Source organism: Bacillus sp. SDLI1 (assembly GCF_001553895.1).
Taxonomy (GTDB): Bacteria; Bacillota; Bacilli; order Bacillales; family Bacillaceae; genus Bacillus; species Bacillus siamensis.
The window spans coordinates 861,564-1,085,683 of the sequence record NZ_CP013950.1 but is presented as its reverse complement, the minus strand read 5'-3'; the positions used below and the strand labels follow the sequence as shown (position 1 = coordinate 1,085,683).

Annotated in this window: 243 protein-coding genes, 1 tRNA gene, 11 pseudogenes, 9 riboswitches and 1 other annotated feature (2 of these 265 cut by a window edge); of the genes and pseudogenes, 172 read left to right on the top strand and 83 right to left on the bottom strand. The window is 45.5% G+C overall.

Going from position 1 to position 224,120, the window contains the following annotated elements; translation table 11 throughout:
• Together AUL54_RS04855 and pepF are read left to right on the top strand one after the other, a co-directional pair.
• On the top strand, positions 1 to 1,107 hold the 3' portion of the coding sequence (locus AUL54_RS04855) for a competence protein CoiA family protein (protein ID WP_060963083.1). The gene continues 54 nt to the left of window position 1, outside the view; the window shows 1,107 of its 1,161 coding nt (coding positions 55-1,161); the start codon falls outside the window, past its left edge; the stop codon is at positions 1,105 to 1,107.
• 228 nt (positions 1,108 to 1,335) lie between these two features.
• Positions 1,336 to 3,165, top strand: a complete 1,830-nt coding sequence (gene pepF, locus AUL54_RS04850; protein WP_099745180.1) for an oligoendopeptidase F — start codon at positions 1,336 to 1,338, stop codon at positions 3,163 to 3,165.
• Between the two features lie 34 nt (positions 3,166 to 3,199).
• Here the strand turns inward: pepF and AUL54_RS21465 are convergent, their stop codons facing one another.
• The 5 genes from AUL54_RS21465 to AUL54_RS04830 all read right to left on the bottom strand — a co-directional run bounded on the left by AUL54_RS21465 (position 3,200) and on the right by AUL54_RS04830 (position 6,441).
• A complete protein-coding gene (locus AUL54_RS21465) occupies positions 3,200 to 3,367 on the bottom strand; it encodes a hypothetical protein (RefSeq protein WP_016938224.1) in 168 nt (55 codons plus the stop codon).
• A 285-nt stretch (positions 3,368 to 3,652) separates the two neighbouring features.
• Positions 3,653 to 4,555 carry a protease adaptor protein SpxH gene (spxH, locus tag AUL54_RS04845; RefSeq protein ID WP_060963082.1) on the bottom strand — a complete coding sequence of 301 codons (903 nt, stop codon included), beginning with the start codon at positions 4,553 to 4,555 and terminating at the stop codon, positions 3,653 to 3,655.
• Complete coding sequence (locus AUL54_RS04840) at positions 4,552 to 4,950, bottom strand: globin domain-containing protein (RefSeq protein WP_016938222.1); 399 nt, start codon at positions 4,948 to 4,950, stop codon at positions 4,552 to 4,554. Before AUL54_RS04840 ends, spxH begins: the two co-directional genes overlap by 4 nt.
• Before the next feature lie 224 nt (positions 4,951 to 5,174).
• Positions 5,175 to 5,861: a lytic transglycosylase domain-containing protein gene (locus AUL54_RS04835; protein WP_060963081.1), complete on the bottom strand. Its 687-nt coding sequence runs from the start codon at positions 5,859 to 5,861 to the stop codon at positions 5,175 to 5,177.
• Positions 5,862 to 5,865: 4 nt separating this feature from the next.
• Positions 5,866 to 6,441, bottom strand: a complete 576-nt coding sequence (locus AUL54_RS04830; RefSeq protein WP_060963080.1) for a CYTH domain-containing protein — start codon at positions 6,439 to 6,441, stop codon at positions 5,866 to 5,868.
• A 124-nt stretch (positions 6,442 to 6,565) separates the two neighbouring features.
• Between AUL54_RS04830 and AUL54_RS04825 the strand changes: the two genes are divergently transcribed.
• From AUL54_RS04825 to AUL54_RS04810, 4 genes are read left to right on the top strand one after another with little or no spacing between them, the layout of a single operon-like run.
• A complete protein-coding gene (locus AUL54_RS04825; RefSeq protein WP_016938219.1) occupies positions 6,566 to 6,931 on the top strand; it encodes a UPF0738 family protein in 366 nt (121 codons plus the stop codon).
• A gap of 27 nt (positions 6,932 to 6,958) precedes the next feature.
• Positions 6,959 to 7,594, top strand: coding sequence for a GTP diphosphokinase (locus tag AUL54_RS04820; protein ID WP_016938218.1), 636 nt, complete (start codon positions 6,959 to 6,961; stop codon positions 7,592 to 7,594).
• A 16-nt stretch (positions 7,595 to 7,610) separates the two neighbouring features.
• Positions 7,611 to 8,411, top strand: coding sequence for an NAD kinase (locus AUL54_RS04815; protein ID WP_047477853.1), 801 nt, complete (start codon positions 7,611 to 7,613; stop codon positions 8,409 to 8,411).
• Positions 8,412 to 8,425: 14 nt separating this feature from the next.
• On the top strand, positions 8,426 to 9,319 hold the full coding sequence (locus AUL54_RS04810) for an RluA family pseudouridine synthase (RefSeq protein ID WP_060963079.1): 894 nt from the start codon (positions 8,426 to 8,428) through the stop codon (positions 9,317 to 9,319).
• Positions 9,320 to 9,352: 33 nt separating this feature from the next.
• On the opposite strand, the gene prpE is transcribed toward AUL54_RS04810, so the two are convergent.
• Positions 9,353 to 10,102 carry a bis(5'-nucleosyl)-tetraphosphatase PrpE gene (gene prpE, locus AUL54_RS04805; RefSeq protein ID WP_045925339.1) on the bottom strand — a complete coding sequence of 250 codons (750 nt, stop codon included), beginning with the start codon at positions 10,100 to 10,102 and terminating at the stop codon, positions 9,353 to 9,355.
• Between the two features lie 226 nt (positions 10,103 to 10,328).
• Here prpE and AUL54_RS04800 point away from each other — a divergent pair, with 226 nt between their 5' ends.
• The 10 genes from AUL54_RS04800 (at position 10,329) to AUL54_RS04755 (ending at position 19,210) form a co-directional block, all read left to right on the top strand.
• Positions 10,329 to 12,173 carry a monovalent cation:proton antiporter family protein gene (locus AUL54_RS04800; protein ID WP_060963078.1) on the top strand — a complete coding sequence of 615 codons (1,845 nt, stop codon included), beginning with the start codon at positions 10,329 to 10,331 and terminating at the stop codon, positions 12,171 to 12,173.
• 53 nt (positions 12,174 to 12,226) lie between these two features.
• Positions 12,227 to 12,335, top strand: a riboswitch (TPP riboswitch).
• A gap of 85 nt (positions 12,336 to 12,420) precedes the next feature.
• Positions 12,421 to 13,128 (top strand): thiaminase II, encoded by a 708-nt coding sequence (tenA, locus tag AUL54_RS04795; protein ID WP_016938213.1) that lies wholly within the window; start codon positions 12,421 to 12,423, stop codon positions 13,126 to 13,128.
• The gene (tenI, locus tag AUL54_RS04790; RefSeq protein ID WP_060963077.1) at positions 13,106 to 13,723 is read left to right on the top strand and encodes a thiazole tautomerase TenI; all 618 of its coding nucleotides are present in this window, start codon (positions 13,106 to 13,108) and stop codon (positions 13,721 to 13,723) included. Before tenA ends, tenI begins: the two co-directional genes overlap by 23 nt.
• The gene (gene thiO, locus AUL54_RS04785; protein WP_060963076.1) at positions 13,707 to 14,816 is read left to right on the top strand and encodes a glycine oxidase ThiO; all 1,110 of its coding nucleotides are present in this window, start codon (positions 13,707 to 13,709) and stop codon (positions 14,814 to 14,816) included. Before tenI ends, thiO begins: the two co-directional genes overlap by 17 nt.
• On the top strand, positions 14,813 to 15,016 hold the full coding sequence (gene thiS / locus AUL54_RS04780) for a sulfur carrier protein ThiS (protein ID WP_003155008.1): 204 nt from the start codon (positions 14,813 to 14,815) through the stop codon (positions 15,014 to 15,016). The genes thiO and thiS overlap by 4 nt, the downstream gene beginning before the upstream one ends.
• Positions 15,013 to 15,783 carry a thiazole synthase gene (thiG, locus tag AUL54_RS04775; protein WP_095240937.1) on the top strand — a complete coding sequence of 257 codons (771 nt, stop codon included), beginning with the start codon at positions 15,013 to 15,015 and terminating at the stop codon, positions 15,781 to 15,783. The genes thiS and thiG overlap by 4 nt, the downstream gene beginning before the upstream one ends.
• Positions 15,780 to 16,790, top strand: coding sequence for a thiazole biosynthesis adenylyltransferase ThiF (locus tag AUL54_RS04770; protein ID WP_060963075.1), 1,011 nt, complete (start codon positions 15,780 to 15,782; stop codon positions 16,788 to 16,790). Before thiG ends, AUL54_RS04770 begins: the two co-directional genes overlap by 4 nt.
• Before the next feature lie 22 nt (positions 16,791 to 16,812).
• The gene (thiD, locus tag AUL54_RS04765) at positions 16,813 to 17,625 is read left to right on the top strand and encodes a bifunctional hydroxymethylpyrimidine kinase/phosphomethylpyrimidine kinase (RefSeq protein ID WP_060963074.1); all 813 of its coding nucleotides are present in this window, start codon (positions 16,813 to 16,815) and stop codon (positions 17,623 to 17,625) included.
• 129 nt (positions 17,626 to 17,754) lie between these two features.
• The gene (gene fabI / locus AUL54_RS04760) at positions 17,755 to 18,531 is read left to right on the top strand and encodes an enoyl-ACP reductase FabI (RefSeq protein WP_013351851.1); all 777 of its coding nucleotides are present in this window, start codon (positions 17,755 to 17,757) and stop codon (positions 18,529 to 18,531) included.
• A gap of 97 nt (positions 18,532 to 18,628) precedes the next feature.
• Positions 18,629 to 19,210: a CotO family spore coat protein gene (locus AUL54_RS04755; RefSeq protein ID WP_060963073.1), complete on the top strand. Its 582-nt coding sequence runs from the start codon at positions 18,629 to 18,631 to the stop codon at positions 19,208 to 19,210.
• 57 nt (positions 19,211 to 19,267) lie between these two features.
• Here AUL54_RS04755 and cotZ read toward each other — a convergent pair whose 3' ends face one another.
• From cotZ to AUL54_RS04730, 5 genes are all read right to left on the bottom strand, one after another.
• Positions 19,268 to 19,711 carry a spore coat protein CotZ gene (cotZ, locus tag AUL54_RS04750; protein ID WP_016938206.1) on the bottom strand — a complete coding sequence of 148 codons (444 nt, stop codon included), beginning with the start codon at positions 19,709 to 19,711 and terminating at the stop codon, positions 19,268 to 19,270.
• 147 nt (positions 19,712 to 19,858) lie between these two features.
• Positions 19,859 to 20,341 carry a spore coat protein CotY gene (gene cotY / locus AUL54_RS04745; RefSeq protein ID WP_047478023.1) on the bottom strand — a complete coding sequence of 161 codons (483 nt, stop codon included), beginning with the start codon at positions 20,339 to 20,341 and terminating at the stop codon, positions 19,859 to 19,861.
• A 150-nt stretch (positions 20,342 to 20,491) separates the two neighbouring features.
• Positions 20,492 to 20,992 (bottom strand): spore coat protein, encoded by a 501-nt coding sequence (locus AUL54_RS04740; protein ID WP_017417463.1) that lies wholly within the window; start codon positions 20,990 to 20,992, stop codon positions 20,492 to 20,494.
• Between the two features lie 92 nt (positions 20,993 to 21,084).
• Positions 21,085 to 21,399 carry a hypothetical protein gene (locus AUL54_RS04735; protein ID WP_060963072.1) on the bottom strand — a complete coding sequence of 105 codons (315 nt, stop codon included), beginning with the start codon at positions 21,397 to 21,399 and terminating at the stop codon, positions 21,085 to 21,087.
• Positions 21,400 to 21,439: 40 nt separating this feature from the next.
• Positions 21,440 to 21,826, bottom strand: a complete 387-nt coding sequence (locus AUL54_RS04730) for a spore coat protein (RefSeq protein ID WP_060963071.1) — start codon at positions 21,824 to 21,826, stop codon at positions 21,440 to 21,442.
• 170 nt (positions 21,827 to 21,996) lie between these two features.
• Between AUL54_RS04730 and AUL54_RS04725 the strand changes: the two genes are divergently transcribed.
• The 4 genes from AUL54_RS04725 to AUL54_RS04710 all read left to right on the top strand — a co-directional run bounded on the left by AUL54_RS04725 (position 21,997) and on the right by AUL54_RS04710 (position 23,508).
• On the top strand, positions 21,997 to 22,353 hold the full coding sequence (locus tag AUL54_RS04725) for a DUF1360 domain-containing protein (protein WP_015388440.1): 357 nt from the start codon (positions 21,997 to 21,999) through the stop codon (positions 22,351 to 22,353).
• 288 nt (positions 22,354 to 22,641) lie between these two features.
• Positions 22,642 to 22,839 (top strand): hypothetical protein, encoded by a 198-nt coding sequence (locus AUL54_RS04720; protein ID WP_060963070.1) that lies wholly within the window; start codon positions 22,642 to 22,644, stop codon positions 22,837 to 22,839.
• 92 nt (positions 22,840 to 22,931) lie between these two features.
• Positions 22,932 to 23,087 carry a YjcZ family sporulation protein gene (locus AUL54_RS04715; RefSeq protein ID WP_060963069.1) on the top strand — a complete coding sequence of 52 codons (156 nt, stop codon included), beginning with the start codon at positions 22,932 to 22,934 and terminating at the stop codon, positions 23,085 to 23,087.
• 166 nt (positions 23,088 to 23,253) lie between these two features.
• Positions 23,254 to 23,508: a sporulation-specific transcription regulator SpoVIF gene (locus AUL54_RS04710; RefSeq protein ID WP_016938198.1), complete on the top strand. Its 255-nt coding sequence runs from the start codon at positions 23,254 to 23,256 to the stop codon at positions 23,506 to 23,508.
• Between the two features lie 66 nt (positions 23,509 to 23,574).
• On the opposite strand, the gene AUL54_RS04705 is transcribed toward AUL54_RS04710, so the two are convergent.
• A complete protein-coding gene (locus AUL54_RS04705; protein ID WP_060963068.1) occupies positions 23,575 to 25,860 on the bottom strand; it encodes an ATP-dependent helicase in 2,286 nt (761 codons plus the stop codon).
• A 120-nt stretch (positions 25,861 to 25,980) separates the two neighbouring features.
• Between AUL54_RS04705 and AUL54_RS04700 the strand changes: the two genes are divergently transcribed.
• Positions 25,981 to 26,235, top strand: coding sequence for a hypothetical protein (locus AUL54_RS04700; protein WP_060963067.1), 255 nt, complete (start codon positions 25,981 to 25,983; stop codon positions 26,233 to 26,235).
• A gap of 21 nt (positions 26,236 to 26,256) precedes the next feature.
• Positions 26,257 to 26,364 (top strand): annotated as a pseudogene (locus AUL54_RS21105) (subclass B1 metallo-beta-lactamase); the annotation flags it as partial.
• 38 nt (positions 26,365 to 26,402) lie between these two features.
• Here the strand turns inward: AUL54_RS21105 and AUL54_RS04695 are convergent.
• From AUL54_RS04695 to AUL54_RS04670, 6 genes are all read right to left on the bottom strand, one after another.
• The gene (locus AUL54_RS04695) at positions 26,403 to 27,125 is read right to left on the bottom strand and encodes an ABC transporter permease (protein WP_060963066.1); all 723 of its coding nucleotides are present in this window, start codon (positions 27,123 to 27,125) and stop codon (positions 26,403 to 26,405) included.
• On the bottom strand, positions 27,118 to 27,855 hold the full coding sequence (locus tag AUL54_RS04690; RefSeq protein ID WP_060963065.1) for an ABC transporter ATP-binding protein: 738 nt from the start codon (positions 27,853 to 27,855) through the stop codon (positions 27,118 to 27,120). Before AUL54_RS04690 ends, AUL54_RS04695 begins: the two co-directional genes overlap by 8 nt.
• On the bottom strand, positions 27,856 to 28,089 hold the full coding sequence (locus AUL54_RS04685; RefSeq protein WP_060963064.1) for an AbrB/MazE/SpoVT family DNA-binding domain-containing protein: 234 nt from the start codon (positions 28,087 to 28,089) through the stop codon (positions 27,856 to 27,858).
• Between the two features lie 160 nt (positions 28,090 to 28,249).
• Positions 28,250 to 28,681: a GNAT family N-acetyltransferase gene (locus AUL54_RS04680; RefSeq protein ID WP_060963063.1), complete on the bottom strand. Its 432-nt coding sequence runs from the start codon at positions 28,679 to 28,681 to the stop codon at positions 28,250 to 28,252.
• A gap of 4 nt (positions 28,682 to 28,685) precedes the next feature.
• Entirely contained in the window at positions 28,686 to 29,201 is a 516-nt protein-coding gene (locus tag AUL54_RS04675) for a YjcG family protein (RefSeq protein WP_016938190.1), read from the bottom strand.
• A 24-nt stretch (positions 29,202 to 29,225) separates the two neighbouring features.
• On the bottom strand, positions 29,226 to 29,948 hold the full coding sequence (locus AUL54_RS04670) for an esterase family protein (RefSeq protein ID WP_060963062.1): 723 nt from the start codon (positions 29,946 to 29,948) through the stop codon (positions 29,226 to 29,228).
• A 174-nt stretch (positions 29,949 to 30,122) separates the two neighbouring features.
• Positions 30,123 to 30,248: riboswitch (SAM riboswitch) on the top strand.
• A 68-nt stretch (positions 30,249 to 30,316) separates the two neighbouring features.
• On the opposite strand from AUL54_RS04670, the gene AUL54_RS04665 reads away from it, so the two are divergent.
• From AUL54_RS04665 to AUL54_RS04655, 3 genes are all read left to right on the top strand, one after another.
• Positions 30,317 to 31,438: a methionine biosynthesis PLP-dependent protein gene (locus tag AUL54_RS04665; protein WP_060963061.1), complete on the top strand. Its 1,122-nt coding sequence runs from the start codon at positions 30,317 to 30,319 to the stop codon at positions 31,436 to 31,438.
• The gene (metC, locus tag AUL54_RS04660; protein ID WP_060963060.1) at positions 31,431 to 32,606 is read left to right on the top strand and encodes a cystathionine beta-lyase; all 1,176 of its coding nucleotides are present in this window, start codon (positions 31,431 to 31,433) and stop codon (positions 32,604 to 32,606) included. Before AUL54_RS04665 ends, metC begins: the two co-directional genes overlap by 8 nt.
• A 139-nt stretch (positions 32,607 to 32,745) precedes the next feature.
• Positions 32,746 to 32,818 (top strand) — tRNA-Val (locus AUL54_RS04655).
• A 140-nt stretch (positions 32,819 to 32,958) separates the two neighbouring features.
• On the opposite strand, the gene AUL54_RS04650 is transcribed toward AUL54_RS04655, so the two are convergent.
• The 6 genes and pseudogenes from AUL54_RS04650 to AUL54_RS04620 all read right to left on the bottom strand — a co-directional run bounded on the left by AUL54_RS04650 (position 32,959) and on the right by AUL54_RS04620 (position 39,644).
• Complete coding sequence (locus AUL54_RS04650) at positions 32,959 to 33,591, bottom strand: hypothetical protein (protein WP_060963059.1); 633 nt, start codon at positions 33,589 to 33,591, stop codon at positions 32,959 to 32,961.
• Between the two features lie 1,378 nt (positions 33,592 to 34,969).
• On the bottom strand, positions 34,970 to 35,518 hold the full coding sequence (locus AUL54_RS04640; protein WP_060963057.1) for a hypothetical protein: 549 nt from the start codon (positions 35,516 to 35,518) through the stop codon (positions 34,970 to 34,972).
• A 60-nt stretch (positions 35,519 to 35,578) separates the two neighbouring features.
• Positions 35,579 to 35,884, bottom strand: coding sequence for a YjdJ family protein (locus AUL54_RS04635; RefSeq protein ID WP_017417551.1), 306 nt, complete (start codon positions 35,882 to 35,884; stop codon positions 35,579 to 35,581).
• A gap of 849 nt (positions 35,885 to 36,733) precedes the next feature.
• Complete coding sequence (locus AUL54_RS04630; RefSeq protein ID WP_420913145.1) at positions 36,734 to 37,117, bottom strand: tRNA-Val4; 384 nt, start codon at positions 37,115 to 37,117, stop codon at positions 36,734 to 36,736.
• Between the two features lie 356 nt (positions 37,118 to 37,473).
• Positions 37,474 to 37,773 (bottom strand): contact-dependent growth inhibition system immunity protein, encoded by a 300-nt coding sequence (locus AUL54_RS04625; RefSeq protein WP_060963056.1) that lies wholly within the window; start codon positions 37,771 to 37,773, stop codon positions 37,474 to 37,476.
• 6 nt (positions 37,774 to 37,779) lie between these two features.
• Positions 37,780 to 39,644: pseudogene (locus AUL54_RS04620) on the bottom strand (ribonuclease YeeF family protein).
• A gap of 556 nt (positions 39,645 to 40,200) precedes the next feature.
• Between AUL54_RS04620 and AUL54_RS21460 the strand changes: the two are divergent.
• From AUL54_RS21460 to AUL54_RS21095, 6 genes and pseudogenes are all read left to right on the top strand, one after another.
• Positions 40,201 to 40,374: a hypothetical protein gene (locus AUL54_RS21460; protein ID WP_167388679.1), complete on the top strand. Its 174-nt coding sequence runs from the start codon at positions 40,201 to 40,203 to the stop codon at positions 40,372 to 40,374.
• A gap of 30 nt (positions 40,375 to 40,404) precedes the next feature.
• Positions 40,405 to 40,827, top strand: a complete 423-nt coding sequence (locus AUL54_RS04615; protein ID WP_060963055.1) for a hypothetical protein — start codon at positions 40,405 to 40,407, stop codon at positions 40,825 to 40,827.
• Positions 40,828 to 40,932: 105 nt separating this feature from the next.
• Positions 40,933 to 41,238, top strand: coding sequence for a UPF0715 family protein (locus AUL54_RS20495; RefSeq protein ID WP_335339309.1), 306 nt, complete (start codon positions 40,933 to 40,935; stop codon positions 41,236 to 41,238).
• A 103-nt stretch (positions 41,239 to 41,341) separates the two neighbouring features.
• Positions 41,342 to 41,478 (top strand): annotated as a pseudogene (locus tag AUL54_RS21100) (hypothetical protein).
• Positions 41,479 to 41,529: 51 nt separating this feature from the next.
• Complete coding sequence (locus AUL54_RS04610; protein ID WP_060963054.1) at positions 41,530 to 41,907, top strand: hypothetical protein; 378 nt, start codon at positions 41,530 to 41,532, stop codon at positions 41,905 to 41,907.
• 374 nt (positions 41,908 to 42,281) lie between these two features.
• Positions 42,282 to 42,446 carry a hypothetical protein gene (locus tag AUL54_RS21095; RefSeq protein WP_101605510.1) on the top strand — a complete coding sequence of 55 codons (165 nt, stop codon included), beginning with the start codon at positions 42,282 to 42,284 and terminating at the stop codon, positions 42,444 to 42,446.
• 1,047 nt (positions 42,447 to 43,493) lie between these two features.
• On the opposite strand, the gene AUL54_RS04605 is transcribed toward AUL54_RS21095, so the two are convergent.
• The gene (locus AUL54_RS04605; RefSeq protein WP_060963053.1) at positions 43,494 to 44,222 is read right to left on the bottom strand and encodes a hypothetical protein; all 729 of its coding nucleotides are present in this window, start codon (positions 44,220 to 44,222) and stop codon (positions 43,494 to 43,496) included.
• Between the two features lie 1,082 nt (positions 44,223 to 45,304).
• Between AUL54_RS04605 and AUL54_RS04600 the strand changes: the two are divergent.
• From AUL54_RS04600 to AUL54_RS04565, 14 genes and pseudogenes are all read left to right on the top strand, one after another.
• Positions 45,305 to 45,542 (top strand): annotated as a pseudogene (locus AUL54_RS04600) (XtrA/YqaO family protein).
• A 276-nt stretch (positions 45,543 to 45,818) separates the two neighbouring features.
• Positions 45,819 to 46,060, top strand: a pseudogene (locus tag AUL54_RS21625) (hypothetical protein).
• A gap of 41 nt (positions 46,061 to 46,101) precedes the next feature.
• Positions 46,102 to 46,506 (top strand): annotated as a pseudogene (locus AUL54_RS21915) (hypothetical protein).
• Positions 46,507 to 46,518: 12 nt separating this feature from the next.
• Positions 46,519 to 46,881 (top strand): hypothetical protein, encoded by a 363-nt coding sequence (locus AUL54_RS04595; protein ID WP_060963052.1) that lies wholly within the window; start codon positions 46,519 to 46,521, stop codon positions 46,879 to 46,881.
• Between the two features lie 52 nt (positions 46,882 to 46,933).
• A pseudogene (locus tag AUL54_RS21870) lies at positions 46,934 to 47,053 on the top strand (sigma factor-like helix-turn-helix DNA-binding protein); the annotation flags it as partial.
• 125 nt (positions 47,054 to 47,178) lie between these two features.
• Entirely contained in the window at positions 47,179 to 47,373 is a 195-nt protein-coding gene (locus tag AUL54_RS04590; protein ID WP_060963051.1) for a hypothetical protein, read from the top strand.
• A 125-nt stretch (positions 47,374 to 47,498) separates the two neighbouring features.
• Complete coding sequence (locus AUL54_RS04585; protein ID WP_060963050.1) at positions 47,499 to 48,182, top strand: hypothetical protein; 684 nt, start codon at positions 47,499 to 47,501, stop codon at positions 48,180 to 48,182.
• A gap of 83 nt (positions 48,183 to 48,265) precedes the next feature.
• Positions 48,266 to 48,430: a hypothetical protein gene (locus tag AUL54_RS21330; protein WP_158509231.1), complete on the top strand. Its 165-nt coding sequence runs from the start codon at positions 48,266 to 48,268 to the stop codon at positions 48,428 to 48,430.
• Entirely contained in the window at positions 48,405 to 48,557 is a 153-nt protein-coding gene (locus AUL54_RS21910; RefSeq protein WP_079979104.1) for a YjcQ family protein, read from the top strand. The genes AUL54_RS21330 and AUL54_RS21910 overlap by 26 nt, the downstream gene beginning before the upstream one ends.
• 119 nt (positions 48,558 to 48,676) lie before the next feature.
• Positions 48,677 to 49,291, top strand: a complete 615-nt coding sequence (locus AUL54_RS04580; protein ID WP_060963049.1) for a hypothetical protein — start codon at positions 48,677 to 48,679, stop codon at positions 49,289 to 49,291.
• Between the two features lie 21 nt (positions 49,292 to 49,312).
• Entirely contained in the window at positions 49,313 to 49,597 is a 285-nt protein-coding gene (locus tag AUL54_RS04575; protein WP_060963048.1) for a YjcQ family protein, read from the top strand.
• A 533-nt stretch (positions 49,598 to 50,130) separates the two neighbouring features.
• Positions 50,131 to 50,415 (top strand): annotated as a pseudogene (locus AUL54_RS20470) (phage terminase small subunit); the annotation flags it as partial.
• 132 nt (positions 50,416 to 50,547) lie between these two features.
• Positions 50,548 to 51,468, top strand: a complete 921-nt coding sequence (bla, locus tag AUL54_RS04570; protein WP_101605509.1) for a class A beta-lactamase — start codon at positions 50,548 to 50,550, stop codon at positions 51,466 to 51,468.
• A gap of 126 nt (positions 51,469 to 51,594) precedes the next feature.
• Positions 51,595 to 51,876, top strand: coding sequence for a putative quinol monooxygenase (locus tag AUL54_RS04565; protein ID WP_060963046.1), 282 nt, complete (start codon positions 51,595 to 51,597; stop codon positions 51,874 to 51,876).
• A gap of 97 nt (positions 51,877 to 51,973) precedes the next feature.
• On the opposite strand, the gene AUL54_RS04560 is transcribed toward AUL54_RS04565, so the two are convergent.
• From AUL54_RS04560 to lacG, 9 genes are all read right to left on the bottom strand, one after another.
• On the bottom strand, positions 51,974 to 53,386 hold the full coding sequence (locus AUL54_RS04560; RefSeq protein WP_060963045.1) for an MDR family MFS transporter: 1,413 nt from the start codon (positions 53,384 to 53,386) through the stop codon (positions 51,974 to 51,976).
• 141 nt (positions 53,387 to 53,527) lie between these two features.
• Positions 53,528 to 54,001 (bottom strand): MarR family transcriptional regulator, encoded by a 474-nt coding sequence (locus AUL54_RS04555; protein ID WP_045925370.1) that lies wholly within the window; start codon positions 53,999 to 54,001, stop codon positions 53,528 to 53,530.
• Positions 54,002 to 54,207: 206 nt separating this feature from the next.
• A complete protein-coding gene (locus AUL54_RS04550; protein ID WP_060963044.1) occupies positions 54,208 to 55,311 on the bottom strand; it encodes a glycoside hydrolase family 53 protein in 1,104 nt (367 codons plus the stop codon).
• Positions 55,312 to 55,362: 51 nt separating this feature from the next.
• A complete protein-coding gene (gene galT, locus AUL54_RS04545; protein ID WP_060963043.1) occupies positions 55,363 to 56,862 on the bottom strand; it encodes a UDP-glucose--hexose-1-phosphate uridylyltransferase in 1,500 nt (499 codons plus the stop codon).
• A 1-nt stretch (position 56,863) separates the two neighbouring features.
• Complete coding sequence (gene galE, locus AUL54_RS04540; protein WP_060963042.1) at positions 56,864 to 57,856, bottom strand: UDP-glucose 4-epimerase GalE; 993 nt, start codon at positions 57,854 to 57,856, stop codon at positions 56,864 to 56,866.
• Positions 57,857 to 57,859: 3 nt separating this feature from the next.
• The gene (locus AUL54_RS04535; protein WP_060963041.1) at positions 57,860 to 59,029 is read right to left on the bottom strand and encodes a galactokinase; all 1,170 of its coding nucleotides are present in this window, start codon (positions 59,027 to 59,029) and stop codon (positions 57,860 to 57,862) included.
• Positions 59,030 to 59,044: 15 nt separating this feature from the next.
• On the bottom strand, positions 59,045 to 60,751 hold the full coding sequence (locus AUL54_RS04530; RefSeq protein ID WP_060963040.1) for a PTS lactose transporter subunit IIBC: 1,707 nt from the start codon (positions 60,749 to 60,751) through the stop codon (positions 59,045 to 59,047).
• 11 nt (positions 60,752 to 60,762) lie between these two features.
• A complete protein-coding gene (locus AUL54_RS04525; RefSeq protein WP_007407323.1) occupies positions 60,763 to 61,077 on the bottom strand; it encodes a PTS sugar transporter subunit IIA in 315 nt (104 codons plus the stop codon).
• A 62-nt stretch (positions 61,078 to 61,139) separates the two neighbouring features.
• A complete protein-coding gene (gene lacG / locus AUL54_RS04520) occupies positions 61,140 to 62,540 on the bottom strand; it encodes a 6-phospho-beta-galactosidase (protein WP_060963039.1) in 1,401 nt (466 codons plus the stop codon).
• 252 nt (positions 62,541 to 62,792) lie between these two features.
• On the opposite strand from lacG, the gene AUL54_RS04515 reads away from it, so the two are divergent.
• The 3 genes from AUL54_RS04515 to AUL54_RS04505 all read left to right on the top strand — a co-directional run bounded on the left by AUL54_RS04515 (position 62,793) and on the right by AUL54_RS04505 (position 65,753).
• Positions 62,793 to 63,554, top strand: coding sequence for a DeoR/GlpR family DNA-binding transcription regulator (locus tag AUL54_RS04515; RefSeq protein WP_045925377.1), 762 nt, complete (start codon positions 62,793 to 62,795; stop codon positions 63,552 to 63,554).
• 17 nt (positions 63,555 to 63,571) lie between these two features.
• Positions 63,572 to 64,255 carry an HAD family hydrolase gene (locus tag AUL54_RS04510; protein WP_060963038.1) on the top strand — a complete coding sequence of 228 codons (684 nt, stop codon included), beginning with the start codon at positions 63,572 to 63,574 and terminating at the stop codon, positions 64,253 to 64,255.
• Between the two features lie 298 nt (positions 64,256 to 64,553).
• Entirely contained in the window at positions 64,554 to 65,753 is a 1,200-nt protein-coding gene (locus tag AUL54_RS04505; RefSeq protein WP_235588399.1) for a Kelch repeat-containing protein, read from the top strand.
• Between the two features lie 143 nt (positions 65,754 to 65,896).
• Here AUL54_RS04505 and AUL54_RS04500 read toward each other — a convergent pair whose 3' ends face one another.
• Positions 65,897 to 66,229 (bottom strand): hypothetical protein, encoded by a 333-nt coding sequence (locus tag AUL54_RS04500; protein ID WP_060963037.1) that lies wholly within the window; start codon positions 66,227 to 66,229, stop codon positions 65,897 to 65,899.
• 101 nt (positions 66,230 to 66,330) lie between these two features.
• Between AUL54_RS04500 and AUL54_RS21905 the strand changes: the two are divergent.
• Positions 66,331 to 66,727, top strand: a pseudogene (locus AUL54_RS21905) (MgtC/SapB family protein); the annotation flags it as partial.
• Between the two features lie 472 nt (positions 66,728 to 67,199).
• On the opposite strand, the gene AUL54_RS20465 reads toward AUL54_RS21905, so the two are convergent.
• The 3 genes from AUL54_RS20465 to AUL54_RS04485 all read right to left on the bottom strand — a co-directional run bounded on the left by AUL54_RS20465 (position 67,200) and on the right by AUL54_RS04485 (position 68,485).
• Positions 67,200 to 67,373, bottom strand: coding sequence for a YjfB family protein (locus AUL54_RS20465; protein ID WP_076983035.1), 174 nt, complete (start codon positions 67,371 to 67,373; stop codon positions 67,200 to 67,202).
• A 43-nt stretch (positions 67,374 to 67,416) separates the two neighbouring features.
• Positions 67,417 to 67,818: a ribosomal maturation YjgA family protein gene (locus tag AUL54_RS04490; protein ID WP_060963036.1), complete on the bottom strand. Its 402-nt coding sequence runs from the start codon at positions 67,816 to 67,818 to the stop codon at positions 67,417 to 67,419.
• Positions 67,819 to 67,915: 97 nt separating this feature from the next.
• On the bottom strand, positions 67,916 to 68,485 hold the full coding sequence (locus AUL54_RS04485; RefSeq protein ID WP_060963035.1) for a YjgB family protein: 570 nt from the start codon (positions 68,483 to 68,485) through the stop codon (positions 67,916 to 67,918).
• A 124-nt stretch (positions 68,486 to 68,609) separates the two neighbouring features.
• Between AUL54_RS04485 and fdhF the strand changes: the two genes are divergently transcribed.
• From fdhF to AUL54_RS04465, 4 genes are all read left to right on the top strand, one after another.
• Positions 68,610 to 71,567, top strand: a complete 2,958-nt coding sequence (fdhF, locus tag AUL54_RS04480) for a formate dehydrogenase subunit alpha (protein ID WP_060963034.1) — start codon at positions 68,610 to 68,612, stop codon at positions 71,565 to 71,567.
• A complete protein-coding gene (locus AUL54_RS04475) occupies positions 71,560 to 72,102 on the top strand; it encodes a helical membrane plugin domain-containing protein (RefSeq protein ID WP_060963033.1) in 543 nt (180 codons plus the stop codon). Before fdhF ends, AUL54_RS04475 begins: the two co-directional genes overlap by 8 nt.
• A gap of 209 nt (positions 72,103 to 72,311) precedes the next feature.
• Complete coding sequence (locus AUL54_RS04470) at positions 72,312 to 73,532, top strand: cytochrome P450 (protein ID WP_060963032.1); 1,221 nt, start codon at positions 72,312 to 72,314, stop codon at positions 73,530 to 73,532.
• Positions 73,529 to 74,713 carry a macrolide family glycosyltransferase gene (locus AUL54_RS04465; protein ID WP_060963031.1) on the top strand — a complete coding sequence of 395 codons (1,185 nt, stop codon included), beginning with the start codon at positions 73,529 to 73,531 and terminating at the stop codon, positions 74,711 to 74,713. The genes AUL54_RS04470 and AUL54_RS04465 overlap by 4 nt, the downstream gene beginning before the upstream one ends.
• 38 nt (positions 74,714 to 74,751) lie before the next feature.
• Here AUL54_RS04465 and AUL54_RS04460 read toward each other — a convergent pair whose 3' ends face one another.
• Positions 74,752 to 74,937 (bottom strand): DUF8096 family protein, encoded by a 186-nt coding sequence (locus AUL54_RS04460; protein ID WP_003154919.1) that lies wholly within the window; start codon positions 74,935 to 74,937, stop codon positions 74,752 to 74,754.
• Positions 74,938 to 75,110: 173 nt separating this feature from the next.
• On the opposite strand from AUL54_RS04460, the gene AUL54_RS04455 reads away from it, so the two are divergent.
• Positions 75,111 to 75,929: a uroporphyrinogen-III synthase gene (locus AUL54_RS04455; RefSeq protein ID WP_060963030.1), complete on the top strand. Its 819-nt coding sequence runs from the start codon at positions 75,111 to 75,113 to the stop codon at positions 75,927 to 75,929.
• Between the two features lie 23 nt (positions 75,930 to 75,952).
• Here the strand turns inward: AUL54_RS04455 and AUL54_RS04450 are convergent, their stop codons facing one another.
• Genes AUL54_RS04450 through AUL54_RS04440 form a run of 3 tightly spaced genes read right to left on the bottom strand, consistent with a single transcriptional unit; the run spans position 75,953 to position 78,463 of the window.
• Positions 75,953 to 76,714 carry an ABC transporter permease gene (locus AUL54_RS04450; RefSeq protein WP_049628300.1) on the bottom strand — a complete coding sequence of 254 codons (762 nt, stop codon included), beginning with the start codon at positions 76,712 to 76,714 and terminating at the stop codon, positions 75,953 to 75,955.
• A gap of 1 nt (position 76,715) precedes the next feature.
• On the bottom strand, positions 76,716 to 77,453 hold the full coding sequence (locus tag AUL54_RS04445) for an ABC transporter ATP-binding protein (RefSeq protein ID WP_060963029.1): 738 nt from the start codon (positions 77,451 to 77,453) through the stop codon (positions 76,716 to 76,718).
• A 26-nt stretch (positions 77,454 to 77,479) separates the two neighbouring features.
• Complete coding sequence (locus tag AUL54_RS04440; protein WP_060963028.1) at positions 77,480 to 78,463, bottom strand: DMT family transporter; 984 nt, start codon at positions 78,461 to 78,463, stop codon at positions 77,480 to 77,482.
• A gap of 129 nt (positions 78,464 to 78,592) precedes the next feature.
• Here AUL54_RS04440 and AUL54_RS04435 point away from each other — a divergent pair, with 129 nt between their 5' ends.
• The 4 genes from AUL54_RS04435 (at position 78,593) to AUL54_RS04420 (ending at position 82,471) form a co-directional block, all read left to right on the top strand.
• Positions 78,593 to 79,090, top strand: coding sequence for a cupin domain-containing protein (locus AUL54_RS04435; protein WP_060963027.1), 498 nt, complete (start codon positions 78,593 to 78,595; stop codon positions 79,088 to 79,090).
• Between the two features lie 386 nt (positions 79,091 to 79,476).
• Entirely contained in the window at positions 79,477 to 79,893 is a 417-nt protein-coding gene (locus AUL54_RS04430) for a helical membrane plugin domain-containing protein (protein WP_016936474.1), read from the top strand.
• Positions 79,894 to 79,932: 39 nt separating this feature from the next.
• Positions 79,933 to 81,111 carry an NAD(P)/FAD-dependent oxidoreductase gene (locus AUL54_RS04425; protein WP_060963026.1) on the top strand — a complete coding sequence of 393 codons (1,179 nt, stop codon included), beginning with the start codon at positions 79,933 to 79,935 and terminating at the stop codon, positions 81,109 to 81,111.
• Between the two features lie 361 nt (positions 81,112 to 81,472).
• Positions 81,473 to 82,471 carry a LacI family DNA-binding transcriptional regulator gene (locus AUL54_RS04420; protein ID WP_060963025.1) on the top strand — a complete coding sequence of 333 codons (999 nt, stop codon included), beginning with the start codon at positions 81,473 to 81,475 and terminating at the stop codon, positions 82,469 to 82,471.
• A gap of 756 nt (positions 82,472 to 83,227) precedes the next feature.
• On the opposite strand, the gene AUL54_RS04410 is transcribed toward AUL54_RS04420, so the two are convergent.
• A complete protein-coding gene (locus AUL54_RS04410; RefSeq protein WP_047475431.1) occupies positions 83,228 to 83,992 on the bottom strand; it encodes a sulfite exporter TauE/SafE family protein in 765 nt (254 codons plus the stop codon).
• A gap of 145 nt (positions 83,993 to 84,137) precedes the next feature.
• Positions 84,138 to 84,605 carry a DinB family protein gene (locus AUL54_RS04405; RefSeq protein WP_016936470.1) on the bottom strand — a complete coding sequence of 156 codons (468 nt, stop codon included), beginning with the start codon at positions 84,603 to 84,605 and terminating at the stop codon, positions 84,138 to 84,140.
• Positions 84,606 to 84,811: 206 nt separating this feature from the next.
• On the opposite strand from AUL54_RS04405, the gene AUL54_RS04400 reads away from it, so the two are divergent.
• From AUL54_RS04400 to AUL54_RS04395, 3 genes are all read left to right on the top strand, one after another.
• Entirely contained in the window at positions 84,812 to 85,945 is a 1,134-nt protein-coding gene (locus AUL54_RS04400) for a Rap family tetratricopeptide repeat protein (RefSeq protein ID WP_095240872.1), read from the top strand.
• A complete protein-coding gene (locus AUL54_RS21085) occupies positions 85,935 to 86,069 on the top strand; it encodes a PhrA family phosphatase inhibitor (RefSeq protein WP_016936467.1) in 135 nt (44 codons plus the stop codon). Before AUL54_RS04400 ends, AUL54_RS21085 begins: the two co-directional genes overlap by 11 nt.
• Positions 86,070 to 86,212: 143 nt before the next feature.
• Positions 86,213 to 87,166 carry an N-acetylmuramoyl-L-alanine amidase gene (locus tag AUL54_RS04395; RefSeq protein ID WP_060963023.1) on the top strand — a complete coding sequence of 318 codons (954 nt, stop codon included), beginning with the start codon at positions 86,213 to 86,215 and terminating at the stop codon, positions 87,164 to 87,166.
• A 36-nt stretch (positions 87,167 to 87,202) separates the two neighbouring features.
• Here AUL54_RS04395 and AUL54_RS04390 read toward each other — a convergent pair whose 3' ends face one another.
• Positions 87,203 to 87,580: a PH domain-containing protein gene (locus AUL54_RS04390; RefSeq protein WP_060963022.1), complete on the bottom strand. Its 378-nt coding sequence runs from the start codon at positions 87,578 to 87,580 to the stop codon at positions 87,203 to 87,205.
• Positions 87,581 to 87,689: 109 nt separating this feature from the next.
• Between AUL54_RS04390 and AUL54_RS04385 the strand changes: the two genes are divergently transcribed.
• Positions 87,690 to 88,295, top strand: a complete 606-nt coding sequence (locus tag AUL54_RS04385; protein ID WP_060963021.1) for a poly-gamma-glutamate hydrolase family protein — start codon at positions 87,690 to 87,692, stop codon at positions 88,293 to 88,295.
• A 140-nt stretch (positions 88,296 to 88,435) separates the two neighbouring features.
• Here AUL54_RS04385 and AUL54_RS04380 read toward each other — a convergent pair whose 3' ends face one another.
• The gene (locus AUL54_RS04380; RefSeq protein WP_060963020.1) at positions 88,436 to 89,026 is read right to left on the bottom strand and encodes an ImmA/IrrE family metallo-endopeptidase; all 591 of its coding nucleotides are present in this window, start codon (positions 89,024 to 89,026) and stop codon (positions 88,436 to 88,438) included.
• Positions 89,027 to 89,173: 147 nt separating this feature from the next.
• Positions 89,174 to 89,512: an HTH-type transcriptional regulator Xre gene (gene xre, locus AUL54_RS04375; RefSeq protein WP_060963019.1), complete on the bottom strand. Its 339-nt coding sequence runs from the start codon at positions 89,510 to 89,512 to the stop codon at positions 89,174 to 89,176.
• Positions 89,513 to 89,702: 190 nt separating this feature from the next.
• Here xre and AUL54_RS04370 point away from each other — a divergent pair, with 190 nt between their 5' ends.
• From AUL54_RS04370 to AUL54_RS04205, 36 genes are all read left to right on the top strand, one after another.
• On the top strand, positions 89,703 to 89,882 hold the full coding sequence (locus AUL54_RS04370; RefSeq protein ID WP_047475424.1) for a hypothetical protein: 180 nt from the start codon (positions 89,703 to 89,705) through the stop codon (positions 89,880 to 89,882).
• A complete protein-coding gene (locus AUL54_RS04365; protein WP_060963018.1) occupies positions 89,872 to 90,699 on the top strand; it encodes a hypothetical protein in 828 nt (275 codons plus the stop codon). The genes AUL54_RS04370 and AUL54_RS04365 overlap by 11 nt, the downstream gene beginning before the upstream one ends.
• Positions 90,599 to 91,399, top strand: a complete 801-nt coding sequence (locus AUL54_RS04360; RefSeq protein WP_060963017.1) for an ATP-binding protein — start codon at positions 90,599 to 90,601, stop codon at positions 91,397 to 91,399. Before AUL54_RS04365 ends, AUL54_RS04360 begins: the two co-directional genes overlap by 101 nt.
• Entirely contained in the window at positions 91,399 to 91,566 is a 168-nt protein-coding gene (locus AUL54_RS21455) for a hypothetical protein (protein ID WP_095240868.1), read from the top strand. The genes AUL54_RS04360 and AUL54_RS21455 overlap by 1 nt, the downstream gene beginning before the upstream one ends.
• A 97-nt stretch (positions 91,567 to 91,663) precedes the next feature.
• Positions 91,664 to 92,005, top strand: coding sequence for a hypothetical protein (locus AUL54_RS04355; RefSeq protein WP_060963016.1), 342 nt, complete (start codon positions 91,664 to 91,666; stop codon positions 92,003 to 92,005).
• On the top strand, positions 91,995 to 92,198 hold the full coding sequence (locus AUL54_RS04350; RefSeq protein ID WP_045925401.1) for an XtrA/YqaO family protein: 204 nt from the start codon (positions 91,995 to 91,997) through the stop codon (positions 92,196 to 92,198). Before AUL54_RS04355 ends, AUL54_RS04350 begins: the two co-directional genes overlap by 11 nt.
• Before the next feature lie 112 nt (positions 92,199 to 92,310).
• A complete protein-coding gene (locus AUL54_RS04345) occupies positions 92,311 to 92,820 on the top strand; it encodes a sigma-70 family RNA polymerase sigma factor (RefSeq protein ID WP_060963015.1) in 510 nt (169 codons plus the stop codon).
• Positions 92,821 to 92,934: 114 nt separating this feature from the next.
• On the top strand, positions 92,935 to 93,732 hold the full coding sequence (locus AUL54_RS04340; RefSeq protein WP_016936453.1) for a terminase small subunit: 798 nt from the start codon (positions 92,935 to 92,937) through the stop codon (positions 93,730 to 93,732).
• On the top strand, positions 93,729 to 95,027 hold the full coding sequence (locus tag AUL54_RS04335) for a PBSX family phage terminase large subunit (protein WP_060963014.1): 1,299 nt from the start codon (positions 93,729 to 93,731) through the stop codon (positions 95,025 to 95,027). Before AUL54_RS04340 ends, AUL54_RS04335 begins: the two co-directional genes overlap by 4 nt.
• 3 nt (positions 95,028 to 95,030) lie before the next feature.
• Entirely contained in the window at positions 95,031 to 96,467 is a 1,437-nt protein-coding gene (locus AUL54_RS04330; protein ID WP_060963013.1) for a phage portal protein, read from the top strand.
• Between the two features lie 19 nt (positions 96,468 to 96,486).
• Positions 96,487 to 97,332, top strand: a complete 846-nt coding sequence (locus AUL54_RS04325) for an XkdF-like putative serine protease domain-containing protein (RefSeq protein WP_060963012.1) — start codon at positions 96,487 to 96,489, stop codon at positions 97,330 to 97,332.
• 26 nt (positions 97,333 to 97,358) lie between these two features.
• Entirely contained in the window at positions 97,359 to 98,294 is a 936-nt protein-coding gene (locus AUL54_RS04320; RefSeq protein WP_007407274.1) for a phage major capsid protein, read from the top strand.
• Between the two features lie 16 nt (positions 98,295 to 98,310).
• The gene (gene yqbG / locus AUL54_RS04315; RefSeq protein WP_016936449.1) at positions 98,311 to 98,694 is read left to right on the top strand and encodes a protein YqbG; all 384 of its coding nucleotides are present in this window, start codon (positions 98,311 to 98,313) and stop codon (positions 98,692 to 98,694) included.
• Positions 98,691 to 99,047 (top strand): DUF3599 family protein, encoded by a 357-nt coding sequence (locus AUL54_RS04310; RefSeq protein ID WP_060963011.1) that lies wholly within the window; start codon positions 98,691 to 98,693, stop codon positions 99,045 to 99,047. Before yqbG ends, AUL54_RS04310 begins: the two co-directional genes overlap by 4 nt.
• Positions 99,044 to 99,547 carry an HK97 gp10 family phage protein gene (locus AUL54_RS04305; RefSeq protein ID WP_060963010.1) on the top strand — a complete coding sequence of 168 codons (504 nt, stop codon included), beginning with the start codon at positions 99,044 to 99,046 and terminating at the stop codon, positions 99,545 to 99,547. Before AUL54_RS04310 ends, AUL54_RS04305 begins: the two co-directional genes overlap by 4 nt.
• Entirely contained in the window at positions 99,544 to 99,990 is a 447-nt protein-coding gene (locus AUL54_RS04300) for a hypothetical protein (RefSeq protein WP_016936446.1), read from the top strand. The genes AUL54_RS04305 and AUL54_RS04300 overlap by 4 nt, the downstream gene beginning before the upstream one ends.
• Positions 99,987 to 100,196: a YqzN/YkzM domain-containing protein gene (locus AUL54_RS04295; protein ID WP_016936445.1), complete on the top strand. Its 210-nt coding sequence runs from the start codon at positions 99,987 to 99,989 to the stop codon at positions 100,194 to 100,196. Before AUL54_RS04300 ends, AUL54_RS04295 begins: the two co-directional genes overlap by 4 nt.
• Positions 100,196 to 101,593 (top strand): phage tail sheath family protein, encoded by a 1,398-nt coding sequence (locus AUL54_RS04290; RefSeq protein ID WP_045925721.1) that lies wholly within the window; start codon positions 100,196 to 100,198, stop codon positions 101,591 to 101,593. Before AUL54_RS04295 ends, AUL54_RS04290 begins: the two co-directional genes overlap by 1 nt.
• 1 nt (position 101,594) lies before the next feature.
• A complete protein-coding gene (locus AUL54_RS04285; protein ID WP_003154837.1) occupies positions 101,595 to 102,038 on the top strand; it encodes a phage tail tube protein in 444 nt (147 codons plus the stop codon).
• Between the two features lie 75 nt (positions 102,039 to 102,113).
• Positions 102,114 to 102,560 carry a phage tail assembly chaperone gene (locus AUL54_RS04280; protein ID WP_003154836.1) on the top strand — a complete coding sequence of 149 codons (447 nt, stop codon included), beginning with the start codon at positions 102,114 to 102,116 and terminating at the stop codon, positions 102,558 to 102,560.
• Positions 102,561 to 102,601: 41 nt separating this feature from the next.
• Positions 102,602 to 102,754 carry a hypothetical protein gene (locus tag AUL54_RS21080; RefSeq protein WP_015239684.1) on the top strand — a complete coding sequence of 51 codons (153 nt, stop codon included), beginning with the start codon at positions 102,602 to 102,604 and terminating at the stop codon, positions 102,752 to 102,754.
• The gene (locus tag AUL54_RS04275) at positions 102,742 to 107,865 is read left to right on the top strand and encodes a transglycosylase SLT domain-containing protein (RefSeq protein ID WP_060963009.1); all 5,124 of its coding nucleotides are present in this window, start codon (positions 102,742 to 102,744) and stop codon (positions 107,863 to 107,865) included. Before AUL54_RS21080 ends, AUL54_RS04275 begins: the two co-directional genes overlap by 13 nt.
• Entirely contained in the window at positions 107,858 to 108,517 is a 660-nt protein-coding gene (locus AUL54_RS04270; protein ID WP_016936442.1) for a LysM peptidoglycan-binding domain-containing protein, read from the top strand. The genes AUL54_RS04275 and AUL54_RS04270 overlap by 8 nt, the downstream gene beginning before the upstream one ends.
• Before the next feature lie 13 nt (positions 108,518 to 108,530).
• Complete coding sequence (locus AUL54_RS04265; RefSeq protein ID WP_060963008.1) at positions 108,531 to 109,508, top strand: XkdQ/YqbQ family protein; 978 nt, start codon at positions 108,531 to 108,533, stop codon at positions 109,506 to 109,508.
• Positions 109,508 to 109,774, top strand: a complete 267-nt coding sequence (locus tag AUL54_RS04260) for a DUF2577 family protein (RefSeq protein WP_060963007.1) — start codon at positions 109,508 to 109,510, stop codon at positions 109,772 to 109,774. Before AUL54_RS04265 ends, AUL54_RS04260 begins: the two co-directional genes overlap by 1 nt.
• A 143-nt stretch (positions 109,775 to 109,917) precedes the next feature.
• Positions 109,918 to 110,343: a DUF2634 domain-containing protein gene (locus AUL54_RS04255; RefSeq protein WP_060963006.1), complete on the top strand. Its 426-nt coding sequence runs from the start codon at positions 109,918 to 109,920 to the stop codon at positions 110,341 to 110,343.
• Positions 110,336 to 111,382: a baseplate J/gp47 family protein gene (locus tag AUL54_RS04250; RefSeq protein WP_060963005.1), complete on the top strand. Its 1,047-nt coding sequence runs from the start codon at positions 110,336 to 110,338 to the stop codon at positions 111,380 to 111,382. Before AUL54_RS04255 ends, AUL54_RS04250 begins: the two co-directional genes overlap by 8 nt.
• The gene (locus AUL54_RS04245; RefSeq protein WP_060963004.1) at positions 111,366 to 111,944 is read left to right on the top strand and encodes a YmfQ family protein; all 579 of its coding nucleotides are present in this window, start codon (positions 111,366 to 111,368) and stop codon (positions 111,942 to 111,944) included. The genes AUL54_RS04250 and AUL54_RS04245 overlap by 17 nt, the downstream gene beginning before the upstream one ends.
• On the top strand, positions 111,941 to 112,213 hold the full coding sequence (locus AUL54_RS04240) for a hypothetical protein (protein ID WP_016936435.1): 273 nt from the start codon (positions 111,941 to 111,943) through the stop codon (positions 112,211 to 112,213). Before AUL54_RS04245 ends, AUL54_RS04240 begins: the two co-directional genes overlap by 4 nt.
• Before the next feature lie 2 nt (positions 112,214 to 112,215).
• On the top strand, positions 112,216 to 113,949 hold the full coding sequence (locus tag AUL54_RS04235) for a hypothetical protein (protein ID WP_060963003.1): 1,734 nt from the start codon (positions 112,216 to 112,218) through the stop codon (positions 113,947 to 113,949).
• A gap of 20 nt (positions 113,950 to 113,969) precedes the next feature.
• Positions 113,970 to 114,302, top strand: coding sequence for an XkdW family protein (locus AUL54_RS04230; protein WP_060963002.1), 333 nt, complete (start codon positions 113,970 to 113,972; stop codon positions 114,300 to 114,302).
• Positions 114,302 to 114,466, top strand: coding sequence for an XkdX family protein (locus tag AUL54_RS04225; RefSeq protein WP_060963001.1), 165 nt, complete (start codon positions 114,302 to 114,304; stop codon positions 114,464 to 114,466). Before AUL54_RS04230 ends, AUL54_RS04225 begins: the two co-directional genes overlap by 1 nt.
• 51 nt (positions 114,467 to 114,517) lie before the next feature.
• Entirely contained in the window at positions 114,518 to 115,318 is an 801-nt protein-coding gene (gene xepA, locus AUL54_RS04220) for a phage-like element PBSX protein XepA (protein ID WP_060965050.1), read from the top strand.
• A 51-nt stretch (positions 115,319 to 115,369) separates the two neighbouring features.
• Positions 115,370 to 115,633, top strand: a complete 264-nt coding sequence (locus tag AUL54_RS04215; RefSeq protein WP_003154815.1) for a hemolysin XhlA family protein — start codon at positions 115,370 to 115,372, stop codon at positions 115,631 to 115,633.
• A 13-nt stretch (positions 115,634 to 115,646) separates the two neighbouring features.
• Complete coding sequence (locus AUL54_RS04210; RefSeq protein ID WP_016936430.1) at positions 115,647 to 115,910, top strand: phage holin; 264 nt, start codon at positions 115,647 to 115,649, stop codon at positions 115,908 to 115,910.
• 13 nt (positions 115,911 to 115,923) lie between these two features.
• Positions 115,924 to 116,802 carry an N-acetylmuramoyl-L-alanine amidase gene (locus AUL54_RS04205; protein ID WP_060963000.1) on the top strand — a complete coding sequence of 293 codons (879 nt, stop codon included), beginning with the start codon at positions 115,924 to 115,926 and terminating at the stop codon, positions 116,800 to 116,802.
• A gap of 36 nt (positions 116,803 to 116,838) precedes the next feature.
• Here the strand turns inward: AUL54_RS04205 and AUL54_RS21075 are convergent, their stop codons facing one another.
• The 6 genes from AUL54_RS21075 to AUL54_RS04180 form a co-directional block, all read right to left on the bottom strand.
• Positions 116,839 to 116,964: a hypothetical protein gene (locus AUL54_RS21075; protein ID WP_141228459.1), complete on the bottom strand. Its 126-nt coding sequence runs from the start codon at positions 116,962 to 116,964 to the stop codon at positions 116,839 to 116,841.
• A gap of 96 nt (positions 116,965 to 117,060) precedes the next feature.
• Positions 117,061 to 117,231 (bottom strand): type II toxin-antitoxin system SpoIISB family antitoxin, encoded by a 171-nt coding sequence (locus AUL54_RS04200; RefSeq protein ID WP_003154807.1) that lies wholly within the window; start codon positions 117,229 to 117,231, stop codon positions 117,061 to 117,063.
• A complete protein-coding gene (locus AUL54_RS04195) occupies positions 117,231 to 117,983 on the bottom strand; it encodes a type II toxin-antitoxin system SpoIISA family toxin (protein WP_060962999.1) in 753 nt (250 codons plus the stop codon). The genes AUL54_RS04200 and AUL54_RS04195 overlap by 1 nt, the downstream gene beginning before the upstream one ends.
• Positions 117,984 to 118,090: 107 nt before the next feature.
• Positions 118,091 to 119,089, bottom strand: coding sequence for an inorganic phosphate transporter (locus AUL54_RS04190; protein ID WP_044802872.1), 999 nt, complete (start codon positions 119,087 to 119,089; stop codon positions 118,091 to 118,093).
• A 12-nt stretch (positions 119,090 to 119,101) separates the two neighbouring features.
• Complete coding sequence (locus tag AUL54_RS04185) at positions 119,102 to 119,719, bottom strand: DUF47 domain-containing protein (protein WP_032874614.1); 618 nt, start codon at positions 119,717 to 119,719, stop codon at positions 119,102 to 119,104.
• A gap of 284 nt (positions 119,720 to 120,003) precedes the next feature.
• Positions 120,004 to 121,320, bottom strand: a complete 1,317-nt coding sequence (locus AUL54_RS04180) for an APC family permease (RefSeq protein ID WP_060962998.1) — start codon at positions 121,318 to 121,320, stop codon at positions 120,004 to 120,006.
• A 322-nt stretch (positions 121,321 to 121,642) separates the two neighbouring features.
• Between AUL54_RS04180 and AUL54_RS04175 the strand changes: the two genes are divergently transcribed.
• From AUL54_RS04175 to AUL54_RS04165, 3 genes are all read left to right on the top strand, one after another.
• Positions 121,643 to 122,593 (top strand): ring-cleaving dioxygenase, encoded by a 951-nt coding sequence (locus AUL54_RS04175; RefSeq protein WP_060962997.1) that lies wholly within the window; start codon positions 121,643 to 121,645, stop codon positions 122,591 to 122,593.
• Positions 122,594 to 122,775: 182 nt separating this feature from the next.
• Positions 122,776 to 124,890, top strand: coding sequence for an ArnT family glycosyltransferase (locus tag AUL54_RS04170; protein WP_060962996.1), 2,115 nt, complete (start codon positions 122,776 to 122,778; stop codon positions 124,888 to 124,890).
• Positions 124,891 to 124,901: 11 nt separating this feature from the next.
• A complete protein-coding gene (locus AUL54_RS04165) occupies positions 124,902 to 125,873 on the top strand; it encodes a glycosyltransferase family 2 protein (RefSeq protein WP_045925705.1) in 972 nt (323 codons plus the stop codon).
• Between the two features lie 89 nt (positions 125,874 to 125,962).
• Here AUL54_RS04165 and AUL54_RS21450 read toward each other — a convergent pair whose 3' ends face one another.
• Together AUL54_RS21450 and htrA are read right to left on the bottom strand one after the other, a co-directional pair.
• Complete coding sequence (locus tag AUL54_RS21450) at positions 125,963 to 126,139, bottom strand: hypothetical protein (protein WP_167388678.1); 177 nt, start codon at positions 126,137 to 126,139, stop codon at positions 125,963 to 125,965.
• A gap of 101 nt (positions 126,140 to 126,240) precedes the next feature.
• Positions 126,241 to 127,590 (bottom strand): serine protease HtrA, encoded by a 1,350-nt coding sequence (gene htrA, locus AUL54_RS04160; RefSeq protein WP_158509241.1) that lies wholly within the window; start codon positions 127,588 to 127,590, stop codon positions 126,241 to 126,243.
• Between the two features lie 285 nt (positions 127,591 to 127,875).
• Between htrA and AUL54_RS04155 the strand changes: the two genes are divergently transcribed.
• The 10 genes from AUL54_RS04155 (at position 127,876) to AUL54_RS04110 (ending at position 138,961) form a co-directional block, all read left to right on the top strand.
• Complete coding sequence (locus tag AUL54_RS04155) at positions 127,876 to 129,435, top strand: MFS transporter (protein WP_060962994.1); 1,560 nt, start codon at positions 127,876 to 127,878, stop codon at positions 129,433 to 129,435.
• A gap of 155 nt (positions 129,436 to 129,590) precedes the next feature.
• Positions 129,591 to 130,415: a M55 family metallopeptidase gene (locus AUL54_RS04150; RefSeq protein WP_060962993.1), complete on the top strand. Its 825-nt coding sequence runs from the start codon at positions 129,591 to 129,593 to the stop codon at positions 130,413 to 130,415.
• A gap of 13 nt (positions 130,416 to 130,428) precedes the next feature.
• Positions 130,429 to 131,361 (top strand): ABC transporter permease, encoded by a 933-nt coding sequence (locus AUL54_RS04145; RefSeq protein WP_060962992.1) that lies wholly within the window; start codon positions 130,429 to 130,431, stop codon positions 131,359 to 131,361.
• Complete coding sequence (locus AUL54_RS04140; RefSeq protein WP_060962991.1) at positions 131,361 to 132,308, top strand: ABC transporter permease; 948 nt, start codon at positions 131,361 to 131,363, stop codon at positions 132,306 to 132,308. Before AUL54_RS04145 ends, AUL54_RS04140 begins: the two co-directional genes overlap by 1 nt.
• A gap of 5 nt (positions 132,309 to 132,313) precedes the next feature.
• On the top strand, positions 132,314 to 133,345 hold the full coding sequence (locus AUL54_RS04135; RefSeq protein ID WP_060962990.1) for an ABC transporter ATP-binding protein: 1,032 nt from the start codon (positions 132,314 to 132,316) through the stop codon (positions 133,343 to 133,345).
• Entirely contained in the window at positions 133,342 to 134,961 is a 1,620-nt protein-coding gene (locus AUL54_RS04130; RefSeq protein ID WP_060962989.1) for a peptide ABC transporter substrate-binding protein, read from the top strand. Before AUL54_RS04135 ends, AUL54_RS04130 begins: the two co-directional genes overlap by 4 nt.
• Positions 134,962 to 135,027: 66 nt before the next feature.
• Entirely contained in the window at positions 135,028 to 135,987 is a 960-nt protein-coding gene (locus AUL54_RS04125) for a S66 peptidase family protein (protein ID WP_167388677.1), read from the top strand.
• Positions 135,988 to 135,993: 6 nt separating this feature from the next.
• Positions 135,994 to 137,091 carry a mandelate racemase/muconate lactonizing enzyme family protein gene (locus tag AUL54_RS04120; protein ID WP_060962988.1) on the top strand — a complete coding sequence of 366 codons (1,098 nt, stop codon included), beginning with the start codon at positions 135,994 to 135,996 and terminating at the stop codon, positions 137,089 to 137,091.
• Positions 137,088 to 137,987: a C40 family peptidase gene (locus AUL54_RS04115; protein ID WP_060962987.1), complete on the top strand. Its 900-nt coding sequence runs from the start codon at positions 137,088 to 137,090 to the stop codon at positions 137,985 to 137,987. Before AUL54_RS04120 ends, AUL54_RS04115 begins: the two co-directional genes overlap by 4 nt.
• 2 nt (positions 137,988 to 137,989) lie before the next feature.
• Positions 137,990 to 138,961 (top strand): ABC transporter ATP-binding protein, encoded by a 972-nt coding sequence (locus tag AUL54_RS04110; RefSeq protein ID WP_016936410.1) that lies wholly within the window; start codon positions 137,990 to 137,992, stop codon positions 138,959 to 138,961.
• A gap of 26 nt (positions 138,962 to 138,987) precedes the next feature.
• Here the strand turns inward: AUL54_RS04110 and AUL54_RS04105 are convergent, their stop codons facing one another.
• Positions 138,988 to 140,037, bottom strand: coding sequence for a lactonase family protein (locus AUL54_RS04105; protein WP_060962986.1), 1,050 nt, complete (start codon positions 140,035 to 140,037; stop codon positions 138,988 to 138,990).
• Positions 140,038 to 140,106: 69 nt separating this feature from the next.
• Positions 140,107 to 140,967: a dimethylarginine dimethylaminohydrolase family protein gene (locus AUL54_RS04100; protein WP_060962985.1), complete on the bottom strand. Its 861-nt coding sequence runs from the start codon at positions 140,965 to 140,967 to the stop codon at positions 140,107 to 140,109.
• Positions 140,968 to 141,148: 181 nt separating this feature from the next.
• Between AUL54_RS04100 and AUL54_RS04095 the strand changes: the two genes are divergently transcribed.
• The 8 genes from AUL54_RS04095 (at position 141,149) to AUL54_RS04060 (ending at position 147,396) form a co-directional block, all read left to right on the top strand.
• Entirely contained in the window at positions 141,149 to 141,667 is a 519-nt protein-coding gene (locus AUL54_RS04095; protein ID WP_060962984.1) for an acyl-CoA thioesterase, read from the top strand.
• 103 nt (positions 141,668 to 141,770) lie between these two features.
• Positions 141,771 to 142,316, top strand: coding sequence for a GNAT family N-acetyltransferase (locus tag AUL54_RS04090; protein WP_060962983.1), 546 nt, complete (start codon positions 141,771 to 141,773; stop codon positions 142,314 to 142,316).
• Between the two features lie 12 nt (positions 142,317 to 142,328).
• Positions 142,329 to 142,438, top strand: a riboswitch (guanidine-I (ykkC/yxkD leader).
• 65 nt (positions 142,439 to 142,503) lie between these two features.
• On the top strand, positions 142,504 to 142,842 hold the full coding sequence (locus AUL54_RS04085; RefSeq protein ID WP_060962982.1) for a DMT family transporter: 339 nt from the start codon (positions 142,504 to 142,506) through the stop codon (positions 142,840 to 142,842).
• A complete protein-coding gene (locus AUL54_RS04080; RefSeq protein WP_060962981.1) occupies positions 142,842 to 143,156 on the top strand; it encodes a DMT family transporter in 315 nt (104 codons plus the stop codon). Before AUL54_RS04085 ends, AUL54_RS04080 begins: the two co-directional genes overlap by 1 nt.
• 73 nt (positions 143,157 to 143,229) lie before the next feature.
• On the top strand, positions 143,230 to 144,132 hold the full coding sequence (gene purU / locus AUL54_RS04075; protein ID WP_016936403.1) for a formyltetrahydrofolate deformylase: 903 nt from the start codon (positions 143,230 to 143,232) through the stop codon (positions 144,130 to 144,132).
• An 85-nt stretch (positions 144,133 to 144,217) separates the two neighbouring features.
• Positions 144,218 to 144,431 (top strand) — a binding site (T-box leader).
• Positions 144,432 to 144,500: 69 nt separating this feature from the next.
• On the top strand, positions 144,501 to 145,613 hold the full coding sequence (gene proB, locus AUL54_RS04070; protein ID WP_060962980.1) for a glutamate 5-kinase: 1,113 nt from the start codon (positions 144,501 to 144,503) through the stop codon (positions 145,611 to 145,613).
• Positions 145,610 to 146,857, top strand: a complete 1,248-nt coding sequence (locus AUL54_RS04065) for a glutamate-5-semialdehyde dehydrogenase (RefSeq protein ID WP_060962979.1) — start codon at positions 145,610 to 145,612, stop codon at positions 146,855 to 146,857. Before proB ends, AUL54_RS04065 begins: the two co-directional genes overlap by 4 nt.
• 113 nt (positions 146,858 to 146,970) lie before the next feature.
• Positions 146,971 to 147,396 carry an organic hydroperoxide resistance protein gene (locus tag AUL54_RS04060; protein ID WP_049628340.1) on the top strand — a complete coding sequence of 142 codons (426 nt, stop codon included), beginning with the start codon at positions 146,971 to 146,973 and terminating at the stop codon, positions 147,394 to 147,396.
• 27 nt (positions 147,397 to 147,423) lie between these two features.
• On the opposite strand, the gene AUL54_RS04055 is transcribed toward AUL54_RS04060, so the two are convergent.
• Entirely contained in the window at positions 147,424 to 147,870 is a 447-nt protein-coding gene (locus AUL54_RS04055; RefSeq protein WP_047475364.1) for a MarR family winged helix-turn-helix transcriptional regulator, read from the bottom strand.
• 136 nt (positions 147,871 to 148,006) lie between these two features.
• Between AUL54_RS04055 and AUL54_RS04050 the strand changes: the two genes are divergently transcribed.
• The 4 genes from AUL54_RS04050 to AUL54_RS04035 all read left to right on the top strand — a co-directional run bounded on the left by AUL54_RS04050 (position 148,007) and on the right by AUL54_RS04035 (position 150,774).
• The gene (locus tag AUL54_RS04050; protein ID WP_060962978.1) at positions 148,007 to 148,417 is read left to right on the top strand and encodes an organic hydroperoxide resistance protein OhrB; all 411 of its coding nucleotides are present in this window, start codon (positions 148,007 to 148,009) and stop codon (positions 148,415 to 148,417) included.
• Positions 148,418 to 148,557: 140 nt separating this feature from the next.
• Entirely contained in the window at positions 148,558 to 149,172 is a 615-nt protein-coding gene (locus tag AUL54_RS04045) for an alpha-helical endospore appendage domain-containing protein (RefSeq protein ID WP_060962977.1), read from the top strand.
• A 5-nt stretch (positions 149,173 to 149,177) separates the two neighbouring features.
• Positions 149,178 to 149,642, top strand: coding sequence for a hypothetical protein (locus AUL54_RS04040; protein WP_060965048.1), 465 nt, complete (start codon positions 149,178 to 149,180; stop codon positions 149,640 to 149,642).
• A 4-nt stretch (positions 149,643 to 149,646) separates the two neighbouring features.
• On the top strand, positions 149,647 to 150,774 hold the full coding sequence (locus tag AUL54_RS04035; protein WP_060962976.1) for a glycosyltransferase family 2 protein: 1,128 nt from the start codon (positions 149,647 to 149,649) through the stop codon (positions 150,772 to 150,774).
• Positions 150,775 to 150,789: 15 nt separating this feature from the next.
• Here the strand turns inward: AUL54_RS04035 and AUL54_RS04030 are convergent, their stop codons facing one another.
• The 3 genes from AUL54_RS04030 to AUL54_RS04020 form a co-directional block, all read right to left on the bottom strand.
• Positions 150,790 to 151,644 carry a BclA C-terminal domain-containing protein gene (locus AUL54_RS04030; RefSeq protein WP_060962975.1) on the bottom strand — a complete coding sequence of 285 codons (855 nt, stop codon included), beginning with the start codon at positions 151,642 to 151,644 and terminating at the stop codon, positions 150,790 to 150,792.
• 183 nt (positions 151,645 to 151,827) lie between these two features.
• Positions 151,828 to 152,298 (bottom strand): nucleoside deaminase, encoded by a 471-nt coding sequence (locus tag AUL54_RS04025; RefSeq protein ID WP_060962974.1) that lies wholly within the window; start codon positions 152,296 to 152,298, stop codon positions 151,828 to 151,830.
• 120 nt (positions 152,299 to 152,418) lie between these two features.
• Positions 152,419 to 153,603 carry an MFS transporter gene (locus tag AUL54_RS04020; protein ID WP_060962973.1) on the bottom strand — a complete coding sequence of 395 codons (1,185 nt, stop codon included), beginning with the start codon at positions 153,601 to 153,603 and terminating at the stop codon, positions 152,419 to 152,421.
• Positions 153,604 to 153,685: 82 nt separating this feature from the next.
• On the opposite strand from AUL54_RS04020, the pseudogene yeiL reads away from it, so the two are divergent.
• A pseudogene (yeiL, locus tag AUL54_RS04015) lies at positions 153,686 to 154,355 on the top strand (transcriptional regulator YeiL).
• 47 nt (positions 154,356 to 154,402) lie between these two features.
• Here yeiL and metE read toward each other — a convergent pair.
• Together metE and AUL54_RS04005 are read right to left on the bottom strand one after the other, a co-directional pair.
• Positions 154,403 to 156,691: a 5-methyltetrahydropteroyltriglutamate--homocysteine S-methyltransferase gene (gene metE, locus AUL54_RS04010; protein WP_060962972.1), complete on the bottom strand. Its 2,289-nt coding sequence runs from the start codon at positions 156,689 to 156,691 to the stop codon at positions 154,403 to 154,405.
• A gap of 83 nt (positions 156,692 to 156,774) precedes the next feature.
• Positions 156,775 to 156,929: riboswitch (SAM riboswitch) on the bottom strand.
• Positions 156,930 to 157,069: 140 nt separating this feature from the next.
• Positions 157,070 to 158,029, bottom strand: coding sequence for a S8 family peptidase (locus AUL54_RS04005; protein WP_060962971.1), 960 nt, complete (start codon positions 158,027 to 158,029; stop codon positions 157,070 to 157,072).
• 219 nt (positions 158,030 to 158,248) lie between these two features.
• Here AUL54_RS04005 and AUL54_RS04000 point away from each other — a divergent pair, with 219 nt between their 5' ends.
• Positions 158,249 to 159,082: an STAS domain-containing protein gene (locus AUL54_RS04000; RefSeq protein ID WP_060962970.1), complete on the top strand. Its 834-nt coding sequence runs from the start codon at positions 158,249 to 158,251 to the stop codon at positions 159,080 to 159,082.
• A gap of 45 nt (positions 159,083 to 159,127) precedes the next feature.
• Here AUL54_RS04000 and AUL54_RS03995 read toward each other — a convergent pair whose 3' ends face one another.
• The 3 genes from AUL54_RS03995 to AUL54_RS03985 are packed head-to-tail and all read right to left on the bottom strand — an operon-like array spanning position 159,128 to position 162,084.
• Entirely contained in the window at positions 159,128 to 159,889 is a 762-nt protein-coding gene (locus AUL54_RS03995; RefSeq protein WP_060962969.1) for an HMP/thiamine ABC transporter permease ThiX, read from the bottom strand.
• Positions 159,864 to 161,501, bottom strand: coding sequence for an ABC transporter ATP-binding protein (locus tag AUL54_RS03990; protein WP_060962968.1), 1,638 nt, complete (start codon positions 161,499 to 161,501; stop codon positions 159,864 to 159,866). Before AUL54_RS03990 ends, AUL54_RS03995 begins: the two co-directional genes overlap by 26 nt.
• Positions 161,488 to 162,084 carry an ECF transporter S component gene (locus AUL54_RS03985; protein WP_060962967.1) on the bottom strand — a complete coding sequence of 199 codons (597 nt, stop codon included), beginning with the start codon at positions 162,082 to 162,084 and terminating at the stop codon, positions 161,488 to 161,490. Before AUL54_RS03985 ends, AUL54_RS03990 begins: the two co-directional genes overlap by 14 nt.
• 181 nt (positions 162,085 to 162,265) lie before the next feature.
• A riboswitch (TPP riboswitch) is annotated at positions 162,266 to 162,379 on the bottom strand.
• 148 nt (positions 162,380 to 162,527) lie between these two features.
• Here AUL54_RS03985 and AUL54_RS03980 point away from each other — a divergent pair.
• The 3 genes from AUL54_RS03980 (at position 162,528) to mgtE (ending at position 165,881) form a co-directional block, all read left to right on the top strand.
• Entirely contained in the window at positions 162,528 to 163,790 is a 1,263-nt protein-coding gene (locus tag AUL54_RS03980; protein WP_060962966.1) for a glycosyl hydrolase family 18 protein, read from the top strand.
• 91 nt (positions 163,791 to 163,881) lie between these two features.
• Positions 163,882 to 164,019: a transcriptional regulator SplA domain-containing protein gene (locus AUL54_RS21070; protein WP_145930737.1), complete on the top strand. Its 138-nt coding sequence runs from the start codon at positions 163,882 to 163,884 to the stop codon at positions 164,017 to 164,019.
• Positions 164,020 to 164,125: 106 nt separating this feature from the next.
• Positions 164,126 to 164,291, top strand: a riboswitch (M-box (ykoK) riboswitch).
• Positions 164,292 to 164,525: 234 nt separating this feature from the next.
• Positions 164,526 to 165,881, top strand: coding sequence for a magnesium transporter (mgtE, locus tag AUL54_RS03975; RefSeq protein ID WP_060962965.1), 1,356 nt, complete (start codon positions 164,526 to 164,528; stop codon positions 165,879 to 165,881).
• Positions 165,882 to 165,918: 37 nt separating this feature from the next.
• Here mgtE and tnrA read toward each other — a convergent pair whose 3' ends face one another.
• On the bottom strand, positions 165,919 to 166,251 hold the full coding sequence (gene tnrA, locus AUL54_RS03970; protein WP_003154734.1) for a MerR family transcriptional regulator: 333 nt from the start codon (positions 166,249 to 166,251) through the stop codon (positions 165,919 to 165,921).
• Between the two features lie 192 nt (positions 166,252 to 166,443).
• Here tnrA and AUL54_RS21065 point away from each other — a divergent pair, with 192 nt between their 5' ends.
• From AUL54_RS21065 to AUL54_RS03955, 4 genes are all read left to right on the top strand, one after another.
• Positions 166,444 to 166,599, top strand: a complete 156-nt coding sequence (locus AUL54_RS21065; RefSeq protein WP_101605506.1) for a hypothetical protein — start codon at positions 166,444 to 166,446, stop codon at positions 166,597 to 166,599.
• Between the two features lie 89 nt (positions 166,600 to 166,688).
• Positions 166,689 to 166,871 (top strand): Fur-regulated basic protein FbpA, encoded by a 183-nt coding sequence (locus AUL54_RS03965; protein ID WP_016936380.1) that lies wholly within the window; start codon positions 166,689 to 166,691, stop codon positions 166,869 to 166,871.
• 142 nt (positions 166,872 to 167,013) lie between these two features.
• Positions 167,014 to 167,478 carry a MarR family winged helix-turn-helix transcriptional regulator gene (locus AUL54_RS03960; protein ID WP_007610911.1) on the top strand — a complete coding sequence of 155 codons (465 nt, stop codon included), beginning with the start codon at positions 167,014 to 167,016 and terminating at the stop codon, positions 167,476 to 167,478.
• A 176-nt stretch (positions 167,479 to 167,654) separates the two neighbouring features.
• Positions 167,655 to 168,209 (top strand): YkoP family protein, encoded by a 555-nt coding sequence (locus AUL54_RS03955; RefSeq protein WP_060962964.1) that lies wholly within the window; start codon positions 167,655 to 167,657, stop codon positions 168,207 to 168,209.
• A gap of 9 nt (positions 168,210 to 168,218) precedes the next feature.
• Here the strand turns inward: AUL54_RS03955 and AUL54_RS03950 are convergent, their stop codons facing one another.
• Genes AUL54_RS03950 through AUL54_RS03940 form a run of 3 tightly spaced genes read right to left on the bottom strand, consistent with a single transcriptional unit; the run spans position 168,219 to position 173,403 of the window.
• Entirely contained in the window at positions 168,219 to 170,054 is a 1,836-nt protein-coding gene (locus AUL54_RS03950) for a DNA ligase D (protein WP_060962963.1), read from the bottom strand.
• Positions 170,055 to 170,056: 2 nt separating this feature from the next.
• Positions 170,057 to 170,938: a non-homologous end joining protein Ku gene (gene ku, locus AUL54_RS03945; protein WP_060962962.1), complete on the bottom strand. Its 882-nt coding sequence runs from the start codon at positions 170,936 to 170,938 to the stop codon at positions 170,057 to 170,059.
• A 59-nt stretch (positions 170,939 to 170,997) separates the two neighbouring features.
• The gene (locus AUL54_RS03940) at positions 170,998 to 173,403 is read right to left on the bottom strand and encodes a bifunctional diguanylate cyclase/phosphodiesterase (RefSeq protein WP_060962961.1); all 2,406 of its coding nucleotides are present in this window, start codon (positions 173,401 to 173,403) and stop codon (positions 170,998 to 171,000) included.
• Between the two features lie 135 nt (positions 173,404 to 173,538).
• Between AUL54_RS03940 and AUL54_RS03935 the strand changes: the two genes are divergently transcribed.
• The 4 genes from AUL54_RS03935 to AUL54_RS03920 all read left to right on the top strand — a co-directional run bounded on the left by AUL54_RS03935 (position 173,539) and on the right by AUL54_RS03920 (position 177,398).
• Complete coding sequence (locus AUL54_RS03935) at positions 173,539 to 174,174, top strand: DedA family protein (protein ID WP_101605505.1); 636 nt, start codon at positions 173,539 to 173,541, stop codon at positions 174,172 to 174,174.
• 244 nt (positions 174,175 to 174,418) lie between these two features.
• Positions 174,419 to 175,201 (top strand): TerC family protein, encoded by a 783-nt coding sequence (locus AUL54_RS03930; RefSeq protein WP_060962960.1) that lies wholly within the window; start codon positions 174,419 to 174,421, stop codon positions 175,199 to 175,201.
• 275 nt (positions 175,202 to 175,476) lie between these two features.
• Positions 175,477 to 176,232, top strand: coding sequence for an RNA polymerase sigma factor SigI (gene sigI / locus AUL54_RS03925; protein ID WP_016936372.1), 756 nt, complete (start codon positions 175,477 to 175,479; stop codon positions 176,230 to 176,232).
• Positions 176,229 to 177,398, top strand: a complete 1,170-nt coding sequence (locus AUL54_RS03920; RefSeq protein WP_060962959.1) for an anti-sigma-I factor RsgI family protein — start codon at positions 176,229 to 176,231, stop codon at positions 177,396 to 177,398. The genes sigI and AUL54_RS03920 overlap by 4 nt, the downstream gene beginning before the upstream one ends.
• 6 nt (positions 177,399 to 177,404) lie before the next feature.
• On the opposite strand, the gene AUL54_RS03915 is transcribed toward AUL54_RS03920, so the two are convergent.
• Together AUL54_RS03915 and AUL54_RS03910 are read right to left on the bottom strand one after the other, a co-directional pair.
• Entirely contained in the window at positions 177,405 to 177,599 is a 195-nt protein-coding gene (locus AUL54_RS03915) for an alpha/beta-type small acid-soluble spore protein (RefSeq protein WP_013352019.1), read from the bottom strand.
• 135 nt (positions 177,600 to 177,734) lie between these two features.
• A complete protein-coding gene (locus tag AUL54_RS03910; RefSeq protein WP_060962958.1) occupies positions 177,735 to 178,436 on the bottom strand; it encodes a DUF1836 domain-containing protein in 702 nt (233 codons plus the stop codon).
• A 150-nt stretch (positions 178,437 to 178,586) separates the two neighbouring features.
• Here AUL54_RS03910 and htpX point away from each other — a divergent pair, with 150 nt between their 5' ends.
• The 4 genes from htpX to AUL54_RS21060 all read left to right on the top strand — a co-directional run bounded on the left by htpX (position 178,587) and on the right by AUL54_RS21060 (position 181,934).
• Positions 178,587 to 179,480, top strand: coding sequence for a protease HtpX (gene htpX, locus AUL54_RS03905; protein WP_060962957.1), 894 nt, complete (start codon positions 178,587 to 178,589; stop codon positions 179,478 to 179,480).
• Positions 179,481 to 179,638: 158 nt separating this feature from the next.
• Positions 179,639 to 180,991, top strand: coding sequence for a TrkH family potassium uptake protein (locus AUL54_RS03900; RefSeq protein WP_060962956.1), 1,353 nt, complete (start codon positions 179,639 to 179,641; stop codon positions 180,989 to 180,991).
• Positions 180,992 to 181,087: 96 nt separating this feature from the next.
• Complete coding sequence (locus AUL54_RS03895) at positions 181,088 to 181,762, top strand: DUF421 domain-containing protein (RefSeq protein WP_060962955.1); 675 nt, start codon at positions 181,088 to 181,090, stop codon at positions 181,760 to 181,762.
• A gap of 1 nt (position 181,763) precedes the next feature.
• Positions 181,764 to 181,934: a hypothetical protein gene (locus AUL54_RS21060; protein WP_016936366.1), complete on the top strand. Its 171-nt coding sequence runs from the start codon at positions 181,764 to 181,766 to the stop codon at positions 181,932 to 181,934.
• A 41-nt stretch (positions 181,935 to 181,975) separates the two neighbouring features.
• On the opposite strand, the gene AUL54_RS03890 is transcribed toward AUL54_RS21060, so the two are convergent.
• Complete coding sequence (locus AUL54_RS03890; RefSeq protein WP_060962954.1) at positions 181,976 to 182,998, bottom strand: acyltransferase family protein; 1,023 nt, start codon at positions 182,996 to 182,998, stop codon at positions 181,976 to 181,978.
• A 255-nt stretch (positions 182,999 to 183,253) separates the two neighbouring features.
• On the opposite strand from AUL54_RS03890, the gene AUL54_RS03885 reads away from it, so the two are divergent.
• Entirely contained in the window at positions 183,254 to 185,473 is a 2,220-nt protein-coding gene (locus AUL54_RS03885; RefSeq protein WP_060962953.1) for a PAS domain-containing sensor histidine kinase, read from the top strand.
• Positions 185,470 to 185,967, top strand: a complete 498-nt coding sequence (locus AUL54_RS03880) for a methylated-DNA--[protein]-cysteine S-methyltransferase (protein WP_060962952.1) — start codon at positions 185,470 to 185,472, stop codon at positions 185,965 to 185,967. Before AUL54_RS03885 ends, AUL54_RS03880 begins: the two co-directional genes overlap by 4 nt.
• A gap of 241 nt (positions 185,968 to 186,208) precedes the next feature.
• Here AUL54_RS03880 and mtnA read toward each other — a convergent pair whose 3' ends face one another.
• The 3 genes from mtnA to AUL54_RS03865 form a co-directional block, all read right to left on the bottom strand.
• Positions 186,209 to 187,270, bottom strand: a complete 1,062-nt coding sequence (mtnA, locus tag AUL54_RS03875; protein ID WP_060962951.1) for an S-methyl-5-thioribose-1-phosphate isomerase — start codon at positions 187,268 to 187,270, stop codon at positions 186,209 to 186,211.
• 6 nt (positions 187,271 to 187,276) lie between these two features.
• Positions 187,277 to 188,461, bottom strand: coding sequence for an S-methyl-5-thioribose kinase (mtnK, locus tag AUL54_RS03870; RefSeq protein ID WP_060962950.1), 1,185 nt, complete (start codon positions 188,459 to 188,461; stop codon positions 187,277 to 187,279).
• A gap of 109 nt (positions 188,462 to 188,570) precedes the next feature.
• A riboswitch (SAM riboswitch) is annotated at positions 188,571 to 188,725 on the bottom strand.
• A gap of 92 nt (positions 188,726 to 188,817) precedes the next feature.
• Positions 188,818 to 189,597, bottom strand: coding sequence for a carbon-nitrogen family hydrolase (locus AUL54_RS03865; RefSeq protein ID WP_060962949.1), 780 nt, complete (start codon positions 189,595 to 189,597; stop codon positions 188,818 to 188,820).
• 92 nt (positions 189,598 to 189,689) lie between these two features.
• Between AUL54_RS03865 and AUL54_RS03860 the strand changes: the two genes are divergently transcribed.
• The 6 genes from AUL54_RS03860 to AUL54_RS03835 all read left to right on the top strand — a co-directional run bounded on the left by AUL54_RS03860 (position 189,690) and on the right by AUL54_RS03835 (position 194,692).
• Positions 189,690 to 190,886 (top strand): pyridoxal phosphate-dependent aminotransferase, encoded by a 1,197-nt coding sequence (locus AUL54_RS03860; protein WP_060962948.1) that lies wholly within the window; start codon positions 189,690 to 189,692, stop codon positions 190,884 to 190,886.
• Positions 190,887 to 190,922: 36 nt separating this feature from the next.
• A riboswitch (SAM riboswitch) is annotated at positions 190,923 to 191,022 on the top strand.
• 81 nt (positions 191,023 to 191,103) lie between these two features.
• A complete protein-coding gene (gene mtnW, locus AUL54_RS03855; RefSeq protein WP_060962947.1) occupies positions 191,104 to 192,318 on the top strand; it encodes a 2,3-diketo-5-methylthiopentyl-1-phosphate enolase in 1,215 nt (404 codons plus the stop codon).
• Positions 192,315 to 193,019 carry a 2-hydroxy-3-keto-5-methylthiopentenyl-1-phosphate phosphatase gene (gene mtnX / locus AUL54_RS03850; RefSeq protein ID WP_060962946.1) on the top strand — a complete coding sequence of 235 codons (705 nt, stop codon included), beginning with the start codon at positions 192,315 to 192,317 and terminating at the stop codon, positions 193,017 to 193,019. Before mtnW ends, mtnX begins: the two co-directional genes overlap by 4 nt.
• Positions 192,977 to 193,606, top strand: coding sequence for a methylthioribulose 1-phosphate dehydratase (locus AUL54_RS03845; RefSeq protein ID WP_060962945.1), 630 nt, complete (start codon positions 192,977 to 192,979; stop codon positions 193,604 to 193,606). The genes mtnX and AUL54_RS03845 overlap by 43 nt, the downstream gene beginning before the upstream one ends.
• A 15-nt stretch (positions 193,607 to 193,621) precedes the next feature.
• Positions 193,622 to 194,161, top strand: coding sequence for a 1,2-dihydroxy-3-keto-5-methylthiopentene dioxygenase (locus AUL54_RS03840; protein WP_047475314.1), 540 nt, complete (start codon positions 193,622 to 193,624; stop codon positions 194,159 to 194,161).
• Positions 194,162 to 194,431: 270 nt separating this feature from the next.
• The gene (locus AUL54_RS03835; RefSeq protein WP_016936353.1) at positions 194,432 to 194,692 is read left to right on the top strand and encodes an aspartyl-phosphate phosphatase Spo0E; all 261 of its coding nucleotides are present in this window, start codon (positions 194,432 to 194,434) and stop codon (positions 194,690 to 194,692) included.
• A 208-nt stretch (positions 194,693 to 194,900) separates the two neighbouring features.
• On the opposite strand, the gene AUL54_RS03830 is transcribed toward AUL54_RS03835, so the two are convergent.
• On the bottom strand, positions 194,901 to 196,418 hold the full coding sequence (locus AUL54_RS03830; RefSeq protein ID WP_060962944.1) for a sporulation kinase KinD: 1,518 nt from the start codon (positions 196,416 to 196,418) through the stop codon (positions 194,901 to 194,903).
• Between the two features lie 199 nt (positions 196,419 to 196,617).
• Here AUL54_RS03830 and AUL54_RS03825 point away from each other — a divergent pair, with 199 nt between their 5' ends.
• Positions 196,618 to 197,064, top strand: a complete 447-nt coding sequence (locus AUL54_RS03825) for a MarR family transcriptional regulator MhqR (protein ID WP_016936351.1) — start codon at positions 196,618 to 196,620, stop codon at positions 197,062 to 197,064.
• A 35-nt stretch (positions 197,065 to 197,099) separates the two neighbouring features.
• On the opposite strand, the gene motB is transcribed toward AUL54_RS03825, so the two are convergent.
• The 3 genes from motB to clpE form a co-directional block, all read right to left on the bottom strand.
• Positions 197,100 to 197,885, bottom strand: a complete 786-nt coding sequence (gene motB / locus AUL54_RS03820) for a flagellar motor protein MotB (protein ID WP_060962943.1) — start codon at positions 197,883 to 197,885, stop codon at positions 197,100 to 197,102.
• Complete coding sequence (gene motA / locus AUL54_RS03815; protein WP_013352039.1) at positions 197,857 to 198,672, bottom strand: flagellar motor stator protein MotA; 816 nt, start codon at positions 198,670 to 198,672, stop codon at positions 197,857 to 197,859. Before motA ends, motB begins: the two co-directional genes overlap by 29 nt.
• Before the next feature lie 166 nt (positions 198,673 to 198,838).
• Entirely contained in the window at positions 198,839 to 200,935 is a 2,097-nt protein-coding gene (gene clpE / locus AUL54_RS03810) for an ATP-dependent protease ATP-binding subunit ClpE (protein ID WP_049628371.1), read from the bottom strand.
• A gap of 347 nt (positions 200,936 to 201,282) precedes the next feature.
• Here clpE and AUL54_RS03805 point away from each other — a divergent pair, with 347 nt between their 5' ends.
• From AUL54_RS03805 to queF, 6 genes are all read left to right on the top strand, one after another.
• Positions 201,283 to 202,329, top strand: a complete 1,047-nt coding sequence (locus AUL54_RS03805; RefSeq protein ID WP_060962942.1) for a YkvI family membrane protein — start codon at positions 201,283 to 201,285, stop codon at positions 202,327 to 202,329.
• 89 nt (positions 202,330 to 202,418) lie between these two features.
• Positions 202,419 to 203,540 carry a hypothetical protein gene (locus tag AUL54_RS03800; RefSeq protein ID WP_060962941.1) on the top strand — a complete coding sequence of 374 codons (1,122 nt, stop codon included), beginning with the start codon at positions 202,419 to 202,421 and terminating at the stop codon, positions 203,538 to 203,540.
• Positions 203,541 to 203,649: 109 nt separating this feature from the next.
• A riboswitch (PreQ1 riboswitch) is annotated at positions 203,650 to 203,694 on the top strand.
• Between the two features lie 96 nt (positions 203,695 to 203,790).
• Complete coding sequence (gene queC / locus AUL54_RS03795; protein ID WP_003154679.1) at positions 203,791 to 204,450, top strand: 7-cyano-7-deazaguanine synthase QueC; 660 nt, start codon at positions 203,791 to 203,793, stop codon at positions 204,448 to 204,450.
• 60 nt (positions 204,451 to 204,510) lie between these two features.
• Positions 204,511 to 204,891, top strand: a complete 381-nt coding sequence (gene queD, locus AUL54_RS03790) for a 6-carboxytetrahydropterin synthase QueD (protein WP_235588410.1) — start codon at positions 204,511 to 204,513, stop codon at positions 204,889 to 204,891.
• A complete protein-coding gene (gene queE, locus AUL54_RS03785) occupies positions 204,884 to 205,615 on the top strand; it encodes a 7-carboxy-7-deazaguanine synthase QueE (protein WP_060962939.1) in 732 nt (243 codons plus the stop codon). The genes queD and queE overlap by 8 nt, the downstream gene beginning before the upstream one ends.
• An 18-nt stretch (positions 205,616 to 205,633) precedes the next feature.
• Entirely contained in the window at positions 205,634 to 206,128 is a 495-nt protein-coding gene (queF, locus tag AUL54_RS03780) for a preQ(1) synthase (protein WP_021493777.1), read from the top strand.
• A gap of 507 nt (positions 206,129 to 206,635) precedes the next feature.
• Here the strand turns inward: queF and AUL54_RS03775 are convergent.
• On the bottom strand, positions 206,636 to 206,992 hold the full coding sequence (locus AUL54_RS03775; RefSeq protein WP_015715792.1) for a winged helix-turn-helix transcriptional regulator: 357 nt from the start codon (positions 206,990 to 206,992) through the stop codon (positions 206,636 to 206,638).
• A 168-nt stretch (positions 206,993 to 207,160) separates the two neighbouring features.
• On the opposite strand from AUL54_RS03775, the gene AUL54_RS03770 reads away from it, so the two are divergent.
• The 3 genes and pseudogenes from AUL54_RS03770 to AUL54_RS03760 all read left to right on the top strand — a co-directional run bounded on the left by AUL54_RS03770 (position 207,161) and on the right by AUL54_RS03760 (position 208,865).
• On the top strand, positions 207,161 to 207,907 hold the full coding sequence (locus tag AUL54_RS03770) for an SDR family NAD(P)-dependent oxidoreductase (protein ID WP_060962938.1): 747 nt from the start codon (positions 207,161 to 207,163) through the stop codon (positions 207,905 to 207,907).
• A 136-nt stretch (positions 207,908 to 208,043) separates the two neighbouring features.
• Positions 208,044 to 208,256, top strand: a pseudogene (locus AUL54_RS03765) (preQ(1) synthase); the annotation flags it as partial.
• Between the two features lie 333 nt (positions 208,257 to 208,589).
• The gene (locus AUL54_RS03760; protein WP_060962937.1) at positions 208,590 to 208,865 is read left to right on the top strand and encodes a DUF3219 family protein; all 276 of its coding nucleotides are present in this window, start codon (positions 208,590 to 208,592) and stop codon (positions 208,863 to 208,865) included.
• Between the two features lie 71 nt (positions 208,866 to 208,936).
• Here AUL54_RS03760 and AUL54_RS03755 read toward each other — a convergent pair whose 3' ends face one another.
• Positions 208,937 to 209,122, bottom strand: a complete 186-nt coding sequence (locus AUL54_RS03755) for a YkvS family protein (protein WP_003232446.1) — start codon at positions 209,120 to 209,122, stop codon at positions 208,937 to 208,939.
• A gap of 163 nt (positions 209,123 to 209,285) precedes the next feature.
• Here AUL54_RS03755 and AUL54_RS03750 point away from each other — a divergent pair, with 163 nt between their 5' ends.
• The 6 genes from AUL54_RS03750 to AUL54_RS03725 all read left to right on the top strand — a co-directional run bounded on the left by AUL54_RS03750 (position 209,286) and on the right by AUL54_RS03725 (position 215,752).
• Complete coding sequence (locus AUL54_RS03750) at positions 209,286 to 209,480, top strand: hypothetical protein (RefSeq protein ID WP_060962936.1); 195 nt, start codon at positions 209,286 to 209,288, stop codon at positions 209,478 to 209,480.
• A 272-nt stretch (positions 209,481 to 209,752) separates the two neighbouring features.
• Positions 209,753 to 210,376 (top strand): cell wall hydrolase, encoded by a 624-nt coding sequence (locus tag AUL54_RS03745; RefSeq protein ID WP_060962935.1) that lies wholly within the window; start codon positions 209,753 to 209,755, stop codon positions 210,374 to 210,376.
• A gap of 113 nt (positions 210,377 to 210,489) precedes the next feature.
• Entirely contained in the window at positions 210,490 to 211,830 is a 1,341-nt protein-coding gene (locus AUL54_RS03740) for a polysaccharide biosynthesis protein (RefSeq protein ID WP_060962934.1), read from the top strand.
• A 62-nt stretch (positions 211,831 to 211,892) separates the two neighbouring features.
• Positions 211,893 to 212,387: an endospore biogenesis thiol-disulfide oxidoreductase StoA gene (stoA, locus tag AUL54_RS03735; protein ID WP_016936328.1), complete on the top strand. Its 495-nt coding sequence runs from the start codon at positions 211,893 to 211,895 to the stop codon at positions 212,385 to 212,387.
• Between the two features lie 243 nt (positions 212,388 to 212,630).
• Positions 212,631 to 214,544 (top strand): heavy metal translocating P-type ATPase, encoded by a 1,914-nt coding sequence (locus tag AUL54_RS03730; protein WP_060962933.1) that lies wholly within the window; start codon positions 212,631 to 212,633, stop codon positions 214,542 to 214,544.
• A gap of 113 nt (positions 214,545 to 214,657) precedes the next feature.
• The gene (locus tag AUL54_RS03725; protein ID WP_060962932.1) at positions 214,658 to 215,752 is read left to right on the top strand and encodes a M24 family metallopeptidase; all 1,095 of its coding nucleotides are present in this window, start codon (positions 214,658 to 214,660) and stop codon (positions 215,750 to 215,752) included.
• A gap of 63 nt (positions 215,753 to 215,815) precedes the next feature.
• Here the strand turns inward: AUL54_RS03725 and AUL54_RS21800 are convergent, their stop codons facing one another.
• Entirely contained in the window at positions 215,816 to 215,941 is a 126-nt protein-coding gene (locus tag AUL54_RS21800) for a hypothetical protein (RefSeq protein ID WP_016936325.1), read from the bottom strand.
• Between the two features lie 98 nt (positions 215,942 to 216,039).
• Here AUL54_RS21800 and AUL54_RS03720 point away from each other — a divergent pair, with 98 nt between their 5' ends.
• From AUL54_RS03720 to AUL54_RS03685, 8 genes are all read left to right on the top strand, one after another.
• A complete protein-coding gene (locus AUL54_RS03720) occupies positions 216,040 to 217,005 on the top strand; it encodes a LacI family DNA-binding transcriptional regulator (protein ID WP_060962931.1) in 966 nt (321 codons plus the stop codon).
• A gap of 50 nt (positions 217,006 to 217,055) precedes the next feature.
• Positions 217,056 to 217,922 (top strand): glucose PTS transporter transcription antiterminator GlcT, encoded by an 867-nt coding sequence (gene glcT / locus AUL54_RS03715; RefSeq protein ID WP_016936323.1) that lies wholly within the window; start codon positions 217,056 to 217,058, stop codon positions 217,920 to 217,922.
• Between the two features lie 230 nt (positions 217,923 to 218,152).
• Positions 218,153 to 220,249 carry a glucose-specific PTS transporter subunit IIBC gene (ptsG, locus tag AUL54_RS03710; protein ID WP_060962930.1) on the top strand — a complete coding sequence of 699 codons (2,097 nt, stop codon included), beginning with the start codon at positions 218,153 to 218,155 and terminating at the stop codon, positions 220,247 to 220,249.
• Between the two features lie 96 nt (positions 220,250 to 220,345).
• Positions 220,346 to 220,612, top strand: coding sequence for a phosphocarrier protein HPr (locus tag AUL54_RS03705; protein WP_010334034.1), 267 nt, complete (start codon positions 220,346 to 220,348; stop codon positions 220,610 to 220,612).
• Positions 220,612 to 222,327, top strand: a complete 1,716-nt coding sequence (gene ptsP, locus AUL54_RS03700; RefSeq protein ID WP_013352056.1) for a phosphoenolpyruvate--protein phosphotransferase — start codon at positions 220,612 to 220,614, stop codon at positions 222,325 to 222,327. Before AUL54_RS03705 ends, ptsP begins: the two co-directional genes overlap by 1 nt.
• A gap of 87 nt (positions 222,328 to 222,414) precedes the next feature.
• Positions 222,415 to 222,654 carry a splAB operon transcriptional regulator SplA gene (locus AUL54_RS03695; protein ID WP_016936321.1) on the top strand — a complete coding sequence of 80 codons (240 nt, stop codon included), beginning with the start codon at positions 222,415 to 222,417 and terminating at the stop codon, positions 222,652 to 222,654.
• Between the two features lie 84 nt (positions 222,655 to 222,738).
• A complete protein-coding gene (gene splB / locus AUL54_RS03690; RefSeq protein WP_060962929.1) occupies positions 222,739 to 223,767 on the top strand; it encodes a spore photoproduct lyase in 1,029 nt (342 codons plus the stop codon).
• A gap of 126 nt (positions 223,768 to 223,893) precedes the next feature.
• On the top strand, positions 223,894 to 224,120 hold the 5' end (the start) of the coding sequence (locus AUL54_RS03685; protein WP_060965046.1) for a methyl-accepting chemotaxis protein. The gene runs 1,741 nt beyond the window's last position; the window shows 227 of its 1,968 coding nt (coding positions 1-227); the start codon lies at positions 223,894 to 223,896; its stop codon lies off the right edge, out of view.

Below are 224,120 nucleotides of genomic sequence, written 5' to 3'. Positions count from 1 at the left end.
TCAAAGGAAAAGGCGGCGGAACTGAGAAAAAAGCGCTGGTTCTGCCCCGTGTGTAAAAGTGAGCTTGATATCAAACTGGGACGGGAGAAACTGCCGCATTTCGCCCATAAAAAAAGCAGGCTCTGTCCGGGAGAATCCGAGCCTGAAAGCGAATACCATCTGGAAGGAAAAAGACAGCTTTTTCTCTGGCTTAAGGCACAAGGGTGCACCGTCAGCCTAGAGCCGTATCTGACTTCCGCAGGTCAGCGGCCTGACTTGACCGCTGAAAATGGAAAAGAGAGGCTGGCTATTGAATTTCAATGTGCGAACCTTTCGGCAGACTCTTTAAAGAGCCGGACGGCAGGCCTGAAAAACGCCGGATACCGGCCGGTCTGGATCATCGGGGCAAAACGCCTGAAACGGCTGGCTGCGCATTTTTTCCGGCTTTCTGCATATCACTGGCAGTTCTTTGAAGTCAATTCATTTTCAGCCTTGATGTTTTACTGCCCCGACGCCCGCTCCTTTTACAAACTGCATTCCATCACCCCGTTTTACACCGGCTATTCTTATGCCGGCTTAACCACGATCCCACTTCACAAAGCAAACCTGAAAGACATTTGTCATCGGGAAGAGCGGCACAGCGTCAAACTTTCCTCTTGGAGACGCGCCGTAGCCGGCTTCCGCACAAAAAGCGGCCGGTTTTTATCTGAGGATGCCGGTCTCATCCGGCGGCTTTTTTACGAGAGACACCAGGTTGCATTTCCTTTTCTACCTTCTGAAGTGTTTATTCCCGTTTCAGCGGGATTTGTGTTTGCAAGTCCCGTTTTCGTGTGGCAGGGCCATTTATACTTGCGGCTTGCGGAGCTTTTTGAAAAAGGAGCACCGATCCGATTATCCGGCATGATTCAAAATGTACGGCATAACATCCGCCGTCAGGAAATCCGGATGCGGTACGATTCTCACGAACATCTTATCGGAATGGCTGTGAAACAATATGCGGATTTCTTATGCTTGCAGGATTTTTTAAGGGAAACTGAGAATGAAGTATATATGCCCTCATCTCAACAGAAGCGTCCTCAAACGGCTGAAGAGCTGCGTCAGCGGGATCGGCTCTTTTTTGGGGAATGAGAATGCGTCATTTCGTTCACCCTAACGTCAAGGTGGTGGCTGAATGTGAAGGGCGTACGGGCATTTTGTTTTCGTTTTTTCACTGGATTATTGGTATGCTTGGTCTTATATGCCGCATATGATTTGACAAAAGGCAGTGAAAAGCCGGAAGATAATCACAACACAAGTTTTTGGAGAAACAATCGTTTTTTCAATTGGCTTGAAGTAAAGAAAACGAGGGGGATCACCATGACTGAGGAAAATAAAGCAGCACAGCTGCCTGACAGAAGTGAAGTAAAGGCAGAGCATACATGGAGACTAGAGGATATTTTTCCTAGTGATGAGGCCTGGAATAAAGAATTTCAAGCGGTTAAAGAATTAATTCCGAATTTATCTTCCTTTAAAGGCACGCTTGCTCATTCAGCCGATAATTTATACGCGGCGCTTACCGCACAGGATGAAGTGACGAGCCGTCTGGGGAAACTTTATGCATACGCGCATATGCGTTCAGACCAGGATACGGGAAATTCTTTCTACCAAGGGCTGAACGACAAAGCCGCAAGTCTGTATTCTCAGGCTGCCAGCGCGACTGCTTATATTGAACCGGAAATTCTGGCGATTCAGGAGGACAAGCTGCATCAGTTTATTCTGGAAAAAGAGGAGCTGAAGCTTTATTCCCATGCAATTGAAGAAATTACAAAACAGCGTCCGCACGTGCTGAGTGAAAGAGAAGAGGCCCTGCTTGCGGAAGCGTCAGAAGCGCTGTCTTCGCCTTCCAATACATTCAGTGTGTTAAATAACGCTGATATTACGTTTCCGTCGATTAAAGATGAAGACGGCAAGGAAACTCAAATCACACACGGCAACTTTATTAATTTTCTGGAAAGCAGCGACCGGGAAGTCCGTAAAAACGCCTTTAAAGCCGTATATAAAACATACGGACAGTATAAAAACACAATGGCGACTACACTCAGCGGCACTGTGAAAAAAGACAATTTCTACGCCCGCGTGAAAAAATACAAATCAGCACGGGAAGCGGCTTTATCCAATAACAGCATCCCTGAAGAAGTTTATGATAACCTGATCAAAACGATCAATAAACACCTTCCGTTATTACACCGTTACATTGATCTGCGGAAAAAGGTGCTCGGCCTTGATGAAGTCCATATTTATGACCTGTACACACCGCTTGTAAAAGATTCGGGAATGAAGGTCACATATGAGGAAGCAAAAGATTATATGCTCAAAGGGCTTGCTCCGTTAGGCGAGGAATACGCGTCTATTTTAAAAGAAGGACTTGAAAACCGCTGGGTCGATGTATACGAAAACAAAGGAAAACGCAGCGGTGCTTATTCGTCCGGTACATACGGCACGAATCCGTACATCTTGATGAACTGGCATGACAATGTCAACAACCTGTTTACGCTCGTTCACGAGTTCGGCCATTCCGTGCACAGCTATTATACGAGAAAATATCAGCCGTATCCGTACGGAAACTACAGCATTTTTGTCGCTGAAGTCGCTTCTACGACCAATGAAGCGCTGCTTGGTGAATACATGCTGAACAGCTTAAAAGATGAAAAACAGCGTCTGTACCTGCTCAACCACATGCTTGAAGGTTTCAGAGGCACAGTCTTCAGACAGACGATGTTCGCTGAATTTGAGCATCTGATTCATACGAAAGCGCAAGAAGGCGAGCCGCTGACGCCTGAACTGCTGAGCAAGCTTTATTATGATCTCAATAAAAAGTATTTCGGAGACAACATGGTGATTGATAAAGAAATCAGCCTGGAATGGTCAAGAATTCCGCATTTCTATTACAATTATTATGTGTATCAATATGCGACAGGCTACAGTGCGGCCCAAGCGCTGAGCAGCCAGATCTTAAAAGAAGGCAAGCCTGCGGTTGAGCGTTATACCGAATTCTTAAAAGCGGGAAGCTCAGAATACCCGATCGACATACTGAAAAAAGCGGGAGTCGATATGACATCGCCTGAACCGATCGAGGCGGCCTGCAAAATGTTTGAAGAGAAACTGAATGAAATGGAAGAACTGCTTTCGAAAGTGAACCCTTCATAATAGAAAAAGCCTGTGCAGAAGATGCGCAGGCTTTTTAAAATCCTTTAAACGTTTTTCGGTGATTCAGCCGGTACAGGGCAAATAATATCGACAGAAACAGCAGGGGAGATGTGATGTAAATCGGCAGCATGTGCATCATGGCCAGCAGATTTAAAAAGAAGAAAAACACAATCATTCCGATGGTCAGTACGGTGCGAAGCATGTATGTCCCTCCTTCTTTTACATTGATATATTCTATGAAAACAAGCAGTCAGTTATGTTTTGTGACAAAAATATGAACATTAAGCTTATGGGTTGTCAAAACTCGACAAGATTTGATATGATAAGGATGTGAAATTGATCACAAACAAACATTACCCCTTTGTTTGACCGTGAAAAATTTCTCCCATCCCCTTTGTTGTCGTTAAGACATATGAAACCGCGCTTATCCCGGCGCGGTTTCTTTATTTGCACAAAAAAAGCCGGCTCCGTTAGGAATCAGCTTTTTTTAATGATCGCAGCAGGTGACATCCTCTTTGGTTCCGGTTAAGGATTTCCAAAACAGACCATGCTTTGCATCCACTCTGGCGACCTTTTTGGCGAACGCCAGTTTTTTCATTTCTTTTTCAACTTCGTCAAGGCTTAAATCATAAACAAGTGCAATTTCTTTCGATGCGACAAATCGAAAATATTCAATGAAACATTCCAAAGGCGGCGTTTCAGAAGGCTTCGGTTCATCGCCGAGCATTTCGAATAAGATTTCTTCGTATACTTCATAAGAATAGTTGCCGGGCACTTTCAGCCCTTCATCATCATGCAGGCTGTTAAAGAACGTCAATGTCGGATTAACGGTGACGTCCATTTCCGCAGCGATTTTCATATCGCACTGCAGCGCTTTTACCGCGCTTTGTGAATGGAGATCACGTTTAAATTCTTCGACATCCAATTTCGTCTTTTTGGCAATCTCTAAAAGAACGTCTTCATCTGTAATATTCTGCTTTGAGACAAACAGACTTTCCTGCATGTTGCGGAGAAACAGGATGCCGGCCTTTCTTCCCTGCAGTTCGGCCGCTTTTAAAGCGAGTGCCGCAAGATAAGGTGATGAAAGGGGCTGATCCTGCTCAAGCCAAAGGCTTCCGTCACACGGCATCCCGGAACGGTTCGCGATTTTTTCCCAAGCTTCGGCAAGAAGGTGTTTTTTACGCTTTTGCTTATTCAGCGATGTGATGCTCGCGGAAACAATGATCCGCAGCGTAAAAAAACGTCCGTATCGGATTTTTAATTTTTTTATGGCGGGCTCCAGCGACCAGCATTCAGGACATAAAGGGTCGACAAACATGTAAATTTCCAGCGGTTTTTTTGGATGTCCGTGGCAATGGGCGAAGTATTGCTCATGCTGATAATTCGTCAATATGATCGATCCTCCGCTTCTGACTGGTTTACCATATGTCTGGCCGTTAATTCCAGACGCCCGTACAGAAATTCACGAATATCGCCCTCTAGCCCGACATGATCCATCGCTCTGCTCATACAGCTCAGCCACGCATCAGCCCTTTCTGCCGTAATCGGAAAGGGAAGATGCCTTGCTCTGAGCATGGGATGGCCATGTTCTTCAGTATAGAGGGGAGGCCCGCCTAAATACTGGGTTAAAAATTGCTTTTGTTTTCTGGCCGTTTCAGTCAAATCACTTGGGAATATCGGCTTCAGCAAGGGATGAGACGAGACACGCTCATAAAAAGTATCAACAAGTTGCGATAGAAGTTCCTCTCCAATCGCTTCATATGGTGCGTTAAACGATTGTCCCATGTTGACTACTCCTTTTATATGGCTAATAGGAATCATAATTCCTATTGCGAAATTATCTTTCAGTTTTACTATCTTCAGTTACTGTATATTTTAGCAATAACATTTTATTTCTACAAACAAAGTGCCTTTCTGTCAGGCGCTTGTATTTCATATCATATCACATCGACTTCATTCATGTGTAAGATTTACTCCGCAAAAAAACCAGAGAAGGAAGCCTCTCTGGTTTACGCGTAATACTGTTGGGTGATGTTTTTGACATATTGCTGTGTTTCTTTAAACGGCGGAATGCCTCCGTACTGATCTACGTTGCCGGGGCCTGCGTTGTAGGCGGCTAACGCCAGAGACACATTTCCGTCGTATTTTGTGAGCATCTGCTTTAAGTATTTCGTCCCGCCGTCAGCGTTCTGGACGGGATCAAGCGGGTTTGACACCCCGAGTGATTCAGCCGTGGAAGGCATGAGCTGCATCAGTCCCATCGCCCCCGCACCGCTGACCGCTTTCGGATTAAAGCCTGATTCCTGTTTAATAACGGCACGGATCAGCTTTTCGTCCACTCCGTATTTTTCAGCCGCTTTTTGAATGGCGCTGTCGATTGAAAAGTTTCCGGTGCTGATGTCAGAAGCTGTATGCGCAGGTTTTATGCCGGAAGAAGCGGTCTGTGAAGAGGCCGCGGGACTGACTGAAACCGGAATTCTCGGTGAATATGAAGTATGATCGGTCCGCATCCCGTTTAAAATACCCGCTTCCGGCTGCTGCCGGACGGCTGTGCCCGTATATTGGCTGAGCAGCGCGCTGAAATTCGCAAGCGGGCTTTCGGCAGATTGTCCGCTTGAAGCGGTGCTTGTATTAGAGATTGATTGCAGCGCCATTGATTGAAGCTGGAGAAGGGCCGCCCAATTCGTTATATTCACTGTGTCATTCCACCTTTTTTTGTTTCTGTTCATAAAAACGCTGGATTTTATTTTTAGTGACCCGCTGAGGGATGCCGAATTGTTTGAGCAGTTGTTCAAACGCCTGTTTTCCTTCGTCCCAGTCAGCAGCCTCGAATTCCAATTCAAAGTCTTCTTTCTCTAAATATCGGCTGTGATCTAAAATGATTAAGCCTTTTTCTGATTCTTTTTCCGAGCGTTCAGTCGACAGCGTTCCGAAGTAACAAATGGCTTCTGAATGGATGCCGAGACCGTCCAGCTGCCGTTTTACGGGGCCTTCGGGGATCTTGAAGCTGTCAAGGTCAGGCTGTTTTTCAAGCTCTTGGTGCGTTTCCAGAAGACCGACCGCGGCAGGCTCTTTTAAAGTCAGGACGAACGCGCCGTTTTTTTCACGGATGCGGAGGGCTGATTTTTTTTGTTTCAGAGCAAAATCTTTTGTATCGAAGTAATGATTGAATTGCTGCTTAAAATCATCTTTTTTCATGCCAAGTGCTTCACTTAGCTTCTGAAATTCTGATTTTGTCAGCAGATTTTTGAATTCAATTTCTATTTCTTGGGTCATGACAGTCTTCCTTTCAGGACGAAAAATTGTATAATTCCCATTATCTCTTTAGAGGTTACGTTTATCAATATCGACCTTGATATGATAAAATAAATGCTGTACTTTGTTAAAAAAGGAGAACATTATGCAAAAGAGAATTGAAATTCAAAATGCATCATTAACAGAAGACGTGCTCCGCCTGAAGTGCGGAGAGGACTTAAGCGGAGCGGAACGCAAAGCCTCAGGTCAAATGCTTGTTGATTCCGATCACTTTGCTTTTGTATACATACTTGAAACAGCTGACTCTTTTGAATATGTCATTATAAAAGAACATGTATGGCCGGATCTGAAAGAGGCCTTTGACAAAAGAAAACCGGCGGTGCTGGAGGCCGGCGGCAAAACGGTTGAACTTTCAGGGCTGCATGAAGAACTCGATTATCTTATTGAAAATATTAAAGATAATGCAAACTACGGAGATATGGAAGAAAAAGTGAAAAGCGTATTTCTTTAGAACAGGTTCGGAATTGGGGGATGTACGATGGATGACAAACAATGGGAGCAATTTCTAGCGCCATACCGCCAGGCTGTTGAGGAATTAAAGGTGAAGCTGAAAGGCGTCAGAACCCTTTATGAGTATGAAGATGACCACTCACCGATTGAGTTTGTGACAGGCCGCGTGAAGCCGGTGGTAAGCATACTTGAAAAAGCGAGACGGAAAAGCATACCGCTTCATCAGATTGAAACGATGCAGGATATCGCAGGACTGCGTATTATGTGCCAATTTGTCGATGATATCCAGATCGTCAAAAATATGCTGTTTGCCAGAAAAGATTTTACCGTTGTCGACAAGAGGGATTACATAGCAGAGCATAAAGAGAGCGGATACCGGTCTTACCACCTTGTCGTTTTATATCCTTTACAAACTGCGTCCGGAGAAAAGCATGTTCTTGTGGAGATACAGATTCGGACGCTTGCCATGAACTTTTGGGCAACCATTGAGCATTCACTGAATTACAAATACAGCGGGAACATTCCCGAAAAAGTAAAGCTGAGGCTGCAGCGGGCCTCGGAAGCCGCATCCCGTCTCGATGAAGAAATGTCTGAAATCCGCGGAGAGATTCAGGAAGCCCAAGCCGCGTTTTCACGAAAGAAAAAAGCGGGAGGCCACCAGTAGAAAGGAGGGGAATGGCATGAAATTTGCCGTTTCTTCAAAAGGAGACGAAGTTTCAGATACACTGAAAAGCAAAATACAGGCGTATTTACTTGATTTTGATATGACCTTGGATGAAAAAGAGCCGGAAATCGTTATTTCCGTCGGCGGTGACGGAACACTTCTCTACGCATTCCACAGATACAGCGACCGTCTGGATAAAACGGCTTTTGTCGGGGTTCACACGGGGCATTTGGGTTTTTATGCCGATTGGGTTCCGCAGGAGATAGAAAAGCTTGTTCTTGCCATCGCCAAAACGCCGTATCATACCGTGGAATATCCCCTTCTTGAAGTGGTTGTCACTTATCATGATGAAGAGCGTGAAGAACGGTATCTGGCTTTGAATGAATGTACAATCAAAAGCATAGAAGGCAGTCTCGTCGCTGACGTTGAAATTAAAGGCCAGCTGTTTGAAACGTTCAGGGGAGACGGTTTATGTCTGTCAACGCCTTCCGGAAGCACGGCTTATAATAAAGCGTTAGGCGGCGCGATCATCCATCCTTCCATCAGAGCGATTCAGCTCGCGGAAATGGCATCCATCAACAACAGAGTGTTCAGGACTGTCGGTTCGCCGCTTTTGCTTCCCGATCATCATAACTGTGTCATCAAACCGAGAAACGACGTCGACTTCCAAGTCACGATTGATCATTTGACCTTGCTGCATAAGGATGTCAAATCTATTCTATGCCGGGTGGCAAATGAAAAAGTCAGATTTGCAAGATTCCGCCCTTTTCCGTTTTGGAAAAGAGTGCAGGACTCCTTTATCGGAAAAGGCGAATAGAAAGAGGAAACGGATTGAACAACTTTTTTATTCAAAAGAATATTTCAGCCCGGGAAGCCGGCATGACGGTAAAAGAATATACGGCGCAGCTCGGCATTTCCAAACGGCTTCTCGCTGACATCAAATTCGGCGGGGGAGATCTTCTTGTCAACGGAGAGCATGTAACCGTCCGCGCCGTATTAGCGGCAGGGGATGTGCTTAAGATTGAATTCCCAAAGGAGCATGTGAGTGAAACGCTTTTGCCTGAGCCGGTTCCGCTTGACATTCTTTATGAAGATGACCATGTGCTGGTGGTCAATAAACAGCCGTTTGTTTCCTCAATTCCATCACGGGAACACCCGTCGGAAAGCATCGCTAACGGAGTGATCAGCCATTACCTAAAAAGCGGCGTACAGTCCACGGTTCATCTCGTCACCCGTCTTGACAGGGATACGTCGGGAGCGATGCTGATCGCCAAGCATCGGCTTGCTCATTCTCTTTTGTCGGCAGCGCAGAGGAAGGGGCTTGTCAGCAGGCGGTATCTCGCTGTCGTACACGGCGTCATGCAGCAGAAAGAAGGAACGGTGGACGCGCCAATCGGCAGAAAACCCGGCAGCATTATTGAGCGGATGGTAACGCCGGAGGGACAAAAAGCGGTAACGCATTTTCAAACAGAAAAAACCGGACGTGTGTTTACGCTTGCGCAGTTGCGGCTTGAGACGGGGCGGACGCATCAAATCCGGGTGCACATGAGTTACCTCGGCCATCCGTTAGTCGGTGATACGCTGTACGGCGGAAAAAACGAGGGAATTGCACGGCAGGCGCTTCACAGTGAGCGGCTTTCATTCGTACACCCCATAACAGGAGAAACGCTCGTTTTTCTTGCCCCCGTTCCTGACGATATGAAAACATTGATTGAACATATGTAAAGCCCGAACCGTTTACCGGTTTCGGGCTTTTTTTCATGTCTGACTGCCTTGATCTTCGCGAAAGCGTGAAGCATCATAGGGCATTGAGCTTTCCACAGAGACGGTTTCATGCTCCGGAAAGCGAAAGCCTGTCAGCTGATTCCCGAAGACGCATCCTGTATCAATGTTGATTGTACGGTTGACGATCCGGGGGCGTTTTACAGGGGTATGGCCGTAAACAATCCATGCCTTCCCTTCATAGGCGGCGGCCCAGTCTCTTCTGACGGGTCTGCCGTCGGGATACGTTTCACCCGTGATATCGCCGTACAACACAAATTCTTTTACCTTACGCGAGTATTTACCGATATCGTCAGCTTTTATGCCGGCGTGGGCGACAACGAGATCGCCATTATGTAGAATGTCATAAAGCGGCGCTGACTCATATAATCGGATAAATTGTCTGGAGACTTCCGTTCTGTCGGCGGGAGACAGCTCTTTCAGTTCGGCTGCCGTCGTTTCCAGTCCGTGCATCACTTTTACGGGGTTTCCTTTTAAGTAACGATACAGTTTGTTGCAATGATTTCCCGGGACATAACGGACGATGCCTTTTTCATATGCTTTTGCCACGAAACGCATCACATCTACGGATTTGGGGCCTCTGTCTGTTAAATCCCCCGCAAAGACAAGCGTTCTGTCTTCAGAATGGACGGGCATTCCGTCTTTCACTTCATATCCGAGCTTTTGCATTAACGCGATCATTTCGTCATAACATCCGTGTATATCGCTGATGATGTCATAAGCCATTCTGTCAGCCTCCCTTTTCCGGTTTTTTATTTATTATGGGACTAATTCCTTTACCTAATTACGCTGTTTTGGTACAAATTAAAAAAAGAATTTGAAGAAATAATGCCTTATTACTTTTTTTTCGCCGCCAGCCTTGTTAGAATATGCGTTATGTTTTTAAAAAAAGTAAGGTATTGCCCGCTTTAAGCGGGCTTTTATAACCCTTGTTTTAAGGAGGTATTTACAAATGGAACATACATCAGTCGCTTCTTTAGTCGTCGTTCTGATCGTCGCTTTTTTGACGCCGCTCCTTTTACATCGGTTTAAGCTCAGCATTCCGGTCGTCGTCGCGGAAATCATCATGGGGCTTATTATCGGAAAAAGCGGCCTGAATCTCGTCGTTCAGGGAGACACGTGGCTGGAGACGCTGTCTGTTCTCGGCTTTATCTTTTTAATGTTTTTAAGCGGATTGGAAATTGACTTTTCGTCATTTGAGAAAGGAAAGAAAAAACAATTCCTTCCGAACGGCAAGGAAGCACCCAATACGTTTTCTGCCGCACTGATCATATTTTTCGGCATCTTTATTTTATCATTGCTGCTGTCCTATGCCTTTGTATTAGCCGGTTTTATTCAAAACGCGTTTTTAATGACGCTTATTATTTCGACAATATCACTCGGTGTGGTCGTTCCGACTTTAAAGGAAGAACGGATCATGAATTCCAATATCGGCCAGATTATTCTGCTTGTCGCCGTTATTGCGGACTTGGCTACGATGATTCTGCTCGCTTTCTTTTCTTCTCTTTATGGGGAAGACAGCGGAAATATGTGGCTTCTTTTGATTCTCTTTGCCGCGGGTGTGGTGCTGTATTTCTTCGGCAGGATCTTTAAACACCGCTCATTTGTGCAGTCGATGTCTAAAGGCACCGTCCAGATCGGCACGCGAGCCATTTTTACACTGATTATCGTGCTTGTCGCTTTATCGGAATCTCTCGGGGCGGAAAATATTCTCGGTGCATTTTTAGCAGGCGTTTTGGTATCGCTTCTGTCGCCGAATAAAGAAATGGTGGAGCAGCTGGATTCATTCGGCTACGGGTTTTTAATTCCGATCTTTTTCGTCATGGTCGGGGTGAAGCTGGATATATGGACGCTCTTCCAAGATCCGAAAACATTGACGATGATTCCGCTGCTTCTGCTGGCGCTGTTTATCAGCAAAATGTTCCCGGTGTTTTATTTAAAGAAATGGTATGACAAAAGAACCGTGTTTGCTTCGGGGTTTTTGCTGACTTCTACGCTGTCGCTTGTTATCGCGGCGGCTACGATCGGAGAAAGGCTTCACATTATCAGCGCCAATATGTCCGGCGCGCTGACTTTGGTTGCGGTTATCGCCAGCATCATCTCACCGATCGGCTTTAAAAAATTATTCAAGCGGCAAAGTGCGCCGCAGGAAAAAAAGCGCATTACATTTATCGGCGCCAACCAAATGACGCTTCCGGTGACGCTGGAGCTGCCTGATGAGGAATATGATGTGCGGGTCGTCCATGTATATCAGGAAAATGCCGGGGAAAAGCTTGCGGAATCCGTTTTTTCTGTTGAAACGATTTCTGATTACGAGCCCGGCACGCTTGAGTCGCACGGTATTTTTAAAACGGATATTCTTGTCGTGGCGACGGGAAATGAAGATGTGAACGCTGAAATCGCCTTAATGGCGAAAGAGAAAGGGACTGAGCGTATCATCGCAAGCGTCAGCTCGGTTGATCATGAAACAAAACTGAAGGAAGAGGGCATCAGTATTTTTTCTATCCTTCTGTCTACAAAGACGCTCTTGCGCGCATTAATTGAGGCGCCGGGCGTGATGAACCTTCTGACGAATGAAGAGTCTTCGCTTTATCAGATCAATCTGGAAAATACGGCGTATAACGGCATTATTCTGCGCGAATTTCCGCTGATGGGCGATGTGATTTTCGTCCGGATTTTCAGAGGTGTGGACAGCATCGTTCCGCATGGGGACACGAGGCTGAAAACAGGAGACCGTCTCATCGTTACGGGCTCGCGCAACTACGTGTCGGAGCTGAGAAAAATCCTTGAAGCTTGACCAAATTGCATTTCGTGATAAGATAGAAGGCATAACAAGTAAATGATCAATCGTATGACCACTAGGGGTGTCCTTCATAAGGGCTGAGATAAAAGTGAGACTTTTAGACCCTCATAACTTGAACAGGTTCAGACCTGCGTAGGGAAGTGGAGCGGTATTTTTTGGGTTCCTTTTATCCAGATAAATTCCAAACCACTTTTCCGATGCGGGAAAGTGGTTTTTTTATTTTATCAGGGGGGAAAACTTTATGACATTTTCTGAAGAATGCAGACTGGCGGCAGCCGAATGGTGGGACGGAAGCTTTGTTCATCCGTTTGTAACAGGGATCGGTGACGGAAGCCTGCCGTTAGACCGTTTCAGTTATTATGTACTGCAAGATTCCTACTACTTGACGCATTTTGCAAAAGTTCAGGCGTTTGCAGCCGCATATGCCGAAGACTTGTTTACGACGGGAAGGATGGCGGGCCACGCTCAAGGCACATATGAAGCGGAAATGGCGCTGCACCGCGAATTTACGGAGCTTTTAGGGATTACAGAAGAAGAGCGTGCGGCATTTAAGCCGGCGCCGACAGCCTATTCTTATACGTCTCATATGTACAGATCGGTGATGAGCGGCAATTTTGGAGAAATATTAGCTGCACTTCTGCCCTGTTATTGGCTTTATTATGAAGTCGGCGAACGCTTAAAGGAATGTAAACCGGAACATCCGATTTACGAAAAATGGATCGGTACATACGGCGGAGACTGGTTCAGACAGCAGGTCGAAGAACAGATCAGCCGTTTTGACGAGATTGCTGAAAACAGCACAGAGGAAATCCGCGCGAAAATGAAAGAGAATTTTGTGATTTCAAGCTATTATGAATATCAATTTTGGGGAATGGCTTATCAAAAAGAAGGCTGGTCGGAGAAGGGCGGAAAAGAGGTGGAGTCCTTTGGAGCTGCACGCCGTAACTGATAATCGCAAACCCGTTGCCGAGCTGGCCGAGGATATTCTATCGATTCAGCGCGAAGTAAGCTTTATCCATATCCGTGAGCGGGATAAAACAGCGGGAGAGATCATGCAGCTTTTATCACTGTTGAAAAAAGGCGGTGCGGATAAGGACAAATTGATCATCAATGACAGAGCGGATATCGCGCTTTTTGCCAACATACACCGTGTTCAGCTTCCATCCCGCAGCTTTTCCGTAAAGCAGGTGCGAAGCAGATTTCCCCATCTTCATATCGGACGTTCGGTTCATTCGCTGGAAGAAGCCATCCAAGCTGAAAAGGAAGATGCGGATTACGTGGTATTCGGCCATGTGTTTGAAACGGAATGTAAACAAGGACTTGAGGCAAGAGGCATCAGCCTGCTTTCAGAGATCAAACGCACGCTTTCCATCCCCGTTATCGCAATCGGCGGAATGACACTGCAGACGATCGGACACACAAAGCAGGTGAAACCGGACGGAATTGCCGTCATGTCAGGCATTTTCTCAGCTGAAAACCCTGAGGAGGCGGCAAAACGGTATGCACGCGCGGTGAGGGGGGCTGATGATGAAGAAGCACTATGATACGGCGGTGATCGGCGGCGGAATTATCGGGTGCGCCATTTCTTATGAGCTGGCGAAGACGCAGCAGAACGTTGTCTTGTTTGAAGACGGAGCAATCGGCCGAAAAACGACAAGCGCTGCGGCGGGAATGCTTGGCGCTCACGCGGAATGTGAAAACCGGGATGCGTTTTTTGATTTTGCTATGCACAGCCAAAGACTGTATGAAGCGGCGGGGCAAGAGCTTGAGGAAGCCAGCGGCATTAACATCAGGCGCCATAACGGCGGAATGCTTAAACTGGCGTATACAGAAGAAGACATGACCCGTTTACGGAAGATGGATGATTTACCTTCTGTCACTTGGCTCTCCGCGGAAGAGGTTCTTGAAAAAGAGCCTTACGCTTCAAAAGACATTCTCGGCGCATATTTTATAAAAGACGATGTCCATGTCGAACCTTACTATGTTTGCAAAGCATATGCAAAAGGGGCGCGGCGTTATGGCGCTGACATATGTGAGCATACACAAGTCACTTCCATAAAACGGGTGAACGGGGAATACTGCATCACAACGTCCGGCGGGGATGTTTATGCTGACAAAGTCGCAGTTGCCAGCGGTGTATGGAGCGGCCGGTTTTTCAGTCAGCTCGGCTTGGGACAGCCTTTTTTCCCTGTGAAAGGAGAATGCCTCTCTGTGTGGAATGACGAAATCCCGTTGACCAAAACCCTTTACCATGATCATTGTTATGTCGTTCCGAGAAAAAGCGGGCGGCTTGTCATCGGCGCCACGATGAAACAGGGCGACTGGAGCGACACGCCTGACATCGGCGGGATTGAGGCTATCATTGCGAAAGCGAAAACCATGCTGCCCGCCATTGAACATATGAAAATAGACCGGTTTTGGGCGGGGCTCAGGCCGGGAACAAAAGACGGAAAGCCGTTTATCGGGCGGCATCCTGATAACAGCGGCATCATATTCGCCGCCGGCCATTTTCGAAACGGCATCCTGCTAGCTCCGGCAACGGCTGAAATGGTGCGGGATATGATCCTGGGAAGACAGGTTAAACATGAATGGGAAGAAGCGTTTCGAATTGATCGCAAGGAGGCTGTTCAAATATGATCCTTCAGCTGAATGGAAAACAAATTGATTGGAATCGAAAAGAGGGCACGGTTCAGGATTTGCTTGAATCGTATCAGCTTGATCAAAGAATCGTAGTTGTAGAAAGAAATAAAGAAATCATCGAAAAAAAGAATTATGAAAACACAAGTTTATGTGATCGCGATGTTATAGAAATTGTCCATTTTGTAGGAGGCGGATGAGGATGTTAACAATAGGCGGAAAACAGTTTCAGTCAAGATTGCTGTTAGGCACGGGAAAATATCCGAGTTTTGAGATTCAGAAAGAGGCGGTGGCCGTCTCGGAATCAGATATTTTAACCTTTGCGGTGCGGCGGATGAACATCTTTGAACAGTCTCAGCCAAACTTTCTCGAACAGCTTGATTTGTCTAAGTACACGCTTCTGCCGAATACGGCCGGCGCCGCAACGGCTGAAGAGGCGGTCAGAATCGCAAGGCTTGCCAAAGCTTCAGGACTTTGTGACATGATAAAAGTGGAAGTCATCGGATGCAGCCGGTCACTTTTGCCTGATCCGGTTGAAACGCTGAAAGCATCAGAGCAGCTGCTTGAAGAGGGATTTATCGTTCTTCCGTATACGTCAGATGATGTCGTGCTCGCAAGGCGTCTTGAGGAGCTTGGAGTCCATGCTATTATGCCGGGCGCTTCACCGATCGGTTCAGGCCAGGGAATTTTAAATCCGCTGAATCTGTCCTTCATCATTGAACAGGCGAAAGTTCCGGTCATTGTCGATGCCGGCATTGGTTCTTCAAAAGACGCTGCCTGCGCGATGGAGCTGGGAGCGGACGGCGTGTTATTAAATACCGCCGTGTCAGGCGCTGATGATCCGGTCAAAATGGCCCGGGCGATGAAGCTTGCCGTAGAAGCGGGCCGCCTTTCTTATGAAGCCGGGCGGATTCCGGTGAAAGATTACGGAACTGCAAGCAGTCCGCGGGACGGTCTTCCGGTATGACGGACAGATATTCCAGACAGGAGCTGTATCAGCCGATCGGTCCCTCCGGACAGGAGAAGCTCCGGTCGTCTCATGCCGTGATTATCGGCGCGGGTGCGCTTGGCGCGGCAAATGCGGAGATGCTTGTCAGAGCAGGGGTCGGGAAGGTAACGATCGCTGACAGAGATTATGTGGAGTGGAGTAATCTCCAGCGCCAGCAGCTTTATACCGAAGATGACGTCAGACAGGAAATGCCGAAAGCTGCGGCAGCTGAAAAACGGCTTACATCCATAAACAGCGATGTAGATGTGAAGGGATTTGTCATGGATGTCACTGCGGAAAACGCACCCGGACTGATTTGTGACGCATCTCTTATCATTGACGCGACTGACAACTTTGAAACGAGGCTGATTGTGAACGATGCGGCTGTACAGAAAGGAGTTCCTTTTCTGTACGGCGCCTGTGTCGGCAGCTACGGACTCTCCTTTACCGTCATTCCCGGTGTCACGCCGTGCCTCCACTGTCTGCTTGAGACATTGCCTTTAGGCGGTATGACATGTGATACGGCGGGAATTATCAGTCCGGCTGTATTACAGACGGCTGTTTTTCAGACTGCAGACGCGCTGAAGCTGTTAACGGGCGGACCTGTTGAGCATGTTCTCCGTTCGTTTGATTTGTGGAAAAATGAACGGTCCGAAATAAACGTTGCCCGTCTCAAGAAAGCTGATTGCCCGAGCTGCGGCACAAACGATTTTCCGTTTTTATCTTACGAGAATCAGTCAAAAGCGGCTGTTCTGTGCGGGAGAAACACGGTACAGATCAGAACGGGAATCTCAGAGCCGTTTGACCTGCAAAGGCTTTCGGGACAGCTCAGACGGGCCGGGCTTGACGTTTCGGCCAATCCGTATTTAATTTCTTTCCGCACAGACAGTTTCAAGATGGTTCTGTTTCGTGACGGCAGAGCATTCATTCACGGCACAAGCGACATCAGCAGAGCGAAATCTTTTTATCATAAATGGATCGGATAATGCGAAAGGAGAGAAAAACAGCATGAGCATTTGCAAAGCATTGACGATTGCCGGGTCAGATTCAGGAGGAGGGGCCGGTATACAGGCGGACCTGAAAACTTTTCAGGAGCTCGGCGTCTTCGGGATGTCAGCTATTACAGCGGTAACCGCCCAGAATACATTGGGTGTTCACGGCATCTACCCGCTCACCCGGGAAGCGCTCGGCAGCCAGATCGACGCGGTGGCGGAAGATCTGCGGCCTGACGCAATAAAAACGGGAATGCTGTGGAGCGCTGAGATGATTGCGGAAATTGCGGAAAAAATGGATCAGTACAGACTGGAGCATCTCATCACCGATCCCGTCATGATTGCCAAAGGAGGCGCATCCCTGCTGCGTGAGGAAGCACAGGCCGCGTTAAAAGAGCTGTTAATTCCGCGCAGTTATGCGATTACGCCGAATGTTCCGGAAGCTGAGGCATTGACCGGAATGGAAATCCGTACGTTTGAAGACCGGAAAAAAGCAGCCGAACGCCTTTGCCAGCTTGGCGCAAAGAACGTCATCATAAAAGGCGGACACCAGCCTGAACCGGGGAAAATCGTTGATTTATTATTTGACGGTTCATCTTTTACCGGAATCAGTCACGCCTATATTGACACGAAACATACCCACGGAACGGGCTGTACATTTGCGGCTGCGCTGACGGCGGAAACCGCAAAAGGAAAACATATTCAAGCCGCTTTTGAGACAGCCGCCAACTTTGTGCGTGAAGCCGTGGAACATACGCTCAGCATCGGAGCGGGACACGGGCCGACAAATCATTTTGCCTATAAAAGAAACAGTCTGCAGACGAGATAAAAAGAGACCGCTTCAACACCCGGCGGTCTTTTTCCCATGCTTTCAATCTGGACAAGGTTATGATATGATAAAAATTAAGATCAGGTACTAAATTATGTCTTTAAGACGATTACAGGAGGCTTTATACATATGAATTTCTCACTAGAAGGCCGCAACATCGTTGTGATGGGCGTTGCCAATAAACGCAGTATCGCCTGGGGAATCGCCCGCTCGCTTCACGAAGCCGGAGCGCGCCTCATTTTTACTTACGCAGGGGAGCGATTGGAAAAATCAGTTCATGACCTTGCGGCTACATTAGAAAGAAATGATTCTCTCATCCTTCCGTGTGATGTGACAAATGACGCTGAGATCGAAACTTGCTTTGCGAGCATTAAAGAGCAGGTCGGCGTGATTCACGGCATTGCGCACTGCATCGCGTTTGCAAACAAAGAGGAGCTTGTCGGTGAATATTTAAATACGAACCGTGAGGGATTCCTGCTTGCGCATAACATCAGTTCTTACTCTCTGACAGCGGTCGCAAAAGCGGCTCGTCCGATCATGACTGAAGGCGGCAGCATCGTCACACTCACTTACCTCGGCGGCGAGCGCGTCGTTTCAAACTATAACGTAATGGGTGTTGCAAAAGCGTCTCTTGATGCAAGTGTCAGATATTTAGCGGCTGACTTAGGAAAAGAAAACATCCGCGTCAACAGCATTTCAGCAGGACCGATCCGTACGCTTTCTGCAAAAGGAATCAGTGATTTCAATTCTATCCTGAAAGAAATCGAAGAGCGTGCGCCGCTGCGCCGCACGACAACACCTGAAGAAGTGGGCGACACGGCCGCATTCTTGTTCAGTGATCTGTCAAGAGGCATCACGGGCGAAAATCTTCACGTTGATTCCGGTTTCCATATTACCGCACGTTAATTGACAAGCAGTCCCTTTTTAGGGATTGCTTTTTCTTTCTTCTGATTTTAATCATTCCGTCATATAGATAAAACATGACAGAATCGGAGGGATGAAGATGTCAAAACAAAACAGAAACGCGGACAAAAAACCGCTCATGTATATTGTGCAGCCGGATTATTCAGACACGCAATCATCAATGCAGGATATATTAATCAAAAGGAAAACACCTCAGCCGCCAATAGAAGAGCCCGCTCACGGAAAGCAGGAGGAAAAAAGTAAAGCTCAGCCTGTCGAAGCAGCGCCTGCCGAACCAGAAAAGCAGACACCTGAACAGCACAGCCGCACAGAGGAAGCCGCACAAGAAATTCCGGCGCAAGTGCAGGGTGCTGCTGAGCCCGACGCCGCAGAAAAAGAGCCTGAAGCGGTTCACAATGACGCCTCGGAGGAGAGGGTTCCGCCAAAGCGCGTGAAAAAGCCGATGAGCAGAATGTCTATTCTTGAAAAAATTGATTTCTTAACGAAACTGCCGCATAATATGCCCCGGGCGCTTTGTTTGATAGAAGCCAACGGGAAAACTTACAGAGGCGTAATTGTCGGCAGAAAAAATGATGCCATCTATTTGAGGACGACGAGCAACGGTGCGCCTGCGGAGCTTGCCATCAGCGATATCACCTCGCTGCATCCGCTCGGTTTTTAACCATACAAAAAGCTGCCTGAATTCTTTACTCCGGCAGCTTATTTTTATGCTTTTCGGTTAAGAATGTGTGCGGTTCAGCAGTCTCGGGCTAAGGCAATTGATGGCGCAGAAGCTGTGAAGATCGACTTCAACGCAATAGTTTGTTTTTTCTAAACGGAATACATCGCAGACAGAATCTTTATCTGTAAAATCAAGAATGTGCTTATGTTCGTCAAAAGCAATAAGCAGGCTTAATGTGGCACAGCCGTCACAGACTCTTTCAACTCTGAAAAAAAGAGTATTAAAGCACGGACCGTTATCCAGCTCGCCGACATTTCCGAAGGCGATAAACGGCGATGATTTAGAAGTGAAAAGCACAAACGGCACTGTATCGCCTAATGAAAAACCCGGCGATAAAAGGTTGGAATAGCATCCGGCCGGGCAATCTTCCTCAACCGCATTTTGCAGGTCCTCAATATTTTCCACCGCTTCACGCACACAGTATGTTGTATTCTTACTCATAATTTCCCTCCTGACTTCACGTTTTAATGGCACCGGATTAAACGATATCGGAGAGTCAGCCGCCCGGGCGTCCGGGCGGGCTGATGATTGCATCTGTAATAGAAGGTTGGAAGGGGATTCCTCTTTAGAAAAGATGCGAATCAATGACTATCCGTGATGCTTTTTCTCTTTGTGCGGCGCAGGCCGGTCGACAAGTTCGGGTGAAAGGCATTGAATGGCGCTGAAGCAGCTCAGATCAACTTCAATGCAAAAATCTGTTTTTTCTAAACCGAAGAAATCCGGATCACAAGGATGGCAGACGCTGAGGGTGTCGCCGTGCACATCTACGGGGCGCAATATGGAAAGCGTCGCGCAGCAATCGCAAACTCTTTCTGCCCGGAAGAAAATAGACTCGAAACACTGGCTGTCATCCGCAAATCCTCCGACGTTCCCGAATGTGGAGAACAAACCGCCTTTTTTATCAAACAAGAGAAACGGGATGGTATCTTTACCGGTAACTGTCGGGCTTAACAGATTGGTATAGCATCCAGTCGGGCATTGTTCTTCAACAGCCTCTTGTTCTGCTAAAATCTTCTCGACTGCATCGCATACACAATTTTCATCTCGGCCATGGTGTTTTCCGCAGCTCATGGATTTCAGCTCCTTCTTTTAGGGTATTTGACTTTTGTCTTTAACAACATATGTACGCGAGCCTCACTTGGTGTGGGTGAACGTCTATATATTCATCATATGCGGAGAAAATAAGAAAAAGCAGAGCGTTTTTTAGCTCTGCTTTTCTTTTTAGAGGACGAGGGTGATGACTAAGACAGCAATCAGTAAATTTGTCGCTGTTGAGATCAACACTGCGATATCGGCATCTACTGTTGTCACGTTTACGCCGCGGGAGTTTTCGATGAGCAGTTTTTGGCGGTTGATTTGTTTGTTGGCTGTCAGCTGCAGTAAGTCTTGTGCGACCAATTCAGCGATGACTCCGTCAGCGATTGAAGTGAGAGTAGCTGTTACGACTGCTGCATTAATTGCTGTCATGACTGAAGCGACTGCTTGAACGTCTGTTGACGTCACATTAATATCACAAGAGTCTCTGATAATAATCGCTTCTTCAGAAACTTGTTTGTTGATGTTCGCCTGGGCCAGGTCTTGGTCAAGGAAGGCGTTATCTTCGCCGAATCCGTTTCCGTTACAGCAAACACTGCATCTTCTGCCTTCTTTTTCTTCTTTTTCTTCTCGCGGATGTTCGCATTCAGGATCAAGTGCAACCCAAGAGTATGGTCTGCTTTCCATATCTATTCCTCCTTTTCTTTTACTATTATTAAATGAGCCGGCCCCTTACTTTGACTCAGGCATATATCCTGATAAAAATCACTATTTTTTAGTTATTGACCGGGATTTTGGCGTCTTTGCCGGAGCTGTTCGATTAATTGTTCTCTGCGGGTTTGCGGAGTTGTCTGCTGTTCTTGTGCTTTTTCCTGCTCTTTTTTCTGTTTCTGGCTTTCAAGAAAAGCTTCTGTTTTTGCCTGCATGTCTTTGACTAATGCGATCAGCATTTCTTTTTCTTCATCAGGTATTTCCCGCATTTTGTCCTTTGTCACGCCGTGTTTTTTGAAGACATTGCTGACAAGCACTTTTAAAAGCGGATCCACTTCTGGTAGATTTTCGAGTTCTTTTTTTAATTTTTCGTTATCTGCCATTTGTTCTCACCTCTAATTTTAAAAATTTGAATAGAAAGAGTTAAAGGATGTCTAGTTCAGCAAAAAGTATATTTAATAATTGAAACAAAATTTGTACAAAGGCCATGATATCGTCTGCTGCCAGTGTGATTTTGACATTGCGGCTGTTCAGAACTTGAATGACGGTCCTCTTTTTTATTTGGCAATCATCCAGGATCAGCAGTTCGGTTACCATTTGGTCGGCTGTGTCTTCATCTGCTATCACGAGCTGTGTCGCGAGGATAATCGCCGCAGTAACTGAGGCTTGTATAGAAAGAGCGGCCGTTATATGTGTTGTATCTACTGTGACATTTTCGCAATCAATCACTTCGATCTTCTGCTCGAATTCGTTGGATAATTGTTCGAATATTTGCGGTTGCAGTGTTTCAACATTTTCTTCAAACGACATAACCTTCACTCCTTTCTCATTCATACTTTATATAATGCAAATGAAACGCCGAGCGGAATAAGAAAAACAACTAAACCGCACCTATTTTTTTCCCGGACAAGGTGCGATTCATGAAGAACAGGGTTTTCGCATATATATTAAGAGGTCAAGTTTTAAAAAGGAGTGAACAGGTGGTTATCAATTGGCTTTCATTTATTCTGTTATCGTTTGCCGTTTTTCGGCTGGCCAGGCTTTTCGTATTTGACACCATAATGGCGCCGCTCCGGAGCCTTTTTCACGAGGAAAAAACAGAAACCGCACCAGACGGCACGACAGAAACCTATATTGTCATAAAAGGCAAAGGCATCAGGGCTTTTATCGGAGAACTGCTCAGCTGTTACTGGTGTACGGGCGTATGGTGCGCCGCCTTTTTAATTGCGGCGCAGATTGTGATTCCTGAGGCTGCGCAATGGCTGATTTTGCTGTTAGCCATAGCCGGCGCGGCGGGGATCATTGAAGCTGCGGTTTCGCGTCTTCTCCAGGAATAAGGCGGTTCCATCAGCAACTTACCATTATTTTCTGCATAAAATGGTATATATGACATAAGGAAAGGAAGGATCAACATGAATCAATCAAGCAAACCTTCCCAAAACACTCCATACAAATCCACTGAGTATCAGCCTTACGAAAAAAAAATTAAAAAGAAAGGCTGCGGCTGCGGCCAAAAGAAAAAACCGAGATAGCCGTTTTCTAAAAAAAACCGGGGATTCCGGTTTTTTTGTTTTTTGCCGAACACCGGTCCCTGTTCCGCATAGATCATAGGAGGAGGGGTTGTTATGAATATATTTGAATCGTTGATCAATGGAAAATACCGCAGACACAATCAAAATCAGCGGGAGCATAACAAACATATCTTATCTATTGAAAAGCAGCTGTCAGAGTTTGATAAAGCCGGTTTGCGCTTCGAGGAATGGATAGATGCGTTTGCCGCTGAAACCGAAGCAAAACTGAAGAAAAATGAGCATTCTCAATAAAATGAAATGAAATCCGCACCGGCCCTATGCATTTATCCAAGCCAAACAAGTCTCATCACATAGAGTATAGAGAGTAAAGGAGGTGCTTAAGTATGGGATTCGGATATGGCGGATACGGAGGCGGCTACGGCGGCTGCGGCGGATACGGTGGCGGCTATGTCGGAGGCGGCGGATACGGCTCAACATTTGTTCTTGTTGTCGTATTGTTCATCCTCTTGATCATTGTCGGTGCATCCTTTTTCGGCTAAACCTTAGCTAGACCCAGGATAAGCGCGGGACCATTCAGTCCCGTGCTTGCCTGATGTATGAAGGCGTATGAAAACGGGGTAGCGGAATTTTTCCGTTGTCTTACGGGCACATGTTCCGCCCTTAGTTCATACAATATCGTATTACTCCACAAAAAGGAGGCACAACATGGATAATCAATTTTTTAAAAATATTGAGAAGAAAACAGGCGTCAGCATGAAGGATGTCATGAACCTCGCGGGATCATTGCAAAATGCAAATTTCAAAGATGAAAACACGGTGAGAGGTGTCATTCAGAAGGTATCCCAGCTGGCTAACAAACGTGTACCGAAAGAATTGGAAGACAAAATCGTCCAATCGATTACAAGCGGTAAAGAGAAACTTGATTTTGGCACCATTTCTAAAATGATGGACAAAAAATAGGCGTCAGCCGGCCTTATTGAAGGCCTTTTTATGTGAGAAGAACCCGGCAGTGATCTGCCGGGTTCTTTATATTCTGAATGCGCTCCGTCTGTCCATCCGAAGAAGGGGCTCGAGAAATCTTGAACTGCGCGCTGTTTTCCCCCGTCTGTTCGCGGGACATGATACATATAAATGCTGCATGGCCCTTGTCATTGCGACGTACAGAAGCCGTCTTTCTTCTTCGAGCGGAGCGGGATCACCCTGTCTCGCCGTCTCAAGCGCGAAGTCATGGGGGATCGAGCCGTCAGCCGCCCCTAAAATATAGACCGTATTGAATTCAAGACCTTTTGAGCGGTGAATGGTCATCAGGTCGACGCCGTTTTCATCGGTTTTCAGATTCTCGGCGGCGCGCATATGATCGACATGCGCAAGAAAATCCGGAATGGTTTTAAATTTTTTGGCGGCCACTTTGACGTCCCGGAGATCATCAGAGCCTTTTTCCAGCTTGTTTCCTTCATTGCCCCGTTTTTTTAAATACTCGGAAAAGCCCATTTTGCTTTCGGCGAAGGTGATGGCTTCAACGGGCTTCATTGTCCGGATGCTGGCGAAAAACGGAACGATCTGCTTGATTTTCCCTATTTGAAACGGCTTCAGGTCAGGCAGTTTCGTCAGCGCCTTAATCATCGTGCAATCTTCTGTGATTGACAGCGCCTTTAGCGTTTGCAGGGCGGATTGCTTTAAAAATAAGGCCGGAAGCAGATCTTTCACTGCATCCGTATCATCCTCGTTCTGGCTCGCGTATAAGTAGGCGAGGATCTGCCGGACGATTCTGCGGCTGTAAAACGTCTGCACGCCCCTGTCGGCATGGTAAGGGATTGATGATTGATGCAGTCTTTCATAAATGGCCCGCCCGGCGCTGTTTGTCCGGTAAAGCACGGCAAAATCGCCAGGGCTCGCCCCGTTTTGAATTTTCTCTTTTATATCCGAAACGATCATGGTCGCTTCTTCTTCCTCATCGTAAGGATAAAACATCACGGGATCATGAGCGCCGTCTTTGACGGCAGAAAGTGTTTTTTCATACCGTTTTTTATTTTTCTTTACGACGGTATGAGCGCTTGAGACGATCGGGTGCGGCGAGCGGTAATTTGCCGTTAAGTAAATGGTTGTTGCTGCCGGATAGTCTTTCTGAAAATCAAGGATGAAAGACGGGCTGCTTCCGCGGAACGCATAAATGGATTGGTCGTCATCCCCCACGCAGCACAGGTTATTCTCAGGGCTTGCGATCAGCTGCATAATTTTATACTGTACAGGATTAATATCTTGAAACTCATCAATCAAAATATGAGAAAATCTGTTTTGATACTGTGCGAGAATATCAGGCCGGCTTTTTAACAGCTCATAACAGCCTTGAGCCATGTCATCAAAATCAAACTGCCGATTTTCCCGCTTTTGCCGTTCATAATGTTCATAGAGCCTGTATACTTTTTTCTCCCAGTCATCCGCAAGCGGGATTGTCTCATGGGGGAGGTACGTGTTTTTCCAGCAGCCGATAAGCTGAAGCGCCTGGTCGACGGGAAACTCTTTTTCGTCCAAATGTTCTTCATAGAGCGCCTTTTTCACATATTGCTCTCTCTGCCATTCCATTTTTAGAAGCTGGCTGCCGTTCCATTTTGAAGAATCAAAATGATAGAGTATTTTATAGAAAAAGCTGTGGAATGTTCCCGTCACGAGGCGGGAGACTTTGCCGGCTGCCAGCCCGTACTCAGTCGCCATCCGCTCTTTCATTTCGGCGACGGCTTTTGTCGTAAAGGTCACAAGCAGCATGTTCTCAGGTGAAATGCCGAGATGTTCAATCATATGGGCGGCGCGGGCTGTCAGCACTCTCGTTTTTCCGCTTCCCGCTCCGGCGAGCACCAGCAGGGGCCCGTCGGTTTCTGTGACTGCCCGCATCTGTTCACGGTTCAGGCCGATACCGGGAAACAGCGATGTATCAGCCGCTTCAGATGTTGGGGAAAACGGCTCGGCTGCAGGCACTTTTTTCGGGCTTTTCCATTCTGAGACGATCGGTTTCGGATTCTCTGAAATCGCTTTTCCTTTCGGCAGGCGGAACATGCCGGCTTCCTTATACTCTTCCTTTTCCTTCTCCGCTTTTGGCTCCTTGGCCGCGCATGCTTTTTCACAGGCGGTAAAGTCTCCCTTTTGCCGGTGATAAAACGCCGGCTGCTCTAAAATCGAAAGCCGCATGAAGACGGGCTGGCCACAATGTGCGCAAAAAATATTTCCTTTCTGAGCTTCTTCAAAAAGGAATTGGTAATGTTCTCTAGAATATGTATGTAAATGTATCGTTCGGTTATTCAGTCGGGCGCATTTCAAAAAGGGGTCCTCCCATTAAAAGGTGTTCATCCATTTGATAGACAAAGAATATCATAACAAAAGAACCGCGTTTCAAAAAGTAAGATTAAGGGAAATGAAAAGCGAAGGGGAGGGGTACATATGATTTATGCAGGACGGATTCAAAACCAGCAGTATACTCAATACGCAAACCGGACAGCGGGTTATAGGCCTGATTACGCCGGCATTACGAAAGCGGCCGCCCTCGCCAATGACAGGCTGTACAGAGAGTTGGAGCGCCGCCAGGAAAACACCGCAGACGCAGAAAAGAACGTACATGAGGAAAAACGTAAGCGCTCTCTTTCCCGTCTGCCGCAAATTATGGGAAAAGGCCGATTGATTAATCAATACGTGTGAAAAAACCCGGAAAATATCAAAGTGATGAAAAGATATCAAGATATCAGTATTGTCGTTCCGGGCCATGGCAGCCCGGGAGATGACCGTCTGCTGCCTCATACGATAAGTCTCCTGAAAGAAAAGCAATAAAGAAGACCGGCGCTCCCATTACGGAGTGCCGGCTTTTTTTATCTCTTCCTGATTTTCATAAAACAAAGGAAAGCAAGTGCAAGCGCCAAAACGGCATATCCCGCTATCGGCCAAACATGCTGATGAAATGAAGAATAATCTCCGGATATGACTTCCTGAGCCAGCTCGATCGAGTGGACAAACGGCAAGGCATAAGCGATATGTTTGAACGTCTCACCGAGCAGATTGACATCCATCCAAGCTCCGCCCAGAAATTGCACGAGTGTTATATAAATCGTTCCGATACCCGAAATTTGTTTGTCCGTAAACACAGCACCTAAACATAAACCGAAGAAAACGGACATCATCGCAATCGGCAACAGTACAGCGATACCGGCGAGAAGATTGATCCATTCGGCTGACAAACCGGCAGCCGCTGCTGCGGTAAAACAAATGACAATTTGTAAAACGGCTAACGGCAGCATCGGCAGTGCATAACCGATGACATAATCTGCTGTTTTTAAAGGGGAAGCAAACAAACGGGTCAGAAGGGCGGTCTGTTTGTCTTTTGCGATCAGCAATGCAGAGAACATCGTAAGGAAAGCAAAGCTGAAAACAATGAGTCCGGGTGCTAAATGCTGGACTTTAAAGGTGTCAAGCGGCGCATTTTTCTCAATCGCCGTAAACAGAAACAATAGAATAACAGGCAGTGCGATTCCAAGGATGATAGATAGGGGATCACGAAAAATCTCTTTTCGGTTGCGTATGGCGAAATCAAGCATAAAGACCCGCCTCCCCGTCACAAATCGCTAAAAAGGCATCCTCAAATGTGGCTGAATGAGTTTGCTTTTTCAGAGCCTCCGCCGTACCCAGTGCTTTTAATGTCCCATTTTCTAAAATGCAAATACGGTCTGCCAGGGCTTCGGCCTCTTCTAAATAGTGTGTCGTTAAAATAATCGTCATGTCCCCCTTTAATGCCTCAAGATTTTTCCACAACTCGCGGCGTGAACGGACGTCCAGCCCTAATGTCGGCTCATCTAAGAAATAAATATCCGGCTTTGTAATCATGCCCATGGCGATGCTGAGCCGGCGCTGCATTCCGCCTGATAATGTTTTTGTTTTTGCTCTTTCTCTCTCTTTTAATTGAAACAATTCGAGCATCTCATCCGTTCTTTTTTTTCCTTCTTTTTTCGGAATTCCGTAGACTCCGGCTATAAACTCTAAGTTTTCCCGTACGGTTAAATGAGGGGCAATGGCTGTTTCCTGCGGAGATATATTCATTTTCGGTTTAATTTTATCCAAATCAGTCAAAATGCTGAAGCCGAGCACTGATGCATCACCTTCATCCGGAGAAAGTAGGCCGCAGAGCATGCTGATTAATGTCGTTTTTCCGGCTCCGTTCTCACCGAGTAAAGCGAAAAATTCTCCTTTTTCAACTGAAAAATCAAGACGGTCAACGGCGGCGGTTTCTTTATAATGTTTCGTTAATTGCTTCAGCTCAATCGCGTGCATTTACTCATCCTCGCCATCTGCATCGATTGGCTTTGCGTTTAAAATATCTTTTGCAAATTCGAAAAAGAGTTCTTGTTTTACAAGTGCGATACCCTGCTGGTCATCCCCGAGCATAAGCAGTGAGTCCCCGGGATTTATATCAAAAACATCTCTTGCTTCTTTAGGAATGACAATCTGGCCTTTTGTGCCAACTTTAACGGTCCCGAATATATGCTTTCCTTTAGGTGCTGTCATGTGTATCCCTCCGTTGTGTGAATTGTATTTTTTGTATGAATTGTAATACTTCGTATACTAAACATACATTAACCTTCCATAAAATGCAATAAAATTCATGAAAAAGTAATATTTTCATAAAAAAAGCACTCCTGCCATATCAACAGGAGTGCTTTTGATTTTATCGTTTGTGTTCCTTTATCATTTCCAGGTGGGGGATGCCGGCATCAAGAAATTCTTCGCCGGATGTGACGCGGTACCCTTGTTTTTCATAAAACGGAACCGCCTGCGTCTGCGCATGTAGGAAAAAGCTGCCGGCGCCCTGGGCGGCCGCCGCTTTTTCAAGCGCCTGCATAATGATGGCTCCGACACCGAGAGAGCGGTGGCTTTTCATCACGCAGATGCGCTCTAATTTTCCGCGCCCGTCTTTCAAGCGCCATCTGCCGGCTCCGACCGGCTGACCGCCGTCATAAATGACAATATGCTCTGAGGCGTCTTCGAATTGATCAATTTCCTCTTCTTCCGGAACGTGCTGCTCTTTAACAAAGACCTCTTTTCTGACGAAAAAAGCGTCGTTCAGATGTTTTTCAGTTTTTGCAACGATGGCTTCCAAACAGTTATTCTCCTCCGCCTAATAAAAATGTTTCGTACACAGTCCATGAGCCGTTATCCAGCTGATAGAGCAGGTGAAAACGGTCAATGACTTCTTCGTGGGAAATGTCCTGCATTTTCAGCTGTCCGAGTACGTCGGAATGTTCATCTGACGACAGCTTCTGGCCGACCGTGACATGCGGAACGAAGCTGTATTCCGGCTTACCGGATAATGCTCCTGAATAGCATTTCTCACTCAGGGTTTTTAATTCTTCCGTCGGCTCCGCTTTCATATATATCACATTATTCACAGGAGAAAACGAGCTGTATTTTGTGATCTTCAGAACGAGCGGGTGCGACTCTTTCGCCGTCTGTCTCAGCTGTGATACGATCTGCTCGATTTCCTGTTCTGTCGCTTCAAACGGATCTCTTACCGTCAGATGCGGCGGTATGAGCGCGTAGCTCGGGTCGTAGCGTTTCCGGTACGAATTTGCGAGATCCTGTAATTTTTTTGATGGAAATAAAACAATACCGTATTTCATGAAAGTTCCCTCCTTAATGAATGGTTACAGCATTTTTTTCAGCGCCGGCGTGATGAGCGGCTGCCAGTATGTCCATTTATGATCCCCGTCAAAGGTTTCATACGTGTATTCAGACTGTTTGCTTTCCAGCAGCTGTTTGAGCTCTTCGTTCGGCGCGGTGAAATCAAGCACCTGGCCGTCCGTCGTATGGACATCGGTTTCTTTTTCTCCGATTTGATGATAAACGGATATCTGTTTGAGGTCTTCCGACTGCCGGACGGCATCCAGCACGTGCCCGTCAACATACGGAGACTGCATGATGACGTTTCCAAACATGTTCGGATAGTCAATCGCCGTCATGAGCGAGACGGTTCCGCCGAGGGAATCCCCGATCATGGTGCGTCCGTATCCGACTTGATAAGTCGGGTATTCTTTGTCGATAAAAGGGACGAGCTCATTTGCGATAAACCGTTTATATGAGGCGAACTTAGAGCCTTCGGGATGGTATGTGTTTCTTCGCTCCCGCACATTTTTATATGGGACGCCGATAATGATGCAGCGGTCAATTTCCCCTTTTGCCATGAGCTCCTCCGCCTGCCGCCCGATTCTCCCTAATCTGAAATAATCATGGCCGTCCTGGGCGATGACCGTATGATATTTATACAGGGGGGAGTAAGTGTTGGGCAGGTAGACCAAAACGGTCATTTCTTCTTCAAGCTCATGAGAGAAAAGTTTTTTCTCATGAATGATTCCGGTTTTCGGTGCCACTTCGCATTCCTCCAGGCCGCTTCTTGTCTTGATGGTTTTTCCCTATTGTACCATGAATTATTAGAAATTTCTTTCTTCAGGTGCACTTCTTGCGAGAGTTCAGAAAATTAAAAAGTTGTTGAAATCCATTTTATAGTGCGTTAATATAGAACAATCAGAAAATACAAAACAATATTCTTATCACGAGAGGTGGAGGGACTGGCCCTTTGAAACCTCAGCAACCGGTTTGCTTTGCCGCGGGAAGGCAAAGTGCCAAGGTGCTAAATCCAGCAAGCGATTCACATGCTTGGAAGATAAGAGGAAGAGAAAAGCTCCTTCTTCTTATGAAGAGGGAGCTTTTTTATTTTTGAAAAGGATGGTGCTTACTGATGACGCAGCATGTTGAAACAAAATTAGCCCAAATTGGAAATAGAAGCGAAGAAGCAACAGGAACGGTCAGTCCGCCGATTTATCTGTCCACCGCTTACCGGCATAGAGGAATAGGAGAATCTACAGGTTTTGATTACGTGCGCACGAAAAACCCGACACGCCAGCTCGTTGAAGACGCTATCGCCGTGTTGGAAAACGGTGCGAGAGGCTTTGCTTTCAGCTCGGGAATGGCAGCCATTCAAACGATTATGGCTTTATTTAAAAGCGGGGATGAATTGATTGTATCCTCCGATTTATACGGAGGCACATACCGTTTGTTTGAAAATGAATGGAGAAAATACGGCTTAAGCTTTATTTACGATGATTTCAGCGATGAAGACTGTTTACGCTCCAAATTAACGGAAAACACGAAAGCGGTATTTGTTGAAACGCCGACAAACCCGTTAATGCAGGAGGCGGACATTGAAAAAATCGCCCGGATTACGAAAGAAGCCGCCCTGCTTTTGATTGTCGATAATACGTTTTATACCCCGGTTATCCAGCGCCCGCTTGAACTGGGAGCCGATATCGTCATTCACAGCGCCACAAAATATTTAGGCGGGCACAATGATCTCCTTGCCGGTCTTGCTGTCGTAAAGGATGAAGAACTCGGCGACATCATGTTTAATCACCAAAATGCGATCGGAGCCGTTCTCCCGCCGTTTGATTCGTGGCTTTTAATGAGAGGGATGAAAACACTCGGGCTCAGAATGCGGCGTCATGAAGAAAACGCCCGTGAACTTGCAGCATTTTTAGAACAGGAAGAAGAAATCGCCGACGTGTTATATCCCGGAAAAGGCGGAATGCTGTCTTTCCGGCTGCAAAAAGAGGAATGGGTCAATCCATTTTTAAAGGCGCTGAAAACGATCTGTTTCGCAGAAAGTCTCGGCGGGGTGGAAAGCTTTATTACATACCCCGCGACACAGACGCACATGGACATTCCGGAAGATATCCGTATCGCAAACGGCGTCTGCAACCGCCTGCTGAGATTTTCAGTGGGAATTGAACATGCAGAAGATTTGAAGCGGGATGTAAAGCAGGCATTACAGAAAGTAAAAGAGGGGGCCGTGTCGTATGAGTAATCAAAATTGGACGCTGGAAACCCAGCTCGTGCACAATCCATTTAAAACTGACGGAGCTACCGGAGCCGTCAGCGTGCCGATTCAGCATGCTTCCACATTTCATCAGTCTTCCTTTGAAGAATTCGGGACATATGATTACAGCCGCTCCGGCACACCGACAAGAACAGCGCTTGAAGAAACGATCGCAGGTCTTGAAGGCGGAACGAGAGGTTTTGCTTTCAGCTCCGGAATGGCGGCGATTTCGACGGCGTTTCTGCTCTTATCCCAAGGCGACCATGTTCTTGTCACGGAGGATGTGTACGGCGGAACATTCCGCATGGTGACAGAAGTGCTGTCCCGTTTCGGAATCGAACACACCTTTGTCGATATGACGGACACAGAAGCTGTCGCCCGTGCCATCCGGCCGAATACGAAAGCCATCTATATGGAAACACCGTCAAACCCGACGCTCGGCATTACGGACATAAAAGCCGTCGTCGAGCTGGCAAAAGAACACGGCTGTCTGACATACCTTGACAACACTTTCATGACACCTGCACTGCAGCGGCCGCTTGATCTCGGCGTAGATATCGTGCTTCACAGCGCGACGAAATTTTTAAGCGGTCACAGTGATGTGCTGTCAGGCCTTGCCGCCGTCAAGGATGAAGAGCTCGGCAATCAGCTGTATAAGCTGCAAAACTCGTTTGGAGCGGTGCTCGGCGTTCAGGACTGCTGGCTCGTATTGAGAGGCTTAAAAACATTGCAGGTCAGACTGGAAAAAGCGAGCCGGACGGCTGAACGGCTGGCTGCCTTTTTTGACGGGCACCCCGCCGTCAAAAACGTTTACTATCCCGGCCTTGCCGGACACCCGGGAGCCGATACCCATAAACGGCAAGCAACCGGAGCGGGCGCCGTCCTGTCCTTTGAACTGGAAAGCAAAGAAGCCGTCAAAAAGTTGGTCGAACATGTATCTCTTCCGGTATTTGCGGTCAGCCTCGGCGCCGTTGAATCCATTCTCTCATACCCTGCAACCATGTCGCATGCCGCCATGCCGCAAGCGGAAAGGGAAAAACGCGGCATCACAGACGGCCTTCTGCGCCTGAGCGTCGGAGTCGAAAACGCCGAAGATTTAGAACGCGACTTCGAACAGGCGCTGAAAAAAATCGCCCCCGCCGGAGTCAGATTATAAATGAAAAGAGCGGCGCCAATTTTTGCGACGCGCCCTTTTTTTATTTTAGATAAAAAAAGTGTTGACGAACGGCTGAGCAGGATATATAATTATAAATGTCAGAGAGACAACAACATACCCAGCAACACATACATATCATGATTCCGTAGCTCAGCTGGGAGAGCGCTACCTTGACAGGGTAGAGGTCGCTGGTTCGAGCCCAGTCGGAATCATCTAGGGTTTCAGTGTGTTGGACACTTACTCGTGTCACACTGAGTCACAAAAAAGAGGAGTCACAATTTAATGTGATTCCTCTTTTTGTTTGCCTTGTAAGATGCCACTAATAGAGGATGGGGAGTAGAGCAGCATTTGTTTACTGCTGCTCAATAATAATGCTAAATGCTCTATAAGTTAAGAATGCATCATCTAAAAACTCTTTTTCTAATTCTAGATAATAGTTAGTACTGATCTTTTCCTCAGAATATGAATTTAAAGCAACACCTTTAGGAATGGTTTTTAGATTAGACTTATCTATTATGCTATTGTTGTGAACCAATGCATTTCTTAGCATATTATATGACTTAATTAATTTCCATTCATCAGTTAGAAAAGGTATTGTAACGTTACAAACCTTAGTTAAATAAAGTTTAGCTCTTTCTATCCCTTGACCTCTCATATCCTTATAATCTAAGTCTGTGTCAAGTTTTTTCTTATAATCAGAACAAAGGTTGTTCAAATAACCCTCAAAACTAAAATAAGTCTGTAAAAAAATTGTTTTTCTTATTACCTGAGGATAGTCATTACTGTACTTTAGGTAATCAGCGCTATACCATTCTACAAACTCATATATTTCTTCATCAGTAAATCCCTCTGTATTACTTTCGAGAAATACCTCCCAAGACAATAAAGACTTTTCGTTATGCTCTTCTTGTTCTATGTAGAGATCTTCAAGCTTATCTAGTTCTGATAAAAAAATGAAACTGCTAATCGATTTAGATTTAAACATATATTGTAACCCCTTTTAAAACGTTTACTGTTCCTCTAATTTTTTTAAATGAGAGATATGTGCTGTAAATATTACTAACAAATCTTTTATCTAGAGTGACCTTTTGTTTCGAGCCTTCAAAGTTTGTTAATTGGAAGCCAGGAGGAATAGTTTGTAACTTTGATTTAACGATATAGCCATTATTGTGAACAAGTGAATTTCTAATTAAATTATATGCTTTAATTTCTTTCCATTCCATAGAGTTAAAGGGTTCTTTTATTTTTATATATTTAACTAGAAATCTTTGTGCTTTCTCTATTCCAGATACATTTTTCACTAGACCTATAGCTATGATTTAACTCTAGACTTTGCGATCTGAGATTACAATAATTATTAAGGCAAGATTCAAAAATAAAATAACACTGTAAGAAAGTATTCCTTCTTATTAATTGGGGATGTACTCTTAAAAATTTAACGTATTCTTCTTGAAAAGATTCATCAAACGGCTTTTTAGCTTCGAGAGTTAGATTCAGAGCAGTTTCTTTGGGCGGCGTCCCCAACTCTGCATGCGTCGTATTACTCACTAGATCGGATTATTATCAAGGGGTTAGCATTTTGCGAGACCCTTAAAACTAAATACAGTCAGTCTATACTCCTGAATTAAGGTGTTGTCTTTAGTGATGCCTTTTTTCGGGATCAGACTGCCGTGGAATGCGCTAACACACGTAAAACTTGAGACTCAGCCGACGCAAATAAATGAGGACGGGATGCCTTCTGAGTTTAACTATTTTCACATGCATCTGAAAGGCGAAAGCTGTCATTAAGTGCTGACGAAGGATGGGTGTATCGTTTCTGACGGTGCAGGATAAGCCACTAGTATCAGGGCTCAAATTTGAGCTTTGAGAACCTGTTAGGGACACTTGACACAGTAGGCTTGTTTGGAGAATAACCAACGGCAAATAGGGTGAACACACGGATATCACAAGTGGATATACAATCAAGTTTCAGCCGCCTGCCGGAGTTTATTTTTTTACAAGCAAATTCAGGCAGACAACTTGCCCAGCCGTTGTCCACAGTCTCAACCAATCAAGCAAAAGATCAAAAGAAAAGTCAAGACAAATAACAAAAGTTTTAACGATGAATGGAGAGCGATTGAAAGTGACTGTAACCAAAAAGGAGCAAGAACAATTAAAAATGTTTCTCAAGATGATGGGAAATAAGACATTAACAATATCCCAACAAAGACAAGCGAGAATAAGGTACGACTTGATCTACAACCAAGCGAAAAGAAGAACGCTGCTGAATGAGTATTAGGGGAGTTTATGAGGTTTTAAAAATAATAATCTTAGCCAATAAAAGAAGAAGCAAGTATTACCTGCTTCTTCTCAACCACTTTAATTTAGTTAACATTGTATTCAAGAGTTCCATTGTTTACAGTGATTTTTCCAGAATTGGCGGCGCTCACTAGTTTAAAAGTGTATGAACTTCCTTTTTTTCTAAGTGATCTCCAATCAAATGGAACCCACCCAGATGCATTCTTAGCTACACCTTTACCAATGTAAGTTTTTTTATTAGAAGCATACATTCTTACTTCAAATTGTTTTGGTCTATTATTTAATTCTATAGACATAGCACCAGGGTTTTTGAAGGCGTATCCACCTTTTACCCAAATATAGTTTGAGAAGGTCGTCTTACCAAAATCATAATACGAAACACCTTTTTTGGATGCAGCCAATGAAAAGAATTTTGTAGAAGGTGTGCTTGAAGCTTGCTTTTCTTCCGTATAGCTCTCTACACTTACAAGTTTATTGTTTGCATCATAATACTCTACTTGAGTTAAAGCTGGGGTGTTAGTTCCTTTTGATTCTTCTGCACTAGCAGAAATAGGGGTTAGAGAGCCAAAAATCAACAAACCGACAAAGAATGTTAAAAATAAAGCTTTTTTCAATGTTTTTACCTCCATATGTAGTTATTATGAGTAAATTATACCACATATGTCATATATTATCTATTTGTTTTTCAATGTTTTTAATAAGAAGAAGAGTGATATCAGAACATAAATAAATGAACATATCATTAAAGTGGTAACCACTGGATAGTGTTTAGCAGAGTAAATGAAAAAATCCAATTGAGAAATTTGATCTGGGCTGGTGATTTTATCAACCCCATTAAAGAGTTTGGAGAACTTAGCTGTATAGTTCCACTCGAATATATCTGAAGCAAGTTCACTTCCTTGATACCAATTCACAGCAATTAAAGATAGAAAGATCAGAAAAGACAATCCAAGTTGAACAACTAAAAGTATTTTCTTCAAATTTAAATGCCTCCAAATCATAACAATTTGTTTTCTATGTTGAAAAGAGAATAGAAATCATTACTTAAAGTCATGTATACTAATTGATTAACATCCAAAGAAAACCAAGCATTATTTTACCACAATAAAGAATAATAAACAATTTTTAAGGTGTCAAAAGAATCGAAGTAATCTTTCAAACCATAGAGCAAACGGACAAATTGTCTCCTGGATATTTTAGAAAAACGGAAAAGTCCATTCTTTAGGTTTCCGATGAGTAAGTATAGAGCTCGTACAAAATTTGGATGACCAAACGGTATCGTTTAATTGTGACAATTTGTCACGAACTAATTCAAATGCATAATTTGTTTCTCTCAAAATGGGAGGATTAATTCTAAAATGATTCTCGGAAATTCCGAAAGATGAGCAGATACGAATTGATTACCGATAATTTCGGTGAACAGCAGATGGTCGAAGACCTGCCAGTCTCCCTTAACATATGAAATAGGCGAAGAGTCAAATTGACGAGCAGCAGGTCTTTTTGTATCACCATGGAGTCACACGAATATTTTAAACTACTTAGAAACAACAAATATCAATCAGGAAACTAAATCTTATGAAGTCTTGGGTGACAAGGGTTTTTTACTTTTTATTCAAACGCTCTAGAGGTTTACATTATTCAGATAAGAAGGGCAAGGATATGGTGTTGATAGCTATTTATGCACTGAAAACCGAAAATGCGTCAGACGGTTCCTAATGAGTTCTTCAGATAGTAACTGCGGATCGAAAATAAAGTGAAACTTGAAGTAGTATTAAAGTAATAAAAAGGTCCCTTGAATTTCAAGGGACCTAAAGTTTCAATCATCACTCTTATACCTTTGGCGGATCTTGTCTCTCCAGTCGAGTATGAGTTTTTTGAAATTTTCTGTCTCCATTTTCTGTATAAAGGTGTTCTATGACTGTTTGATCTTCTTTTATATATGCAATGGTTGTATTTAGTTGAATCTCATATTCTTCAGACGAACCATCCAATACATCTTGAATCATTTTCAAGTATTCATCAGCTTCAGCTACCGAAACAATGTCTTCAATGAAATCAGAAAAGTATTCTAACTCTGCGGGGAGAACTACTCGTAAGTATCCTAAATGGTCTCTTTTACATTCAAATGAATATTCCATAATAAATTCAATCATTCCCTTGTTTTTATATAAAGGATATGCGGTAGCTATTGACCCATCTTTATTAATATACATCTCTACATCTAATACAGCCGATATGGTTTAGCGACTTTTTGTTCATCAGAGAGATGGTAAAAATAAAATGAGATTAGAAGAATATAAATTAAGACCTTTATATAAACTTCTTGGAAGAGAAGATATTAGTAGCATGTTAGCATGATTAAGTCCATTATTATGGGTTTTTTTATTACCCTCCTTTTCTGCAGTTTATACCACTTCAATTTATCTTTCATCAAAAATGCGGTCGAACGGTTCAGTCCATGTATGTTTTGAAGACATACGGCATTTACGGACTAAAAACGAAAGCGAAGCTAGAAGTGAAATTGAAATTAATAAAAGAAGCCCTTCTTATGAGAGGGCTCCTTTTCTAACTATGTTGTTTTAAGGTGTTTTTTAATTTGTTCAGTGACTTGCTTAAGCCATTCTAATGGAGTTATATCATCTTCAGGAAAGTATATGCCATCCGCTGCTTCCTCTATAAATTCATTCTTGTCTTCTTCTGGATAATCACTATTTACAAACTCAGTTAGTGCTATTAAATCTCTTTCTTTTAGTTTTTGTGATGCTTCATTTAAATATTCATCAAGTGCATTTTCCGGAGACTCTATATCTTGGTGGAAATGTCCACCGAGAAATCTAAATACAGGATCAGAAACTTTAATTTCAATCATTATATATCACCTCGTTGGGTAGCCTGTTAGTATAAAGCTACCATCTTTATTTTTCTTTAATACTATTCTAGCATTAGTCATATCCTTAACTTCATTTGAACCTTTACGAACTCCTCTACCTATAACTTCGGTTCCTCTATAAGGTAACGGTAATGGATCGTTAACATCACTATTTAACCACTCTTCAATTTCCTTTTTATGTTTAGTTAATGTTTCGTTAGCGACTCTTTCTGCAGTAGGCCTATCAGTAAAACTAGAAGAGGCACGTATCTTCTTGTTTATCTGTAGCCTCTGTAATAACCCTTCATCAGTCTTACCAACATGTCTTTCTATAAGGTGTCCGCCTTTTGCCTCGTGAGCAGCTAAACCCCCGCCCGGTGCGAGAGGACTGCTGTCGCCTTGTTTAACACTATGTATATCGCTATTGCCAGAAGTCACAGATTTACTGAGCACACTTTCTTTCTGCTCTTCAATAACACTTTTCAACAAAGGCGTATTCTTCACATTGTGAGTATTTTCAATATCCTGTGCTATTCCGGCAAGCGCGGGCTCGTACTTGTTTTTCGAAAAGGAATTGATGTAGTTTTGTCCTTTTTCAATCCCGGTTTTTACATGTTTTGCAGCCGCTTTTTCTCCGGCTTCCAAGACGTTATCCACTTTGGTGGCGCCTGTTTTCGCGAGCTTGCTTGATACTTTTACAGCTGAGCCGGAACCTTTTAGTCCGACGATGCTTCCGATGGCGTAGGTGATGTAATGTGACCTTGAATACGCATCCCCGTTAACCATTTTATCATTCCATGAATCCGCCAGGTTTGTCCATATGATTTTTGCGTAGGAGGGCGTGTTCAATACAGCTGATATGGTTTTAGCGACTTTTTGTTCATCGGAGAGATGGTAAAAATCCCATGCGCCGACAGCCAGATCTTTGACGCCGGTTATCGTGTCTTTCCCGACATCATAAAGGCCGACGCCTATTCCTTTGACGATATCCCAAGCCGTTTCGCCGACTTCTTCGAGCTGTTTTGCTTGTTCGAGCTGCATCACATATTGCACCTGAGCGGGTTCAAGGTTTTCATAGCCGATCTTCTTCGCGATTTCCAAATACTCATCCGGATCGGTGACACCATCAGCCAGCTTTTTCTTCAGATCCTTGATTTCCCGCTCTTTCGCTTCTTCCTTTTTAATCGTCAAATAAGCATCCGAATGTCTTGCAATCTCGCCTTTTTTCTTATGGATGTCGCTTTCTCGGTACGCCTTGGCATTGTAGTAAAGCGGAGCTGCGCTTTTTCCTTTGCCTGTAGCGTTTTGGAGCTGCTGAAAGTCGGCTTGGATGAACTGTTCGTTCGTTTCGCTTTCTGCGTATTCTTTCGTTAAATCGTGATCAAGCTTGCCGAGTTTATGTATGGTTTCGCTTCTTTTTTTGTCAGCTGAAGAGAGCTTCTGATCTGTGCTTTCGGTCGAAAAGAGATCAAGCGAGATGATGTCATTGATCTCACCGAGGATGGAGCGCATGTCCTTTTTTTGCTCTTCCATAATCGCCTTTGATTTACTGAGGGCGTGGGTGAGCTCATGCTCCAGAAATGATTCCTCCACATGCGAATTGGAAAGTCCGGCATCTTCAATTTTGCCGGGAAGGCTTGTGAGAAATGAGATTTTCATATCGATCAGATCAAGCCAGCTGTCTGTGACGCCGGCGTGGTCTTGGAAAAAGGTTTTGATGTTGTCGGCGCCCCGGCCTGAGAAATCATTGTCACCAAGATCAGCCATGCCTTGAAACGCTTTTTTCAGGTTGACCATCTGCGCAGTTTTTTATATTCACCCGCGCGCTGTTTGGCAGCGGCAAGCAGGCTGTTTGCTTCGAAAACTTTCATGACCATATCCTTTCATTCGAAATATTTCAACAAGATTTTACCATGGAGGAATGAGGAATAAGGTCAATGTACTATCTAAAATGGCAAAATGAATCATTTGACCTAATTCTTTGTCCTTATAATTAAGTGATTAAGCATTTGAGAAGAGAGCTTATGGATGAGAAACCGGAGTGCAGGGAATTACTCGGCATCGTTTTGAATTAAGTGAATTGGAAAGAGTAAGCGGGGTAAAAAGGTTGGAACAGTCTTATTAAAGACAATATTACTTTAATAAGGAGAAATAATTATGAAACAATTTCATTGAAAAGAAAGTATTATTAGATAATGAATTGTAGTGTGTAAAAGATGAAAATGGTGTAATTCAGGATAAAGATGAGTTATTAACCGGAATTGATATGTTAACGGAAAATAATGTATAATGTACCGGGCGGCTTTGAACTCATTGAAGGTGATGAACATGAAGAAATGGAAATTTTTCGTAATATACATCCTGACTGAAGAGACTTAATTCAATGAAAATTAACCTATTTATCCTGTTCTTTTTTAGGAGGAAGGTATGTCAATTTTAACAATAATTGAAATCGTGTTAGTGGCAACTGTATTAGGGTTATTTGCATGGACTTTTAAAAAAGAGAAAAATACTGATGAAGAAGTATTAAATTATGCTAGATATATGATTTATTTGCTTGTCGCTGAAGTTGCATTGTATGTCGTATTTCAAATTGTTTAAGTTTACTCCAGGCAAAGAGAGATGTGAATCATGATAGATGTCTTAACTAATATCTTAAAAAATGACAGACTGAATGAATACCCATTATTTAAAAAGTTTTGCTCTCTCAAAGAAAAAGGGTTACGTAAGGAATCCTTTAAAGCATTATCTTCGTTTATCGATGAAGCCAAGACGTTGAACGTCTTGTGGTATTCATTTCATCACATATCCAAAGATTTATACTTAGGCGATATTAAAGAAGATCAAGCACTTCTTATCAAGTCCCGGCAGTTGAACAACAAGATAGAATGTCAACAAACAAGAAAAAGCAATAACAAACAGCTTAACTATTATCAAGATTTGTTGAATGACAGGTTGTTGTTTAAAGAAGAACAATCAAAGGGATTTGTTGAATGGTGTGAAAATAAGGGCAGAAGCTATCCTTGGGTCAAATCTTATTATTACGAAAAATAGCAATTGCAAGCATGTTTGATTTTTAATCGTAAGGGGAGATAGATTTGATGGCAGTAAGATACGTAGCTGTCCTTATTTTGTCGGCCATATGCTCTGCACTGGTATATGTTAAATCAAGCTGAATATGTCCCTTATCTTATAATTAGCGGGATCATGTTGACATGGTATTCAATTTTTGATTTGCCATTGCAGCTTTTCTTAAACCGAAAACCTAGAAGATTCAATTTTAAATATCTCTTACTATACACAGTGTTTTCATTTATTGCATGGCTAATCATGGCGGTTCTCTTTGAACCTTATAACCCAATAGGGTCTATACTAGCGAGTTATGAGATATATTTATTCAGCGTATTATTTGCTCTGATCTTTTGGGTTTGGGACTCTATTCTTGTACAGAAAGTTGCGGGTTAAGTAACTGAACTCTAAATAAAAATACCTTTTTATATTCATCAATTCTTCCCTTCACTTCAAATATTGTACAATTTCGAAGGGTGAGTAACTTTGAAGTGAATGGATTGAGGATGGAGAGAAAAAAGCATTGTTGCGGAAGGCTGGGGTGAATGGGCATCAATCCTGGAAGACCTTTATCAGCAGCGACGCGATTTACGTATGTTGAATGAAAGCTGCTTGTTTAAATTTGTTAGTACATAAATTGTGAAATTTACTTATATCAACACGGCATGATAAAGAAAAGGGTTGTTTATGTTGAACTGGAAAAGAAACGAAAAATTTATGTTTGCAGGAACTTTAATTGCAATTTTTTTGATTTTAATATTTAGCGTAATATTTATTAAAGGAGCGAGCCATACTCCCGGTAAGGATGATGTTGCTGTTTTTGGGAAATTTGCAATCAGCAGACCGCCGGTCAACTATGATCTATATCATAAAGACAATTCCAAGACGGTTTTAGAAAACGTTACGGGTTACTATGAATCATCTGATTCTCAAGTTTACGTGCAAAATAATTCCGATTTTGTTGTGATTAATAAAGGAACATCATATGAGAAAAGATCGCTGAAGAAAGCTTCGAAAAATGATAGGAGAATGTTAAGCAGAATAAATAAATTTGAGGAAGAATAAAGAATTTATTAATCAGGAAAAAACATAAAATGTTAAAATTCCTTACAGTTATGAAAATAATCATTTTATTTAGACGTATTGAAATTTTTTCTTAGAGGAGAAAGCTTATGGATTTACTTAATTGGACTTATATTATATCTACAATTATAGGAGCCGCTGGGTTCATAAGTTTATTGTGGTTATCTCATCTTAATAACAAAAGTGAAAAATAAAGCGGAGCAAGGATGCAAATTGCATACAAATAGTTGCTCATTTTAACAGGTGCCAAGAAACCATATGCTGATGATGAAGAATGGTTTAAATTAAGAGTAAAAGAAAGGAATAAAAAAATTTAAACTTTTGCTTGGCTTTACTTTTGAAAGGGGTCAAGTTAGATGAATAAGAGAAAGGAAGAAATACAACGAAAATATAGGGAACAAATTAGAAAGAAAACAGAACGAGAAAAAGAAGGTGGCGGGTCACATACTTTTGAGATTGTTGTTGTACTAGCCATCATTATTTTAATGTTTTTCTTTAATTTAGTATTCAAGGCTTTTTAGATAAAAGAATCTTTTTATGCATAAATAAGCGAGGGAATAAATGAACAAACCTAATAATATTGACCAGATAATACTTCAACCTATTCAATAATTAAGGACATCTCTTAATGATGTTCAAATATCCTTGATACAAAAAATGAAACCAATATAAGATACTATAAGTCATTTGAAACTAAATGATAAAAGAGAGTATTTAGTTGAAAAGGGGATACCCTCCCATTTGGGAATCATATCTAATTAACAAGACTGATGAAAAAATCATTCAATTTAATGCAGATGATAATAAGGAAACAGATATTTCAATAGAAATATATCAAATTTTGTTTGAATTATTAAATCAAAATTAAAATGCCACGGTTACTTTAAATTGGGGCAATCATAATTTTTAGCAGAAATATCCGAAATATTGGAGTAAGCAATCAATTTTCACAATTTAGGTTTGTATCATTCATCAATAGCTACATTTTTACACATGCATCTAAAAGGCGAAAGTTGCCCTTAAGTGCTGACGAAGGATGGGTGTATCGTTTCTGGGGATGCAGGACAAGCCATAAGAAGGGGTATCTAATTTTGGATTCTCCCAACCTTTTAGGGACACTTTGACAGAGGAGGCTTGTTTGGGGAATACCAACGGCAAATAGGGTGAACGCACGGATACCACAAGTGGTTATACAATCAAGTTTAAGTCGCCTGCCTGAGTTTGCTTATTTTTTACAAACAAATTTAGGCAGACAACTTGTCTCAGCCGTTGTTCGCATTCTCAACCAATCAAGCAATATCAAAAGAAAAGTCAAGATAAATGAACCTGGTAGATAAATAAAACTTTAGGAAATTAGAAGGGAATTTTTTCTTGTTGTCGAATAATATTTAAGTCCTGTTAGTAAGTGCAAAAAGAGGTGATTAATATGGCAACAAAACAACTTATTCCCATGAATGAATCAGGCAAAAGACCAGTTGTCCAAGCTCCGAAGATTCAAAAAGGTAATGAGACAAGATCGGGTAGCAGAACTACTGTGTCTGCGCCAAGACCTAGAAGTTAACAAATCATTATGTGATATGTTTAAATTCTAATTCATTAACTACCAATCCTGATTTAGTATCAAAGTAAGTTCTTTTAACAGGATATCTATAAGTATTATAAGCTATTCTCCACTCATCAGGCTCTTGAAGGATTAAAGCTCGTTCCGCCTCAAAAGGGCGGGACATGTTTGAAACGGCTCCATACATTCTCTTTTCTGGATCATTTAAATAATAAATTTCTACGATAAGAGGTGGTTCACCTTTCCTCTTTTTATTTTCCCCATTATTATCACCTTCATAAGTATTTTCATCACTCTTTTCTGTAGTTTCTTCATAGTTAAGAAAGTATGTATCCCAGATTGAAGCATGGACGTCCAAAGAGACAATTTTTCTAAATGATCTTATTTTATTAATAATAATTAAAAAGGTAGGGTATAAAAAAACTGACCAAAGAAGAGAAACACAAAAGCTTGAGAAAAGCGTTATTACTGTATAAAAAATAAGGAAGAGTATGTCTCCAGAGTTAGTATTAATATCATTGACACTATTCATATGTATCCATAAATGCCCTTTTTCGGCTAAAATATTCATAATTCCTACATTGATCAATGATACAGGTATCCATAATAAAGCAGAGAGACCAACGAGTTCACCTGAAGTATGTTTAACAGCTGGATTAAGCCCAAACATTTGTATCCAAAAGTACGCTAGTAATCCAGGTAAAGAAAATATAAGAATAGAAATTAGATTATCCATATTATTTTTGTCCTTTCATTTTTGTTTAGTTAAATTATAACACTAGAAAGGCTGGGAATTTTTTGTGGTTGCCTTTTTTTTAAAATAAATTAAAGGTTGCAAAAATATTGTGATTCTTGTGTATAAATTGGGTCACCTTGGAGTCACATAAACTTTAAAAACCACTTAGTAACAACAAATATCAGTCAGGAAACTAAACTCTACGAACTCTTATGTAACAAGGTTTTTTTTACTTTCCCTTAATAAAGCCGGTTTATCAAATTCGCAAGTTGTTGGCAAACTGTTGGCGAACTTGATTTTTCGGCTCGAAATTTATTGTCCGTATCTCTTTTTAGGGTCAAAATTGTTGAAAAGTTCAGCTGTCTAATCAGTTAATTTTTTTTGTTACATGGCCGTATCTATCGAATGTAGTTCGATAACTGGCGTGACCGACTCGTTTTTAATAGTTCTATAATTTGAGCCAGCTTCAATTAATAAATAACTAGTGGGTGGCGTAACTCATGAAGTCGTATTTTTTTAGTCCATAATTTACTTTTTGGTGTTGGACCATTTTGCAGTAGGAATTGTGTAATAATTGGGCTTTCCTTTCCCGCTATGGAAAATGTATTGGTGTTCTCCACCTGCCCAAGCATCATCTAATCTCAGTTTCTCTTTCTTCCATATTTTATAGTAATTCTCAAGCTCATCCATATACCAATCAGGCATCTTTATAAAGCGCCTGGGTTTTTTTGATTTAGGATCTTTGCTAAGCGGTTTTCCGTCAATTGTTTTCGGAATTGAACGATTTACATAAAAACCTTCTACATCCCAATCAACATCTAAGTGTATTCAAAGGCTAATCCTTCTGCTCTTCTATGACCGCCAATCATTGCGCCTAAAAATACAATCTTCACATTACAGCGGTTTGGAAAATGACGCCGGAGCAGTTGGCGGCTTAAGTCGAAAATTATCCGATCATCTATTGCAAGGAATTAAAGCCATCTGGCGTAACAATGCGGCTGCCGTCGTAAAACGTAAAAAAGTACCGAAGCCCTCAGTGCTTTTGATTTGAAGGGGTACTTCTAATAGCATAGGGGGACAGAGTGAACAAGCCAACAGGAATAAAAAAATATGGAATAACTATTCAGCAAAGCATCAAGCCGGGGAAATTCCGCATCATCATTTTAGATGGTACTGAAGGGCCCGCTCGTTTAATGGACATCCCGGAACACGGTAAAAACACTCATTCAAACAATAAAAGGCGGCCTGGCTCGTTGTGATTACGAGATCGGCCATGAATTCAAAATAGCAGGGGTGTCCCCAGTGGGGGGACAGGCATGATAGAGAGAATTGAACACCTGAAAAAACTATCATACATTCCTAGAAGGAAATTGCTCGCTTTATTGAGCAAGCTGAACTGACTGTTAAGCAACAGGAAATCATCGACGAAAACAAGCGTCAGCAGGAAGTGACACTTCATCAATTCCGACAGGCAAAAAGGGGTATTCAGCATCTAAGCGGGGATAAAAATGATACAAAATAGGCATTAGAAAAGACCATTACTAATCTGAATTTCATGATAACAATTGTCAAAAACGAATTATTTGGTGTTGCAAAATGATTCCTATACAAGTAGAGCTGCAACGGGCAGTCAAAGCAATGAAGGACGAAGCCATGACAGTTGAGCAGGTGTCCGAGCTTAAAGATTCACCCGTAGTACATCCCGATGCTTGTTGCTCGGTCTGCCGATCTGAAAATGATCGGCGGCCATACCATTATCGCTAAACGGGATAAAACTAATATCTGATGGGGCATGTGTGAGGCTTTTCTTCTTCGCTGTCTTGTTGCTGCTGAATTGATCGGGGTTTAAGGTGTGACAACAGCAGAGCAATTTACATGAATGAACGACATCAACGATTTAATCAGGCTTATCGCAAGCATTGATCATGGGACATTCTACCACAGTCAAAGGATTGCATAGCGTATTTCAGGTGAAAAAAACTGTTCTTCGTTGATGATTCATGAGGGCTGACGTTTACCCATATGAATTGGGATACGTTGGTTCAAACGGCTTATCGCATAGGGCAACTGGTCAACAGCTTTAGAAACTTCATCATAACAGGGAAATGCGGCGAGCATTGGGAATATAAAGAAATATAGGCTTTACAGCTATGCAGGATGTATGAATATCCGTCAGCCGGCGAAGGAAAGGCAATCTCCATTTGTCGTGACAATTCGGATGCGGGTGAATGGAACTTCCCATTCATCCGCTGTTATGTCAGAGGGACGAAAAGACATGTTTTGAGGAGGAAGCGGAATGATTAAATTCACACGGCCATCGCCTATGAAGAAAACATGCTCGATGCACCCGGAAAAGAAATCTGTCAGAGCGGTTTCGTTTGCTGATTTTAACGGCAATTCTGTAACAATAACACTTTGTGAAAAGTGTCTGGCTGATTTAAAAAAGAAAGCCGCGGCTGAGTACAGGGGCGTGATCGAGGAGCGGGCCAAACAGAATCGTTTCAAGATTGGTGATCATGTGTATTTAAAGCATTTGGGAGTAGTCGGAGAGGTGAAAAACATGGAAGGCGTTCAAGCGGCAAACAGGACAGATACAGACGGAATCCGGATGGCCACCCCTAAGGAAATCGCAGAGTACAAAAAGCAGGAGAAGAAATAACAAGGAAATTTTATCAGCGGTATTACTTACGGGAGCGGCGGCCGTTGCTCCGTCTGCCGAAGAGATCGCGCAGTTATTGGGGATTAAAAAAGGAACTGTGCAGAAGAACATTGAACGTTCCCGCCTGAAAATGAAAAATAGAGCAGATCATAGCCTATTCTGTTTAGCCTGAATAGGTTGTTTGTTTATTGAAATATAAGAAAAGTTTTCAAAAAAATCTTTAAATACTGCTATTTTTATAGGTATAATGGTATTGTTTATTGTTGCAATTCAGAGAATTCAAAGAGGATGATGTTAATGTACAATCTTAAAGAACGCGATGCAATTAAACGGTTCTTAAATGAGGAAACCGTTAATACAAGCGAAGCAATTGAAATATTGGGCTTCACTCATCAATACCTAAACCAGATAGTTAAAAGAGGGGAATTAGAGCCGAGGAAAGAAATGCCAAGGGACAGGCTTTTTATAAAAGGAGATGTTCTGAATTTTTGAGAAATAGTAACAAATGAGCTCTCGTAGATAAAAGGGTACTTTTTATGTTCTACGATACCTTAAAGAGCTTTTTAATTAAAGAGAACTAAATTATAAGCCACTGGTATAAAAAAGAGGTGTGAAAAATGAAGGGTTTTTTTGTGGGTTTCTGGAGAAGGGTATACAAACGAAAGAAAAATGAAGTTGAGAAGATACCCTTTGATGAGATTACAGAAGTAACAAAATATCTTGAGTACTTTGGTACACCATATAAAAAAGGATCTACAATCAAGCATGAAGAAGATTTCAAAAAAAAGCTTAAGCAAGAAAAGCTTAAAGAAAATCAGCTAAATAAACTAATTAAAAAATTAGATGGTAGTCTAGAAGTTTCTAACGATACTTCTAACTTAACTCCAATTCCTTTCGCTATAAATACAGCAGTAATGACAAGTACGGTTAGTATTATTACAAGTTTAATTGCTTTTTACGCTGCAACAGCTAATTCATTTTCAAAGATAGCATTAGACATAGATGAAAAGAAAACAATCAAGCCTTCAGAACTGCTTCAAATGATTATAGATGGGGGATTACACTTAAGTTCTGTGGCTGTTTTTTGTGCTATTATTCTGTATTTCATAATAATGGGAATTTGGCATCGGATCACTAAAAAAAGAACCGAATTTTCATCAAAATTACGTTGCTATAAGATGCTATTGGAAGAAATAATCGAAGAGAAATCAGAAACTGAAGAAAAGAAAAACGGACAAACAGAAGATATAAAACAAGAAAAACAAACAAAAAAGAACCGAAAAAAAAGAAACAAAAAGTGATACTCATTTGTCTTCGTCTAACAAATTCTGCAAATGGTCCCATTAACTTAAACTGTAACTGATAATAAGGAGGGGGTGAGGAAATGGATCGCAGAAAACTAGTTTATAGTATTTTAAAGGAAATAGACAAAGGCAATGAACCAAGATACGCTGATTATAATGTTGATCTTCAGTTTTTTGGTGAAGTTGTAGAAATGATGCAAAGCAAAAATTTAATTGAAAATGCAACTGTCACTAGAGATGGGTAACCCTGTAAAAATGACACTACTAAATCATGTGAAAGTTACTTTTGAGGGCATGGAATATCTTGAACAAAATAATGATTGGGCTATAACATACAATACAATTAAAGAATTAAGAGATTGGATTAAATAACACCATGGCATCCCTTGGGGGTACTTATTTTATGAAAGTTTCTTTCGTTCGACAAATTTTGCAAATGGTTACTTTATCATTATCTTTCGTCGATAATAAGGCGGAAGGAGATGATTAATTTGACTAATAGTAATCAATATATCGAAGCGGCAAAAATAGCAGCTGAAGCAGCATCAAAAAATACTGAGCTAACATTAAAAGTCTCAATTGTTGCTGCTATAATTGCCTTATTAGGAACAGGTATCTCGGCATATATTTCATATCGTAGTTCTAGAAGGACAACGTTAATTGAAACTATAAGTGCTCAAAGAATACAATGGGTCAATCGTTTAAGGGATAAGTTTGTTGAATTTAATAAATTGATTAATGAGTTTTCTTATTCTATATATGAAAGTGTTGAAAAAAAGTACGTTACAACATTTGATTATAAAACAAAATTCCATGATTTGAGAGCTGTTGGAAATCATATAAGTCTTTTGTTAAACCCGAATGAGAATTATTCAGAAGAATTATCAAATGAAATAAAAAAAATGTTTGATATATTGCTTGAGCAAGACGCTTATAAAGTTGAGCTTTATCAAAACTGTTATTCTAGAATAGAATTAATTCAGCAAGTTATTTTAAAAGCGGAGTGGAAGAGAATTAAAGAGGAAACAAAAAAAGGTAGAGAATTAACTGAATCAGAAATTGAAAAAATATATAATGAAAAGGCAATCAGTATGAACCTTAAATAAGGATAATTGGGAGAGAAGATATTGGATAAAGAAAAATTGAGATATGCTATTGCTAAAGAGATCTATGAAGGTAACACCCCTTTGACAGAAAAGGACTTTGAAGTTTCCGAAGATCAATTTGATGAAGCAGTGAACTTCTTAAAACGAGAAGAATATTTAATCGGTGTTTTTTATTCAGATAATCGTCCGCATTTATATAAAATAGGTCCTGAACTAACTGAAAAGGGTGAAAACTTTTTAAAAGAGAATGGCGCTTGGTACAAGACTTATAAAACTATTAAAGAAATAAGGGATTGGATTAAATAAACAAGAGTATCCTGCAGGTGCATTCGTCTTACGGTTACCACCTATTTATGAAAGGCGCTTTCGTTCGACAAATTTTGCAAATGATTTCTTTCTCCAGGTGGGGGAGGTGAGTTAGATTGAAAGTCGCATTAAGAATCCATAATATGAGTGATGATTCTTTAACAGATAAGAAATGATTTACGATAATTTTGGTGCTCCAATCCCACAAGTTGGGGAAATCATTTCGGTCGAAGGTCATTTTTATACTGTTGAAGACAGATTGTTTGTGTACATGACAAATTTAGATATTGATTTACAGATTATTTTAAGATGTAAACAAAAAGAATCAAAAGAGAGAAGTTAAGGCAGATGTTTTGAAATTATAGTAACTGATGCGAGGGCACCCAAATAGGTGCCTTTTTTATGTTCTCTGTAAACCGATTCCGGTAAACCTCGGGAAAACTATCGGCGGTTAACGGTCTGAGTGCGGCGTCGGTTTAGAGGGAATATCTTTTCCAAAACAAACACGAATCAGAAGGGGGCGGTGGATGTAGATGGCTGAAAAGCACATACAGGAGGATAAGGATTACGTCAAAGGCATGAAATACAAGGGCCTTGCCGAAAAGTAAGGGGTGACAGTGAACATCATTAAATCGTAAAAACAGCGGCATGGTTCGGAAAGGAAAAAGGATGCACACAAAAATAGGCGGGCAACCCGGCAGTAAAAACGTATTAGGAAACAGCGGTGGGGCGGCTCCGGCAAGAAATCAAACTCTGTATCACATGGGTTCTTCTCGAAATATCTGCCGGAAGTAACACTATCCATTGAAGAGATTCAGGGGTGTCTTAAATTAAAATTTCAGCTGATTCCCTAACTGTCACGGAAAACATTTCAAAGGAAAAATATTGACTGTTTTCCTGTTTGTGATGTTTATTAGAAGGAGTATACAAAATCATTATAATGAGGAGATCTGGATGTGAAAAATAAAGCGAGAATACAAGTTGGAATATGCATTGGGCTTTTATGTTTAAGCTTTACCGGTTTCAGCCCTTTATTCGGCTCAACGCATGCTGAAGCAAAATCCATAGAAGACACAAAAATGACAAGCTGTACAACGAACAAAAAATTTGTTCAGCTTGAGAAAAAATTTGATGCCAGGCTCGGGGTTTATGCGATTGATACGGGGTCAAACAAGACAATCACCTACCGGCCGAATGAACAGTTTGCTTACGCATCAACCTATAAAGTTCTGGCCGCGGCTGCTGTTCTGAAGACAAGCTCAAATGAAAAACTTAATGACATCATCCGCTACACCAAAGATGATCTTGTTACATATTCTCCAATCACAGAAAAACATCTGGATACAGGCATGAGCCTGAAAGAAATCTCCGAAGCCGCTGTCCGTTACAGCGATAATACCGCCGGGAACCTATTGCTCCAGCAGCTTGGCGGCCCTAAAGGTTTCGAAAAGTCATTGAAACAGATCGGGGATCATCTAACGAAAGCTGATCGATTCGAGACGGATTTAAACTCTGCGATTCCCGGGGATCGTCGTGACACAAGCACCGCAAAAGCACTGGCAACTGACCTTAAGACTTTCGCTTTGGGTAATACTCTCACGGCTGACAAGCGCACGATTTTAACAGATTGGATGCGGGGCAACGCTACCGGCGACGAACTGATTCGGGCAGGCGCTCCTGCAGGATGGGAAGTCGGCGATAAATCCGGAGCCGGAAGCTACGGCACACGAAACGACATTGCGATCGTTTGGCCGCCTGACAGAGCTCCAATTGTTTTGGCAATCCTGTCAAAACGGTTTACGGAAGATGCCAATTATCATAATGCTCTTATCTCGGAGGCTGCAAAAGCCGCCCTTGATGGCCTTAAATGAACATTCCTTTTTAAACCCGGCCGTTCATTTTTTATGGACGGTTTTTTATATGTTGAGAACGCGGTATTTTTTTCGATAAATGTGGTAAATGAAAGCCATAAAATGATGGGAAGAGGGGGAATTGCGATGCATTACATAACGGCATGCTTAAAAATCATCAGCGACAGAGACCTTAATGAAATAATGAAGGAATTCAAAAAACTTGAGGAAGAAACGAACAAAGAAGAAGGCTGTATTCAGTTCCATGCTCATCCGCTTGAACCATCAGAACGCAAAATCATGCTTTGGGAGATTTGGGAAAACGAAGAAGCTGTTAAAGTCCATTTCACGAAAAAGCATACAAAAGACGTTCAAAAACAAAAATTAACGGAAGTAGAATGGTTAATGAAAAGCAATGTGAGTGAGTAAAAGGCTTTGTCTGTTTGGCCGGCTCTTCCAGCAACAATCATCAGTTTCATTCACTAAAACCCTTGCTGTGCAAGGGTTTTTTACTTTAAAAAGTTCTTTATACTGCAGTCTTTTTATGGGTAAGGAACAGACTTGGAATGAAGATGGCCGCAAGGATGATGACGGATACTAAAAATCCGGCATGGTAGCCTTTTAAACTGTTCGAAATCGTCGGCTGCAATCCTTGTATGACAGTTGCGGTAACGGTTGCGATCACAGCTGACCCAAAGCTGGAACCGAGGTTTTCAATCATATGAATACCGACACCCGCTTCCGGAAGCTGTTTGCTGTCAAGACCTGTATAAGCGTCACTCATCAATGGGAGCATAATTCCTCCAAAACTGGTGCCGCGGATAAACAATATGACGGAAATCCAAATCATACTTGTGCTATCGGTGATAAAAATAAGCGGGACTGATCCGATCAGCGACAGAACAAGACTGATCATAACCACGTATTTCGCACCTATCTTATCAATCATTTTTCCGATCAGCGGACGAGTCACGAGCATTCCGACTCCTTGAGGGATTAAAGCGAGTGCTGCTTCGACTGCCGTGAAATGACGGAAGTTTTGAAAAAACAGCGGAAGTATTAACATCGGCCCCATGATGGCAACATTCGCTAAGAACAACCCGATCGCTGATGCTAAGAAGCTCTTGTGAGCAAACAAATTCATCGGCAGCACGGTTTGATTTTTTCTGATCAGATTATATACGAGGTAAATCGCTGCTGAAACAAGACCGATGACCACCCAAAAAATCGTGCCGCTATTGTTAAATGATGCATGATCCGCCGCTTTCGTAATACCGTACATCAATGCCGCGCTCATTAATGACAAATTGATAATCCCGAAAATATCGAGTTTCCGATCTTTGTTGAATGGTTCAAAGTCCGGAATGGTTTTCATCATAAGCGGTGCAGCAATCAAAACGATGAACACGTTGATGTAAAAAATCCAATGCCATGAAGCACCTTGGACGATGAAGCCTCCGATAACAGGTCCTAAGATCGGGCCGAAGATCATAGGGGTGCTGACGATTGCCATCACTTTTCCCAGGTTTTCCTGACCTGCCGTTTTAACCAAGAGTGTTGACATAAGCGGAGTGATAATGCCGGCGCTGAATCCTTGAAGCAAACGGAAGAAGATGAAGCTGGAAACGTCACGGCTCATTCCCGCAAAAACAGAAATGACACCAAAGGCGATGACTGAGCCGATGAAGATTTTCTTGCCGTTATATTTGTTCATAAGCCAGCCGGATACGGGTACTGCAATCGCAAGGGCTAACATATAGCCTGTAACGGACCACTGAATGGTATCCAATGTCGTGTTGAAGTCTTCAGTCAGTTTGCCGATGGCGATGTTTACCATCGTAGAGTCAAGCATAGGAGCGATTGCTCCCAGTGCAATAGCCCAGGCGGCTGTGAGAACTTCTTTTGGCAGACGAAGTTCCTTGCTTTTATGTGTTGACATATTATTCTCCTCTCAAAATTGCTATCTTTGTTTCCTTGTCAACAAAATAATAGAATGTTTTTGTTTCTTTGTCAACAATAAGAGAGGTATAAAAAGCAGCCCGTTTTCATGGAGCAGGGCTGCCGGTGGTTTTATTCATATTTATTCCGATTTCATGTCTGCACCAAGTTTCTTTATTTCTGAATCCAAATGCCTGCTGTATGTTTCCACGAAGTTCAGCATCGTGTCAAATTGTTCATCAGTTACTTGTTCAAACACGATTTTATCCCGTTCTTGAAACTCTTTGTGCAATTCCTCGTGAATTTTATAAATGACTTTTCCTTGCTCGGTAAGCCTGAAATAGATTTCTTTCTTGTTAAGCGGCTTCTGATAGCTTTCGATAAGGCCTTTATTGATAAGCTTCTTCGTTAATTTACTGATGGCGCCTCTTGTCATATAAAGGGACTCCGCGAGTTTAGTCACATTGGCGTCTTCAATTTTTTCGATTTTTTCGATGCAATGCACTTCAGAAGGTTTATGCCCCTTAAGGCTTTCTTCCATCTTCAGCCTATTCAGCCACACCATCTTGTTAAAAAAGTCCCTGAAATTCGTGAGGAGCTGTTCTTTTTTGTCCATGGCCCGTCCTCCTGCTCGGTGGTGCTTACACAATATTATAAAATTTTTGTTTCTATTTCAACAATCGTAAAGTTCTTATTAGAACTGAGAGTTAACCGAAACGTGGTTTTTCGGGTGTTTTTCTTTCCGGATTCGTTACTTGCTCTTTTTCATAACATCTTATAAAAAAGCAGGCTGCGCAATGAGCCTGCTTAGAATCGAATCAATCATTTTCCTGTTGCGGCGTCATAAAAAGCGTCGATTGCGGTTGTATATTTCAAGACGTTTTTAGACACTTTTGCGGTTGCGCCTAATGGATACGCGTCTGACAGAACGCTGGAGTGAGCCTCGGGCTCCCAGTAAAATACGCCGGTTCCTTTACCGTTCGGAACCGCTTTTACCAGTTTTATGGTGTCTTTTATGGTCCAGTAGGAATCTTTCGGATTATTTTCATCTCCGCCCAGTTCAACCACCATGACTTCCTTGTTGTAGCGGGAGGCGATGTCATTTAAATTAGAGGTTAATTGGCCGGTGAGCTCCCAATACGGCTTACCCTCCCAATAGGGGTAGAACGAAACGCCGATGATGTCGGTTTTGCCGCCATTTTTAAAGAATTGATCAAACCACCATCTGAAAAGGCTGTTGTCCGTGCCGTGTGCCAAATGGCTGATTACCTTGGTGGCCGGGCTGACGGATTTCACGGCGTCATAGCCTTTGTTCAATAAGGCGGTCAATTTGCTGAAATCGTTCGTGCTGCCGTCGGGCAGTGAAATTCCTGAATTCATTTCGTTTCCTACTTGCACCCAATCAGGGGAGATGCCGTGATTTTTAAGTTCTTTCATGACGTCGTACGTATGGTTATACACCGCTGCCTGCAGCTGGCTGTTTGAATAGCCGGTCCATTGGTTCGGCTTGATCTGATGGCCGGGATCGGCGAACACATCACTGTAATGGAAATCAACCATTACCTTCATTCCTAACGCTTTTGCCCTTTTGGCCGCAGCAAGTACGCCCGCTTTGTCACTATAGCCGAGCATGGTCCATGTTGTGCCGTCTTTCAGCCAATAATAGCTGCTTGGCGGATTCACAAACACTCTCAGTCTCACGGCATTTATTCCGTGATCTTTAAGAATCTGCAAGGCATCTGTCTGTTTCCCGCCGTCATCCAGCCAGCGCACACCTTCATCCTCCATTTGTTTCAGCCAACCTATATCAGCGCCATAGGCAAACGGGGCATCCGCTTTTGCTTTAGGAGACTTCTCAAAGAATGTAAAAGCGGTGAAAATGAGGGAAAGACAGATGACGTTTACAAATACACGTTTTTTGAACATCACAATACCTCCTGATAAAAAAGATTGTTGGTTGAGTTCACTCTGAATGTTTCAGCTGCCATTCTCTAGCACCTTCGTGAAACGCTGAAACGCCTGAATGCCTTCGGCTGTCATTTTAAAAACGCCTGCATCGGTCAGCGCACGTAAAAATACATTCGCGGTTTCTCTTTGTAAAACAGCGGCTGCATTTTCCGGTATCACGTCTTTATCCGCTTTGATGTTTTCGGCCCACGGAAGATGAATGTCTTTGATGTCATGAGGTTCATTCAGCAAATACTTTTTTACTTCTGTCAACTCATCTTTCAGGCGGGGAGGCAAAACGGCGAGCCCCATCACTTCAATCAGGCCGATGTTTTCTTTTTTGATATGATGAACGTCTTGATGCGGGTGAAAAATGCCATCCGGATATTCTTCGGAGGTGCGGTTGTTTCTGAGGGCGAGATCGATTTCAAAATCCGTTCCCCTGCGTCTGGCAATTGGAGTGACGGTATTATGGGATTCATTCGTCTTTGCAATGACGCCGACGGTTTCGTCTGTATATTCCCGCCACTTTTCAAAAACATATGCAGCCGTCTCAGTCAGCAAATCCGGATCTTTTGCCCGCAGGCGGATTACTGATACCGGCCACTTCACGACAAAAGCCTGAACGTCTGGAAAATGACGCATCTGAAAAGGATAAAGGGAGTCCGCTTTTGCCATCGGAAACTCATGGGCGCCGCCTTGATAATGATCGTGTGAAAGAATGGATCCCCCTACAATCGGCAAGTCTGCGTTTGATCCCGCGAAATAATGCGGGAAGATTTCCGTAATGGCCAGAAGCCTTCTGAAGCTGCCTCGGCTGATGTTCATCGGCTTGTGCACGCTTGAAAGGAAAATGGCGTGCTCGCTGTAATACGCATAAGGTGAGTATTGAAAACCCCATTGTTCTCCCGCTAAGTCAAGCCTAATGATGCGGTGGTTTGAACGGGCTGGGTGGTGTAAAGTCCCGGCATATCCCTCGTTTTCCATACAGAGCAGACATTTCGGATAACGGTTTTCCGGACTGTTTTTAACCGCGGCGATGTCTTTAGGGTCTTTTTCCGGCTTTGATAAATTAATGGTGATCTCCAATTCGCCAAAAGGTGTTGGTGAGCGGTACACGATATTTTTTCGGATGGCCCGCGTCTTCATATAATCGTTGTTTTGGCTCAGACGGTAAAAATAATCTGTTGCTTTTTTCGGGTCATCTGATAACAATTCGCTGAATGTGGCATTGATCAGAGAAGGGGCCGGTGTGATTACATCCATGATCCTGCTTTCCAGCATGTCTCTTTCAGCCGGCGTGTCGTTGATGATTGACCGTGTTACCGCGTCTTTCACCATTTCGTCCAAATAGTGAAGCCTGTTTTGTTTCTTGATATGCTTCGGTTCTGCATAATCCGTCAGTCCGAGCAGATCAAGAAGCCTGTTTCTTGTATAAATCACATCTGTTTCATTTATGTCGCCTAAGACAGTGCTCTCTTTCAGAAACCCTGCCACTGATTCAAAAACTTCAATGACCGCCGCCTCCATTTCATTTGTCCTTGTATCCGTTTGGATGATGCTGATGCCAATTCCATGCTGATACAACGATTTCCGTTATGTCCGTTTGTTTCGGATTCCAGCCGAGAATGTTCCGCGCTTTATCGCTTGATGCGATGAGCGTGCCCGGATCACCGGGTCTTCTTTCGGCCGCTCTTATTTTTATGCCTCTCCCGGTTGCTTGCCGGGCTGCATTGACCATTTCTAATACGGAAAATCCGCTGCTTGAGCCTAAATTGAAAATGCCGCTGTCTCCGCCGTTCTGCAAATATTCCAGAGCGAGAATATGGGCATCGATTAAATCAGAAACATGAACATAATCGCGGATGCACGTGCCGTCTTTAGTATCATAGTCAGTGCCGAATATCAAAACCTCGTCCCGCTGACCGAGCGCGGTTTGTAAAAGGATAGGGATAAGGTGGGTTTCCGGATGATGATCTTCTCCGATGGAACCGTCCGTTTTCGCGCCGGCCACGTTAAAATATCGAAGGGAGACATATTTTATGCCACAGGCGGCATCGCACCACTTCAGCATTTTTTCTGCCATGAGTTTTGATTCGCCGTATGCGCTTTCCGGCTTTTCCGGCATGTCTTCTGTGATGGGCACTTTTTCAGGTTCGCCGTATACAGCGGCAGATGAAGAAAACACAATGTGTTTCACCCCGAATTCCTGCATGACCTCCAGTGTAATTTGTGTGCCGTACACATTATGATTGAAGTATGAAAGCGGGTCTTTCATTGATTCGCCGACAAGGGATTGAGCGGCAAAATGGAGAACGCCTGTTATGTTCTCCTTCGCAAAAACAGAGCGAAGAAACGGTTTGTCACGGATATCTCCATGGTAAAAAACTGCCTTTTCATGAACAGCTTTCCGGTGGCCGGTCTGCAGGTTATCCGCCGTTATCGTTTCATACCCTTTGGCCGCTAGTTGATCAACCGCATGAGAACCGATATAGCCGGCTCCGCCGAGAACGAGAATGGCCATCGCTTATTTCTCCCTCCATTCAGCAGCGCCTTCGCTTATATCCGCGATGTAGAAAGAAGCTTCAAGTCCCGTCCTGCTGCGGTATTGAGATGAAACGGCCCGGATAAAGCCGGCGGTTTCTCCGCTTTCCACAATGGCTATGGCGCACCCCCCGAACCCCGCGCCCGTCATCCGCGCCCCGAGCGCACCTTCCTTCCAGGCTGCTTCAGCGAGCGCGTCTAATTCGGCACCGGTCACTTCATAATCATCGCGTAATGAACGGTGGGACGCGTTCATCAGCTCCCCGAACGTTTTCAAATCATTCAATTTGAGAGCTTCCGCGGCTGAGAGGGTCCGCTCGTTTTCATTGATTCCGTGACGGGCTCTTTTGCGCAATGTTTCACGGGAGAGAAGGTGTTCGAGTTTGTTGAATTCTTCTGCCGTTAATTCCGCAAGTGATGCGATATTCCGATATTGCCGAAGTTCTGAAAGAGCCTCATCACATTCACTGCGGCGTTCATTATATTTTGAAGCTGCCAGCTCCCGGCGCTTGTTCGTATTCATGATGACGATTTTATATCCGTTAAAAGCAGCCGGAATCATTTCGTGCTCAAGCTTATCGCAGTTTAAAAGAATGGCCATGTTCTTTTTGCCTTTTTGCACTGCGAATTGATCCATAATGCCTGAATTCACGCCGATAAATTCATTTTCGACTCTTTTTCCGATAAGTGCCAGTTCAGTATCGGAAACATTCAGACTGAATAACTCTCTTAAAATGGCACCGGTTAACATTTCGATAGAAGCGGAGGAACTTAATCCGGCGCCGTTTGGAATCGTTCCGTGAAAAAGAATATCCATTCCGCTGTCTATTTGGCCGCCGGCTTGGAGAAGGTAACGGATCATTCCCTTTGGATAATTGGTCCAGCCGTCTTCTTTTTTGTATGCTGTGTCGTGGAGATCAAGGCAGACAATGCCGCTGTCCGGAAAGTTTTCTGAGTATAACCGGATTTGGTGATCTCCGCGTTTTGCGCAGACGGCATATGTTCCGATCGTAATCGCGCAGGGAAGAACGTGGCCGCCTATATAATCTGTATGTTCCCCGATCAGGTTGATCCGGCCGGGTGCGAAAAACAGTTCCCCGTTACTTCTCTGGAAAACGTCTTTAAATCTTGATTTCAAACGTTTGGCATCCATGATAACCCTCCGATTTTATTTTGAGGTATGTTCCAGTATGAACTGAATGGCTTTTTGCGAATTTCTGGTGAGGCTGATATATTCCGCTCCTTTTGTTGCGATGAGTTTCACATGCAGGCGGTCCGCATCTTCTTTAATGTCATCGTAATAAGAGCCGACTTGCGGAGCCAAAATGATCATATCGAAGTCTTTCATGATGTCGTAATGGGATCCGTAGGCGCCTGCTGAGGCGGTGATCGGCACGTTATATTCCTCGGCTCCTTCTGTCAGTGCGTTGGCAAGCATGGCGCTCGTTCCCGCTCCGGCGCACAGCACTAACACATTGGTGCCGTGTTCCAAGGCAGATGAGGATTCCTGAAGATTTGTGCTGATGACGGAGGCCGCGTCTTCTGAGGCGCCGGCCATTGCGGGCTGTATCTCCCGGGATGTTTGCGGCGCGGTTTCAGATTCGGTGTGTTGGGCTTCTTTCACCGCTAATACATTGTCGTAAGCTTTACAGAATGGCAGGTATATCAGGAAATCGACAATGATTAACACAGCTGTGAGAACAAAAGCCGAAAGCCCCATCCCGGTCCCCAGAATCAGGCCGACGGGAGCGGGGGCAGCCCACGGAAGAACATACATAAAACTGTTCATTCCGATGACGTCAACGAAAAATTTAAACAGACAGACATTCACTATCGGCGTTACAACAAACGGAATGAAAAAATATGGATTTAAAATGATCGGTGCAGCAAAGAGAAGAGGTTCGTTTACTGCGAAAGACACCGGAACCGCGGATGCTTTTCCGACTGCTTTCAATTGCTTGGATTTCGCGAAAAGAAGAAAGATAAACGGAACAACAAGGGTTGCGCCGGTTCCTCCCATAGTGCCGACGAAGTTCCCGAGCCCGACGGTCAGCACGTTGGACGCCTGCTCACCGGCATTATGAAGCTGCAGGTTCGCCTCCACATTTGCGTAAATAATAGCCGCGATGGCCGGCTCCACAATAGAAGGCCCGTGAACGCCGACAAACCAGAACAGCGCCATCATTCCCCAAATGACAGAAATCCCAAGATAACCGTCTGCAGCGGTAAAAAACGGCGATAAGAGAGAGGAGAGAGCCTCAGCGAACGATACGTTCAGCGTATTCCTGATCAATAAATCAATGATCACCATGGCCAAAACGGAAAAGGCGAACGGAAAAACATCTTTAAATGTTTGTGAAATGGTTCCCGGAACTTCTTTCGGCATTTTAATCGTAATATTTTTCAGAACGCAGAATCTGTATACGTTCACTGTTATGAAAGCGGATACAAAAGCAGCTAAAAGTCCTTTTGTGCCGAGATATTCCGTCGAGAATCCGCCGTCGATTTGAGTGACGCTAAAAATGAGAAACCCGACGACTGAAGCAAGCATCGCTGAAACGGGATTGATCCCTTTGTTTTTCGGCATTTTCCGGTTCATTGATTCACTCAGGCATTTCGCAGTTGTTGCCGCGACAATCAGGCCGAGGGCGCCCATTGAATAGTTATAAACTTTCCAAAGCCATTCAGAAACACTTTTAGGCCAAGTGAAACCCAACACTTCCGGCACAGCCGCGGTGAGGATGAAAATGCTGGCGAATAAAATAACAGGCATGGCCGTTAAGAAGCCGTCGCGGATCGCGCCTAAATAAATGTTTCTTGAGATTTTTTCAAAAAACGGTTTTCCCTTTTCGATTTGCTTGATGATACCGTTCATTTTTCCACTCCTTATCGGCGGCTTCGGTAGAGTTCTATAAAATCCTGAATAAGGTCACGGAGCAGAAGGGTTGTCATTAAATGGTCCTGGCCGTGAACGAAAATAAACCCTAATTCCATGTCCTTGCCGTCAGCTTCTTCAGCTAACATTTTCGTTTGCGCATTGTGGGCGAGGGTTAGATTTTCATCTGCGCTTTTTAACGCTGCTTCTGTGTTTTCGAAGTTTCCGGCACGGACTTCTTTCAGGACTTTCAATAAAGTGCTTCTGGCGTCGCCGGCATAGGCGACGATTTCAAAACCGAGCATCTGCAATTCTTCCTTTGTCATGAAAAAACCTCCTAAAGACGGCACACATGATGAAAAGAGATTCTTTTCACCATGTATGATCGTTAAATGATTGTTTTTGTTTCACTTACAAGTTTGTACCAGTAGGCCGATTCTTTCGGATACCGTTTTTGGGTGTCGAAGTCGACGTAAAAAAGACCGTAACGTTTGTTGTAGCCGTTGGTCCATGAAAATAAATCCATTAAGGACCATAAGAAATATCCCTTTACGTTGACCCCGTCGCTAATCGCTTTGCTGACGGCTTCTAAATATACTTTTAAATAGTCGATTCTTGCCTTATCCATAATGATGCCGTCTTCAAATTCATCTTTATAGCCCATGCCGTTTTCAGTAATGTAAATTTTGTTATATTGCGGATAGTCCCGTTTGATGCGCATCAGCATGTCATACATGCCTTCAGGATAAATGAGCCAGTCCCAATCGGTCCGTTTCAGGCCTTCTTTGTAAATTCTTTCGCCGATCCCTTTTACTTTATAGACAGAAGTGCCTTTATCGCCCGTTCCGTTATGGTGAATAACGGTCTCTCCGTCGTACGCTTTGACGAAATGGCATTGGTAATGATTGATGCCGAGATAATCATTGCGTGTTGACGCTTTTTTCATCACGTCAAAATCGCTGTCTGAAAACTCGTATGAAGCGCCGTTCGCCTCACAGATTTCATCCAGAGCACGCATGGTTTCCTCAGAATAATAGCCGAGGTAGGTGGCATCCAGGAGGAATCTCACTGATAACGCGTCATCGAGAAAGCAGGCATGTCGGTCTTCTTCCGAGTCACTGGCGGGGTATTTTGTTTCCAGTGAGTGGACGACACCGATTTCTCCCGGATAGCCGCCTTCTTTAAAGAGGTTGACGGTCATCGCATGCGCCACCATCATGTGATGGAGGCATTGAATGACTTTTGTGATATCACTTTTAACAGATGGCGGAAAAACGCCGAGTAAATACTGGTTGGTGGCTGTGGGATAGATTTCGTTAAACGTGCTCCAATATCGGATTTCGCTGAATTCTTTAAAGCAAAACTCCGCATACCTGACGAACGCATCTATTGCGTCGCGGTTGAGAAAATCTCCCTGATCAAATAATCTTTTCGGCGTATCGAAATGATGAAGCGTGACAAAAGGGGTGACGCTGCGTTTTTGGCACTCTGAGAAAATACGATGATAGTAATCAACGCCTTCCTGATTGATTTCGCCCGTGCCGTCAGGAAAAATTCTCGTCCATGCTATAGAAAGGCGGATGCCGTTTATTCCGAATTTCTCACATAGTTTGATATCTTCCGGAAACTGCCGGTAAAAATCACTTGCCGGATCTGGGCTGAATCTTCCCTGTTTTTCAAGAAATTCATCCCAGGCTACAGGCCCTTTGCCGCCTTCTTTTGTGGCGCCTTCCGCTTGGTATGCCGCAGTCGCCCCGCCGAAAATAAAGTCATGAGGTAATTTGAGCATTACTGAATCCTCCTTCGCCAATGTGTGAATTGAAGTTTGTTAATGTTTGTAAATGTTATCTTTTGTTTAATAGTAAACGCATACATTTTTGTTGTCAATAGCTTCATAAGGAAATAATAGCTGTGTTTACAAGGATGAAACAAGTTTTTCAATGTTTTATATGTTGATAATGTTGTTTGTTAATGTTTGTTTTTGTTGACCGGAGTGCCGCGGTGTGTTAGATTGTGTGTAAAGTTGAGGGGATGATTGAGCATGTTAAAAAAAGAGCGCCTTTTAAAAATCATCGATATCGTAAACTCGCGGGGGTTTATTACGGTGAGTGATATTATCGATGAATTGGAAGTTTCTGATATGACGGTAAGAAGAGATCTGGATGAGCTGGATAAGGCCGGAAAAATCGTGCGTATTCACGGAGGCGCACAGAGCATTTCTTATTCTATTGACCACGAATTATCGCATAATGAAAAACTGGATGTTCAAATGGAGGAGAAGGGGAAAATCGCGGAACTCGCGGCTTCATATGTAAATGACGGTGATACCGTTTTTTTAGGACCGGGCACGACAATTGAACTTTTAGCAAAACACCTGCTGCATAAGAGAATCCGGATTATCACCAACAACTACCCCGTGTTTGATATTTTAAAGCATGGCGACACTGCGGATACCATCCTGATCGGCGGCGACTTCCGAAAAAACACCGGTGCATTCGTCGGGCCCATTGTGAACGGCAACCTGCAGAAATTCAATTTTACGAAAGCCTTCATCAGCGCAAACGGCATACATAATGATGAGATTTCTTCTTACAGCATTGAAGAAGGAGAAGCCCATCAAATCGCGCTGAATAATTCGCGGACGAAATTTTTGCTGGCGGACAATAAAAAATTCAACCGGGAAGATTTTTACGTGTTCTACAACTTACACGATATGGATTATTTGATCACGGATGATAAAGTGATGAAAGATGTTCAGATTCATTATGAGCAATATGTGGATGTCAAAATCGCAAAAAAATAAAAAGGGGAGGCGGTTCGATGAAAGGGGTTATTTTTGATTTCAACGGCACGATGTTTCAAGATTCACATCTCCACGAAAAAGCGTGGTTTTACATGGTGAAAAAATACTCTCCGAAAGCGATTTCCGATGAAGACATTTTCGTTAACATTCACGGAAGAACAAACAGTGAAATCCTGACACATTTTATTTCCGGCGATTTAACAAATGAAGAAATCGAGAAGATGTCTTTTGAAAAAGAAGCCTACTACAGAGAATTATGCCTTGAAAACAAAGCTGAGTTAAAGCTGACGAAGGGCCTGACCGGCGTCTTGAACCATCTGAAAAAGTCAGGAATGCCAATGACCATCGCCACGGCTACGGTAAAGGAAAATGTCGAGTTTTACTTTGACGTTTTTCATTTGGGGAAGTGGTTTGATTTTGACAAAGTCACGTTTGATGACGGCAGCTTCCCCGGAAAGCCGGCGCCGGATATTTTTATCATTGCATCGGAAAAATTAGGCCTTAAACCTGAAGAGTGCCTAGTCATTGAAGATGCCTTTTCCGGGCTCACAGCGGCGAAAAAAGCAGGTGCGGGCAAGATTATGGCCATTGACCCGGTCGGAAAAAACCGCGCGTTATTTGAAGAAAAACAGCTGGCGGATGACGGGATACTGACAGATTTCACCTCGTTTTTTGAGGTGATTGCCGGACATTCTGTTTGAGGGATGCAGTTGGATTGAGAGTTATCTTTATTTTAATGTGAAATGCCTTTGATAGAAGCTATTATGAGCTTCATTAAGGATTCATCGAGAGGTGTTATTCTATATTACTCTTATGTACTAAGTTTTTAGTAAACTGCTGGCCAATAACCGAGAAGTGAAAACCAAATCACTTTTAAATCGAGAGGCTTTTTCAATATTTCTTTGATTGAAAGTAAGTGATCTTAGATTGCTTAGTTAAATGAATCTCTTGTCATACGATCGCCATCTATAAATGAGAATTATCACAAAGATGAGAGGAATGAATAAATTGGCAGAGAAATATGACAAGTGGACAAGATTATTTGATATGATTGAACCTAATTATGCTTTTGAATCAGCAGTTGTGGGTAACTCCATTTATGTATTAGGAGGTGCACGTAATCAAAAATATAACAAAAATTATAGTTTTGACACCATAAGTCAAAAATGGACGCAAGGATTAGATATACCCACGCCCAGGGTAGGTTCATGCACAGCAGTGATAGGTGATTATATTTATGTATTGGGCGGTTATAAGGGAGCAAATGTTTACAGCTCTGTAGATGTTTATGATACTAAAACAAATACATGGGGAAGTGCACCTGATATTCCGACCCCGACTTGCCATGCATCAGCCGCTGTTATTAACGATACAATTTATTTGATTGGGGGATTCGACACCGATGCTGCTCATTCGCAACATTATGCTTTTGATACTTTATCCAAAACTTGGAGTGTTAAAAAAGCGCCCCCAATTAATATATATGCAACAGAAACTGAAGTTTTTAACGGAAAGATTTATTTAGTTGGCGGGCAAACTAAAGAAGTAGTTCAAGGACATATCAGAAGCGATCTAAACGAATATATTTACGAATATGATCCTGGTTTGGATAGATGGAATCGTAAAAAATTTTTAGGACCTTTGCAAAATACTTCGACGGCTGTCCTTAATAATAAGATTTACATTATTGGCGGTAGAAAAAGTCCAAGTGTGATTGAGCCTTTAACAAAAGTATATGATCCAATTAAAGATGAAATTAGCGTAGAAAAACCCTATCCTTTTGAAAGATATGATGCCAGAATAGCCGCAGTTGGAGACAATCTTTATCTTTTTGGCGGTCTAACGCCGTCTGGATATGCATTAGAATATCTGCATGCTCTTACTCCGGTAAAAACCGAAGAGGATAAAGATGGAGAACCAAAGAATCCTGAGGAACCACCAAATAAACAGCCCGCCAGTAATCGGGCAATTCTTCTTGTTACAATGACCACAGGCCTTGAGAAAGAATTTGACCTTTCAATGGAAGAGATTAAAGATTTTATCAGATGGTATGATCAAAAAAGTTCTGGAATAGGCTTATCTAGATATGTTATCGAGAAGCACTATAATAATATAGGGCCTTTTCAAAATAGAAGGGACCATATTGTTTTTGGGAACATTCTTACTTTTAATGTGAGTGAGTACACTTTAGATAAATAAATAATTATCTGTTTCCTTCTGCAGCCCTCTTTTTAAAAAGAGGGCTTTTTTTATGAGGTGCTTATCCTTTTTCAGTTGCGCTTTTGTTTTTATAATGATTTTCTCATCGGAGGCGGCATTTTTGGATCAGAAAGGTGTTCGCCTCATTCTTCCATGACGCTTATTTCCCCCGTACCGAAAAAAAGTGAAACACGTTCCCCTCGCTTTTCATAGGTTCTGATAAGTCCTTCCTGATTTTTAAGTTTCCAGCCTTTTTCGGCTATTTCCAATTGGTATAAACCGCTCGGACCTTCTTCTTCTTTAGCGAAACGGTATGTATAGTTTGAAACGTATTTTCCTTTTTCATATTCCTTTGTTTTGCTGTGCATAGCGAATAATGGCACCGGGAAATCCGGGTTAGAAACGGATGCTTTATATCCTCCCAAAATAAATAAGCTAAATAACAATAATATAAAAAACCACAGAATATATTTCATAAAACCTCCTTATGTCAATTAGTCGGTGCATTTTTAAAAAAGATACACAGCATGATTGGGTTGTAAAAGCGGGTAAGAAGATAAGGAAAGGAGAGAGACGGATGGAACTTGATTTTGTGATTCGTCTGGCGGTTGCGGGGCTGCTTGGGGCCCTGATTGGATTGGAGAGAGAATTCAGGGCGAAGGAGGCCGGTTTGAGGACGCATTTTCTAGTGGCCGTCGGCAGCGCCTTGATGATGATTGTTTCCAAATATGGTTTTTTTGATTTGTTATCCAACAGCCATACGTCCTTTGACCCGAGCCGGGTGGCGGCGCAGGTCGTCAGCGGCGTCGGATTTTTAGGGGCCGGCACGATTATTTTGCAGCGGCATGTCGTGCGGGGGCTTACGACAGCCGCGGGGATTTGGGCCACGTCCGGGATCGGGCTGACGATCGGGGCGGGGATGTATGTCATCGGGATCAGCGGCACGATATTGGCGTTAATCGGGCTTGAACTTTTAAATTTTCTGTTTAAACCGGCGGCGCATTCTCTGTCTGTCAGTTTCCAGATTGAGGAGAAAGCCGTTATGCATGAAATTTTAACTTCGCTTGAAGCAAAGGGAATTCTCATCACGTCCTATGAATTGAATAAGGCGGTGCTTGAAGTGAAGGGAAGGGTGAAAAGCAAAAGCGGAAAAGCCGCGGTGATGGAGAAAGTTCAATCCCTCCCGTATATCCTGTCCGTCAAAGTTGAATAGCGAAAAGGGGAAGCTCCCCTTTCTGCGGTCATTTCTTTTCAAATATTAATACCAAGGATAGAACGGGATATACGGCCGCGGATAATGATACGGCACCCGTTCATGGCTCTCGGCTGTGTATTCATGATAAAAAGAATCGTACATTATTCCGTTTACCATATTCCTGTATGCCCGGTATGATGTGCGTACTCCCGGGCAGAAAAAAGATGCCGGTTATCATCCGGCATCTTTTTTTACACTTTCACATCAATGGAATGGCCGGCAGTCGGGTGCTGGGCCGGCAGCATTTTTACGGTTTCTTCCGCAGCGGCTTGGGCATTCTGCATGACCGTTTTTGTTAAGGCGATATTTACATTCTGCGCCAGAGATGCCTGGTGCATAGCGATTGATAACGCAGGGATATCCATAACTTCCACCTCCTTATCCCTTCATATCGGCGGCGTGCTCCGATTATGAAGAGAGCCGGCGTTTTCTTTTGACGGCCCATTCTAAAAGTGCTGCCGCGCATACTGCGAGGGTATAGGCGAAAATGTCGCTCCAGACAAATTGCCAGCCGAGGATCAGCCCGCCGAGCGTGCTGCTTCTGATCGCGTCAATCCACGGCGCATGATACAGCTGGCTGCATTCAATCAGACAGCAAAACGAGAGGCTCAGGATAGCGGCTGTTTCCGTCCGGATGTTACGAAACAAAAACCCGAATCCGGTAAAAATCATTGCCGCCCACAGGGCGTCTCCTAAATAAGCGTTTATCATGCCGGGCAATAGGTTGGTAATGCAGGCGGTTCTGGATAGTAAACCGAGGGCGATGATAAAAACGGTCAATGCCCCGTATGTCAATCGATGTCTGTTCACTTCACACTGTTCCCCTTTTTTTGTACTCCCATGTATTGTAAGGAATGACGGAGAAGCTGTCTATGAAAAAAACGGCCCGGGAGGCCGCTTTTTCGGATTATCTTTCTTTTAGGTTGACATGGTCAGCCTTTTGATCACTGCCGATGACGAAGCGGAGCTCATACTGTCCCGTATGGTAGACGTAATCTGTTTCGCCCGTTTTCGGCACTGTCAGGATTTTGTCAGCGCTGCCGAGTTGTTTACTTAAAACGTCAGGTGTGACGCTGCCGAGGTTTAAACGCCGCTCCACCCCTGTCCCGAAATAGCGGATTTCTGAGATTTTGCCGTTTTTATGATAGGAAAATCCATAACCGGGGTTTCCCATGTTCCAGCTGTATAAATCAAATGGATTGCGGCTGTCCGCTTTCTGTTCCGGCTCGCCGATTTTATCGTAAACATCCTGTCTTGTGCTTTGGTTGATTTTCAGGCCTTTCACTTGTTGCGGCATTTCCCCTTGAAACGCTGATTGATAAAGGCTGTTCACCAGTTCTTGTGCACGTTGATCTTCCGTTTTTGAAGCGGCTTCGGCATGAACGGACTGTGTATTTGAAACTGCTTCTGCGCTGAATGCGCCGCCTGTGAGCATCACGGCCGACAATCCCGTGATGAGTGTTTTTTTCTTCAGCATATGTGAATGCCTCCTTTTTACCGCTCATACCCGCATGTTTCCTCAGTTAAACGGGATGTTTTAGTGAAAGGCGGGCTGGGAATCATAAAGGATGTATAGAGGGGAATAGAAAGGGGAAAAGAAAATGGCTGATACAAAGAAGGTTACAATCAATGGCGTTGAAATGGAAGCCGCAGACGGACAAACCGTTTTGCAGCTTTTGAACAATAGTTCAATTGACGTGCCGCACGTGTGCTATCATCCGAGTCTCGGGCCGATTGAAACGTGCGATACTTGTATCGTCAGTGTTAACGGGGAACTCGTCCGTTCATGTTCCGCGCAAATAAAGGACGGAGATGTCATTGATACGCTTTCGTCCGATGTGAAGAAAGCGCAGATTATCGGCATGGACAACATTCTGCACAACCATGAATTATACTGCACGGTTTGTGATTACAACAATGGGAGCTGCGAAGTACATAATACCGTAAAGGAAATGAAAATCAATCATCAAAGCATTCCGTTCGATCAAAAACCGTATCCTAAAGATGAATCAAATCCGTTTTACCGGTATGATCCCGATCAGTGCATCTTATGCGGACGCTGCGTCGAAGCCTGTCAGGACGTACAGGTAACCGAGACTTTAAGCATCGATTGGGAGCGCAAACGCCCGCGGGTCATTTGGGATCAGGATGTACCGATCAATGAATCATCATGTGTTTCCTGCGGACATTGTTCAACCGTATGTCCGTGCAATGCCATGATGGAAAAAGGCATGGAAGGCGAAGCTGGCTATTTAACAGGCATCAATGAAGAGACGCTTCGGCCGATGATTGACATCACAAAAGGCGTCGAAACCGGCTACGGCTCGATTTTAGCCATATCGGACATGGAATCGGCCATGCGTGATGAAAGAATCAAAAAGACGAAAACCGTATGCACATACTGCGGTGTCGGCTGCAGTTTTGATATATGGACGAAAGGAAGAGACATTTTAAAGGTAGAACCTCAGGCCGAGGCGCCCGCAAACGGAATTTCGACGTGTGTAAAAGGGAAATTCGGCTGGGATTTCGTCAATAGTGAAAAGCGCCTTACCAAACCGCTTATACGGGAAGGGGATTCGTTTCGGGAGGCGGAATGGGATGAAGCGCTGCAGCTGATCGCCGATAAATTTACCGATATAAAAGAACATTTCGGCCCGGACGCGCTTGCTTTTATCACATCTTCCAAGTGCACGAATGAAGAATCATACGTGATGCAAAAGCTTGCCAGAGCCGTGATCGGCACAAATAATGTCGACAACTGCTCACGCTACTGCCAGTCTCCAGCTACGGCCGGTTTGTTCAGAACGGTCGGATACGGCGGCGATTCAGGATCGATTACAGATATAGAAAAAGCTGAGATCGTACTGATTATCGGCTCAAATACGTCTGAGTCTCACCCCGTTCTGTCTACACGCATTAAACGTTCCCATAAGCTGCACGGACAGAAGCTCGTCGTGGCGGACTTGAGAAAACATGAAATGGCCGAGCGCTCCGACGTGTTTTTACAGCCGCGTGCCGGATCGGATATTGTCTGGCTGAATGCCGTATCGAAGTATCTGCTTGATCACGATTTGGCGGATACTGCATTTCTGAATGAAAGAGTGAACGGATTAGATGAATTCGTGAAAAGCCTTGAACCTTACACGATGGAATATGCGGAAAAACATACCGGTGTGGACAAGGAGACCTTAATCAAAATAGCGCGGATGATTCATGAAGCCGGCAGCGTGTGCGCGCTGTGGGCAATGGGGGTTACCCAGCATATGGGAGGAAGTGATACGAGCACGGCCATTTCCAACCTGCTGCTTGTGACCGGAAATTACGGCAAGCCCGGGGCAGGCTCATATCCGCTTCGGGGCCATAATAACGTGCAAGGAGCCAGTGATTTCGGCAGCATGCCTGACAGCTTCCCCGGTTATGAAAAAGTAACGGATGAAAAAGCCCGCAAAAAGTATGAACAGGGCTGGGGAGCAGACCTGCCGAAAGAAATCGGAATGACAAATCATGAAATGATCGAAGGCATCCACTCAGGAAAACTGAAGTCCATGTACTTAAAAGGAGAAGAGATGGGGCTTGTCGACTCCAACATCAACCATGTTCATGCCGCCTTTGAAAAGCTTGATTTCTTCGTTGTGCAGGATATTTTTCTCTCGCGGACGGCCGAGTTCGCAGATGTGGTGCTCCCGGCAAGCCCGAGCCTTGAAAAAGAAGGTACTTTTACGAATACGGAACGGAGGGTGCAGCGCCTTTACCAAGTGTTTGAACCGCTGGGCGATTCAAAGCCTGACTGGCAGATCATTACAGACATCGCCAACCGGCTGGGCGCTGATTGGCACTATGAACATCCGGCAGACATTATGGAAGAAGCGGCGATGCTTTCACCGCTCTACGCAGGCGTCACTTACGAACGTCTCGAAGGCTACAATTCACTGCAATGGCCCGTTGCAGCGGACGGAACCGATTCACCGCTTTTATTTACGGAAAAGTTCCCGTTTTCAGACGGCAAAGCGGTTCTTTATCCCGTTCAGTGGACCGAGCCGAAAGAATTTGATGAAGAGTATGATCTCCATGTGAATAACGGGCGGCTGCTTGAGCATTTTCACGAAGGAAACCTGACTTACCGGTCAAAAGGAATTTCCGAAAAAACACCGAGTGTGTTTCTGGAGGTCTCACCCGAACTTGCTGAAGAAAGAGGGCTTGAAGACGGGACGCTTGTCCGTCTGACATCACCGTACGGAAATGTGAAAGTCAAATGCGTCATTACAAACAGGGTAAAGGGCAAACAGGTTTATCTGCCGATGAACGATTCAAAAGATGCCGCCATTAACCTTTTAACAAGCAGCTATGCGGATAAGGATACGGATACACCGGCCTATAAAGAAACCTCAGCGAAGATGGAGATTTTGAAAAAAGAAGGCATTAATCCGCTTCCGAAAATCAATTTCCGTTACGGAAACCCGCAGCCGCAGATCGGTGTCCAGGTTGAGCGGAAATGGGCGCGAAAAGATTATGTATTTCCGGGAGACGCGGTAAAAAGGGGGAAACAGCAAAATGGCTAAAGCAACCCGTACCATCCGAAAACAGACCGTCACGGAAGAAGACAAACGAAGAAAGGATTTAGAAGAGATTGAGACGGCTCTTCTGCAAAATAAAGACGCGATTTTGGAGTCTTTGCACATTCTTCAGCACATGAATGAGCGCGGCGTTTTGGCGCTTCTGCGCGGACTTTTCGGCCAGGGCGACAAAGTGATGGATATCCTCGTGAAAAAGGCGAATACACCGGAAACGGCCAATATGCTGAAAAATCTCCTGCTGTTAACCGGCGTCCTCGGCATGCTTGATGTAAAACAGCTTGAGCCGTTTATCGTCAAAATCAACGCGGGCGTCACAAAGGCTGTTGAGGAGAAGGACAGCAGCAAAAAGACGGGTTATTTTGATATCGTCCGCGCTTTAAAAGACCCGGAAATCAACAAGGCCGTCACGCTGTTGTTTTCTTTCCTGAAAGGCATGGGTTCTGATACAAGCGATATGGAGAGAAATACACGGCCCCCTGAAGACCAAAAGCACCATCAGGAACCGCAGCCGAATGAGTGAACATCAATCCCCCGAGCCTCTCTTGCGGCTCGGGTTTTTTGTGCGTTCACGCTGTTTTCTTGGGAAAAATTTCACCTCCGGATTCATGACTTTTGTTGTGTTATGTTAATAGTTAAGGTTATGAATAGAAAAAAATTGAAAATATGTGCTAGGATAAAATTCAAAGTAGGTCAACTGTTCAAATATGAAACAATCAGGAGTGATAAAACATGAGTAAGCTGAGGAGCCCGAGACAAGCCATCCAAAGAACCCTGATGAAAGGAAAAAACGGCCTGGACGTATACAACCCTTTTCCTTGGTACGAAAAAATGAGACGGGAAAGCCCCATTCAATTTGATGAAGAAACTAAGGTATGGAGTGTGTTTTTATATGATGATGTCAAAAGGGTCATCAGTGATAAAGAGACTTTCTCAAGCCTTATGCCAGATGTGAAAAGCTCGATTGCAAAGTCCATGCTGAATATGGACCCGCCGAAGCATACCCAAATCAGATCGGCCGTCAATCGCGCTTTCACTCCGCGCGTACTGAAGGAATGGGAGCCGAGAATTGAAGACATTACAGAGAATCTGCTGAAACAGGCAAAGAACAAAGGGCGGATTGATATCGTGAAAGATCTTTCCTATCCTTTGCCGGTCACGGTGATTTCAGAATTATTAGGCGTCCCGTCCGAAAACATGGAGCAGTTTAAAAAATGGTCGGACATTCTCGTCAGCATGCCGAAAGACGCGAGTCCTGAAGCGGCAGAGAAAAATCAGCAGGAACGTGACCAATGTGAGGCGGAGCTGGCGGCATTTTTTGCGGAAATAATAGAAAGCAAACGAAAACAGCCCAGCCGAGACATTATTTCTATTTTGATCAAAGAGGAAGAAGAGGGGGAGAAGCTCTCGGCAGAAGACCTGATTCCGTTTTGCAATTTGCTTTTAGTAGCGGGAAATGAAACAACGACTAATCTCATTTCAAATGCGGTTTACAGTATATTAGAGACGCCAGGCCTTTATGAAGAATTGAGGCAGGACCCTTCTCTCATCGCGCAAACGGTGGAGGAAACACTGCGTTTTCGCGCTCCCGCTCCATTTGTCAGAAGGACGGTCCGGCATGATACTGAATTGTGCGGCCGCCGTCTGAAAGCCGGGGATATCGTTCTTTGCTATATTGCATCTGCCAACCGTGATGAAAATAAATTTGAGCAGGCTGACGTATTTGATATTCATCGCCGGTCAAATCCGCACCTCTCCTTCGGGTTCGGTGTACACTTCTGCTTAGGAGCTCCGCTTGCCAGACTTGAAGCGGAAGCCGCACTGAAAGGAATTGTAAAGTCCTTTCCACACCTGGAGCCCGTCCGGATTGAGCCGATCCGAAAAAGTGTCATGTACGGGCTGGAGTCTTTAGAAGCGGAGATAAACGAAAATAAGGGAGGGGAACAAAGATGAGACAAACACACATCGCCATTATTAATGTGGGCGCTCACGGCCATGTCAATCCCACGCTGCCCGTAGCCGAAGAGCTTGTCAATCGCGGGCACAGAGTGACATTCGCTACGACTGAGGAATTCGAGGCTGCCGTTGCCAAAACGGGTGCCGTTCCTCTTTTATACCGCACAAGCATTAAGGCGGATCCGAAGACGATAAAAGAACGGGTCAATAAAAATGACGCGTTTGTGATGTTTCTGGAAGAAGCGGTTGAAGTGCTTCCGCAGCTGGAAGAGCTGTACAAAGACGACCTTCCCGACATCGTCCTGTTTGATTTTTTAGCGCTTGCCGGAAAGTTATTTGCGGATAATGGCGGCATCCGGGCCGTAAAGTTCTGCCCAAGCTATGCAATGAATGAGTATTTTCAATTAGGAAGAGACGAAGAAACGATGGAAGCCGCCAAACAGGCGATAGAAGAATATCAGGAGAAAATTGAAAATGAACAACTGAAACGGATGACGATGGAAGAGTTTTTCATGCCTGAAAAACTGAATATCGTCTTTATGCCAAGAGCCTTTCAGCCGAAACAGGAAACCTTTGATGAACGGTTTTGTTTTGCCGGTCCGTCCCTTGGGAAACGCACAAATACGGGAAGTTTGGAAATTGATGCGGCTGATGAACGTCCGCTTATGCTCATCTCACTGGGAACTGCGTTTAACGCTTGGCCTGAATTTTACCAAATGTGTATCGATGCGTTTCGGGACTCAGAATGGCGGGTTATTATGTCAGTCGGCACAACAATTGATCCGGACAGTTTTTCGGATGTGCCCGATCACTTTATCATCCGCCAGCATGTTCCGCAGCTTGATGTACTAAAGAAAGCAAAGCTGTTCGTATCTCACGGCGGGATGAATAGTACAATGGAGGCGATGAATGCGGGTGTTCCGCTCGTTGTCGTTCCGCAAATGCACGAACAAGAGGTCACTGCAAAGCGCGTGGATGAATTGGGGCTCGGCGTGCATCTGCCGCCGAAGGAAGTCACTGCGGCGCGTCTCCAAAAAGAGGTTCAGAAAGTTTACGGTGATAAAAACATCCTCAGCCGTGTGAAAAGCATGCAGCAGAAAATAGAAGAAACCGGCGGCGCCAAACAGGCTGTTTGTGCCATTGAAGAATTTCTGAAAGAGGCGTCCGTCGAAAATTGATTGAAAAAACAGGCAGCGCCGGACGGCTGCCTGTTTTGTTATATATTTTTCTTCATGCCGCATCTCCGGCATTCCCGCAAAAATTTTCCGCCCTTCACTGAGCTTTTAAACAGCGTATAGTCGCAATTATCACATCGGCCGCTGTGAACATCAGGATATTCATTGAACTCATAAATGACCGAAGTATCGTAACCTTTTGTTTCGAACTCTTTTTTTGTTTCCATGATTGAAAGTCCCTCCGCGAATCAAATCATTCTGCCCGGTTAATGATACAGCAACTGCACGGGGGATTCAACGGAGCATAGCTTGATTTTCCCGGCTGATTGCGTAACAATAATAGAAATAAATGACGGCCTGCCATGGGGCGCCCGGCATCTGAAGGGAAGAAAAAACAGCGATGGGAAAAGGATTGAAAGGTAAACGGATTGCCATCGGCGGTTCGCGGAAAACAGAAGAGATCACAAGATTAATAGAAAAGCAGGGCGGAACGGCAGTCACCCGTTCCCTCCAAGGAACCGTATACTTGGCGGAGGATCAGATAGAACCTGACGTAAGAACATTTGCTGAGCAAAAAGCCGACTGGGTCATATTCACCACAGGCATCGGGACAGAAACGTTATTGTCCGTATCAGAAAAAATAGGTCTGAAAGAAGAATTTCTAGCGGCCGTACACGAAGCGAAAATCGGCTGCAGAGGCTATAAAACGTATGCGGCCTTAAAAAAGCTCGGCATCACGCCGCATGCCTCTGATGAAGACGGTACAACAAGAGGGCTGATCCGGTCCTTGGAACGGTTTGACTTTAAAGACAAAAAAGTCATGATACAGCTTCATGGCGAAAAAGCGCCCGTTTTAACAGAATTCTTCGAGAAAAACGGAGCGGAGGTATTCCCTGTTCTGCCTTATCAGCATATTCCGCCTGAAAGGGAGACGGTTGATAAACTGCTGGGAGAGCTGTTAAACGGCGAGGTTGACGCCGTATGTTTTACGACAGCCATTCAAGTGCGTTCTCTCTTTGATTATGCAAAAGAAAAAGGGTCCGCTAAAGAACTGCAGCAAGCTTTCGAAAACCATGTTCTTGCCGCCGCAGTCGGCAAAGTGACGGCTGAAGCGATCAAGGATGAAGGGGTGGAGAGGGTCCTTGCTCCGGACATTGAGCGGATGGGAGCGATGATTATTGAATTATCCCGTTACTATGAATCTCTGACCTTGTCATAAACAATCATTCAGCAGGGAAAAGCCTAAGCTTCCCTGCTGAATTTTTTTAATTGCCAGTGTTCCGTGAAAAGGGATGGATACGTTAAGGCGCTGAGTATGATACATGTAAGAAGAGCGGAGGCCATCGTTGTAAATACGATCAACAGCTGAAAGCGCACCGCCTGTATCGGATCAGCCCCCGCTAAAATCTGCCCCGTCATCATGCCGGGAAGCTGAACGAGACCTAATGTTTTCTGGCTTTCCAGTGTCGGTATCATACTGAGTTTCATACTGGACGTCAATATATGGCGGACTGCCTGCTTAGGCGTTCCGCCGAGAGAGAGAATCAGCTGAATTTCTTCCTTCCGCAGATCCGCTTCCGAACTGAGCCGGTTTAAAAACAGGCTTGAAAGCACCATGGAATTTCCGATGACCATGCCGCTTATCGGAATGACATATCTTGAAGTGAACGGAATGATATGAAGAGCCAGTAAAATTCCCTGTGTCACGATTTCCACAATAGCCAGTGTCAGAAAAACGCGCCAAAATGAACCGATCCGCATTTTTTTCCGTTTGGCGACATTATGCGAAGCGGCCGTGAGCATAAGAAGCACCATGAGTAGGATAAACACCGGGTGATCACCGTGGAAAATCAGCGACAGCACATAGCCGATGATGAGCAGCTGAATGACGGCCCTGACGGTTGCGATGATCATATCTTTTTCTACGCCGGCTTTAAAAGATTTAGACAGAAATAAAGCGATAATGACAAATACACTTGTAAATAACAGAGAGAGATAATCCATATCAGCACCCGCTCCCTTGTAAAAGCGCCCGGGCCTTTTCGTGTTTCGGTTCTTTAAAGAACGTTTTCGTTTCCGCGATCTCTAAAAGCCTGCCCTCGGCCATAAACCACACCGTATCGGATATCCGTTCCGCTTGTTCAAGGTTATGAGTGATCCACAGGATCGTCAGCTGTTTTTGCCGATGGAGCTTTGTAATCAGCTTTTCGATGATGAGAACAGATGTGGGGTCCAGAGCCGATGTAATTTCATCGAGAAGCAGGATAGACGGCAGGCTGGCGAGGGTTCTCGCCAACGAGAGCTTCTGCCGCTGTCCGCCGGATAATTCTTTTGCATTCTGATCCAGAAGCCCGTGCGGAAGATCAGTGAAGTCTGCGAGTTCTTCAGGCGTATAGTGCTGCACGCCGTGAAGTTTTTCTGCGAGCAGAAGGTTGTCCCGCACCGTGCCGTCGATGACGGGAGCTGACTGGAATGCAAGGCCCGCGGTTTTTCTGAGCTCTCTGATGTCCCAGCGCCTTATTTCTCTTCCGAATACAAGCACTTCGCCTTCATCAGGTGTATTCATCAGATTGCACAGTGACAGCAGCGTGCTTTTCCCCGCGCCGGACGGCCCTATCAACGCCGTAATAGAGCCTTTTTGGATATGTCCGGTTACCTGGTTGAGGACATCAAAGGACGTATTGTTTTGTTTATAGCGTTTGCCGGCCGACAGAAAAGATATTGCCGGAATTTCTTCTTTCATACAGGATGACACCTTTCGTAAAAAAATCAGGAACCGGTGAGATCGGCTGCCGTTTGTTCCCCCGTTTTCGGGTCTGCCTGCCGGGAAGCGAATGTATGCATGACCATTCCCGCAATAATAATGAACAGTCCGGCAAACGAAAGAAGTGACGGAAACGCTGCGGATAAAAAGATGATCTCGCCGATCAGCGCAAACAGAACCTCTCCGGATTGCGTCGCTTCAACAGCAGCGAGCTTCTGCGGCTCATTCCTCACCATATCGGTGGCGCGGAAAAATAACACTGTCGCGATAACGCCCGAACTGAGCGCGACGATAAAAGATTGAAATGTCTGTCCCATTGACGGAAGCCCGTCTCTGTGCCAGCCGAAAGCGGCGATCAGAAGCCAAAACGGAAGGCTTGCGAGCGTCATGCCGAGCACGCGCTGAAACGTGTCGAGTTTACCGCCGTATTGCTCCAGCATTTTTCGATTGCCGAGCGGATAGGCAAATGCGGCGATGACGACCGGCACAACACTGAATAGTATCGTGCGCCCGGACAGAGAGCCCGCATGCTGAAGCTGAATCAGGCCTGCTCCGATCAGGATGATGACAGAAGTAACCAGCGAAATCAGCGGGATCTTTTGTCTGACGGGAACCGGGCCCGCCGGTGAATCTTTTGTTTCATAGAAAAACGGCGACAGGAGCACACCCGCGACAATTGTAACCTGCCACGTGCCGGCGATCAGCCAGCCCGGCCCGTATGCCGCCGCAAAGGTAATCGGAGCATAAAAAAGCACGAAGCCGGTAAAGCTCCACTTCAGCCAAAAAAACGGTTTTTTCCGGATTTCATGCCAGAGCGGCACCCATTTTCCTTTCGCATAAACGATCAAAAATAAAAACGGAACCATAAAAAGAAAACGCAGTGAAGAGCTCCACATCCAGTTTCCGCCGGAAAGCTCCATCGCCCTGTTTAAAATAAATGTGACTGCAAAAAACAGAGATGCCAATATTCCGAATATGATGGCTTTCATGAAATCCCTCATTTTGACACATATTTTTTTATACTATACTATTCACCGGCAGGCTTCGCAATGGAATATGTGAAAATAGCGTTTTAACAACTGATGAATGGGAAACAGACATATACGGAGGTGAACACAATGCAGAAAGAGGATATTGAAGTTCTTTATTTTGAAGATGACGGCCGCATTCCGAATAACCCGAATCTCCCGCTTGTCATTTATAAAGCGGTATTTAATGAAGAAACGGTACAAAAAGCGGAGTCCGTCCTCCGCCGGCACGATTGGTCGAACAGCTGGAGGGGCGGAGTATTTCCGTATCACCATTTTCACAGCACCACCCACGAAGTTCTCGTCGCGGTAAAAGGAAACGCGGTTTTGAGGTTCGGCGGGGAACAAGGCGCAGACGCCGTTCTTCAAACTGGAGACGCAGCGGTCATTCCGGCCGGCACCGGACATAAAAAACTGTCGGCCAGTTCTGATTTTACCGTGATCGGGGCTTACCCGGGCGGCCGGCAGTACGATACAAAAACGGAGAAAAATGATAGAACTTCAGAAGAAATCAGCCGTGTCCCGCTCCCGGAATATGATCCCTTTACGGGAAAAACGGGCCCGCTTATAAAAATGTGGGAGAAATGACAGGGGAAAAGCGGATGGTCTGTAAAAAAATAGCCTAAAAGAAACGTTATGACACCCCCGCCATATAAATAATTTCATAAACGAAACAATTCACGTTCAAATTTTGTTCAAAAAGTGTTATTATATAAGAGTAATTCAAATTGGGGTTTTTTATGTTTGCTATTTTCAGAGAGGAAAAAGAAATTTTGACTTATTCAATTGTTTTTGTTGATATAAAAATAATACTGAATATGGCAAAGTGAAAAACTGGGTAGTAAACATTTATTTTTGTAACTGATTGTGCACGGATTCACAATCTTGCTTTTTCATGCTTTTCTGCATGAAAGGGGAAAGGCTACCCTTTCCAAAAAAATCAGCACACTGCTTATAGTAAAGGAGAATCGGATATGCCAGAAACAATCGATCAAACAAATGCATCTGTCAGCCAAGGCCAACGCGATCTTATTGATCAGCTGCTAAAACCTGAAGTTCAAGAATCACTGACTGTTTTAGTGGATCAGCTACCAAAACTGACTGAGTTAGTAAATATTTTAACGAAGTCTTATGATTTTGCACAGTCTGTAGCGACAGACGAAGTATTGAAGAGCGATACAGTGGGTGCGCTTACAGAAATTCTTGAGCCTGTGAAAGAAACAGCGAAAGATATTGCGGCTACTGCGATCGAAGCAAAAGACCGCGCGGATGCAAGCAATGACACGATCGGACTTTTCGGCCTGCTGCGCATGCTGAAAGATCCTCAAGCGCAAAAGCTGTTCCGTTTTGCTAACAGCTATCTTGAAATCATGAACGAAAAACAAAAATAATCTCAGATTCAAATTGATATAAAGGACGGAGGATATACGATGTCAAAACATATTGTCATTTTAGGCGCTGGTTACGGCGGAGTTCTTTCTGCTTTAACCGTTCGCAAACATTACAGTAAAGATGAAGCACGCGTAACCGTTGTGAACAAATACCCGACTCACCAAATTATTACGGAACTGCACCGCCTTGCAGCCGGCAACGTGTCTGAACAGGCTGTTGCTATGCCGCTTGAAAAACTTCTTAAAGGAAAAGACGTTGACATTAAAATCGCAGAAGTCAATTCTTTCTCAGTTGATAAAAAAGAAGTCGCCCTTTCTGACGGTTCTAAGCTGTCTTATGACGCGCTTGTTGTCGGACTTGGTTCAGTTACGGCTTATTTCGGCATTCCTGGACTCGAAGAAAACAGCATGGTGCTCAAATCTGCTGCGGATGCCAACAAAGTATACAAACACGTGGAAGACCGTGTGCGTGAATACTCTAAAACGAAAAACGAAGCTGATGCAACAATTCTTATCGGCGGCGGCGGCTTAACAGGCGTTGAGCTTGTCGGTGAGCTTGCTGACATCATGCCGAACCTTACGAAAAAATACGGTGTAGACCATAAAGAAATCAAACTGAAACTAGTTGAAGCAGGTCCGAAAATTCTTCCTGTTCTTCCTGATGATCTTATCGAACGCGCGACAAAAAGTCTTGAAAAACGCGGCGTAGAGTTCTTGACAGGTCTTCCTGTTACAAACGTGGAAGGAAACGTCATTGATCTGAAAGACGGTTCAAAAGTCGTTGCCAACACATTTGTATGGACAGGCGGCGTACAAGGCAACCCGTTAGTCGGCGAATCAGGTCTTGAAGTGAACCGCGGCCGCGCGACTGTTAATGATTTCTTACAATCTACTTCTCACGAAGATGTATTTGTTGTCGGAGACAGCGCAGTATACTTTGCGCCGGACGGCCGTCCATACCCGCCTACAGCGCAAATCGCATGGCAGATGGGTGAACTTGTCGGTTACAACCTGTTCGCTTACTTAGAAGGAAAAACGCTTGAAACATTCAAGCCTGTAAACTCTGGTACGCTTGCAAGTCTCGGACGTAAAGACGCGGTTGCCATCATCGGAGCGAACTCTACTCCGCTGAAAGGTCTTCCGGCATCTTTAATGAAAGAAGCAAGTAACGTACGTTATTTAACACATATCAAAGGATTATTCAGCCTGGCTTACTAATCCTTCAAATGACACTGCTGATTTTCTCGGCAGTGTTTTTTTATCTAAATGTTAACGTGCACAGTCAGCGCCGCGGCTGATGCGCTGAATTTCTGTCTTTCGTCATCAGTGTTTCTTTCAGGCATCAGGCTGATCAATACCGGCTATATCCCGAATACATCTCAGACGAAAGACACGTTTTAGGCTCCTTTTGCTGTGCGCCATGCTGTTATCGGTATGATGGATAAGCTGACAGACAGGCAGCATGCCGAGCCCGTTCAGGACTTACATCATGCAAAACCTCAACTTTAGTGATTTTATGGACTGTCCGTTAATGGTACAATAGAAATAAATGACAGTATACAGGGAGAAAGGAAAACAGATGGTAACCATAAAAGATATCGCAAAACTCGCCAACGTATCCCACACAACGGTATCCCGGGCACTGAACGGCAGCCCCTACATTAAAGAGCATACAAAACAGAAGATATTAAAGCTCGCTTCACAGCTGAATTACACACCGAATGTAAATGCAAAAAGCCTTGCCATGCAAAAGTCCCATACGATCGGACTGTTTTTTACAAGCATCACAAACGGAACTTCACACAGCTTTTTTTCCGATACCATCAGAGGAGTAAACCGCACAATCAGTGAGGAATACAATTTGTTCGTCCGCGCGATTGACGACTTGAAAAGCTTTGAAACCATTACGCCCATGAGATATGACGGAATCATCTTAATGAGCCAAAGCGACAGTGATAATTCCTTTATTTATCATATCCGTGAGAAAAACATCCCGCTCGTTGTGCTGAACCGGGACATTGATGACCGGAACATCACGAATATCCTGTCAAACGATAAAGAAGGCGCCAGACAGGCGGTCGACTGCCTGATCGCAAACGGACACAGAGATATCGCGATCATTGAGGGAAAAGAAGGATTCAGGTCAACTTCTCAGCGGAAAGAAGGATATTTGTCATCTTTAATTGATCATTCTATTCCGATTAAGCAAGAATACAGTGTAAAAGGCCGCTACGATATGGAGAGCGGCAGTCAGGCGATGGAAAAACTCTTGGCGCTTCAATCACCGCCTACCGCTGTTTTTTGTTCAAATGATGATATGGCGATCGGAGCGATGAACGCCATTTTCGCCAAAGGTCTGAACGTTCCCGAAGATATATCCGTCATTGGGTTTGATGACATCGGCATTTCACAGTACATGACGCCGAGGCTTTCGACCGTAAAACGCCCGGTTGAAAAAATCAGTATCCTCGGCGCCGAGAAGATTCTGGCGCTTATCGCTGATCCGAATACGGCGGCGGAAAAAATATATGAAAACACTGAGGTGATGATAAGAGATTCAATCAAAAAACTCACATAAACCGCCCGTCTGAATATCCGGGTTTTTTGTACGGAAAAATGTTAACGTGTGCATAAATGCAGCAGGAAGCGGACAGCTTGCGGCAGCTGCATTCAATATCCTGAAAAATTCCTTCAGTTCGGTGAAGGCAATTTCTTGCGGACTTTATCAGTCCGGCAGATCGATTTTTAAGTCCGGTGTGACGTTATAAGGGAAAAGGCGATCCGTGAAAGGGTTGCTTTTTTGTTTTTGAATTGGATTGTGAAAATGGGAAGTCCCGAAAATGCAGGCAGAAGAAAAATGTTACTGCATACTTGATTAAGTTATAATCATGGAATGACACTTTAAAGAGCAATCAATACGGAATGGTTTTTTAATAGAGACATTTTTTTCTGCTGCTATGAACCTCGTAACGTTTCATTTCTGGTAATGAAAATGTCCGGTCGCAATCGTCTTATCTTTTTCCCAGACTAATCGGCATATTTGAAAAAATAGAATGTAAATGGAGGATAATTTGACATGGAGCAGGTTATTTTTTTTGATTTCAATGCTCGCTTTAGGAGTTACACTGGTGACATTTTTCGGAATGATTTTGAATGACGGATTAAGAGGAGTATTAAACGTCTCAAGAAAACCCGTGAAATTTATGGCTGGATCATTTCTGGTATACATTGTTACGTTTGCTGTTTATATTTTAATAAGTGTAAGGTAATAATAGAGGTGCCTCGTTGGGGGTATTTTCCAAATAAAAAAGCGTTCCTGTAAAGGACGCTTTTTTTATATTAATTTTATTCCGCTGATCAAAATAATCGCCGCCATCACAAACTGCAGCGGGCGCGGAGAAAATTTCGGCGAAAAGAAGCTGCCGAGGAGCACACCCGGTACGGAGCCGAGCAGAAGATTCAATACGAGCAGATAATCGACGCTGCCGAAGCTTGCGTTTAACAGACCTGCGGCCGTTACGAGCAGAAAGGCATGTGCGATATCTGTTCCCACCACTTCTGCAGTTTTCATTCTGAACAGGTACAGCATAGCGATCGCGAATAATGAGCCGGACCCGATAGATGTCAAGCCGACGATGAAACCGAAAATGACGCCGATCAGTATCATAAGTGTCCGTTTTTCTTCAAGCGTTTTTTGCTGCCAGCGGTTCGGCCGCAGTTTTTTATCGAAAAAAAGGCGGGCGATAATGGAAATGGCGACAAGAGTCAGCACGTAGCCGAGCGCCTGTTTGATAATCTGCTCCTGATGCTGGTGAAAAGCGGGAAACAGGTGAAGAATGCCGATGGCGGCTGTTGCGCTGGGAATACTTCCGAGCGCCAAGTAGCCGACAAGTTTAAAATGAACGGTGCGCTGCTTCCAATGAGAAACGACACCGAACAGTTTGGTGATAGAGTTATATAAAAGGTCCGTGCCGACGGCAATTGACGGGTTGATTCCCAAAACGATCAGTAAAGGAGTCAAAAGCGCCGCTCCTCCCACACCCGTCAATCCGACCAGCGTTCCGACAATGAACCCCATAAACACAATGCTTACAGTCATCTGTGTGCCTCCTGAATAATCCTACTATTTTTATCAGATTATATATGATTAAGGGGCGATTATCAATTAAATTTTCGGAAAATTTTATACAGAACAAAAAAATCCGCCGGCCTGCTGTTATTTCGCAGACCGGCGGATGGCCGGATTATGATTTTTGCTGATAAAACGGAAGTTCCGTGTGGCCCATTTCTCTTACATACACGAAAAGATTGCCTTTATGATGAATTTCATGTTCCATGGCAAGCTGAAGGAGAGCGGAGCCGGTAATTTTTCTGCCGAAAGAGGCAGTCAGGTCAATTTCGCGGTTCAGCTGCTCTTCAGTCAGCTGTGACAGGATGTCTGTCGTTTTTTCAGTACATGCTTCCGCCAGTTTGACGAGGTCTGTTTCCGCTTCTTCTTTCGGCTTGTTCTGGATGGCTGATCCGTCTCCGTCCTTAATGACGTTTGCAAACATGAGAAAAGAATAAACGATGTGTTTTACAAGTTCCTGAGCGGACATTGATGTCTCTGCCGGCTTGTAATCGTAATGTTCGCGGCTGATTTTTTCCGCCAGCTCAATCGTCACGTTTCGATGTGACAGAAAGTGGCTGACCAATTGATTTTGTGCTGTCATGTGAAAACCCCCATTTGATCAAGAATTAAAATGATGCAAGGATATGCTATATCAACGGCACGGAAGAAACAAGCAATAAGCTCTTGATGAAGATAAATCGTTGCGGATTTCCGAAATTCGACAATTGCGGTCTTTTTGCGTTCTTCTTTTTCTAGCAAATATGATAAAATATGACATATCTCGGTCATTCCAAAAGGGGGGATTAATTGAGGATGAAGCAGACTATTCCGTCCTCTTTTGTCGGGCTCAAAATTAATGAATGGTATACCCATATCCGGCAGTTTCACGTCCTTGAGGCGGAGCGCGTCAAACGTGAAGTAGAGAGAGAGATCGAGGATATGGAAGAAGATCAGGATCTGCTGCTGTATTATTCATTAATGGAATTCAGACACCGCGTCATGCTGGATTACATTAAGCCCTTAAAGGAGGACCCTTCTCAGCCTGAGTTTTCAGAATTATTGGAAGACATTGAAGGCAGCCAGTATAAGCTGACAGGACTGCTTGATTACTATTTTAATTTTTTTCGAGGAATGTATGAATTTAAACAGAAGATGTTCCTAAACGCCATGATGTATTACAAACGGGCTGAAAAAAACCTTGCACTCGTTTCTGATGACATCGAGAAAGCTGAGTTTGCTTTTAAAATGGCCGAGATATTTTACAACCTGAAACAAACCTACGTCTCCATGAGTTATGCCGTACAAGCCCTTGAAACGTACCAATCGTATGAGACGTACAACGTCCGCAGAATCCAATGTGAATTCGTTATTGCAGGGAATTATGATGACATGCAGTATCCAGAAAGAGCATTGCCCCACTTAGAACTTGCTTTAGATCTTGCGAAACAAGAAGGCAATCCCCGTCTTATTAGTTCAGCCTTATATAATCTCGGAAACTGCTATGAAAAAATGGGAGACCTCTCTAAAGCAGCCGAATATTTTGAGACATCCGTTTCCATTTGCAAGTCAGAAAAGTTCGATAATCTTCCGCATTCTATTTACTCATTAACACAGGTCCTTTATAAACAGAACACCACTGCCGAAGCAGAGAAGCAATACCGCCTCGGGCTTAGTATCGCCCGCGAATACAATGATGAATTGTTTGTCAAGCTGTTTCAATTTTTACATGCGTTATACGGCAAGATGGATAACGCATGCGTCAGGCACACCTTTGAGTTTCTGGAGGAGCACATGCTGTATCCGTATGTTGAAGAATTGGCGCATGACGCAGCTAAATTTTACATGGAGCACGGACAGCCTGAAAAAGCGCTCACGTTTTATGAAAAAATGGTGCACGCCCAAAAACAAATCCAGAGAGGAGATTGTCTATATGAAATCTAAACTGTTGTCAGGATTGCTGCTTGTTGCTGTCGGGTTCAGCTTTACACAGGGAATCGGCCATGAAAGCCATTTGGAAAACCAAGCGGACGGCACATTTCATATTGCCGCGCGCAACCAAACATAAGTAAAGACCCTTCTTAGGAAGGGTCTTTTTTTTGCCTAAGCGCAAACATTCCACTTTTATCCGATTGCGGGGGTCTATATACTCAAGGCGTCTGTCCTACGAATGCCACCTATTTATGAAAAAGGCATAAGGAGAGATGAAGAGTGGGGATTGAAGTGAAAAAACGGCTCGTATCGGCTGATAAATATGCGTTAAAATGTCCGAACCCAATGACGCCGGAGTATATTACCATCCATAACACGGCAAACGACGCATCCGCCGCCAATGAAATCAGCTATATGACGGGGAACAGCGAATCAACGAGTTATCATTTTGCAGTCGATGACAAAGAAGTGATTCAGGGCATTCCGCTGGATCGGAATGCCTGGCATTCGGGAGACGGCACAAACGGCACCGGAAACCGGAAGTCGATTGCTATCGAAATCTGTTACAGCAAGTCAGGCGGCGAACGGTACAGAGCCGCAGAAGAACTGGCGATTGAGTTTGCCGCTCAGCTTCTGAAGGAGCGGGGATGGGGGATTGACAGAATCAGAAAGCACCAGGACTGGAACGGAAAGTACTGCCCGCACCGCATTTTGTCTGAAGGCCGCTGGGATGAAGTGAAGGCGAAAATTGAAAAGAAATTAAACGGCAGTATGCCGGCGAAAAAGGCCGCCGTTTCTTCTTCGGTATCTGAATACCATGTGAAAAAAGGCGACACCTTGTCGGAGATTGCCGCAACACACGGTGTCAGTGTAAAATCGCTGCAAAGTTTAAACCATATCACCGACCCGAATCTCATTACAGTCGGGCAGGTGATCAAGCTGTCTCAGACGGGATCTTCCTCGAAAAGTCAGGCTGCGTCTTCCTATCCGCTCCCGTCCGGAGTGATTAAAGTGACAAACCCGCTGACGAAAGGGACAAACGTGAAACAAGTGCAAAGCGCTTTATCCGCCCTTTATTTTTATCCTGATAAAGGCGCAAAACATCACGGGGCTGACGGCGTTTACGGCCCGAAAACGGCAAATGCCGTAAAACGTTTTCAATCCGTCAGCGGATTAACGGCAGACGGAATTTACGGCCCGAAAACGAAGGCAAAAATCGAGGAAAAGCTGTAATCAATAAAACGGAAGCTCCCCGGGCTTCCGTTTTTTTTACATACAAACTGCGGCAAGAGCCTTTTGAATATCATAAATGCTTTCATCTTTTTTAAACTGCTTTGAGACAGCGGGAATTTCCGCGCTGGAAATCCAAATTTTCAGCTCTGAATCTAAGTCAAAGCGGCCGGCGGTTTCTACGCTGAATATGGAAATGCTTTTGTACGGAATGGATTGAATCTCTGTTTTCTTACCCGTAAGTCCCTGTTTATCAACAAGAATAAGACGCTTATCCGTAAAGACAATGATATCGCGGACGAGTTTAAACGCGGCGTTGACATTCTCACCTTCCAGCAGAATACGGGCCAGTTCTTCTTTTGCTTCAGCCGTCGATATTGTCGACGCATTACCCAGCAATCCATTGATAAACCCCATGACATATCCCTCCTGATACGTATTCTTTCAAATCATACGATAAAAAGGTTTTCATTCCTAGATGAGTAGAGTAAACTGGTGCTGACTGAAAAAGGAGAGCATGTTAAACATGAAAGATCGATATGACAGCTTCGCAGCTCTTTGTGCTGCTGAATCGGAATACAGAATTATCTATGAAGAAAATGATGGAAGTGAACGTATCGTCCTCGCACCCCACGGCGGCAGAATTGAGCCCGGTGTCAGTGAACTGGTGCGGGCATTTTCTGACGAAAGCTCAATTTACTTATTTGAAGGCACAAAGCAGTGCGGCAACCGCTCCCTCCACTTGACAAGCACACGCTTTGATGAACCGCTGGCTTTAGAAAAAGTGACCGCTCATCATTATGCATTGGCTTTTCATGGGTACCATGATCGGGAAACGGCAAATACACTCGTCGGGGGCGCGGATCTGGAAAAAGCCAGACTGATTTGTGATCTGCTGCGTGAAGTGGGTTTTAGCGCCGAGCTGACGGACATGAACGACCGGCTGGCAGGTGTAAACCCCGGGAATATTGTGAATCGGACAAAAAGGAAAATGGGGCTGCAATTGGAAGTAAGCACGGCACAGAGAAATGCGCTGTTCAGCAATTTTGGCTGCCGGGGAGAAGAATACACGCCAACGGATCTGTTTTTTCGGTATGTAGATGCCGTCAAACTCGGTTTTTATGATAAATGAACAGGGTTCACAGGGTCTGTGGGGAGCAAGAAGTGCTTGGCTGGCAGCACGGTGAGAACAGCTTCATGATGCAAGAACCTTTCCTCCGATGTCAACATGATGACATTCTGCCGGCTGCGTTTTAAGCCGGCAGAGAATCGCTAATTTTCAATAAAATACGGCGATTGTTCTTCAGCGGCATGCAAGTGTGTCTGCCTGCCTTCGTAATACACATTCGGCCGCTTGTCGGATAGCAGACAAGTGAGCCGCTTCTGAAATTGAATACCTGCTTTACGCCGTTCAAACAGCTCAAGCCTTTTTTCCGCAAATGACGCCGTCACCCGGAAAGCGGCTGCGATTAAAATGACGGCGTGGTTCCTCCGCTGGGGAAGCTCCATGTTTAACAGCATAAAGGTCGGTACACAGAAGTGGTACATAAAATGGTTGGCCTGGAATTCCTGCAGTTCCCTGAACAGCTTGTTCATGTAAAAGTGGTTCCCGGTATGCTTCAGCACATGGCACAGTTCGTGTGCAAAATCCTCCCATTGTTCCTCGGGTGACTTTCTTTGGTTCAGGACGATGCTGTACATGCCGTCCCGCTTCAGCATCATGCTGTGCGTATCTTCAAAATGAATCCAAATGTCAAGCTCCTTGGCAATCGTTTGCATATCAATATGGAGGGGGGCGGTCATTCCCATGCGGCAATATAAGTTTTTGACGTATTCCTCAAGATGTGTTAAAAAATCGCCCAATTGAATACACCCTTTCGAACATATGTTCTTTTTTAAGCGAGAAAGAAAAGCCCTGATCGGACTTTGAATCAATTCCCTTTTCTTTCAAAAATAAACATTCAGATATTATATCGGCTGAACGTTAAGCATTTTAAAGAAAAGAGCGAATTATTTATGTTTCGGCTTGCGGTTTTTCTCTTTTTCTTTTAAATAATTAATGAATTCAATGGCCTGCTGTTTGCTTTCCGGTGAAAAGTCCTGCATGTCCCGATATGCGATCTGCAGGTCGGGATCGGCAAACATGTCTTCATCTGAAGGTTCTTTTCCGGTTAACAAATAATCCGTCGACACTTTGAAATAATCCGCAAGCTTTTGCAGCGTTTCATAATCGGGTTCAGATCGGCCGTTTTCATAATGAGAATATCTGGCGCGCGAGACACCGATATGATTTGCGACTTCTTCCTGCGTTTTTTTTCCTCTGAGACTTTTCAATCTTCCGCCTATCATCCGAACGACCTCTCTTTTTTCAACACCCTAAGTTACTTATCATTATAGATACAAAATGTATCAAAATAAAGAGATGATAAAAAAAGTATCAAAAAGGTCTTGATGATACGAAAAGTATCGTTTATAATCAACATCACAGGGATACAAAATGTATCGAAAAGTGATAAGAAATTGATCAGGAGGGTGAGAGATGCATCCGATTATCATCCGTTTCAGCAGCAATCCGGCTGACCAAAGAAGTTTAGGAAAAGCAGGCGGGTCGATATCTTTTACCGCTTGCGGACTTCCGGTGTTCCGATTTGATAACCGATTGCAGTATGAACACTATATAAGTTTGAAGAAAAACGGAGATGTCCGTTATGAATCGTAAAAGCTACCCGTTTTTTATCTATTCCGGATTATTGAATTCTGAACATTATGACAAAATAGGTTCCGCTTTATGGCTGTTTTTATGGCTCATCAGTTCAACGACAAAGGAACACGTAAAAGACGGCGTCAAGTGGGGGCTCGTCCTCGGACATAAGCCAATAAAAGCCAGAGAAATGGCCGATATATTCGCAGTCAGTGAAAAAACCGTCAGGCGGTGGCTCGAGAGCTTGGAACAGCATGAGTATATCAAAACCGTCCGCGCGCCTTACGGACTTATCATGTCCGTAAAACACTCGAAAAGATTTTCGCAAAAAGGGACATTGACCCGCCCGGAAGCAACTGACCGGACAATATCGGCAGATCACCGGGACAAAAATGTCCGGAGAGAAATAGATATAACAAAAAATCATACTGCTGAAGAAGCGATTAACGACATTGCCGCCCATTTTATCAGATTAAGGTCTGCACAGGAGGGGCGGAGTGTTTACCCGTCGCCAAGAGATTATCAGGCCATCGCCCGTATTGTTTCCCTCGGCGCGTCAGCACAAGAAGCAATCAAATGGCTCGGCGAATGCTTTACCGCTTTTGAACAGCGGCGCACCTCTTCAGCTGAAACGATCAAGGCTTTCAGCTATTGCGCTAAGTTTATGGAAGACCGCTTGAATGCACGAATTGCGGGAAGGACAATCACAACAAAAAAAGAGAGGAATACGATACATGACAAAACGAACGATCGAGCAGATACTGGCCGACCTGAAAAACGGAAAACGTCCATTACTGGCGGACAGACCGGAAGAATCAGACGAAAGCCGCTTTGACTGTCCGCTCTGTAAAGATCAGGGCGGTTATCTCGAAAAACAGCTCGGCATGGATGTGTGGGTTAAGTGCCGCTGCGCCGCAGAACGAAAAGCAGAGCGCATCCTCAGCGCAAGTGAGATTACAGGCGCTTTTCGGAAGCTGGATTTCAAAGGATTTATTACGCAGGGCAAGCCTCAGGCGATCGTTGACGCATATGAATGCGCCCTTGAATTTGCTGACAACTTCGACAAGATTAAAAACTGCCGGAAAAACAGCATTGCCTTATTAGGGCGTCCGGGATCGGGGAAAACCCACCTTCTGACTGCTCTCAGCAATCATGTCATGAGACAGAAGCAGACACCGGTGCTGTATTTTCCTTTTGTGGAGGGATTTACAGATTTAAAAAATGATTTTGATCTGCTCGATACAAAACTGACCCGTATGAAACGGGCGGATGTGCTTTTTATTGACGACCTGTTCAAACCGCTGCACGGAAAACCTCGGGCGACCGATTGGCAGATTGAACAAATGTACGCCGTCGTGAATTACCGCTATTTAAATCATAAACCGCTTCTTATCTCGAGTGAGCTGGCGTGTGACGAGCTGGTGCAGGTTGATGAAGCATTGGGCACAAGAATATATGAGATGTGCAGCGATTATTTAGTCATCATTAATGGAAACCCATACGAAGTCAACCACAGATTAGAGGGGGCGAGATAATGTGTAAACTGTGCGGGCCAAAGAGGGTCGTTGTGACGGAAACAAGTTTCGGCGCTGTCTTTCACCCTTGCCCGAACTGCAAAACAGGAACTGATTTAACGCCGGTCATTAAACGTCTTGAGCGAATGGTTCAAGACGCAAAAGCGAGGCTTGATGCACGTGTATAAATATATCAAATGGCTTTTTTGCCTGCTGTTCAGGGCGAAACGGATCGAAAAGCAAATTGAAGCATGGCATGAGGCTGATGGAAAGTGAGGATAAACATTGCAAGTAAACAACAGCCCCGCTCCATGGCGGGCCGTACACAGCGGAGAAGAAAAACCCATTTACATTTATTCTGCTTACAGCGAAGCGGAAAAAGAGAAATTTCCTTATTCAAACGGAAGGCTTATCGCGGCCGTTTTCAACTTAAGTTCATACTCACAGCGGATCAACGCGGCAATGATGGCGAAAGCCCCGGAACTTTTTGAGGCGGCCGAAACGGCTCTCCGCCTGCTCCGGGGAGAAAGTGCTGAAGAAAAAGAAGCGTTCATAAATGAGCTCGAAAGCCTCATACATGAAGTGAATATCCTGAAAAAGACGGAGGACGTAAAACATGAATCCTAAAAAACTGTCAGACATTGAACATACAACATTAAAAAGCCAGCTGGAAGAAGGCAAGGTGCGGGTGATTATTGTAGACGGGCTGAAGAATGAAGCCTGGCTCGCCGAGGCGCCGGAGCACGGCAAAACGCTTGTCGAAACGAGAAAAGGCGACCTGGCCCGTGTCGAATATGAAATCGGCTTTAAATTGAATTAATCGAGAAAACAAAATACGTCCAAGACGGAAAGCCTGCGGACACTGATCAATCGCGCATATGCTGCGCATTGGTTGGTGTCCTTTTTTTGTCCGAAAAAGAGGAGGATCTATGATGGAAGACTTACTATTTGAATATAAACGCACGCTGAAAGAGACGAAAAAATGGTACAAGCAGCTGGGGGAAGCCGATGAAGCGGCGCTGACTTCAGAAGAACTGAAAGATAAAAAAATCATCAGAACGATCATTACAGATTTGGAATATATCACCGAATGGCTTGAAAAAGGCCGGCAGCCCGGCATAAGAAGAGCAATAGACCGCAGAGACGCTTATCAGAGGATGCTGATTAAAGATCCGAGCATCATAGATACCTATTCACAGGCGCTGATGTTCGAACCTTCCGGGAATGTGACTGAAGAAGACAGAATCAGACTGCGGGAAGCATTAGCCGTTTTAACGGAAAGAGAAAAAGAAATACTGCTGCTCCACAAAGCGGAATGCTTTTCATATGAACGGATCGCCGCATTGCTGAATGTAAAAAAATCAACCGTACAGACGACGGTCAAACGGGCGCTTCTAAAAATTCAAAAACAGCAGGAACAAAGAAATCAGTCGCCTGCTTAAAATGTTGTCATACGTTTGCCACTTAGAAGTGAACAGACGATTACAAAAAGCGGCCCGAAAGAAGCCGCTTTTTATTATAGACATCCATGTCGGAGGTGGCGGTGATGCCGTAGCATGAAAAACGCAAAAAGAGAACAGGCATTTACAATCTATCAGTCTCATAAAGGCCGCATCACAAACCGCGCCCTTGCCGGCAAATCAGGCGTGTCCGCAAGAACGATCGGCAGATGGAAAAAAGAAGGGCGCTGGGACGAGGCGCTCGATAAGAACGCGGAAAGCGGCGGGAAAATCGCCCCGGCCGAAAGTGATGAGTTAAACGAACGGCAGCGGCTGTTTTGTCTTTATTATGTGAAAAGCTTTAACGCCACCCAATCTGCGATAAAAGCCGGGTATTCACCGGAAAGCGCGCATGTCACGGGAAGCAGGCTGTTAAAAAACGAAAAAGTCGCCAAAGAAATCAGCCGCATGAAAAAGGAAATGGTCAATAAAGTGTTTGTCGAAGCGATGGACGTTCTTCAAGTCTATGTGAAAATCGCTTTTGCCGACATTACCGATTATGTAACCTTCGGAAAAAAAGAGGTTCAGGCCTTCGGAAAATCAGGGCCGCTCTTTGACGAAAATGATAATCCGATTATGCAGGAGATCAGCTACGTTGATGTTAAAGATTCGAATCTGCTGGACGGAACGATCGTCACGGAGGCAAAACTCGGGAAAGAAGGCATTGCAATCAAACTTGCCGACAAAATGAAGGCTCTTGAAAAGCTGTCTTTGTACTTTGACCTTTTCCCCGATCAATTTAAACAAAAAATTGAAAATGAAAAATTAAAGCTGGCGCAGCAGAAGCTGGAAAAATCAGAAGACAGCCAAAAGCCGATTGACATTGTCATTACGCGGAAAGAGGAACGGCCATGATTGAAAAAGCGGTCAACCCGCGCTTTGAAGATTATTTGTTCAATTGGAATGAAACATACCAATTTCTCGTCGGAGGCTATGGGTCGTCAAAAAGCTATCATACCGCGCTGAAAATCATCTTGAAGCTGCTTCGTGAAAAGCGGACGGCGCTTGTGGTGCGGGAAGTTTTCGATACGCACAGAGATTCTACCTTTGCCTTGTTTGAGGACATTATCGAGGAGCTTGAGCTGGGACATGCCGTAAAGGCCGTATCTTCACCGATGCAGCTGAGATTTTCAAACGGAAGCCGGATTATGTTTAAGGGGATGGACAACCCGGCCAAATTGAAATCCATTCATCATATTTCTCTGATTTGGATTGAAGAATGCTCAGAAGTGAAATATGAAGGCTTTAAGGAGCTGATCGGCCGTCTGCGCCATCCCGAGCTTTCGCTTCATATGATATGCACCACAAATCCCGTCGGCACTTCCAATTGGACGTACCGGCATTTTTTTCGTGATGAGCAAAAAAAACGGTTCGTTTTGGATGATCAGATGCTGTATGAAAAAGGCACCGTCGTTAAGGGAGATACGTATTACCATCATTCCACTGCGTGCGACAATCTGTTTTTGCCGAAAAGCTATATTAAGCAGCTGGACAGCTTACGGCAATACGATCCCGATTTGTACCGGATCGCCCGCAAAGGACAGTTCGGCGTGAACGGCATCCGTGTATTTCCGCAATTTCAGGTCCTGGAGCACAACGAAGTAACTGAGCGGATTGCCGCCATCAGGCGCCCTCTGTTTCGGACGGGCATGGATTTCGGTTTTGAAGAGTCATACAATGCGGTCATCCGGCTTGCCGTCGATCCCGATCAAAAAGAGCTTTATATTTTCTGGGAGTATTACAAAAACAAAATGACCGATGACCAGACAGCTGAAGAGCTTCAGGAATTGGCGGATCAAAAAGAGCTGATCAAAGCGGATTCGGCCGAGCCGAAAAGCATCCAATATTTCCGCAGGCAGGGCTTTTGCATGGTCGCGGCCAAAAAATTTCCCGGCTCAAGGCTCCAGTATACGAAAAAGCTGAAACGGTTCAGACACATCTATTGCTCAGACAGCTGTGAAAATACGATCCGCGAATTGCAGAACTTAACATATGCGAAAAACAAAAACGGCGCTCTGTCGGAAGATGAGTTTTCAATTGATCCCCACACACTTTCAGCCATTTGGTACGCGCTGGATGATTATGACGCGGCGGATCTGAAAGAGTCATCGCAAAAACGGATGCGTCCGAATCGGGAAAGGAGGAGGTAAACGTTGCCCAACAATCAAAACGTTAGAGCCACCGTCATTAAATCAAAAATAGCCGCGCCGCAGGCAAGGCAGATGCACGAAGATCAATTTGCCGATCTGTACGGAGAAGATATCATTTCACCGCCCTATAATCTGATCGAGCTGAAAACGATCGCCGAATACTCGACCATTCTTCAGCAGTGCATTGACGCATACCGGGTTAATATTACGGGTTTTGGATTCGATGTGGAATATACCTTTGACGTAAATAGTTCAGATTGCTCTCCGGGCAAAAAGGAGCGGGCCGAAAAAAACTGGATGAAGCTGGAGAGCTTTTACAAATGTCTTCATTTTGATGAATCGGCTGAGACGATCCTCGGATATGCGATAGAAGACCGTGAAAAAACAGGCAACGGTTTTCTCGAGGTGCTCCGGGACGGGCTGGGAAAACCGGCGGGGATTGAATATCTGGATGTAAAGCATATGCGGGTATGCGGTGTGACTGATCCTGTTGAGGTCGCGTTTTCCTATGAAGAAAACGGCGCATCCAAAACGATTAAAAGGCAAAAACGGTTCCGTAAATATGTTCAGATGCTGAACGGACGGAAAGTGTTTTTCAAAGAATACGGCGATCCCCGCATGATGGACATGAGAACCGGCGAATACGTAAAAACCCTGCCTGAAAAGTACAGGGCAAATGAAGCCGTTCACTTGAAAATCGGAAGCGGCACGTACGGTATTCCGCGCTGGGTCGGCAATATCGTCAACTTGTACGGCGCCCGGAAAGCGGAAGAACTGAATTTTATGTATTTCAAACAGGGCCGCCACGTACCGGCTGCCATTACGGTTGAAAACGGCATGCTGTCTGAAGCATCGTACAAAGAGCTACACGATTATATGAATGACCTTGAAGGGGTGGAAAACGCCCACAAATTTTTGCTGATTGAGGCGGAAGGCATTGCGAAGGAAAAAGACCTTCACGGAGGCGAAGACATTACGCCTGTGTCTGTGGAAATTAAATCACTTGCGGAAATTCTGCAGGAGGATGCGCTGTTTCTTGAATATGACGACAAAAGCAGAAATAAACTCCGCTCCGCGTTTCGTCTCCCGCCGCTTTATACGGGCGAGGCGCAGGAATACAACAAAGCCACAGCCGATACGGCACGCAAAATCACGGAGGAGCAGGTGTTTCAGCCGGAGCGGAAAACGCTGATTAATAAGCTCAACACGTTATTTTTGCCTGAACTGGGTCTCCACGATGTACAGCTCACATTAAAGGGGCCTGATTTTCGCGATCCGCTTGAAATTGCGAAGGTGCTTACGCCATTTATTTCCGCCGGCGCGGTCTCTCCTAATGACCTCCGTGATCTGGCCGGAAGAGTGCTCGGCAAGACGCTTGAGGAATGGCCTGAAGAGTACTACAGCCGGCCGGTGCTGAAAGGGAAAAAGGAGCAATCCTGAAAGGGGGTGAAAACATCTCGTGCCGAGAGAATTGAGAAATGCCGTCATCAGTTTTGTGAGCTATGTCGATAAGGCGGCGAACCAAACGGAATTTTTTTTCACAAAAGCAGCCGGAGGCCTTCCGTCATTTGAAAAAAAGGTGCAGGTGTTTACAAAAAGCGAATCGGATGAGCAGAAGCTTGTTTACGGCATCGTTTACGAGCCGGATGTCCCGGATGCCCATGGCGATTATATGACGGCTGAAGAGATTGAAAAGGCCGCTCACGGTTTTTTGGCGGACGCCCGCAACATCGATACAAATCATAATTTTGAAGGCGGGACCGGCGAGGTGGTGGAGTCGTACGTCGCCCCGGATGACTTTGAAATCGGGAATGCTGTGATCCGGAAAGGATCTTGGGTGCTTGTCACCAAAGCTTCGGATGAAGTATGGGATCAGATTAAAGCCGGTATCATTACGGGCTACAGCATGGCGGGAACCGCTGACGTTTACGAAGAGCCGGCAGAAAAGCAAGCCGGCTTATTCGGCGCGGTCAAGCAATTTCTCGACCGTGACCGCAAATCAAGAAACCGCAAGGGAGAGGACTTGAACAAGATGAGAAAAGAAGACGTAAGAGAATCGATTGAACACGCGCTGCACCCGCTTTTAAAGCGGCTTGACAGCTTGGACCAAAACACGGAAGACAAAGACGGGGCGGCTGCGCCGTCTGATGAAGAAAAGCTGAAAACGCTTGTTGAGGACATGCTGGCGCCGATTATTAAACGCATTGAAGCGCTTGAAAAAGTAAGAGGCGCATCAAAGCAGCCGGAAGAAGAGACGGGCGGCCAAGAGCCTGTTAAAAAATCCATTTGGAGCGGACTGCTTTAAGCCCAGTCAGAAGGAGGAACTGTAGAGTGAGAAATCAAGATATCATCAGAAAGGCGGAAATGTCACTTTCCGCTTTAAAAAGCGGCGGTTTAATGAACCCCGCACAAGCTTCAGCATTTATCCGCATGGTGCAGAACACGCCGACTATTTTCAGCGAATCGCGTGTGATTCAAATGGAAAATGACTCGCAGAAATTTGAAAAAATCGGTTTCGGCCAGCGGATTCTGCGTGCCGCTGAGGAAGGAAAAGCCTTAACTGACGATCAGCTGACCGTCCCGGCAACAAGTACGGTGCAGCTGAATACGAAAGAAGTCATTGCGGAAATTAATATCACCTATGACACGCTTGAAAATAATATTGAAAAAGACGGCCTGCAGCAGACGATCATGCAGATTTTGGCGGAGCGGGCGGCAGTCGATATTGAGGAGCTTGTCGTAAACGGCGATACATCTTCTTCTGATCCGTATTTGGCACAGCTTGACGGAATCCGTAAACAGACTGTGTCTCACGTCATCGACGGAAACGGGGAAGAACTGTCCAGAGCTACATTTAAAAAAGGTTTAAAAGCCATTCCGGCAAAATATTTACGCCTGCCTCAGGAATTCAGATTTTACACGTCTCAAGGCATGGAGATTGAATGGAAAGACCGTGTGGCTGACCGTCAGACCAACCTGGGTGATCTTGCGGTGCAGGGCGGTTTATCCTCAGCATTCGGCGTTCCGGTCAAAGGGGTTTCCAACCTGCAGCCGTACTCAGTCGGGGAAGGTGATTCCCAGTACGATGCGTCTGACATCATTTTGACTCATCCGAAAAATATCATTCTCGGTTTTTCACGGAATATCAGAATCGAAGTAGATAAAGATATCCGCAGCCGCAAATTTATTATCGTACTGACGGCTAAACTTGACAGCAAATTTGAAGAAGAAGATGCAAGCGCCAAAATCGTAAACGTTAAAGAATAAGCCGGGGGTGGCAGTTATGTTAATTCAGCCGTCTGACGTTGTCTCATATTCAGTTTATGATGAAGTCAAAAACAGGCCGGAGCCGCTGCTTATACAGGACATTCTGGAGGCGGAAGCGGAAGCGGCCAGAATGGCGGGGCACTCGTTCACTGATCCTGTTTACTCACCGCTTCCCGAGAAGGTTAAGCTTGCGTTATTAAAGCTTTCTCAATATTTTGCGCTGATCAATCAGAATGAAGCCGCCGCTTCCGCCTATCAATCTGAAAAGATAGGCGACTATTCCTATACAGTGTCTGGTGAAGGCGGAATCCGAAAACCGGCGGTATACCATTTGCTCTGTGAATATATCGCGCCGGGCTATTCCCCGGTTTCTATAAGCGCTAAGGTGAGACCGTTATGAGCTATGAACGGCTGCTCACTGACAGATGCGATATTTATCATGAGACGGTGTCAGCTCCGAAGGCCGGGCGCTTCGGCATTCCCGCTGAAAAGCTCCAGCCTGTTTTTACTTATCCGGACGTTCCCGACGCTGAAGAAGTGCCGTGCCTGTTTGTTGAAAAACAGCAGCGGCTTATTCAGCTTGCGCCTGATCATAAAGTATATCAGCGGTTTCTCGTTCATTTTCCAAAAGAGGCTGCAGTGCGTGTGAATGACAAAATCATTTGGGAAGGACAGGCGTATATTCTGGAAATGCCGAAGAAAGCAAGACAGCACCATTGGGAGGCCATCGCTGTGAGAGATGACAGACTATGAGCAAAAAGAGCCTGGAAAAATGGAATCGGTCGCTGCAAAAGGCATCATCCGGAGAATTTGCCCGTCAGGCTGGCCGATGGCTGGAACAATCAGGGGAGGATTTTCTCGACCTGGTACGGGAGGAGCTTATGCATTCGGGAGGGATTGATACAGAAAACCTGCTGTCTTCCTTCCGAAAAGGAGCGCAGGATCATGTATGGATCATTGAAAACGGGGGACTGACCCTTGAAATCGGCACCAATGTAGAGTATGCCTCATTCATAAATGACGGACATTGGACCGTCTCAGATGAAAATGTCAGATGGGTGCCCGGGTATTTTCAAGGCTCCCGGTTCATCTATGATCCGTCAGCTTCAACCGGAATGGCCCTTAAAAAACAGTGGATCAGCGGGAATGGGTTTTGGGACAAAGCCCTTCTTATGTATGAAACAATCTTTGCCGGTTCGCTGGACAAGCGCTTCAATCAGTGGCTCAGCACGTTAGGGGGAGATAACGGATGAATCGCGAGACCGGTTCAATCGCCGCTTTTTTGTATCAGCAGTGCGGCGTGCCCGTATATGAAAATGAACTGCCTGAACAATTTCAGGTGCCGTCCCTTTACATCCCGCCCCCGTATGTTTTTGACGAGAATGACACAGTTTCCACCTTTAAGAAGACATACAGTCTGAATGTGAAGCTGTTTCATGCTGACTCGGTGCAGGCGCTCTCTGCAGCCGACCGGATCGCTGATGCGGTGAGAGAATCAAGACAGATCATTCCGCTGCTTACGGAATCAGGAGAGGATACGGGTGATTTCGTCCGCATCAGCCGTATCGAAACAAGAGTCGGAGACAAAGGCGAGGCAGTGATCACCATCCGCTGGACGAGCCGCTACTACTATCAGAAACAAACATCTCCCGCACTGCGGGATGTGGACATTAACAGCGGGGTGAAACAAAAGTGAAAGAACATAAAAAGAAAAACGCCGCAACGGCAGAAAGAGCCGTTCTTTTTGACACGGCGGATTTAACAAAGCACGCAAAGGAGCTTTTCGGCGTAAAACCTGAGATTCTCCAGGGGGCTTTATTCGGCGTGAAGCAGAAACAAATGACAAAAGCGCAAGCCCAGACTTACATTCAAGCATTTTTAACCAAGGAGGTCATGCAATAATGAACGGCGGAACATTTACGCAAGGAAAAGAAAAAGAACGTGCCGGGATCTATTTTAACTTTAAGACAACTGCCCAAGAGCGGGTCACAATCGGTGAACGGGGGATTGTCGCCCTTCCCGTCGCATCTAACTGGGGGGAAGCGAAAACATTCGTCTCTATTTCAAGCATTGAAGATTTGAATAAAAAAGTAGGGCTCAGTATTGAAGATCCGTCACTGATTCTGCTGCGCGAGGCGAAAAAGAAAGCAAAAACCGTTTTGATGTACCGTCTGACAGAGGGAATCAGAGCGAGCGCCGATCTTTCGCAAGGTGTAAAAGCAACCGCTTTGTACGGCGGTTCAAAAGGAAATGACATCATCATCCGCATCAGTGAGAACGTCCTTGACCAGACTGCTTTCGATGTGACCACATACATGGATGAAGCGGAAGTTGACAAACAAACGGTGAAAAAAGCCGAAGAATTAAAAGCAAACGGCTATGTCACATTCACGGGAACGGGCGAGCTGTCGGCTTCCATCCCGCTGACAGGCACTGACGAGGAGTCCGGAGAAACGTTAAATCCGCAGGCAGGCATCCGTCTTGCGGGAGGAACTGATAAAGCGCCGGTCAACTCAGACTATACGGATTTTTTAGCTGCGGCTGAAACGGAGAATTTCGATGTCATCGCTCTTCCTGTCGCGGATAACGATCAGCTGAAAGCGACATTTGCCGCATTCATTAAACGCCTTCGCGATGCGCAGGGACAGAAAGTGCAAGGGGTGACTGCCCATTACAACGGAGATTACGAAGGTATCATCAATGTGACTGAGGGCGTCCTGCTTGAAGACGGAACCGAAATTAAAGCTGAAGATGCGACCGCGTGGGTGGCAGGCGCAAGTGCCGGCGCTGCATTTAACCAATCCTTAACTTTCGTTGAATACGAAGGCGCGGTCGATGTGCTGCATCGTCTGACTCATGATGAAGTGATCGAACGCCTTTCCAAAGGTGAATTCCTTTTCTCTTATGACGCCCGTGATAAGTCAGTCAGCGTTGAAAAAGATATCAACTCATTGGTGACATTTACGGCAGAGAAAAACAAAAAGTTCGCGAAAAATAAAATCGTCCGTGTGCTTGATGCGGTGAATAACGATTTGACACGTGAACTGAAAGCCTTAATTAAATCGAAAAAAGGCACCGGAAGCGATCTTCCTGCGACAAACGACGGCCTTCAATTCGTCAAAACGATGATTATTCAATATTTGACAACGCTTCAGGATGCGGGCGGCATCGCTAACTTTGATTCAGATAAAGACATTACAATCGGCCTTAATGAAGACCGCGACGGCTTTTTAATTGATCTCGCCGTGCAGCCTGTGGATGCAGCAGAAAAATTCTACTTTAATGTGGAGGTAAACTAAGATGGCATTAAAAGCGCAAAACACAATTTCAGGAAAAGAAGGCCGTTTATTTCTCGATGGAGAAGAGATGGCGCATATTAAAACCTTTGAAGCAAACGTAGAAAAAAATAAATCAGAAGTAAACATCATGGGACGCCGCATGACGGGGCATAAAACGACTGGCGCCAACGGAACGGGCACGGCGACGTTCTATAAAGTCACATCCAAATTCGCTGTGCTTATGATGGATTACGTGAAAAAAGGCAGCGACCCGTATTTTACGCTGCAAGCCGTTCTTGATGACAAATCATCAGGGCGCGGAACAGAACGCGTCACCCTGTATGACGTCAACTTTGATTCTGCAAAAATCGCCGGACTGGACGTAGACTCAGAGGCGCTTGAAGAAGAAGTGCCGTTTACCTTTGAAGATTTCGATGTGCCGGAAAAGCTTTCTGAAACGTTTTAATCAAAATCAGTATGAATGAAACAGGCCTTGTACAGGCCTGTTTTTTATAAAAAAAAGAGTAAGGGAGTTTTCATCATGAGCGAAAAAAACGAACAAGTATATGATCTGTCATTCTTTATGCCGGGTAAAACAGTCGAGGCTGAGGAGATCCGCGTTCCGCTTTCAAAGCGTTTTGTCGATAAAAAAGGAAACATCGTGCCTTTTATTTTTAAAGCCATTACGACGGAACGCATTGATGAACTGGAAAAGGAAAGCACGACTTATAAAAATGTAAAAGGCAGAGGCCGCGTAAAAGACTTAGACAGCCAGCGTTTTTATGCGCGGATCGCAGTTGAATCTACGATTTACCCTGATTTTCGGTCTAAGGAGCTCCGTGATGCCTACAAAACGGCAGATCCGGTCGAAGTCGCAAAACGCGTTCTTTCCGTCGGCGGCGAATATGCAAATTGGCTGAATAAAGCGATTGAGATCAATGGTTTTGAAGATGAATTAGAAGATCTGGAGCAAGAAGCAAAAAACTGATAAAAGATGGGAATAAGGAAGCCGTGTATCTTTATTACGCGATGCACGAGCTTCATTATTCTCCATCAGAACTGAAAGAGTTATATGAAGCACCGAGGCATTTTAAGGCGCTGCTGTACGGTTTAATCGGTTACAAGCTGGACATTCTTGAAAAACAAGCGAAGAAAGGGGGAGCGACATCATGGCAAAGCTGACCGCCCGTTTTGAATTGGAAGATCGGGTTTCAAAGAAAATAAGGAAAATCCAAAATGGCTTCAGAGCGCTTGAGAAATACAGGAAAATGACAAAACGCCAAAGTGAAATTGATATACGCAAAGAGAGTAAATCTGTTTTAAGAACAATTGACCGCATTCAGCGCTCTATGAAAAGAAAGCTGGGCGCACAAACGATCTCTATTTCAGCTGAAGACGGAGCCAGTGCCGTCATTCAAAAGGTGCAAGCCCAATTAGCGGGTCTGCCTGCGTCTTTAACCATTAAAATAGGAGCAAAAGACAGCGCGACAGCGGCATTTGAGAGATTGCGGAATCTGGCTGCGGGTTTCAAAGGATTTACCGTTTCACTGTATGCGTCAGACGAAGTGACTCCTGCCATGGAACGCATCAAACGCTACATGCAATCTGCGTTAAAAAACGGGTACTCCGTCACTATACGCGTCATAGATCATGTCATGAAAACAGTCGGCCGAATTTCAGCGGGCATTGATTCGCTGACGGGAAAAAACAATGTCATTCAATTATCGTTAAACGAAAAGGTGACAGCACAGCTGGCTGCAATGCAAAAGAATATGCCGGACTTCGGAAAAGCTTCTGCATCCGCTGCTCCTGCTTCGCCGAAAACCGATTTTTCAATGCTTGATTCCGTTGCAGACACCTTCATGAAAAAAGTCAATGACATCGCATCCAAGTTCTATCCGGAAACGATTATCGCGGAACTGGACAAATTCGCCGCAAACTTTATGAAAAAGGCAGACGAAATCGCGAGCAAATTCAGCCCGGCAACGATTTTAACCGAGCTGGACAAGTTCACGACATCATTCATGGGGAAAGTGGACGAAATCGCAAGCAAATTCAGTCCGGAAACGATTTTAACCGAACTGGACAAGTTCACGACATCATTCATGGGAAAAGTGGACGAAATCGCGAGCAAATTCAGCCCGGCAACGATATTAGCAGAGCTGGACAAGTTCACAACGTCATTCATGGGAAAAGTGGACGAGATCGCAAGCAAATTCAGCCCGGCAACAATTTTAGCGGAGCTGGACAAGTTCACGACGTCATTCATGGGAAAAGTGGATGAAATCGCAAGCAAATTCAGCCCGGCAACGATTTTAGCGGAGCTGGACAAGTTCACGACGTCATTCATGGGAAAAGTGGATGAAATCGCAAGCAAGTTCAGCCCGGCAACAATTTTAGCGGAGCTGGACAAGTTCACGACGTCATTCATGGGAAAAGTGGACGAAATCGCAAATAAATTCAGCCCGGCAACGATTTTAGCGGAGCTGGACAAGTTCACGACGTCATTCATGGGAAAAGTGGACGAAATCGCGAGCAAGTTCAGCCCGGAGACAATTTTAACCGAACTGGACAAGTTCACGACGTCATTCATGGGAAAAGTGGACGAAATCGCAAATAAATTCAGCCCGGCAACGATTTTAGCGGAGCTGGACAAGTTCACGACGTCATTCATGGGAAAAGTGGATGAAATCGCAAGTAAATTCAGCCCGGAGACAATTTTAGCAGAGCTGGATAAATTCGCTGATTCGTTTATGAAAAAGATAGATGACGTTGTCAGCAAATTCAGTCCGGAAGCCATATTGAAAGAACTGGATAAATTCACTGATTCATTTATGAAAAAGATAGATAACGTTGTCAGCAAATTCAGTCCGGAAGCCATATTGAAAGAGCTGGATCATTTTACTGATTCGTTTATGAAGAAAGTCGACGACGTTGTCGGTAAATTCAGTCCTGATAAGCTAATCGACCGCGCCGAACAATTTGTAAATGACACGATCGACCGAATTTCTGAGAAATTCGATTTTCTCAATCCGGATAAGATTCTGGAAAAAGTGGAGCAGTTTACATCCTCACTGTTCGGAGGCATTGATAAAAAGTTCGGCAAGTTCAGTCCTGATGCGATCATCGAAAAAGCTGAGGCATTTGTTGATAAAATTGTCGGCAAGATTGCAAAGAAATTTGAGAAATTCAGCCCGGACAAAATCATCGAAAAAGCCGGGGAATTAATAGAAAAAATATTCGCAGGCATCGCCGAAAAATTAGGCAAACTCAATATCGGCGGATTATTAGGCGGCGGCACGAAAAAAGAAAAGAGTAAGGGCGGCCTTTCTGCCGGCGGCTCCAACGGCCCGAAGCGTCCTGATCTGACAAAGGGTTCACAGCGCACGGCAACAGCGCCAAAATCTTCAGGAAAGTCAGCCAAAAAAACCGGCGGGGCCCTTGGGGGATGCTGCTGCTGTACCGGGGTGACAATGGGCAAAAGCAGTAAAGTCGAAGGGCGAAATAAATCTTCGAAAAGAGGCTCCTCTGTAAAGGAAAGCAAACAGGCATCTGTAAACACGCCGAAAACAAAAGGGGCAGGAAAAGGAATCGGCGCATTTTTGAAAGACTTGGGAGGTTCAAAGGCGCTGAAAGGCGGTATGAAAGGGTTGAAAGGTGCCGCTAAAGGAATTCCAGGCATAGGTGAATTGTTGTCACTTACTGATTTGGCCGGCATCAATAAAGATAATGCAGGAGAGAAAGTCGGCTCGGCGGGAGGCGGTCTTGCCGGGGCAGCGGCCGGCGCGGCAATAGGCAGCGTTGTTCCCGGAGTGGGCACATTAATTGGCGGCGCGGTAGGCGGCATCGCCGGCAGTTTAGGCGGTTCCAGCTTAGGAGAGGCCTTTGATTCAGGGGCTCTGAAAGACACGTGGAATGATATTTCCGAAGCGGCACAAAGTGCTTGGACAACAATACAAGATACTTGGGGAAGCGTTTCATCCTGGTTTATGGAAAATGTATGGACGCCGGTTTCAACGGCTGTAGTCGGAGTGGCGACAAGCATCTGGTCAAATATCGTGAATGCATGGACGACGATTCAAGGGATTTTCGGCACGGTGTCATCCTGGTTTATGGAAAATGTATGGACGCCGGTTTCAACGGCTGTAGTCGGAGTGGCGACAAGCATCTGGTCAAATATCGTGAATGCGTGGACGACGATTCAAGGTGTCTTCAGCACAGTTTCCAGCTGGTTTATGAGCACTGTCTGGGAGCCCGTAAAATCGGCTGTAGTCGGAGTAGCGACGTCCATTTGGAGTAAAATCACAGGAGCTTGGGATAAAATTAAATCTGTTTTCAGTACGGTATCCGGCTGGTTCATGGATACTGTCTGGAACCCGGTGAAAAACATGGTGGAAAAAGTCGGAAAAGGAATATCAAACGCTTTCACGACTGCTTTAGATACGGTAAAGGATATATGGAAAGGGTTAAGCGGCTGGTTTGAGAAAAATATAAAAGAACCTCTTGTAAAAGTGGGAACAGCCATATCAGATGCTTTTTCTGCAGCATTCGACTGGGTGAAAAAGATTTGGGATAAAACCGGCGGCAAATTGATTTCAGGCGTAATGGACTTCGTCACAGGCGGCGGAGATAAAAAGAAAAAACCGGACAAAAACGCCACAGGCGGCTACATTACAAAGCCGACCATTTCGTGGATCGGTGAAGCCGGTAAAGAATTTGTTATTCCCGTTGACAACAACCGCGGGCGCGGGAAAATGCTGCTTTCACAAGCTGCGTCTAAGCTTGGTATGCGTGTCGTCGACGATATGGGAGCGGCTTCGGCTCAGTCTTCCGCTGCACCGGCGGGAGCGGGCGGTGTTTCTTCTTCGGCGTCTGTATCGGCCGCTGCGTCTGTGGATGCTTCCGGATTTGCCGGGACGGCTTCATCACTCGGCAAACAGTTTACAGAAGGCTTTGACAGCGGGATCAGCAATAAAGCGGTGGATATGGACGGCTGGAAAGAGAAAAACATCGGTACGCCGTTTAACGCCCTCATTTCGTCTTCGCCCGATTACGGAAAGCAAGTCGTTGCGGGTTATGTGAAAGGTCAGAATACGTCACAGACGGGCACCGATTCGTTTTTAAAAACAAAGGTGAAAACACCTTATCAATCGGCGGTCAATCAATCGTCCTCGTGGGGAACCGCCACAGTTAAAGGATTTTCGGCCGGACAGAATGCAAAAGATACGGGAACCGCGCAATACGTGAGCACACACATCAATAAACCGTTTGTGCAATCAAGAGATTCCGCCAACGGCTGGGGGTCAGGCCTGATCGGACACTTCGTATCAGGGATGACTGCGAAGGGAAGCGAAGTCAAACAGGCGGCCAAAGATTTGGCCAAAAAAGTCGAGGACGCATTCAGGGAAGAGCTTGATATTCACTCTCCTTCCCGTGTCATGATGAGTCTCGGACGCTTTGCTTCAGTCGGCGTCGTCAAAGGGCTCAGCTCAGTTGACGTGAAAAAATACGCCGAAAAACAGGCAGGCTCGCTTGCAGCGGCCTTTTCCGGCATGGGTGCAGCGGGAGGAAGCGTCAAAGAGTGGCTATTAGCCGCAATGAAAGCGACCAATACTCCGATCAGCTGGCTTCCCGGATTAATGACGATCGCACAGAATGAATCAGGCGGCAACCCTAATTCCATTAACTTATGGGACAGCAATGCCAAAGCCGGACACCCGTCACAGGGCTTAATGCAGACAATTCCGAGCACCTTTGAATCGCACAAAGCGCCGGGAATGAATGATATCAGAAACCCAATCCACAACGCCGCTGCCGCTATCGGCTATATTAAAAGCAGATACGGCTCGATCAACAATGTGCCGGGGATTAAGAGTATGGCGCGCGGCGGCCCATACGTCGGTTATGCCAACGGGGGTCTGATTACGAAGGAACAGATCGCCCGTGTCGGCGAAGGGAACAAACGGGAGTGGATCATCCCTGAAGAACGGGGCATCCGCGGCCGTTATCTGCTTCAAAAAGCGGCTCAAGCGCTCGGCATGGAAGTGTCCGATCCGTCCCAGACGGAACCGGCGGCACTTTCAGCCGGCACGGTATCCGCAGCTGTTAAAGGCGGCGGACAAACCGTTCAAAAAACGGGAACAAAAGAAATTAAAATCGAATTCAGCGGCGATCAGCATTTCCATAACGGACAGGACGCCGACAGCCTCGCCGCCAAAATCAAACAGGCGCTGATTGATGAACTGCAAAAAGACATTTATACCGGAGCAAGGGGGGCCGTTGCTTTTGACTAAATCTGTTTACGAATTTTGGCTGTCACAGGGGAAGGACAAGCTCCGGCTTCCCGTTCTCCCTGAAGCGATTGATATCGCAAACAGCGTGCAGAATGATTCCGTGAAAGTCACGGGTCTTGGAGAGGTGACGTTTATTGAAGAACCGGGAGCGAAAGAAATTTCGTTCTCTTCTTTTTTTCCGAAACGATACACCCCGATTGCCGAATATCAAAGCATTCCTTCACCGGAAAAAGCCATTTCAGCCATTGAAACATGGATGAAAGCGAAAAAACCCGTCCAGTTTTTAATTACAGGGACAAAAATCAATGTCACATGCAGTATTGAAAGTTTCAATTACAGCGAAGGTGACAATGAAATCGGCGACCGGAATTTTGATATCGTACTGAAAGAATATAAAACCGCTTCGCCAAGAAAAATCAAACAAAAGAAAAAAACGAAAGCGAAGCGCCCATCCAAAGCTTCACCCAAAACATATACCGTCAAAAAAGGGGATACGCTTTGGGACATCGCCGGCAAGTTTTACGGAAACCACACGGAGTGGCGGAAAATCTGGAACGCGAACAAAACCGCCATGATTAAGCGAAGCAAACGGAATATCCGGCAGCCGGGGCATTGGATCTTCCCGGGGCAGAAGCTGAAGATACCGCAATGAAACGGGTGAAAAGATGATTGAACTATTTGTCATAAAAGAAACGGAGTGGCTCGAGCTTGTCACAGAAAGCGTAACGCTGGAAGGACACAGATATCAGGCGCCCCGCTCCATCGAAGCGACAATTGTCGTAAAGCAGGGCAGCCAGACGTATTACGGCGTATCAGAAGGGGATACGGTTTTGTTCAAATGGAACGGAAAAGAGCTGTTCCGCGGCATTGTCTTTGCAAGAACGCCGGATGAGCATACCGTCGCCTTCACCGCATACGATATGCTCCAATACCTTGTGAAAAACCAGGACGTTTATGTGTTTTCCAACAAGCGCGCCGATCAAATATTAAAAAGGATCGCCAGCGATTTTCAAATTCCCGTGACATCCATTGCCAACACAGGGCATACCATTAAATCACTCGTTTTCAAAAATGATACAAGCCTTTACGATATGATGTTAAAAGCGTTAAAACAGACAAAAAGCCAGACGGGCCGCAATTATCAGCTCTATTCAGAAAAAGGCAGACTCGGCTTGCGTGAATGGCCGGACCCGTCTGACATTTGGGTGCTGGAAACAGGAGTTAATATTACAGGGTATCAATACAGCACCTCAATTGATGATACCGCAACCCGTGTCGTCATGCGGCTGCAAAAAGACGATAAAACCGTGAAAGCTTCCGCGTCAGACAGCGCGGGCATGAAAACATTCGGCGTTTTACAGTATACCGAAACGGTTTCTGACGACATTAACGAAGTCCAGCTGAAACAGCGCGTAAAAGTGAAGCAGGCTGAGAAAAAAGGCGTTAAGAAAGAGCTGAAAAATATACAGGCGATCGGTATTCCGGGGTTGGAAAGCGGATTGCCGGTCTATATCTCAATTCCGGAAATCGGACTGAAGAAAACCTATTATGTAGATACGGACCGCCATGAATTCCAAGGAACAAAGCATACCATGACGATTGATGTCACGGAGAAAAATTCACTTCCGGAGGGGACATCCTGATGAGATTAAGCGATGCCATTAAACATTTAGCCGTCGGGGCGGTAGACGCCGAAGCGCCGGTTGAGCTGATGACGGCCGAAGTGACCTCGGTTTCGCCGCTCGAGCTGAAGCTGAAAGATCACGACAAACTTTTGATTCCGTCTGATGCACTCATTGTGCCGAAGCGGCTGAAATCCGGGGAAGATGATCAGCTTCAGGCAGGAGACCGGGTGATGACCGCCGCATTAACAGGAGGACAGTCCTTTTTTGTGCTGGATAAAATCTAACCGCATTCGATGAATGCCGGGAGTGTGACTTTGAAAATTCATCCGTCTGGACAGAAATGTATTAAAGATATCAGCCTGTTAAAGCCGCTTCATTTTCTGAAGAGGGCTTTTTCACATGAACAAATCAAAAAGGAGCGGGTGCAATGGCCCTGACACCGGAAATCGAATTTGAAGATTTGGAGGATGCGAGTGAGGCCATTGAAACTTCACAAACCTACCGAATTGATTTTGAAAACAACCGGATTACCAATGAACTGATAAACGGACTGGACGCCATCAGACAATTCGTCTATATCGCTCTTCACACAGAACGGTATTCATATTCGGTTTTCAGCCATGATATCGGGAATGAACTGCAGGAAGTGCTTTCTGATCAGAACACGACGGATGCTTATAAAAAAATGGAGATTCCAAGACTGATAGAAGAAGCCTTGCTGTATGATGACCGGATTTTGGCTGTTGCCAATTTTGAGATTGAGAAAAAAGATGATGCCTTCATCGTCTCTTTTACCGTTGAAGCGGATGAGGGCATGCTTGAGATAGAGGAGGTGCTGGGAGAGGATGTTTGAAGCTCAGACGTTTGACGGCATTATGGACAGAATGCTGGCGCGCATTACGGCGGATATTGATACGAGAGAAGGAAGCGTCATTTACAATGCGCTCGCGCCTGCGGCCGCTGAGCTCGCAAAGTCTTATATTTGGCTTGATACCGTGCTGGAGCTTGTTTTTTCCGATACGGCTCAAGGAGAATTTTTGGACAGGCGGGCTGCCGAAGCGGGAATTGAACGAACACCTGCCACAAAAGCGGTCAGAGCCGGAGAATTCACAGCGGGCATCACCATTCCGACAGGCTCCCGTTTTTTCGTCGATAACCTGTATTTTCAATATACGGAGGATGGAACGCTCGAATGTGAAACGGCCGGAGAAGCGGGGAATGCCGGCATTACAGGTCAAAATCTGCTGCCGCTTGATACGATTCCCGGGCTTGAGAAAGCGGTCATGGGCGATATATTAATTCCCGGCCGTGAGGAAGAAGATGACAGCAGCTTAAGGACACGATATTTTACCCGAGTCCGCCGGGAGGCAGTCAGCGCAAATAAACAGCATTATAAACAGTGGGCTGAAGAAGTGGACGGTGTCGGCAGAGCGAAAATCTTCCCGCTTTGGAACGGAGACGGAACGGTGAAAGTTGTCATCACAAATGCGAATTTGGAACCGGCATCAGATATTCTGATCAAGAAAGTAAAGGATTATATTGATCCCGATGAAGGCCAGGGAGAAGGCCAGGCGCCGATCGGAGCTGCAGTAACAGTGGAAAGCGCGGTATGGAAAGAGATTGAAATCTCCGCTTCCGTGCTGCCTGAGCTGAACAGCTCGATCGATGACGTGAAAGCGGAGATTGAAAAAGGCATCCTGAATTTATTTAAGAAAATGGCCTTCGAAGAAAACACCGTCCGCTTATCACAAATTAACAACATCGTTTATAACGCGGCATCCGTCAGTGACTACGCAGATATCAAAATGAACGGTGCGGCGGAAAATCTTGTGCTCAGTGATGTGGAAATTCCTAAACTCAAAGAGGTGACAATCCTTGAGCAGACTCGATGAGATGACGGCATACCTCCCGCCGTTTTTAACTCAATTAAAAGAGATGGCGGAAATTCTTGAGGCGGAAGCTCCCGAGTTTGAGCGGCAGAATAACGATATTTTCGATTTGACAGACCAGCTTTTTATTACGACGGCGACGTGGGGGCTTGACCGCTGGGAAAAAATATTAAAAATACCGCGGGAGTCAGGTGACACGGAAGACATGAGACGGCTCAGGCTGATCTCGAAGATGTCGAATATTCCGCCCATTACCCATCAAGCGATTGAGCAGGCGCTAAACCGTTTTTTAAAACATCCGTCAGCTTACGTTCGGATGTTTCCGGGGGAATATCGTTTTTATGCCGATATGGAGCTTGATGACCTGCAGCACATGAACGACCTGATTGAAACGCTTGAAAAAATCAAACCCGCTCATTTGGCGTATACACTCAGAGCCGCATTAAACGAAACACTGGAAATCAAAGACCGGGTCATTCTCAACAATCGGAGATACCGAAAAGTCAGCGAACTGAAGGTCGGTTATTCCGTCACACTCAACAATAACGAGGTGGTCTTACCATGATATCAGCCGCATATAGACAGCGTGCCGCAGCCGATTTGAAAAACAGGATCACAAAAGTGCTGTTAAACGGCAAAGAAACACCGATTGCGGACATTTCTGTAAAAGATGCCGCAGTCACCGTTCTCACACGCAGGGAAGAAGACATTAAACATATTGAAACCGTGCAGATGCTTGACGAAACAGGGAGCATCATCACAGAACGAAAAACAAATTTGGACCTCAGCAATAACAGAACGCTTGATTTAAGATTTACTTTTGAGGTGGTGTAACGATGGCTTACGAAGAAAAAACAGACTGGCTCCCGGACGATCCGATTAACGAAGATGACGTCAACCGCTGGGAAAAAGGCATAAAAGACGCACACACGGATCTGGCGGCCCATAAAAATGACATGAACAACCCGCACAAAACGACAAAGGCGCAAATCGGCCTCGGAAACGTGGATAACGTCCAGCAGGCAGCAAAAAAAGATTTCGACCAGCACCATCAAGATCAGGACCGGCATGTGACGAAGGAAGAGCGCCAGAAGTGGAATGACGGGCAGCTGTTTAAAATCACCGCCGATAACGGCACTCAAAAAATCAATTTAACTTCCGGCTCGTTTTATGACTCGTTAAAAGACGTTGGTTCTGTAACTTTTTACGGAACCAACGCAGTAACAGACAACCCATCAGATACAAGCTTACGCGGCATGCAATTAGTGGGGCAGCCGGGAATAGGTAATGGTTATGCCGTAGATGTGAAGGGTAACGCATGGTGGTTTTACTATAACTCTAATCAAACAGCAATCAATTGGTATCCTATAGAGTCTACAACTGATGTGCAATCAAAGATAGATGCCCATGCTAATAAAACAGATATTCACGTAACAAAATCCGATAAGGACAAATGGAATAATGCACAGTTATATAAATTAACTGATGCCCAAGGCTTCCGAACTAAGATCCCCGATGGTACTGATTTATTAACATTGCCCACTGGCCTCTATTTTGCAGTAGGAAATGTGGTAACAAATAATCCTGTTGCAGGAGATGCGTCTTGGTATAACTATGATGTTATTGAAACAGGCAATGGAGGCCGAAAAACTATATTAGCATCCAAAAGTTATGACGGAACCTTTTGGATGGCAACCATTCATACAGACGGCTTGTTTAAAGGATGGAATAAGATTGAGACTGAAACGGAATCCCAGAAAAAAGCAGACAAAGCTCTTTTTGAAGCGAAATCCTTTGTTCAAGAAAATTATTCAAATGATAGGCTCACTATTATTACTGGATCAAACGCGATAACTGATGCAAGAACAGGTGGCGATGAATATCCTAAGGGAATTACGATGATGGATATAGGGCAAGGGAACACCACTGGTTATCCGCTTACCTATGGAGTAGTAAAAAACGAGAGATATTCCGACTATAGATTCGCACAATATTTTTATGGGACGGGTAATGAATCCGGTACTTATTTCAATAGTACGGGGGTATGGTTACGACATTGGTGGAGTGGTTCAGGATGGACAAGATGGAGTAAAATTTCAGGGTTTGCCCATGCTAACATTGGAACGACTGGTGTTCAATATTTAGACAGCACTGAGCATACGAAAATTAAATTTAACAGAAAAATAAAGGACAGCCACAATGCGTTTGATATAAATAATAATAGGTTTATAGCCCCGAATGATGGTATGTATATGGTTGGAACCGGACTTTATATGATTAATTATCCGTCATATATTAACTTTCTTGTGAAGGTATATTTAAATGGGACGCATTATAAAAATCTTGATCATCTGAGGGGGTACTTCAACAATAGTTCAACAGAAATGAATGTATCCTTAAATGGCAATGCAACAGTCCCGATGAATAAAGGTGATTACTTAGAGATTTATTGTTATTGCAACTATGGAGGAGATATGTCTCTGAAAAGAGGTGTAGCTGATCAAAAAGGGATGTTTAATTTTTTTGATATACAGGAAATCGGAGGACTGAACTATCCGAGAGTAGACTAACGCAACTCAGGGAGGAAATAATGAATATAGGGAAAGCAATTCTATATCAATATCCAAAATCAGATCCCACTAAAGACTTCATTGTTCAAAATGACGGGAACGGTACTTCGTCATATATAGCTCAATGGAACCTCAACGCTCCCATACCTACTAAAGAACAGCTTGAGGCGTGGTGGGAGGAACTGCAAAAAAATCCGCCATATGAGCCGGCTGATCAAATAGAAATGCTTGCACAGGAGCTGTCAAAGGAAAAACTTGCGCGCAAGCAGCTGGAAGAGCTGAACGGAAAGCTCGGAAATGCACTGTCAGACGTTAAGCTTACACTTTTATCATTGAAAGGAGAAAATGCATAATGAATTTTTGGGTGCTGGCGCTTCATTATCAGTGGGCGACGACAGATATGGTTAAACAAGCTTTGCGTTATAAAGACTGTTCGATAGAAGATCTGCAAGAAGGGGTTCGTCAGTCTCTGATATCGTCCGATCAATATGAGGAGATCACAGGTAAAGCCATGTAAGGCTTTTTTATTTTGGTTTTTTTTGAAATAAACAGAAAAAGGAGGATGATGATCGTGAAATATCAATATGAGTTTCCGGCAGACCGGAGCGGAAAAGCAGGTGCTGTAAAGCCTTACAGAGGAGAAAAAACAGATTTTGTAACACCTGTATCTCATTTATCGGGCGTGGCCGAGCTGTTAACTAACTCGGTTCTGAAAGCGACAGAGGTCTACAATCAATACGGACAGGATCGCCTTGGTGCAGTGCTTATTTCTAAAGTAAAAGGATTTGCCTATGCTGATCGCGGAGGCACGCTGTTTATTGAAGAAAGTGACAATAACTTTTCATGGTCAACCACTGCAGCAATTGAGGTTGCTCCGGGTGAGCTTTCTGCGTCTAAATGGGTGTATCTTACTAAAAGGTATTATCGTTTCCGATATGTGAACGGGAATTTGCAGCAATCTGAATTTGTCCTTTATCAATCACTTGGTGCGGGAGAAATCGATATTCAATTGCAAAAAACAAAGCCCTTACCTGTAGACATTAATCAAAGCCAGAGCGACTTTGTTTTTCATCATCAGACCGAAAGCACCGCCGAAGGAGCTGTTTTTTCTGTAAATAAGGAGAAAAAACTGCTCGTCGAAATCACCGGCACGGCTGAGTCGAGCCATGTCGCGTTTTGGGGAAGGTCTATCTCGGGGAAAAATGTGCCGATCAGGGGAATCAGATCTGACGACGGAACCCCAGCCGCCGGCACGTCAGGCACAGAAGAAGTGTGGTTATTTGATATTGCCGGCTTTAAAGAAATCGTCATGGAAATCAAGAGCATTTCCGGTGGCAGCCTGTCTGTCAAAGGCACGGCATTTTCTTAAGAATGAAGCTTCCGAAGGGAGGTGAGAACAATGTAAGAGGGGGGAGCAGAAGTGCTTCTGGATGAACAAGCGGTGCAAAAAGAATTCGCTGGCATCAAAGGTGAACAAAAGGTGCTTGAACAGCGGGTGGCCGCATTAGAGCGGGTATCCGACCGGCAGGATCAGCAAATCATGACGCTGAATGAAAAACTGAACAAAATTGACGAAAACACAACATGGATTAAGCGGACCATTACAGGAGCGATCGTGACAGCAATCTGCACGGGCGTCATTGGCGGAGCCATCGCCATCATGTACAATCTGCTGCAAAAGTAAGGGGGAAACCGATATGAAATTCGCGGACAAAGGCACGGTCGTCAGGACGGTGCTTCTTTTGCTTGCTTTATTAAACCAGACTTTGCTGATGTTCGGCAAATCGCCGCTTGATATTCAGGAGGACCAGGTCAGCCAGCTTGCAGATACACTGTATGCCGCCGGGTCGGCCGTTTTTACGATCGTAACGACAGCCGCAGCCTGGTTTAAAAACAATTACGTCACAGCAAAAGGGAAAAAACAGCAGGCTTTATTAAAAATAAACAATTTATCGAAATAGGAGAGATGAGAACATGGTGAAAATCACACAGGATTTTATCCCTGCAGGAAACAATAACCGCCCCGGCTATGCAATGACACCGATTTACATTACGGTGCACAATACGGCCAATACCGCAGCCGGCGCTAACGCCAAAAGTCACGCAAACTATGTGAAAAACCCCGATACGCCGACAAGCTGGCATTTCACAGTCGATGATACAGAAATTTATCAGCATCTTCCGCTCAACGAAAGCGGCTGGCATGCCGGAGACGGAAACGGGGACGGCAACCGCAAATCTATCGGTATTGAAATTTGTGAAAACGCCGACGGCAACTTTTCAAAGGCCGTGGCAAACGCCCAATGGCTCATCCGCACATTAATGACGTCGCACGGCATCCCGCTTTCAAATGTCGTTGCGCACAAACATTGGTCAGGAAAGCTTTGCCCGAGAAGACTGTTGGATACATGGGACGAATTTAAAGCGGGAATCGGTTCTGAGGAAAGACAGACGTATACTGTTCAAAAAGGAGATACGCTGTCGGCCATCGCGCGAAAATTCGGCGTCAGCGTGGCTGATCTGCAGAAATGGAATAACATCGCAGACCCGAACCTGATTAAAGTCGGACAAGTGCTGTTTGTCAGCCCGCCGGTTGAAGCACTGTATCCTCTTCCTGATGAGGTGATTCAGCTGACAGAGCCGTACACATCCGGTGAAAAAGTATACCAGGTGCAAAACGCGCTCGCCGCGCTTTATTTTTACCCTGAAAAAGGAGCTGTCAATAACGGCATTGACGGCATCTACGGACCGAAAACCGCAAATGCCGTGGCCCGATTCCAATCTGTAAACGGACTGCCGTCTGACGGCATCTACGGTCCCGCTGTAAAAGCGAAAATTCTGATGCAGCTTTAAAAAATAAAAGGCTGGGTCCCGATCACATTACGGGATTCAGCCTTTCTTCTTTTTTAATCGGTTCAATAGCCCGAGACTCCTCGCCCGCATCCTCAGCGAATAAGCGGAAAGCCCGAACCGTCCGTAATCCACAAACTTTACACGCCTTACAATTTTCTTCACATCATCACCTGTCGCATCTCTTTGTTGATTTTATTATATGAAATATAAGGAAAAAAGGAATAAGGACAAGAGCCGTGTCTCCTGTCCTTAGTGTAATCAAGCTTTTTTTTGTTTATACTTGTCAATCAGCCGTTCGTTTTCTTTGAAAATTCTGGCGGTATGAGGGCTGACTTGGTAACTTGCGATACTTGTCATTGAGCGTTTTTTAAACATTTTGAACGGTTTCGCTCTTTGTTCCGGCTGCCCGTTTTGAAATGCCTGCTCCATTATCCGTCACCTTCCTCTTCCTCTTCTATTGGCAGCATTAAATCATAAATGCTCGTGAGCGATGTGAAAAGCAAATAATCGAATTCCGTCAACAGGGTTTCTGACGTCAGTTTGATCACATAATGGCGGTCCTGGACTGTAAACGGAATAAGCACAAGCCTGCCCTTTTGATCATAGTAGACGTCTTTTCGGTTAAGGCGGGACTGAACGTCTGCCGCATCAGGCATATGCTCCGTCAATCGGTCCTTATCCGACTGTGCCGAATAGTCGCACAATGAAGCCGTGACATTCATTTTTTCTGCATAAGCGGCCAGCAGTCTGCTGATGCCTTCTGCATAAGCTTCTGTACTTCCATAATATACATGGATCGGTTCATTTTTCAACAGATATTGATAGGTTTTCAGTTTTTCAAGATAGGAGTGAAGCATTTCGTTATTTTCTTCCAAAATCTCCCTCGTGTCCGTCTCTAATTCATTGCCGGCGAGCTTTTTGATATATGCGCTCAAAAAGATAAACGCATCAATAAGAGCAAAGCAGACGGCAACAATCAAATATTGTCTCCATGCGGAAAAGAGCGATTCGGGATCATATGTCCAATAGACCATGGAGCCCAGTACAAATAGTAAATACCACGTTTTACGGATGGCAAACATTTTTTCTTTTACCTTTGCCTCATACCGCCAGGATGCGTACACATATAAAATGAGTGCGGCGGCCATCGTCCACACCATAATCTGAAAAAACATAAGCATGAGCATCCCTCACAATTCGAAAAATGGTCTGCTATGTTCATTCTATGTCATGACATCATTTTCCTGTCACAAAAAAAACCGCTTCTGTAAAGAAGCGGATGCCGTCATTAGAAAAAGAGATCTAAGATGAAAAAGGCGATGGCGCCGAGTGTACCTGCAATCGGCAGGGTGATGACCCATGTAATGAGCATCCGTTTAGCCGTTCCCCAGTTTACGCCTTTTACGCGGTGGGAAGCGCCCACACCGAGAATGGAAGACGAAATGACGTGCGTCGTGCTGACAGGGAGATGAATAAACGTGGCCCCGAAAATAATGGCTGCGCCGGTTAAGTCGGCAGATACGCCGTTTACCGGACGGATTTTCATAATTTTACCGCCGACGGTTTTAATGATTTTCCAGCCGCCGATGGATGTGCCGAGACCCATTGCCAGGGCACAGGAGAGCTGCACCCAGAAAGGAATCGTATCACTTTTATGTAAATTGGCCGTCATAAGCGCCATCGTAATGATACCCATCGCTTTTTGCGCGTCGTTTGTTCCGTGTGTATAGGACTGAATGGCAGCCGTCAAAATCTGCACTCTGCGGAAGCGTTTATTTGTTTTCGCCAGATTGCTGTCTTTAAAAATCAGCTTCACGATCGAATAGACGATAAAGCCGAGAACAAAGGCGATGATCGGTGATAAAATAAGTGCTTCGATAATTTTAATGAACCCTTTATAATTAAGCGTCGCAAAACCTGATGCTGCAATGGCCGCACCGGCGATCGCTCCGATAATCGCATGTGAAGAGCTGCTCGGAATGCCGAAATACCATGTGATCAAGTTCCAGACGATTGCGGCGAGTAAAGCAGCAAGAATGACAACCGATCCGTTGTCTAATGTATAAGGATTCACAATATCTTTCGTAATGGTTTTCGCCACGCCGGTAAACGTCATCGCTCCGAGAAAGTTCATGATGGCGGCCATGATAATCGCGTGCCGCGGCTTCAGCGCTTTTGTCGAAACTGAGGTGGCGATTGCGTTGGCGGTATCGTGAAATCCGTTAATGAAGTCAAATACCAAAGCGCAAATGACAATTAATATCGTTAAAAGTAATAGAGTATCCATTATAACCCCTCGTTACGCGTTTTTCATAATGATGGTTTCAAGATTATTGGCAACGCTTTGGCAAGAGTCAGCAATTTCTTCAAGCGTTTCGTAAATTTCACGATATTGGATCACTTTGATCGGATCTGTTTCATGGCCGAAAAGATTTTTTAATGATTTTCTGTGCAGGTTGTCACAGTTGTGCTCATACTCTTTAATTTTGATGGCGTGAGGCTGAATGTCCTTTAAGCGGTTTTCTGCCAACAGCTCAGTTGCAATTAAAATTTCTTTCGCACATTCTCTGATATATCCGCTGAATTTGTCGATATGCTCGTCTGATGAAGTAATTGAGAAAATCTCCATCATGGCAGAGAAATGTTCAATTCCGTCAAGCACATCATCCAGGCTGTTTGTCAGCTGAAGGATATCTTCGCGTTCAATAGGAGTGATGAATGCTTTGTTAAGCTCTTTAATCATGACATGAACATGATTGTCACCTTTTGTTTCGTATTCTTTTAACGTATCTGCAAATTCTTTAAGTGTTGTTTGGTTTGTGACTTTAAAGTTCACAAAATACTCTGCAGTTTCATCTATATTTTTTGCGATTTCTGTTAAAAGGAGTGAGAACTTATCTTTTTTTCTTTTTATCATTAAAAACCCTCCATTGTTTGAATGAGACAATGCACACATCAAATTATTATATAGCCTTTTGTCGAAAAAAAACAGATAAAGTCGAAAAAAACGCCTCTTGATTTTTTCGTAAAAACGTGTCTCATCCTGTTTTTCTTATGTTACCCACTTTGCCAAAAAAACGTAACATACTTCGAATTCAGACATCTTGCTTAAAAAGTATAACAAAAGATGTGAATTTGCTGTCAACTTTTGCACGTGATTTTGCCGAAAAAAAACGGCTCCCGTAAAAGGAACCGTTTTTGTCAGTCATTTCTGCCGTTTTTCAGCCAAAAATAAAGCGGGAGTCCGGCAAGACCGATCAAGATGGAAAGCCCGCAGCTCAGTGTATCTGTAATGATCGTGCTGATCAGCACAAACAGTGAACCCGCTATGGCCAAAACAGGAATGACCGGATACAGAGGCACGCTGTAGGCGCGCGGTTTTCCGCCGCTTTTTTTTCTTAGGATGAAAACGGCGAAAAAGGCCATGACGTAAAAAATATAAATCATGAAAATAGAGATTTCAGACAGTTTATCGGGATTGCTGATGATCATAAAAATAATGGCCAGCGCGATCTGAAATGACACGGCAATCCAAGGAGTGCGGAACGTCGGATGCACCCGTGAAATCTGTCTGGCAAACGGCAGCTGTTTCCGTTCCGCCATTGCAAACGAGACACGCGGAAAAGCGAGAATCTTTCCGTTTAAACAGCCGAAAATGCTGACGATGATCCCGACGCTGATCAATTTTCCTCCGATACCGCCAAACAGCATTCCGGCAGCGGTGCCTGTGGCGTTTTCACCGAGTTTGACAATGTCGGTCGCGGGAAGAATGTGCAGCAGTGCGAAGTTAATGAAAAGATAAATGGCGGTGACAACCAAAAGTCCGCCCGTCATCGCTCTCGGGAGAAGTTTTTCCGGGTTTTTCATTTCACCGCCGAGAGCCGCAAGCAGAATCCAGCCGTCATAGGCAAACAAGGTAGCCAGTATGGCGGCGCCGAAATTCATTTCCGACATGCTGCTTGTGACGGCTGTGAAAATATGCTGATCGCCTTTCCAAAGGCCGAACACAATCATGCAGATAATCGGAATCAATTTGCCGACCGTCGTAATTCCCTGAACGATGCCGCCATATTTCGTTCCGATAATATTAATGATGCTTAAAAACAAAACGGCTGCAATTCCGATCAATTTAGACCAGCCGGAATCCCAATTGAACAAGTGCGCCATCAAAGAGCCGAAATACAAGCCGATTGCTCCGATAATCGCGGGGCCGTAAATGATGATTTGCACCCAGCCGCACAAAAAGCCCCAAAATTCGCCGTACACTTCTTCAAGGTATGTATAAAGTCCGCCCGTCTTCGGAATTTGAGTGCCGATTTCCGCAACGGTCAAGCCGCCTGCAAGCGTCAAAATGCCTCCTAACAGCCACGCGATAAGCGCGGTTTTTGCATCACCGGAGTAGGCAAGCACGGCGCCTGGTTTCATAAATACGCCGGAACCGATGATGGTGCCGATAACAAGTGAGAGGGCGATGGTAAGGCCGATCTCTTTTTTTAGTCCGTTTTCTTCAATCTGCATATCCTTTCCCTCCAGATGTAAAATCGTCATGCTGAAAAAACTATTTTCCATATTGTAAACCCTAATTGCTGAAACACGAATAAAATAAATTTTCTGATTTCGGTTTTTTGCTTAAAAACAAAGGTTTTCGCTTTTGATAAGGAAAATATCTTATTTTAAAAACGAACAATAAGAGTTTTTAAATCCCTATAGTTCGTTGTTTTTAAAGGCGGAAATCTGCAGTTCGTCGGCAAAGCAGATGTGTTGACTTTATGCTCCGGATAACATAAATTGTATATATAAAATATCTCGAAATCGAGATAATTGAGTGGAGGATAACATAATGAAAGTTAACGGAATACACCATGTATCAGCAATGACGGCTGATGCGCAGAAAAATTTAGATTTCTATCGGGACATCCTGGGGCTGAAACTTGTGAAAAAGTCCGTAAACCAAGATGAACCGACGATGTATCATTTGTTTTACGGTGATGAAACAGCCAATCCGGGATCTGAATTGACGTTTTTCGAAATTCCGCGGATTGCGCCGTTTCATGCGGGAACAAACAGTATTTCTTCAATCGGCCTGCGCGTCCCGGACGCACAAGCGCTGCAATATTGGAAAAAACGATTTGAAGAGCATCAGGTCGCTCATGGCGACATCATGACAATAGCGGGCAGAGAGACACTCGCTTTTCAGGATCATGAAGGACAGCGGCTTGTACTGACGGCTGACGAAAAAGGAAAAGACATCGGTGAAGCGGTGAAACAAAGCGGCATTCCGGAAGAATATTCTTTCCGCGGTCTTGGGCCCGTTGAATTGACCGTCCCGTATGCGGAGCCGACGCTGCGTGTGTTAACCGATGTGCTCGGCTTCACTGAAATCGGAAAAGAAACGCATGAAGACCGGGGCTCAGTTACAGTGCTGGAATCAGGAAACGGAGGCGCGCGCACGGAAGTCCATCTGATTGAAAGAAACGATCTTCCGCGCGAGCGTCCGGGGAAAGGCAGCGTGCACCATGTGGCCTTCCGCGTTCAGAATGAAGAGGAGCTTGCTTTATGGCACCGCATCATTACAAAAGAAGGCTTCAGCAACTCAGGCATCGTAGAGCGTTATTATTTCAAAGCGCTGTACTTCCGGGAACCGAACGGAATTCTGTTTGAATTGTCAACGGACGGTCCGGGATTTATGGTCGATGAAAAACCTGAGGAGCTCGGCAAAACGGTTGCGCTACCGCCTTATCTCGAACACCGCCGATCTGAAATAGAAGCGCGGCTGAAACCGATTCAATAAATCAGGAATAATGACAGATGCCTCCCGGCTTGAGGGAGGCATCTTTTTTTGCTTTCTGAACCGTTTTGTCCTTCTTTTTACCCATTTGTAAACGGCAAAATAATTGTCTTTGTTTATTAATGAATTTTTCACATTTGGTTGTTACACTTGTTCAAAGTTCAACCAAAGGAGTGAAAATACAGGTGAAAATGAAAAAACGCGAGGTAGACACGGTCTTAATCCTCATTTTACTCGCTTCCGCATTCTTGAATATGTACAACATCTGGAATGACGATACGGTGAACCCTTATTACACCGCAGCGGTAACGAGTATGCTTCAAAGCTTTCATAATTTCTTTTACGCTTCATTTGACGCAGCCGGATTTATCACGGTAGATAAACCGCCTGTTACATACCAGATTCAAACGATCAGCGCGCTGATTTTCGGTATGCACGGGTGGAGTGTCATCCTGCCTCAAGCATTGGCGGGTGTAGGCTCGGTTCTATTCATGTACTTATTAATAAAGCCGACGTTCGGAAAAACGGCGGCCCGCATCGCCTCATTTGTCATGGCATGCACCCCGATCGCTGCAGCGGTCGCGCGGACAAACAATGTCGATGCTTTACTTGTCTTTTTCCTGCTGTTCGCCACATGGCTCCTCTTTAAAGCGATTCGAAAAGGAAAACTGATTTGGCTTCTGGCGGCGTTCTTTGTCGTCGGGGTAGGCTTTAATACAAAAATGCTTCAAGCTTATATGATTTTACCGGCTTTCTTGCTGTTCTATATGATTGCGGCAAATACAACCATTAAGAAAAAAATCATTTCATTGGTAAGCGCGCTGGCCGTATTAGCGGCCGTTTCGTTGTCATGGCCGCTCATTGTTGACAATATCCCTGCCGGCAAACGGCCATATGTCGGAAGCAGCCAGACCAACTCCGTATTGGAATTGGCTTTCGGATATAACGGGATTCAGAGGCTGACAGGCCAAAGTTCGGGCGGCGGTCAGGGCATGCCGCACGGAAACGCTTCGAAAGAAAAGGCTTCTTCCGCCGGTTCTTCACAACTGCAGGCGCCGCCCGGTCAGTCTTCAAGCGAAGGCAAATCTCAAAACGGCAACATGACGGGACCTCCATCTAACGGGCAAATGCCGAATGGCGGTCAAGGAGGCCCTCCAAGCGGCGGAGGAAAAGGAGGCGCAGGCACCGGCTCGAAAATGCAATCTGGTTCAGGAATGTTCGGCACGGGAACCCCTGGTCCGCTGAGACTCTTCCAACAAGAATTATCTGATCAGATCAGCTGGCTCCTGCCGTTTGCGATTTTTGGAATGGCCGGTTTACTGATCGCCGGAGCGAGAGAAAGAAGAAGATTGTCAGAAGAACAGAAGGAAACGATCTTTTGGGCAGCGTGGCTTGTGCCGATTGCCGGATTCTTCAGTGTGGCGGAGTTTTTCCACCATTATTATCTCATTATGCTGGCGCCTCCGATTGCGGCACTTGCCGGTGCGGGATGGGTCGCCCTCGTCCATCTGTACCGCACGGAGACAGGCTGGAAGTCTTGGCTTCTGCCGGCCGCTATTCTTGTGACAACCGGATTTGAGCTGTTTATCCTCAGAAACTGGATTGACCAAATCGGCGCAGGCTGGAGCATCGGTGTTGGTGTTATCGGAGCTTTGTCAGCAATCGCTCTGTCCGTGTTCAAACAGCGTCAAAAACCGCTCAGTTATTATCTGTCACTTGCCGCTCTTCTCGTCTTGCTGGTGATGCCGATATATTGGGCGAGCACACCGCTTCTGTACGGGGGCAACAGCTCATTGCCTGAAACAGGCCCCCAGCTTGCATCAACAAGCGGGAAGGGCATGGGAATGAATAACGCCTCTGTAAATAAAAAACTGATCAGCTATTTAGAGAAACATAACGCCGGAGCGGACTATCTATTTGCAACAACCGATTCCAACACAGCGGCGCCTTACATTATCAAAACGAAAAAAGCGGTCATGGCGATCGGCGGATTCAGCGGATCTGACCCGGCCATCACGCTGACTCAATTTAAAAAGCTCGTAAAAGAAGGGAAAGTAAAATACTTCTTAACATCCGGAATGGGCAAAGGCGGAAACAACGAAATTGTTGAATGGGTTGAGAAAAACGGTAAGAAAGTATCTTCAGATAAATGGCAAACAAGCACAGATCAGCAAACGAAAAATCATGATGCAGCTGATACAAAGCGCAGCAAGGCTACAAGTAAAAACAGCCGGATGGGCGGCGGCCCCGGCGGAATGAATCAGTCAGCTTCACTATACGAACTGCAATCTGATGAATAGGAGGAAAAAATATGAGCAGACATATTCAATATTCAATTGTCGTCCCGGTGTATAACGAAGAACCCGTCATTCAGACAACCTATCAGCGCCTGAAAGAAGTCATGGATCAAACAAAAGACCATTATGAATTAATCTTTGTCAATGACGGAAGCAAAGACCGCAGTATTGAAATATTACGAGAACACAGTCTGATTGATCCGAGAGTGAAAATTATTGATTTTTCCAGAAACTTCGGACACCAGATCGCGATCACCGCGGGCATGGATTACGCAGAGGGAAATGCAATCGTCGTCATTGACGCCGATTTGCAGGACCCTCCCGAACTAATCCTTGATATGATTGAACAGTGGAAAGAAGGCTACGATGTCGTGTACGCCGTCAGAACAAAACGAAAGGGAGAAACCTTTTTCAAGAAACAGACGGCTTCTATGTTTTACCGGCTGCTTCGGAGCGTGACTGATATTGATATTCCGCTCGATACCGGAGATTTCCGCCTGCTGGACCGAAAAGTCTGCGACGAAATGAAAAGATTAAAAGAGAAAAATCCTTTTGTCAGGGGGCTCGTCAGCTGGGTCGGCTTTAAGCAGACTGCTGTTGAGTATGAACGTGATGAGAGGCTTGCGGGAGAAACGAAATACCCGCTTAAAAAAATGCTTAAGCTTTCCATGGACGGTATCACAACGTTCTCCCATAAACCGCTCAAGGCGGCAAGCTACGCGGGAATGATGATGTCCGGGGCGGGTTTTCTCTATATGTTTATCGTTTTATATATGAAACTCTTTACAGACAGCACCATAACGGGCTGGTCCTCTCTGATTGTGATACAGCTGTTATTCAGCGGCATCGTCCTTTTAATGCTCGGAATGATCGGCGAATATATCGGAAGGATTTATGATGAAGCAAAAGACCGTCCGCTCTATATCGTGCAAAAAGCGTACGGCATTAAAAACGAAAAGGTTTATCGGGATCAGCATATGTCTTAACCGAAACACCCTGTCCGTCCACCCGGGCAGGGTGCTTTTATGTCAAAAAAAAAGCCGCAGGAACACATCGTGTCCCGCGGCTTTTTCATTCATCTGCGGCCGGTCTGGATGTGCAGAGAGCGCATGATCAAGACGGTTCCCGTCAGGTTCAATAAAATGCTTGCACCCAGCGTCATGCCCCAAGCAACGTTTTGCTGAGGAAGCTGAATGCTCAGCTGCAATAAGATAAGTCCGGTAACGACCAGCAAAAGTCCGGTATGTTTCATAGGTATGTATCCTCCTTTGTACAATCTTTCATACGGACGGTCTGCGCTGAAAATTTCATTATTGATGTAAAAAAATCCAAGGCCGCTGCCTTGGATTTTTGTTAAGACGATGTTTCTTCTTTATGAGTCAGTTTCATTTTTTTCGTCATTTCCTTGCCGTTTCTGATAATCTTCACGTCAACGGTGCTGCCGACTTTCGTATTCTTATAGAGAATATTGCGAAGTTCGCTGCCCGTGTCAGTTTCTTTCCCTTTCAAGCTGATAATGATGTCTTCTGCTTTTAATCCGGCTTTGGCTGCAGGGGATCCCTGTGCCACTTCGCGAATGTAAACCCCTTTATTCAGCTGTTTGCCGAAAAGCCCGAGTGTGCCTTCCTGATAGTTTTGCGGCACTTGCTCCAAGTCGATCATGCTCACCCCGATATAAGGGCGCTCCACCTGTCCTTTCGTGAGAAGCTCTTCGGCAATCGGTTTTACATCGTTGCTCGGAATCGCAAAGCCGATGCCTTCTACATCATTTTCACTGATTTTCATGCTGTTGATACCGATGATTTTGCCGTCTGTATTCAAGAGCGGCCCGCCGCTGTTTCCGGGATTGATCGCGGCATCGGTTTGAATGACGTTGATGCTTGACTCACCGGCTGACGTGGAAATCGAGACCGTTCTGTTTAAGCCGCTCACGATTCCCTGTGTGACGGTGCGGGACAGGTCTTTGCCGAGCGGATCACCAATGGCGATCACGGATTCACCCGTTCTGAGAGCGGATGAACTGCCGAAGCTTGCCGTTTTTGTTACGTGTTTATCACTGATTTCTAATACGGCCAAGTCTGTCAGTGAATCACGGCCGACGAGTTTAGCTGTTACATCGGTGCCGTCATATAATGACACTTTAAGGGAAGAGGCGCCTTCAACCACGTGGTTATTCGTAATAATATACGCTTTGCCGTTTGCTTTCTTAAAGATAACGCCGGAACCTGAGCCTGTTTCCGCATCTTCACCCGATGAATTTGAGTTCGAATCTGAACCGGAACCGAATCCGAATAAATCTGAACTGTTTTGCTGCTTTTGCAGATTCGTGATTCCAACGATCGCCGGTGAAATGTCTTCCACCATATTCGAAATGCTGCTTGAATTTGCGGATGAGCTGTTTGCCGATTTGCCGCTGCCGGAATCAGAAGATGTCTGCTTAGCGGTTACTGAAGACGTTTCCTGAGCGGGAGCCGGATTTGAAGTATCTTGAGTCTGATGGTCCCCAAGCGGCGTAAATGTATAGATGCCGAGAGCGAGCCCTCCGCCGATCACCCCGCCGAGAAGCGGTCTGAACCAGCCGAAGCTTCGTTTTTTCTTGTCCTCGTCCGGCGCGGAATATCTCGCCGGCTGCTGATTTTCTTTTACTAAAAGGACTTCCTGTTCTTTTTGGTCTGTCCGATTTTCATCACGATAGTTATCCATCATGTTCACTCCGTTTCTCTATTTCATCATAGCATGATTTGCCTATTATTACTGACTCCATCTTAAACAAAAAGTGTGGGATAATAATGAAAAGATTGTGGGAAATTGTGAAAAAGACATAATCGGACGGCGGCGCTCTATATTGACAATTTCCATCGGATTTGAAATAATAAATAAGATATTATGTTCAATCCTTCACATGAAAAGATATGAAAATTCTGTCAAGCTAATGGGGGGAATCTGTTAGCTTTTTCGCTTTGTCAAATTTTAGAAAGGGGCTGTCAAATGAAAGAAAAACATCACTGGATTATTTCTCTGCTTGCTGTGCTGGCGGTCGGGCCGGGACTGATGTCGAACACCGCTCTTGCGGCTGTCCAAAGCCTTGTCCGGCAGACGGTCGGCGGGGAAAACTTTGACTCTTTTCATCCGATTATTATCGGTAATATGGCATTCGCCTTATTTGTGCCGGCTGGGCCGTATTTAAGAAAAAGGTTCGGCTCCCGGCCTGTCTATATGGTTTCTATGGCTGCAGCTGTCATCGGTGCGCTGCTTGCTGCTGTGACAAATGATATTTACCTGCTCGCTGCGGGCCGTTTGCTGCAAGGAGCTGCGGCGGGCACTATGCTGATGATTATGATTCCGATGCTGGTGCTTTCGTTTCCGATTGAGCGCCGCAATCACGCCTTATTTGTGTTAATCGGCGGATTTTACGGGTCTGTCATTATGGGAACCGTTTTAGGCACGGCGGCGGCAAGCGCCGGCCATTGGCATTGGCTGTTTATCATTTTTGGCCTGCTGTCTTTATTCGGCTTGATTTTCAGTTATGTGTGGCTGCGGGATGATGCTCATAAAAATGCTGAAAAATCTCCATTTGACGGCATCGGTTTTCTTTTGGCGGGTGTATCAGCCGTGCTGACCGCTTATACGTTTATTCATCTGCCGAAATGGGGCTTTTCGTCTTGGCATACATTGGCGGGATTTGGCGGAAGCTTCGTCATTCTGCTGATCCTGCTGATTATGCAGTACAGAAACGAACATGCGCTGATTTCGATTAAACTGATGCTGATTCCAAAGCCGATTCTGGGTGTTTTCATGATCGCCGCGGCCAGCATTTCCATAGCGGTCAGCCTTTCTGCATTTCGCGGGGAGCTTCAAACGGCATACCATTTATCACAAACCCAGTTAATATTCTTATATGCGAGCCTTTTGGGAGGCGTGGCCGTTGCCGCTGTCATCAGTGCTCTAGCATATGATAAAGTCGGCCCGGGCATGCTCGGCATAACAGGCTCTGTTATATTGGTGTTCGTGAATTTTCAATGGATGACGACGGATCATCATCTGCCGCTTATTCTATTTGCGGGGCTTTTCGTGATGCTGGCAGCCGGGACAGGGCTTATCGTGGCGGCCGGACTGATGGGCGCCGCGTTGGGCGGGCCGCTTCCGGAACTGGTGAAACGCATGACGGCCGTTCAGTTTTTACGGCTGTTCATTTATATGGGCGCGCCTGTATTAATCGGGTATTTTACGAAAAGAGATGCTTCGGGCACGCTTTGGGGCGCGCACAGCACACAATCGCACTATGACCAGCTGATGGGGACATACAGCGATCTGTTTCTTATTGCTTTTATCTTTAGCCTGCTTTTAGTGTGTTTATCATTTGTGATGAATGCGACAGGCATGGGACATAAGCTGGCGCATAAACCGCATGCCGTACGCAGGCAGGCGGCTGAAGAGCCTTCGCCGCAGGCTCCTGAACCGATCAGGCATCAGGTCATTCCCGATCGCGAATACAGAAGTGCGGTCAGACAGTTTCAGGGTCACTCTATAAACAAAAACAGTATGTAACTTTTTCTATCAGCAAACCCTTTTCCCCGTGAAAAGGGTTTGTTTTTTCCTATAATGGCATAATGATATATTGCATGTTTCATCCTTTTTTAATATAATTTGTTAGAATATTCATAATTTAATATCGGAATTTTAAATAAAAAAGGAGGCATTATATGAAACTGTATCTATCTGTAGACATGGAGGGGATTTCCGGACTGCCGGATGAAACATTTGTCAATTCCCGCATGCACAATTATGAGCGCGGCAGGGTTCTGATGACCGAAGAAGCAAACTGGTGCATCGCTGAAGCGTTTAATAACGGATGCACGGAAGTGACCGTAAATGACAGCCATTCTAAGATGAATAATCTGCTTGCAGAAAAACTTCATCCTGAGGCAGAGCTGATCACGGGGGATGTCAAGCCGTTTTCTATGATGCAGGGGCTTGATGAATCATATGCGGGCGCGATGTTTATCGGCTATCATGCAAGAGCCTCGATGCCGGGCGTCATGTCACACAGCATGATTTTCGGCGTGCGCCATTTTTACATAAATGATAAGCCGGTCGGTGAACTGGGGCTGAATGCCTACCTCGCCGGATTTTACGGCGTCCCGGTTATCATGGCAGCAGGAGACGATTGCGCCGCAAAAGAAGCGGAGGAGCTGATACCGAATGTGACGACTGCCGCTGTCAAACAAACCATTTCAAGAACCGCTGTCAAATGCCTGTCTCCTCAAAAAGCCGGGCGGCTCCTGACGGAAAAAACAGCTTATGCGCTCAAAAATAAAGATAAGGTCAAGCCGCTGACACCGCCTGATCGACCTGTATTAGGCATTGAATTTGCCAACTACGGACAGGCTGAATGGGCCCATTTAATGCCGGGCACAGAAATTGTACCGAAAACGACAACCGTTCAATTTCAGGCAAAAGACATGCCGGAAGCTTATCAGGCCATGCTCGTCATGACAGAACTCGCCATGAGAACAACATTCTGTTAAAGGGGTGAACGGCATGCTGCGGTATTTTATCAAACGTTTTATCGCCATGATTGTGACCGTGCTCGTCATCACCACTCTGACATTTGTCATGATGAAAGTGATACCCGGCTCGCCTTTTAACGAAGAGCGGGGCACAAACGAAGCGGTCCAGCGAAATCTCGAATCCTACTACCATCTCAACGAACCTCTTATCACTCAATACGCCATTTATCTAAAATCCATTCTCACCTTTGATTTCGGTCCTTCAATCAAAAAACCGTCAGACAGTGTAAACGCCATGCTTGAACGCGGATTTCCCGTTTCCTTTGAGCTTGGCATAACGGCGATCATCATCGCAGTTATTTCAGGGCTCGCGCTCGGCATAACGGCCGCTCTCAGACGCGGCGGCTTTCTCGATTATGCAGCCATGAGCCTTGCGGTGCTGGGGATTTCCATTCCGAATTTTATTATGGCGACACTGCTGATTCAGCAATTCGCTGTTCATCTGAAATGGTTTCCGGCAGCCACATGGACGAGTCCCATACATATGGTCCTGCCGACTGTTGCGCTTGCCGTCGGCCCTATGGCCATTATCGCGAGGCTGACAAGGTCAAGCATGGCAGAAGTGCTGACTCAGGATTATATCCGCACGGCAAAAGCAAAAGGTCTTTCCCCTGTCAAAATTGTCATCAAACACGCCTTGAAAAATGCTCTTATGCCCGTTGTGACAGTACTCGGCACGCTTGCTGCAAGTATCCTGACGGGCAGTTTCGTCATCGAGAAAATCTTTGCCATTCCGGGAATGGGCAAATATTTCGTGGAAAGCATCAATCAGCGTGACTACCCGGTGATTATGGGAACGACCGTTTTTTACAGTGTGATTTTGATCGTCATGCTGTTTCTGGTTGATTTGGCATACGGCCTGCTGGATCCGCGCATAAAACTTCATAAGAAAGGGGGAGCCTGATGAATCTCCCGCAAGAAACGGTAAAACACACAGAAGTGCCAGATGAGTGGTTTCAGCCGGGCATGGAAAGAAAGGGTGAAACCGAGTCGGTGAAGCGTCCGAGCCTGTCTTACACACAGGATGCGTGGCGGCGGCTTAAAAAGAACAAATTGGCGATGGCCGGCCTTGTGATTTTATGCTTCCTGTTTCTTTCAGCTGTGTTCGGTCCGCTGATATCACCGCACAGTGTGACGAGGCAGACGCTCGCCGAGCAGAATCTTCCGCCGTCTTTTTCACATTGGTTCGGAACCGACGAACTGGGACGGGACGTGTTTACAAGAACGTGGTACGGAGCGAGGATCTCTTTATTTGTCGGTGTGATGGCGGCATTAATTGACTTTTTGATCGGCGTCATTTACGGCGGCATCGCCGGCTACAAAGGTGGGCGGACAGACAGCGCCATGATGAGAATTATCGAAGTTCTCTACGGCTTGCCGTATCTGCTCGTTGTCATTTTGTTAATGGTGCTGATGGGACCGGGGCTCGGTTCCATCATCGTCGCTCTGACCGTGACGGGATGGGTCGGCATGGCGCGGATTGTCAGAGGGCAGGTGCTGAGGATGAAGCATGATGAACACGTGCTTGCTTCGAAAACGTTTGGAGCGAAAACATTTCGGATCATTAAGAAAAATCTGCTGCCGAATACGATGGGAGCCATTATTGTCCAAATGACGCTGACGGTGCCGGCGGCGATTTTTGCGGAATCATTTCTAAGTTTTCTCGGACTCGGCATTCAGGCGCCGTTTGCAAGCTGGGGCGTCATGGCAAACGACGGGCTTCCGGCGATTTTATCAGGCCATTGGTGGCGGCTGTTTTTCCCCGCCTTTTTCATTTCCTTAACGATGTACGCGTTTAACGTGCTTGGAGACGGCTTGCAGGACGCGTTAGATCCGAAACTGAGGAGGTAGGGAAAATGACGCAGCCAATTCTATCAGTTCAAAATCTGCATGTTACTTTTTCGACATACGGCGGCACCGTAAAAGCCGTCAGAGGCGTCGGCTTTGATTTATATAAAGGTGAAACGTTTGCGATCGTCGGTGAATCGGGCTGCGGAAAAAGCGTGACGTCACAAGCCATGATGGGTCTTCTTCCGAAACATTCGGCAACGATTGAATCCGGAAGCATACAATTTAAACAGAAAGACCTTTGCCAAATGACGGAGCGGGAAATGCGGGGAATTCGGGGGCGCGACATTTCTATGATTTTTCAGGACCCGATGACGGCGCTCAATCCGACGTTAACCATAGGGGATCAGCTTTCGGAAGCGCTGTTGGAACACCGCGCCATGACGAGAAAAAAAGCTGAATCCGAGGTTCTCGCCATGCTGGATCTGGTCGGAATCCCTGACTCGAAATCCCGCCTGAAGCAGTATCCTCACCAATTAAGCGGGGGCATGCGGCAGCGGATCGTGATCGCGATGGCGCTGATCTGTGAGCCGGAAATCATGATCGCCGATGAACCGACAACGGCTCTTGATGTGACGATTCAAGCGCAAATCCTTGAATTATTTAAGAAGATTCAAAGAAAAACAGGCGTATCTATAATTCTGATCACACATGACCTCGGTGTTGTTGCTCAAACCGCTGACAGGGTCGCCGTCATGTATGCGGGAAAAATCGCCGAAATCGGCACGAGGCATGATATTTTTTACCGGCCGGCTCATCCCTACACAAAGGGGCTGCTCCGCTCAGTGCCGCGGCTGGATATGGAGGACAGTGAGCTTTCGCCGATTGACGGGACTCCGCCTGATTTATTCGATCCGCCGCCGGGCTGTCCGTTTGCCGCCCGCTGTCCGGACAGGATGATCGTCTGTGAAAAGGTATATCCGGAAACAACCGTGAAATCCAAAAGCCATTTCGTCAATTGCTGGCTTCAGGATCACCGTGCCGAGCGGCTGAAGCACAAACAGCTGACGGCACCAGAGGAAAAAGGGGGATTCAAATGAAAAAGAAATGGGCGATCGGAGTGATTGCTGTTGTTTCGTTTGCTTTGATGGGCTGTACGGCCAATGAGCAGGCGGGGACAGAACCCGGCAAAGCAAAAGAACAGGGGGGCGAATCGGTGCTCCGGCTCAATAACGAAAATGAGCCGACCTCACTTGACCCGCCGATCGGATTTAATAATGTTTCCTGGCAGCCGCTGAATAACATCATGGAAGGTTTAACGAGGCTTGGAAAAGATAATAAGCCCGAACCGGCTATGGCGGAAAGCTGGAAGGTGTCCGCTGATAAGCTGACATATACCTTCAATATCCGTAATAACGCCAAATGGACAAATGGCGATCCCGTCACGGCGGAAGACTTCGTCTACGCCTGGAAACGGATGCTTGATCCGAAAACGGGCGCATCATCCGCATTTCTCGGCTACATGATCAAAGGCGGGGAAGAATTTAACAGCGGAAAAGGCAAAAAAGAAGACGTGAAAGTTGAGGCAAAAGATAAAAAAACACTGGTCGTCACATTGGCGGCACCGCAGGATTATTTTCTCAGTGTCGTGTCCAATCCGGCGTATTTCCCGATTAATGAAAAGGCCGCCAAGGCTGATCCGAAATGGTTCACTGAAGCGAAAACCTTTGTCGGCAACGGACCGTTCAAGCTGACGGAATGGAAGCATGATGACAGCATGACGATGGTCAAAAACGAGACGTATTGGGATAAAAAGACGGTGAAACTGGATCAAGTCACATGGGCGATGGTCAGTGACCGGAATACAGACTATCAAATGTTCCAGTCGGGGGATTTGGATACCGCTTTCGTGCCGGCAGAGCTGAGTGAGCAGCTGATGAGCGGAAAAAACGTCCGCACGTGGGATCAGGCCGGACTTTATTTCTATCGCTTTAACGTAAAAATGGAGCCGTTCCAAAATGAAAAGATCAGAAAAGCGTTTGCTGCAGCTATTGATCAAAAAGAAATCACGGATTATGTGACCAAAAACAGGGAAAAGCCGGCGCATGCTTTCGTATCTCCGGGATTTACGCAGCCTGACGGGAAAGATTTCCGCGAAGCGGGCGGCAGTTTATTAACCCCGAATGAATCAGAAGCCAAAAAACTGCTGGAAAAGGGCATGGCAGAAGAGCATTATGATAAGCTGCCTGAAGTCACACTGACATACAGCACAAAACCGGAGCATAAGAAAATAGCGGAAGCGATGCAGCAGAAGCTCAAAAGTGTGCTCGGTATAGACATTAAGCTCGCCAATATGGAATGGAACGTCTTTTTAGAGGAGCAGAAAGGACTGAAGTTCCAGTTTTCTCAAAGCTCATTTTTACCGGATTACGCAGATCCGATCAGTTTTCTTGAAGCCTTCCAGACGGGGAATTCCATGAACCGCACAGGATGGGGCAGCGCGGATTACGACGAATATATCAAGCAGGCAAAACAGGAAGCCGATGCAAAAAAACGTTTTGCGCTCATGCATAAAGCGGAAAAGCTGCTCATGAACGAGGCACCGATCATTCCGATTTATTTTTACAATCAGGTGCATCTGCAGAACAGCGGCGTGAAAGGGATTGTCCGGCATCCCGTCGGTTACATTGATCTGAAATGGGCGGAAAAGTCCTGATATCACAACGGAAACAAATACCGCTCTTTTGACGTTAAAGGAGCGGTCTGTTTCACTTTTCAATCCATGGAAAAGGAGATTGAAAAAGCCATGAACTATAAACCGAAAGCACTGCAAAAAGGCGACACGATCGGTGTGATTGCCCCTGCGAGCCCGCCTGAGAGCGGGACGCTGCAAACCGCGCTGCTTTTTTTAGAAGATGAGCTTGGTCTTCAAGTGAAACTCGGCCGGGCGCTGAAAGCCCGTCACGGCTATTTGGCGGGAGAGGACCGCGCGCGTCTCGATGATCTTCATGACATGTTTAGCGATCAGAAAGTCAAAGCAGTGATATGCGCGTGCGGAGGATTCGGCACGGGCCGCATTGCCGCTGATATCGACTTCGGCTTAATCCGCCGCAATCCGAAAATTTTCTGGGGATACAGCGATATTACGTTTTTACATACCGCCATTCATCAAAATACAGGACTCGTCACATTTCACGGCCCGATGCTGAGTACGGATGTCGGGCTGGATGATGCTGATCCGCTGACAAAGGCGTCATATCACCAGCTTTTTGCAGAAACGGAATTCACCTATACGGAGGACATTTCCCCCTTAGAGGTGCTGACAGACGGAAGAGCCGAGGGAGAGCTTGCGGGCGGCAATCTATCCCTCGTTACATCGACACTCGGCACGCCGTTTGAAATTGATACAAAAAACAAATTGCTGTTTATCGAGGATATTGATGAGGAACCGTATCAAATCGACAGAATGCTGAATCAATTAAAAATGGCCGGAAAACTGTCAGACGCAGCAGGAATTTTGGTCTGTGATTTTCACCAATGCGAACCGAAGAATAAAGAAAAGTCTCTTACTTTAGAGCAAGTGCTGAACGATTACATTGTTAAGTCAGGAAAGCCTGCGCTTAAAGGCTTTAAAATCGGCCATTGTTCACCGAGCTTCGCCGTTCCGATCGGAGCCCGCGCGGTTATGGATACGGCGGCCAAAGCGGTAACGATTGAATCGGGGGTTTCGGGAAGGGAGTGATCAGGCGTGAGGATAACAGATATTCAAACGGGGCGGATATCCGTCCCGCTGAAAAAGCCGTTTAAGACCGCAATGCGCACGGTATACCATGCTGAATCGGTCATTGTGAAGCTCACATTTGACAACGGTCTGACCGGCTGGGGCGAGGCACCGCCGACGGTTGTGATTACAGGCGACAGCGTAGCCGGTATTGAAAGCGCCGTCTGCGATGTGCTGAAGCCCGCTCTCTTGGGGCGGAGCCTTTCCGGCATGGAAGCTGTGCTGTATGATATCAGCCGGCTATTGGAAAGGAATCAAAGCGCAAAAGCCGCTGTAGATATGGCTGTATATGACGGATGGGCGCAAATGCACGGGCAGCCGCTTTACCGGCTGCTCGGCGGCTATCGGAATACACTGGAAACGGATTTTACCGTCAGCGTCAATTCTCCAGAGGAGATGGCGGGGGACGCAGACCATTATGTAAATAAAGGGTTTCGTATTTTAAAAATAAAAGTCGGCATAGGTGATATATCAGACGATTTGGCGCGGATTCAGGCGGTCAGATCACGTGTCGGCGCAAACGTCAAACTGAGACTGGACGCGAATCAAGGCTGGACGCCGAAAGAAGCCGTGACCGCGATCCGAAAGATGGAAGACGCCGGACTCGGCATTGAGCTTGTCGAACAGCCTGTTCACAAAGACGATATCGGCGGGCTGAAGCAGGTCACCGATGCCGTAGACACGCCGATTATGGCGGATGAGAGCGTGTTTACGCCACGTCAGGCCTTTCACGTGCTGCAGACGAGAAGCGCCGATTTAATCAATATTAAGCTGATGAAAGCGGGCGGCATCAAGCATGCGGAAACAATCAATGCGATGGCGGAAACGTGCGGTGTGGAATGCATGGTCGGCAGCATGATTGAGACCAAGCTCGGCATCACCGCCGCAGCCCATTTTGCAGCGGGCAAACGCAATGTGACAAAGTTTGATTTTGATGCGCCGCTTATGCTGAAAAATGATCTCATTAAAGGCGGCATCACATACAGCGGCAGCCAGATTACGATCCCCGATAAACCGGGTCTCGGCATTACCGGTGTGTCGGTACAAGAGGAGGCGAAACAATGAGAGCAGCCGTAACTGCGGCGGCAGCCAACATATGGACGCTGCCGTCATCTCCCCGTTCGCATGATGCACCGATGCTCGAAAACCCGCCCAAGATCAGAAAATGGCTGGCGGCTATGGGATATGAAGAGCGGCTCCAATTATGCACGGCAAATCTTGTCCAAACGCAAGTGCTTTTCGGAGAAGAGGTGATCATTCTCAAAGAAGAAGGAGAGTGGGCTTTTGTTGCCGTTCCCGGTCAGCCTTCAAAAAAGGACACGCGCGGATATCCGGGCTGGATGAAGAAAAGCCAGCTTTCAGCATCCGGCTTTCAAACATCTTCTCCTGCCGTCTGGATTACCAAACCGACAGCTTTTTTATATCACACAAACGGCGAACCGGACTTGGAAGTGAGTTTCTTAACGCGTCTTCCGGCATCAGGACGTGGAAAAGGCTTTTTTCGCGTGATGACGCCGCTCGGGGAACGGCTCATAAATGAAGCTGACGCAGACGAATTTCGGCATACGGAAGGGCGCGCCGCAGATGTTATCGAAACGGCAATGATGTTTCTCGGGCTTCCGTATTTATGGGGAGGACTGAGCGGTTTCGGGTTTGATTGCTCCGGATTGATGTATTCGATATTTAAAGCAAACGGCTATACCCTTCCCCGGGATGCCCGGGACCAGGCAAAAGCGGGACGCGGCGCAGAAGTAAACGATATCCGGCCGGCAGACCTTTTGTTTTTCGCCTATGAAGAAGGAAAAGGCGCGATACACCATGTCGGTTTGGCGCTTGGAGACGGCAGGATGCTCCACTCCCCGAAAACGGGAAAAGCCATCGAAGTGCTGCGTTTGAAAGGAACCGTCTATGAAAAAGAATTATGCACCGTACGCCGCTGTATTAGCGAAAAGGGGGAATGAATATGACGGCATCTCCGCTCCTTGAAGTCAGCGGGCTGAAAATGCATTTTGACGCCGGAAGAAAGAAAGCCGTCAAAGCAGTCGACGGTGTCAGTTTTCACATTCAAAGAGGGGAAACATTCGGACTCGTCGGAGAATCGGGTTGCGGTAAATCGACGCTCGGAAGGGTTATTCTCCGTCTGTATGATCCGACGGCCGGGTCGGTATCATATGAAGGGACGGACATACACCGTGCCGCGGCAGAACAGCGGTCCGTCCTCTTCCGCAAGCTGCAGATGATTTTCCAAGACCCTTACGCCTCGTTAAATCCGCGTTTGACCGTACGTGAAATTATTATGGAGCCGATGGAAATCCATAATCTTTACAATACACGTAAAGCCCGGCTGATGATGGCCGATGAACTGCTTGAATCTGTCGGGCTCCATCCGGATTTCGGCAGCCGGTATCCCCACGAATTCAGCGGCGGACAGAGGCAGAGAATCGGGATTGCCAGAGCGCTTTCTCTGCACCCCGAGTTTATCGTGGCGGATGAGCCGATTTCCGCGCTTGATGTGTCCGTACAGGCCCAGGTCGTCAACCTTCTAAAAAGGCTTCAGAAAGAGAAAGGGCTGACATTTTTATTTATAGCCCACGATTTATCAATGGTTAAGCACATCAGCGACCGGATCGGCGTGATGTATTTGGGGCGCATGATGGAAATCACAGAAAGTGCTGCGCTTTATAAGGAACCGCTTCACCCTTACACGAAGGCGCTTTTATCCTCAATCCCGATTCCTGATCCGCTTCTTGAGGACAAGCGTGAACGGATCATTCTGAAAGGGGAGCTGCCGAGTCCCCTTAACCCGCCGAGCGGCTGTGTGTTCAGGACGCGATGTCCTGAAGCGATGGAGATCTGCGGCAGAATAACGCCTGAGCTTGAGGAAGTGAAGACAGGGCGTTTTGTCGCCTGCCACTTATATAAAAAAGAAAGCTGACCTTATGCCGTCAGCTTTCTTTTTGATTAAACCTGATGGAGAAATGACACGCAGACCGGATACGGAACCGGTACGTCGGATTGAAGCAGAGTCAGTCCGCCCGTTTCGGGGTCACGTTCAAACAAAACCAGATTTCCCGTTTCTTCATTTGACGCGACAAGGAATGTTTCGGACGGATCAAACGCGAAATCACGCGGCCAGTTTCCTTCTGTCGGCACCCATTCAATAAGAGACAATTCACCGGAATACTGGTTGATCTTAAAGATGGCGATGCTGTCATGTCCGCGGTTGGCCGCATAAAGAAATCTGCCGTCTTTAGATATGCGGATCGCGCTGCCCTGCGATTTGTCCGTAAATCCTTCAGGCAAAGCGGAAATGACCTGCAGCTCTCTGAATTCACCTAAGGTCGGGTTGTATTCAAGCGCAATGACTTCATTGCTGATTTCCGTCATGACGTAGGCGTATTTCTCCGCCGGATGGAAAACGATGTGGCGCGGCCCTGAACCGGGTGCGAAAGAATGGGTTTTCACCTCAGTGAGCACACCGTTTTTCATTTGGTACGTATACAGCGTATCCGTCCCTAAATCGAGGGCTGCAATGTAGTTATGCTCAGGTGTATAGCCTGCGAAATGGGCATGCGGCTTCTCTTGTCTTTCATGAGGGCCGGTCCCCGTATGAGCGGCTTCGGCTGCCGGCTCCCGCAGGCTTCCGTCCTCATTGACCGGAAAGGCGTGCACTTTTCCGCTGTGGTAATTCGCGGTTAACACATATTCATGTTTCTCATCAATGCTGACGTGGCACGGTGACGGGCCTTCAATCAGCTGATGGTTCACAAAAGTTAATTCCCCGCTGTTCTGATGAATCTGATAGGCTGCCACGCCGCCTTTACCGTCTGCTTTTTCAATGGAATACAGCATGCTGTTATCAGAGTTCGGTGTGACGTACGTCGGGTTGCCGAGCTTTGCAGCCAGCTTCGGCCGGCTGAGCCGTTTCGCTTCTGTATCAAGTTCAAAACAATAAATGCCTTCGCTTCCGCCTTTTGTATATGTTCCTGCATATCCTATGTACTTCGCCATTCGGTTTCCCCCTTTAAGTCTTGTCTTCTCTATATTAACGTATCTTGAAGGAAACTGCCTTGTAAATGTTTAAGATGTTCTGACAAGCGGAAGGGTGCAGCAGCGGAAGGAACCGCCTGACTTAATAATTTCGGAAAACTCGGTTTCTATGACTTTATATCCTCTTTTTCTAAGCTCGCGGTTCGTATGACGGTGCTGGGGCAGGCTGATAATTGTCTGATTCCCGATGGACAGGATATTCGGGCCGAGCGTAAATTGCTCTTCTTCAGGCACTTCTATCAGCTTAAAACGTTCGGCGAGAAGATCAATTTCTTTTTGCCCCAAGCCATTTTTGCAGTATAGCGCCTCCGTTTCCGAGATCATATTAAATACACAGTCCAAATGTAAGAAATCCTCCTTGAGAGGGATCGGCACAACGGTCATCTCCGGCAGCGCTTCCTGCAGCTCCCGGACAGCCGTTTTATCCGTGCGCTCGCTCAGCCCGGCATAAACGGTGCCGTCTGCGATCATGACGTCGCCGCCTTCAATGTTCGCTTTTCTGAGCCGCGTATAAGGGATGTTCTCCTCGTCAAGCAGGTTTTGAAAGACTTTTTCTTCTCCCTGCCTGACTGAAGCCGCCATGCTTGAAATAAACGCTGTATCTCCTAAGACAAATCCGATATCCCGGGTGAATACCTGCTCGGGCAATCCGGGATCGGCGGGAAGCAGGACGACTTCAATCTGATGGGATTTTAAAATGTCAACAAATGCATCATGCTGTTTGAGGGCAGCGGGGATGTCAATATTTTCTTGTTTGAAATGTTTTTGTGTTCCGTTAATAATATCTTTGATGGCCATGTGTTCCGGCCGGCATAAGATAACGGTCTTCAAAGCATCATATTCACTGCGGCATGCCGGTTTCTGTGTGGATTTGGTAATGGATACGTCCATGTGACAGCCTCCTATCAGTAATCAATGTGCGTTTATTATTCCCGGATGCGATGATTAATGAAACATTTCTGATAGAATATCTAACCAACTTAACATTTAAAATTTTAGACAAAATGGTCAAATTATTGTTTAATAAAGTACAGATGCAGTACGACCAGACACAAAGGGGAGTTTAAATCATATGAAGTTGCCAGAATCAAGGTTTTGCAAAGAAACAAGGGTTGTCAAGACAAGCAGGGTTTTTCCGCTCGATACGAATAATCACAATACGCTGTTTGGCGGAAAGCTGATGAGCTACATAGATGATATCGCCTCAATTTCCGCGGCCCGCCACTGCCGATGTGAAACAGTCACGGCCTCAATGGACTCTGTGGATTTTTTGCGCCCGATCGGCCAACAGGATTCCGTATGTCTTGAATCCTACGTCACATGGGTCGGCACATCGTCTATGGAGGTGTTTGTCAAAGTCATTAAAGAGCATTTGATGACGGGTGAACGCGAGCTTGCGGCAACGTCGTTTCTGACCTTTGTCGCGCTTGATTTAAACGGGAAATCGGTGGCCGTTCCGCGGATCGTGCCTGAAACCGAGGAAGAAATCATGCTTCACAAGACGGCCGTTCAGCGCGCCGGAGAACGAAAAAACCGCTTAACACACAGCAAGGCCCTGGCTGAGGCGCTTGGAACAGATAAGCCCTGGTAATCAATCGTCAAACCGCTTTTTTAAAAAGGCGGTTTTTTTACGCTGAAAAAGGACTTTTCCTGCCGGATCCATAATCTATTACAGGGAAAGGAGCGTGGCGTGTATGATGAAACATAAATCTTCCGGCACCATCCTGACAACCGGGCGTATCCGCCTGCGGACCATGCGGGATGACGATGAAGACAATTTGTACGGGCTGTTTACCGACAAAGAGGTCATGAAATATTATCCTTCTCTTAAAAGCAGGCGTGAAACGAAGGAATGGATTGCCTGGAACAAACGGCTGGCCAAAGGATACGGCGTCAGTCTTTGGATCGCAGAGGATAAAGAGACGGGCGCATTTCTCGGTCAATGCGGAATCGTTCCGCAGACGGTAAACGGAAACACATTGATGGAAATCGGCTATATGGTTGCCCGCAGCCTCTGGGGATGCGGTTATGCGACGGAGGCTGCAAAAGCCTGTCTGGACTACGGTTTTCATACACAGCAATACGGACGCATCACGGCGCTGATTGACCCGGATAATCTTGCTTCCGTCCGCGTCGCGGAAAAAATCGGCATGGTGCCAGGAGAGACTGTTAACAAATGGGAGAGGCAGCTGACGGTTTTTGATATCACATCTGGCGTTGAACGTTTCGGCGAAATGTAGTATGATACGAACAGACATGTTTTCTAGGGTTCCGCATGTTCATACATGGCCTGGTCCGAGAGAAAACACATATGCGGACATATTCCCGCGTATGCACACGGAGGGAAAAAAGCCCGGGAGAGTCAATCTCATGTGAGACGACTATCCGGGCTTTTTGTATTGTCCGGAAACAGAAAGGGTGAAGAACATGAAATGGGGTTTAGTGGTCATAGCGGCCGTATTTGAAGTTGTATGGGTCACCGGCCTGAAACATGCTGATTCGGCACTGACGTGGAGCGCCACAATTATGGGAATCATCATCAGTTTTTATCTATTAATCAAGGCGACAAACAGCCTGCCCGTTGGAACGGTATATGCGGTCTTTACCGGACTCGGGACAGCGGGCACCGTGCTTAGTGAAATTTTGCTTTTCAAAGAGCAGGCCGATCCGGTGAAAATCGTGCTGATCGGCGTTTTGCTGATCGGTGTCATCGGATTAAAACTGGTCACACAGGATGAGCCTGAGACGAAGGGGGAGAACGCGTAATGCATTGGATCAGCCTGATTGCCGCGGGCCTTTGTGAAATGCTCGGGGTCATTTTAATGAATCAATTCCAGAAAGAAAAGAAAGTCAAATGGATTCTTTTCATTATCGTCGGATTCGCGGCTTCTTTTTCCCTGCTTTCTTATGCGATGGAGACGATTGCGATGGGAACGGCCTATGCGATCTGGACCGGTATCGGCACGGCGGGCGGCGCTTTAGCCGGCATTCTTTTCTACGGCGAGCAGAAGGATGCGAAGCGCATCTTTTTCATTGCGCTTATTTTGTGCGCCGCCGCAGGGCTGAAAATTCTATCATAAATTGATTTTTATCAAATTTTCAGTATAATCTATAATAAGTTACGAATTATGAAGATACGAGGGATTAAAGCATATGAATTCATATATGACACAGCGGCTGAAAGAATACCGCGACGGGAATGAGGAAAAAGGGCGCCTGCTTGTCAGCTGCCCCGATCAGCCGGGAATTGTATCGGCTGTGTCCGCGTTTTTGTTTGACCACGGCGCAAATATTATTGAATCAAATCAATATACGACTGACCCTGAAGGCGGACGTTTTTTTCTCAGAATTGAATTCGACTGCAAGGGCATTCGTGAGAAAAAAGAGGATTTAAAGCAGGCGTTCGCCTCAATCGCCCAGACATTCGGCATGACATGGAGCCTCTCTCTGGCAAGTGAGCTGAAGCGCGTGGCAATCTTTGTATCCAAAGAGCTGCACTGCCTTCATGAACTCATTTGGGAGTGGCAAAGCGGCAATATGATGGCCGAAATTGCTGTCGTCATCAGCAACCATGAAGAGGCGAAAGAAGTGGTCGAGCCGCTGAATATTCCGTTCCATTACATGAAAGCCAACAAAGACATCCGCGCCGAAGTGGAGCGGCGCCAGCTTGAGCTTCTGGAGCGGTATGAGATTGATGTGATCGTTCTTGCCCGCTACATGCAGATTTTGACGTCAGATTTTGTATCTGCCCATCCGAATCGGATTATTAACATCCACCATTCATTCCTGCCGGCCTTTATCGGCGCTAATCCGTATAAACGGGCTTATGAGCGCGGAGTGAAATTAATCGGGGCGACATCTCACTATGTGACGGACGATCTTGACGAAGGCCCGATTATTGAACAGGATATTGAACGCGTCGATCACAGAGATCACGCGGAGGATCTGAAGAATATCGGCAGAACCATTGAGCGCAGCGTGTTGGCGAGAGCCGTAAAATGGCACTTGGAAGACCGTGTCATCGTTCACGGAAACAAAACGATCGTATTTAATTGATAGCGGCCCGCCGGGGAGGCAGGCTGTTTTTATGGATAAAAATGTCTTGACAAGAACCTTTTTTCTTTGCATAATATAAAAAAATCATTGAGCGTTGAAGAGGATCAGTACGCAGAAATTTCTGTGACAGAGAGCAAAATGGCCCGCTGAAACATTTTGCCGCATGAAACCTGCCGAACCTGCCTTGGAGTCCTGAGGGGAAAACTCAGGCGCGATAACCTGGCGTTACAGGAAAGCGGGACGCGTGCAAAACGCGTTCAAACAAGGTGGTACCACGGAAAGCCCATTTCGTCCTTATTTTTCAGGACGGAATGGGCTTTTTTTATTGAAGAAAGCCGGTTTGGATTGATTGCCACGGAGGAGAAACGATGAAAAAGCAAAGAATTGTTGTGAAAATCGGGAGCAGCTCGCTCACCAACAGTAACGGAAGCATTGATGAAACCAAAATCAAAGAGCATACGGAAGCCATTTCATTATTAAAAGAAGACGGGCATGAAGTCATTCTCATTACCTCAGGCGCTGTGGCCGCGGGTTTTTCCGCTCTCGGCTATCCGTCGCGCCCCGTTACGATAAAAGGAAAGCAGGCGGCTGCCGCGGTCGGCCAGACGCTTTTAATGCAGCAATACATGGACCATTTAAAAAGATATGGTCTGACGCCGGCGCAAATTTTATTAACAAGAAATGATTTCTCAAAAAGAGAGCGGTACAGAAATGCGTACGCTACGGTAATGGAGCTGCTGGAGCGGGGAGTCGTGCCGATTATCAATGAAAATGATTCCACATCTGTCGAAGAGCTGACGTTCGGTGATAACGACATGCTGTCGGCGCTTGTGAGCGGTTTGATTCATGCAGACCAATTAATGATTCTCACAGACATTAACGGCCTGTACGATGCCAATCCGAATGAAAACCCGGACGCAAAGCGGTTTGACTATCTGAATGACATCACACCTGAATTGCTCGGGTATGCCGGATCAACAGGCTCAAAGGTCGGCACCGGCGGCATGAAGTCAAAACTTCTCGCCGCCCAGACCGCATTGTCGCTTGGAGTGAAGGTGTTTATCGGAACCGGCTCCGGACGGGAAAAACTGAGGGTGATTTTAGACGGAAAAGGTGACGGCACATATATCGGCGATAAAGAGCTGTCCTCAGTGAATAACACACGGCAATGGATCATGTTTCATTCTCCGATATCAGGAGAAATCATCATTGATGGGGGAGCGGAGCAGGCGATGATCCATAACGGGTCAAGTCTGCTCCCGGCCGGTGTCGCCGATGTCTGCGGCAGTTTTCCGAAAGGGGCTGTGGTGGAAGTCAGAGGGCCCGCCGGCATCATCGGAAAAGGCCAGACGCAGTACTCATCCGATGAGATTTTAGAAGCTAAAGGGAAGCGGAGCGATCAGCTTCCGGACACGAAGCAGGTGGAAGTGATTCACAGAGATGATTGGGTGAATTTATTTGACGAGGGGGAAAACAAATGAGTGAAGTATTGCAAAAAGCAGCCTTGGCAAAAGCAGCCGCTGCCGAAATGGTCATGAAAACGACGGCTGAAAAAAACGAAGCGCTCCAATGTATCGCAGACGGACTCAGAAATGAACGCCGGCTGATTTTAACAGAGAATCAGAAAGATATTGAAGCAGGACAGAAAAGAGGATTGACACCTGACATTATTGACAGGCTGACTCTTGATGAAAAACGCCTGCTCGATATCGCGGACGCTGTGGAACTGTTAATCGGTCTTGAAGATCCCGTCGGTGAGTCGTTGGAGACCATTCAAAAAGAGAATGGATTATCCATTGAAAAAATCCGCGTGCCCCTCGGAGTAGTGGGCATGATCTATGAGGCCAGACCGAACGTTACCGTAGACGCGGCCACACTCTGCCTGAAAACCGGAAACGCGGTTGTGCTCAGAGGAAGTTCTTCCGCCGTCCACAGCAACATAGCGCTTGTCAGTGTGATGAAACGCGCACTTGGGCTGTCAAAGCTTCCGATTGATGCCGTTCAGCTCATAGAAGATACAAGCAAAGAAACCGCCAAACAGCTCTTTACATTAAATGACGGGCTGGATGTATTGATCCCGCGCGGCGGCAAAAATTTAATTGATCTTGTGGTCAGGGAATCCACCGTACCCGTGTTAGAAACCGGAGCGGGAAACTGCCACGTGTACATAGATGAGTCCGCAGATCCAGATATGGCAAGCGAAGTCGTCATCAACGCCAAAACACAGCGTCCTTCCGTCTGCAACGCGATTGAATCTCTTTTGATTCATGAAAAATGGGCCGAAGAACACGGGCGAAAGCTGCTGAATCAGCTGACAGAAAAAGGGGTGGAGCTCCGAGGAGACCAGGTGATTTGCAGATTGGAACCTCAAGCGAAACAAGCAGAAGAAGCCGATTGGGGAGCGGAGTACCTGGCGCCGATTCTCAGTGTGAAAACGGTGCAGGACGTACAGGAGGCTGTCCGCCACATTCAGCAGTACGGCACAAACCATTCAGAAGCCATTCTGACGGAGAACGCCGAGCATGCGGCATACTTCCAGACGGCCGTAGACGCCGCTGCCGTGTATCATAATGCTTCAACCCGGTTTACAGACGGTTTTGAATTCGGATACGGGGCCGAAATCGGCATCAGCACGCAAAAGCTTCACGCGAGAGGGCCGATGGGGCTTCCGGCGTTAACATCTACAAAAATCATCATCAAAGGAAACGGACAAATTCGAGTATAGTCTCTTAAGCTTATCCTGAAAAAAGGGTAGGCTTTTTTTATACAGAAAGATTGACGATTCACTATATATTGTGTAAAATTTAATTGTACAAAATATAAAAGAGGTGAATTCACATGACAAAACCATTATTTACAGCAACAGTATCAGCCGCCGGCGGACGGGAGGGAAAAGTCACGTCTTCTGACGGTGTGCTGAATCTTGATGTTGCCATGCCGGGAACGCCAAGAGCGAAACGTCTCGAACACGCCACAAACCCTGAACAGCTGTTTGCTGCAGGGTACTCAGCCTGCTTTGACAGCGCCCTTCAGCTCGTAGCGAGAAAAGAGCGCCTGAGTATTGAAACAGAGGTCACTGCGCATGTCAGTCTGCTGAAAGATGAAGCAGATCAAGGATATAAACTCGGCGTTACGCTTGAGGTTAAAGCATCCGGCATTGAGAAACAGGAGCTGGAAGCACTTATCCAAAAAGCGCACGGTGTCTGCCCGTATTCAAAAGCGACGGCAGGAAATATAGAAGTAAAGCTTCTGGCAGCAGAATAAAAATAAGGATGCCCCGAATGGGCATCCTTATTTTACGCCGTGCAGCGTTTTCAAAACCTCATAAAGCGACTGCTTTACCTGCTTTAATTCCTCTTTTGACAGTCCTGTCTGTTCCAGCATGGCAATGGGAATATCCGCCGCCGTTTTCTGCATGGCCCATCCTTCATCTGTCAGCCTGATCGTCACGGAGCGCTCATCTTCAGGCGACCGCCTTCTTATAATGATTCCGCGCTGCTCCATCCGTTTCAGCATCGGTGTCAGCGTTCCTGAATCCAGGTGCAAAAGCTCACCCATCCGTTTTACATTCAGTTCTTCATGCTCCCATAATAAAAGAAGCGCCAAATATTGCGGATAGGTCACATTGAGCTTATCAAGCAGCGGCTTGTACCGTTTCGTCATTTCCCTTGAGCTTGCATACAGCAAAAAGCAAAGCTGATTCTCCAGTTTCATATGTTCAAATTCTTTTTCTGCCATAACTTCTTCACCAACTCTTTGTTTGTTAACGTTACCCCTATTGTAGCCGAAAAACGGCCCATTTCCTATTCTAATATGTTTAAAAATATGAGCATGGGTAATATAAACAATAAGTACAATGAGGAGGCTGATAATTATGGCATTATTTACTGCAAAAGCGACCGCAGTCGGCGGACGGTCAGGACATATTAAATCCGAAGACGGGGTGCTGGATTTTGACATCATCATGCCGAATGCAAAAAAAGACGGAGAAACGGGCACAAACCCTGAACAGCTTTTTGCGGCAGGATATGCTGCCTGCTTCGGGGGAGCGCTTGAGCTCGCTGCCAAAAAACAGAATATCGACATGACCTCTGAAATTGAAGGGCAGGTCAGCCTTTTAAAAGATGAGAGTGACGGGGGATACAAAATCGGCGTAACGCTCGTCATTGATACAAAAGACCTTGATAAAGAAACGGCGGAGAAGCTTGTACACGCCGCTCACGAGTTCTGTCCGTATTCAAAAGCGACAAGAGGAAATGTTGACGTAAAACTTGAACTCAAATAATTAAACGAACGAATATCCCGGATATAAAATCCGGGATATTTTATTAACGAAAACATCAGTAATGAACTCTTCTCCCCCGGAATAAGAATACGATATAGCACTTTTGCATAATGACACCAAGAGAAACGAGGGAGAAATCGATGTCTCTTCCAAATATCCCGAACATCACCCCCGACATTACACTCTCCAAATGTGAGACTTTGAACTTCCTTCTTTCATCTGTGGCTATGGAAGAAATCGGACTATCCCATATTCTGCAGGCGGAAGCAGATCGAATTCAAACGTTTCTCGGCGCTTCCTGTGATCCTTCTCTGGGGGAATTGTCAGCCATCAATCGAAGCACCGAACGGCTTCTGCGCACAGTCATGAAATCCCAGCTCCTTTTGCAGACGAAGCTTGAGGACATTATCTACTTACAGGATTCTGAAGCCTGCATGGATCCTGACGACCGAAGCAATCCGAGTGACCCGGACGATCCTGATGACCCGGATGACCCGTGGGATCCAGATGAACCCTGCGATGGTGATGATCCGGATGACCCGCGGGACCCAGATGAACCTTGGGATCGTGATGAGCCGGATGACCCGTGCGACAACCCAAGCGACTCATGTGATCCGCGCTTTCCGAATCCTCCGCCTGAAGATCCGTGCGACGGTCTGTTTTACGGCCGCATTGGCTGCTGTGAGTGCGAGGAGTGTGAGGAATGCGAATGGCGGAGGAAAGGCGGGGAGCGTTCAAAAGGAAGAGATGGGTGAAGCATATGCCGTATCAAAGCCTCTCAAAAGCGAAACAGACATCTTTTGAAGCGATGCATTGTCTCACAATTGCGCTGTTACATATATTAGCTGTGACCGTTGATAAAAGAAAGGATTCAAATTACAAAGAAGAAATCAGGCTGTTCTCCGCATTGTGCCGCTGGCAGGCGGAAACAGGCGGGCGGCTGTTTTTAATGATCAGCATGGAAAGAGAGCAGAAGCGAATGTATGAGCGGCACTTTCATGAAATGAAGACAGTGACGGAACGAACGAAAAAATTCATTTCTGAAAGCCCGCCAGAATTCCGGACGCATCCCATTACGCAACGGGCGGTCAGGCAGCTTCGGGAATGGGATCCGGAATCATCTGCCGAACCTGCTGTCAGATGGGGGCGGCCTGTCTTCGTAACGATGAACGGCACACCTGAAAAGCCTTGGTTCAATCAACAACTCCAAAAGCGGGAAAGGTGAGAACATGAGCGGAAATGCTGAATGTAAACTGACGCTTTGCATGATTGTAAAAAACGAGGAGAGATATATCTCCCGGTGTTTATCAAGTGTACAAGATATTGCGGACGAGATCGTCATTGTAGACACCGGATCACAAGATAATACAAAAGATATCTGCAAAAGTTTTCAGGCCAGAGTGTTTGATTTAGAATGGGAGAATGATTTCGCCAAGGCGAGAAATTACGGCCTGCAGCATGCAAAAGGGGATTGGATTTTAATGCTTGACGCGGATGAAGAGCTCGATCAAGAGAGCGGCCGCTTTATCACTTCGCTGCTTCATGATGAATTACCGAGCCGGGGACTTTTAAAAATCATCAATTACACGGGGAAGCAGCTGGATGAAAATGAAGCGTTTGAAAGCATGCAGCCGAGACTGTTCCGTAATCATGAAGGCCTTCTGTATCAAGGCAGAATACACGAAAATATCACCTCTTCCAATGAGGAAGAAAACAATGCTTTTTTTACGCTTCCTTGTGTGATTCATCACTACGGTTATTTGGAGCAGGAAGAAAAGATCAAACAAAAACATAAACGGAATATCAGCATTTTAAATGAAGAGCTTTCAGAGGAAAATCCGGATCCGTGGCTTATTTATCATTTGGCAAGCGAATGCTATAGAATAAAAGACTATGAAAAAGCATTACATCTTGTCAACGGCTCAATTTTTCAATTTTTAAGTGAAAAAAGAATGCCTCCGTCTCTCTTGTATCATTTAAAATATACAATATTGCTTGAACTGAAACGGTATGAAGAAGCGGAGCAAGGGATTGACAAGGTGCTCAGGCTTTATCCTGATTACTGCAATCTTCATTATTATAAGGGCCTTATATTATATCATTTGGAAAAGTACAGAGCGGCGATCAAAGCATTTGAAAACGGAACGAAGATTGAAGAAGAAAATGCTGGCCACTTACATTTAAAAGGTGCCGGCGATTTCAGAGCTTTTTATCATATGGCGAAATGCCATGCTGCATTAAACCATGATATGACGGCCGTCGCTTACGCCAAAAAATCCGTGAAATTTAATCCTCAATTTAAACCTGCACAAGAACTTCTGACACAATTAAAAAAGGATCAGCGGACAAACGCCTGATCCTTTTTTGTTCCGTTAACATAATCGAATAATGTTCAACGCCGCACCGGCACTTCCTCCAAGCAATGCCGCCTCACCTAATAATCCGAACAGCTGAAGCTGGATGGTGCTGCCTGCTGTCAAATTCACAATGAAGGAGTTGGTGAAGTTTGCCAATGACACGGCAGGTGCAATAATTGAACTTGCAGGCGGGGCGCCGTTAATCAGGATCCGTGAACTTACAAGCAGGCCGGCTGCTAAATTAATCTGGTAGGAGATATAGTACCGCCCTGCCGGCGCAACGGTAAACATAGTATTAGCAGCATTAGCCGTAATATCTGCGGAAAGGTTTTGATCATTCGGCAAGGAAATGGCTGTGCCGCCGATAACAACAGCGACAACACCGCCGCCCGTATTACTTGCAAATCCGGAAGTCGCCGTTAAACTTGTTCCGGTAACACCCGCAGCGCCGGTGGCTCCAGTGATACCAGTGGGTCCAGTCAGTCCGGTGGCTCCGGCAGCACCAGTGCTGCCTGTGGGCCCGGTCGGCCCCGTCGTTCCAGCAGGCCCGATTGCCCCAGTCGGCCCCGCCAGTGCAGAGATATTTGAGATACTGTCCAATTTTGAACCGAGAAGAAGCTCCTGTTTCATTAAACTGTCAAGCGTATGACGGACGCTCTCATTCAAGTTCAAAATATCCGCAAGACTTGACGGCGGCCCTGTTAATCCGGGAATCGTTCCGAGCGCATATTGGATTTTTTCTCCTTCCGCATTCAGAATATGTGCCATTCCCAGCTCTTCCATAGCAATTGATGAAAGAAGAAGGTCAATGGTATCGTCTCTGAAATGGGTCACGACAGGGGTGATGTTAGGTAAATTAGGCTGTGACACAATGTCCCTCCTTATGAGTTGACAGAAAATGTCTTCATTACGTATAAAGTCCCCGAAAAAAAGCGTAAAGCAGTACTGTATCAATATATTCACTTGTGCTGTCCATTTTTCTGAAAGAATGACCTTAATGAATCAATTGCGTTCACGAAAAATAAACCTGCGTTGTAAGCAGGTTATTCTGGATTAATATACTTTTTTGCGGGCGGAAGTTTTCCAGACGTCAAAGGGCGCGGTATGATCGGAGAAGCTGAGATGATAAAAAGGAATTGATCTCTCCGTCCGCTGTTTCTTGATTTCATCATATATGAAGGTGTCATCAAAGCCTGCGTCAGAAGCATCTGAGTGGCTGGATGCGTAATATACCGCTTTTGGCCTCGCCCAATAAATGGCGCCTAAACACATAGGGCAGGGTTCACAGCTTGTGTAAATCACACAATCATCAAGCTGATATGTTTGAAGCGTCCGGCACGCATTCCGGATCGCTGTTACTTCAGCATGGGCTGTCGGATCGTTGCTGGAGGTCACATTGTTCCGCCCTTCGGCGATAATGACGCCGTTTTTAACGATGACGCAGCCAAAAGGCCCTCCGCCTTCATCTACGCTCTCAACTGCCAGCGTGACCGCCCTCTTTAAAAATGAAATATGCTGATTCATCTCAAATCCCCCTCGGTTGATCGATTACTTTAACTATAGCGGAAGATACATCTTAAAACATTGGCAAATCGGTCAAAATAACAGCCGGAAATGGGATCATATATATAAAGAAAGCTTTGTCTATATATCTTGTGCATGTCCTGCAAAAACTCTCTTTTTCATTTCCAGTTTTCTGTATAAAAGGGCAAGAAGCATAGAGGGGATCGTACAAACAATCATTCCGATAAAGGCGTACCGGGGTTCAATTTCATATAAAAAACCTCCGAAAATAGTAAATACCGCAGTGCTCCAGCTGAGCGCAAGCGCTGAATATATGCCTTGGGCTTTCGGGACTTGCGCAGGGGAAATATGTTTAATTAAATATTTCATAAATGCATAGTGTCCCATCGCGAATGAACAGGCATGCAGCGTCTGCGCGAGGCAGAAAATGATGACATGCGGAAAGGCAAATACGAGTATCCAGCGTACGGTTGCACCAAGCGCAGCCAAAGCGAGCAAAGCACCAGCCGTAAATTGATGAAAACATCGGTCAGCGATTGCGAAGAAAATGATCTCCGCAATGACGGCGATGTTGATGATGATTCCGATTGCATATGCGGGTGCATGGATTTCCTGCAAAAAGAGATAACCGTAATTGTAGTAAGACGCATGTGCCGCCTGCAGCAAGATAACGATTGCGAGCACCAGACCGAAATGTTTGATGCGGAATAAGGCAAGCATGCCCTCTTTTTTTGTACAATCTGTTTTCGGCCGTTTTGAAAGAACAGCGGGCGCATGCATAAAGCTGAGGCATACGAATATCAGAGTGCCCAAAAGCAGTGCCCATAAAATCACTTGATCTCCAAATATACCTGTAAAGACGGACAGGATGACGCCGGCTGAAACAAATCCGGCGGACCCCCATTGCCGGCTGGTTCCGTAATCTCTTAATTCATTATGCTGTACCAAAACGCCGCAAGCGCTGTCCAAAGCAGGCATCAAAGCCGGATAAAACACATGCAGCCCTAATGTGACAAGAAGCAGGCTTTGAAAAGAGTCAGCCGGAATATAACATAAAAGCGCAAGAAGCGTACCGATTCTGGCTCCGTTCAATATGGCTCTGCTGCTGAATTTTCCGGATAAATAAGGAAAGAAAAGCAATGTGGAAATTCCTCTTGCCGCCAGACCTAAGCTCATAATGAAACTGGCTTCGGATACGGAAACCCCTTTTATATGAACCATCCATCCCGTCCAATAGGGCAGAAAAATCCCCCATGTCATAAAAAAGCTAAAAAAATGCAGACTCATCCAGCGATATGCGTTCATTCCCGTTCCTCCTTTTCATTGGCATGTTATCATGTAAAACGTAAAGATAATATGAGATATCTCATATATTTCGGGGTGGACGATGGAAATTTATAAAGGTGAGAAAAAACGGCATCAGATAGAAAAACACTCAATCGCGCATTTATTTTCTTTTCCCGCTGAAGAGTATATGGAAGTGCGGGAATATCAGCGGGATGAATGGATGATTCAAGAGGGCATGAGGCCGGACTTCCTGTTTTACGTGATTGAAGGAAAAGCGAAAATATATGTAACCCATCAAAACGGAAAAGTATCGTTAATTAATTTTATCAACAAAAATGATTACATCGGAGAGATGGAACTATTACATGAAGTATATTACACAAAAGGCATTCAGGCCTCAGCGAAGACTGTTTGTTTCGCTCTGCCGATTTGCCGCTGCCGCGCGCAATTGCTGCAGGATGCGAATTTTCTGCGTGAATTGGCTAAGTTTTTAAGTGATAAGGCAACGCTTATGGCTTCAAAGTATTCACAAAGTCTGGCGTTCCCGGTTGAAAATCGGCTTGCTGATTTTATTTTGCAGACGGCGTATGAAGGATTTTAAAGAGAAGCACGTAACGGTTTGTGATTATTTAGGTGTATCTTACCGTCATCTCTTGCATGTGCTGACGCAATTCTGCCAAAAAGGGTATTTGCAGAAAGAAGGGCGGGGCTATCAAATTAAGCAGCATGATTCACTGAGTGAACTTGCAGAGGCGCTGAAGAATAAGTAACATGCTCAAAAAAACAGCCATCCGCACATTAGGGATGGCTGTTTTCATTATACAAGCTGAGCTTGTTTTTTTCGCGCCTGTTTCGCAGCGTCGACCATATTTTTTAATGCCGCAACGGTTTCTTCCTGCTGTCTTGTTTTCAGCCCGCAGTCCGGGTTTACCCAGAAGCGGTCTGTCGGACACACTTCAAGCGCATCATCGATAATTTGATAGATTTCTTCAGTAGCCGGCACGCGCGGGCTGTGAATGTCGTATACACCGAGTCCGAGGCCTTTCACGTAAGGATGATCTTTCAGATATTCTAAAAATCCTCCGTGGCTTCGGCTGTGTTCGATTGTGATGACATCAGCGTCAAGGTCATTGATCGTATCGACAATATCTTCAAAGTTGCTGTAACACATATGCGTATGAATCTGCGTCTCATTTTTCACAGAAGACGTCGTTAATCGGAAAGCTTCTGCGGCCCAAGTTAAATATTCATCCCAATCCTGCGTTTTTAACGGCAGTCCTTCACGGAGCGCGGGTTCATCCACTTGGATAATCTGAATACCGGCATCTTCCAGCGCTTTTACTTCTTTTCTGAGGGCAAGCCCGATCTGGAAGGCGATTTCTTTTCTTGAAATATCCACGCGCGGGAATGACCAGTTTAAAATGGTGACAGGTCCCGTCAGCATGCCTTTCATGTGCTTTTCTGTCAGCGATTGGGCGTAGACCGTATCTTTTACCGTCATCGGTTCGATAAATTCGACATCTCCGAAAATGACAGGCGGACGTACGCAGCGTGAACCGTAAGACTGCACCCATGCATATTTCGTAAAGGCGAACCCGGCCAGTTTTTCACCGAAGTATTCGACCATGTCCGTCCGTTCAAATTCTCCGTGAACGAGCACGTCTAAGCCGATTTCTTCCTGAATGTCAACCCAGCGCTTCGTTTCCGCATTAATAAACGCTTGATACTGTTCATCCGTCCAATCTTTTTTCCGCCATTTTTGCCGTGCGCTCCGCACTTCTGCAGATTGAGGGAAGCTTCCGATCGTCGTCGTCGGCAGAAGGGGAAGACCGAGTGATTCATTTTGCAGCGCCAATCGTTCTTCAAAGCTTGCAGGGCGGGAGAAATCTTTTTCTGTCAGCTGATTCAATTCTTCTTTTTGAGCTGAGTTCGCTCCTGTTGCGAATGCTTTCAAAGCTTTAAGTGCCGCTTTTGACTCTTCGATCTGCTCACTGACGGCCGCTTTGCCGGACAGAAGCCCTTCTTTTAAGACGCCGAGTTCCGCCAGTTTTTCTTTAGCGTATGACAGGCCGTTCAGCAAATCCTTTTCAAGATGCTCGTCAGGGTGTTTCGCCACCGGCACGTGCAGAAGGCTGCTTGAAGGCTGAATCCATAACTCCTCAACATCAGCGTGGCTGAGGATATCCAAAGCCGCATCAAGGCGTTCTTCAACATCGATTTTCCAAATGTTTCGGCCGTCGATCACACCGGCTGCCAGCACTTTATCTTTCGGGAAGCCGTGCTTTTTCAATTGCTCAAGGTTTCTGCCTTTATCATGCACGAAATCAAGCCCGATTCCCTGTACAGGATACGAAACGAGTTCTTCATATGCATCAACCGAATCGAAGTATGTCTGCAGGAGGACATTCAGCCCTGAAAGCTCTTTTGTAATAGATTCATAGAGTTCTTTTGCGGCGCGGACATCTTCAGCAGAGGCTGTCACAAGGGCAGGCTCATCAAGCTGAACCCATTTGACGCCTTCTGCTTCAAGCTCTTTCAGCAGCTGTACATAAAGAGGAACAAGGCGCTTTTGAATCGCTTTCGCCTCTGATTCTTCGTATCCTTTCGCAAGTGTGACGAATGTATACGGACCGACAATGACAGGTTTCGTTTCCGCTCCGAATTCTTCTTTGATCCGGCGGTAGTCGTCAAGCTGTTTGTTTCTCGTCAGACGGAATTCAATGCTTTCGTCATATTCAGGAACGATGTAATGGTAGTTGGTGTTGAACCATTTTGTCATTTCACTGGAAACGGCGTCTTTAACACCGCGGGCAATCGCGAAATATGTATCAACAGGATCCGTGATGCTGCGGAATCTTTCCGGAATCCAGTTAAAGCTGACGGCTGTATCAAGCACATGGTCATAATGAGTAAAATCAGAGACCGGCACGATATCGATATTTTGGTCAAGCTGTGTTTTGACAGCTGATAAGAATAAACCGTCAAGCTCTTTAAGAAACGTTTCTTTATCAGTGTTTCCTTTCCAATAAGCCTCAAGCGCTTTTTTCCATTCTCTGTTCAAGCCGATTCTCGGAAAACCGAGATTTGAAGTTTTGATTGTAGTCATTAAGTCTCCTCCTTTAAGTGAGATGTAACAAAAAAGCCTCTTTCTCATGAGAGAAAGAGGCTTTAACATCAAAATGTAAGCCTCTCTTATCTCTCAGATCACGTCTGATGGAATTAGCACCGTGCCTTAGGAGACAATCGTCTCGGCGCAAAAATCACGCGCCCCATTTCACAATGGAATTACGGTCGGTTGCTGTTGGGGTCAAAAGGCCAATCCCTCGCCCAACTCTCGATAAGAGAAAATATTTCAATTTTTTTGAAAAGTTACATCATTTGTTGGTTATCTTATCAGCTTATTCAGATCACTGTCAATAGAAAATCTCACATTTTAAAAATTGGTGATGTTGACAAGCGGATCAATCATTATATGAGAAAAATATCAGAAAGACAGCAGCTGTGCCTGTTCGGCTCTTTCCATGAGCACATCAGGTGCGTCTAAATACAGAAACCCGTTCCCGGCCAATGTTTTGGCGATGCCCAAAGGAAGAGTACGCCGCACAAGCTGGGCATAAATTTCGGCTTCAGAAAGCGTCCGCTGAAACGAGTCCTGTTCAAGCCCTTTTATTAAGGCCAGCGCTCCGCTCACATGCGGGGCGGCCATTGAAGTGCCCGTCAGCTTCCCGTATTTATGGTTGGGAAGGGTGGAGAGAATGTTTTCTCCGGGCGCCACGAGGTCGATTTCTTTATTTGCGTTTGAAAATTCTGACGATTTACGGGCGATTGAGACTGATCCGACGGCGATCACTTCATTGTAAGCGGCCGGATACGACAGTTCTTCTGTCCGCTCGTCTCCGTCACCTTCATTTCCTGCTGCGCAAACGACCAGTACACCGCTTTTTACCGCATTTGTGACGGCTTCTTTCAGTTCAGGCACATCGTTCGGGCCGCCGAGTGACATGGAAATAATGTCCGCCTTTTGTTCAACGGCGTAGTTGATGCCGTTAATGATCCATTCGTATTTGCCGCTGCCGTTTTGACCGCCGAGAACTTTAACGATTAAAAGGCTCGCTTCCGGCGCAACACCTGAAATTCCGCCGTTTGAATCATTGGCGGCAATCGTTCCGGAAACATGTGTCCCGTGGCCGTTGTAATCGGAAATCGCGTCTTCTTTGCCTTCGTCATCATCGGTGAAGTTTTTTCCGCCGATAACCCGGTCTTTCAAATCAGGATGATTAATGTCGCAGCCTGTATCAAGCACCGCGATTTTAATATCCTTTCCTTTAAACCCTTTTGCCCACAATTCTGGCGCCTTAATCACTTTAATACCCTCAGGAAGCTCGTTCACATCCATGATCTGCTCATCCGTGACATAAGGAATCAACCGCATTTCACCATTCATAAAAAAGCCCTCCTTTTTTATGCTTGCGAGTGGATTCAAGGGTGTTGCTACTATTTTATGGCAGATTATGCCGTTCAGAAAGAGTCATTTGAAGCATTTTCATAAAAAAGGCGCAATCTATTGCACTAAATAATTTCAAATAATTGGATGGTTCAACGGCTTTTATTTTGATTCGGCATCAGCTGACGCTATAATTGGAAATGGGAAAGGAGAAGAGGTATGAAGATAAATGAAGCATTGTACGACTATTTTTCCGAACGGGTGGATCAAATTGCGAAAGAATGGATTGAAACGATGGAAGATTCGGATCCGAATTCGATTTACTCTTTGACAAATCCCGTCATCATAGAAGAGCTGATGGAGCAAGATAAAGAATTTTACCGGCATATTAATAAAATGTATATCATGCCGGAAAAAGAATTTTTAGAAGAGTTCGAGCGATGGGTGATTGAGCTTGCGAAAGACCAGAAGCATCTGGATACCCCGGTCCAGTATGTGGTCCGTGAATTCATGAGAAACCGGAGATTGTACATCAGTTATTATGATGCGTTTGCCGATAAACATGAATCTTCGTTTGCCGAGGGAGAAAGGAAGAGATGGGAGAATTTAATCGTTCAAGTATTTGATTTTACGATTTACACATTTGTCGATCACGCCGAATATAATTCGAAAATGCAGCTGAATGCACAAAGAGAAATGATTTTAGAATTAAGCTCGCCGGTTATTACGCTGAGCAATCGGACGGGGCTTCTGCCGCTTGTCGGCGATATTGACACGGAGCGCGCCAAATTCATTCTTGAAAATACGCTGAGTACATGTGCAAACCGGCTGATTGAGCATCTGTTAATCGACTTGTCGGGTGTAGTAGTTGTCGATACAATGGTGGCGCACCAGATTTTTAAATTAATTGAGGCGCTGAACCTGATCGGCGTTTCGTCCACTTTATCCGGGATCAGACCGGAAATGGCCCAAACCGCCGTACAGCTCGGCATTAATTTCTCGGATATTACGATTAAATCCAACCTCGCCCAGGCTCTCAATTATCATCAGTAACATACATATAAAGACAGGCTGCCGAATCACTCCGGCGGCCTGTTTTTATACAAACAACAGTGAAATGAGACAGCTTGCGCCGAATAAAAGGAGCACGAGCATGAAAAAGAACCAGTCGGCGCGGCGCACAGTAACCGTTCTGTAAAACGTGCGGTTTCGGCTCCCTGTAAAACCTTTAGATTCCATTGCGATCGCTGTGCGTTCCGCCTTTCTGATGGCGCCTGCCAAAAGCGGGATGGTAAAGCGCCTGAAGGCAAAGAGCTTTCCTTTCAGCCCGGAATCAGACGCCGCGCCTCTGATTCTGTGCGCCTGTCTGATAATCAGGATTTCATCTTTCAGAAGAGGAAGAAACCGGAACCCGGCGATCACGCCGTAAGCAAGCTTCGGCGGGAGCTTACATTGCTGAATCAGACTGAGCATAAACAGAATCGGATCGGTTGTGAAAAGAAACATCATCGACAAAGCGGAAAAACATAAAATACGAAACGCGATAGAAATCCCGAGCGCCGCATTATCACTGTTGACGGCAATCGGTCCGAGCTTAAACAGCAGATTGCTTTCGGTTGTCGGGACGTTTCCGAATACGGCGGCTGTCCATAAAGATCCGAAGGCAAGAATGACAAACGGAACCGTAAACAGCAGCCATTTTTTCAGCGGCACATGTCCCGCCAAGAGGACGCCTCCGGCAATGATAATATAAAACAAAGCAGGCGTGTACGGGTTATAAATAAACGACAGCATAACAACGCATAACAAAACAGCCGCCGCCTTAATCGACGGGTTAACAGCCTCCAGCCGCAGGTTCATTTCTCCGCCTCCTGTCGTGTTTCATCCATTCATACCGCAGGGGCAAAGCTAAATGCGCCCGCTCCGCGATTCCGATATGATCAGAAAACAATGAGTCGGGCGTTCCGCGGTACACAAGCTTCGTGCCGCAGAGCACAAGGATCGTATCGGCATAATCTGAGACGAGCTCCATATCATGTGTCACCATTAAAACAGCCGTTCCTTCCTTTTGGATCTCCTGAAGCATCAGCATGCACTCACGCGCCGTTTTTGCGTCCTGCCCGAAAGTCGGTTCATCAAGCAGCAAAACTTTCACCTGATGCATAAGCATCGTCGCGACGCTGAGCCTGCGTTTTTGTCCTTGGCTTAAAGAGAACGGATGCTGTGAGGCATAGCGTCTCAGGCCGAACCGGGTTAAGAGCTGAAGAGCTTTCTCCTTTGCGGCTTTACCGTCTTCAAAGCCGAACAGCAGCTCTTGAATGACGGAATCTGTGACAAACTGGTGTTCAGGATTTTGGAAAACATACCCTATCAGCCGCCGAAGCTCTTTTTCCGAATAGGAATCTACTGGTCTGCCGTCTATTTTGATGTCGCCGCTCACAGGGCGGATGAGTTTGGCCGCGGCGGACAGGAGCGTGGATTTTCCGGTTCCGTTAGGGCCGGCAATCGCGGTGATTGACCCTTTTTTTACGGAAAAGCTCACGTCCTGAAAAATGGTGTCTGTTCCTCTTATGAATGACAGCCCGTGAACACTCAGCGCGTCCTCTGTCGAAAGCGCGGCGGGCCAGGGGCCGGGAAAGGGCGGTACAGGTTCCTGAAACAGTCTTTCTTTGCACAATGTAAAAGGGATGCTGACTTGCTTCTGCAATGAGATCACCTGCGGAATCGGAATGCCGAGCTGTGTCAGCTCTTCAAGTTTTGTTTCAAAGATCGCGCCCGTCTCTCCGTCCATCACTTTCTGACCCGTTCCGTCAAGGACAATCGTCCTGTCCATCCACGGCGTCCAATGATCAAGCTGATGCTCGATAACGAGAAGTCCGAAGCCTTTTTCGGCCTGCAGTTCTTTGATCAGCCGCACCAATTCACGCACGGAATATGGATCAAGCTGTGCCGTCGGTTCGTCTAAAATAATGAGTTCCGGCTCCATCGCAATGATACAGGCGAGCGCGACCTTTTGTTTTGAACCGCCTGACAGCGAGGCGATCGTCCGTGTTTTCAGATGAGTGATTTCTAATTTTTCCAAAACATCCTCAATAATTGAGTCCATCTCTTCTTTTGTATATTGCAAATTTTCCAGACCGAAGGCTATTTCATCTTCAACCGTCAGCATGCAAAACTGCTGATCCGGATCTTGAAACACGACGCCGATAGATCGGGCGGCGGGTTCTGACAGCTCCGAAAGAGGTGTTCCGTATAAGGAAACGGTTCCCGTTTGAACCGCATCGCAGGCTTCCGGGTACAGACCGTTCAAACAAAGTGCAAGCGAGCTTTTGCCGCATCCGCTCGGCCCGAGCAATAAAACCCGTTCTCCTTTGCGGAGCTGAAATGACACGTCTTGAAAAACCGGCTTCTCATCTTGCTCATAAGAAAAGGTAAGACGGCGGGCCGATAGAAGGGGTTCAGATGCCTGCATCTTGGTTCACCTGTTTCTTCTTCTTGAATTCTTTTCCGAGCGCCATGCCGTTCAGCACCCCTGTGTAAGCCAGCGCATCACTGATTGCTTTGCCGAGAAGGCCGGCAAGAAGCGCACCTGAGACCAGGCGGATGAGAAGCATGACGGCTAATAAACCCGGATTCAAAACAGAGTATCCGGAAATGAACAAGTCATAAATGAAGCTCGCAACAGAAGACCCCATACCGGATAAAAGGAGCACGGGCAGGGTATACACCCGCCAGCGTGTCGCAAAAAAGACCGCTTCCGCACCGATTCCCTGCGCGATGCCGATCAGAATCACCATCGGCCCTGACGGATTTCCGAGTAAACACTCCACAAACGCGGCGATGATTTCAGAAACAAGCGCCGCTCCCGGTTTTTGAATAATGTAGGCGGCAATCACCGAGACGATAAACCAAATACCGTAAATCGGTTCGTAGCTCATCCGGCCGAAAAACCCTGCCGCTATATTGCTTGCATGAGTTGATAATAAATAAACGACAGCAAATACAACACTGATGACGGACATGACGACAATTTCTCTCATTTTCCAATTTTTCATTGTGATCTCCTGCTTTCTTATCGGATAGTCGTATGTATGAAAGAGTTGATTTTACGAAAGACGATTGATCGTAAGTTTCATATTGCGGTGTCCTCCCCCGTTTTTTAATGAAAAATAAAAAACTGCATATCCGAGGGAATATGCAGCAGCAGAACGAAAACGCATGGAAAAAACCCTGCGCTCCGGTCAATCTGCACTTCCCCACGCTGGTATTATCCAGATCGGGTTATAAGGGATCAAAACACGCCTGCCGCATGTTTTATCTCAGCCGATAACAGCACCCCTAGTGCGTTTCCTATACAGTTTTTTATGATGACATCATCATAGTTGATCATATCTGATTTGTAAACAGCCTTTCTCTAAACAGAGTTTGGAATCGGACCGGAAGATCATTCATAAAGATAAGAAGAGCCCTTTTGATCAAAAGGAAACGGAGGACATCTATGTTTGTTCATACAGTGCAGTCTGGTGACTCGTTATTTTCCATCAGCAGAAAGTACGGATACCCTGTTGACAGCATCAGAAGCGTCAACGGGCTTGAGGAAACGAATATCGTTCCGGGGCAGGCGCTTTTGATCCCTCTTAATGAATATACGGTTCAGCCGAATGATACGTATGCCGTTATCGCAAGTAAGACTTATGTTCCGCAGATGCAGCTGATGCAGGCAAACCCGGATATTCCGCCGAACCGGCTGCGGCCGGGTTTAAAAGTGAGAATTCCGGATATCTCCAACTATTTGGCGGGAACCCTGCAATTTTACGTCATTCGGACACCTGAAGCGGACAGAGAGCTCATTAATGATTTTGCACCCTATTCATCGGCGATTTCTTTGTTTGAATATCATTTTGGCCCAAACGGAGATATCATGAATGATTTAAACGACAGAACCGCGATAGAAACCACATGGCAAAACAGAGTGCGGCCGCTTGCGGTCATCACGAATCTGACAGAAGGAGGGTTCAGCCCGGAATTAGCCCATCAAGTCCTGCAGAACCCGACGGCGAGAACGAATCTCGTCAATAATATCGTCTACCTGACCGTAAGAAAGGGATACGGCGGTGTAAATATTGATTTTGAACGGATCAGGGAAGCCGACCGGGACCTGTTTACAGGATTTCTCCGGCAGTTAAAAACCCGGCTCTCAGAGCACCAGCTCGCGCTAACGATATCGGTTCCGGCGAAAACAAATGAAGCGGTGCCGTGGCTGAGGGGATATGATTACGGGGGAATCGGAGCCGTCGTCGATTATATGTTCATCATGGCGTACGACTGGCACCACGCCGGCAGTGAGCCGGGACCCGTAGCGCCTTTGACGGAGGTCAGAGAAACCATCAATTTTGCCATCAGCAGAGTGCCGAGAAGAAAGGTGATTCTCGGTGTGCCGCTGTACGGATATGATTGGGTGATTCCGTACCGCCCCGGGACGATCGGATCGGCGATCTCCAATCAGCGCGCCATGGAAACCGCCATGAAATATCAATCAGTGATCCGCTACTCTCAGAGGGATCGTTCCCCTTACTTCCGGTATACGGATGAAAATGGAAGAACGCATGAAGTATGGTTCGAGGATGTGCGGAGCATGAGTGAAAAAATGGTTCTCGTGCGGGAATTCGGACTGCAGGCGATCGGCGCGTGGCAATTAACGCTCGGCTTCAAACCGGGTCCGTGGCTGTTGCGGAACTTTTTCACCATCCGAAAAATATAACCGCATTATCCCGCTTTTTCGGAGAGTTTTTCTTTCTTATGATAACGGATCTTCTTTTGGACAATCTAAAGTTGAAAAGGAGGTCTGTTCTGTGAAGAAAAGGGAAGAGCAGTATATCAACGAGGCTGAGTATGTACCGCACCCGACAAGAGAAGGGGAATACGCGCTCATGCTGCATGAATCCTATCATTTACTTTCAGAAGAGGATGAAAGCGATTTGCCGGAATAAGGGCTTTATGCCTTTATTCCGTTTATTTTATAGGCATATGCTGAAATAACAATTTAAAGGTTGACACATTCCTTTTTTTTCTGTAATCTCAGTGTGTCAATTCAAATAACAACTTCGTTAGGTGAGGCTCCTGTATGGAGATACGCTGCTGCCCAAAAATGTCCAAAGACGCCAATGGGTCAACAGGAATCATCGACATAAGGTGATTCTTAACGCAGCTGGATGATTGTCCTATGCCATACAGTGCTAAAGCTCTACGAATGAAGGCCCCGCACGTTTATTTGCCGTGCTTGTTTTCGCCTTCATTTCGGAAGGTTTTTTTTATGCCTCAAAACGTACATGACTGAGCATGATAAGGAGGTGCGGAGTATGGATTCTCCCCATTCGAGTATGTCAGAAGAAGTACCCATATACAGCCAGATAACCAGTGACGACATGATGAGGAGACAAACCGCCGCACTTCCCTTGACGGACGGCGCGTCTCCGTAAAGGAGGTACGAGTCCCGATGGTCCAAAATATGACCTATGACGAACTCATATTACGCATTATCATTTTATTGCGGGACGGAAAAATAAAAGAATTCCGAAACATGATAGACGAGCTTCAGCCCTATGATATGGCCTTTTTATTTAAAGAAATGCCGGAAAAGCACCGGGCCCGCTATCTGTCATATATGACGGTTGATGACATCACCGACATGATCGGAGAGCTGGAGCGGGAATTTCAGCTTGCCGTTCTCCATAAAGTCGGTAAAACGAAAGCCACTCTCGCAATGAATAAAATGGATAACGACGATCTCGCCGCTTTGCTGGAAGAGATGGATGAAGAGCTGAAAGAGCAGCTTTTGTCCAGCATGGAGGCCGAGGAATCAAAGGCCGTACAGCTTTTGATGAACTATCCGCAAGAATCCGCGGGCCGGATGATGACGAACCGCTTCGTCTGGATTCCGCAGCATTATACAGTAAAAGATGCGGTCGTGAAGCTGAAAAGCTTTGCGGAAATCGCAGAATCAATTAACTACTTGTACGTGATTAATGACAGTAAGCAGCTTGTCGGGGTGCTGTCTTACAGAGATTTAATTCTCGGCGAGCCTGACGATAAAGTGCAGGATCTCATGTTTACGCGTGTCATCTCAGCAGGGGTGCTCCAGGATCAGGAAGAAGTCGCCCGGCTGATCCAGCGGTATGACTTTTTAGCCATTCCCATCGTTGAAGAAAATAATGTGCTTGTCGGCATCGTGACTGTCGATGATATTATCGACGTCGTGATTAAAGAGGCTGATGAAGATTACGAAAAATTCGCCGCCTCCGGTAAGGCGATTACATTTGATACGAAAGCGTACGTGGCGGCGTACCGCCGCTTGCCGTGGCTCATTCTCCTTTTGTTTATCGGATTGATTTCCGGAAGCATCCTGAATTATTTTGAAGATACATTGCAAAAAGTCGTCGCCCTCGCATTTTTCATGCCGATGATCGCGGGAACGACGGGAAATACAGGCACACAGTCACTCGCCGTCGTTATCAGAGGATTGACTAAAGAAGAAATGAATAAAAAAACCATCTTTAAACTGATTTTCCGGGAATTAAGAGCCGGCATCTACATCGGTATTGTCTGTGCGATTGCGATTACGATTGTCGCAACCGTCTGGCAGAAAGACTTAACGCTCGGTTTTGTCGTCGGTTCATCGCTGCTTGCAACGCTGATTATCGGTACGATGGCCGGAACGATCGTCCCTATTATTCTTCATAAACTGAACATAGACCCGGCGATTGCATCCGGGCCGCTGATTACGACGCTGAACGATATTTTGTCCTTATTAATTTATTTCGGCATTGCAACTGCATTTCTTCATGCTTTATAAAAAAAGGTCCGTCTCACAGGAGGCGGACCTTTTTTTGTCAGCGGTTTTTATATTTAAAATGAGCATTAAGCTGTCCTTCCAGCATTTTCTTGCGGAGCTGCGGGTCGTTTTTGAGGGCCTGCTCTTTTTTGCGCATGTCTTTTAAAATCTCAGCCGTCTGCACGCCGTCCTCACGCTTGTTGGCAATATCCATCAGCCGCTCAACGTCCGCGAAGGAATATTTTCTCGTTCCCCGCGATGAGCGCTGCGGGTAAATTAATTTCCGTTCTTCATAGTATCTGATCTGCCTGACTGACAATCCGGTTAATTCGCTTACAATGCCGATCGAGATTACTTTTTTATCTTTGTAAGATTGTTCGTCTGTCGTCATTTTTCCACCCCTGGATGTCTTTTACTCATATTATATAAGAAAAAAAGAGAAAAAACCTGACGCTTGTCAGGTTTTCTGACGTGAAATAGAAGATTTTAGAAAAAAAGCGTCAGAAAAATTAACAAGGTTAATGCATGGTTCTGTATCCCGTTTTATGCTTACTTTACAGATACAATGAGAGGAAGGATATGAATGGAGAAAGAAAAAGCGGTTTCGCTGGCAAAAGAAATCATTGAATTAGATATGAAACGCGATGAAATGCTGGAGACGTTTATGCAGCTTGCCGGGGAACACGCTTTTCCGCTGCTCAGAGCCGTTCAGAACGGACTTTACCGAAAAACATCATAATTCCACATAAGTTTTACAATGGCTTCATACGTCATTGAAATAAAAGCGGTATTCTGATCATAGAATAACGGAAAACAAAGGAGGGCGTCATGAGTCATTTGTTTCAAAATGCACTGGACAAAGAGAGAAACCATTATTCCAAAAAGCTTCTTCAGATCGGAGTCTATACAAAAGAAATACTGAACTCCATGACAATCACGGAGCTGAGAAAGGAATACGCGTATTTTTTCCGGAACATTCCCTATAAAGAACGAAACCCTTATACAAATTAAATGATGTATAAGGGTATTTTTTTATATAAAAAAGAAGGAATTCTGAAAAACGGCACGAATAGAATATAAAACAAAGAACGACTCTTATGAATTGTAAGGGTTTACATTATTTTTTTATAAAAATCTTAAATACGGGGTAGATATGATGAGATTATCATTTAACGAAGAAGAAGTAATGCGTTCGATGAATTTGTACAAAGTTTTTGCAAGGGCTTTCAAAAGTGTGTCTGAACACAGCATTCGTGACAGTAAAGAACACGGTTTTAATCCGACTGAATTTGCCGTTTTGGAGCTGCTGTATACGAGAGGCCCGCAAAAGCTCCAGCAAATCGGGTCGCGTCTTTTGCTTGTCAGCGGGAATGTCACCTATGTCATCGACAAGCTTGAAAGAAACGGGTTTTTGGTCAGAGAACAAGACCCGAAGGACAAACGGTCTGTTTACGCCCATTTAACTGATAAAGGAAATGAGTATTTAGACAAAATTTATCCGATTCATTCATTGAGAATTGCGAGAGCGTTTTCAGGACTTATGCCTGAGGAACAGGAACAGCTGATAGCCTTATTGAAAAAAGCGGGGATTCACAGCCAGCACTTGCTTTTCCGTTAAAAGAAAGCGGATACAAACACTCTTCTTCAAGGAGAGTGTTTTTTTCTGTCCTACGGTAGAGCCTGAAGCGGATTTTGCATATGCTGATACAGGGCGGCATCATTATTTACCAATCATAATGTGACATGCCCCATGCCAAAATATGAAAGTGCTTTGATTATAAAGAAGGTGAACGTGTGAGAAGCTGTCTGCTGACTATATGGTACTTACTTGATCCGCTTTATTTCTTCTTTACCCGGCTGACGCTGATTGATAAACAGCAATCGAATGTATTCCGCGTTCGTTTGACAAGATATAAAGGGAAAGAGGTCATCCTGAGCGACGGAACCAGAATTAAAAAAAACGACGTGTTAGTCAAGATTCATCTTCATAATGTCAAACTCCTGAAAGAGCTGCAGCCTATTGAAAGCGCGGTCAGAAGGGGGATTATGCTATATCAGAAGGTTTATCAATCCATGCCTCATTTAGCTGATTATATTAACCAGCATAAACGGAAAGACGAGATTAAAGGCGTCGTCGGCATTACAATGCTTCATAAAGGGGCGGCAAGACTCGGATTTGATGTAATAAAGCCGTCCAGCTGCTGCTACAGGCTGTTTAAAAAAGCGGCACATATTCCGATTTTATATTTTACTGAAAAACAGCTCACCCTCAAAAACATTCCTTATTCCTGCTATTTATTCATTTCCAAAGATAAACTGATGTGCACGTATCAGACTGAAAAGAGCTGACGAAAAGCATCAGCTCTTTCTCTTGATTTGCTCAAGCACGTTTGAAAGCGGGCCGTCCTGCGGATTCCGGTAAAAATCATAAAACGGATCTCCCTCTGTCCTGACCCGATTCACCACTGTATCAATCGTATAATCATCGGGTGTTAAAGAGGAGTTGACTTCGTTCCAATAAAGAGGGGCGGCAACCGTTCCTAGTTCATTGCCCCGGGTCGAATATGGAGCGATGATCGTTTTTCCTTCGGCATGCTGCAAATAATCTAGGTAGAGCCTGCCGTTCCGGTTTTTGATAAACCGCTCTGTCGTAAAAAGATCCGGACGCGTCCTGACGCAATAATCGGCGATTAGCATTGTGAACGCGCGGGTCTCCTCATAGGTGAATGCTTCCGGTGAAAGCGGGATGTAGAGCTGAATCCCTTTATTCCCGGAGAGCTTCGGGAATGATGTTATGCTGAATGAGTCAAACAGCTGTTTCAGCACATGGGCCGCCTCCACGGCCATAGGAAAATCGTTCCTTGACGGAGGATCAAGGTCAATGACGATTTCTGCGGGCCTTTCAGAATGCACGGTCTGAAACGGAACGTGAAATTCCAGCGCCAGCTGATTGGCGAGCCATAAAAGAGACGGTACGCTGCTGCATACGATGTGTTCGTGGCTTCCGTCAAATACGCTTGAGACAAAGTCCGGCGTGTAATCCGGTTTGTTTTTTTGAAAAAAAGATTCGCCCGGCGCCCCATGCGGATAACGGATCACCGTGACGGCCCGATCTTTGAGAAAAGGCATAAGAAAATCGCTCATCTTCACCATATAACAAAGGAAATCCGCTTTCTTTTTTTCAGACTTCTTAAAAACGGTCTTATCCAGGCTTGTGAACTGCAGTTTCGGCGGCAGCGTTTTAGACTGGAGGATAAGCTGCTCATACGTACATTCAGTCCAATCCATTTCAAACTGAAAAGAAACAAAAGATACTTCACGCAGCGTGTCCTGCAATATGGTTAAATACTGCACGGTCATACAGATGGAAGGCTCAAGTATATATTCGCCGCTTTTTTGTTTTTTGCCGTGAGTCTCCATAATGGTTCTGACGGCGTTTTTTTCTTCCGCCTGCATGCCGTGGGAAACGGAAGCGATCGGGACAATGGCGCCGTCTTTTAATACCGAGGCCGTCACGTACCCGTTCTTCGGATTAAACCCGGTTAATAGCACGTGAGCCGTTTTCATATGTTTATACTTCTGCCAGTCGGGAGACCGTTTATTTTCCGCCCAGCCGCTTGATGCTCTTTTTGCTACTATTCCTTCTCCGTCATGCCGGACGATCTTGTCCCAGAGCGCTTCAAAGTCAGTGTGCTCCGGAATGTACTGAATCGCTTCCTCCGCTAAGTGATGGGGGCTTTTCGGAAGATTTGCTTCTTCAAACAGTTTGAAAAGGGCGCGCTTCCGCTTCACATACGGCAATGAGACGGTGCCGGCACCTTCCAGAACTAAGAGATCAAATGCCAGAAAGCGGCACGGCCGTCTATTGGCGGTGCTTTCAATGGCTTCCGCCCGTTTTAAACGCCCGCGGATTTGAATATGTTCAAAGTCCGCTCTGTACGGATTGATTAAATAGACAAGCTCTCCGTCAAGCGTAATGGGGAACCGGTCTTTCATGTGCTGAAAACACCGTGCCGCAAAAGCCGTGATTTCCGGAAATTGATTCGTCAGCGTCTGGCCGTTTCTGCTGGTCAATGTGACGCCGCTTTCGTCTATGCGGAGAAGACAGCGGAATCCGTCATACTTTACCTCATAGCGCCACTCACTGCCTATGGGCGGTGAAGAGGTCAAAATCGGCTGCATCGTCAGCACCATGATTAAGACGTTCCGGCTTTTTGTCTGGTCGTCTTCCGCTTTTTGCCTTCGCCGCCTGCAGGTGCGGCGTCTTTTGTCCGCGCCGGTGCAGCCTGCTCGCGATTCGGCCGCTTCGTCCGGTCGATGCTTGCCTGAAGGGCGCTGACAAGATCAATGACATCTTCGCGCGGGCCGGCAGCAGCGGGTGTTACGCCTGCTTCTTCATGTTCAAGCTTATCATTAATTTTGGCGAGAAGGGCTTTCCGGTATGTGTCTTCGTATTGCTCTGGGTCAAACTCGGTTGTCAGCTCATTAATTAACGTAATCGCCGTCTGCAGCTCTTTTTCATTAACGGCTGTCTGCTCCGGAACGCCCGGCACATGTCCGGCGTTTCGGACTTCATCCGGATAATGAATGGATTCCATCACGATGCAGTTGTCATACACCCGAAGAATCGCAAGCTGCTGCTTAGAACGGATCGTAATAGAGGCAATCCCGATTTTACCGGTCGTCCTCAGCGCTTCCCGCAAAAGTGTATAGGCTTTTGTGCCGTTGTCTCCAGGGCCGACATAATAAGATCGGTTAAAATAAATCGGATCAATCTCTTGCAGCTGGACAAAGTCAACAATCTCAACCGCTTTTTCTTCATGTTCCTGTTTTACGTCTTTCAGGTCTTCGTCTGTCAAAATGACGTATTTTCCCTTTACATACTCATAGCCTTTAACGATTTCATCCGGCTCCAGACTCTTTTCACACCCGGTACAGATCTTTTCGTATTTAATCGGCGCATGATCTTCTTTATGAAGACTGCGGAATTTTATATCTTTATCTTCAGTGGCCGCAAAGAGCTTGACCGGGATATTGACGAGGCCGAAACTGATCGAACCCTTCCACATCGTGTGCATGAATAAAAACTCCTTTTTTCTTTATTGTGGATAATCGGGTTCGTTCCATGTGTAGAAACTTATGGGTGGCGCGGCGCTTCATTGAGGAGCTGTTCAATCTCCTCAGGAGGCAATGGCCTGCTGAAATAGTATCCCTGGAGAAAATCGCATCCTTTTTCATCTAAAATCTTTTTTTGCATCGCCGTTTCAACCCCTTCAGCAACGACTAAAAGAGAAAGCTGATGGCCCATGGCAATAATGGCGCCGGTGATCTGCGCAGATTTAGGATGTGTCTGAAGATCATCTATAAATGATTTATCTATTTTCAATCTGTGAATCGGAAAGTCCTTCAAGTAGCTGAGAGAACTGTGACCCGTTCCGAAATCATCAATGCTTACACTGATTCCCAGCTCAGTTAGTGCGGTAAGCACTTTTTTGCTGTGCTCGTGATCTTCCATTGTCATGCTTTCAGTCACTTCTGCTTCAAGCAGCCGGGGAGGAAGCTTGTAATGGGAAAGTGTTTTCTGAATAAACGGAACCAATTCTTCTGATTGAAACTGTTTGGCCGAAATATTAATGGCGACTGGAAGGTGATATCCTTTTTCATGCCATTCCTTCGCCTGCCGGCACGCCTCGGTGATGATCCATTTGCCGAGGTCAATAATCAGCCCGGTTTCTTCGGCGGCCTGGATAAAGTCTCCGGGATTCTGCCGTTTCCCATCCGCGCCGGCCACTCTCAGAAGCGCTTCAGCTCCCGTGATGAGCTGATCAGAAGCGCTGTATTGAGGCTGATAATGAAGGACGAACCTTTTTTTCTCAATCGCTTCTCTCAGCTCCATCTCAAGCCGAAGCTTTTTCGCTTCTTTTTCTCCGATTTGGGCAGAGTAATATTTGTATTTGCTTTTGTTTCGGTCTTTGCAGGCGTACATCGCCATATCGGCTTTTTTCATCAGTTCCATTCCGTCCGACCCGTCTTTTGGAGAGACGGCGATGCCGATGCTGACAGAGGTGATCAGCTCATGCTCCTGAATGGTAAACGGTTTTTCGAACTGCAGGATGATCTGTTTTGCTAAATCATCAATGTCATCGTTCTCAGAAGGGACGTCAGTTAAAATAATAATAAATTCATCACCGCCAAGACGGGCGATAAAACCATTATCCGGGATGATGGAGGAGAGTCTCTGAGCCGCTGATTGAAGAAGTCCGTCTCCGGCATTGTGCCCGAGCGCATCATTAATAATTTTAAACCGATTTAAATCGAGAAAGAACACAACGGTCAAGCGTCCGAATGAATGATCTCTTTCCAGAACTTCTGTCAACCGCTGAACGGCATGCCGGCGGTTCGGCAGGTCTGTCAAAGAATCATAATGCGCCATACGGTGAATGTCCTTCTCGGCTTTCCGCTGTTTGGTCATGTCTTTGCAGATGACATATATACTGTCCAGTCCGTTATCGACCAAAACGGGGATAAAGGTAACATTAATATAAAATAAGCCGACGTCTGTTTTCAGATCAGCATCAATATGCAGGGCCTGCTGTTCTTTTTTTACTTGTTTAAAATAGGTTTTCAGCTGCCTGCTGATATGCCGGCGCCAATTTTGGCTGTCCAGTCCGAGATTGTGTTTCATCTCGGCCCCTGCTTCATTAGAGTAAAGAATTTTACCGTCAGGAGATAGGATGAAAATCGGGTCAATATTATGATTGATTAATGATTGAAACCGCTGTTCATGGTCTTTCATACGTTCATTGTGGCGGAAAAACTGACGATCGAAATGTGAGCTGAAAAACAATAACATCTGAAAACAAAAGATGATCAGCGTAATATAAACGGACCAATGAAACGAATGAATTTCCATATCGTTTGCCGGCTTTCTCATGTCTTCATAAAATGAGGCAGCCATCATTCCGGTATAATGCATCCCTGAAACGGCCGCGCCCATGAATACAGAACCGATGATTTTGTGAAAAGTAAAAGGTTCCGTCGGTTTCTTTGCTGCCAAACCGAAAAATACTTTCAGCGAAATGAAAGAAGAAGCCATGGCAATCAGAATAGACATACAGAACATAAAAGGATTATACATAATCATTACCCGGGAAATGGCCGACATCCCCATGTAATGCATGAGAGAAATTCCCGCTCCCATAAAAACAGATCCGGTAATCAGCCGGCTGAATGTTAAGATTCTCCGGCTGACGATGTATAAAGCCGCAAAAGATCCGGAAATCGCGGCGGCTGCAGAAAAGAACATCGGCACAGCTTCATAATTCATATGCATGTTCATATAAACGGCAAGCATTCCGACAAAGTGCATTGACCATATGCCGAAACCCATGATAACTGAACCCGCAAACAGCCACAGCTTACTGTGAATCCCCGTTTTGAGCGTTATTTTTCTGGAAATTTCAAGTGAAGTAAATGCCGCCAGACAAGCAATCAGGATGGATAGCCCGACAAGCGGGACATTGTATTGTACATGTAATTCCAAAAGATGATTCCTCCTACTACTACCGATCTGAAACGATCCTCATTTATATCGGCGAGACATAAAAATATTTCAGTTTCGAGGTTTTGTGTTAAAATGATTCTTAAGATTCAGAATACAAGTTGCCTGGAGTGATAAATGATCGAAGGTTTTATCATATCAATAATAGAAGCGTTTAAAAGCTTATCCTACGCCGGAATTTTTTTGGCGCTGAGTATAGAATTTATCCCGGCGGAAATTGTACTTCCGCTTGCGGGCTGCTGGGTGTCAAAAGGGGATATGACGCTTGCCGGAGCCGTGTTTGCCGGATCGCTCGGCGGTGTTTCGGGTCCGCTGGTCTTATATGGAATCGGAAGGCTGGGAGGCCGGCCGTTTTTGCTGAAGTATGGAAAGTATGTATGGATAAAACCCGAATCGCTTCAGAAATCAGATCATTTCTTTCAGAAACACGGAGGTTTGGTAGCGTTCAGCGGCCGTTTTATACCGGGGGTCAGGACGCTGATTTCTCTGCCGTGCGGAATTGCGAAAATGAATGTCTGGGTGTTTTCTCTTTATACATATGCAGCGATGCTCCCGATTACGTTTGTTTACGTATACCTCGGAATGAAGCTCGGGGAAAATTGGAAAAGCGTCGGTTCCATTCTTGATCAATATATGCTGCCGCTCGGTATATTCATTGTGTTGCTTCTTGTCTTTTATCTGCTTTTAAAAAGAGGAAAACATCGGGATAAAACAGAAAAAATTTCTCAATTTGCTAAAAAAGTTAAGCGTTGACAAATGATGAAACAGGCTTTATCATGAGCGTATAAACAAAATATTTCTTGAAATCCCAAAGGGGAGTAGCGTCCGGATGTTCCGGAAACAAAGTCGTCAATTCATGGATCATATCCATCGGCTTTGTTGGCATGCCAATCATTCATGTCTAGCAAGACCTTTGCCTTATATCGGCAAAGGTCTTTTTTGCGTAAAAAAACGCCGGTATAAGCTCGGATGATAGAAAAGAAACGGAGGGATTGGATTGGACTTTGCATTATTATTGGAGTATGGATGGGTTCTTCTCGTTTTAATCGGGCTGGAAGGGATTTTAGCGGCGGATAACGCGCTGGTGATGGCTGTGATGGTGAGGCATCTTCCGGAAAAACAAAGGAAGAAGGCTTTATTTTACGGATTGGCGGGCGCTTTTATTTTACGTTTCGGGTCGCTGTTTGCCATTTCTTTTCTGGTGAATGTCTGGCAGGTTCAGGCTCTGGGCGCCTTATATCTGCTTTACATCGCGGTCAGTCATTTGCTGAAGCGGTATGTATTCAAACAAGGCACAGGGCAGAAAACGCAGAAAGAGAGCGGGTTTTGGCAGACTGTATTGAAAGTGGAGCTGGCTGATATCGCTTTTGCCGTTGACTCCATTTTAGCGGCGGTCGCGCTTGCCGTAACGCTTCCGGAAACGCCGCTTCCTGCCATCGGCGGCTTGGATGGCGGTCAGTTTCTCGTTATTTTAGCCGGCGGTGTTATCGGTTTAATCATCATGCGCTTTGCGGCGTCCATGTTTGTTTCCTTATTAAAAACCAGACCGGGCCTTGAAACGGCGGCATTTGTTATTGTCGGGTGGGTAGGCGTGAAGCTCGCTCTTTATACTCTGGCTCATGAGGAACTCGGCGCCATTCCGGCGGATGTTATTCACTCTGCGGCTTGGAAAATCATTTTCTGGACGGTTTTGGCAGCCATTGCGGTTTGCGGATGGTTTATGTCAGGAACAAAACAAATAGAGCAGGACGCGGCATCGGCGGAAAGAGAACACGCGTAAAAGGAATCTTAAAGGGGACTGTTTTTTAAAAAACAGGTTCCCTTTTTTGTTTGAAACGCTTACATTTAAGACATATGATAACAATTTTATAACAGCCTTGTTACAAAAAACACAGAGAAAACCCCCTTAATTCTGCCCGATCGCACGAAATCATGTATAGTACGTCTTATTGGCTTGTCATAATTGTGACAAATGAAATCGATTTCTCTTTTTCTTCCTTTGCGAATCCCTACTAAATTAGCTATGATTATGAGTAGTTATAGGGAGGAACTGAGGTGAAACCAGTGCTTAGCCTTTTGTTTAAATTGGGAAAAAAGAAGCAAACGCTTGAAACATCTGTTGAAAAAATACAAAAAGGCGACAAAGATCTGCAGAACGATTTAATACAGCAATATAAGCCTTTTATCGCGAAGACGGTTTCATCCGTTTGTAAACGATATATAGATGAAAAAGACGACGAATTCAGCATCGGGCTGATCGCGTTTAACGAAGCCATTGAAAAATATTCGGCTGAAAAAGGTAATTCGCTGCTTGCATTTGCAGAGCTGATTATAAAAAGAAAAGTAATAGATTATATCAGAAAAGAAGCAAGAGCCGCCCAGCATATCAATATGGATGTGCAGGAAGGCGACGACCAGGAGTCTTCGCAAAGCCTTATTGAAGCGGAGCTTTCCATTGATGAATACCGCAAACAGATAGAACAGGAGCAGCGCCGGGAGGAAATTCTTTTTTTTCAGAAGCAGCTGCAAGAATACGGTCTGTCTTTTAAAGAGCTGCTGGAACAATCGCCGAAGCATACAGATGCGAGGCAGAATGCGATTAAGGTAGCCTACACGCTTGTGGAAAATGAAGAGCTGGCGTCTATTTTGCACCAGAAGAAACAGCTTCCGGTCAAACAGCTGGAGCAGCTCGTGTCGGTCAGCAGAAAAACGATCGAACGGAACCGAAAATATATCATCGCCATGAGTATTATTATTTCCGGTGATTATATTTATTTAAAAGATTATCTTAAAGGGGTGTTGCACTCATGAGAAGAGGGATCATAGTAGAGAAAAATAAAAAATTCGTCACGTTGCTAACCCCTGACGGACAATTTTTGAAAACTAAAAATGATCACCGCGCTTGTGAAATCGGAGAGGAAATTACGTTTGAAGGCGAAACGCGTATGGGAAGAAGGGCCAGCTTTTTTGATTTTCTGAAACTGCGCCCTTTTAAATTGGGAGTGTTTACAATGACTGCTATTATCCTATTTATTTTAATCATGCTCCCGGTTTTTTCTGATAACAAAGCTTACGCGTATATGACGCTTGACATTAATCCAAGCATTGAAATGGCTTTAAACAGCAAATACGAAGTCATTGAACTCACACCGCTGAACCATGACGCCCAAAAGGTCATAAGTGACATCGGAGACTGGAAAAGCAGCGATTTTAAGGAAGTCATCAGTAATATTATTACCGATTGCAGCAAGCATGGATATGTAAAGGAATCAAAAGAGATTTTAATTTCCACGGTTTACGAAAATACAGATGACAATACATATAAAAAAGGCGTTAAAAAACAGCTGGCTGACATGACTGAAAAATATAAGGGCACCTACCAGCTTCAATCTCTTGAATCGGATATGGAAACAAGGGAAAAAGCAAAACAGGAAGGGATGTCAACAGGCAGCTACATAAGAAGAAACGAAAAGAAAACAGAAGATAAACAGCCTGAAAAGAAAACCGACGATAGTGAAAACGAACAGAAAAACACTGAAACAGATACCGATCAAAATAAGCAGCCGGACACAGAAAAACCGGCGGCTGATGACAACACGGCTCCTGATGAAGAAAAGGCAGCAGAGCAGCCGGATAACAATGAAACAACGCCCGGCACGGAAGATGCGAAGCCGGACAGTCAAGACGGCAATCAGCAAAACGAAAAAAAAGCAGTTTCCGGATCAGAGGAAAATACCCAGAAGGAACAAGATGGGGAAACAGAGCAGCCCCAAACACAAAATCCTCAGGAAAACGGAAATGACAAAGAGCCTAAGCAGAGGTATAACAATCATTACTGGAATCATGAACGAAATGAACATTGGGAATCCTATCGGCGCCATGAAGATCCGTCAGACCGAAGGAACCCGAACGGCTACCGCCACGGAAGGGAGAATGCTGATAAACATCAAAATTCGCCGAGAAATCCCGGCGAATAAGCTGCATTATTGAGTTTTGCCGTTTAATTGTGATTGAGCCTGCTGTACAAGCCGCTTTGTCATTTCCCCGCCTACAGAGCCGTTTGCGCGTGCTGCTGTATCAGAGCTAAGGTTCACGCCGAATTCTTGAGCCACTTCGTATTTAAATTGGTCAAGTGCCTGCTCAGCCCCTGGAACTAAGAGTTTATTTCTGCTCGCCATCTTTTTCATCTCCTTTTCTCTGGCAAGATGTTTTTACGCGTTTTAGTTTCAAACGGAACGGTATTGATTATGCTGGCAATTGTTGTGCACCTGAAAAAACCCCGGCGCAGACACCGGGGCAAAAAAACGTATGAATTATAATAAATGGCTGGTCATTTTGTAGGCGGAGGCTTGGATATGGAAAGTCAAAACGGAGAGCACGGTAACCGCGAGTATGGACCTGATATTGTTCCATTGCCCGCTTTCGAGTTCTTTAAAGCAGCCTCTGAGCTTGTCCGTCTGCTGTTCAACGAGCTCCTGCAGGCTCGTTTCCTTCATCGGCGGGTTTGTCTTATGATGAAGATAATCAATCACCTGGGCGCAGCTCTCATAATAGCTGATCGGGCTGATGACGTCATCTGATCTGTCGGTGATCGTGTTAAAAGCGATTTTTAATATGGCGCGTATATGTTCGAAGTCATAAATTGATTTTAAATCACGTACAATGAGAAGGATGACAGCTTGTTCAATTGTATATTTTTTTCCGAGTAAAGGGTGTCCGATTAAATCTTTAATATCGCGCTTCACCCAGTTTTGGACGGCGGTTGATTTTAAAGACGTCAGCTCGCACAGGTTTCCCAGCTCGACAATCTCGTTTGTTGAAAGCCCGTATTCCTTTTTCTCTTTTTTTCGTTCGAATCTCGTCAGAAATTCAGGGATGTGCAGCCGGCTTTCCGCTTCATCCAATGTCATGTCCGCTGATTGCAGTAAGATTTGGAGAGGGGTTGCGTCTCCTTGGCCTTTTAACGCGTAAAGAAGCCGCACCATATCGGTTCGGGTCAGTTTAAACGTGTTCATGGTTCACCTCTGATTGATTACGTGTGTTCACTTTCTTATATCACTGAGAATTACATTAACATCATACGTCGAAATTGTTGCATTTTCAAACAGATCATTTATAATTTAATTAAATAAGTTCTTTTGATCTTAAAAAAGACGGAGGTAATTATGGCGAAAAGAATATTTCTGTTTATTTTAACGAACCTTTTGGTCATTACGACAATCGGAATTGTGCTTACGATTATTACAAGCGTTACCGGTGTCGGCTCGTATATACAAAATGGGCGCATTGATCTGATGGCATTGCTCGTGTTCAGTCTTGTCGTCGGTTTTGTCGGTTCTTTTATTTCTCTCGGTATGTCCAGATGGATGGCCAAAACGATGATGGGCGTCCGGGTGTTAAATCCGAAGAAGCAGTCACTCAGCTATGAAGAGCAGCAATTGGTTGACCGTGTGCACAGATTGTCCCGTGCAGCGGGTATGACGAAAATGCCTGAAGTCGGCATTTATCATTCACCTGAGGTCAATGCCTTTGCGACCGGTCCTTCTAAGCGCCGTTCGCTTGTCGCGGTTTCCTCAGGTTTATTGCAGCAGATGGATGATGCTGCGGTGGAAGGGGTTCTTGCCCATGAAGTCGCACACATTACAAACGGTGACATGGTCACGATGACGCTGCTTCAGGGAATCGTCAATACGTTCGTCGTATTCCTTTCCCGTATCGCGGCATGGATTGCGAGCCGCTTTGTCAAAGAAGATCTCGCGCCGGTCGTCCATTTTATCGCGATGATCGTGTTTCAGATTATTTTTTCCATTCTCGGCAGTCTTGTCGTCTTCGCATACTCGCGTCACAGAGAGTTCCACGCTGACCGCGGCGGTGCCGACCTTGCCGGAAAGGATAAAATGATTCACGCCCTGCGTACGCTGAAGTCTTATACGGGACATGTGAATGAAGAGGACCAGACGGCGGTGCAGACGTTGAAAATTAACGGCAAAAAGCATTCGTCACTGTTCTCCACACACCCTGATCTGGATGAGCGCATCCGCAGGCTGGAAGCCAAATAATCAACAAAACCTCTGACAATCGTTTCAGAGGTTTTTTGTTTAAAGATCGGCAAATTACATAAGGTAATGAAAAATCTTTCTAAAAAGCCCTTTAAAAAATCTCCCAATATCATTAGAATAATTACGTACTACATTTGAGAGGCAGAAGGAACTATCTTATGAAATTAAAGCTGAAGAAATTCATACAGGTTTTGTCGCCTGCACAGCTGATTGCGTTATATTATTTTCTTGCTGTGACGGTGGCATTTATTTTGTTAAGTCTGCCGGCGGCCCACAAACAAGGGGCCAGCTGGTCGTTTATAGACGCGCTGTTTACGGCGGTCAGCTCAGTCAGTGTCACCGGTTTAACGGTCGTCAACACGGCTGACACATTCAGCACGGCCGGAATTGTCATTTTGGCTTTCGTGCTTCAATTCGGCGGGATCGGCATTATGACGCTCGGAACATTCGTCTGGCTTATTATGGGCAAACGGATCGGTTTGCGGGAACGGAAGCTCATTATGGTGGACCAGAATCAATCGCAGTTTTCCGGTATCGTCAACTTGATGAAGCAAGTGCTGTTTTTGATTTTATTAATCGAGTTTTTAGGCGGCATCATTTTAGGAACCTATTTTTTAACGTACTATGATTCGAATGAACAGGCGTACTTGCACGGCTTCTTTGCGAGCGTCAGCGCAACGACGAACGGCGGTTTTGATATTACGGGAAATTCACTCGTTCCGTTCAGGCATGACTATTTTGTGCAGTTTATTACGATGCTTCTGATTGTTTTCGGTGCGATCGGGTTTCCGGTGCTCGTAGAAGTGAAGGACTTTTTGTTTTCAAAACAGCGCAGATACTCATTTACGCTGTTCACGAAAATTACGACCGTAACGTTCGGACTGCTCGTTTTGTTCGGGGCTGTCGGAATATACGCGCTTGAAGCCACCCATGTCATGAAGGGAAAAAGCTGGCATGATGTTTTATTTTTATGTCTCTTTCAATCAACCGCTACGAGAAGCGGCGGGCTTGCGACGATTGATATCAGCCAGCTGTCGGCGCCGACATTATTTTTCATTTGCGCCCTTATGTTCATCGGCGCATCGCCGAGCTCGGTCGGCGGCGGAATCCGTACGACGACATTTGCGCTCAACCTTCTCGCCCTGTTTCATTTTGCCCGCGGAAATAAAGCGGTCAAGGTCTTTAAGCGCGAGCTTCATCAGGCTGATGTCATAAAGTCGCTGGTCGTTACGATGATGGCGATTCTGCTCGTGTTTGGGTCAACGCTGATTCTGGCAGTGACGGAGAAAAATCAGACGCTGCTGGGACTGCTGTTTGAAGTTTGTTCCGCTTTCGGAACGACCGGGCTTTCGCTGGGAATCACTCCGCATTTAAGCGACATCGGAAAATGCGTGATCATGGTGGTCATGTTTATCGGCCGAATCGGTATTTTGACGTTCCTTTATTTAATCGGCAGAAAGGAAATCGAAGCAAATTATCACTATCCGAAGGAAAGAATCATTATCGGCTGACACCGCTTTTTGAAAAGCGGTGTTTTTTTATTACCGGAAAATGGATGGGTGGAAACCGTTTCGTTGGAGATTCTAATTCGTAAAGAGGTGACGTCATTGCTTGCCGTTTTTTGGAAATCTTTGATTATGATAGCTGTCGGTACCTTTTTATTGCGAATTGCCGGACGGAAATCGATCAGCCAGCTGTCGGTGACTCAGACGGTCATCATGATTTCCATCGGCTCGATTATTATTCAGCCGTTTATTGAACATAATTTATGGGAAACCATTTTCGCGGCGTCGATTTTTATCGCAGTACTGATTCTGATGGAATATTTAGAAATCAAATCAAACTTTTTTGAGTTTTTGTTTTCAGGGAAAACCGTCGCCGTTGTCAGTGACGGAAAAGTCATCCCGGAAAATTTAAAAAAGATGCGTTTCACCGAGGCGCAGCTCTCCATGCGGATCAGGCAGGAAGGCCTCGGGGACATACAGGATTTTAAATATGTGCTGCTTGAGCCGAACGGACAGATCGGCTATGAGCTCATTGATGATGCCAAAAATGTGACAGTGCGCGACCTTAAAAAAATGTTTGATGAATTCAAAACAGATCTGCAGACAGAAGGAGGAAATCAAATGAAACGAAAAGCAGCGAAGAATGAAGCTTTGACCAACAACAATACACCGACTGAGAGCATGGATAAAGATGCATACAAAACACAATATGACGGCGATCCCGGACTGAGAGGGGCAAACCGCAAATCAAAGCACGGCAGACAAGGGGGAGAATAATATGACGAAAACAAACCGGCACAGCAAAGACATGCAAAATCATAAAAAGCCGATGGACCCTAAATTGCTTGAAGAAGAATTTTCAAGTGAGCTCGGAGATTATAACGCCGGAAAATGGATTGAAACGCTTGAACAGACGAAGCCAAAGAAAAAAGAAGACGGCAAAAAATAAAAAATACCTCTTAGGCGATAACGCTTAAGAGGTATTTCACATTATTTCGAATAAGCCCCGTTCCTTGTTCCTTTAATCGCTTCAAGCCAGCCGGTAATCCGCAATTCAATAAACGGCTGTGCGGCCGTTTTCACCGCATTGCTGGAGAGAATGGACGTGAGGGCGGCCGTTAACATCAAGAGCATGACTAAATTCTGGTAATCAGACAGATGATCTTCAAGCCCGATCTGCCGCAGCGTTTTTATAATGAATCCATGCAGCAGATAGACGTAAAACGTTCTCGTACCCCACTTCGTAAAGAAATAACGCTTTTGCGGAACGAGCGCCAAAAAGCTGAAGGTGGCGGCAAAGGCCAATACATACCAGCCGATCCGCGACAGACCGCTCAAAAGCGTCACTGTGCCGAATGTAGAATAAGGCTCCGATCCGAACAGCCACGAGTAATCAAAATCAATGCACCAGCATAAGAGGAAAACAATGCCCAGTACGCCCGCGGCAATTTGCCTGCCCCTTTTGGCCCGAAGTAAATCAAAGTGCTGTTTTTTCAAATAAAACCCGGCGAGGAACATCGGAAGAAAGACAAACGTCCGTGAAAGACTCAGCGTGCTGCTGATGAAATCAAGATACCCGATCATGACGGCAAGCCCGCAGCTCGTGCCAAGCGCCCACATTTTCGGCAGCTTCGTAAAGGGATACAGCAGCAGATTCCAAAAGAATAAGCTGACTAAAAACCAAAGAGACCACTGCGGATCAATCGGATTGACGCTTGTCATGCTTTCATCCTGAATCAAATAGTAAAAAACCGAGTAGATGCCCTGAAAAATCAAGTACGGAATAATCAGCTTCACAGCCAGCTTTTTTACATAACCTTTCCGCTTAAAGTTTTTTGCGAAATAGCCGGAAACCAGAATAAAGGCCGGCATATGAAAAGTATAAATGAATTTGTAGAGATGGAGCATAAACTCATTTCCGTTAATAAATGACCGGAGGATATGGCCGAACACCACCAGAAAAATCAAGATAAACTTGGCGTTGTCAAAATAACTGTCTCGCGATTTTGTCATAGCATCACCTTCTCTTCAAAAATCATCCACTGCATGATTATTTCCTGATGATGTTCATTTTAAAATAAAAAACAAAAAATTGAAGGAGGAAAAAAGGGATTGTTAGGATGATGTAACGGGGAGGTAAGGATCGTAGAAAAAGACTCTAACTTGTCATATCATTGAAATTTTCTGAAATGTATAGGGCGAATGAAGGAAGATGAGGTATTTTGTAGAAATATTGAAGGATAGGTTTTTGAAGAAGGAGTGTACTGAATGGCTGAAACTCTGGATTTGCAGACAAAGGAGTCGCTGAAAGAGCAGCTGAAGCGGCTGAAGGAGGAAAATGACCGCCTGAAGAGTGATTTGAACCGGTATCATGTGATTATGAATAACACGCTTGATGCCATTTTTATATGCCATAAGGAAATGAAAATCGTCCAGGCGAACGAGGCCGCGGCCCGGATGATGCAGATTGAGGCAGAGAGCCTCATGAACCGCTCCGTTCTGGACTTTTTATATTCCGTGCCTCAGGAAGAACTGAATAAGGCCGTGAAAAAATTTTTGAAAAAGGGCTATCTGTGGAAAGAGGTGCCGATTAAGCTTGACAGCGGCGCGACGAAATACATTGAATTCCTCGCCAGAGACGGAATTGGGGAGGATTATTTTTTTGTGGTCATGAGGGATATCTCCTCTAAAAAAATCTTAGAGCGTGAATTCTCCATGAACGAGCAGCTGTTCAAAGATTTGTTTGACAGAGCTGTCGACGGCATCGTGCTGTTTGATAAGGACGGCGGGTTTATTGATGCGAACCTCTCTTTTTGCAAAAGCTTTGAGATCGGCCAGAATGAACTGTCCCATCTGTCGCTCCGCCATTTTACCGACGGAGAAAACAAAAAGCACCTGAAAGAAATCTGGGACACCCTCCGGAGAAAAGGAAACGCCAAAGGAGAACTGCCGGTCAAGCTCCGGTCCGGCGAGGAGAAGCTGTTTGAGTTTACGATTACGTCCAACTTAATCAGCGGGTTTTACATGTCTATTATGAGAGACATAACGGAGAAACGGTCGATGGAATTGAAACTTTTTAAAAGCGAAGAGCGCTTCCGCGAAATCTTTGAAAACGCCATGGACGCGATTGTCATTTGGTCTGATGACGGAAAAATTGCCAAAGCAAATGAGTCGGCGTGCCGCATTTTTGAGCTGCCGATGGATAAGCTGACGGAGACGAATTTATGTACGTTTATCGTTGATCCCCAGAAAAAATACAAGCAGATTAAGAAGAAATATGAAAAATACGGGGAAATCCGGGAAGAGATGCTGTTTCAAATGGCAAACGGCCAGTACAAAGAGCTTGAGTTCACATCAAAACGAACCATACTCGAAGGCCAGCATTTAACCATTTTAAGAAATGTCAGCGATCGTAAGCGGATGGAAAAAGAATTGCGGGAAAGCGAGCTGAAATTCAGAAAAGTATTCAACGGCTCAATGGACGGAAAAGTCTTGTTTGACAACCAATTCCGCATAATTGACGCGAATCCTCTCGCAAGCCGTATACTCGGCATGCCCGATGATGAGCTGAGAGCGCATACCGTTCCGGATATTCTTTCTTTATTTGAAATTGAAAACGCGGGTGTACCCGCCAAAAAGATCGATCTGGAAGGAATGGATAATGAAATTCCCTTCCTGTTAAGCAGCAGTGACAGCCGCAAATTGGAATTTTCCTTTAAAAGGAATATCATTCAAAATATGAACCTGGCCATCTTTAAAGATGTCACCGAGGCCAAAGAGCTTGAGGAGAGGCTGCGGAAATCCGACACTCTTCACGTCGTAGGAGAGCTGGCGGCCGGCATCGCCCACGAAATCAGAAATCCGATGACTGCGCTGAAAGGGTTCATTCAGCTTTTGCAAGGAAGCATTGAAGGCGAATATTCCCTGTACTTTAACGTCATTACCTCAGAATTAAAACGCATCGAGTCTATCATTACCGAATTTTTAATTTTAGCGAAACCTCAGGCAATATTATATGAAGAAAAAGACGTGACGCAGATTATGAAAGACACGGCTGATCTTTTGAATGCCCAGGCCAATCTTGTCAATGTGCAGATCCATTTGAACCAGACCGGGAACATCCCGCCGATTTATTGTGAGCCGAATCAATTAAAACAGGTGTTTATCAATATTTTAAAAAACGCCATTGAAGTCATGCCGGGCGGCGGCAATATCTACGTGACGATCCAGCCTTCTGATAAAGACCACATTCTGATATCCCTTCAAGATGAAGGAACAGGCATTTCTGAAGACAAATTAAAACGTCTGGGCGAGCCATTCTACACGACAAAAGACAGGGGGACGGGCCTCGGTCTCATGGTCAGTTATAAAATCATCGAAGAGCATCAGGGCCGCATTCATGTGGAAAGTGAAGAAGGGAAGGGCACGGTTTTTCATTTGACGCTTCCGATCCGGCAGAATACAGAAGAAAGAAGGAGCGGCGAATGATCTGCTTTACAAGTGTGAACGCACCGTTTGGAACGGTCAGCCTGACGGAGGAAGATGGCTTTATTACCGGCCTGTTTCTCACCGGGGAAGATTTTGAGGAATGGCGGAAAGATACGTCCGGCGTAAAATCGTGCGAAACCGATTTGCTGTCGGAGGCGAAACAGCAGCTGACATCATATTTTTCCGGAGAGAGAAAGCATTTCGCACTGCCTCTGAAACAACAAGGCACATTCTTTCAGGAAAAGGTATGGAACGCGCTGGCGATGATTCCTTACGGTGAATCACGAAGCTATGGCGATGTAGCTGAAGCTATCGGCAAGCCGAAAGCGGTGCGCGCCATCGGACAGGCCAATAAACGCAACCGGCTGCCGATTTTTGTCCCGTGCCATCGGGTAATCGGCAAAAACAGCGCCTTAACGGGATACGCGGGCACGAAGACGGATGTAAAAGCGGCGCTGCTGAACATCGAACAAATATCCTATAAAGAAAAATAAAGCATATGGCACGTTCCGTTTTTTTACGTCCGACATATCATTTTATTAAGTGAAAAAAGTTGGTCTGATGAAAAAGGAGGACGAAGCCTGATGAAAATGAGCCGTCCGCAAAAGATAGCCGGTTATGCAGAGCTGTTTTTTAAAATGCATCTGATTTCAGCCGCCCAAAAAGATGAAGTGCTGACATTATGCAGACAAAAAAACCGCTGACATTGCCTGAGGCAACATCATCAGCGGTTTTTCAGCTCAGCTGGCAGTCTGCGAATAATTGTTCAATTTCTTCCGTGTAAGAACCCATCACAATTCCTTTCTCGGTGATAATGCCTGAAATCAGGCTGCTCGGTGTGATGTCAAAGGCCGGATTGAAGACCGGCACATCTTCGGGAGCGGTGCGTATGCCTGAGATCTGTCTGACCTCATCCGGATCTCTTTCTTCAATCGGAATCTGATCGCCGTTTTCAATCTGCAAGTCAAATGTCGAAAGCGGTGCGGCCACAAAAAACGGAATCTGAAAGGCGTTTGCCAAGATCGCGAGGCCGTACGTTCCGATTTTGTTGGCCGTATCTCCGTTTTTAGCAATTCTGTCAGCGCCGACAATGACTGCTGAAATATGTTTTTCCTTCATTGTATGGGCGGCCATGCTGTCAGTAATGAGCGTGACATCAATCCCGCCCTGCATCAGCTCCCACGCCGTCAGCCGCGATCCTTGGAGAACGGGCCTTGTTTCACATGCGTAAATATGAAGGCCGAGGTCTTTTTGTTTCGCTAAGTAAAAGGGGGCAAGCGCCGTACCGTACCGGCTTGTGGCAATTGAACCCGCATTGCAGATGGTCATGATCTGGTCGCCTTTTTTAAAAAGGTGCAGCGCATTTTGGCCGATCATCCGGCATGTTTCTTCATCTTCAATCTGAATTTGAATGGCTTCATGAACGAGTGTTGTCTTCGCTTCATTGATTGAGATTGCACTCCTGATGGAATCCGTCAGTCTGTCAAGCGCCCAAGTGAGATTGACGGCAGTCGGTCTAGAGCTGTTTAAATATGCTTTGACATCGGCGAGCTGACGGCGGAAATCAGAAAGATCGCGGGTTTCAAACGATTTGGCGGCAAGCGCGAGTCCGAACGCCGCAGTTATACCGATGGCCGGAGCGCCCCTTACTTTCAGTGTGACAATCGCGTCGAATACATCTTCCTTTGTTGCAAGATCCGCATATTCAGTGACATCAGGGAGCTTTTGCTGATTTAAAATGCGGATGTGTGTTTCTTTCCATTCCACGGAACGGGGGATGGCAAATTCATTTGTCATGCTGCATCATTCCTTTACACGGAGCTTAAATTGATCCAGAACCTCAGTGATATGCTTCAGTTCTTTTCTGTTTTCGATATAATAGGCGCCGATTTCAAGCGCCAGCTTCTTCCGTTTAATTCGTTTATCAAACGGGGTGATTTCATCCAAGTCAGCTACATGGGCGAGCCCGATCGTGCGCCGGATCAGTTCGCATCCCGCAAAACCGACCGCTTCCTCAAACGCGTTTTTCAGTGTATCTTCCAGCAGGTGTCTGCAGGAAGGCAGGCAGTCTTTCTCCCATGCTTCACTGAATGTTTTTACAAATGTGTCCCATACGGCGGCGGTGTGGTCATATAACGGCTGTCTGTCGTCACCGTCCCGGCTGAGGGCGTTTAACAGCAGATTTGCGATAAATTGGCCGATGTCAAAGCCGATCGGTCCGAAGAAAGCAAACTCGGGGTCAATGACCTTTGTTTCATGTTCATCGGCAAAGATGCTTCCCGTATGCAGATCGCCGTGAACCAATGTTTCTGCGGAATTCAGAAAGACGGCTTTCAATTCATCAGCGCCTTCTTTCAGCCGGGAATTGTTCCAAATTTTTTCTGCGTATGGGCGCAGCTCCTCTTCAAAATCGTTTGTTTCATGGTCGAAAAACGGTTCTGTAAACACAAGCCTTTCTGTAATATTGCAAAGTTCGGGATTTGTAAACTGCTTTGCGAGCTGCTGTTTTACTTTCGCATCAAGCGCATAATCGGATGAGTAAAAGAGCGTTTTTCCCAGAAACTCACCGATATGGGCTGATAAATTCGGATAATGTTTTCCTTCCATCAGTCCTTTTCTTGAGATCTTCAGATGCGAAAGGTCTTCCATTACCGTAACCGCCATTTCAGTATCGGAATAGTAAACGGCCGGAACGAGATGGGGCACGTGTTCGCCCTGGCGGATGAGGGCGCTGCTTTCGATTCTCGCCCGGTCAATCGTAAGCGGCCAGCTTTCCCCGACGATTTTCGCGTAAGGAATCGCCTGTTTAATAATCAGTCCCTTTTTGTTTTCTTTATCGAAAACGTGAAAGACGTAATTTAAATTGCCGTCGCCGATTTCACGGCATGTGAGAGTGCTTTTGCTTTGAAATAAGCCGAGCTTCACAGCTAACGCTGCGGCGGAGCTTTCCGTTAATTGTTCATAAAGACTTGTTTTAGTTGCAGACATGGATTTACCCTCCAATTATGTAGTGGCAGTAAGAGATCGTGACGGAGAATACGCCCGAAAAAAAGCCTCCTTCTCTGAAAGAGAAGGAGGCCGAAACAGTGCAGTCCGCCTCTTATCTCTCAGATAACATCTGATGGAATTAGCACCGTGCCCTATGAGACAATCGTCTCGGCGCAAAATGTACGCGCCCCATTTCACAATGGAATTACGGTCGGTTGCTGTTGGGGTCAAAAGGCCAATCCCTCGCCCAACTCTCGATAAGAGAAAAATATATTGATTTGTATCACAATTCGGATTAATCAGTTGATGAAAATATTAGCAGGTGCCGGATATTCTTGTCAACATTTTTTTGAAAATTAATATAAATCACGTCGCAAATCTTTGAATACCGGGATGGTCTCGCGTACGGACGCGCTTTCTGAAACATCGATTTCCGCCCGGACTGCGCCTTCCGTCCGATCTCCTTCGGCTAAAATCCGGCCCCACGGGTCAATAATCAGGCTGTGGCCGGCAAATTCATTATCGGGATTTGACCCCGTGCAGTTAGAGGCCGCGACAAAACATTGGTTTTCAATGGCTCTGGCGACAAGCAGACTCCGCCAATGATCGAGGCGGGGCAGAGGCCATTCCGCAGAGATAAACAGGACATTCGCTCCTTGGGACGTATGCTTTCTGATCCATTCGGGGAACCGGATATCATAGCAGATCAGCCCGGCGCACTTGACACCGTCAAGCTCAAAGGAACCGTCACTGTTTCCTGCCGCCAAATGCAGATGTTCGTCCATCAGCTGAAACAGATGGGCTTTCTGATACCGCTTCACGATCTGCCCGCTGTTATCTGCGATGTACATAGTGTTATAGACGTTTTCGCCTTCTTTGACCGCAAAAGATCCGGCAACGAGGTGTACGTTGTATGCTTTGGCCGTTTTTTTAAGCCATTGTTCCGAAACTTCGCCGTTTTCATCCGCCAGCTGGTCAAGCCGTGTGAGATCATAGCCGGTCGTCCACAGCTCAGGAAGCACGATGACATCAGCATGGCGGCTTTCTTGCTCGATTAAAGTTTCTGCTTTTTTGAAGTTTTCTGAAGGATTTCCGTATGAAATATCAAATTGCAAACAGGAAACGGTCCATTTCATTTTTTATACACCTCAAGTTTCTCTTTACTTTTTTTATTTAACCATATATGATGATGGACTATCATTTCAAGACATTTTTAGAAGGTGAAAATATGAACTTTGAAGTCTCAGATGTACTCAAACAGCTGCCGGAACAATTTTTTGCATCTTTGGTGCAAAAGGTCAATCAAAAGCTGAAAGAAGGCAAAGACATCATCAATTTAGGACAGGGAAACCCCGATCAGCCGACGCCTCAGCATATCGTTGAAGAAATGAAGCGCGCCGTCGAAAGGCCGGAAAATCATAAATACTCATCATTCCGGGGCGCTTACAGCTTCAAAAAAGCCGCGGCTGAATTTTATGAAAGGGAGTATGGGGTGACGCTTGATCCGGAAACGGAAGTAGCCGTGCTGTTCGGAGGCAAGGCGGGGCTTGTTGAGCTTCCGCAATGTCTTTTGAACCCGGGAGATACCATTCTTGTGCCTGATCCCGGATATCCTGACTACTGGTCGGGGGTCGCCCTGGCGAAAGCGAAAATGGAAATGATGCCGCTGACGGAAGATAGAGGGTTTCTCCCCGATTACAGCGCAATTCCTGAAAAGGTGCAGAACGAGGCGAAGCTGCTGTATCTCAATTATCCGAATAATCCGACCGGCGCTGTGGCGACAGAAGCGTTTTTCGAGGAGACAGTCAGCTTTGCGGAACAAAACGGCATTTGTGTCGTTCATGATTTCGCATACGGGGCCGTGGGTTTTGACGGGCATAAACCGCTGAGCTTTTTGCAGACAGAAGGCGCAAAAGAAACGGGGATTGAAATCTATACTTTGTCCAAAACGTATAACATGGCGGGCTGGCGGGTCGGATTTGCCGTCGGAAACGCGTCTGTCATCGAAGCGATCAACCTTTATCAAGATCATATGTTTGTCAGCCTGTTTCCCGCGGCGCAGCAGGCGGCAGCCGCCGCTCTTTTGGCGGATCAGACGTGCGTCGCAGCGCAAAATGACAGATATGAGTCGAGACGCAATGCCTGGATTGCAGCCTGCCGTGATATCGGCTGGGATGTGACGGCTCCGGCGGGTTCCTTTTTTGCATGGCTTCCGGTGCCGGACGGTTATACGTCGCAGTCGTTTTCAGATCTGCTTTTGGAAAAAGCGGATGTCGCGGTCGCAGCCGGAAACGGGTTCGGAAAATGGGGAGAAGGCTATATAAGAGTCGGTCTTCTGACAAGTGAAGAAAGACTTAAAGAAGCTGCGGAACGGATCGGGAAGCTGAATCTTTTCACCCGAAAAAGCATTGACATATCAGGATAACAATGCGATAATTCAAAATACTTTATAAAATCATTATTCTTATCAAGAGCAGGCAGAGGGACGAGCCCGATGAAGCCCGGCAACCGACTGATAAAGCACGGTGCTAATTCTTGCAGCAGGAGCTGAGAGATAAGATTCGGACATAACACGAAGCCTCTTTCTGCTCATAAGGAAGAGGCTTTTTTATATTTTGCGAAAGAAAGAGAGGCGTTCACGCATGAGCGAAGTATTGGCAACATATCTTCTGACAGACACAACGGACAGTGAAAAGCGGGCGGAACAGATTGCGGCGGGGCTGACGGTAGGCTCCTGGACGGATCTGCCCCTGGTGAAACAGGAACAGCTCAGAAAGCATAAAGGCCGGGTCGTGAAAGTTGAGGAAAAAGAAGGGGCCAAAGAAAACGAAACACAATCCATTATCACCATCGCCTATCCTGAGGCGAACTTTTCAAAAGATATACCGGCCGTCCTGACGACGGTATTCGGAAAGCTGTCACTGGACGGAAAAATAAAATTGACTGATCTTGAATTTTCCGAAGGGTTTAAACGCTCCCTTCCCGGGCCGAAATTCGGTATATACGGCATTCGCAAACTGTTGGGCGAATTTGAAAGACCGCTTCTGATGAGCATCTTTAAAGGGGTGATCGGACGGGATCTTGCCGACATTAAAGAGCAGCTCAGACAACAGGCGCTCGGCGGCGTGGATCTTATTAAAGATGACGAAATTTTCTTTGAAAATGAACTGGCTCCGTTTGAGACCCGCATTATCGAAGGAAAACAAGTCCTGAAGGAAACGCGGGAGGAGACGGGGCATAACACGCTGTACGCCGTAAACCTGACGGGGAGGACTTCTGAATTGCGGGATAAAGCAAGACGCGCGGCAGAACTCGGGGCAGACGCCCTTTTACTGAATGTGTTCGCCTACGGCTTAGACGTCATGCAAAGCCTTGCTGAAGACGGGGAAATCCCGCTTCCGATTATGGCGCATCCGGCGGTCAGCGGCGCGTTTACATCATCTCCCGTTTACGGTTTATCGCACGCCCTTTTGCTCGGCAAGCTGAACCGCTATTGCGGCGCCGATTTCAGCTTATTTCCGTCACCATACGGGTCCGTTGCTCTTCCGAAGGAGTCCGCACTTGCGATCCATCATGAATGTGTAAAAGACGACGTCTTTCACCCGACGTTTGCCGTCCCGTCAGCAGGCATTCATCCCGGCATGGTGCCATTGCTGATGCGTGATTTCGGTATTGATCACATCATCAATGCAGGCGGAGGCATCCACGGCCATCCGAAAGGAGCCGAGGGCGGCGGAAGAGCGTTCCGCGCCATCATTGATGCGGTGCTTGAAGCACAGCCGATTGAAGAAAAAGCCGCGTCGTGCAAAGATCTTCAGCTCGCATTAGACAAATGGGGAAAGGCGGAAACCGTATGACCCGCACACCGCTGATTATTTGTGATTTCGACGGAACAGTCACCATGAACGACAACATTGTCAGTATGATGAAAAAATTCGCACCCCCTGAGTGGCTTGAATTAAAAGACGGTGTTCTGTCTAAAAGTATATCAATTCAGGAAGGAGTCGGCCGGATGTTCGGGCTGCTGCCGAGCAGCTTAAAAGAAGAGCTGACGGACTTTATTCTGGAGGATGCGAAAATACGGGACGGCTTTTTGGATTTTGTTTCGTTTGTCCGGTCAAACGATCTCCCGTTTTACATCGTAAGCGGAGGGATGGACTTTTTTGTGCATCCGCTTTTAGAAGGCATCGTAGAAAAAGAGCGGATCTTTTGCAATCATGCATCCTTTGACAATGAATATATTCATATCAATTGGCCGCACGCCTGTGACGAAGCCTGCACGAATCAGTGCGGCTGCTGCAAACCGTCAGTCATCCGGAAGCTATCCGACCGGCAGAAATTTCTCATTATGATCGGTGATTCGGTGACGGATGTCGAGGCTGCAAAGTTATCCGATATGTGTTTTGCGAGAGATTATCTTTTGACTGAATGCAAAGAGCTTGGTCTTCGGCATCAGCCTTTTCAAGATTTTCATGAAGTGAAAACAGGCATCGAAAATATCGGGGAGGTGCAGGCATGGCTGCAAAAGAAGAACGCTGGCGCGAACTTGCCGAAGTAAAGCGTGAGCTGGCTGAAAGAGACTGGTTCCCGGCTACAAGCGGGAATCTTTCCATCAAAGTATCCGACGGGCCGCTGACGTTTCTCGTTACGGCAAGCGGAAAAGACAAACGAAAAGAAACAGACGAAGATTTTCTCTTAGTCGATGAGAACGGGGAGCCCGCTGAGACCGGCCATTCCTTAAAACCCTCGGCAGAAACGCTTCTCCATACGTACTTATACCAAAAGACAGACGCGGGCTGCTGTCTGCATGTCCATACCGTTAATAATAATGTCATCTCAGAGCTCTACGGGGATGAAAAACAGATCACCTTTCAGGGGCAGGAGATTATTAAGGCGCTCGGATTGTGGGAGGAAAACGCGTCGGTGACCGTTCCGATCATTGACAATCCGGCGCACATCCCGGCATTGGCCGAAAGCTTCGCGCGCCATGCAGACGCCGGATCAGGCGCGGTATTAATCCGCAATCACGGCATTACAGCATGGGGGCGGACCGCGTTTGAGGCGAAAAGGGTGCTGGAAGCCTATGAATTTTTATTCAGCTGTCACATCAAGCTTCTGTCACTTCGGCCGCAGCTTGTAAAATAAAAGGAGGAATGCAAAATGGCGACAATCAGAATTCATGACGAAAAGAATACGATCATTGAACATCAGGAAGAAGTAGCGCGCTTTTTAGACGAACAAGAGGTGATCTATGAGCAGTGGAACATTGAAAAACTTCCGCCTGAGCTTTCGGAGAAATACGATCTAACCGAAGATGAAAAAAACCGGATTCTCACGGTGTTTGACAAGGAGATTCAGGATATTTCAGCCCGGCGCGGCTATCGGTCTCAGGATGTCATTTCTTTATCAGATACAACACCCAATCTTGATGAGCTGTTGAAAAATTTTCAAAGAGAACATCACCACACGGATGATGAAGTCCGATTTATCGTCAGCGGGCACGGCATCTTCGTCATTCAGGGCAAAGACGGCACTTTTTTTGATGTCCGTTTAAATCCGGGGGATTTGATTTCGGTTCCGGAGAACATCCGCCACTACTTTACGCTTCAGGAGGACCGCCGGGTCGTCGCAATCCGAATCTTCGTGACGACTGAAGGATGGGTGCCGATTTATGAAAATGAAAGTGTGCAAAACGGATAGATGTCCGAACCTCTCATGCGGTCAGCCGCATGAGAGGTTTTTTATTGTAATATAAAATCTCTGTTTTTTTATGCATTAAATGGGCGCATTTTGTTTATATCATTACCTGAATGGGTATTATTCTCGTAATCATAGTAAAGATTCCAATATGAAATGAAAAATTAAGTTATTTAGTAAAAAAATGTTTACAAATAAAGTATAATCTGTAATAATGCTCAATAACCCAATCAAACTTGTTTCCTATTCTTTTAGCGGTGAGGGGTGAAGTGAATGGGCAGTTATTCTGAACAAGAAAAATTGCTAGTATCTATTGATGAAAAGAGAAAAATGATGATAGATGCGGCTAACAGGCAGGGATTTACGGGATATGACACGATCAGACACAGCCAGGAACTGGACAGTCTGATGAACGCGTATCAGCAGCTGATAAACCGTGAACGCACACATCACCAAGGAATACAGGGCCTTGTGAAGAAAATAGGCTTGTTCTCCCGCGGTGACGTCATGCCTGCATATGAAGCAAACAAATGATTGATGATAAACAGATAACGAAGACTGAATGCGCTTCATGATCAACCGCCGCATCTAAAAAGATGACCGCGTACAGTCAGCGGGCTTTTCCGCTGGCACAGCTCACGAAGCGCCTCGTATCTATCTGCCGGCTATGATGCCGTTCCCCTGTATATCCTCTTACACATATTCTTCTTATATAAAAAACACCCTCTTTCAGGGTGTTTTTTCATCGTGAAGCGGCAGGGAGGGTAATGGTGACCTCTGTGCCTTTATCGACTTCACTTTGAATGTCAATCGAACCGCCGTACATCAGCACGATCCGTTTACATACGACAAGACCGAGGCCGGTGCCTTTTTCCTTTGATGTGACAAACGGAAGGAAAATGTGCTCAAGCATATCTTCAGAAATACCCATTCCGTTGTCGGCCACTTTAATGACCGCTTTATCGTCGAGGGCCTCTAAATAGATGGACAGCCTGCCGCCTTCCTGCATTGATTCGAGCGCGTTTTTCGCGACATTTAAGATCACCTGTTTAATATGGTCTTTCGTGCAGTTGACCTTGAGCGGCCGATTGACGAGAATCTCCACATTCACTTCCACATTATAAAGATTCCCTTCGGAATAAATAATCGGCATAATCTCATCAAGAATATCCTGCAGCGAGTTCACTTCCAATCGTTCCGCGGTCGGTTTGCCGAGCACTAAAAACTCACTGACAATCTGATTGATCCGTTTAACCTCCTGCTCAATAATTGAGAAATACAGTTGATCTTCCTCCGTTTTATATTTTTTCTGCAAAAGCTGAATGAAGCCGCTGATCCCTGTAAGCGGGTTGCGTATTTCATGAGCGGTGCTTGCGGCAAGCGTTCCGATCAGCTCCAATTTTTGCGCCTCGTTTTGAGCGCGCTCCAGCTCGGTCTTGCGCTTAAGCAGATAATATTGAACGAGGATGAACAGAATATTCAGCAGCACGGCAATACTGGACATCGGCAGCAGCACGCTTTTGGTCAGCTCGTTCAGCTCTACCGGTTTCGGGTAAACATTGATGTTCCAATTAATATCATCCAGATAGCCGCTGACCGGTTTCACGCCTTCTGACTGATCTGCCCGTCCGCTGGCAAATATCACTTTATCCTCGTGGGTTGCCTTGACATAAACGTCGGGGCTCAGCATATTGATCATATTTCTCAAATAATCGACTTGTATGGCGGCCACGAAATAATCCGTGACCTCCCGGTTTGCGTCTAACACCGGCACGCAGATCGTAAAGATGCGCTGGCCTGTAATTCTGCTGGAGTAGTCGTTTGTGATGACCGTTTTTTTCGTCTTTTTTGCCTTCGTAAAATACGGTCTGTCGGCCAAATTCACCTTTGTTTTCAGATCGGTCGTGCTTGCGATGACGTCACCTTTGGAATTCAGCATATACAATCCGCTGAATCTTGGTTCATCCTCAAAAGCCTGATCGAGAATTTCATTTATCTTTTCTTCATTGACAGGCTTATCGACAGCGATCGCAAGTGTTGTCATCCGGGCTTTTGTTTCACCGATTAAATAATTGAGCTTATTGCGGTGAAGATTGAGCATCATACTGGCTTCCTGTATGTGTTTATCGGCTATTTTCTGCTTTTCTTTTTCATATATGAAAAAGCTGATAATAAGTGCCGGGATGATCACCAATAAGAGATAAAGTTTGATCTTTCCCCGGGCACCTTTAAATGTATTCACTCTGCATCGCTCCAACATTACACTTGAATAGAGGTATTATATCATTGTTTATACTTATTTAATAAGAAAAAATAACCAAAATGCTATAAAAACAAATTATTTTATTAAGGTCCGTCAAAAAGAAGAGAAATTTTGGAAAGATTTTTGTTGACATTTTTCATTTTGTTTATTAATGTTTCTCTGTAACGGTTTCTTTTGCAAAAGGATGATTGAATGTATGACGGATAAAACAGAAAACTCATTGAAATTATTTATTGTACTGTCGCGTGCGTACCGGTCCATAAACGACCATATGAATAAACATATTCACAAGCACGGCCTGAATCCGACGGAATTTGCTGTGCTCGAGCTGCTGTATCATAAAGGCAACCAGCCGCTGCAGCAGATCGGCGACAAAATTTTATTAGCGAGCGGAAGTATTACATACGTTGTTGACAAATTAGAGAAAAAAGAACTTCTCATCAGAAAAGCCTCGCCGACTGACAGGAGGGTGACTTTCGCACAAATTTCTGAAAAGGGAATCCGTCTTTTGGATGATATTTTCCCTGATCATGCAGCCGAAATTAAAGAAATGATCAGTGTGCTGAGTGATGAAGAGATAGAAATGTGTACGGAAATGCTGAAAAGAGTGGGATTAAACGCTAAACATTTTCATCAGAAATAAAAAAGGAAGCCATTTGAAAGGCTTCCTTTTTTATATTACTGATTTTCGTCAGGGGCGGCGTTTCGCGGCTGTATCAATACTTCGACACGCCTGTTTTTGCTGCGTCCTTCCGCGGTTTTGTTCGACGCAGCCGGCTTATACTCGCCGAAACCTTTGGCACTGAATACTTTTGCGTCAAGTTTCGGGTTTTCTGTAAGAATAGCCATGAAGTTGACAGCACGCATGACGCTTAAATGCCAGTTTGATTGAAATTGCGAGTTTTTAATCGGCACATTGTCCGTATGCCCGCTGATGATAATGTTTCTTGGCGGATTCAGCACAAGGAGATTCGAGATTTCCTTCGCAAGCGGAATATCTTCCTGGCGGATATCCGCCCGTCCTGAGTCAAAAAAGATACTGTCTTTAATGGTAATTAAGAGGCCTTCTTTTGTCAGCTTTGTTTCCAGCTGATGTTCAAGCTTTTTGTTTTTTATAAATTGTTTGACTTGCTTTTGCACACCTTCAAGCTCTTCGCGGTCGGCTGCTTCTCTTTCTTTCTTTTTCTGTTCTTTATCTTTTTCCTTGTCTTTTTTTAACTGGTCAACGCCGTCTTTTTCATTTTCGGGAGGGGTGACGCTTGAATATTCAAGGACCCCCGTGCCTCCTGTAAAAACGGCGTTAAATGATTTAGACAGCATTTGGAATTTCGCCGCGTCGACAGAACTCATGGCGAACAATACAATGAACAGAGCCAAAAGAAGGGTGAGAAGGTCCGCGTACGGGATCAGCCAAGACTCATCCACATGCTCGTCATCATGCTTCTTCTTCTTTTTTCTCGCCATTGTTTGCCTCTCCTTCTTGTTCAATGACTTTTGCTCGTTCGTTCGCAGGGAGATACATGAGAAGTTTTTGTTCGATCACTTTCGGCGCCTGTCCTTCAAGCACCGACAGAACGCCTTCAATCATGATTTCACGCAGTTTGACTTCCTGTTTTGATTTGCGTTTCAGCTTGTTGGCGAAAGGATGCCATAGTACATATCCCGTAAAGATTCCGAGAAGGGTGGCGACAAACGCCGCACTGATGGCATGTCCGAGCGCCTCGGTATTGTTCATATTGGAAAGAGCGGCGATAAGGCCGATGACCGCACCCAAAACGCCGAGTGTCGGCGCATATGTGCCGGCTTGGGTAAAGATAGCCGCGCCGGCCTGGTGTCTGTCCTCCATCGCTTCAACTTCCTCAGTCATAATATCTCTGATAAATTCTGCGCTTTGTCCGTCAACCGCCATGCTCAGTCCGTTTTTCAAAAACGCGTCATCCACGTCTTCGATGCTTGCTTCCAATGCGAGCAGACCTTCCCGTCTGGCGATTTGCGCCCATTGAGAGAACATGGGAATTAATTGCGCAATGGTCAGCTGTTTGTTTTCTTTAAACAGCACTTTAAAAAGGGCAGGCACTTTTTTGATTTCTTTTCCGGGGAATGCGATGATCACCGCAGAAATCGTACCGAACAAAATAATCAGAATAGCTGCCGGGTTAGCGAGTGCGCTTAAGCTGACCCCTTTCAGCACCATGCCCACGCTTAAAGCAATCAGGGCGAGGATGATACCGATAATCGATGTTTTATCCATAGTTTTCACCAAATCCTTTATACTAGCTTTCTATGGTTAATATCGGTGGCAGTGGATGGAACTTTAGGGTGATTGCGAAATTGTTGCCGAATTCTTCACAGTTTCTGTCCTCCGGCATGGCAAAAGATACAAAAAAGCGGCTCCCCAGACAGGGAACCGCTTTTTCTTATTGTGCACGGACTTTGATGCCGTCTTCTTCCATTACGACATGGAAGGCTTTTATTTCATTGTCATCCAATAAGAGATCTGTCATTTCGTCTTCGATCAATTCCTGGATGGTTCTTCTGAGCGGGCGTGCTCCGAAAGCAGGGTGATAGCCGATTTCAGCGATTTTTTCTTTCGCATCATCGGTGACGCTCAGGCTGATGCCGCGCTCTTTTAATGTGTCTTCAAGCTCTGCGAGAAGCAGGCTGACGATTTTCACGAGATGTTCTTTTTTCAGGGATTGGAATTCAATAATGCTGTCAAACCGGTTTAAAAACTCCGGTTTGAAGAACGCGCTCAGTGAATCAATCAGCGTTTGTTCTTCCATGACGCTTTCTTCAGACTGGAACCCGACCTTTGCTTGTTTTTCGCCGGTTCCCGCGTTGCTTGTCATAATCAGAACGGTATCTTTGAAGCTGACCGTTCTGCCTTGGCTGTCTGTCAGACGGCCGTCCTCCATAATCTGCAGGAACATATGCTGGACGTCAGGGTGCGCTTTTTCAATCTCATCAAGCAGCACGATGCTGTACGGATTGCGTCGCACTTTTTCCGTTAATTGCCCGGCTTCATCATGTCCGACATATCCCGGCGGTGAACCGATGATTTTAGAAACGGCGTGTTTTTCCATGTATTCACTCATATCGAGCCGGATGATGGAATCTTTTGTACCGAACAGTTCATCTGCGAGTGTTTTTGATAACTCGGTTTTTCCGACCCCGGTCGGTCCCACAAAGAGGAAGGAGCCGACAGGTCTGTTTTTTGATTTTAAGCCGGCGCGGCTTCGTCTGACTGCTTTCGCCACTTTTTTCACGGCTTTTTCCTGACCGATGACGCGCTCATGAAGGCGCTCTTCAAGTTCCTTCATTTTGACTTGTTCATCAGCCTGAAGTTTTCCGACCGGAATGCCTGTTTTCTGTTCAATGATGGCTTGAATATGCTCCGCCCCGATTTCTGAAGAAGCGGCCGGTGTTTCATGCGCCAGCTGCTTTTCCAACGCCGCTTCTTCATCGCGCAGTTTCGCGGCAAGCTCATAATTTTCTTCCTGAAGCGCTTTTGTTTTCTCCGCGTCAATTGCTTTGAGTCTCTCAGCCGCATCTTCTTCATTTACGGTATCAAGCTCCAGGTTTGCCTTAGAACCGGCTTCATCTAACAAGTCGATCGCTTTATCCGGCAGATGGCGGTCCTGAATGTAGCGGGAAGAAAGTGTAACACACGCTTTGATCGCTTCATCGCTGAATGTGACGCCGTGGTATTTCTCGTATTTATCTTTAATGCCTTCAAGAATGCTGATGGCTTGTTCGATAGAAGGCTCATGAACCATGACAGGCTGGAAGCGTCTTTCAAGCGCTGCATCTTTTTCAATCTGGCGGTACTCTTTCAGCGTTGTCGCCCCGATGACCTGCAGTTCGCCTCTGGCCAGCGCCGGTTTCAGGATGTTTCCGGCATCCATTGATCCCTCAGCAGAGCCGGCGCCTACGAGAAGGTGAATCTCGTCAATGAACAAAATGACGTTTTTCCGCTCTTTTAATTCGTTCATTAATTGTTTCATTCTTTCTTCAAACTGGCCTCTGATTCCTGTGTTGGCAACGAGGGAAGCGACATCAAGCAGATAAAGTTCTTTGTTTTTCAGTTTGTTCGGCACATCGCCTTCAGCGATTTTAAGCGCCAAACCTTCTGCAATAGCCGTTTTGCCGACACCGGGTTCACCGATAAGCACCGGGTTGTTTTTATTCCGGCGGTTCAAAATTTCAATTACACGCGCCACCTCATCATCGCGTCCGATCACAGGGTCAATCAGACCTGCTTTTGCGCCATTTGTGACGTTTTGAGCGAGCTCATCGAGCAGACCCTTTTTACGGCTGTCCTGCTGTTTATTTTGACCGGGAGCGAAGCCTTGCTCAAACGGGAATCCGAAAGATTGCGGACCCATGCTCATAGCCGGTTTGCGGGTTAACTCTGTATAACATGTTTCACATAAAACGAATTGTCTTTGAATGGAATTGACTTGCATGTTCAGGCGAATCGTCGCCTCGTTTTTCTGACAGTGTTGACAACGCATTTGCCAAAACCTCCTTGTTTGATCTTCTTTGACCAAATGAATTAGAAAATAAGGCCTTAACTTTGACCTTCTTTGATTAATAGTATACTCTGACCTTCTTTGACTTTCAAGTGTTTTGTTTTAAACCGCGAAAAATCAAAGTTTACAGCATGAAAAGCGGCATTTGAAGTGTTTGACCTTTCTTGATGAAGAGTATACGCCGGTCCTTTTTTTCTTTCAATATTTTTGCTTAAAGGGGAGAACTGAATTCGTTTTTGGGGAAGGATGATTTGTTCTTCTTTTCAGGCGACTTGTCTCATATGCTGATAAAAAGGCCTGGACAAATCTGAGCTTAGCCGGAGGGTGAAATGGGACAAAGAAAAGGTTCTGCAAGTCAGCTTGCATTCGTATACGTAGGAACGGTTGTAGGAGCCGGTTTTGCCACGGGACGGGAAATCGTTGAATTTTTTCTGAGGTTTGGCTGGATCGGTCTGTTCGGTATTATGGTAAGCGGCCTGATGTTTATCTATTTAGGCGCCAAAATCATGATTATATCCAAACGGATTCATGCATCATCTTATCAGGAATTGAACACATATTTATTCGGCCGGTCCATCGGACGCGCCGTGAACATATTTATGATGTTTATCTTGCTTGGAGTGACCTCCGTCATGCTGTCCGGAGCGGGAGCGCTGTTTCATGAACAGCTTGGCTGGCCTGCACAAGCGGGGATCCTTCTGACAATCGTCCTGAGTTTTGCCGTCATGACAAGCGGCGTAAAAGGTGTGTTCGGCGTCAATGTATTGGTTGTGCCGCTTTTAATTTCCTTTTCTTTTATCGTTGCCGCTGATTCTTTTGTATTTACAAGTGCGAGAAATGCGGACGAATGGGTATGGCCTGACAAGTGGAATTGGGTTTTGTCCGCCGTCTCTTACGGCGCGTTAAATTTATCACTCGCCCAAGCTGTTCTTGTGCCGCTTGCGAATGAAATGTCATCAGAGAAGGTGATCAGAAGGGGGGCTTATTTAGGCGGCGCTCTTTTGACGCTGGTGCTTGCCGCGAGCTTCTTATCATTATCGGTGCTGCCCGATGTGCTGGAGTTTGACATTCCGATGGCTCAAGTTGTGTATTTGTATTCGCGCTCGCTTCATATCATCTATTTGTTTATTATTTTCGGGGAAGTGTTTACGTCGGTTATCGGCAATTTATATGGATTGGAAAAACAATTAAACAGTTTTCTTCATATAAAAAGTACATATATTTACGGCGGCATTTTGATGTTTGCGTTTATTGTCAGTCAAATCGGCTACGGACAGCTGATTTCCACCGTTTATCCGGTGTTTGGATATGTGAGTCTGGCCTTTATCGGCGCATTGGTTTGCAAAAAAGTCCCGAGAGAAAAACAACGTAAATAAGGAAAATGTCTGTATTTTTTGGAAATCCCCCTTCTTTTTTCCTGTCATTTCTGTATAATGAACTGGGAAATGATGGGGAGGAGTAAGAGATGAAAGATCGACGTGTATTATTGGGATTTCTTTTTATTTGTATCGGCATTGCGTTTTTTTTACAGAAGGCGGGAGTTATACATCTTTCCGCCGGTTCGGCGTGGCCGTTTCTTTTCATTATAATGTCCGCGGGGTTTCACGCCGGATTTGTTTTTTCGAAAAAAACGCCTGAACAGACGGGACTACTCGTTCCCGGCGGTCTTTTTCTTGTGCTGGGCTGCCTGTTTTGTTTTGAGACGGCAACAGGATGGGCGTATTCAGGCGTGACGTGGCCTGTTTATATATGGGCGCCTGCTCTCGGTCTGTTTGAGCTGTGGTACTTCGGCGGGAGACAGGTCGGCGTATTGATTCCTGCTATGATTTTGGCAGGGACGGGCGCCCTATGCTTTGCCGGTATGCTGTTGACAGGGCTGTGGCCGCTTTTGATCATTGCAGTAGCGCTTCTGTTTCACGCCGCTGCCTTCATGCAGCCGAAAAAAAGAACGGGCCTTCTCATTCCGGGCGGAACATTGCTTGTGATCGGCGGGTTATTATGGTTTGAAACGCTGACAGACTGGACATACGCAAATATGACATCGCCTGTCTACCTCTTTGCCGTCGCGTTCGGCCTGTTTGAAGCCTGGCTGTTCGGAAGAAAGCAAAGGGGGCTATTGGCTGCTGCTGCGATTCTGTGCGCAATGGGGATTTTCGGCATATTCACCAATATAAATGAAGTCATCAGCGAACGCGGCTGGCCCGCACTCATTCTTTTGCTTGCAGCCGCTTTTCACATTCCGATTTTCGGTCCGAAACCGGTCAAAAACGCAGGACTTCTCGTACCGGGCGGCATTTTATTGGTTACGGGGATCTTGTTTGTTTTTGAAACGGCGACCCATTGGGCCTATTCCGATATGACATGGCCTGTTTACCTGTTGGCGGCGGCATTCGGTTTATTTGAACTGTGGCTGTTCGGCGGGAAACAAAAGGCGCTGCTCATTCCGGTTGCGGTTCTGACCTTGACCGCGCTATGCTTTACGCTGATGTATCAGCCGATCATCCCGGTTTCTGTTTTCTGGCCCGCCTTATTTGTGCTGATCGGGATTGCGCTGATGGTATTTCCCGGGAAAAAACGCGGGGCTTAATCCCGCTTTTGCAGCCTGACACAGGTTTCAGGCTGTTTTTTTTATTGTCAGGGGAAACGGCATTATGGTATGATAGCAAAAGTGAAAAAAGAAGAAAATCCGTATTGATGCGGGAGAGGTTCTAGCTACACCCTCTATAAAAAACTAAGGACGAGCTGTATCCTTGGATACGGTTTTTTTATGTTTTTTAGGGCGCCTTCTCCGAGAAAGGCGCTTTTTTTATTGAATGATAGATAAGGGAGAGAAAGACATGAAAAAAGAAAAAGCGGTTGTGGTATTCAGCGGAGGTCAAGACAGCACGACGTGTTTATTATGGGCTTTGCAAAACTTTGAAGAAGTAGAAACCGTTACATTCCATTACAATCAGCGTCATCAAGAAGAAATTGATGTAGCTAAATCGATTGCCGAAAAGCTCGGTGTCAAAAATCATCTGCTTGATATGTCTCTTTTAAACCAGCTTGCGCCAAACGCGCTGACACGGGATGATATCGAAATTGAAGCGAAGGACGGGGAACTGCCGACAACATTTGTGCCGGGGCGCAACCTTGTATTTTTATCCTTTGCATCGATTCTTGCATATCAAATCGGCGCACGCCACATCATCACCGGTGTATGCGAGACTGATTTCAGCGGCTATCCGGACTGCCGGGACGAGTTTGTCAAGTCCTGCAATGTCACCGTCAACTTGGCGATGGAAAAGCCGTTCGTCATTCATACGCCGCTTATGTGGCTGAACAAAGCGGAAACATGGAAACTTGCTGATGAGCTCGGCGCGCTTGATTTTGTAAAGAATAACACATTGACTTGCTATAACGGCATCATTGCGGACGGATGCGGAGAATGTCCGGCATGCCTGCTCCGCAATAAAGGATACGATGAATATATGAAAATGAAAGGGGAGCGGAACTAATTGCTTTCTCAAATTTACCCGCAGGTTCAGCATCCTTATTCGTTTGAGCTGAATAAGGACATGCACATTTCAGCAGCGCACTTTATTCCCCGTGAAAGTGCCGGAGCGTGCAGCAGAGTCCACGGCCACACGTATACAGTAAATATTACAGTTGCAGGGGATGAACTGGATGATTCAGGCTTTCTCGTGAATTTCAGCGTGCTGAAGAAATTGGTGCACGGCGCTTACGATCACACATTGCTGAATGACCATGATGAATTTTCCGAGGATGACCGATATTCGCTGCCGACAACCGAAGTCGTAGCCAAAACGATTTACGATAAAGTTCAGTCCTACCTCGAAACACTGGAGAATCAGCCGGTCTGCGTCCAGGTTTTTGTCAGGGAAACCCCGACAAGCTATTGCGTTTACCGCCCGAAAAAAGGTGATTTGAATGGCTAAAGGAATCCCGGTTTTAGAAATTTTCGGACCGACGATACAAGGAGAGGGCATGGTCATCGGCCAGAAAACCATGTTCGTCCGCACGGCAGGCTGTGACTACTCCTGCAGCTGGTGCGACTCCGCCTTTACATGGGACGGCTCAGCCAAAAAAGATATCCGCTGGATGACGGCGGAAGACATTTACCGCGAGCTGAGAGAAATCGGCGGAGATGCCTTTTCTCATGTTACCATCTCAGGAGGAAACCCGGCGCTGTTAAAGCAGCTTGACGCGCTGATTCTGCTGCTGAAAGAACATGGTGTGCGCGCCGCTTTAGAAACGCAGGGAACGGTCTATCAGGATTGGTTTACAATGATTAACGACTTGACGATTTCACCGAAGCCGCCGAGTTCAGGGATGACAACCGACTTTGCAAAGCTCGATCACATCGTGTCTTCGCTTGATGCGGCTGAAAGGCTTAGCGCAGTCAGTTTAAAGGTCGTCATTTTTAATGATGAAGATCTGCAATTCGCGAAAACCGTGCATAAGCGGTATCCGAATATCCCGTTTTATCTTCAGGTCGGAAACGATAATGTCCACACGACGGATGACCAGGCATTAATTGCGCATCTGCTCGAAAAATATGAAAAACTCGTTGATAAGGTTTCTGCCGATTCGGATCTGAATCTCGTCAGAGTCCTGCCTCAGCTTCATACATTGCTTTGGGGCAATAAACGGGGAGTTTAATAGAAAGGGAGAATTTACATGACAAGAAAAGAATCAGAATTAGAAGGAGTTACACTCCTGGGGAATCAAGGGACAAACTATTTATTTGAATATGCGCCGGAGGTTTTGGAATCATTCCCGAATAAACACGTGAACCGTGATTATTTCGTTAAATTCAACTGCCCGGAATTTACGTCGCTTTGCCCGAAAACGGGACAGCCGGATTTTGCAACCATCTACATCAGCTATATTCCGGACGAAAAAATGGTTGAAAGCAAATCATTAAAGCTGTATCTATTCAGCTTCAGAAACCATGGTGACTTCCACGAGGACTGCATGAATATCATCATGAATGACTTGATTGAATTAATGGACCCGCGCTACATTGAAGTATGGGGCAAATTCACGCCAAGAGGCGGAATTTCCATTGACCCGTACACAAACTACGGAAAGCCTGGCACGAAGTATGAGAAAATGGCCGAATACCGTATGATGAACCATGATTTGTATCCGGAGACAATTGATAATCGTTAATTATTCCGTTGTGTGATACGGAGTGTGAAACGAAGTGGAGTCACAGTAAAATCCGAACATTCAGCGTTAATTTTCAGCGGAATTGTAACCGAGTCACAGCGAAGTGTGACCCGCACTAAGCTCAATAAAAGTGTGACCTGAGGTGCAACCTGAACTGTGACTTTTATGCAGTGAAAAATTGATAGTACAGAAGCAGATTAAGGCGTACAATTTGTACGTCTTTTCTTTTTTATCCGAATGAAAAAATGCCTATCTAGAGATCATAGGCATTAAATATTATTATCAATATCTTCATTTATTTTTTGGCTAAGTTTCTGAACCTTCTCTTTAACATTTGAAACAGCTCTTTTTTGAATGTCATCAAAGTTCTCCTGAATATAGTCGATGACACTTCTTATTAGAACTTCACTTTCAAAATTGAATATCTCATTTATTTCTGACTGTTCTTCATCTGTTAGGTGATGGTATTGAAGTTGTTTAGCATTTACTTCAGCAGCTACATCAATCCTAACTTAGTTGTTCTGGTTGTACAATTTCATATTCACCTTCTGTATACTTTTGCTCCGCATAATGGCTTCCCCATTGACAGAGCTCCTGCAAGATAGGTTTAAGAGATTCTCCAAGTTCAGTGGATGAATATTCAACCTTCGGCGGTACTTGATTATACATCTTTCTGCTCACAAGTCCACTGGCTTCAAGCTCTCTAAGTGTTTGAATCAGCATTTTCTGAGTTATATTTGGGATAATGCGCTTTAATTCACTCGTTCTCTTTGGTCCATTCATTAAAAAGTATAATACAAGGCCTTTCCATTTTCCTCCAATAACTTCCTTTGTCACTTCAAACCCACAACTAAATTTTTTCATGTCTAAAGCTCTCCATTCCACATTTATTACTTTTTAGTTACTATATCACAAAAAAGTGGGTACTTCCGATAATGTGCTTACTGAAGGATACTATATCTTGTAAGTTGTTCTTCAAGTACGTAAAGGTACTAGACATAAAATAAAATTAATTCTAAAGGAGTGTTAAGTATGGGTAAATTTGAAGGTAAAATAGCGCTTGTAACGGGTGGAACAAGTGGGATTGGTCTTGCTACAGCACAAAAATTTGTAAACGAAGGTGCATATGTTTATATCACGGGACGTAGACAAGACGAACTTGATAAAGCTGTTAACCAAATTGGCAAGAACGTAACCGGTGTTCAAGGTGATATTTCTAAGCTTGAAGACTTAGACAAACTATATGACATGATAAAGCAGGAAAAAGGTAAGTTGGACATTCTTTTTGCTAATGCAGGCATCGGCAACTTCCTTCCATTAGGTGAAATTACTGAAGAGCAGGTTGATAGAACGTTCGACATTAACGTTAAAGGAACCATCTTTACTGTTCAAAAAGCGTTATCACTATTCCCGGACAAAGTAGGTTCTATTATTGTAACGGGCTCTACTGCTGGATCAATTGGCAACCCAGCGTTTAGTGTATATGGAGCATCTAAAGCAGCATTAAGAGCACTGGTTCGCAACTGGATTCTTGACCTAAAAGGTACTGAAATCCGTGTAAATGTGGTTAGTCCAGGAGCTATTCTTACACCTGCATACGATGAGCTTTTTGGTGATGCACTAGAAGGAGCAATGGAAAATACCAGAAATACTGTTCCAGCTGGAAAAGTTGGGACACCTGAAGAAGTAGCAAACGCTGTATCTTTCCTTGCTTCAGACGAAAGCAGTTACTTGACGGGTGTTGAATTGTTCGTAGATGGCGGGCTAGCACAGGTATAATTTCACTGCGCAGAGATTACAAATAGTCCCCAAAAAAGGTTAAAATCAATCGTTTGGTAAGGTGTGAAATTGGTGTGACTTCATGATTAATGTCTGAAGCAAGTACTTATGGGACAAGACTTTGACCTGCCTTTCCTTCCACGAGGACTGCATGAACATCATCATGAATGACTTGATCGAATTAATGGACCCCCGCTACATTGAAGTATGGGGCAAATTTACGCCAAGAGGCGGAATCTCCATTGACCCGTATACAAACTACGGCAGACCGGGAACAAAATATGAAAAAATGGCTGAACATCGGATGATGAATCATGATATCTATCCGGAGACGATTGACAACCGTTAATGTTCCAGGCGCAGCCTAAATACCCCCGCCTTTTAAGCGGGGGTATTTTTCGTCTGTGGCGCGCCGCCGGAAAGGTGCATGATATCCGCATAGACCTTGTATAATGAAAAGAGAAATCACCTGGAGAAAAGAAAAAGACGAGTAAACCCGGGGGGAGTGTACTCGCCGCTTCATTACGTGACGGGTGCTGGATGGCAGCTCGTCTGTTTTATTATAAAATAGGGAACGTATGTTTGTGAAGACCTGCGCCGTTTTTTTCTTATCCGGAGCGGATCAATTGTAAATGAATGATCAGCATGATAGCATGTCCTGTAAAAAGAAGGAGTGTTTGTCATGGAGCCGTTAGAGTTAAACGGTGTAAGGCTTGAAATGTATGACTGTAAAGAAAGTGCGGGAAAAAACGGCCGCGTCATCTCATTTATACTGAAGGTGACCTCTGAAACGTATCATGACATTGCCGTCCTTTTGTATGAAAAAACATTTGAAATTAAGGCGCCCGATCGGGGTCTTGAATTCCGCGGCAAAATAACCAACTACCATACATCCATCGCAAATCTTTATAATAAAGATGAGACCGGAGATTTTTTCGTTGAAATGACGGAAATCTGAAACATTTGAAAAAGCTGCCGGGCGGCAGCTTTTGTGCGGGATATGTAAATGGTTCGGATGTTCAGTGGGGGTTAATAGGAGTCTCTGATGATTTTATAATTTTTATGGTTGACGACAGTGAGGGAATCTAATTCAAGATCACGATAATTATCCATGATGGTTACATCAACGATGACGGAGTTTTCATTTACCTTTTCAACAACACCGGTTAATCCGTTTTTAAATTCAATGACGTTTCCAACCTTAGCAATTTTCACGAGCTTCCTCTCCTTTATCATAAATCCTGTTTGAAAATATTTTGCAGTATTTTCTTTAAGAAGTAAAGCGATATGGGTATCGGCCTGCTCAATCATTGTCCCGGCGGGGGAAAGATGGTATATTGATTCTCGGGAAAAAGCCGAGAAAAGGGGGCTGTGTTCGTTGCTGCCTGAAGAAATATCAGAACGTATCAACCAAATACGCACCGGTGAAATCAAAGAATTCAGGGTGCAGAAAGAACATTTTCTTGCATTTCGAGCAGTTTTATCGAAGCAGGAAGATTTTAAGCATTTCCGCGGTATTGCACAGCAGGGCGGAGATGTTGTTTTCCAGTATTTAGAACAGCCAAGAAGCTGACGGCTCCTCGCATATGAGGAGTCTTTTTTTGTTTTCGCTGCTCATTTCATCTTGCTGTAACAGATGTAAACAAAATGTAAAATCCCTCCGATGGATACTTTTACTGCAATTTGGTTAATGTTGTGAAAATGACGGCCGTTTTTCTGCCAATAATAAGGCCGTTAACGAACTTCTTCCATCATAAAAGCTGATTGGGAGTGCTGGAAAATCTTTAACCGTGAATTTGCGCACTGCTCTTGTTAAGGTAGTGAAGTATTTAAGGAGGAAAGCGTATGACGACAAAATTTGCTGCCTTGGCTGTCTTTTTTCTATGTTTTATGCCTGCAACAAAAATTGAACATACAGAAGCTCTGTTTACTTTAGCGAAGAAGCCAAAGCAAGAATCCAGCACACTGGTTGCTGATTTAAATAAAAAAAGCTCGGTTCCGAAGCTTTCAAATACGGATCATAAGCATTCGATCCATCTGATAAAGCTGTCATCTCATCTTGAGCAGAAAGCCAAACCGGAGAAAACGGCTTATCAGCCGCCGAAAAAAACGTATTCCAGTGCCGACAGGGAACTTCTGTCACGTCTCGTGCACGCAGAAGCGAAGGGTGAGTCTTATAAAGGAAAGGTCGCGGTAGCCAGCGTCGTGCTGAACCGGACTGAAAAGAAAGGCTTCCCGGATACCATTCGGGGTGTGATTTATCAAAGGAATGCATTTGAACCGGTAGCAAACGGAAGCATTAATCAAAAGCCGGATAAGGATTCCATCGCCGCCGCAAATGAGGCGCTTAACCATCCGGGCAGAGAAACGAGCGCATTGTTTTTCTACAATCCGAAAACAGCTTCTGACCATTGGATCCGTTCCCGAAAAATTATCGAACGAATCGGCAGACACGTATTTGCTATGTAAGCATAGCGGGACCAAATATCCCGGCTATGCTTTTTTCAATTTTAAGAAATCGAAAATATTTTCAGAACTTGTCTCATATGATGATGAAAGAACGAGAGACAAGGAGAGACACCATGAATCGATTTGTGAAAGGGATCATTCTTTTATCCATCGCCGCCTTTTTCGCTGAATGTCTGGAATTTGTCGTGAATATGATACTGGCGCGGGAGCTTGGCGAGCATGGGATGGGGCTTTACATGAGCATTCTGCCCACCATTTTTCTCATTATCGTGATCGCCAGTCTGGAGCTTCCGATCTCCATCTCAAAATTCATCGCGGAATCCAATCAGAAGCTGCATGAAAGCATGCTCCGGCATGCCTTAAGAATGACCGCCGTATTTACCGCGTTTTCAACCGCGGCCGCAAGCATCGCGCTGCCGTTCATTCCTGTATTCGATACGTACCACCCTTTTATTAAAGGGATTGTCATCGGACTGATTCCCGTCGTCGCTTTTACATCCATCGCCAGAGGCTATTTTATGGGTGTGCAGCAGATGGGGAAAATCGCGGTTGCGAATGTTTTGAAAAAAATCATTCAAGTGCTTTGTCTGTTTATCTTTTTTCAATGGTACTCTTTTGAAATTGATATGGCCGTGCTCATTTCGTTATTTGTGCTGGTCGCAAGTGATGTCGTGGTGTTCGTATACTTGTATACGCAGTTTATTTTGGCGAGGAGGACGCTTTCCGGCCATCAGCACATTCATCTGCGCGGCAAGGATGTGCGGAAACGTCTTCTGGCGGTATCCATTCCGACAACGGGGCTTCGTATTTTTCACGCGGTGACAAATGCCATTGAACCTTTTTTAGTAAAAGGAGCGCTGCTGGCCTCAGGGGCGGCCGGGGCAGCCGCGATTGATCAATACGGCATGCTTGCCGGTGTAGCGGTGACGATCGGTTCGTTTCCCGCATTTATCGCTCATTCACTGATGGTCGTCATGATTCCGAGCATTTCAGAAGCGTACGCGCTGTCTCAATATGACATTGTACTGAAACGGCTGAGACAAGCGATTTTTATTACGTTCGGCTATGGCATTCCGGCAGTCTGGATCATGTTTCAGTTCGCCGGCCCGCTGACCCATTTATTTTTTCAGTCTCCGGAAGCGCAGTATTTTTTGCAGCTTTTGTGGCCGTATTTTCTTTTTCAGCTGTTTGTGATGCCGCTTCAGGCCTGTCTGATCGGCATCGGTCATGTGAAAACGGCGTTTTATCATAATGTATGGAGCAGCATTGTGGGTCTTTCGATGATGTATGTGCTTGGTTCTATGCCGAATCTGCAAATGCTCGGCATTATACTTGGCATGAATACCGGCATGATTCTTCTGACAAGTTTACATTACGCGACGATCTGCAAAGACCTCGGTGTCTCCGTGTTCCTGACCGGCGGCGGAAGAACAGCGCCCCGGATCGAGAGCTGAAAAGGCTGATACATTTCAGTAAGGAGGGGCAAGCTATCCGAAACGCGTGAAAGGAAGATCTTATGCATAAAAACCGTCTTATTGCATGCGCAGTCCTTTTGATAGCTGCCTCTCTCTGGATGCCTGAAGCAAAAGCCTCATCAGAAAAACAGGCAGTTCCCGCCGTGTTTCTGATGAAGACGATTGAAGGAGACGAGATATCGGTTCCGAATAAAGGGCAGAAAACCATTTTGCATTTTTGGACATCGTGGTGTCCGCCGTGCAAAAAAGAACTGCCGCAGTTTCAAACGTATTATGAACAGCATCAATCCGATGATGTAAGTCTTGTAACGGTAAATCTCATGAATGCTGAGCGAAACAAAGAGGCCGTTCAAAACTTTGTCAATCAGCACCATCTCACATTCCCGGTCGTTCTTGACTCTAAGGGCGAGCTTATGAAGGAATACGGGATCATGACAATTCCCACGTCATTTCTGCTGAATGAAAAAGGAGAAATCGAAAAAAAGATCGTCGGTCCGATGACCGCTTCACAATTAAAAGAATGGTCTGAGAAATAAAAAGGTGCGGGAGGATTTCCTCCCGCACCTTTTTTGCATATCATGAACAGCTGAAGGATTTCTAATGATAATTATTATCAAAAAGAAATTAAAACAATTATAATTGAAATCTTTCGCCGGCGTGCTATAATAAAGAAAAACACCGCGATATTACTATGAAAATGCTGCCTGTAAGGCGGCAGTTTTGCTTTTATCGGGGAAATGAAGATGATTTGCGTTCTCAATTAGAGAGGAGAATTCATAATGAATGAACAAGTGGTGACTCAAACCCATTCACAACAGCAGATTCAAGAAGAGCGGTCCGGAAAAAAGTGGCTCCAGCATGCGGAACTCATTGCGGCTCTCGTATCGGGCGCCCTTATTCTTGCGGCCTGGTTTTTCACCGAAGCAAAAGGCCTGTCCGTTACTTTGTATATCCTGGCCTTTGTGATCGGCGGATTTGCAAAAGCGAAAGAAGGAATTGAAGATACGCTGGAGACGAAGGCTTTAAATGTTGAACTGCTGATGATTTTTGCGGCTGTCGGCTCTGCCCTTATCGGGTATTGGGCGGAAGGCGCTGTTCTTATCTTTATTTTTTCGTTAAGCGGCGCGCTGGAAACGTATACGATGAATAAAAGCAGCCGTGATTTAACCTCCTTGATGAAACTGGAACCGGAGGAAGCGACCCTGCTTAAAGACGGACAGGAAAAGCGGGTGCCGGCCGCTGAACTCAAGATCGGCGACATGATCGTCATTAAGCCGGGCGAACGCGTAGCGGCAGACGGGATCATCGAGTCAGGCGCGACGAGTCTTGATGAATCAGCGCTGACGGGTGAATCGATGCCGGCGGAAAAAACAGCCGGAGATTCTGTGTTTACAGGAACGGTAAACGGAAACGGCTCTTTAACGGTCCGAGTTACGAAAACAAATGAGCAGTCTCTATTCAGAAAAATCATCCGGCTGGTGGAATCGGCTCAAAACAGCGTGTCACCGGCTCAGGCATTTATTGAGCGTTTCGAAAGTGTCTATGTAAAAGGCGTGCTTTTAGCCGTGGCTTTGCTTTTATTCGTTCCTCATTTTGCTTTAGGCTGGAGCTGGAGTGAAACCTTTTACCGGGCGATGGTGTTTATGGTGGTCGCCTCCCCTTGCGCTCTTGTCGCTTCCATTATGCCCGCTGCGCTTTCCCTTATTTCAAATGGAGCCCGCAACGGATTGTTGGTTAAAGGAAGTGTGTTTTTAGAGCAGCTGGGAAGCGTCCGGATGATTGCTTTTGACAAAACCGGCACGGTCACAAAGGGACAGCCGGCAGTTGCTGCATTCCAAGCGGCGGAACAAGTGAATGAGGATGAGATCATGCAAGCGGTGTATACGATTGAAAAGCAATCAAGCCACCCGCTTGCAAAGGCGATAGCTGAATTTGCCGAAAGCCGGGGCGCTGTGCCTGCAGGCCATATATCGATTGACGAGACGTCCGGGTTCGGTGTTCAGGCCGATATAGAAGGCGCCAAATGGATGATCGGAAAAGCTGGATTTGCAGGGAAAGAGGATGCAGACGCTTTTTTGAACACATCGGGAAATGAGTTGAAAGATAAAGGCTGTACGCTGGTTTTTGTTAAGAAAGATGACAGGATAGCGGGCTGTTTTGCGTTAAAGGATCAAATCCGGCCAGAAGCCAAAGCCGTAATGGCTGAGCTTGAGTCACTCGGGATTAAAACAGCCATGCTTACCGGAGATCAGCCTGAAACAGCGGCCGCCATCGCAAACGAGGCTGGCATGACGACGGTTGTTGCCGATTGTCTGCCTGACCAAAAGGCAGAGGAAGTGAAGAAACTGAAAGAAACGTACGGCACAATCGCCATGGTCGGAGACGGCATTAATGACGCGCCCGCTCTGAAAACCGCTGACGTCGGTATTGCGATGGGAGGGGGAACGGATGTGGCTTTAGAGACGGCTGACTTGGTCCTGATGAAAAATGATCTTCATAAGCTTGTGAAAATGTGCAGGCTCTCACGGAAAATGAACCGGATTATTAAGCAGAACATCGTTTTTTCGCTCTCGGTCATCTGCCTGTTGATCTGCGCCAACTTCCTGCAGGTGATGGAACTGCCGTTTGGCGTTATCGGGCATGAAGGAAGCACGATTTTGGTCATACTGAACGGACTCAGATTATTAAAATAAACAAAACAGCCGCACATCGGGCGGCTGTTTTGTTAAATGTTCGTTCACAGCATAAACGCCGGAAAACTGATAGAATGAATAAAGAGCCACTTTGGTAAGGAGGAAAAACAAAAATGAACAGATTACAACGTGTTTCAGATTGGCTGAAAAAAGAAGGACACGATGCGGCGTTTATACATACAAAGGAAAATGTATTTTATTTGACTGATTTTTATACGGATCCGCATGAGCGGTTAATGGGATTGTTCCTGTTTCAAGAACAGGAGCCGTTTTTCGTCTGTCCGGGAATGGAAGCCGGACAAGCCCGCAGTGCCGGGTGGGAGCATGAAATTATCGGCTACGGCGATCACGAAGACCCGTGGGAGCTGATCAAAGCCGGGCTCACAAAACGAAATGTGCGCCTTGATTCCATCGCGGTTGAAAAGGATTCGATCTCGCTTTCACGTTCAGAACAACTCAAACATGCTTCAGGGGGCGCCGCGTTCGCTTCGGCAGAAGAAACGCTCAACCAATTCCGTCTCGTAAAAGATGAGAAAGAAATCAGCATTCTCAGGGAAGCGGCAAAACTTGCGGATTTCGGAGTTGAAGTCGGTGTCGCAGCGCTTAAAGAGGGCGTGAGTGAAACTGAAGTGCTGGCGCAGATAGAGTTTGAGCTGAAGAAAAAAGGCGTGCAGGGCATGTCGTTTTCAACGATGGTGCTGTTCGGAGAAAAATCAGGCGAGCCTCATGGCAATCCGGGTACAGACCGCCTGAAAAAAGGCGATTTCGTTCTATTTGATCTGGGTGTTATTCTTGACGGCTACTGCTCAGACATTACGAGGACATTCGCATACCAATCAATCAGCCCGAAACAGGAAGAGATTTACGAAACGGTGCTTAAAGCTGAAAAGGCGGCGCTTCAATTAAGCAAACCAGGTGTGAGAATCGGCGATCTTGATTTAAAAGCCCGCGGCATTATTGAAAAAGCCGGATACGGAGACTATTTCCCCCACCGCCTCGGCCATGGACTCGGGATTTCAGTTCATGAATATCCATCAATGAGCAGCGCGAACGACACGCTCCTCAAAGAAGGTATGGTGTACACGATAGAACCGGGGATTTACGTGCCGGATGTAGGCGGCGTGCGTATTGAAGACGATGTGTTTGTCACAAAAGCCGGCGCCGAAGCATTAACGCAATATCCGAAAGAATTAACGATCCTGAAATAGAAAGCTAAGCTTTGTGATAAAAAAGGACGGTTCTGGAACGCAGCGTCCTTTTTTATCACCTTGTTAAATGAAAAAGTCATCAAAATGCTGAAATGGTTTGATATCATGCTTTTCCCGCAGCGGCCGCATAGCAAGATAACTGCCGCCGAGTATGGCCAGACACAAACCGATTAAGCAAAGAATCCCCATCACTGTTATTCTCCTTTCAAATGAATAGGCTGTATTTGTTTTTAGCTTACTGTATGAAACGCATTCCAGATCAAGGGAAAAAAGAAAGGGGGGACGCCATGGCTACGATCAGAGACATTGCCGGCGCTGCCGGGGTTTCCGTTACAACAGTATCAAGAGTATTAAACGATCATCCTTATGTAAGCGAAGACAAAAGAGAAAGAGTGAAAAAAGCGGTACAATCGCTCGGCTATACGCGCAACATCCATGCCGTGCATTTATCCAAAGGCTTTTCCGATATGATCGGCGTTGTGCTGCCGTCGGTGAATCTTCCGTATTTTGCAGACCTTGTCACGGGTATTGCCGAGGCTGCCGAAGCGTCAGGCGTGCATCTTTCTTTATACCAGACGGATTATCAGCAGCAAAGAGAACGCTTTGCTTTATCGCAATTACAGGAGCGCCAGGTGGATGGCCTCATTATCTGCTCCAAAGCAATTTCCGATGAGCAGCTGCTTACCGTGAAAGAACCGATTATCCTCTGCCAGCACACTGATGCGGCTGAGCTGTCCTCAATCAGTAATCCGCATGGGGAAGCATTTCGGCACGGCCTGGATTATCTGATAGAAAAGGGACACCGAAAAATAGCGATCAGCCTGGCCAGAAAAAAGGGGAAAAACAGTCAAGTCCGCATTGCCGCATACAAAGAGGCGCTGAAGAAGATCGGCCGGCCTTACAGGGAAGAGCTGGTTGTGGAAAAGGCGCTGACGCTGCTTGACGGGAAAGCCCTTTTTCACAGATGGAAGAGCTGGGATGACAAACCGACTGCGCTGTTTGCGGCGAATGATCAAGTATCCGCAGGTCTTTACCTTGAAGCCAAGGCAAACGGGACGCGCATTCCGGAAGAGCTGGCGATTTTGAGCATCGACAATCATGATATCAGTAAGATGTTAGGTATTTCCACAATAGATATACAAACGAAAGAAATGGGAAAGCAGGCTTTTCACATGCTTAAGAATCGGATCAGCGGCGGGCCTCCGGCAAGGAAGATTTTTGATTACCGTCTTATTGAACGATCAACCGTCTAAAAAAAGAATTGACGCGCTTTCTGTTCGTTTTGTACGATATGAGGTATTGAATGACAAAGGAGCTGAGGATCATGAAGGGGTCCTTTACAGTTGAGAAGGTATTAAATAACAATGTGCTGATCGCAACACATGATAGATACAGTGAGGTCGTCTTGATCGGAAAAGGAATCGGCTTTGGAAAAAAACAAGCGGATGTCATTGAAGATAAAGGGTATGACAAGATGTTCATCTTAAAGGATGAAAAAGAACAAAAACAATTTAAAAAGCTCCTCGGTTATGTGGACGAGACACTTGTCGACATCTCCAATGACGTCATTTATCATATCAGGAACCGAACAAGCCAACCGTTAAATGAACATATCCATATTGCGCTGACGGATCATATCGCCTTTGCGGTAAAGCGGCTGCAGCAGGGCTTTGACATTAAAAACCCTTTTCTTATGGAAACCGAAACGCTTTATCCGGAAGAATTTCAGATTGCCCGTGAAGTCGTCGGCATGATTAATGAAAAGACTGGAATCTGCCTTCCGGAAGGGGAGATCGGCTTTATCGCTCTTCATATCCACTCCGCCCTGACGAATCGGTCCCTTTCAGAGGTCAACCAGCATTCGCAGCTGATGTCCCGGCTCGTTCAGGTGATAGAGGAATCTTTCCAAATGAAAGTCAATAAAGAAAGCGTCCACTATTTGCGGCTGATCCGGCATATCAGATTTACCATAGATAGGATTAAACGGGAAGAGCAGACAAAAGAACCAGAAAAGTTAATGTTATTATTGAAAAATGAATACCCGCTATGCTACAATACTGCTTGGAAACTGATAAAAATCTTACAGCAAATGCTGAAAAAACCAGTTCATGAGGCGGAAGCGGTTTATCTCACGCTTCATCTGTACCGATTAACCAATAAAATTTCATAATTTCAGTTGAGACCTTTAAAAACGTGTCACTGATTCGATCAGGCATGAGTGATTGAGGGTAAAAAACGGGAAGAACGGCCCCGTTATTTTGCACACCCTTATTTACTCATGCTTTTTGTTGTGTAAAAGGGCAAATGTAAACGGTTAAACTGAAGACTTGCGCCTGTGAATTCGTTGTCATGAATTTTCGCTGTAAGGTCACACTAGCTAACAGGGGAGGTACATTCTTTATGTTTAAAGCATTATTCGGCGTTCTCCAAAAAATCGGCCGTGCTCTTATGCTTCCGGTTGCGATTTTACCGGCTGCGGGGATCTTGCTTGCGTTAGGGAATGCCATGCAGAACAAAGATATGATCCAAGTCATGCATTTCTTAAGCAATGATAACGTTCAGCTTGTGGCGAACGTTATGGAAAGCGCCGGCCAAATCGTATTTGACAACCTGCCGCTTCTTTTTGCAGTAGGGGTTGCGATCGGTCTTGCGAACGGAGACGGCGTTGCCGGAATCGCGGCCATTATCGGATACTTGGTCATGAACGTATCCATGAGCGCCGTGCTTATGGCAAACGGCAGTATTCCGTCTGACAAAATTGAACGTGCTAAGTTTTTTGCGGAAAACCACCCGGCCTATATTAACATGCTGGGGATACCGACTTTGGCGACGGGCGTGTTCGGCGGTATTATCGTCGGGGTTCTGGCCGCGTTATTGTTCAACAAGTTTTATAAAATTGAACTTCCGCAGTATCTCGGATTCTTTGCGGGTAAGCGGTTCGTCCCGATTATCACATCAATTTCCGCATTAATTCTCGGTCTTATTATGTTAGTAATCTGGCCTCCGATCCAGCATGGTCTGAATTCCTTCTCAACGGGACTTGTGGAAGCGAATCCAACCTTGGCGGCCTTTATTTTCGGAATGATTGAACGGTCATTGATTCCGTTCGGTCTTCATCACATTTTCTACTCGCCGTTCTGGTATGAATTTTTCAGCTATAAAGATGCCGCTGGAGACATTATCCGCGGAGATCAGCGGATTTTCATGGCTCAGATTAAAGACGGCGTACAGCTGACGGCAGGTACATTTATGACGGGGAAATATCCGTTTATGATGTTCGGCCTTCCGGCGGCAGCGCTTGCAATCTATCATGAAGCGAAGCCTGAAAAGAAAAAACTTGTAGCCGGAATCATGGGTTCTGCCGCTCTGACAAGTTTCTTAACGGGAATCACCGAGCCGCTTGAATTCTCATTCTTGTTTGTGGCTCCTATCCTGTTTGCGATTCACTGCGTATTCGCGGGACTTTCCTTTATGCTCATGCAGCTGCTGCATGTAAAAATCGGTATGACCTTCTCAGGGGGTCTGATTGACTACTTCCTGTTCGGAATTCTGCCTAACCGGACGGCTTGGTGGCTTGTCATTCCGGTCGGCTTAGGATTAGCCCTCATTTACTATTTCGGTTTCCGGTTTGCGATCCGGAAGTTCAACTTGAAAACGCCGGGCCGTGAAGAAGAAGCTGCGGATGAAGGGGCAGGCGCATCAGGCGAAGCCGGCGACCTTCCTTATGAAATCCTTCAGGCGATGGGTGATCAGCAAAACATTAAACACCTTGATGCTTGTATCACGAGACTTCGTGTGACGGTCAACGACCAGAAGAAAGTGGATAAGGCCCGTCTGAAACAGCTTGGCGCATCAGGCGTCCTTGAAGTCGGAAACAACATTCAGGCCATTTTCGGCCCGCGCTCTGACGGTTTAAAAACTCAGATGCAGGATATCATCGCAGGACGCACGCCGCGCCCTGAACCGAAAGTATCCGCACAAGAAGAAGTCAGCCAGCAGGTTGAAGAGGTTATCGCGGATCCGCTCCAAAACGAGCAGGGTGAAGAAGTGTTCGCTTCTCCGATCACCGGCGAAATCCATCCGATTACGGATGTGCCTGACCAGGTGTTCTCAGGCAAAATGATGGGTGACGGTTTTGCGATTCTTCCGGAAGAAGGAATCGTCGTATCGCCTGTCCGCGGAAAAGTGCTGAATGTTTTCCCGACAAAACATGCGATCGGCCTCCAGTCTGACGGCGGAAGAGAGATCCTGATTCATTTCGGAATCGATACAGTCAGCCTGAAAGGTGAAGGATTCACTTCTTTTGTTTCTGAGGGTGACCGGGTTGAACCGGGGCAAAAGATGCTTGAAGTTGATCTTGAGGCGGTTAAACCTCATGTTCCTTCATTAATGACACCGATTGTCTTTACAAATCTTGCTGAGGGTGAAACGATTTCCCTTTCGGCCGAAGGTACTGTAAAACGGGAACAAAAAGATATTGTGAAAATCGGAAAATAAGCATATAAATACGCCGTGCTTGTCAGATGACAAGTACGGCTGTATGATATAATATTGTGTAGTAAAATAGCTTTAATTTAAAGGAGAATGATAATCATGGCACAAAAAACATTTAAAGTAACAGCAGATTCCGGAATCCACGCTCGTCCTGCGACAGTTCTCGTACAGACTGCAAGCAAATATGATGCTGACGTAAACTTAGAATATAACGGCAAAACAGTAAACCTTAAGTCTATCATGGGCGTTATGTCTCTAGGTATCGCTAAAGGCGCTGAAATCACAATTTCCGCTGCAGGTGCTGACGAAAACGACGCTCTTAACGCTTTAGAAGAAACAATGAAAAGCGAAGGACTCGGCGAGTAATGCAAGAATTAAAAGGAATAGGCGCTTCAGCCGGAATTGCGATTGCAAAAGCATACCGGCTTGAAGAGCCGGACTTAACGGTTGAAAAGAAAAACATTGCTGATGCTGCGGCTGAAGTAAGCCGTTTTGATGAAGCGATTGTACGTTCTAAAGAAGAGCTTGAGAAAATTAAAGAGCATGCTTTAAAAGAACTGGGACAAGACAAAGCTGACATTTTCTCCGCGCACCTTTTGGTTCTGAGTGATCCTGAGCTGTTAAACCCGGTGAAGGAAAAAATCAGCACAGATTCAGTTAATGCGGAATTCGCTTTGAAAGAAACGGCTTCCATGTTCGTGACCATGTTTGAATCAATGGATAACGAATACATGAAAGAGCGTGCGGCGGATATCCGTGACGTAACAAAACGTGTGACAGGGCACCTGCTGGGCGTGGAAATTCCGAACCCGAGCATGATCTCAGAAGAGGTTGTCATCGTGGCTGAAGATTTGACACCGTCTGATACGGCGCAATTAAACCGTCAGTTTGTAAAAGGTTTTACAACTGATATCGGCGGACGCACTTCACACTCCGCAATCATGGCCCGTTCGCTTGAAATCCCGGCTGTTGTCGGAACAAAAGCGGCTACAGGCACAATTGAAAACGGTGTTACGGTGATCGTAGACGGCATCGATGGTGATGTGATCATCGATCCTTCCAGTGAAACGTTAAAGAAATATGAAGAAAAGCACAGTGCCTACCTGGCGCAAAAAGCTGAATGGGCTAAGCTCGTCAATGAACCGACTGTTTCAAAAGACGGCCATCATGTAGAGCTTGCCGCAAACATCGGCACCCCTGATGATGTAAAAGGCGTTCTTGAAAACGGAGGAGAAGCTGTAGGGCTTTACCGTACGGAATTCCTTTACATGGGACGCGACCAGCTTCCGACAGAAGACGAGCAATTCGACGCTTATAAGACGGTTCTTGAGCGTATGGAAGGAAAATCAGTAGTCGTGCGGACATTGGATATCGGCGGCGACAAAGAGCTTCCTTACCTGCAGCTTCCTAAAGAAATGAACCCGTTTTTGGGCTACAGAGCCATCCGCCTTTGCCTTGAAGAACAAGAAATCTTCAGAACTCAGCTGCGTGCGCTGCTTCGTGCAAGTACATACGGAAACTTAAAAATCATGTTCCCGATGATTGCGACAGTAAACGAGTTTAAACAGGCGAAAGCGATTCTTCTTGAAGAAAAAGAAAAACTCGTCAAAGCCGGCGTAACGGTTTCTGACGATATTGAAGTCGGTATGATGGTAGAGATTCCGTCTACAGCCGTTATCGCAGATCAGTTTGCCACAGAAGTTGACTTCTTCAGTATCGGAACAAATGACTTGATCCAATACACAATGGCTGCTGACCGCATGAACGAGCGCGTGGCTTATCTGTATCAGCCATACAATCCGGCGATTCTCCGTCTTATCACGCTTGTCATTGAAGCCGCTCACAAAGAGGGCAAATGGGTCGGCATGTGCGGAGAAATGGCAGGAGACGAAATTGCGATTCCGATTCTTCTCGGCTTAGGCTTAGATGAGTTCTCAATGAGCGCTACATCCATCCTTCCGGCAAGAACGCAGATCAGCAAGCTTTCTAAAAAAGAAGCTGAATCATTTAAAGAAACAATCTTGTCTATGAGCACGACTGAAGAGGTTGTCGCATTCGTTAAAGAAACTTTCAATAAGTAATATAACAGCCAGACGGTGTAAGCCGTCTGGTTTTTTTCATATTCGGAAAAAAGGGGGGAACAATAACTTTCAACAGGAGGGATTATCATGACAAAATCATTTGGAGCGGGGGATACGGTCTACGTCATTTACCGTAATCCGCATGCCGCCAATGTTGCCCATATTAAAGAGGCGGAGATTGTTCATCACCCATACCATGAGGGGGAACTGTCTCTTTTTTTACACGAAACCTATCATCCGCTGGCCGAAGATGATGCGGTCTTTTCGACATATGAAGAAGCGGAAGCGCTTTACAGCGAGCTTTTTGAAGAAGACCGGCACCACTGATCAAAGGAAATGTTTACAACGCATATTCACTCTCTTTTGGATGGAAAGTAACAACATGAGAATATGTAAAGGGAGTGTCTGTCCATGCTGAAGCCGTTTGTTCCCCAGCTTGTTTATATTGAACCGCGAGCGCTCGAATACCCGTTAGGGCAAGAGCTGAAACATAAGTTTGAAAACATGGGGCTTGAAATCAGAGAAACGACATCGCATAATCAAGTCCGGAATATTCCGGGGAAAAATCATTTGCAGCAATACCGGAACGCGAAATCGACCTTGGTGATCGGCGTGCGGAAAACATTGAAATTCGATTCTTCAAAGCCATCCGCCGAATATGCCATTCCGTTTGCGACGGGCTGTATGGGGCATTGCCACTATTGCTATCTGCAGACGACGATGGGGTCAAAGCCTTATATCCGGACATATGTCAATGTGGAAGAGATTCTGGATCAGGCTGATGAGTATATGAAAGAACGGGCGCCGGACTTTACAAGATTTGAAGCCTCTTGTACGTCTGATATCGTCGGAATTGATCATCTGACACATACATTAAAAAGAGCCATTGAGCATTTCGGACAAAGCGAACTGGGAAAGCTCAGATTCGTGACCAAATTCCATCATGTCGATCACTTGCTTGATGCGAAGCATAACGGAAAGACAAGATTCAGATTCAGCATCAATGCGGATTATGTCATTAAAAACTTTGAACCGGGAACTTCTCCGCTCGACAAACGGATTGAAGCCGCCGTCAAAGTCGCTAAAGCGGGCTATCCGCTCGGCTTCATTGTGGCGCCCATTTATATTCATGATGGCTGGGAGGAAGGCTATAAGGAACTGTTTGAGAAACTGGATGCGGCACTTGATGAAGATGTTCGGCATGATATTACATTTGAACTGATCCAGCACCGTTTTACAAAACCGGCCAAACGGGTGATCGAGAAGAACTATCCGAAAACAAAGCTTGAGCTGGATGAAGAAAAGCGAAGATACAAATGGGGACGTTACGGAATCGGCAAGTATATATACCAAAAGGACGAAGAACATGCCTTAAGGGAAACGCTCGAGTCTTATATCGAAACCTATTTTCCGAAAGCGAAAATCGAATATTTTACGTAAGGCGGAGCTGTCGGCATGACGGCTCTTTTTTTGCTGCGCCAAATGACGGAAATTTTTGATATTTATTTCAAGGTTTATTCATTTTCTTGGCCGAAAGACCGATATAACTCTCAGGAGGGGATGGTTATGTTTAAAAAAATGCATATTAAAATTGCTGTGTTTGTATCGGCAATGCTTATCGTAACGGTTGTTTTTTTAACGGTATCTTCATATTTGACATTAAAGCCGATGATGACAGATGAAGCAAAGCGCACGACAGAAAATGTCACCAATTCACTCGGTCAGAACATTGAGCTTCAGCTGAAAAATGATGAGACTGTATTATTGAGATTAGCAGGCGGTGAATTGTCCCG

What these genes read in the sequence shown, in the direction of transcription:
- clpE (WP_049628371.1), bottom strand. Translation starts at nt 200,935, where the DNA reads ATGCGTTGTCAACACTGTCAGAAAAACGAGGCGACGATTCGCCTGAAC.
- AUL54_RS03935 (WP_101605505.1), top strand. Translation starts at nt 173,539, where the DNA reads ATGATCGAAGGTTTTATCATATCAATAATAGAAGCGTTTAAAAGCTTA.
- AUL54_RS04500 (WP_060963037.1), bottom strand. Translation starts at nt 66,229, where the DNA reads ATGAAATATATTCTGTGGTTTTTTATATTATTGTTATTTAGCTTATTT.
- AUL54_RS03965 (WP_016936380.1), top strand. Translation starts at nt 166,689, where the DNA reads ATGAGTCATTTGTTTCAAAATGCACTGGACAAAGAGAGAAACCATTAT.
- mgtE (WP_060962965.1), top strand. Translation starts at nt 164,526, where the DNA reads ATGGTCCAAAATATGACCTATGACGAACTCATATTACGCATTATCATT.
- AUL54_RS04740 (WP_017417463.1), bottom strand. Translation starts at nt 20,992, where the DNA reads ATGGAAAGCAGACCATACTCTTGGGTTGCACTTGATCCTGAATGCGAA.
- AUL54_RS04585 (WP_060963050.1), top strand. Translation starts at nt 47,499, where the DNA reads ATGAAGGGTTTTTTTGTGGGTTTCTGGAGAAGGGTATACAAACGAAAG.
- AUL54_RS04690 (WP_060963065.1), bottom strand. Translation starts at nt 27,855, where the DNA reads ATGCACGCGATTGAGCTGAAGCAATTAACGAAACATTATAAAGAAACC.
- AUL54_RS20495 (WP_335339309.1), top strand. Translation starts at nt 40,933, where the DNA reads ATGTTAAATCAAGCTGAATATGTCCCTTATCTTATAATTAGCGGGATC.
- AUL54_RS03745 (WP_060962935.1), top strand. Translation starts at nt 209,753, where the DNA reads ATGACGACAAAATTTGCTGCCTTGGCTGTCTTTTTTCTATGTTTTATG.
- AUL54_RS04235 (WP_060963003.1), top strand. Translation starts at nt 112,216, where the DNA reads ATGGCTTACGAAGAAAAAACAGACTGGCTCCCGGACGATCCGATTAAC.
- AUL54_RS21065 (WP_101605506.1), top strand. Translation starts at nt 166,444, where the DNA reads ATGGAGAAAGAAAAAGCGGTTTCGCTGGCAAAAGAAATCATTGAATTA.
- purU (WP_016936403.1), top strand. Translation starts at nt 143,230, where the DNA reads ATGAATTCATATATGACACAGCGGCTGAAAGAATACCGCGACGGGAAT.
- AUL54_RS03840 (WP_047475314.1), top strand. Translation starts at nt 193,622, where the DNA reads ATGGCGACAATCAGAATTCATGACGAAAAGAATACGATCATTGAACAT.
- AUL54_RS04515 (WP_045925377.1), top strand. Translation starts at nt 62,793, where the DNA reads ATGTTAAAAAAAGAGCGCCTTTTAAAAATCATCGATATCGTAAACTCG.
- AUL54_RS04345 (WP_060963015.1), top strand. Translation starts at nt 92,311, where the DNA reads ATGGAAGACTTACTATTTGAATATAAACGCACGCTGAAAGAGACGAAA.
- AUL54_RS04405 (WP_016936470.1), bottom strand. Translation starts at nt 84,605, where the DNA reads ATGACAGCACAAAATCAATTGGTCAGCCACTTTCTGTCACATCGAAAC.
- AUL54_RS04565 (WP_060963046.1), top strand. Translation starts at nt 51,595, where the DNA reads ATGCATTACATAACGGCATGCTTAAAAATCATCAGCGACAGAGACCTT.
- AUL54_RS04065 (WP_060962979.1), top strand. Translation starts at nt 145,610, where the DNA reads ATGAGTGAAGTATTGCAAAAAGCAGCCTTGGCAAAAGCAGCCGCTGCC.
- AUL54_RS04310 (WP_060963011.1), top strand. Translation starts at nt 98,691, where the DNA reads ATGAGCTATGAACGGCTGCTCACTGACAGATGCGATATTTATCATGAG.
- proB (WP_060962980.1), top strand. Translation starts at nt 144,501, where the DNA reads ATGAAAAAGCAAAGAATTGTTGTGAAAATCGGGAGCAGCTCGCTCACC.
- AUL54_RS04475 (WP_060963033.1), top strand. Translation starts at nt 71,560, where the DNA reads ATGGCTAAAGCAACCCGTACCATCCGAAAACAGACCGTCACGGAAGAA.
- AUL54_RS04150 (WP_060962993.1), top strand. Translation starts at nt 129,591, where the DNA reads ATGAAACTGTATCTATCTGTAGACATGGAGGGGATTTCCGGACTGCCG.
- AUL54_RS04040 (WP_060965048.1), top strand. Translation starts at nt 149,178, where the DNA reads ATGCCGTATCAAAGCCTCTCAAAAGCGAAACAGACATCTTTTGAAGCG.
- AUL54_RS21465 (WP_016938224.1), bottom strand. Translation starts at nt 3,367, where the DNA reads ATGCTTCGCACCGTACTGACCATCGGAATGATTGTGTTTTTCTTCTTT.
- AUL54_RS04290 (WP_045925721.1), top strand. Translation starts at nt 100,196, where the DNA reads ATGAACGGCGGAACATTTACGCAAGGAAAAGAAAAAGAACGTGCCGGG.
- AUL54_RS04470 (WP_060963032.1), top strand. Translation starts at nt 72,312, where the DNA reads ATGAGTAAGCTGAGGAGCCCGAGACAAGCCATCCAAAGAACCCTGATG.
- motB (WP_060962943.1), bottom strand. Translation starts at nt 197,885, where the DNA reads ATGGCGAGAAAAAAGAAGAAGAAGCATGATGACGAGCATGTGGATGAG.
- AUL54_RS04695 (WP_060963066.1), bottom strand. Translation starts at nt 27,125, where the DNA reads ATGCTTGATTTCGCCATACGCAACCGAAAAGAGATTTTTCGTGATCCC.
- AUL54_RS04465 (WP_060963031.1), top strand. Translation starts at nt 73,529, where the DNA reads ATGAGACAAACACACATCGCCATTATTAATGTGGGCGCTCACGGCCAT.
- AUL54_RS03825 (WP_016936351.1), top strand. Translation starts at nt 196,618, where the DNA reads ATGACGGATAAAACAGAAAACTCATTGAAATTATTTATTGTACTGTCG.
- thiS (WP_003155008.1), top strand. Translation starts at nt 14,813, where the DNA reads ATGATCCTTCAGCTGAATGGAAAACAAATTGATTGGAATCGAAAAGAG.
- AUL54_RS04595 (WP_060963052.1), top strand. Translation starts at nt 46,519, where the DNA reads ATGATTAAATTCACACGGCCATCGCCTATGAAGAAAACATGCTCGATG.
- AUL54_RS04700 (WP_060963067.1), top strand. Translation starts at nt 25,981, where the DNA reads ATGATTTATGCAGGACGGATTCAAAACCAGCAGTATACTCAATACGCA.
- AUL54_RS03730 (WP_060962933.1), top strand. Translation starts at nt 212,631, where the DNA reads ATGAATGAACAAGTGGTGACTCAAACCCATTCACAACAGCAGATTCAA.
- AUL54_RS04305 (WP_060963010.1), top strand. Translation starts at nt 99,044, where the DNA reads ATGAGCAAAAAGAGCCTGGAAAAATGGAATCGGTCGCTGCAAAAGGCA.
- AUL54_RS03985 (WP_060962967.1), bottom strand. Translation starts at nt 162,084, where the DNA reads ATGAAAAATTGGAAAATGAGAGAAATTGTCGTCATGTCCGTCATCAGT.
- AUL54_RS04435 (WP_060963027.1), top strand. Translation starts at nt 78,593, where the DNA reads ATGCAGAAAGAGGATATTGAAGTTCTTTATTTTGAAGATGACGGCCGC.
- AUL54_RS04105 (WP_060962986.1), bottom strand. Translation starts at nt 140,037, where the DNA reads ATGGCGAAGTACATAGGATATGCAGGAACATATACAAAAGGCGGAAGC.
- AUL54_RS03740 (WP_060962934.1), top strand. Translation starts at nt 210,490, where the DNA reads ATGAATCGATTTGTGAAAGGGATCATTCTTTTATCCATCGCCGCCTTT.
- AUL54_RS04285 (WP_003154837.1), top strand. Translation starts at nt 101,595, where the DNA reads ATGGCATTAAAAGCGCAAAACACAATTTCAGGAAAAGAAGGCCGTTTA.
- AUL54_RS04205 (WP_060963000.1), top strand. Translation starts at nt 115,924, where the DNA reads ATGGTGAAAATCACACAGGATTTTATCCCTGCAGGAAACAATAACCGC.
- AUL54_RS03865 (WP_060962949.1), bottom strand. Translation starts at nt 189,597, where the DNA reads ATGAAATGGACCGTTTCCTGTTTGCAATTTGATATTTCATACGGAAAT.
- AUL54_RS21095 (WP_101605510.1), top strand. Translation starts at nt 42,282, where the DNA reads ATGAATAAGAGAAAGGAAGAAATACAACGAAAATATAGGGAACAAATT.
- AUL54_RS04145 (WP_060962992.1), top strand. Translation starts at nt 130,429, where the DNA reads ATGCTGCGGTATTTTATCAAACGTTTTATCGCCATGATTGTGACCGTG.
- AUL54_RS04440 (WP_060963028.1), bottom strand. Translation starts at nt 78,463, where the DNA reads ATGAAAGCCATCATATTCGGAATATTGGCATCTCTGTTTTTTGCAGTC.
- thiG (WP_095240937.1), top strand. Translation starts at nt 15,013, where the DNA reads ATGAGGATGTTAACAATAGGCGGAAAACAGTTTCAGTCAAGATTGCTG.
- AUL54_RS04735 (WP_060963072.1), bottom strand. Translation starts at nt 21,399, where the DNA reads ATGGCAGATAACGAAAAATTAAAAAAAGAACTCGAAAATCTACCAGAA.
- thiO (WP_060963076.1), top strand. Translation starts at nt 13,707, where the DNA reads ATGAAGAAGCACTATGATACGGCGGTGATCGGCGGCGGAATTATCGGG.
- AUL54_RS03900 (WP_060962956.1), top strand. Translation starts at nt 179,639, where the DNA reads ATGAAATTAAAGCTGAAGAAATTCATACAGGTTTTGTCGCCTGCACAG.
- AUL54_RS04455 (WP_060963030.1), top strand. Translation starts at nt 75,111, where the DNA reads ATGGGAAAAGGATTGAAAGGTAAACGGATTGCCATCGGCGGTTCGCGG.
- AUL54_RS04100 (WP_060962985.1), bottom strand. Translation starts at nt 140,967, where the DNA reads ATGGACGTATCCATTACCAAATCCACACAGAAACCGGCATGCCGCAGT.
- AUL54_RS21910 (WP_079979104.1), top strand. Translation starts at nt 48,405, where the DNA reads ATGCAACTGTCACTAGAGATGGGTAACCCTGTAAAAATGACACTACTA.
- AUL54_RS04085 (WP_060962982.1), top strand. Translation starts at nt 142,504, where the DNA reads ATGAAATGGGGTTTAGTGGTCATAGCGGCCGTATTTGAAGTTGTATGG.
- AUL54_RS04260 (WP_060963007.1), top strand. Translation starts at nt 109,508, where the DNA reads ATGAGATTAAGCGATGCCATTAAACATTTAGCCGTCGGGGCGGTAGAC.
- AUL54_RS04110 (WP_016936410.1), top strand. Translation starts at nt 137,990, where the DNA reads ATGACGGCATCTCCGCTCCTTGAAGTCAGCGGGCTGAAAATGCATTTT.
- queC (WP_003154679.1), top strand. Translation starts at nt 203,791, where the DNA reads ATGAAAAAAGAAAAAGCGGTTGTGGTATTCAGCGGAGGTCAAGACAGC.
- yqbG (WP_016936449.1), top strand. Translation starts at nt 98,311, where the DNA reads ATGTTAATTCAGCCGTCTGACGTTGTCTCATATTCAGTTTATGATGAA.
- AUL54_RS04185 (WP_032874614.1), bottom strand. Translation starts at nt 119,719, where the DNA reads ATGATAAAAAGAAAAAAAGATAAGTTCTCACTCCTTTTAACAGAAATC.
- AUL54_RS03885 (WP_060962953.1), top strand. Translation starts at nt 183,254, where the DNA reads ATGGCTGAAACTCTGGATTTGCAGACAAAGGAGTCGCTGAAAGAGCAG.
- AUL54_RS04675 (WP_016938190.1), bottom strand. Translation starts at nt 29,201, where the DNA reads ATGAAATACGGTATTGTTTTATTTCCATCAAAAAAATTACAGGATCTC.
- AUL54_RS04605 (WP_060963053.1), bottom strand. Translation starts at nt 44,222, where the DNA reads ATGGATAATCTAATTTCTATTCTTATATTTTCTTTACCTGGATTACTA.
- AUL54_RS04715 (WP_060963069.1), top strand. Translation starts at nt 22,932, where the DNA reads ATGGGATTCGGATATGGCGGATACGGAGGCGGCTACGGCGGCTGCGGC.
- AUL54_RS04115 (WP_060962987.1), top strand. Translation starts at nt 137,088, where the DNA reads ATGAGAGCAGCCGTAACTGCGGCGGCAGCCAACATATGGACGCTGCCG.
- AUL54_RS03760 (WP_060962937.1), top strand. Translation starts at nt 208,590, where the DNA reads ATGGAGCCGTTAGAGTTAAACGGTGTAAGGCTTGAAATGTATGACTGT.
- AUL54_RS04175 (WP_060962997.1), top strand. Translation starts at nt 121,643, where the DNA reads ATGAAAGTTAACGGAATACACCATGTATCAGCAATGACGGCTGATGCG.
- AUL54_RS04195 (WP_060962999.1), bottom strand. Translation starts at nt 117,983, where the DNA reads ATGCTTATGTTTTTTCAGATTATGGTGTGGACGATGGCCGCCGCACTC.
- queE (WP_060962939.1), top strand. Translation starts at nt 204,884, where the DNA reads ATGGCTAAAGGAATCCCGGTTTTAGAAATTTTCGGACCGACGATACAA.
- ku (WP_060962962.1), bottom strand. Translation starts at nt 170,938, where the DNA reads ATGCACACGATGTGGAAGGGTTCGATCAGTTTCGGCCTCGTCAATATC.
- AUL54_RS04385 (WP_060963021.1), top strand. Translation starts at nt 87,690, where the DNA reads ATGAAAGATCGATATGACAGCTTCGCAGCTCTTTGTGCTGCTGAATCG.
- queF (WP_021493777.1), top strand. Translation starts at nt 205,634, where the DNA reads ATGACAAGAAAAGAATCAGAATTAGAAGGAGTTACACTCCTGGGGAAT.
- AUL54_RS04080 (WP_060962981.1), top strand. Translation starts at nt 142,842, where the DNA reads ATGCATTGGATCAGCCTGATTGCCGCGGGCCTTTGTGAAATGCTCGGG.
- AUL54_RS04460 (WP_003154919.1), bottom strand. Translation starts at nt 74,937, where the DNA reads ATGGAAACAAAAAAAGAGTTCGAAACAAAAGGTTACGATACTTCGGTC.
- AUL54_RS04800 (WP_060963078.1), top strand. Translation starts at nt 10,329, where the DNA reads ATGGAACATACATCAGTCGCTTCTTTAGTCGTCGTTCTGATCGTCGCT.
- AUL54_RS21800 (WP_016936325.1), bottom strand. Translation starts at nt 215,941, where the DNA reads ATGGGGATTCTTTGCTTAATCGGTTTGTGTCTGGCCATACTCGGCGGC.
- AUL54_RS03725 (WP_060962932.1), top strand. Translation starts at nt 214,658, where the DNA reads ATGAACAGATTACAACGTGTTTCAGATTGGCTGAAAAAAGAAGGACAC.
- AUL54_RS03830 (WP_060962944.1), bottom strand. Translation starts at nt 196,418, where the DNA reads ATGTTGGAGCGATGCAGAGTGAATACATTTAAAGGTGCCCGGGGAAAG.
- AUL54_RS04250 (WP_060963005.1), top strand. Translation starts at nt 110,336, where the DNA reads ATGTTTGAAGCTCAGACGTTTGACGGCATTATGGACAGAATGCTGGCG.
- AUL54_RS21330 (WP_158509231.1), top strand. Translation starts at nt 48,266, where the DNA reads ATGGATCGCAGAAAACTAGTTTATAGTATTTTAAAGGAAATAGACAAA.
- AUL54_RS04720 (WP_060963070.1), top strand. Translation starts at nt 22,642, where the DNA reads ATGAATATATTTGAATCGTTGATCAATGGAAAATACCGCAGACACAAT.
- AUL54_RS03845 (WP_060962945.1), top strand. Translation starts at nt 192,977, where the DNA reads ATGGCTGCAAAAGAAGAACGCTGGCGCGAACTTGCCGAAGTAAAGCGT.
- AUL54_RS04505 (WP_235588399.1), top strand. Translation starts at nt 64,554, where the DNA reads ATGAATAAATTGGCAGAGAAATATGACAAGTGGACAAGATTATTTGAT.
- AUL54_RS04300 (WP_016936446.1), top strand. Translation starts at nt 99,544, where the DNA reads ATGAATCGCGAGACCGGTTCAATCGCCGCTTTTTTGTATCAGCAGTGC.
- AUL54_RS03770 (WP_060962938.1), top strand. Translation starts at nt 207,161, where the DNA reads ATGGGTAAATTTGAAGGTAAAATAGCGCTTGTAACGGGTGGAACAAGT.
- AUL54_RS04555 (WP_045925370.1), bottom strand. Translation starts at nt 54,001, where the DNA reads ATGGACAAAAAAGAACAGCTCCTCACGAATTTCAGGGACTTTTTTAAC.
- AUL54_RS04335 (WP_060963014.1), top strand. Translation starts at nt 93,729, where the DNA reads ATGATTGAAAAAGCGGTCAACCCGCGCTTTGAAGATTATTTGTTCAAT.
- AUL54_RS04255 (WP_060963006.1), top strand. Translation starts at nt 109,918, where the DNA reads ATGGCCCTGACACCGGAAATCGAATTTGAAGATTTGGAGGATGCGAGT.
- AUL54_RS21080 (WP_015239684.1), top strand. Translation starts at nt 102,602, where the DNA reads ATGCACGAGCTTCATTATTCTCCATCAGAACTGAAAGAGTTATATGAA.
- AUL54_RS04830 (WP_060963080.1), bottom strand. Translation starts at nt 6,441, where the DNA reads ATGACCCAAGAAATAGAAATTGAATTCAAAAATCTGCTGACAAAATCA.
- AUL54_RS04130 (WP_060962989.1), top strand. Translation starts at nt 133,342, where the DNA reads ATGAAAAAGAAATGGGCGATCGGAGTGATTGCTGTTGTTTCGTTTGCT.
- AUL54_RS04210 (WP_016936430.1), top strand. Translation starts at nt 115,647, where the DNA reads ATGAAATTCGCGGACAAAGGCACGGTCGTCAGGACGGTGCTTCTTTTG.
- AUL54_RS04190 (WP_044802872.1), bottom strand. Translation starts at nt 119,089, where the DNA reads ATGGATACTCTATTACTTTTAACGATATTAATTGTCATTTGCGCTTTG.
- AUL54_RS04590 (WP_060963051.1), top strand. Translation starts at nt 47,179, where the DNA reads ATGTACAATCTTAAAGAACGCGATGCAATTAAACGGTTCTTAAATGAG.
- AUL54_RS04770 (WP_060963075.1), top strand. Translation starts at nt 15,780, where the DNA reads ATGACGGACAGATATTCCAGACAGGAGCTGTATCAGCCGATCGGTCCC.
- glcT (WP_016936323.1), top strand. Translation starts at nt 217,056, where the DNA reads ATGACAAAGGAGCTGAGGATCATGAAGGGGTCCTTTACAGTTGAGAAG.
- AUL54_RS03775 (WP_015715792.1), bottom strand. Translation starts at nt 206,992, where the DNA reads ATGAAAAAATTTAGTTGTGGGTTTGAAGTGACAAAGGAAGTTATTGGA.
- pepF (WP_099745180.1), top strand. Translation starts at nt 1,336, where the DNA reads ATGACTGAGGAAAATAAAGCAGCACAGCTGCCTGACAGAAGTGAAGTA.
- AUL54_RS21060 (WP_016936366.1), top strand. Translation starts at nt 181,764, where the DNA reads ATGACGAAAACAAACCGGCACAGCAAAGACATGCAAAATCATAAAAAG.
- AUL54_RS04485 (WP_060963035.1), bottom strand. Translation starts at nt 68,485, where the DNA reads ATGCTGAAGAAAAAAACACTCATCACGGGATTGTCGGCCGTGATGCTC.
- AUL54_RS04020 (WP_060962973.1), bottom strand. Translation starts at nt 153,603, where the DNA reads ATGAACGCATATCGCTGGATGAGTCTGCATTTTTTTAGCTTTTTTATG.
- stoA (WP_016936328.1), top strand. Translation starts at nt 211,893, where the DNA reads ATGCATAAAAACCGTCTTATTGCATGCGCAGTCCTTTTGATAGCTGCC.
- AUL54_RS21085 (WP_016936467.1), top strand. Translation starts at nt 85,935, where the DNA reads ATGAAATCTAAACTGTTGTCAGGATTGCTGCTTGTTGCTGTCGGGTTC.
- AUL54_RS04525 (WP_007407323.1), bottom strand. Translation starts at nt 61,077, where the DNA reads ATGACAAAGGAAGAATTGCAGATGCTCGGTTTTGAAATCGTCGCCTAT.
- AUL54_RS04370 (WP_047475424.1), top strand. Translation starts at nt 89,703, where the DNA reads ATGCATCCGATTATCATCCGTTTCAGCAGCAATCCGGCTGACCAAAGA.
- AUL54_RS03950 (WP_060962963.1), bottom strand. Translation starts at nt 170,054, where the DNA reads ATGGTGCTGACGATGCAGCCGATTTTGACCTCTTCACCGCCCATAGGC.
- AUL54_RS03960 (WP_007610911.1), top strand. Translation starts at nt 167,014, where the DNA reads ATGATGAGATTATCATTTAACGAAGAAGAAGTAATGCGTTCGATGAAT.
- AUL54_RS04530 (WP_060963040.1), bottom strand. Translation starts at nt 60,751, where the DNA reads ATGAACGGTATCATCAAGCAAATCGAAAAGGGAAAACCGTTTTTTGAA.
- AUL54_RS03980 (WP_060962966.1), top strand. Translation starts at nt 162,528, where the DNA reads ATGTTTGTTCATACAGTGCAGTCTGGTGACTCGTTATTTTCCATCAGC.
- AUL54_RS04755 (WP_060963073.1), top strand. Translation starts at nt 18,629, where the DNA reads ATGTCAAAACAAAACAGAAACGCGGACAAAAAACCGCTCATGTATATT.
- AUL54_RS04730 (WP_060963071.1), bottom strand. Translation starts at nt 21,826, where the DNA reads ATGTCGTTTGAAGAAAATGTTGAAACACTGCAACCGCAAATATTCGAA.
- splB (WP_060962929.1), top strand. Translation starts at nt 222,739, where the DNA reads ATGCTGAAGCCGTTTGTTCCCCAGCTTGTTTATATTGAACCGCGAGCG.
- cotZ (WP_016938206.1), bottom strand. Translation starts at nt 19,711, where the DNA reads ATGAGTAAGAATACAACATACTGTGTGCGTGAAGCGGTGGAAAATATT.
- AUL54_RS04275 (WP_060963009.1), top strand. Translation starts at nt 102,742, where the DNA reads ATGGCAAAGCTGACCGCCCGTTTTGAATTGGAAGATCGGGTTTCAAAG.
- mtnW (WP_060962947.1), top strand. Translation starts at nt 191,104, where the DNA reads ATGAGCGAAGTATTGGCAACATATCTTCTGACAGACACAACGGACAGT.
- AUL54_RS04650 (WP_060963059.1), bottom strand. Translation starts at nt 33,591, where the DNA reads ATGTTTAAATCTAAATCGATTAGCAGTTTCATTTTTTTATCAGAACTA.
- AUL54_RS04090 (WP_060962983.1), top strand. Translation starts at nt 141,771, where the DNA reads ATGATGAAACATAAATCTTCCGGCACCATCCTGACAACCGGGCGTATC.
- metE (WP_060962972.1), bottom strand. Translation starts at nt 156,691, where the DNA reads ATGACTACAATCAAAACTTCAAATCTCGGTTTTCCGAGAATCGGCTTG.
- AUL54_RS04550 (WP_060963044.1), bottom strand. Translation starts at nt 55,311, where the DNA reads ATGTTCAAAAAACGTGTATTTGTAAACGTCATCTGTCTTTCCCTCATT.
- AUL54_RS03720 (WP_060962931.1), top strand. Translation starts at nt 216,040, where the DNA reads ATGGCTACGATCAGAGACATTGCCGGCGCTGCCGGGGTTTCCGTTACA.
- AUL54_RS04095 (WP_060962984.1), top strand. Translation starts at nt 141,149, where the DNA reads ATGAAGTTGCCAGAATCAAGGTTTTGCAAAGAAACAAGGGTTGTCAAG.
- AUL54_RS04425 (WP_060963026.1), top strand. Translation starts at nt 79,933, where the DNA reads ATGTCAAAACATATTGTCATTTTAGGCGCTGGTTACGGCGGAGTTCTT.
- AUL54_RS04055 (WP_047475364.1), bottom strand. Translation starts at nt 147,870, where the DNA reads ATGGCAGAAAAAGAATTTGAACATATGAAACTGGAGAATCAGCTTTGC.
- AUL54_RS04265 (WP_060963008.1), top strand. Translation starts at nt 108,531, where the DNA reads ATGATTGAACTATTTGTCATAAAAGAAACGGAGTGGCTCGAGCTTGTC.
- galE (WP_060963042.1), bottom strand. Translation starts at nt 57,856, where the DNA reads ATGGCCATTCTCGTTCTCGGCGGAGCCGGCTATATCGGTTCTCATGCG.
- AUL54_RS03860 (WP_060962948.1), top strand. Translation starts at nt 189,690, where the DNA reads ATGAACTTTGAAGTCTCAGATGTACTCAAACAGCTGCCGGAACAATTT.
- AUL54_RS04625 (WP_060963056.1), bottom strand. Translation starts at nt 37,773, where the DNA reads ATGATTGAAATTAAAGTTTCTGATCCTGTATTTAGATTTCTCGGTGGA.
- AUL54_RS04820 (WP_016938218.1), top strand. Translation starts at nt 6,959, where the DNA reads ATGGATGACAAACAATGGGAGCAATTTCTAGCGCCATACCGCCAGGCT.
- AUL54_RS03705 (WP_010334034.1), top strand. Translation starts at nt 220,346, where the DNA reads ATGGCACAAAAAACATTTAAAGTAACAGCAGATTCCGGAATCCACGCT.
- htpX (WP_060962957.1), top strand. Translation starts at nt 178,587, where the DNA reads ATGGCGAAAAGAATATTTCTGTTTATTTTAACGAACCTTTTGGTCATT.
- AUL54_RS04045 (WP_060962977.1), top strand. Translation starts at nt 148,558, where the DNA reads ATGTCTCTTCCAAATATCCCGAACATCACCCCCGACATTACACTCTCC.
- AUL54_RS04280 (WP_003154836.1), top strand. Translation starts at nt 102,114, where the DNA reads ATGAGCGAAAAAAACGAACAAGTATATGATCTGTCATTCTTTATGCCG.
- AUL54_RS04005 (WP_060962971.1), bottom strand. Translation starts at nt 158,029, where the DNA reads ATGAATGGTGAAATGCGGTTGATTCCTTATGTCACGGATGAGCAGATC.
- AUL54_RS04815 (WP_047477853.1), top strand. Translation starts at nt 7,611, where the DNA reads ATGAAATTTGCCGTTTCTTCAAAAGGAGACGAAGTTTCAGATACACTG.
- AUL54_RS04155 (WP_060962994.1), top strand. Translation starts at nt 127,876, where the DNA reads ATGAAAGAAAAACATCACTGGATTATTTCTCTGCTTGCTGTGCTGGCG.
- AUL54_RS04340 (WP_016936453.1), top strand. Translation starts at nt 92,935, where the DNA reads ATGAAAAACGCAAAAAGAGAACAGGCATTTACAATCTATCAGTCTCAT.
- metC (WP_060963060.1), top strand. Translation starts at nt 31,431, where the DNA reads ATGAGTAATCAAAATTGGACGCTGGAAACCCAGCTCGTGCACAATCCA.
- AUL54_RS03915 (WP_013352019.1), bottom strand. Translation starts at nt 177,599, where the DNA reads ATGGCGAGCAGAAATAAACTCTTAGTTCCAGGGGCTGAGCAGGCACTT.
- AUL54_RS04225 (WP_060963001.1), top strand. Translation starts at nt 114,302, where the DNA reads ATGAATTTTTGGGTGCTGGCGCTTCATTATCAGTGGGCGACGACAGAT.
- AUL54_RS03880 (WP_060962952.1), top strand. Translation starts at nt 185,470, where the DNA reads ATGATCTGCTTTACAAGTGTGAACGCACCGTTTGGAACGGTCAGCCTG.
- AUL54_RS04180 (WP_060962998.1), bottom strand. Translation starts at nt 121,320, where the DNA reads ATGCAGATTGAAGAAAACGGACTAAAAAAAGAGATCGGCCTTACCATC.
- AUL54_RS04560 (WP_060963045.1), bottom strand. Translation starts at nt 53,386, where the DNA reads ATGTCAACACATAAAAGCAAGGAACTTCGTCTGCCAAAAGAAGTTCTC.
- AUL54_RS04350 (WP_045925401.1), top strand. Translation starts at nt 91,995, where the DNA reads ATGAATCCTAAAAAACTGTCAGACATTGAACATACAACATTAAAAAGC.
- fabI (WP_013351851.1), top strand. Translation starts at nt 17,755, where the DNA reads ATGAATTTCTCACTAGAAGGCCGCAACATCGTTGTGATGGGCGTTGCC.
- AUL54_RS04430 (WP_016936474.1), top strand. Translation starts at nt 79,477, where the DNA reads ATGCCAGAAACAATCGATCAAACAAATGCATCTGTCAGCCAAGGCCAA.
- AUL54_RS04510 (WP_060963038.1), top strand. Translation starts at nt 63,572, where the DNA reads ATGAAAGGGGTTATTTTTGATTTCAACGGCACGATGTTTCAAGATTCA.
- AUL54_RS03890 (WP_060962954.1), bottom strand. Translation starts at nt 182,998, where the DNA reads ATGACAAAATCGCGAGACAGTTATTTTGACAACGCCAAGTTTATCTTG.
- AUL54_RS20465 (WP_076983035.1), bottom strand. Translation starts at nt 67,373, where the DNA reads ATGGATATCCCTGCGTTATCAATCGCTATGCACCAGGCATCTCTGGCG.
- AUL54_RS04615 (WP_060963055.1), top strand. Translation starts at nt 40,405, where the DNA reads ATGATAGATGTCTTAACTAATATCTTAAAAAATGACAGACTGAATGAA.
- mtnK (WP_060962950.1), bottom strand. Translation starts at nt 188,461, where the DNA reads ATGTCTGCAACTAAAACAAGTCTTTATGAACAATTAACGGAAAGCTCC.
- xre (WP_060963019.1), bottom strand. Translation starts at nt 89,512, where the DNA reads ATGATAGGCGGAAGATTGAAAAGTCTCAGAGGAAAAAAAACGCAGGAA.
- AUL54_RS04035 (WP_060962976.1), top strand. Translation starts at nt 149,647, where the DNA reads ATGAGCGGAAATGCTGAATGTAAACTGACGCTTTGCATGATTGTAAAA.
- AUL54_RS04200 (WP_003154807.1), bottom strand. Translation starts at nt 117,231, where the DNA reads ATGGAGCAGGCATTTCAAAACGGGCAGCCGGAACAAAGAGCGAAACCG.
- AUL54_RS04365 (WP_060963018.1), top strand. Translation starts at nt 89,872, where the DNA reads ATGAATCGTAAAAGCTACCCGTTTTTTATCTATTCCGGATTATTGAAT.
- AUL54_RS03995 (WP_060962969.1), bottom strand. Translation starts at nt 159,889, where the DNA reads ATGAACCTGCGGCTGGAGGCTGTTAACCCGTCGATTAAGGCGGCGGCT.
- AUL54_RS04420 (WP_060963025.1), top strand. Translation starts at nt 81,473, where the DNA reads ATGGTAACCATAAAAGATATCGCAAAACTCGCCAACGTATCCCACACA.
- fdhF (WP_060963034.1), top strand. Translation starts at nt 68,610, where the DNA reads ATGGCTGATACAAAGAAGGTTACAATCAATGGCGTTGAAATGGAAGCC.
- AUL54_RS04445 (WP_060963029.1), bottom strand. Translation starts at nt 77,453, where the DNA reads ATGAAAGAAGAAATTCCGGCAATATCTTTTCTGTCGGCCGGCAAACGC.
- AUL54_RS03990 (WP_060962968.1), bottom strand. Translation starts at nt 161,501, where the DNA reads ATGCAGGCATCTGAACCCCTTCTATCGGCCCGCCGTCTTACCTTTTCT.
- AUL54_RS04390 (WP_060963022.1), bottom strand. Translation starts at nt 87,580, where the DNA reads ATGGGGTTTATCAATGGATTGCTGGGTAATGCGTCGACAATATCGACG.
- AUL54_RS03835 (WP_016936353.1), top strand. Translation starts at nt 194,432, where the DNA reads ATGGGCAGTTATTCTGAACAAGAAAAATTGCTAGTATCTATTGATGAA.
- lacG (WP_060963039.1), bottom strand. Translation starts at nt 62,540, where the DNA reads ATGCTCAAATTACCTCATGACTTTATTTTCGGCGGGGCGACTGCGGCA.
- tnrA (WP_003154734.1), bottom strand. Translation starts at nt 166,251, where the DNA reads ATGACGACAGACGAACAATCTTACAAAGATAAAAAAGTAATCTCGATC.
- AUL54_RS03800 (WP_060962941.1), top strand. Translation starts at nt 202,419, where the DNA reads ATGAAAGATCGACGTGTATTATTGGGATTTCTTTTTATTTGTATCGGC.
- AUL54_RS04410 (WP_047475431.1), bottom strand. Translation starts at nt 83,992, where the DNA reads ATGACTGTAAGCATTGTGTTTATGGGGTTCATTGTCGGAACGCTGGTC.
- AUL54_RS04050 (WP_060962978.1), top strand. Translation starts at nt 148,007, where the DNA reads ATGGCATTATTTACTGCAAAAGCGACCGCAGTCGGCGGACGGTCAGGA.
- AUL54_RS04840 (WP_016938222.1), bottom strand. Translation starts at nt 4,950, where the DNA reads ATGGGACAATCGTTTAACGCACCATATGAAGCGATTGGAGAGGAACTT.
- AUL54_RS04125 (WP_167388677.1), top strand. Translation starts at nt 135,028, where the DNA reads ATGGAAAAGGAGATTGAAAAAGCCATGAACTATAAACCGAAAGCACTG.
- AUL54_RS04630 (WP_420913145.1), bottom strand. Translation starts at nt 37,117, where the DNA reads ATGTATATTAATAAAGATGGGTCAATAGCTACCGCATATCCTTTATAT.
- AUL54_RS04535 (WP_060963041.1), bottom strand. Translation starts at nt 59,029, where the DNA reads ATGGATGCCAAACGTTTGAAATCAAGATTTAAAGACGTTTTCCAGAGA.
- cotY (WP_047478023.1), bottom strand. Translation starts at nt 20,341, where the DNA reads ATGAGCTGCGGAAAACACCATGGCCGAGATGAAAATTGTGTATGCGAT.
- AUL54_RS04360 (WP_060963017.1), top strand. Translation starts at nt 90,599, where the DNA reads ATGACAAAACGAACGATCGAGCAGATACTGGCCGACCTGAAAAACGGA.
- AUL54_RS03920 (WP_060962959.1), top strand. Translation starts at nt 176,229, where the DNA reads ATGAGAAGAGGGATCATAGTAGAGAAAAATAAAAAATTCGTCACGTTG.
- AUL54_RS04025 (WP_060962974.1), bottom strand. Translation starts at nt 152,298, where the DNA reads ATGAATCAGCATATTTCATTTTTAAAGAGGGCGGTCACGCTGGCAGTT.
- AUL54_RS03805 (WP_060962942.1), top strand. Translation starts at nt 201,283, where the DNA reads ATGGGACAAAGAAAAGGTTCTGCAAGTCAGCTTGCATTCGTATACGTA.
- ptsG (WP_060962930.1), top strand. Translation starts at nt 218,153, where the DNA reads ATGTTTAAAGCATTATTCGGCGTTCTCCAAAAAATCGGCCGTGCTCTT.
- AUL54_RS04665 (WP_060963061.1), top strand. Translation starts at nt 30,317, where the DNA reads ATGACGCAGCATGTTGAAACAAAATTAGCCCAAATTGGAAATAGAAGC.
- mtnA (WP_060962951.1), bottom strand. Translation starts at nt 187,270, where the DNA reads ATGACAAATGAATTTGCCATCCCCCGTTCCGTGGAATGGAAAGAAACA.
- mtnX (WP_060962946.1), top strand. Translation starts at nt 192,315, where the DNA reads ATGACCCGCACACCGCTGATTATTTGTGATTTCGACGGAACAGTCACC.
- ptsP (WP_013352056.1), top strand. Translation starts at nt 220,612, where the DNA reads ATGCAAGAATTAAAAGGAATAGGCGCTTCAGCCGGAATTGCGATTGCA.
- AUL54_RS04140 (WP_060962991.1), top strand. Translation starts at nt 131,361, where the DNA reads ATGAATCTCCCGCAAGAAACGGTAAAACACACAGAAGTGCCAGATGAG.
- tenA (WP_016938213.1), top strand. Translation starts at nt 12,421, where the DNA reads ATGACATTTTCTGAAGAATGCAGACTGGCGGCAGCCGAATGGTGGGAC.
- AUL54_RS04825 (WP_016938219.1), top strand. Translation starts at nt 6,566, where the DNA reads ATGCAAAAGAGAATTGAAATTCAAAATGCATCATTAACAGAAGACGTG.
- AUL54_RS21460 (WP_167388679.1), top strand. Translation starts at nt 40,201, where the DNA reads ATGTCAATTTTAACAATAATTGAAATCGTGTTAGTGGCAACTGTATTA.
- AUL54_RS03910 (WP_060962958.1), bottom strand. Translation starts at nt 178,436, where the DNA reads ATGAACACGTTTAAACTGACCCGAACCGATATGGTGCGGCTTCTTTAC.
- htrA (WP_158509241.1), bottom strand. Translation starts at nt 127,590, where the DNA reads ATGGATAACTATCGTGATGAAAATCGGACAGACCAAAAAGAACAGGAA.
- AUL54_RS04685 (WP_060963064.1), bottom strand. Translation starts at nt 28,089, where the DNA reads ATGACAGCACCTAAAGGAAAGCATATATTCGGGACCGTTAAAGTTGGC.
- queD (WP_235588410.1), top strand. Translation starts at nt 204,511, where the DNA reads ATGCACATTTCAGCAGCGCACTTTATTCCCCGTGAAAGTGCCGGAGCG.
- AUL54_RS04610 (WP_060963054.1), top strand. Translation starts at nt 41,530, where the DNA reads ATGTTGAACTGGAAAAGAAACGAAAAATTTATGTTTGCAGGAACTTTA.
- AUL54_RS21455 (WP_095240868.1), top strand. Translation starts at nt 91,399, where the DNA reads ATGTGTAAACTGTGCGGGCCAAAGAGGGTCGTTGTGACGGAAACAAGT.
- AUL54_RS03695 (WP_016936321.1), top strand. Translation starts at nt 222,415, where the DNA reads ATGACAAAATCATTTGGAGCGGGGGATACGGTCTACGTCATTTACCGT.
- AUL54_RS04450 (WP_049628300.1), bottom strand. Translation starts at nt 76,714, where the DNA reads ATGGATTATCTCTCTCTGTTATTTACAAGTGTATTTGTCATTATCGCT.
- AUL54_RS04230 (WP_060963002.1), top strand. Translation starts at nt 113,970, where the DNA reads ATGAATATAGGGAAAGCAATTCTATATCAATATCCAAAATCAGATCCC.
- AUL54_RS04240 (WP_016936435.1), top strand. Translation starts at nt 111,941, where the DNA reads ATGATATCAGCCGCATATAGACAGCGTGCCGCAGCCGATTTGAAAAAC.
- galT (WP_060963043.1), bottom strand. Translation starts at nt 56,862, where the DNA reads ATGGAGGCGGCGGTCATTGAAGTTTTTGAATCAGTGGCAGGGTTTCTG.
- AUL54_RS21450 (WP_167388678.1), bottom strand. Translation starts at nt 126,139, where the DNA reads ATGAAACATACCGGACTTTTGCTGGTCGTTACCGGACTTATCTTATTG.
- AUL54_RS04135 (WP_060962990.1), top strand. Translation starts at nt 132,314, where the DNA reads ATGACGCAGCCAATTCTATCAGTTCAAAATCTGCATGTTACTTTTTCG.
- motA (WP_013352039.1), bottom strand. Translation starts at nt 198,672, where the DNA reads ATGGATAAAACATCGATTATCGGTATCATCCTCGCCCTGATTGCTTTA.
- AUL54_RS04060 (WP_049628340.1), top strand. Translation starts at nt 146,971, where the DNA reads ATGACAAAACCATTATTTACAGCAACAGTATCAGCCGCCGGCGGACGG.
- AUL54_RS04165 (WP_045925705.1), top strand. Translation starts at nt 124,902, where the DNA reads ATGAGCAGACATATTCAATATTCAATTGTCGTCCCGGTGTATAACGAA.
- prpE (WP_045925339.1), bottom strand. Translation starts at nt 10,102, where the DNA reads ATGGCTTATGACATCATCAGCGATATACACGGATGTTATGACGAAATG.
- AUL54_RS04000 (WP_060962970.1), top strand. Translation starts at nt 158,249, where the DNA reads ATGAAGATAAATGAAGCATTGTACGACTATTTTTCCGAACGGGTGGAT.
- thiD (WP_060963074.1), top strand. Translation starts at nt 16,813, where the DNA reads ATGAGCATTTGCAAAGCATTGACGATTGCCGGGTCAGATTCAGGAGGA.
- AUL54_RS04710 (WP_016938198.1), top strand. Translation starts at nt 23,254, where the DNA reads ATGGATAATCAATTTTTTAAAAATATTGAGAAGAAAACAGGCGTCAGC.